This is a genomic window from Trichocoleus sp. DQ-A2 (assembly GCF_039961915.1).
Classification (GTDB): Bacteria; Cyanobacteriota; Cyanobacteriia; order Cyanobacteriales; family FACHB-T130; genus FACHB-T130.
Genome location: NZ_JAMPKD010000015.1, coordinates 1 through 161,733, shown reverse-complemented (window position 1 = coordinate 161,733; position 161,733 = coordinate 1). Strand labels below are relative to the sequence as shown.

140 protein-coding genes, 1 tRNA gene, 1 rRNA gene and 3 pseudogenes are annotated in these 161,733 nt (G+C 47.5%); 56 read left to right on the top strand and 89 right to left on the bottom strand.

Translation table 11 applies throughout. The annotated features are described in order from the left end of the window. From rrf to aroA, 3 genes are all read left to right on the top strand, one after another. Positions 1-108 (top strand): 5S ribosomal RNA (gene rrf / locus NC997_RS16865); the annotation flags it as partial. 133 nt (positions 109-241) lie between these two features. Then, a complete protein-coding gene (locus NC997_RS16860) occupies positions 242-1,579 on the top strand; it encodes a hypothetical protein (protein WP_190526352.1) in 1,338 nt (445 codons plus the stop codon). 202 nt (positions 1,580-1,781) lie between these two features. Continuing rightward, on the top strand, positions 1,782-3,128 hold the full coding sequence (gene aroA, locus NC997_RS16855) for a 3-phosphoshikimate 1-carboxyvinyltransferase (RefSeq protein ID WP_190526370.1): 1,347 nt from the start codon (positions 1,782-1,784) through the stop codon (positions 3,126-3,128). 95 nt (positions 3,129-3,223) lie between these two features. Here the strand turns inward: aroA and NC997_RS16850 are convergent, their stop codons facing one another. The 4 genes from NC997_RS16850 to NC997_RS16835 form a co-directional block, all read right to left on the bottom strand. Beyond that, on the bottom strand, positions 3,224-4,213 hold the full coding sequence (locus tag NC997_RS16850) for a glutathione S-transferase family protein (RefSeq protein ID WP_190526350.1): 990 nt from the start codon (positions 4,211-4,213) through the stop codon (positions 3,224-3,226). A 113-nt stretch (positions 4,214-4,326) separates the two neighbouring features. Further along, positions 4,327-4,617: an Asp-tRNA(Asn)/Glu-tRNA(Gln) amidotransferase subunit GatC gene (gatC, locus tag NC997_RS16845; protein WP_190414356.1), complete on the bottom strand. Its 291-nt coding sequence runs from the start codon at positions 4,615-4,617 to the stop codon at positions 4,327-4,329. A 90-nt stretch (positions 4,618-4,707) separates the two neighbouring features. Continuing rightward, the gene (locus tag NC997_RS16840) at positions 4,708-5,229 is read right to left on the bottom strand and encodes a photosystem I assembly protein Ycf3 (protein ID WP_190414358.1); all 522 of its coding nucleotides are present in this window, start codon (positions 5,227-5,229) and stop codon (positions 4,708-4,710) included. Positions 5,230-5,546: 317 nt separating this feature from the next. Further along, positions 5,547-6,194: a pentapeptide repeat-containing protein gene (locus tag NC997_RS16835; protein WP_190526348.1), complete on the bottom strand. Its 648-nt coding sequence runs from the start codon at positions 6,192-6,194 to the stop codon at positions 5,547-5,549. A 68-nt stretch (positions 6,195-6,262) separates the two neighbouring features. Between NC997_RS16835 and NC997_RS16830 the strand changes: the two genes are divergently transcribed. Continuing rightward, on the top strand, positions 6,263-7,588 hold the full coding sequence (locus tag NC997_RS16830) for a hypothetical protein (protein WP_190526346.1): 1,326 nt from the start codon (positions 6,263-6,265) through the stop codon (positions 7,586-7,588). On the opposite strand, the gene NC997_RS16825 is transcribed toward NC997_RS16830, so the two are convergent. After that, a complete protein-coding gene (locus NC997_RS16825; RefSeq protein ID WP_190414362.1) occupies positions 7,583-7,807 on the bottom strand; it encodes a hypothetical protein in 225 nt (74 codons plus the stop codon). The two genes, NC997_RS16830 and NC997_RS16825, sit on opposite strands and share 6 nt — an antisense overlap. A 133-nt stretch (positions 7,808-7,940) precedes the next feature. After that, positions 7,941-9,125: a SpoIID/LytB domain-containing protein gene (locus NC997_RS16820; protein ID WP_242029171.1), complete on the bottom strand. Its 1,185-nt coding sequence runs from the start codon at positions 9,123-9,125 to the stop codon at positions 7,941-7,943. A gap of 432 nt (positions 9,126-9,557) precedes the next feature. Here NC997_RS16820 and NC997_RS16815 point away from each other — a divergent pair, with 432 nt between their 5' ends. Next, positions 9,558-10,514 carry a ribonuclease Z gene (locus NC997_RS16815; RefSeq protein ID WP_190526345.1) on the top strand — a complete coding sequence of 319 codons (957 nt, stop codon included), beginning with the start codon at positions 9,558-9,560 and terminating at the stop codon, positions 10,512-10,514. A 40-nt stretch (positions 10,515-10,554) separates the two neighbouring features. Here the strand turns inward: NC997_RS16815 and NC997_RS16810 are convergent, their stop codons facing one another. Then, positions 10,555-10,977: a hypothetical protein gene (locus NC997_RS16810; protein WP_190414366.1), complete on the bottom strand. Its 423-nt coding sequence runs from the start codon at positions 10,975-10,977 to the stop codon at positions 10,555-10,557. 113 nt (positions 10,978-11,090) lie between these two features. Continuing rightward, positions 11,091-11,645: a bifunctional adenosylcobinamide kinase/adenosylcobinamide-phosphate guanylyltransferase gene (cobU, locus tag NC997_RS16805; RefSeq protein ID WP_190414368.1), complete on the bottom strand. Its 555-nt coding sequence runs from the start codon at positions 11,643-11,645 to the stop codon at positions 11,091-11,093. Positions 11,646-11,964: 319 nt separating this feature from the next. On the opposite strand from cobU, the gene NC997_RS16800 reads away from it, so the two are divergent. The 4 genes from NC997_RS16800 to hpsU all read left to right on the top strand — a co-directional run bounded on the left by NC997_RS16800 (position 11,965) and on the right by hpsU (position 15,358). Continuing rightward, entirely contained in the window at positions 11,965-12,702 is a 738-nt protein-coding gene (locus NC997_RS16800) for a hypothetical protein (protein WP_190526343.1), read from the top strand. A 93-nt stretch (positions 12,703-12,795) separates the two neighbouring features. Further along, the gene (locus tag NC997_RS16795; protein WP_190526341.1) at positions 12,796-13,758 is read left to right on the top strand and encodes a glycosyltransferase family 2 protein; all 963 of its coding nucleotides are present in this window, start codon (positions 12,796-12,798) and stop codon (positions 13,756-13,758) included. Between the two features lie 51 nt (positions 13,759-13,809). Then, positions 13,810-14,763 carry a glycosyltransferase family 2 protein gene (locus NC997_RS16790; RefSeq protein ID WP_190526339.1) on the top strand — a complete coding sequence of 318 codons (954 nt, stop codon included), beginning with the start codon at positions 13,810-13,812 and terminating at the stop codon, positions 14,761-14,763. 1 nt (position 14,764) lies between these two features. Continuing rightward, positions 14,765-15,358: a hormogonium polysaccharide biosynthesis acetyltransferase HpsU gene (gene hpsU / locus NC997_RS16785; RefSeq protein ID WP_339380476.1), complete on the top strand. Its 594-nt coding sequence runs from the start codon at positions 14,765-14,767 to the stop codon at positions 15,356-15,358. A 61-nt stretch (positions 15,359-15,419) separates the two neighbouring features. Here hpsU and NC997_RS16780 read toward each other — a convergent pair whose 3' ends face one another. Further along, complete coding sequence (locus tag NC997_RS16780) at positions 15,420-16,796, bottom strand: proton extrusion protein PcxA (protein ID WP_190414373.1); 1,377 nt, start codon at positions 16,794-16,796, stop codon at positions 15,420-15,422. 44 nt (positions 16,797-16,840) lie between these two features. Here NC997_RS16780 and NC997_RS16775 point away from each other — a divergent pair, with 44 nt between their 5' ends. Then, entirely contained in the window at positions 16,841-19,033 is a 2,193-nt protein-coding gene (locus NC997_RS16775; RefSeq protein ID WP_190526337.1) for a recombinase family protein, read from the top strand. 22 nt (positions 19,034-19,055) lie between these two features. Here the strand turns inward: NC997_RS16775 and NC997_RS16770 are convergent, their stop codons facing one another. The 3 genes from NC997_RS16770 to NC997_RS16760 all read right to left on the bottom strand — a co-directional run bounded on the left by NC997_RS16770 (position 19,056) and on the right by NC997_RS16760 (position 23,219). Further along, entirely contained in the window at positions 19,056-20,243 is a 1,188-nt protein-coding gene (locus NC997_RS16770; RefSeq protein ID WP_190526335.1) for a serine/threonine-protein kinase, read from the bottom strand. Positions 20,244-20,349: 106 nt separating this feature from the next. Further along, the gene (locus NC997_RS16765) at positions 20,350-21,717 is read right to left on the bottom strand and encodes a type IV pilin-like G/H family protein (RefSeq protein WP_190526333.1); all 1,368 of its coding nucleotides are present in this window, start codon (positions 21,715-21,717) and stop codon (positions 20,350-20,352) included. Between the two features lie 83 nt (positions 21,718-21,800). Then, on the bottom strand, positions 21,801-23,219 hold the full coding sequence (locus tag NC997_RS16760) for a serine/threonine-protein kinase (protein ID WP_190526331.1): 1,419 nt from the start codon (positions 23,217-23,219) through the stop codon (positions 21,801-21,803). A 25-nt stretch (positions 23,220-23,244) separates the two neighbouring features. On the opposite strand from NC997_RS16760, the gene NC997_RS16755 reads away from it, so the two are divergent. Next, entirely contained in the window at positions 23,245-23,475 is a 231-nt protein-coding gene (locus NC997_RS16755) for a hypothetical protein (protein ID WP_190526329.1), read from the top strand. On the opposite strand, the gene NC997_RS16750 is transcribed toward NC997_RS16755, so the two are convergent. After that, positions 23,472-24,671 carry a phosphoglycerate kinase gene (locus NC997_RS16750; RefSeq protein ID WP_190526327.1) on the bottom strand — a complete coding sequence of 400 codons (1,200 nt, stop codon included), beginning with the start codon at positions 24,669-24,671 and terminating at the stop codon, positions 23,472-23,474. The two genes, NC997_RS16755 and NC997_RS16750, sit on opposite strands and share 4 nt — an antisense overlap. 177 nt (positions 24,672-24,848) lie before the next feature. Here NC997_RS16750 and NC997_RS16745 point away from each other — a divergent pair, with 177 nt between their 5' ends. Both NC997_RS16745 and ylqF read left to right on the top strand, forming a co-directional pair. Next, complete coding sequence (locus NC997_RS16745) at positions 24,849-25,271, top strand: universal stress protein (protein WP_190433305.1); 423 nt, start codon at positions 24,849-24,851, stop codon at positions 25,269-25,271. Positions 25,272-25,348: 77 nt separating this feature from the next. Then, the gene (gene ylqF, locus NC997_RS16740; protein ID WP_190526325.1) at positions 25,349-26,212 is read left to right on the top strand and encodes a ribosome biogenesis GTPase YlqF; all 864 of its coding nucleotides are present in this window, start codon (positions 25,349-25,351) and stop codon (positions 26,210-26,212) included. A 47-nt stretch (positions 26,213-26,259) separates the two neighbouring features. On the opposite strand, the gene NC997_RS16735 is transcribed toward ylqF, so the two are convergent. Beyond that, entirely contained in the window at positions 26,260-27,783 is a 1,524-nt protein-coding gene (locus NC997_RS16735; protein ID WP_190526368.1) for a protein kinase, read from the bottom strand. 529 nt (positions 27,784-28,312) lie between these two features. On the opposite strand from NC997_RS16735, the gene NC997_RS16730 reads away from it, so the two are divergent. Then, positions 28,313-29,923 carry an adenylate/guanylate cyclase domain-containing protein gene (locus tag NC997_RS16730; RefSeq protein ID WP_190526322.1) on the top strand — a complete coding sequence of 537 codons (1,611 nt, stop codon included), beginning with the start codon at positions 28,313-28,315 and terminating at the stop codon, positions 29,921-29,923. A 131-nt stretch (positions 29,924-30,054) separates the two neighbouring features. On the opposite strand, the gene NC997_RS16725 is transcribed toward NC997_RS16730, so the two are convergent. Then, complete coding sequence (locus tag NC997_RS16725; RefSeq protein WP_190689048.1) at positions 30,055-30,291, bottom strand: hypothetical protein; 237 nt, start codon at positions 30,289-30,291, stop codon at positions 30,055-30,057. 35 nt (positions 30,292-30,326) lie between these two features. Between NC997_RS16725 and NC997_RS16720 the strand changes: the two genes are divergently transcribed. Beyond that, positions 30,327-31,979: an adenylate/guanylate cyclase domain-containing protein gene (locus NC997_RS16720; RefSeq protein WP_190526320.1), complete on the top strand. Its 1,653-nt coding sequence runs from the start codon at positions 30,327-30,329 to the stop codon at positions 31,977-31,979. 8 nt (positions 31,980-31,987) lie between these two features. On the opposite strand, the gene NC997_RS16715 is transcribed toward NC997_RS16720, so the two are convergent. Next, on the bottom strand, positions 31,988-33,178 hold the full coding sequence (locus NC997_RS16715) for a glycosyltransferase (RefSeq protein ID WP_199306116.1): 1,191 nt from the start codon (positions 33,176-33,178) through the stop codon (positions 31,988-31,990). A gap of 252 nt (positions 33,179-33,430) precedes the next feature. Here NC997_RS16715 and NC997_RS16710 point away from each other — a divergent pair, with 252 nt between their 5' ends. Next, entirely contained in the window at positions 33,431-33,841 is a 411-nt protein-coding gene (locus NC997_RS16710; protein WP_190526316.1) for a VOC family protein, read from the top strand. A 52-nt stretch (positions 33,842-33,893) separates the two neighbouring features. Here NC997_RS16710 and NC997_RS16705 read toward each other — a convergent pair whose 3' ends face one another. Both NC997_RS16705 and NC997_RS16700 read right to left on the bottom strand, forming a co-directional pair. Continuing rightward, complete coding sequence (locus NC997_RS16705) at positions 33,894-36,089, bottom strand: pentapeptide repeat-containing protein (RefSeq protein ID WP_190526314.1); 2,196 nt, start codon at positions 36,087-36,089, stop codon at positions 33,894-33,896. Positions 36,090-36,265: 176 nt separating this feature from the next. Beyond that, complete coding sequence (locus NC997_RS16700; RefSeq protein WP_190414387.1) at positions 36,266-36,616, bottom strand: hypothetical protein; 351 nt, start codon at positions 36,614-36,616, stop codon at positions 36,266-36,268. A gap of 246 nt (positions 36,617-36,862) precedes the next feature. Between NC997_RS16700 and NC997_RS16695 the strand changes: the two genes are divergently transcribed. Continuing rightward, a complete protein-coding gene (locus NC997_RS16695) occupies positions 36,863-37,297 on the top strand; it encodes a hypothetical protein (protein WP_190526312.1) in 435 nt (144 codons plus the stop codon). 58 nt (positions 37,298-37,355) lie between these two features. On the opposite strand, the gene NC997_RS16690 is transcribed toward NC997_RS16695, so the two are convergent. The 5 genes from NC997_RS16690 to petB all read right to left on the bottom strand — a co-directional run bounded on the left by NC997_RS16690 (position 37,356) and on the right by petB (position 41,576). Next, the gene (locus NC997_RS16690; RefSeq protein ID WP_190433320.1) at positions 37,356-37,736 is read right to left on the bottom strand and encodes a hypothetical protein; all 381 of its coding nucleotides are present in this window, start codon (positions 37,734-37,736) and stop codon (positions 37,356-37,358) included. Between the two features lie 119 nt (positions 37,737-37,855). Beyond that, on the bottom strand, positions 37,856-39,004 hold the full coding sequence (locus NC997_RS16685; protein ID WP_190526310.1) for a glycosyltransferase: 1,149 nt from the start codon (positions 39,002-39,004) through the stop codon (positions 37,856-37,858). A gap of 18 nt (positions 39,005-39,022) precedes the next feature. After that, positions 39,023-40,024, bottom strand: coding sequence for a GDP-mannose 4,6-dehydratase (locus NC997_RS16680; RefSeq protein WP_190526307.1), 1,002 nt, complete (start codon positions 40,022-40,024; stop codon positions 39,023-39,025). A gap of 189 nt (positions 40,025-40,213) precedes the next feature. Beyond that, positions 40,214-40,696 carry a cytochrome b6-f complex subunit IV gene (petD, locus tag NC997_RS16675; RefSeq protein ID WP_190414392.1) on the bottom strand — a complete coding sequence of 161 codons (483 nt, stop codon included), beginning with the start codon at positions 40,694-40,696 and terminating at the stop codon, positions 40,214-40,216. Between the two features lie 211 nt (positions 40,697-40,907). Then, positions 40,908-41,576: a cytochrome b6 gene (gene petB / locus NC997_RS16670; RefSeq protein ID WP_190430667.1), complete on the bottom strand. Its 669-nt coding sequence runs from the start codon at positions 41,574-41,576 to the stop codon at positions 40,908-40,910. Positions 41,577-41,757: 181 nt separating this feature from the next. On the opposite strand from petB, the gene ctpA reads away from it, so the two are divergent. From ctpA to trmFO, 5 genes are all read left to right on the top strand, one after another. Continuing rightward, positions 41,758-42,993 (top strand): carboxyl-terminal processing protease CtpA, encoded by a 1,236-nt coding sequence (ctpA, locus tag NC997_RS16665; protein ID WP_190526305.1) that lies wholly within the window; start codon positions 41,758-41,760, stop codon positions 42,991-42,993. A 656-nt stretch (positions 42,994-43,649) separates the two neighbouring features. Further along, positions 43,650-46,598 (top strand): ATP-binding protein, encoded by a 2,949-nt coding sequence (locus tag NC997_RS16660; RefSeq protein ID WP_348257809.1) that lies wholly within the window; start codon positions 43,650-43,652, stop codon positions 46,596-46,598. Positions 46,599-46,786: 188 nt separating this feature from the next. Beyond that, positions 46,787-46,954: a hypothetical protein gene (locus NC997_RS16655; protein WP_190526300.1), complete on the top strand. Its 168-nt coding sequence runs from the start codon at positions 46,787-46,789 to the stop codon at positions 46,952-46,954. Positions 46,955-46,973: 19 nt separating this feature from the next. Beyond that, positions 46,974-48,473: a site-2 protease family protein gene (locus NC997_RS16650; RefSeq protein ID WP_190433340.1), complete on the top strand. Its 1,500-nt coding sequence runs from the start codon at positions 46,974-46,976 to the stop codon at positions 48,471-48,473. Positions 48,474-48,621: 148 nt separating this feature from the next. Then, positions 48,622-50,022, top strand: a complete 1,401-nt coding sequence (trmFO, locus tag NC997_RS16645) for an FADH(2)-oxidizing methylenetetrahydrofolate--tRNA-(uracil(54)-C(5))-methyltransferase TrmFO (RefSeq protein ID WP_190526298.1) — start codon at positions 48,622-48,624, stop codon at positions 50,020-50,022. Between the two features lie 128 nt (positions 50,023-50,150). Here trmFO and NC997_RS16640 read toward each other — a convergent pair whose 3' ends face one another. From NC997_RS16640 to NC997_RS16620, 5 genes are all read right to left on the bottom strand, one after another. After that, positions 50,151-50,318: a hypothetical protein gene (locus NC997_RS16640; RefSeq protein WP_348257808.1), complete on the bottom strand. Its 168-nt coding sequence runs from the start codon at positions 50,316-50,318 to the stop codon at positions 50,151-50,153. A 259-nt stretch (positions 50,319-50,577) separates the two neighbouring features. Continuing rightward, positions 50,578-51,633 (bottom strand): UDP-N-acetylglucosamine--LPS N-acetylglucosamine transferase, encoded by a 1,056-nt coding sequence (locus NC997_RS16635; protein ID WP_190526296.1) that lies wholly within the window; start codon positions 51,631-51,633, stop codon positions 50,578-50,580. A gap of 112 nt (positions 51,634-51,745) precedes the next feature. Next, positions 51,746-52,399 carry an FHA domain-containing protein gene (locus NC997_RS16630; RefSeq protein ID WP_190526294.1) on the bottom strand — a complete coding sequence of 218 codons (654 nt, stop codon included), beginning with the start codon at positions 52,397-52,399 and terminating at the stop codon, positions 51,746-51,748. 3 nt (positions 52,400-52,402) lie between these two features. After that, positions 52,403-53,095 (bottom strand): hypothetical protein, encoded by a 693-nt coding sequence (locus NC997_RS16625; protein WP_348257807.1) that lies wholly within the window; start codon positions 53,093-53,095, stop codon positions 52,403-52,405. A 100-nt stretch (positions 53,096-53,195) separates the two neighbouring features. After that, positions 53,196-54,119: a hypothetical protein gene (locus tag NC997_RS16620; protein WP_190526289.1), complete on the bottom strand. Its 924-nt coding sequence runs from the start codon at positions 54,117-54,119 to the stop codon at positions 53,196-53,198. Positions 54,120-54,283: 164 nt separating this feature from the next. Between NC997_RS16620 and NC997_RS16615 the strand changes: the two genes are divergently transcribed. Then, positions 54,284-55,549 carry a glycosyltransferase family 4 protein gene (locus NC997_RS16615; protein WP_190526287.1) on the top strand — a complete coding sequence of 422 codons (1,266 nt, stop codon included), beginning with the start codon at positions 54,284-54,286 and terminating at the stop codon, positions 55,547-55,549. Here the strand turns inward: NC997_RS16615 and NC997_RS16610 are convergent. From NC997_RS16610 to NC997_RS16585, 6 genes are all read right to left on the bottom strand, one after another. Beyond that, positions 55,510-56,730, bottom strand: a complete 1,221-nt coding sequence (locus NC997_RS16610) for a glycosyltransferase (protein ID WP_190526285.1) — start codon at positions 56,728-56,730, stop codon at positions 55,510-55,512. The genes NC997_RS16615 and NC997_RS16610 overlap by 40 nt on opposite strands. A 290-nt stretch (positions 56,731-57,020) precedes the next feature. Continuing rightward, positions 57,021-57,749 carry a PP2C family serine/threonine-protein phosphatase gene (locus tag NC997_RS16605; protein ID WP_190414405.1) on the bottom strand — a complete coding sequence of 243 codons (729 nt, stop codon included), beginning with the start codon at positions 57,747-57,749 and terminating at the stop codon, positions 57,021-57,023. Between the two features lie 39 nt (positions 57,750-57,788). Then, the gene (locus NC997_RS16600) at positions 57,789-59,546 is read right to left on the bottom strand and encodes an AarF/UbiB family protein (RefSeq protein ID WP_190526367.1); all 1,758 of its coding nucleotides are present in this window, start codon (positions 59,544-59,546) and stop codon (positions 57,789-57,791) included. Between the two features lie 140 nt (positions 59,547-59,686). Beyond that, positions 59,687-60,013, bottom strand: a complete 327-nt coding sequence (locus NC997_RS16595; RefSeq protein ID WP_190526283.1) for a DUF6825 family protein — start codon at positions 60,011-60,013, stop codon at positions 59,687-59,689. 69 nt (positions 60,014-60,082) lie between these two features. Beyond that, a complete protein-coding gene (locus tag NC997_RS16590) occupies positions 60,083-61,531 on the bottom strand; it encodes a serine/threonine-protein kinase (protein ID WP_190526280.1) in 1,449 nt (482 codons plus the stop codon). A 139-nt stretch (positions 61,532-61,670) separates the two neighbouring features. Then, complete coding sequence (locus NC997_RS16585; RefSeq protein ID WP_190526364.1) at positions 61,671-64,406, bottom strand: CBS domain-containing protein; 2,736 nt, start codon at positions 64,404-64,406, stop codon at positions 61,671-61,673. Positions 64,407-64,564: 158 nt separating this feature from the next. Between NC997_RS16585 and psbZ the strand changes: the two genes are divergently transcribed. Together psbZ and ribH are read left to right on the top strand one after the other, a co-directional pair. Continuing rightward, entirely contained in the window at positions 64,565-64,753 is a 189-nt protein-coding gene (gene psbZ, locus NC997_RS16580; protein WP_190414408.1) for a photosystem II reaction center protein PsbZ, read from the top strand. 125 nt (positions 64,754-64,878) lie between these two features. Further along, a pseudogene (gene ribH / locus NC997_RS16575) lies at positions 64,879-65,352 on the top strand (6,7-dimethyl-8-ribityllumazine synthase); the annotation flags it as partial. Between the two features lie 272 nt (positions 65,353-65,624). Here ribH and serS read toward each other — a convergent pair. After that, entirely contained in the window at positions 65,625-66,917 is a 1,293-nt protein-coding gene (serS, locus tag NC997_RS16570) for a serine--tRNA ligase (protein WP_190526276.1), read from the bottom strand. 135 nt (positions 66,918-67,052) lie between these two features. Next, on the bottom strand, positions 67,053-67,646 hold the full coding sequence (locus NC997_RS16565) for a DUF3611 family protein (RefSeq protein WP_190427300.1): 594 nt from the start codon (positions 67,644-67,646) through the stop codon (positions 67,053-67,055). A gap of 136 nt (positions 67,647-67,782) precedes the next feature. Between NC997_RS16565 and NC997_RS16560 the strand changes: the two genes are divergently transcribed. From NC997_RS16560 to NC997_RS16550, 3 genes are all read left to right on the top strand, one after another. Continuing rightward, on the top strand, positions 67,783-68,376 hold the full coding sequence (locus tag NC997_RS16560; protein ID WP_242031324.1) for a hypothetical protein: 594 nt from the start codon (positions 67,783-67,785) through the stop codon (positions 68,374-68,376). A 188-nt stretch (positions 68,377-68,564) separates the two neighbouring features. After that, positions 68,565-68,918, top strand: coding sequence for a PadR family transcriptional regulator (locus NC997_RS16555; protein ID WP_190414485.1), 354 nt, complete (start codon positions 68,565-68,567; stop codon positions 68,916-68,918). Positions 68,919-69,018: 100 nt separating this feature from the next. Continuing rightward, positions 69,019-69,552 carry a cofactor assembly of complex C subunit B gene (locus NC997_RS16550; RefSeq protein ID WP_190433355.1) on the top strand — a complete coding sequence of 178 codons (534 nt, stop codon included), beginning with the start codon at positions 69,019-69,021 and terminating at the stop codon, positions 69,550-69,552. Between the two features lie 164 nt (positions 69,553-69,716). Here the strand turns inward: NC997_RS16550 and NC997_RS16545 are convergent, their stop codons facing one another. After that, entirely contained in the window at positions 69,717-70,037 is a 321-nt protein-coding gene (locus NC997_RS16545; protein WP_190414413.1) for a DUF3155 domain-containing protein, read from the bottom strand. Positions 70,038-70,481: 444 nt separating this feature from the next. Here NC997_RS16545 and NC997_RS16540 point away from each other — a divergent pair, with 444 nt between their 5' ends. After that, positions 70,482-71,981, top strand: coding sequence for an ATP-binding protein (locus NC997_RS16540; RefSeq protein WP_199306115.1), 1,500 nt, complete (start codon positions 70,482-70,484; stop codon positions 71,979-71,981). A gap of 154 nt (positions 71,982-72,135) precedes the next feature. Here NC997_RS16540 and NC997_RS16535 read toward each other — a convergent pair whose 3' ends face one another. The 4 genes from NC997_RS16535 to NC997_RS16520 all read right to left on the bottom strand — a co-directional run bounded on the left by NC997_RS16535 (position 72,136) and on the right by NC997_RS16520 (position 76,796). Then, the gene (locus NC997_RS16535) at positions 72,136-73,131 is read right to left on the bottom strand and encodes a transposase (RefSeq protein WP_190526272.1); all 996 of its coding nucleotides are present in this window, start codon (positions 73,129-73,131) and stop codon (positions 72,136-72,138) included. A gap of 197 nt (positions 73,132-73,328) precedes the next feature. Further along, complete coding sequence (locus NC997_RS16530; protein ID WP_190414415.1) at positions 73,329-74,579, bottom strand: S-layer homology domain-containing protein; 1,251 nt, start codon at positions 74,577-74,579, stop codon at positions 73,329-73,331. 336 nt (positions 74,580-74,915) lie between these two features. Beyond that, complete coding sequence (locus tag NC997_RS16525) at positions 74,916-75,338, bottom strand: TerB family tellurite resistance protein (protein WP_190414416.1); 423 nt, start codon at positions 75,336-75,338, stop codon at positions 74,916-74,918. Between the two features lie 72 nt (positions 75,339-75,410). Then, entirely contained in the window at positions 75,411-76,796 is a 1,386-nt protein-coding gene (locus tag NC997_RS16520; RefSeq protein ID WP_190526271.1) for a 16S rRNA (cytosine(967)-C(5))-methyltransferase, read from the bottom strand. 366 nt (positions 76,797-77,162) lie between these two features. On the opposite strand from NC997_RS16520, the gene NC997_RS16515 reads away from it, so the two are divergent. Next, a complete protein-coding gene (locus tag NC997_RS16515; protein ID WP_190526268.1) occupies positions 77,163-78,311 on the top strand; it encodes a GerMN domain-containing protein in 1,149 nt (382 codons plus the stop codon). 258 nt (positions 78,312-78,569) lie between these two features. On the opposite strand, the gene NC997_RS16510 is transcribed toward NC997_RS16515, so the two are convergent. Continuing rightward, entirely contained in the window at positions 78,570-79,715 is a 1,146-nt protein-coding gene (locus NC997_RS16510) for a PspA/IM30 family protein (protein ID WP_190429324.1), read from the bottom strand. Between the two features lie 193 nt (positions 79,716-79,908). Here NC997_RS16510 and NC997_RS16505 point away from each other — a divergent pair, with 193 nt between their 5' ends. Next, complete coding sequence (locus NC997_RS16505; RefSeq protein ID WP_190526266.1) at positions 79,909-81,105, top strand: Coenzyme F420 hydrogenase/dehydrogenase, beta subunit C-terminal domain; 1,197 nt, start codon at positions 79,909-79,911, stop codon at positions 81,103-81,105. Between the two features lie 61 nt (positions 81,106-81,166). Here NC997_RS16505 and NC997_RS16500 read toward each other — a convergent pair whose 3' ends face one another. Beyond that, on the bottom strand, positions 81,167-82,396 hold the full coding sequence (locus NC997_RS16500) for a methionine gamma-lyase family protein (protein ID WP_190526264.1): 1,230 nt from the start codon (positions 82,394-82,396) through the stop codon (positions 81,167-81,169). 172 nt (positions 82,397-82,568) lie between these two features. On the opposite strand from NC997_RS16500, the gene NC997_RS16495 reads away from it, so the two are divergent. Next, positions 82,569-83,420, top strand: a complete 852-nt coding sequence (locus NC997_RS16495) for an acyl-CoA desaturase (RefSeq protein ID WP_190526262.1) — start codon at positions 82,569-82,571, stop codon at positions 83,418-83,420. Between the two features lie 81 nt (positions 83,421-83,501). Here the strand turns inward: NC997_RS16495 and NC997_RS16490 are convergent, their stop codons facing one another. From NC997_RS16490 to NC997_RS16480, 3 genes are all read right to left on the bottom strand, one after another. After that, the gene (locus NC997_RS16490) at positions 83,502-84,761 is read right to left on the bottom strand and encodes a glutamate-5-semialdehyde dehydrogenase (RefSeq protein WP_190526259.1); all 1,260 of its coding nucleotides are present in this window, start codon (positions 84,759-84,761) and stop codon (positions 83,502-83,504) included. A gap of 4 nt (positions 84,762-84,765) precedes the next feature. Further along, the gene (locus NC997_RS16485) at positions 84,766-85,182 is read right to left on the bottom strand and encodes a hypothetical protein (RefSeq protein ID WP_190414425.1); all 417 of its coding nucleotides are present in this window, start codon (positions 85,180-85,182) and stop codon (positions 84,766-84,768) included. 280 nt (positions 85,183-85,462) lie between these two features. After that, positions 85,463-85,534: transfer RNA gene (locus tag NC997_RS16480), tRNA-Gly, on the bottom strand. A 261-nt stretch (positions 85,535-85,795) separates the two neighbouring features. Between NC997_RS16480 and rseP the strand changes: the two genes are divergently transcribed. The 3 genes from rseP to rpsN all read left to right on the top strand — a co-directional run bounded on the left by rseP (position 85,796) and on the right by rpsN (position 88,054). Then, positions 85,796-86,887: an RIP metalloprotease RseP gene (rseP, locus tag NC997_RS16475; protein WP_190526257.1), complete on the top strand. Its 1,092-nt coding sequence runs from the start codon at positions 85,796-85,798 to the stop codon at positions 86,885-86,887. Positions 86,888-86,976: 89 nt separating this feature from the next. Beyond that, entirely contained in the window at positions 86,977-87,693 is a 717-nt protein-coding gene (gene nth / locus NC997_RS16470) for an endonuclease III (RefSeq protein WP_190414427.1), read from the top strand. Positions 87,694-87,751: 58 nt separating this feature from the next. Then, positions 87,752-88,054 (top strand): 30S ribosomal protein S14, encoded by a 303-nt coding sequence (gene rpsN, locus NC997_RS16465; protein ID WP_190414428.1) that lies wholly within the window; start codon positions 87,752-87,754, stop codon positions 88,052-88,054. A gap of 63 nt (positions 88,055-88,117) precedes the next feature. Here rpsN and NC997_RS16460 read toward each other — a convergent pair whose 3' ends face one another. Beyond that, complete coding sequence (locus tag NC997_RS16460; protein ID WP_190414429.1) at positions 88,118-88,447, bottom strand: hypothetical protein; 330 nt, start codon at positions 88,445-88,447, stop codon at positions 88,118-88,120. Between the two features lie 186 nt (positions 88,448-88,633). Here NC997_RS16460 and aat point away from each other — a divergent pair, with 186 nt between their 5' ends. Further along, entirely contained in the window at positions 88,634-89,209 is a 576-nt protein-coding gene (aat, locus tag NC997_RS16455) for a leucyl/phenylalanyl-tRNA--protein transferase (RefSeq protein WP_190429330.1), read from the top strand. 85 nt (positions 89,210-89,294) lie between these two features. Beyond that, positions 89,295-90,095, top strand: a complete 801-nt coding sequence (gene crtA / locus NC997_RS16450; RefSeq protein WP_242031323.1) for a cyanoexosortase A — start codon at positions 89,295-89,297, stop codon at positions 90,093-90,095. A 157-nt stretch (positions 90,096-90,252) separates the two neighbouring features. Here the strand turns inward: crtA and NC997_RS16445 are convergent, their stop codons facing one another. The 8 genes and pseudogenes from NC997_RS16445 to kdpA form a co-directional block, all read right to left on the bottom strand. Beyond that, positions 90,253-92,388: a VIT domain-containing protein gene (locus NC997_RS16445; RefSeq protein ID WP_347276086.1), complete on the bottom strand. Its 2,136-nt coding sequence runs from the start codon at positions 92,386-92,388 to the stop codon at positions 90,253-90,255. A 135-nt stretch (positions 92,389-92,523) separates the two neighbouring features. Continuing rightward, positions 92,524-93,417: pseudogene (locus NC997_RS16440) on the bottom strand (serine/threonine-protein kinase); the annotation flags it as partial. 81 nt (positions 93,418-93,498) lie between these two features. Continuing rightward, positions 93,499-94,767, bottom strand: a complete 1,269-nt coding sequence (locus NC997_RS16435; RefSeq protein ID WP_190526252.1) for an anhydro-N-acetylmuramic acid kinase — start codon at positions 94,765-94,767, stop codon at positions 93,499-93,501. Between the two features lie 43 nt (positions 94,768-94,810). Next, complete coding sequence (locus tag NC997_RS16430) at positions 94,811-95,944, bottom strand: sensor histidine kinase KdpD (RefSeq protein ID WP_190526250.1); 1,134 nt, start codon at positions 95,942-95,944, stop codon at positions 94,811-94,813. A 47-nt stretch (positions 95,945-95,991) separates the two neighbouring features. Further along, positions 95,992-96,600: a K(+)-transporting ATPase subunit C gene (gene kdpC / locus NC997_RS16425; RefSeq protein WP_190526248.1), complete on the bottom strand. Its 609-nt coding sequence runs from the start codon at positions 96,598-96,600 to the stop codon at positions 95,992-95,994. Between the two features lie 96 nt (positions 96,601-96,696). After that, positions 96,697-96,963 carry a K(+)-transporting ATPase subunit F gene (gene kdpF, locus NC997_RS16420; RefSeq protein WP_190526246.1) on the bottom strand — a complete coding sequence of 89 codons (267 nt, stop codon included), beginning with the start codon at positions 96,961-96,963 and terminating at the stop codon, positions 96,697-96,699. A gap of 47 nt (positions 96,964-97,010) precedes the next feature. Next, entirely contained in the window at positions 97,011-99,113 is a 2,103-nt protein-coding gene (gene kdpB, locus NC997_RS16415; RefSeq protein WP_190526244.1) for a potassium-transporting ATPase subunit KdpB, read from the bottom strand. Between the two features lie 60 nt (positions 99,114-99,173). Further along, entirely contained in the window at positions 99,174-100,865 is a 1,692-nt protein-coding gene (gene kdpA / locus NC997_RS16410) for a potassium-transporting ATPase subunit KdpA (RefSeq protein WP_190526242.1), read from the bottom strand. A gap of 315 nt (positions 100,866-101,180) precedes the next feature. Here kdpA and NC997_RS16405 point away from each other — a divergent pair, with 315 nt between their 5' ends. Genes NC997_RS16405 through NC997_RS16395 form a run of 3 tightly spaced genes read left to right on the top strand, consistent with a single transcriptional unit; the run spans position 101,181 to position 103,731 of the window. Beyond that, on the top strand, positions 101,181-102,239 hold the full coding sequence (locus tag NC997_RS16405) for a HAMP domain-containing sensor histidine kinase (protein WP_199306114.1): 1,059 nt from the start codon (positions 101,181-101,183) through the stop codon (positions 102,237-102,239). Positions 102,240-102,284: 45 nt separating this feature from the next. Then, positions 102,285-102,965 carry a response regulator transcription factor gene (locus tag NC997_RS16400; RefSeq protein ID WP_190526238.1) on the top strand — a complete coding sequence of 227 codons (681 nt, stop codon included), beginning with the start codon at positions 102,285-102,287 and terminating at the stop codon, positions 102,963-102,965. A 37-nt stretch (positions 102,966-103,002) separates the two neighbouring features. After that, positions 103,003-103,731 (top strand): Uma2 family endonuclease, encoded by a 729-nt coding sequence (locus NC997_RS16395; RefSeq protein WP_190526236.1) that lies wholly within the window; start codon positions 103,003-103,005, stop codon positions 103,729-103,731. 28 nt (positions 103,732-103,759) lie between these two features. On the opposite strand, the gene priA is transcribed toward NC997_RS16395, so the two are convergent. Next, a complete protein-coding gene (priA, locus tag NC997_RS16390) occupies positions 103,760-106,372 on the bottom strand; it encodes a primosomal protein N' (protein WP_190526234.1) in 2,613 nt (870 codons plus the stop codon). 808 nt (positions 106,373-107,180) lie between these two features. On the opposite strand from priA, the gene NC997_RS16385 reads away from it, so the two are divergent. Beyond that, a complete protein-coding gene (locus NC997_RS16385) occupies positions 107,181-108,311 on the top strand; it encodes an RNA polymerase sigma factor, RpoD/SigA family (RefSeq protein ID WP_190414486.1) in 1,131 nt (376 codons plus the stop codon). Positions 108,312-108,379: 68 nt separating this feature from the next. After that, the gene (locus NC997_RS16380) at positions 108,380-108,895 is read left to right on the top strand and encodes a GNAT family N-acetyltransferase (RefSeq protein WP_190526232.1); all 516 of its coding nucleotides are present in this window, start codon (positions 108,380-108,382) and stop codon (positions 108,893-108,895) included. Here NC997_RS16380 and NC997_RS16375 read toward each other — a convergent pair. The 11 genes from NC997_RS16375 to NC997_RS16325 form a co-directional block, all read right to left on the bottom strand. Beyond that, the gene (locus NC997_RS16375) at positions 108,860-109,681 is read right to left on the bottom strand and encodes a phosphate ABC transporter ATP-binding protein (RefSeq protein ID WP_190526231.1); all 822 of its coding nucleotides are present in this window, start codon (positions 109,679-109,681) and stop codon (positions 108,860-108,862) included. The two genes, NC997_RS16380 and NC997_RS16375, sit on opposite strands and share 36 nt — an antisense overlap. 60 nt (positions 109,682-109,741) lie before the next feature. After that, complete coding sequence (gene pstA, locus NC997_RS16370; RefSeq protein WP_190526229.1) at positions 109,742-110,659, bottom strand: phosphate ABC transporter permease PstA; 918 nt, start codon at positions 110,657-110,659, stop codon at positions 109,742-109,744. Beyond that, a complete protein-coding gene (gene pstC / locus NC997_RS16365; RefSeq protein WP_242031322.1) occupies positions 110,652-111,506 on the bottom strand; it encodes a phosphate ABC transporter permease subunit PstC in 855 nt (284 codons plus the stop codon). Before pstC ends, pstA begins: the two co-directional genes overlap by 8 nt. After that, on the bottom strand, positions 111,487-112,341 hold the full coding sequence (locus NC997_RS16360) for a phosphate ABC transporter substrate-binding protein (RefSeq protein WP_190526227.1): 855 nt from the start codon (positions 112,339-112,341) through the stop codon (positions 111,487-111,489). The genes pstC and NC997_RS16360 overlap by 20 nt, the downstream gene beginning before the upstream one ends. Positions 112,342-112,362: 21 nt before the next feature. Beyond that, on the bottom strand, positions 112,363-112,677 hold the full coding sequence (locus tag NC997_RS16355; RefSeq protein ID WP_190526225.1) for a metalloregulator ArsR/SmtB family transcription factor: 315 nt from the start codon (positions 112,675-112,677) through the stop codon (positions 112,363-112,365). 294 nt (positions 112,678-112,971) lie between these two features. Then, positions 112,972-115,797, bottom strand: a complete 2,826-nt coding sequence (locus tag NC997_RS16350) for a GAF domain-containing protein (protein WP_190526223.1) — start codon at positions 115,795-115,797, stop codon at positions 112,972-112,974. Positions 115,798-116,262: 465 nt separating this feature from the next. Then, positions 116,263-118,884, bottom strand: coding sequence for an ATP-binding protein (locus NC997_RS16345; protein WP_190433401.1), 2,622 nt, complete (start codon positions 118,882-118,884; stop codon positions 116,263-116,265). Between the two features lie 2 nt (positions 118,885-118,886). Beyond that, a complete protein-coding gene (locus NC997_RS16340; RefSeq protein ID WP_190414449.1) occupies positions 118,887-119,888 on the bottom strand; it encodes an ABC transporter substrate-binding protein in 1,002 nt (333 codons plus the stop codon). Between the two features lie 34 nt (positions 119,889-119,922). Then, entirely contained in the window at positions 119,923-120,924 is a 1,002-nt protein-coding gene (locus NC997_RS16335; RefSeq protein WP_190526221.1) for an ABC transporter substrate-binding protein, read from the bottom strand. A gap of 50 nt (positions 120,925-120,974) precedes the next feature. Beyond that, the gene (locus NC997_RS16330) at positions 120,975-121,970 is read right to left on the bottom strand and encodes an ABC transporter substrate-binding protein (protein ID WP_190414451.1); all 996 of its coding nucleotides are present in this window, start codon (positions 121,968-121,970) and stop codon (positions 120,975-120,977) included. 254 nt (positions 121,971-122,224) lie between these two features. After that, on the bottom strand, positions 122,225-122,470 hold the full coding sequence (locus NC997_RS16325) for a hypothetical protein (protein WP_190526219.1): 246 nt from the start codon (positions 122,468-122,470) through the stop codon (positions 122,225-122,227). Between the two features lie 36 nt (positions 122,471-122,506). Here NC997_RS16325 and NC997_RS16320 point away from each other — a divergent pair, with 36 nt between their 5' ends. After that, on the top strand, positions 122,507-122,713 hold the full coding sequence (locus NC997_RS16320) for a glycogen debranching protein (RefSeq protein WP_190526217.1): 207 nt from the start codon (positions 122,507-122,509) through the stop codon (positions 122,711-122,713). A gap of 49 nt (positions 122,714-122,762) precedes the next feature. Here the strand turns inward: NC997_RS16320 and NC997_RS16315 are convergent, their stop codons facing one another. Continuing rightward, a complete protein-coding gene (locus NC997_RS16315) occupies positions 122,763-123,425 on the bottom strand; it encodes an ImmA/IrrE family metallo-endopeptidase (protein ID WP_190526216.1) in 663 nt (220 codons plus the stop codon). 2 nt (positions 123,426-123,427) lie between these two features. Next, positions 123,428-123,778: a helix-turn-helix domain-containing protein gene (locus NC997_RS16310; protein ID WP_190526213.1), complete on the bottom strand. Its 351-nt coding sequence runs from the start codon at positions 123,776-123,778 to the stop codon at positions 123,428-123,430. 132 nt (positions 123,779-123,910) lie between these two features. Here NC997_RS16310 and NC997_RS16305 point away from each other — a divergent pair, with 132 nt between their 5' ends. The 3 genes from NC997_RS16305 to NC997_RS16295 are packed head-to-tail and all read left to right on the top strand — an operon-like array spanning position 123,911 to position 127,570. Further along, on the top strand, positions 123,911-124,528 hold the full coding sequence (locus tag NC997_RS16305; RefSeq protein WP_190526211.1) for a methylmalonic aciduria and homocystinuria type D protein: 618 nt from the start codon (positions 123,911-123,913) through the stop codon (positions 124,526-124,528). A gap of 4 nt (positions 124,529-124,532) precedes the next feature. Then, positions 124,533-125,354, top strand: a complete 822-nt coding sequence (locus NC997_RS16300) for a PD-(D/E)XK nuclease family protein (protein WP_190526209.1) — start codon at positions 124,533-124,535, stop codon at positions 125,352-125,354. Then, positions 125,351-127,570 (top strand): Piwi domain-containing protein, encoded by a 2,220-nt coding sequence (locus tag NC997_RS16295; protein ID WP_190526206.1) that lies wholly within the window; start codon positions 125,351-125,353, stop codon positions 127,568-127,570. The genes NC997_RS16300 and NC997_RS16295 overlap by 4 nt, the downstream gene beginning before the upstream one ends. 8 nt (positions 127,571-127,578) lie before the next feature. Here the strand turns inward: NC997_RS16295 and NC997_RS16290 are convergent, their stop codons facing one another. Next, entirely contained in the window at positions 127,579-128,667 is a 1,089-nt protein-coding gene (locus tag NC997_RS16290; RefSeq protein ID WP_190414453.1) for an NAD-binding protein, read from the bottom strand. Positions 128,668-128,768: 101 nt separating this feature from the next. On the opposite strand from NC997_RS16290, the gene NC997_RS16285 reads away from it, so the two are divergent. Next, on the top strand, positions 128,769-129,446 hold the full coding sequence (locus NC997_RS16285; RefSeq protein ID WP_190414454.1) for a TrkA family potassium uptake protein: 678 nt from the start codon (positions 128,769-128,771) through the stop codon (positions 129,444-129,446). On the opposite strand, the gene NC997_RS16280 is transcribed toward NC997_RS16285, so the two are convergent. Next, positions 129,443-131,086 (bottom strand): sodium:proton antiporter, encoded by a 1,644-nt coding sequence (locus NC997_RS16280; protein WP_242029114.1) that lies wholly within the window; start codon positions 131,084-131,086, stop codon positions 129,443-129,445. The genes NC997_RS16285 and NC997_RS16280 overlap by 4 nt on opposite strands. Positions 131,087-131,365: 279 nt before the next feature. Between NC997_RS16280 and NC997_RS16275 the strand changes: the two genes are divergently transcribed. Further along, entirely contained in the window at positions 131,366-132,643 is a 1,278-nt protein-coding gene (locus tag NC997_RS16275) for an acetylornithine/succinylornithine family transaminase (protein ID WP_190526204.1), read from the top strand. A gap of 71 nt (positions 132,644-132,714) precedes the next feature. Here NC997_RS16275 and clpS read toward each other — a convergent pair whose 3' ends face one another. Beyond that, positions 132,715-133,077 carry an ATP-dependent Clp protease adapter ClpS gene (clpS, locus tag NC997_RS16270; RefSeq protein WP_190414456.1) on the bottom strand — a complete coding sequence of 121 codons (363 nt, stop codon included), beginning with the start codon at positions 133,075-133,077 and terminating at the stop codon, positions 132,715-132,717. A 176-nt stretch (positions 133,078-133,253) separates the two neighbouring features. Then, positions 133,254-133,820 (bottom strand): hypothetical protein, encoded by a 567-nt coding sequence (locus NC997_RS16265; RefSeq protein WP_190414457.1) that lies wholly within the window; start codon positions 133,818-133,820, stop codon positions 133,254-133,256. A gap of 150 nt (positions 133,821-133,970) precedes the next feature. Between NC997_RS16265 and NC997_RS16260 the strand changes: the two genes are divergently transcribed. Beyond that, positions 133,971-134,984, top strand: coding sequence for a hypothetical protein (locus tag NC997_RS16260; RefSeq protein ID WP_190414458.1), 1,014 nt, complete (start codon positions 133,971-133,973; stop codon positions 134,982-134,984). Positions 134,985-135,036: 52 nt separating this feature from the next. Here the strand turns inward: NC997_RS16260 and NC997_RS16255 are convergent, their stop codons facing one another. Continuing rightward, positions 135,037-137,055 carry an FAD-dependent oxidoreductase gene (locus NC997_RS16255; protein WP_190526202.1) on the bottom strand — a complete coding sequence of 673 codons (2,019 nt, stop codon included), beginning with the start codon at positions 137,053-137,055 and terminating at the stop codon, positions 135,037-135,039. Positions 137,056-137,842: 787 nt separating this feature from the next. Between NC997_RS16255 and NC997_RS16250 the strand changes: the two genes are divergently transcribed. Continuing rightward, positions 137,843-138,658, top strand: coding sequence for a DUF4142 domain-containing protein (locus tag NC997_RS16250; RefSeq protein WP_242031320.1), 816 nt, complete (start codon positions 137,843-137,845; stop codon positions 138,656-138,658). 213 nt (positions 138,659-138,871) lie between these two features. Here NC997_RS16250 and lnt read toward each other — a convergent pair whose 3' ends face one another. From lnt to NC997_RS16235, 3 genes are all read right to left on the bottom strand, one after another. After that, positions 138,872-140,545, bottom strand: coding sequence for an apolipoprotein N-acyltransferase (gene lnt / locus NC997_RS16245; protein WP_190526200.1), 1,674 nt, complete (start codon positions 140,543-140,545; stop codon positions 138,872-138,874). Positions 140,546-140,568: 23 nt separating this feature from the next. Beyond that, positions 140,569-143,151, bottom strand: a complete 2,583-nt coding sequence (gene gyrA / locus NC997_RS16240; protein ID WP_190433416.1) for a DNA gyrase subunit A — start codon at positions 143,149-143,151, stop codon at positions 140,569-140,571. A 242-nt stretch (positions 143,152-143,393) separates the two neighbouring features. Further along, on the bottom strand, positions 143,394-144,692 hold the full coding sequence (locus NC997_RS16235; RefSeq protein ID WP_347276083.1) for a chloride channel protein: 1,299 nt from the start codon (positions 144,690-144,692) through the stop codon (positions 143,394-143,396). Between the two features lie 295 nt (positions 144,693-144,987). On the opposite strand from NC997_RS16235, the gene NC997_RS16230 reads away from it, so the two are divergent. Further along, on the top strand, positions 144,988-145,206 hold the full coding sequence (locus NC997_RS16230) for a hypothetical protein (protein WP_190526198.1): 219 nt from the start codon (positions 144,988-144,990) through the stop codon (positions 145,204-145,206). Positions 145,207-145,281: 75 nt separating this feature from the next. After that, positions 145,282-146,202 (top strand): histone deacetylase, encoded by a 921-nt coding sequence (locus tag NC997_RS16225; protein WP_190526356.1) that lies wholly within the window; start codon positions 145,282-145,284, stop codon positions 146,200-146,202. 263 nt (positions 146,203-146,465) lie between these two features. Here the strand turns inward: NC997_RS16225 and NC997_RS16220 are convergent, their stop codons facing one another. Both NC997_RS16220 and NC997_RS16215 read right to left on the bottom strand, forming a co-directional pair. Continuing rightward, the gene (locus NC997_RS16220) at positions 146,466-148,073 is read right to left on the bottom strand and encodes a peptide ligase PGM1-related protein (protein WP_190526354.1); all 1,608 of its coding nucleotides are present in this window, start codon (positions 148,071-148,073) and stop codon (positions 146,466-146,468) included. A 234-nt stretch (positions 148,074-148,307) separates the two neighbouring features. Continuing rightward, on the bottom strand, positions 148,308-149,597 hold the full coding sequence (locus tag NC997_RS16215; RefSeq protein WP_190526196.1) for an aminopeptidase P N-terminal domain-containing protein: 1,290 nt from the start codon (positions 149,595-149,597) through the stop codon (positions 148,308-148,310). A 317-nt stretch (positions 149,598-149,914) separates the two neighbouring features. Between NC997_RS16215 and NC997_RS16210 the strand changes: the two genes are divergently transcribed. Both NC997_RS16210 and NC997_RS16205 read left to right on the top strand, forming a co-directional pair. Beyond that, complete coding sequence (locus NC997_RS16210; protein ID WP_190526194.1) at positions 149,915-150,457, top strand: carboxymuconolactone decarboxylase family protein; 543 nt, start codon at positions 149,915-149,917, stop codon at positions 150,455-150,457. Between the two features lie 80 nt (positions 150,458-150,537). Further along, positions 150,538-151,875, top strand: coding sequence for an adenylate/guanylate cyclase domain-containing protein (locus NC997_RS16205; RefSeq protein WP_190414468.1), 1,338 nt, complete (start codon positions 150,538-150,540; stop codon positions 151,873-151,875). 50 nt (positions 151,876-151,925) lie between these two features. On the opposite strand, the gene NC997_RS16200 is transcribed toward NC997_RS16205, so the two are convergent. The 7 genes from NC997_RS16200 to NC997_RS16170 form a co-directional block, all read right to left on the bottom strand. After that, the gene (locus NC997_RS16200; protein WP_190414469.1) at positions 151,926-152,705 is read right to left on the bottom strand and encodes an MBL fold metallo-hydrolase; all 780 of its coding nucleotides are present in this window, start codon (positions 152,703-152,705) and stop codon (positions 151,926-151,928) included. A gap of 91 nt (positions 152,706-152,796) precedes the next feature. Next, complete coding sequence (locus tag NC997_RS16195) at positions 152,797-153,384, bottom strand: aminodeoxychorismate/anthranilate synthase component II (RefSeq protein ID WP_190526191.1); 588 nt, start codon at positions 153,382-153,384, stop codon at positions 152,797-152,799. A 50-nt stretch (positions 153,385-153,434) separates the two neighbouring features. Beyond that, positions 153,435-153,887, bottom strand: a complete 453-nt coding sequence (locus tag NC997_RS16190) for a diacylglycerol kinase family protein (RefSeq protein ID WP_190414492.1) — start codon at positions 153,885-153,887, stop codon at positions 153,435-153,437. A 116-nt stretch (positions 153,888-154,003) separates the two neighbouring features. Then, positions 154,004-154,510 (bottom strand): rRNA maturation RNase YbeY, encoded by a 507-nt coding sequence (gene ybeY / locus NC997_RS16185; RefSeq protein ID WP_190414493.1) that lies wholly within the window; start codon positions 154,508-154,510, stop codon positions 154,004-154,006. A gap of 22 nt (positions 154,511-154,532) precedes the next feature. Further along, positions 154,533-154,694 (bottom strand): DUF3285 domain-containing protein, encoded by a 162-nt coding sequence (locus tag NC997_RS16180; RefSeq protein ID WP_347275892.1) that lies wholly within the window; start codon positions 154,692-154,694, stop codon positions 154,533-154,535. Between the two features lie 289 nt (positions 154,695-154,983). Beyond that, positions 154,984-156,091 (bottom strand): peptide chain release factor 2 gene (prfB, locus tag NC997_RS16175; RefSeq protein WP_190414494.1). Its coding sequence is split into 2 segments (ribosomal slippage): positions 154,984-156,018 and positions 156,020-156,091, totalling 1,107 coding nucleotides; the frame shifts between segments, so codons are not numbered across the junction. A 408-nt stretch (positions 156,092-156,499) separates the two neighbouring features. After that, positions 156,500-157,228, bottom strand: coding sequence for a Bax inhibitor-1 family protein (locus NC997_RS16170; RefSeq protein ID WP_190414472.1), 729 nt, complete (start codon positions 157,226-157,228; stop codon positions 156,500-156,502). Between the two features lie 328 nt (positions 157,229-157,556). Between NC997_RS16170 and NC997_RS16165 the strand changes: the two genes are divergently transcribed. Continuing rightward, on the top strand, positions 157,557-158,342 hold the full coding sequence (locus NC997_RS16165) for an RNA polymerase sigma factor SigF (RefSeq protein WP_190414495.1): 786 nt from the start codon (positions 157,557-157,559) through the stop codon (positions 158,340-158,342). A gap of 134 nt (positions 158,343-158,476) precedes the next feature. Here the strand turns inward: NC997_RS16165 and NC997_RS16160 are convergent, their stop codons facing one another. The 3 genes from NC997_RS16160 to NC997_RS16150 form a co-directional block, all read right to left on the bottom strand. Then, complete coding sequence (locus NC997_RS16160; protein ID WP_190526188.1) at positions 158,477-159,637, bottom strand: beta-ketoacyl-ACP synthase; 1,161 nt, start codon at positions 159,635-159,637, stop codon at positions 158,477-158,479. A gap of 25 nt (positions 159,638-159,662) precedes the next feature. Continuing rightward, the gene (locus NC997_RS16155; RefSeq protein ID WP_190414474.1) at positions 159,663-160,415 is read right to left on the bottom strand and encodes a peptidylprolyl isomerase; all 753 of its coding nucleotides are present in this window, start codon (positions 160,413-160,415) and stop codon (positions 159,663-159,665) included. Positions 160,416-160,490: 75 nt separating this feature from the next. Next, positions 160,491-161,057: a photosystem I assembly protein Ycf4 gene (locus NC997_RS16150; protein WP_190414475.1), complete on the bottom strand. Its 567-nt coding sequence runs from the start codon at positions 161,055-161,057 to the stop codon at positions 160,491-160,493. Positions 161,058-161,493: 436 nt separating this feature from the next. Here NC997_RS16150 and NC997_RS16145 point away from each other — a divergent pair. Beyond that, a pseudogene (locus NC997_RS16145) lies at positions 161,494-161,733 on the top strand (photosystem II D2 protein (photosystem q(a) protein)); the annotation flags it as partial.

Sequence of the window (161,733 nt, the reverse complement as noted above, 5' to 3'; positions counted from 1 at the left end):
CTAGCGTTGTGGAACCACACCGACTCCATCCCGAACTCGGAGGTGAAACGCAACTGCGGCGAAGATACTCGGTGGGTGACTGCCTGGGAAAATAGCTCAGTGCCAGGTTGATTATCAAAAAGCTCTCTTGCCGAATAATGATGCAAGAGAGCTTTTTTGCTTTTTGTATTGGGGGATAAATACTTTTGCTTAATTTCTTGAATAACCTTTAACCTAGAATTGTTGAACGAGAGATTGAGCTGTGGATGCCATATTAGAGCGATCGCATGAATTAAAACAAGCTTTAATTGAGTTTGTCTTGGAGGCGGAAGGAGAGCTGGCGCAATCGTTAGAAGCTTATGCCGCTGCTCAGCCACACCGAGAGCGTCAGGATATTGCACAAAGAGACCTAATTATTGATACCTTCTTGACTGAAGGAAAAGTAGGGGATGGGGATAAAGACGTTTTGGATTTGTTTCTGGAGAGCCAGCCAGAATTGTCCGAAAACGATCGCAACTTAGTCGGTAGCTGGCGGTGTAGCTTCATTGGCTTGTTTGCTACGCTCCAAGTCTTATCAGATGGCTTTGAGTTGATGAACTGGCTGACTGCTAAGCGCTACATCGTCAAGCCAAACACGCTTCTAACATGGCAGGAGATGAGCCGGTTTAAAGAGGGAGAAATTTTACTCACTCGCATTGCACCTGTAACCGAGAGCGTCTGGATGTTTTCTGGTCCTTGTATCCCAATGGGGAGATTAGGAAAACCCAAGCTGGCAGTGGCAATCGGAAATTTTAAGGAAAATTACAACAAATCGCTTTATAGTGACGCTCCAGAACTTCTAGAACTGGCATGGCAATCAGTAGAACAATATCACCAGGATTTTCTGAGCTTTTTTGGTAGCGACGAAGTCGTAATGCCTGGGTACCAGATGAATAAGAGGATAGAAGAATTTCAGGAATTACTAACTAAGAAACGCTTAGCAGCGGCAGGCATTGATGAAAATAAATCGCTCTCGGAAATAGCCGCAGAAGCTGGGGTTACAGAAGAGGAAATGAAAGCAGCCGCAGAAGAATCAGGTGCCGATTCAAAAGCGATCGCTCAGATGTTTGACAGCAAAAACCCAACTAAGATGGTGACACCTAAAGTTGAGTTGCCTGCAAATCTCAAGAAAGCCGAACAGCTAACAGCCCTCACCCATCCTCGTTGGGGTCAAATATTTCTGCCTACATACAGCCGGTTCAAGGCAATGCTAGAAGCAGAAGACTGGCAGAACAACATTGAAAACACTGAGAAGCTGGTTCGTCAGTATCTAGAAGAATCGACGATTAATGCCTTCATTTGGCATCGCTTAGCCGAAACTTATCCAGCCCAAATGGAAAAGCTGTTGAAAACAGTGTTACAGCGTCCAGAATTGAAAATTGACCGCGATTTAGACGCTTTACTCCAAGAATATAACAAGGCGTTAGAGCCTGATTTACCGGAGATTGCCAGTGTGCCAGTGCATTTACATGATTTATTTCAGGAAGCGCTGGCAGAGGTTAATAAATCAAAATCTAAGGGCAAGAGTAAAAAGAAGATAGGAATAGGCTTTCAAAAGTAGCGATTGGGACTGAAGTGGTTACTGTAGCACTTCTCAGTTGGATGGAATGTATTGCGGTTCTAAGGTTTGGTAGGGGCTTTTTGATTGCCATGCCCCTACAGATGTATCGCAACCCAATCCAGAATTGCTATAACTCCAGTGCTATCGTCAGTGTCAGCAATTGGTAGAATCACTATTTGCAACTTCATCCCAGTCCCTCTTCATGCCAGCCGCAGTTGTCACGCTAGAAAATACTGAAAATCAGGATCGTTTAATCATTCAGAATCCCGCAGCAGGGCTATCCTTGCAGGGACGCATTCGGGTGCCAGGGGATAAATCTATCTCCCACCGGGCTTTGATGTTGGGAGCGATCGCCCAAGGAGAAACCACCATTCAGGGACTCCTCTTGGGAGAAGATCCCCGCAGCACTGCTAGCTGTTTTCGGGCGATGGGTGCCGAAATTTCGGAACTGAATACGGAAATGGTGCGAATTCAGGGCATCGGACTCGGCTGCCTACAAGAACCAACCTCAGTCTTGGACGCCGGTAACTCAGGTACTACCTTGCGACTGATGCTGGGGCTTCTCGCCTCTCATCCGGGACGTTTTTTTGCTGTGACGGGGGATAGCTCGCTGCGCTCGCGCCCAATGTCTCGCGTTGTTAAACCGTTACAAGAGATGGGCGCTCAAATTTGGGGACGTCAGAACGACTCTTTAGCGCCTCTAGCAATTCAAGGACAACAACTGCGACCGATTCACTATCACTCTCCGATTGCTTCAGCACAAGTCAAATCTTGTATCCTCCTAGCTGGATTGATGGTGGAAGGACAAACTACCGTTACCGAACCCGCCCTCTCCCGCGACCATAGCGAACGGATGCTCAAAGCTTTCGGGGCAGAACTCAGCATCGATCCAGAAACCAATAGCGTCACCATTACTGGCTCAGCCAAGCTGCAAGGGCAGCCGGTGGTAGTGCCCGGGGATATTAGCTCAGCTGCCTTTTGGCTGGTTGCTGGGGCGATTGTACCGGGTTCGGAGTTATGTGTTGAAAATGTTGGGATTAATCCCACTCGCACCGGCATTCTGGAAGCTCTGGAGAGGATGGGCGCTGACATTCAGATGGAAAATCAGCGGATTGTCGCGGGTGAGCCAGTAGCAGATTTGCGGGTACGTTCCAGTGCCCTTAAAGCATGTGAAATTGCTGGCGATCTAATTCCTTGCCTGATTGATGAGATTCCGATTTTGGCTGTAGCGGCAGTGTTTGCCCAAGGAACTACTGTAATTCGAGATGCAGCAGAGTTGCGGGTCAAAGAAAGCGATCGCATTGCCGTTATGGCATCTCAGCTCAACCGCATGGGTGCCAAGGTTACAGAAAGACCCGATGGGTTAGAAATTACGGGGGGCACTCCTCTCATCGGCACTGATGTTGATAGTCATACCGACCATCGAATTGCCATGAGTTTAGCAATTGCTGCCCTGAATGCAGAAGGCACTACCACAATTGGGCGTGCCGAAGCAGCCGCTATTTCTTACCCGGACTTCTTTCAATCCTTAATCGGGATTATCAAGTGATATTTAAGCTCAGATGCTTACAGCATTTGCGTTTTTACTCTAGTTATTAAAAAAAGCAAGGTGGGTAGTATCCACCTTGCTTTTTAAATGAGGAATCACACAGCGGTCGCCTTAGCTTTAGGCGATAATTGTTCGCGGTTATGAGGTTCCTCAAAATCAATTAACGGCCCTTTCGGAACAATTCTGGTGGGATTAACTTTTGGGTGGCTTTTATAGTAATGGCGTTTGATATGGTCGAGGTTGCAGGTTTCCTTTACCCCCGGCACCTGGTAGAGGTCTTTCAGGTAATTCCAGAGATTGGGGTAATCCACAATCCGGCGTAAATTGCACTTGAAGTGGACATAGTAAACGGCATCGAAGCGCAAGAGAGTGGTAAACATACACCAATCTGCCTCGGTGAGGCTTTCTCCACACAGATAGCGGTGCTCCGCTAACACTTTTTCCCAACGATCGAGAGCATCGAATAGTTCCGTCACCGCTTCATCGTAGGCGGCTTGGCTAGTCGCAAATCCTGCCCGATAAACGCCATTATTAATCGGTTGGTAAATTGCATCAATCGTCTTATCAACCACCTCCTGCAATTCTGTTGGATAAAAATTCATCTCAGACTTGGCGAAATCATCGAATTCTGTATCAAACATCCGAATGATCTCGCGGGATTCATTATTCACAATCGTGGCAGTTTCTTTATCCCAAAGAACTGGGACAGTCACCCGCCCATTGTAATTAGAATCCGCTTTAAGATAAACTTCCCACAAATAGCGAGTCTTATTTACCGTATCGGGGATAGAACCTGGTTCTTCTGAGAATTCCCAACTATTTTGATCAATTTCGGGTGCCACAACTGAGAGACTGATAACATCTTCTAATCCCTTCAATTGGCGCATAATTGCGGTTCGTTGCGCCCAAGGACAAGCCCAGGAAATATAGAGATGATAGCGACCCGGTTCAGCCTTAAAGCCACTAGAACCATCAGCTGTAATTTTGTTGCGGAAGGTTGTTGATGGACGAATAAATTTTCCTTGGGAGTCTTCTTGTTCTCGTTCGCTAACCCACTTTCCATCAATCAAAAGACCTAAACCCATAACGTTCTCCTTTGAGAGTATGAAGGGCAACCCCTGGAAGATTGCCCCACACTTATTGGCTCAGGTTCTCACCTAAAATTCATCGGTCTTAGGTGCAAAATAGGGCGAGTACCTTACTCAGCGCTGAGGATTTTTGGCACTTTGAAAAAGTCACCCTCTTGATCTGGGGCACCTGTGAGAATAGCTTCCCGGTTGGGAAAGGGTTGCAGTTCATCAGGGCGTGTCACATTGCTAACATCAATTGCCCTTGTTGTGGGTTGCACATCACTGACATCAAGTTCGCTTAATTGTTCAAAATACTCCAAAATACTGCCTAGTTGGGTCGTAAATTGGGCTTCTTCTTCGGGGGTCAGTTCTAGGCGAGCCAGATGGGCAACTTTGCGAACTTGTTCGCGGTCAATCATAACAGTGGTAATGGCTTATTGGTAATTGGTCATTTGATAGTAGATAGTAGGTAATTTTTTCTCTTTTGTTGATTACCTATTACCTGTTACCTAAAAGAAGATATCCATCGTAGATCGCCCAGTCGTTTTGAGCCAGTTTTGGGCTTCGATGTAGTTATTCGGAGCCATACTAATCGCTTGTTTCCAATATTCTCCGGCTTTGTCAAACAAAGCTTCAGCAGCTTCGGGATCTCCATCTTCCTTGAGCTTTTCACCCTGGAAGTGGTAAATGACGGCAATATTATTCAACGCTTGAGGCAGGCGGGGATTACAGTCAAGCGCTTGGTGGTAGTATTCCAAAGCCTGCTCGTGATCGCCATTGCTGGCGTATATCAGACCCATATTGTAGAGGATATAACTGCGGTCGTAAGTGTCTTCCTCTAGCGTTAAAGCTTCCCTGTAATTGTCTAGAGCTTCAGCGTATTCACCATCTGCCTGCGCTGACATACCATCGCGGTAGTAGATGAAAGCTTCTTTTGCTTTCTTGTTGGCAGGCAAGATTTTTAGGATGATATCCGCCATTACCGTGAAGCTCTTGTCAATGAAGTTATCGTTTTTTTGCGTTCTTGGCATATCCGGCTCTGTAATGCTGTGCTAATTAGGAAAGTGTAGAGTGGTCAGTTTATCGCTCAGTGATGCTCTTTAAGCTAATTTAACGCGCTCTGGGAGTCAACTGGATTGAGATTAACAAATGCGATCGCGCATTTGTTGTTCTTTCCTCAATCAACCGAGTTTCTCAGTATTTTTTCGCAGACGTATTATTTTATACAAAATAAATACTAGTTCTTGTGTATATTTAGAGAATGGAAATCTGTGCGCTTATATATACGGAATTAAAGCTTGGCGATCGCTCAGATGTAAGGCTAATGCACCCTTGACTATGGTTGGGGTTAATAATGCAAAGTGCCATCTGGGAGATTTGCACTATTGAGCTGGACGCCTTCGAGAAGCGCATTCTCAAAATCAGCATTTCGCAAATCTGCCCCCCGCAAGTCCGTTCCTCGGAGAATGGCATTGCTCAAGTCAGCACTAATCAGATTAGTTTCCCGCAAATCAGCCTTTGTGAGATCAGCGCCCGGTAACTTCGCCATCGTCAACTCAGAACCGGCAAGGTTAGCGCCTGTGAGATTGGCTTTAATCAGCGCGGCTAAATTCAAATTAACGCCGCTCAAGTTGGCACCGCTAAGGTCGCTATTAATCAAGCTGGCACCGCCTAGATTCGCCCCCCCTAAATTGGCACCCCTTAAATCGGCAGCACTGAGATTGGCACCGGCGAGATCAGCACGCCTCAAGTCAGCCGCCCTTAAGTCCGCATCTCTCAACTCAGCACCCCTCAAGTCACACTGAGGACATTGTTTAGTTTTTAGCAAATGTTGAACGTGTTCCAGATTGGCTGCTTTGAGTGGTGTGGTTAATCCCAAAAGTGAGAATAGGAGAGCGAACAGCCACGTTAGCGTTGCCAAGCGGCGCTTCGGTTTAGGGTGGCATACGCTAAGAGCGAATAGGTTAAGAGCGCTCGCGCAAGTTCTGGGTTTCATAATCTGCCTGCTGGAATTTGCCAAAATTTTATACTGGTGATAGTAGCCTCCGTCCTTGAGGAAAGCACATGGCTCCCAATCCCACCCTCATGCAAGCAGTTGAACACCTGGGCTACCGTGTCACGGTTGGCGATGTGGCAACCCAAGCTGGGTTAAATGTCAACATGGCTCAGGCTGGATTACTCGCTCTGGCATCCGACGCCGGTGGACACTTGCAGGTAGCAGAAACCGGCGAGATAGTCTACCTTTTCCCTAAGAATTTCCGGACAGTTCTCCGCAATAAGTTCTTGCGGTTGCGACTGAAGGAATGGTGGGAAAAAATTTGGAAAGTTTTGTTTTACCTGATCCGGATTTCCTTCGGGATTATCCTGATTGCTTCCATTGTCCTAATTTTTGTCGCGATCGCAGTTATTCTAATCGCCGTCAATAGCAGCCGCGACAGCGATGATTCCGGCGGCGGTCATCACGGTGGCGGCGGTATGGTTTTTATGCCCCGCTTCTGGTTTGGCCCTGACATCTGGTGGTTTTTCTATCCAGACTATAGCGATCGCTACGAACGGCGTCGTGTCTCATCCCCCGAAGGCAAGAGACAGATGAACTTCCTAGAAGCCGTCTTCTCCTTCCTGTTTGGCGATGGGAATCCCAATGCCGATTTAGAAGAACGCCGCTGGCAAGAAATTGCCACTGTCATTCGCAATAATCAGGGTGCGGTGACAGCCGAACAAATCGCCCCTTATCTCGATGACATGGGCAAAGGCTGGGGCAAAGAATACGAAGATTATATGCTGCCCGTCCTCACTCGTTTTAATGGGCAACCAGAAGTCAGCCCAGACGGGGAAATCGTCTATCACTTCCCTGAATTACAAACTACAGCGCAAGAGCGAAATTCGCAGCCAGTGGGTGCATATCTCCGAGAGCGTCCTTGGCGCTTTAGCCAAGCCGATAGCGGACAAATTATGCTCTCTGCGGGATTAGGTGCCGTGAATATTATCGGTGCTTTAGTTCTCAATTCTCTGTTACGGGGAGAGATAGGGGTTCAATTAGCGCAATCCGGCGGACTTATCGCCTTCGTGCAGTCAATTTACTGGATTTTGCTGAGTTACGGCATCGCCTTCCTGTCAATTCCCCTAATCCGCTATTTCTGGATTCAGTGGAGAAATCAGCGAATTGAAGCCCGAAATCAACAACGACAAGAACGAGCCATCTTGTTAAATCAAGCGAATTCCGCTTTGCAGAAGAAAATTGCTTATGCTCAACAATTTGCTGCGAAAACAGTCATCGGTCGCGAGGATTTAGCCTACACGACCGAAACCGAGCTTATAGAACAGGAGATCGAGCAAGCCGATAAGATTGATGCAGAATGGCAGCGTCGCCTCAACCAGAGCGGTTCATAAAGATTCCTTGGGGCGTTTAAAAATCAAGAAACCATAACCATAACCCGGATGGGAATTCACGCCGGTTAATTCCCAGCCTTCCTGTCCGAGTTGATTGGATAATTCATGGAGAGGTGGGATGTCTTGTTTATCTCGAAAGTCTTTTTCGTTGACACTTTTGGGTCGGAGATCGCCTGCAAAGTAGTCAAACCGAACAAAGAGATACTCCCACTTTTTCACAGCAATCCTTCTGGCGTTTGATTAAGTCAGCTGAAAAGCAAGGAGCGATCGCTCCGGGATGAGCGAAGCGATGTCACTTGGTGGCTACCGCTTCGCTCATCCCTACTTTGGGGCGGTAACAGTTGCCCCGTTTCTACTGCACTTTCATGCTAGCGATCGCGGTGCGCTGGTAATAATGCCCCAAAATTTGCTGGTAGTTTGTCCCCTGCTGAGCTAAATTGTAAGCCCCCCACTGGCTTAAACCAAGACCGTGACCGAAACCACGACCGTTGAGCTGAAAACCCGTTCCTGTGGAGCTAACCGTGAACAACGTACTCCTAAGCTTCAGTGCTTGACGCAGCTGACTTCCAGTCATCCGCCGCGTGCTACCACTTCCAACGACTTTCATCGTCATAATCCGTCCGCTAGGAGTGGTGCGTTCCGGTATCAAAGATTTAACATTGCTTACACCCAGAAGCCGACTAAGTTCGTTGCGGGAGAAGCTTTTCTGCCACTGGTAGCCTGGTGTCCCTTGGTCGTAGTCTGGAACGCCGCGCAGGTAAGCCAGGGGTTCCGACCAAACATTTTCCACATTTTCCGTGTGTCCTCCAGAAGCGGAGTGGAAGACAGCAAGAATAATTTGACCGTTGTAGGTTAAAACTTGCCCAGCCGTGGCATTCACAGCCATTTGCGTTGACTCGGCTTCGGTTTCCAGACCTTTGTAAACTTGCCAAGTCTGGGTATCGCCGACATCAAAAACGCTATTGCCAGCAGTTTGACGCTTATACAGGGCGTAGGAACGAGCGGCGACAGCTTGCGCCTTCAAGGCTTCCAGAGGCCAATTAGCACTCATTTCCGAGCCTAAGACGCTGTAAAGATATTGTTCTAAATCAACTTGGTTGACGGCGGTGAGTCCTTTGCCGGTGCGAACCAATCGAGTGCGTCCCCGATACCAGCGATCGCCGATCCAAACATAACCGCCAGCCGTCGGTTCCACTATCAGTTGCGTGCTTTGCTCTCCGCCCAGCGCCACGCCACCGCCTGTAGGACGGGCTTCCATGCCATCCATTGCCGCCATTTGCCCTACTACTCGACCGGCACTATCGCGGATTACGGCTTTGGTGGAACTGCCCACGGTAATCTTGCTGACGCCTTCTTGAATCGCTACGCGCAGTTCCATCGCTTTAGCGGGCGCAACCAGCATGAGCCACAACAAAAAAGTCAGCCACCATTTAGAAGGATGTAGCCGCCCGGAGGACGCCTTCCCGAAGCCTAAGATGAAGCAAGAAGTCTGAAGCATGAAGGATTTCTGTTTGCCTAGGAGCTGTTTAGTTACCATCTATTAAAATTTCCTCACACGATGCCAAATAGAGTGCTAGGGATAGTCATTATTAAATTCCACTTAAATTGAGCATGAGAGCAAGAATCCCGTCCTTGAACTTCTCTTAGGAAGGTGGATTTATTAAGTCCCAATTCAAAAGCGTATGGGTATGGCACAGAAAAAGCCCTTACATGAAGATGAATGAGTGTCAGTTATTTAATCCACGTTCCTTAGTTCAAGACCCTTGAGAGCTGATCCGCTTATAAATTGGCACAACCCACTGACTTTTCTTATCGTGGATATATTTACCATGTTTGCTGCCGGAGTGCTACTCATAAACCTTGTGAACTTTTATCCTGAGTCTTCAGAGGAACTGCGTGTTCCCCAGATGCTGTGTCAGGATAGTTACGGAAGGCAATTCCTAGACTTTGTGACCGTTTTCTTGCCAAAATGCAAATTACTTTTTTAGGGACAAGCTCCGGTGTACCGACGCGATCGCGCAATGTGTCCAGCGTGGCTTTACGGCTACCTCAACGAGGAGAACTCTGGCTGTTTGACTGTGGTGAAGGTACCCAACACCAGCTATTACGGAGTGACCTGAAAATCGGTCAACTGAACCGTATTTTTATCACCCATATGCACGGAGACCATATATTTGGCTTAATGGGTCTTTTAGCAACCTGTGGTTTGGCTGGCAATGTTCAACGCATTGACCTCTACGGTCCCCCCGGTCTCAATGAATACCTGCGTGCTTGCAGACAATACTCTTCAACCCATTTTTCCTACCCGGTTCAGGTTCACATCGTACAGCCTGGAGTGGTGTATGAAGATGAAGAATTTATCGTCACCTGTGGTCCCCTGAAGCATCGCGTCACTGCTTTTGGCTACCGAGTCACTGAAAAAGACCGTCCGGGGCGCTTTGATGTAGAAAAAGCCGCAGCCCTCTCAATTCCTCCGGGTCGGGTCTATGGACAACTCAAACGTGGCGAAACTGTGACGCTGCTAGATGGGCGGCAAATTCATGGGGCAGATCTGTGTGGACCGACAGAAATCGGTCGCAAAATTGTTTACTGTACCGACACAGTTTATTGCGACGAGGCGGTAGAACTTTCGCAGGATGCGGATGTGTTAATTCACGAAGCAACCTTTGCCCACCAAGACGCCCAGCTAGCTTTTGATCGCTTGCACTCCACTTCAACGATGGCGGCTCAAGTTGCTCATACTGCTGGTGTTAAGCACTTGATCATGACTCATTTCAGTCCCCGCTATGCCCCCGGTAATGCCATTGTGCTGGATGACCTGCTTACGGAAGCGCGTGCCATTTTTCCGAGTACGGAATTGGCTTATGATTTTCTAAATTATGAGGTGCCTCGGCGGCGGGAAGAGGAATTAAAAATTAAAAATTAAAAATTCTCTTTTTTAATTTTTAATTGTGCATTGTTACTGTTTACAGACCGCTGGCGTTCCGCAGCCGGTCGCGTATTTCAACGAGACGGTTTTGACTGCTGACGGGCGATCGCGGTAGCGGAACTTCCGTGTTGGGCCAGCCGCTGAGATCGTTACAGGGACACGCTAAAGGCGGCATTCCTACAGTCCGGACGGGGACGGGCATGGTGCAACGAGAACAGGGTGACACATCCCATGCTGGTGTCAGCAACTGGGCAATTGGTTCTGCGGTGCCCTCTAAGTAGCAGTCCCCCGAGTCTGGGGAGAGGATTTGCTGCCAGCAGTTTTCAAATTCTTGCGAGTAGCGATCGCCCCGAATCACGGGTTGCGGCAGCAGCGCTTCTTGACCATTCCGAATCAAAACTTTTTTGCCTAACTGAAACCAATAAGCAAGATACTGTTTGACTTGGTGTTGAGATGCCATAGCAAAAGAGTGAATGGTAATAGGTATAGGGTAATGAACAACTCGCTTTTTCTCAATTAGCAATGAGTCATTCGCAATTGCCAGTTTGGCTTTAAGTCTTTCTATGCTAGCGCCTATGATAATTTTGGTAACGGCGTTCCCAGGTGGCTCAGGTTGAGAACGTGACCGGCAGTAACTAAGTAGACTGGGTTAGCGATCGCGCCCACTCGACGCACCAGCCTTCCCAAGCGATCGCGGAACATTCGACCGAGGGGATAGGCGGGAACAACGCCCCACCCCGTTTCCTCTGCCACCAAAATCGCATCACTGACGCTACTTTCCAAACTTTCCAGCAACTCCTGGCACGTCCTTTCCCAAGATTCATCGTCTTGGTCTAAAAAATTCGCCACCCAAGTTCCCAAAGAATCAACGAGGAGACAACTAGAATTCTGAGATGCCCGAATCGTTGCCGCCAGTGTTAGCGGCACTTGCAGCGTTGTCCATTCCCTAGGGCGTCGTTGTTGATGTTGTTCAATTCGAGCCAGCCATTCTAGATCGTTGGGGTCAACGTGAGCCGTTGCCACATAGATAACCGGCTTACCCGAACGCATTGCCAGAGTCTCCGCCCACTCACTTTTCCCGGAACGGGCTGGACCAGTCACTAAGATTAAATGCTTAACAGAAGTCATTCAGATGCGATCGCAAAGAACTTTTTTACCCGTTTCCGGCGAGTTGTGCATTAAAGTTAAATTCAACAGTGGCAGGATTTGTATCTTACCCACCTGTACAGTGTCCGGGTTATTCTAGCGGTCAGGCTTCCCATAAATTTTCATTTTGTGCATTGAGACCGTTAATCCTACCAGACAAATAAACAAATAAAATAGAAACACAAAGCATAGAAACACAAAGCAAGTAAAAATACCAGGAAAAGCACCAATCCCAACCTTTTAGAGATTCTAGCGGCAGTTAGTTAACAGGTTTGATTTGCAGGAGTGGCGTCAGATAACTATGAAACCAGAATTAAAACGGATTGAGACAACACTGGATCGATTGGCTGATCAAAGTCCTGTCATAGAAAATTCGTCCCCTTGGGAAGATCAGCCCGATCCGAAGGGGTGGGGTTCAGAGGCATCATCAGATGCCAATCGCTCAATTTCAATGACCGTACAGGCTTTCTCTGACCAAAAGCAATCTGGCAAGACACCCGTCCTGCCAAAATTAAAAGCTCCCAGTTTCACCAACCATCGGAACGCTGCAAATCCTGCCTTGGCGATGACCCTGTTGCAAGAAATTGAAGCGATTGTTGGAGGTTGGCAGAAGGAACTTCATCAAACCTTGCGCCAAATTCAAGATATTTATCTAGAAGGGCCAATTGTTGATGGTTGGTTAGAGTCTCATTCCCGCGAACCAGAGGTTGGCGTTGAGGCGCTGCGTCAGGTGGTAGACAAGGGTCATGCCAAGTCCGTACACCAGCTGATGGACTATGTAGAAGAACTGTGCAATCAACCCGATGAAAAGGTGACTTGTGAATCTCCACGGGCTGGATACCGCCTGGTAGGAATGGATGAGAATGGTCAATTTTGGTCGCGTCCCTGTCCACCCGAACAGATTCCGAGTGTGAGTGTCGCGATCGCTCGTTATCAAAAGCTGCGCTTGCTGCTGAATCGCAAAGAGGATCTGGAAACCCGCCTCAGCCAACTGGCGGAAACACTCGTTGTTCTACATAGTCATCTAAGTGAGAATTAAAAATACAAAATTAAAAATTAAAAAGTTCAGAAATTCCTGATTTTTAATTTTTAATTTTGCTTTTTTAATTGAGCTAGCCCTAACCCCAAATTTATGACAGAGCCTAAAATTTCTGCGATTATATGTACTCACAATCGAGAGCAGTATTTAGGTGCTGCCATTGATAGTTTGCTGAATCAGGATTTTCCGGATTTTGAAGTCGTGGTAGTGGATAATGCCTCCAGCGATCGCACATCCGAGATAATCAAAGCACGACCGGGGGTAAAATACGTCTACGAAGGCGTTATGGGTCTATCTGTCGCCCGCAACACGGGTGCCAAGGAAGCCAAAAGTGAAATTCTCGCCTATTTAGATGATGATGCCGTTGCTAGCCCGTCTTGGCTGTCGGCACTCTATGATGCTTATCAAAGCAATGAAAAACTAGCGATCGCGGGTGGCAAAGTCACCTTAATCTGGCCCGATGGCATCACGCCTCCTCTGTGGCTTTCCCCTGGACTATCTGGGTGCTTGGGAGCATACGATTTAGGAGATTCCATCGTCTATATCAAACAACCTGGTATGACCCCCAGAGGCTTGAATTACTCGCTCAGACGTACGTTTTTAGAGCAAATTGACGGGTTCGATGTTAATCTGGGTCGAGTCGGAAAAAATTTGTTATCAAATGAAGAATTACACATGACAGAACGGGCACTCAAATTAGGTTGGCAAGTTGCCTATCTGCCTGACGCCTTAGTTGCCCACAATGTCTCTCCCGAACGCCTTGAACAAGCTTGGTTTTTAAGCCGAGGCTGGTGGCAGGGCATCAGTGAATGTTACCGCGAACAAATCGCTGGTAAGGCAGGACCGCGCCAGCTATTGTTAGGAGGCGAACGACTCGTGCGAGGTCTCTACAAATCTGTTAAATATTTTGGCGATGCCGCCCAACGGTTCGACAATCTCGTGTATGCCTACGGTCAGGTGGGTTATTTGAGTGCAGCGATTCAAGGGATGTTATCTGCTCCTTTCAAAGTGCAAAATCCAGAGCCGGAATTAAAAATTGAAAAAGAAAATTCTTAATTTTTAATTCTTAATTGCTAATTTCTAATTGTTCTTTCATCCTTCACGGTCATGACCTCCACACCCTCCAAACTTCCTGTTTCGGTTCTGATTCCCGCTAAAAATGAACAAGCAAATCTGGCGGCTTGCCTGGAGAGTGTAGCCAGGGCGGATGAAGTGTTTGTTGTAGATTCCCAAAGTAGCGATCGCTCGATTGAAATTTCCGAAAGTTACGGCGCAAAAGTTGTTCAATTTCACTTCAACGGTCGCTGGCCTAAAAAGAAAAACTGGGCTTTAGACAATCTGCCGTTTAATAACGAATGGGTGCTAATTGTTGATTGTGATGAGCGCATTACCCCCGAACTCTGGGATGAAATTGCAACTGCCATTCAGAATCCAGAATACGAAGGCTACTACCTGAACCGTAAAGTATTTTTCCTCGGCAAATGGATTCAACATGGCGGTAGGTATCCCGACTGGAACCTGCGTTTGTTTAAGCACAAAACAGGTCGCTACGAAAACTTGGGGACAGAAGAAATCCGCAACACAGGCGACAACGAAGTTCACGAACACGTCATTTTGCAAGGCAAAGCAGGCTATCTGAAAAACGATATGCTGCACATTGACTTTCGGGACGTATTCCACTGGTTGGAACGGCATAACCGCTACTCGAACTGGGAAGCCCGCGTTTATTTAAATATCCTGACTGGCAAAGACGAAAGCGGCACGATTGGCGCTAATTTGTTTGGGGATGCGGTACAGCGCAAGCGGTATCTCAAAAAAACTTGGGTGCGCCTTCCATTCAAACCGTTGATTCGGTTTATTTTGATTTACATTATTCAGCGAGGCTTTTTGGATGGGAAAGCTGGATACATCTATGCACGGTTGATGAGTCAATACGAGTATCAAATTGGCGTCAAACTTTATGAATTAATGGAGTTTGGCGGTCAGTTGAACGTAGCAGCTTCCTCCTCCGTGCCTCCCCAGCCCGTACCCCAGCCAGATTCATTAAAAGGAAGCGTGTAGGGTGTTGGAACCAGGCGAACAACCGCCAGCGATCGCGTCGGAATCTCTTGTTGATTTACGCCGTTACGACCAATCCTGGTTTGACAGAGGACGACCGGGTTGGTTTGTCTTGCTGTGGTGGTTGGTACAAGCGATCGCCTTTCCCTTAACTCCCCATCCCTCTAGCGGTATCCGCTGCTGGCTTTTGCGTCTGTTTGGGGCAAAAATCGGCAGCGGCTTAGTCATCCGACCAACCGCCCGCTTTACTTATCCCTGGAAAATCGAAATCGGAGATTATAGCTGGATTGGGGATGATGTCGTTTTATACAGCCTTGACCGCATTCAGATCGGTCAGCACTGCGTCATTTCCCAAAAAAGCTACCTCTGTACCGGCAGTCATGACATCCAAGACCCAGCTTTCAAGCTAATGACAGCCAGTATCACGATTGGCAACGGCGTCTGGATTGCCACAGATTGCTTTATTGCGCCTGGGGTTGAAATCGGAGCGAATTCTGTGATTGGGGCACGTAGCAGCGTTTTCGGTAACATTCCACCCCAGCAGGTCTGCTGGGGCAGTCCTTGCCGTCCCCACTACCCTAGAGAAATTAAAAATTAGAAATTAAAAGTGGTGGAAAGAATCCCTTTTCTTTAATCTTTAAGTTTGCATTTTTAATTATTCATTCATTCATATTCCGATAAGTAGCAACGGCTGACGGAGAGATTCGGTTTAAGTAGCGGAAAATCCAATACTTAAATATCGTGTCCAAAATGACGGGAAATGTAGCAATAAATAGAAAGTTAAAATCTCTGTTTTCTGGTAAGCCTAAATGCCTTGCCGTTCCTTCCAGAATGACTTCCCAGCCGTGAGGAGAGTGAAATCCTACAAAGATGTCAGTGAACAAGATAATAATAAAAGCTTTAGCACTGTCACTGAGACCATAAACTACGTCATCTATAAAAGCTTTGAAAACTGCAATTTCTTTTTGGCTATTAAGTAGTAATAGGTAAAGAGATCCCGCTGCAATTAGGTCGGCAAAAACATTTTTGATAGCGTTGGCACTTCGGTGACTATATTCCTCCCCAATTTTTAATGCCTTCTCTTTAACTTCTTCTTCCATTTCCTCCTTAGATAATTGAGGAGCTATACCCATTAAGTTTTTGAATTTTAGTAATTCTTCAAATCTTTGCAATTCCTGAAAAGCCTCTTCTTCTAGATCGACATTCAGGAAAATTTCAGTTTTGTTTGGCTCCCGGAAGCGATCGACAAGAGGGCCGACGAAGAAAGTTTTACTTACTTGTTGAGTTAATAGAGGAACTAAAATTAAAACTAAAATAAACCGAATAGAAACAATGGTTTTCGTTTGAGAAGTACGAAAACTTTGAACAACTTCTTCTTCTGAATTCGGGTCAAAGTTTCTCTTGAGTCGATCTAGCGTACTCAAGATTGAGCGAGGCACAAAACTGGTTGTGTCAGTCATTGTTTCTGCCTCATCAGCCACTCGGTCGTCTGTAGAAAACAAAGTTGGCTGATTGACTAGATTCTTCGCTTCAATCCGGTCAACCTTCCTCAAATTTACTTCTACAGATTTAGATTTAGGAACAGGGACTAAGGCTGATGAGGAACGATTTTTTTCAGGCTTGTATTTAGATAAAACATCATCAATAAATTTAAGCTTTTCTAAAGTTATGGATTGTTTATCTTGAGGTTCAAAATCTTCTGTTCTAAAATTTGCCGCTCCAGTCGTCCTTGTTTTTCTTGTTACATCTGGATTAGAACGAGTCACTACTGAAGTGCTGGCCTGAAACTCTGCTAGCCCAAATTTAGCCGTTTTTAAATATTTTTTAAGTTTCGTTTCAAAAAAAGACATGGCATTTTCACGGTATTTTTGACCATCGGGGGAGATTTTTTTACCGTCAAAATGTTCATCTTCCAAAGCCTTAATCATTAAGGCTGCCTTATATGCGCGATCCAAGGCTCTCTCAGGAGTTTCTGAGAACCACTGGTTGGCAGTTCCTAAGTAAGATTGGAGCTGTGACAAGAAAGATAGTTTCATAATAGAAACCGAACGATTACACAAGTATCACTCAGCGTTTAGCAATGTTAACGCAATCGCAGACCATCTGGATCGTCGGGCCGACTCGCAGTGGAAAGACAACTCGCCTTGTAAACCTGTTTTGCCAGTGGGTTGAACGGGGATCTCAACCGCGAGGTTCGCGTCGGAAGGCGGGAAGGCGGGAGCAGGCACCGACAATTTTAGTCTTTGCTGCTAATGATGATAATCGGAGCGAATTAGCTGACCGCTTGGCTACAGCAACACAGGGGCGGTATCCGATTCAATCTAAAACGCCTTTGGGTTTCTTTCAGGACGAGGCGATCTTATTTTGGCCTTTATTGATTCAGCGGTTGAATCTTAGGGCACAATTTCCAGTTAGACTGCGCCCAGAAACTGAGCAGGAGTTAGCCACCCGGTTGTGGCGTCCGGAGTTGGATAATGGTAGCCTTCAGTTTTTGGGGGTGAGCGAGTCTCGTTCGGTGCGTCGCATTCTGGACTTGTTGCAGCTGTGCGCGATCGCAGGACGACCCCTTGAAGAAATTCCCAGTCTTCTCGAACAAGGTTTTGCAGATCAACAAGGGTTTGCCAGGGACGACGATCCGGTGGTGGAGCGCCCGGACTGGGAGAAAATCGGAAAATTGCTGATTGATTGGCGGCAATGGTGTTTAGACCGGGGATTGCTGACCTATGGGATTATTTGCGAACTTTATTGGCGTTATCTACTGCCAGACGAAGCTTATCAGCAGCACTTGATTCGCCGGTATCAGGGAGTACTGGCGGATAATGTGGATGATTATCCAGCGATCGCCTGCGATCTATTCAACTTCCTTTTAGATAAAGGAGCAGCCGGAGCCTTTACCTATAATCCGGATGGGGCAGTGCGACTCGGTTTGAACGCCGATCCAAATTATCTAGCCAGTCTGGAGTGGCGCTGTCAGGTAGAAACTTTGAGCCAGGAACCGAGCAGTATGGCGGCACTTTACGGAAAGCCGGTGGTGGAAGCGGTGAGCGATCCCATGTTTCTGTTGACCTTACCAGAGTCGGTACAGTTGATTCAAACCACATCCCGCGCTCAGTTGTTGCGAGAAACCGCTTTAGCGATCGCAGAGGCGATACACAGCGGACAGGTGCAGCCTCAGGACGTGGCAGTGATTGCCCCTGGTTTGGATGCGATCGCTCGCTATACCTTAATCGAAATCCTCAGCAGCCAGGATATCCCCGTCCAAACCTTGAGCGAACAGCGTCCCCTGAATGCTTCCCCGACGATCCGGGCGCTGCTGACGCTGCAGGCGCTCGTTTATCCAGGCTTGGGGCGGCTGGTAGACCGGGATGCCGTGGCGGAAATGCTGGTGGTACTGAGTCAAGAGTCCGGATTCAGGAGTCCGGAGTCAGGAGGTAGCACCCATTCATCCCCGATCGTTCATCCTTCATCCTTCAAGATTGACCCAGTCAGGGCGGGTTTATTAGCCGATTACTGCTATTCCCCCGATCCAGAGCAACCCAGGTTGCTGCCGGTGACGTATTTCCCCCGCTGGGATCGGCTAGGGCACTCAGCCTGTGCTGCTTATGAAGAGATTTTGCAGTGGCTAGAGGTACAACGAGGTCAGCTGGAACAGCGTCTGATTCCCAACTGCGTCGCCCTGCTTGACCGGGCAATTCAGCAGTTTTTGTGGAAAGGCAGCAATCTCCCCTACGACCAGCTAGCCGCCTTACGCGAACTGATGGAAACCGCCCAACACTACTGGGAAGTCGATGGACGGCTGCGGCAGAGCGATCGCATTGAAACCCCAGATTACACCACGATCGATCGGTTTATCTGCTTGTTGCGTCGCGGTACTGTCACCGCGAACCCTTACCCTGTGCGCCCCCTCGGTCTTGACCGTCACGCCGTGACTTTGGCAACCATCTTCCAATATCGGGCGGCTCGTCGGTTCCACCGATGGCAATTTTGGCTGGATGCCGGTTCCCACCTCTGGTCAAAAGGCGGTGCTGCCACTCTCTACGGTGCCCCCTTGTTTCTCAAGGATTGGTCGGGAGAGGCGCTAACCGAAGAAGATACCCAAGAAGCAGATGAGCAAAGACTGCGGCGGATTTTGCTGGATTTACTGGGGCGAGTGGGGGAGCGAATTTATCTGTGCCATAGCGATTTGGCGACCAATGGACAGGAGCAAACTGGCCCGTTATTGTCCTTAGTCAATGCTTCAATTCCTTTGAACCCTGATTATGCACTCAGCTAACCACGCGATCTTGGCGAGGTTTTTAGAGGGCATGGAGAAAAAGGGTGAGTATCCAGATATATGCCCAAGCCATCGGTATCCCGATAAATAATCCCGCGATCGCCCAGCCTCTTTGATGGGCTTTGAATTGTTCAATACTCCGCCATTTTTTACTTTTCCAAGCCCATTCATTGCCCTTAGAACCGAGGGCGAACCCCATCAACCAACCGATACTCGGTATCCAGGCTAAAAGTCCAATCCAAACATGATTGCTCAAAGGCCATAGATAAGGCATCAGAAATGCGCCCCAATTCCAACCTTTGATTTCATCAGGTACTGGTACTGTCTCATCCAATAAACCGCCTTGCCCAGAATTATTGACCAGGGTTGGTTGCTTTGAAGGTTGGATACCCGTTGAAGTTTTAATCCTTGTTCCTTCTTTAAGCGCTTTCAGGGCAGATTTTGCACTCGCGAACCGTTCCTCTGGAGCTGGTTCTGTTAACTTTTGAATCCAGCTAATGAATGGGGGACTGATGCTCACCTGTTCAGAAAATTGAATCCGCAAGTTCCGAGAAGGCAAATCTGCCGGTGCCGTACCTGTCAACAAATGAATTAAAGTGGCTCCCAGGGAATACAAGTCTGAAGCTGGAACAGACCTTCCGCCAAATTGTTCCATCGGCGCATAGCCGTAAGTTCCGACGACGGTAAAGGTAGCTCCCTCTTTCGCGGCTTTATCTTGCACCGCTCCAAAATCAACCAAATATACCTTGTCGTCATCACCCCAAATTAAATTGCTCGGTTTGATGTCTCGGTGTAGGACTGGGGGACTCAGCTCGTGTAGATAAATCAGAATATTCAGAATTTCCGAGGCAATCTTACGGACTTCCTTTTCAGTGAACTTTTTCCCTTGTAAGAGTAATTCCTTCAGAGAGGTACCGGGGATGTGTTCTTGGACTAACCCGAACCAGAGCGATCGCTCATCGATACAAAAATCATCCCCATATTTAGGAATTCGGGGATGATTCAACTGCTTAAGGATTTGTGCTTCTCGCTCAAACAGTTTGAGATCGTCCCACTGTACCTCGCCGCCAAATGCGAGGAGTTTGACAACGACTAAATTTTTTTCTTCAGTTTCAATATCCGTCGCTAACCAAGTTTGTCGTCCCGCATTTTGTCCCAATCTTTGTTTGAGTTGATAACGCCCCTGTAATATCTGTTCGGCTTGCAGCATTATTCGTTATTTTCCGTAGAAAGCTGAGATGAGGGATTTAGAAACTTAGTATTTGCCTTCACGTATACTGATAATTCGGTTTTTTATCTTGTCACAGCGCCCTTATCTACCTTCCTATCTGCTCTTTTGGTATCTCTAGTGTGCCCGCAGGACAGGCTGGTTTGCCATTGTTATAAATTGGCTCTGGTAGTTTGGTAGCACCAACAGCATTAGATTCACACAAAATTGCTATTGTTTTCATCTTGCCCTTAACAGCATCTGAGGATTTTGCAGGTACTATAAACACACCTCCAACATAGCTTTTGTTATTACGATGGGGTATTGCGTAGTTAAATGCAGCTTTACTCGCCACCATATGAGTTGCATATTCGTAATTTCCTTTCTTATTTTCAACACCAACCCCTAGTTTTTCAACCGAATCAGAAAAGTCATTTTTTTCTATAAAATAAGCTTGCTGACCCCGATTCATCGCCCCAACAGATTGTTTCGCTTCTGAGTTTTCAATTTTGGCCCGCTTGGCAAAAAAACTTGGCAGAGCAATAGCCGAAATGAGAGCCATAAAAGTAAATAATGGCAGCACAGTTAAAAGGACTAAACGACCATAACGAACCGAATTGCCCTTTGACGGAGCCTCTGTTTCGCTATTGGAGCTTTTAAAATTTTCCACTTGTTGCAGAGCTTCAAGTGCCTCGCGCGCCGTGGTAAATCGTTTTTCTGGAGCTGGCTCTATAAGCTTCTCAATCCAACTGCTGAAATGAGGATTGAGGCTAACTTTATCGGTAAATTGAATCCGCATCTGATGCTGCGGTAACTCAGAAGGCGGCGTTCCAGTTAACAAGTGGATTAGGGTGGCTCCTAGTGCGTAAAGGTCGGATGATGGAACTGCACGTCCCCACAACTGTTCTGGTGGCGCATAGCCACTGGTTCCCACCACAGTAAAGGTGACACCTTCTGCCTTTGCACGGTCTTGAACCGCACCAAAATCAACCAAATAAAACTGCCGATCTTCCCCCAAAATTATGTTGCTAGGTTTAATGTCTCGATGTAATACAGGTGGACTTAATTCGTGCAGATAAATTAGAATTTCTAGGATGTCCGTGGCAACATAGCGTACCTGCTCTGCTGTAAATTTTTTGTCTTGATCTAATAGCTGACGCAGGGAATTGCCGGGAATGTAATCTTGCACTAATCCAAACCAAGGTAAGCCGCCGCCTGCCTGTTCATCGAGAGAAAAATAATCTTGATAGGTCGGAATTCTGGGATGGTTTAAGTTTTTCAAAACTTGAGCTTCCCGTTCAAACAGCTTGAGTTCCTCCCACTGCATTTGAGGGCTGAAAGCTAGCAATTTGACAATTACCGATTCGCTGGGTTCTGCTTCTAAATCTTCTGCCAGCCAGGTTTGACGCCCTGCATTTTGTCCCAGTTGTTGTGTGAGGTGATAACGCCCCTGTAATATCTTTTCTGCTTGCAGCATGATAATTTTACTTAGTTAGTTGCTAATTGAAGGATTGAAGGATTACGAATACCTAGTTTGGGATGGTCCTCGGTCATTCGCTCCTATCTCAGCCAGTCTTGGATCTGTCGAGCTATCCAGTTACATTCAGGTTCAGTCAGGTTCTGAGCGAAACAGTATTTCAGCAATCCAGTTTCGAGAGTGACTCCTTCTAAAGGAATTACTTCAACATTTTTGATGCTAGAAACTTTCCCCCGATGGCTAAGATATTTCAACCCAAACAATTCCCTTTTAATTACAAAGTTATCTTGATAGAATTCGATGCAATAATCTCCCCAATAGTTGAGTATGGGCCATTTCAAATCGGCGGGAATTTTCCACAATTCATTGTGTAGGCTCATCCATAGCCGACCCAAAATAAGTGTTAATAGAATGGAGAAGATGAACAAAAACATCGTAGGAAGCGATGACAACAGGGAGAGGAGCATATAAAATATTGAGAAAGCCAGCGATAACAGCACCAAACCGAGCAAAAATAGAGCGATTATGGAGGTCGCTACTAGCATCAATTTCCCTGTAAAGGCGAGAATGTCTTTAACTAGCAAGATTCCCCGCCCAGGAATTTTAATTTTTAACTGAGTAGAAGACTTCCAAAGCTGAACGCGACTGCCAGCAGGCTGACGGATTTGTTGCAGGAGGGCGTTGAGAGAACGATTGGCTTTGAGATCCTCCAGTGCTTGACGGGCGGTGCGATATCGTTGCTCTAAATCGGGTTCTGCGATCGCTTCAATCCACCGGACAAAATTGGAGTTAAGGCTAACCTTGTCGCTAAAGTGAATCCGTAAATTCTTTTGGGGCAAATCTGCCGGGGCGATGCCAGTTAACAAATGGATCAAAGTCGCCCCCAGCGCATATAAGTCGGATGCCGGAACTGCCTTTCCCCAAAATTGCTCTAGCGGCGCATAGCCAGTTGTTCCCACCACAGTGAAGGTGACTCCCTCCGCCACAGCAGAATCTTGAACTGCGCCGAAATCCACCAGATAAATTTGTTCATCTTCTCCCCAAATCAAGTTGCTGGGCTTAATGTCGCGGTGCAGCAACGGCGGGCTTAACTCGTGCAGATAGATAAGAATATTCAGCACCTCGGTGGCAATCTGCCGTACCTGGGCTTCGGTAAAGCGTTTGCCCTGTTTCAATAATTCTTGCAGGGAGGCACCGGGAATGTATTCTTGCACCAATCCAAACCAGCACAAACCAGCGCCAACCTGTTTATCGAGGGAAAAATAATCTCGATATTGGGGAATTTTGGGATAATCGAGATTTTTCAGAACTTGCGCTTCACGCTCAAATAACTTGAATTCGTCCCACTGCATCTGGGGGCTGAAGGCTAGCAATTTGACGATGACTTGTTGTGGCGGTGATGCCTCAATGTCAGTTGCCAGCCAGGTTTGACGCCCAGCATTTTGTCCTAATTTTTCTTGAAGTTGATAACGCCCTTGCAATACCTGCTGTGCTTGCAGCATCTCGCCCTTGGTTCCTTAGCGCCGTATGTACTCCAATTTAGCTAGCGATCGCTCTAAGCGCTACCGTTTCGCTACCACCCCGTCAGGTGTCCACTCTATTTCACTTAATACTGAATACAAGCGATCGCCCTCTCTTTCCCAACAAACGCGATCGCTCTCTTTGAGAAGGACAGCGAAGCAATATACCCCAAAAAGCGTAGAGACGCGATTAATCGCGTCTCTACAAGAATTTTATTTGTTTACTCTTAGAACTTAGGCATCATTCAACGCCGCAATCCCAGGAAGTTCCTTCCCTTCCAGCAACTCCAGACTTGCGCCGCCGCCAGTCGAGATGTGGCTCATTTGTTCGCCCAAGTTCAACTGTTCCACCGCAGCAACCGAGTCGCCGCCGCCGATAATCGTAGTCGTCCCGCTCTTCGTGAGATCCGCCAGAGTCCGCGCGATCGCTTCCGTTCCCTTGGCAAATTGCGGAAACTCGAATACTCCCATCGGACCATTCCAGATTACCGTCTTGCAATCAGCAAGCGATTCCTGGAAGAATTTCACCGAGTCAGGACCAATATCCAAACCCATCCAACCATCGGGAATGGCGTCAATGCTAACCGTTTGAGCATTGGCATCAGCCGCAAAATTATCTGCAAGGATGACATCTGTCGGCAATAGCAGTTGAACACCACGCTCTTTCGCCTTCGCTTCCAAAGACTTGGCCAGTTCTAACTTATCTTCTTCTACCAGCGACTTACCGACACTTAGCCCACGAGCCTTGTAGAAGGTAAAAATCATGCCGCCGCCCAGGATCAGCTTATCGCACTTATCTAGCAGCGTTTCGATGACGCCAATCTTGCTAGAAACCTTGGAACCCCCGATAATTGCTGCCAAAGGACGCTGAGGATTTTCAATCGCGCTTTGCAGATACTGGAGTTCCTTTTCAATCAAATACCCCGCCACCGATGGGCTGAGATACTTGGTTACACCCTCCGTAGAAGCATGAGCGCGGTGAGCTGTTCCAAACGCATCATTCACATATAAATCGGCAACTGAAGCCAGTTTTTTAGCGAATTCTGGGTCATTCTTCTCTTCTTCTGGGTAGAAGCGGACATTTTCCAGCAGCAGCACGTCGCCATTTTGCATCGCCCCCACCTTGGCAGCGACATCATCACCGATACAGTCGTCAGTCTTGACAACTTCTTTACCCAACAATTCAGACAGGCGCTTTGCCACCGGCGTCAGGCGGTATTTATCATCGACACCTTTGGGACGCCCAAAGTGACTAGACAGAATTACCTTAGCGCCTTTGGAAGTTAAATCCTGAATTGTCGGCAGAGCTGCCCGAATGCGAGTATCGTCAGTAATGTTGCCATTGTCCAGCGGTACATTAAAATCCGCCCGTACCAGTACCCTTTTGCCGGATAAATCGGATGCCGATAAATTTGCTACAGTTTTCTTGGACACAGCGTAAACCTCCTAATTGCGTCTTTTTATACTCTTCACTAGCAACCGCGTGTCACTGGTGGTTTGCCCTTTTCCCTCAAAAGCTAGATAGACCAAACCAAATGCAGGGGTAAGGTTATTTCTAGCTCTCTAGCCGTCCACATTTTACAAGAGTTGGGGTTTCTACAGGAGCGTGCCATGTTCAAGACTGTTCTGTTTCCTGTCGATCAAAGTCGAGAAGCGCGCGAAGCGGCTGATGTCGTTGTAAATGTTGTGCAAAAGTATGGTAGTAAATTAATTTTGCTTTCGGTGGTAGAAGAACCCAGCCAAGAGCCAGAGGTGTCGCCGCTCAATTCAGATGCTGCAATGACATCGCCAGAAGCAGTCGCCGAACTGCTCAAAACAGCTCAAAATCTATTTGCCGATCAAGGCATCCAGTCTCAAACGATTGAGCGTCAAGGCAAACCAGCTTTTACCATCTGCGATGTTGCTGACGAAATTGACGCCGATTTAATTGTGATGGGCTGTCGAGGGCTGGGTTTGACTGAAGAAGGCATGACTGACAGCGTCACGAACCGGGTAATTAATTTATCTCCTTGTCCGGTATTGATTGTTCCTTAGTCAAAGTTTAGATTTTGGATTTTGGATTTTAGATTCAATCTAAAATCTAAAATCTAAAATCTAAAATCTAAAATCTTATGACGACTCCTTCAATTCAGTGGTATCCCGGACACATTGCCAAGGCTGAGAAAGCGCTTAAAGAACAGCTCAAGCGTGTGGATGTGGTGTTGGAAGTGCGAGACGCCCGAATTCCCATCTCTACGCACCATCCCCGCGTGCCAGAGTGGATAGGCGGCAAGGCAAAGGTATTGGTACTCAACCGCACGGATATGATTTCTCCCACAGTCCGGCAACTCTGGACTGAGTGGTTTAGGGAGCGGGGGGAAACGCCATACTTCACAGATGCCCAGCATGGGAAGGGTGTGGCAGCAGTGGCACAGGCGGCGCAGGCGGCGGGTGTAGAGATGAATCAACGAAGAAGCGATCGCGGGATGCTTCCTCGTCCAGTCCGTGCCGTTGCGATTGGGTTTCCCAATGTGGGCAAATCGGCGCTCATTAATCGGCTATTAGGAAAGCGAGTAGTAGAAAGCGCCCGTCGTGCGGGTGTAACGCGCCAGCTGCGCTGGATACGCATTTCCGATGAGATTGAACTTTTAGATGCCCCTGGCGTTTTGCCTTCCAAATTAGAAAATCAGCCTGCTGCCTTCAAGTTAGCGATTTGTGATGATATTGGTGAGGCGTCTTACGACAATCAACGAGTGGCATCTGCGTTAGTCGATTTGCTCAAAACGCTCAACGCCCCCGATGCCGATTTATTTCTATTGAAGTCTTTACAGTCTCGCTACGGAGTAGATCCCACTTCGTTCGCAGGCGACGAATATCTACAAGCTGTGGCAGATGAACGTCATAAAGGCGATGTAGAGCGCACAGCACGACAGCTATTAAATGATTTTCGCACGGGTTTATTAGGTGCGATTCCCCTAGAATTGCCGCCAGTCTGAATCGCAAAAGCTCCGGACAATTAAATGTCTTGGAGTAAGAACTATTCCTATTTAGAAGGACAGGTGTTTTTTGTCCGACCCTTCCAAATCCAACCGGAGACTGGAGAATTAATTTCTATCCAGCCACCTTCTTCTTTTCCAGTGACAGAGACTTTGGTTCCTGCTTTCACAACATCCCCTGTTTTCTTTCGTCCATCCACAGAGCGGACATTGGATGAACTAAGAACAACAACACAAGTGTTTTTCACTTCATTTTTAGCTGGCGCAGTAATTTGATTTTTAGCCGTTTCAGGAGAGGACGGGACTTGACGACTTGCAAAAATTCCCCCGATTGCAATCACAAAGATAGCAGTGCCTGCTCCAATTAACAGCGGCAATTTGTTAGGAGATTTAAGTCCAGAATCTAGGCTGGACGACGAACTAATTGGAGCTGGGGCAGGATTTCCAGGAGCAATTGTCACCGTGTTCTGCGTGACGGGGGCGCTTGGGGGCGTTGCTTCATCTGCGACGCTAGCCGGAGAATCCACCGACGTTTCCGATGAATTGCCTGTAGCAATGGTTACGGTATTGTCCGTAGGTGGTGCGATCGGCGGGGTGGAAATAGGAGCAGAGGCGTTATTGGGCGAGACGTGGGGATTGGTGCGTTCTTGGAGCGATCGCAGTGCCTTATTTGCCGACACAGAACCGTCTTTCCAGTAACCGCGCACCTTCTGTCCCAAGACTGCGGCGATCGCTGCCGGGGAATTCGGATTGGTTAGGGAAGCAAGCGATCGCAATGCCTCGGTTGCTGACTGGTAGCGGAATTTGAAGTAGTGGCGTACCATCTGGCTCAGGACAGCGGCTAACCCATCGCTAACTTGAGCCAAGTGCCGCCAGAGAATCTCCCCGCTGTCGGGATCTTCTGCTAATTGCCTGGGATTCAGCCCGGTCAAGGCTTGGATACCAATCATGCCCAGTGCGTAAAGATCGCTGCTAGGGCGGGGTCTGCCTTGTCCCTGTTCGCTAGGCATATAGCCTGGGGTACCAATCGCAACCGTCTCATTCATCCCTTCTTGAGCGATGACGGATTGCATCTGCACCTGTTTGACGGCACCAAAATCTACCAAAACTAACTTCTTATCGGAAGAACGGCGAATTAAATTATCCGGTTTGAGATCCCGATGAATCACCCCGTTCTCGTGTACAAATTCCAGAATAGATAATACTTCAGACAGCAGTTGAATCACCTGACTTTCGCTCCACTGCTGTCCTGGTGGCAGTTCTACACTTAGAGGCTGTCCGTCGATAAATTCCTGCACTAAGTAAAACTCTTCCTGCTCCTCAAAGTAAGCTAACAGCCGGGGAATTTGGTCGTGGTTCCCCAACTTTTCCAGAGTTTCGGCTTCGCTATTAAACAGGCGTCTCGCTGTTTGTAAAAATTCGGGATTGCTAGTCGCGGGTTTGAGGTGTTTAACAACGCAGGTAGGGTTCCCAGGTCGGCGAGTGTCTTGGGCAATGTAAGTATGACCAAATCCACCTTGGCCTAGCGCCTGGATCACCTGGTAGCGCTGGTCTAGTAATATGCCTATCATGGTGTCGCTGCCCTGAGCTGAGGTAAACCGTTTAACATAATTGAGTTTTTCCAAAAAGGAAGCAGTGTTTTCCGGATGTTTCATCAGATATGCACGGATTGCATATCTGATGAAAGAGCTACCCTCTTTCAGGGAATCGCTCTCTCCCGCCGCACTCTTGATTGACTGCGTATGAAAACCGCACTTTCGCGTCTTCTCTGGTGCCCAGTTGTCAAGGCTTCGACGGTCTCGCTAAAACCTCGACCTGACATCGGGAACCAGCGAATACTATGATACTGTTGTTCAAGGAATGAGGGGTATGACCCCCCATTTATATAAGATAAGGCTGAAGGGCGCAGAGGCATTAACGCTAAAACTCAAACGATTTGCCGATTAAGCTGCCCTAAGCGTGTAGCTTGGGCAGGGTTGCATAAATGCCTTTGAGAATGCCATAACCTTGAGGGGAAGTGAGGGAAACCAATCAAAAGCCCCTTACTTTGCTGAGTTTTTGCACGCCTCGTTCGCTTCGCTTCAAAAAGGGATAGGAGTCATGGCTGAACTCAATCTGCGTCTACGAGAGGGAGATACAGAAAGAACGATTACGGTGAATCGGGATGAATTTACGATCGGTCGTTTGCCAGAATGCAACTTGCATTTGCCTTTCGAGGGAATTTCCCGGTGTCATGCCCGCTTTTTGAAAACGCCTTCTGGGGCGTGGACAATTGAGGATATGGGCAGCAAAAACGGAACGCGATTGAATGAACGCCCTGTCATCTCGCCTCAACAGGTAAATCACGGCGATATTCTTTGGCTGGGGGATATTAGCCTGAATATTCTTTTGAGCCATCCTGCTCAACCCCATCTAACACAGCTGGTGGAACCCGTGGCTCAAGGAACCACCATCTTTCGCAATGTTCAGGAGCTGCAACAGCAGTGGATACAAGCGGAAGGGACGCTAGACGTAGTTAGCAATAAGGAAAAAGCGATCGCTCGTCTCAAAGATTTGGTGAATATCGCCAAGAATTTGAGCGCAGCTGAATCGATCGAAGCAATTTTCTACCAGGTGCAGGAAGTCGTTTTCCGCGAACTTCAAAGCATTGAGCGCTTGGCATTGTTAATCGATGTAGAGGGTTCCGGCAAACTAGAATTGCTGAATGCCGCCGCTAGAGATATTTTGGAACAACAGAATCTAACAGCAAATGGCAGTTGGATTAGCCGCACCATTTGTCAAAAGGTATTTGCCGAGAAAGTCGCAATTCAAACCGCTGATGCCCAGATGGACAAACGGTTTGAGGGGCAACAGAGCATTTTAGTCAAAGGGATCAAGAGCGCGATCGCTGTCCCGCTTTGGGATGAAAATAAAGTAGTCGGTGTTCTTTATGCCGATGCTCATCTTTCCTCTAGCCATTGGACGAAAGGAGGCGAAGAAGACCTCAGCTTTTTTTCGGCTTTAGCAAATCTGGTCGCATCCGCAGTCCAACGTTGGCTGTTAACACGGAAACTGAGAAACGAAGAAACCATTCGGACTCGACTAGAGCGCTATCACTCCCCTGCCGTTGTACAGCACATTATGACCCTGGGGGCCTTAGACAACGGTCGTCTCACGCCTGCGGAGGTTGATATCAGCATTCTCTTTGCCGATATTGTTGGCTTCACTGCCCTTTCGGAACGGTTGAGTCCTACAGAAATTGCCCAATTGCTCAATGATTTCTTCGAGGAAATGCTACAGGAGGTTTTTACCGCTGGAGGAACGTTAGACAAGTATATTGGAGACTGCATCATGGCATTTTTTGGCGCTCCTGAACCTCAACCGGATCATGCCGACCGAGCTTTCGCCGCCGCCAAAGGAATGCTGACTCGTCTAGAGAAATTAAATGCCGCTCGAGTCTGGCGCGAACCGCTGCAAATTCGAGTTGCCATCAACAGCGGTAGAGCCGTGATTGGAGATGTCGGTAGCTCTCAAAGAGTAGACTATACCGCTTTAGGAGCAACGATTAATCTAGCCTCCCGCATGGAAGGAATCTGCCCCCCTGGTGAATGTGTCGTCAGTGAAGCCACGTATTCATTGCTGAAGCGATCCCAAGACTTGCAGACGGTAGGAGAACACCATTTCAAAGGCATAGACCGACCTGTCAGAGTTTATCAAACCAAGCGGCATTAAAGTGCTGGCTCCCCTCTGAGTTTTAGTGGAGCTAAAGGGCGGATTTTGAGTTTTCGGCTAAGACCAAGCCAAACCCTTTCTCGACGACGAAATCGAGGAGTTTATCGCTTCTGCTCACCAGCCCAAAAAATTTATTCCTCACCTTCCCCGTATCGGGGTGGGTTAGCCAGAGGTGGCAAGAGGTTGAGCAGAAGGTTAACCGAAAAGGAGCTGGGTGCGATTTCCCGGTCGTTGCGACCTATGGCAACACAGCGTATCATCTGTCGAAGGATTTCGTCAGAGTTAAGATGGTGGCAGTAATTGCCAGGAAAACGCATATATTTGTGGGTGCTTTCTTTGACTATTGCTTTGTCCAGGAGTTTTAGCAAGCCTTGTTCGCCTTGGTTCAAGGAGGTTTAGAGTCATGGCTGAACTCAAGCTGCGCCTACAAGTTGAGGAAAATGCTGAAAGCACCGTCACGGTGGATAAAGAGGAATTTATTATTGGTCGTTTGCCAGAATGCGATCTGTACTTGCCTTATTTTGAAATTTCCCGCTGTCATGCCCGGTTGTTAAATACACCGGATGGCGTGTGGGTAGTCGAAGATATGCATAGCACAAACGGAACGCGGTTAAATGACCGTCTGCTAGCAGCGCCCCAAAGAGTGAATCATGGGGATGTTATTCAGATGGGTCATGTTTTCATCCACATTCTTTTAGCTAGTTCTCCTCAACAAAAAACTCAACTCAATCCCATCAATGCAGATCCGATCCCCGAAGAAGTGACTATTCTTCGCAATGCCAAAGAACTGCAACAGCAATGGATACAAGCGGATGATGAAGGGAGTAATATTGCGAATCCCCACAAAGCGATCGCTCGGCTGAAAGACTTGGTTGATATCGCTAGATGTCTGAATTCTGCCGAATCGATCGAAGCAATTTTCCAGCAGATACAAGAAATTGTTTTCCGCGATCTCATTAGTATCGATCGGTTGGCATTGTTGATTGATGTCGATTGTTCGGGGGAACTAGAATTACTTCAAGCAGCAGCGAGAGATATTTCTCAGCAGGAAAATCTCGCCGCAGATGGCAGTTGGATTAGCCGCACCATTTGTCAAAAAGTATTTACGGATAAAGTCGCCATTAAAACCGCTGATGCCCAAATGGATGAACGGTTTGAAGGCGAACATAGTATTTTAGCAAAAGGCATTCGTAGCGCTCTAGCGGTTCCTCTGTGGGATGAAAATCAGGTAGTCGGCGTTCTTTATGCCGATGCCCATCTTTCTTTTACCCATTGGAACAAAGGAGGAGATGAAGACCTCAGCTTTTTTTCAGCTTTAGCGAATTTGGTGGCGTCGGCGGTGCAACGTTGGCTGTTAGCAGAGAAACTCAGAAGCGAAGCCAACATTCGACACCGATTAGAACGCTATCACTCTCCTTCAGTTGTGCAGCATATTATGAATGTAGGAGGATTAGAAGGCGGTCGTCTTACCCCCACAGAAGGCGAAATCAGCATTCTCTTTGCCGATATTGTTGGCTTTACTGCGCTTTCGGAACGCTTAACTCCGACAGAAATTGCCGATTTGCTCAATAGTTTCTTTGAGGAGATGCTCAAAGAAGTTTTTGCCGCCAGAGGAACGCTAGATAAATTTATTGGAGATTGCATTATGGCATTTTTTGGCGCTCCAGAACCCCAGCCGGATCATGCCGACCGAGCTTTTGCCGCCGCTTGGGGAATGCTGGAACGTCTGGAGCGTCTGAATGCTCGTAAGTTCTTCCAACAACCGCTGCAATTGCGGATAGCGATTAACAGCGGTAAAGCGGTCGTTGGAGATGTGGGCAGCTCTCAGAGGGTAGACTATACCGTCTTAGGCGCTACGATTAATCTTGCTTCGCGAATGGAAGGGATTTGTCCCCCTGGTGAATGTGTCGTGAGTGAAGCCAGCTATTCTTTGCTAAGTCAACCGAAAGATTTGTCTCCGATGGGAGAGTACCGTTTCAAAGGGATTGACCGACCGATAAGGGTTTATCAGACTCGCAGGCAGAGCGTTATCCACGATGGTATTCAGTCGGGTTAGAGATGAGATTAAACCTGGAACCCCATTTCTTGCAATCCTTGGCGGAGTCTAGCGGCTTCCTCTGGGTTGTGTTGCTCGTGAAGGGCGATCGCTTTCCCAAATGCTTCTAAACTTTCGATTACGTTCCCCATTTTCAACAGGGCAACTCCCAGATTTTGATACGCCTCTGCATAGTCTGGGTTCAGTTGAATCGCTTGGCGGTAAGCAGCGATCGCATCCGGCAAACGCCCGATTGCTTTTAATGCCATGCCTAGATTGTACTTTCCGACCGCAAAACTAGGGTCAATTTGTAAGGTCGTTTCATAAGCTTTTTGAGCATTAGTAAAATCCCCAGATGCTATCAACAAGTTGCCTAAATTGTTATAAGCCCCTAGTTTAAGTTTGGGCAGAATTGGTTGTTGAATGGCGACTTGATAGTGTATTGCTGCTTGTGCAAGATCGTTCACACGAGTATAGGCATTGCCCAGATGGTAGTGCAGCTCGTATAAAACAGAAGCATCGATCTGTGTCGATTTTAAGCCGCGCTTTAGGATTCCAATTCCCTTACTAATTTTCCCTGTTTCTATATAAAGCGCCCCCAATTTACAACAATCATAGGGATCGTTGGGATGGCTTGCCAGATAGCCTTCCATCGCCGCCTGTGCCCTATCGAATTTGTTTAAAGATGCGATCGCTCCCGGTTGATAGCCGTAGTGCAAAATTGCGACATCCGACAGAGAAACGATTTGCCACTGGGGTTCTCTCTGCAACAGTTGGGCAACCCTATCATCCACGAGCGAATGGTAAGGACGAGAAAAGCGCACGTCTGGGTGATTGCGAAATAGACGAGAAACTAAAGAATAGGGTGATTGGGATGCTCCAACTTCTTGACGAATCAGGTTGATAACGAGGTTGCGATCGCTTTCCATCGCTTGCTTCATCTGCGGCACAATTTCCGGTGTCAGCACTTCATCCGCATCCAGCACCAGCACCCAATCTCCCTGAACGTACTTCAACGACTCATTCCGCGCTGCTGAAAAGTCATTGCACCATTCAAAGTGATAAACCTTCGCCCCAAATTCTCTGGCAATTTCAACGGTTTTGTCAGTGGAGCCGGTATCCAGCACCACCATTTCATCTACCACATCTTTGACACTATTCAAGCATTGTGGTAAAGTCGATTCTTCGTTTTTAACAATCATGCAGAAGCTTAGCTTCATTGGACACCATGAACTGGCTTAAGGGACTCGTGGTTATTTTAAATGCGATCGCATCAAGCTAATTAAACAGTAAAAAAAGAATTCTTTTTTTGCCTGCCCTTCGGTAGATACGGATCAAAACTTATATATTTTTGATGTGTAACAGCATACAAAATTTCGGCTCCTGGCTAAAAATTGGATTTCCTGCTCTGAACCAACTTGCAAAACGGGAGTTTATAATACATTTGTTCTTCCGAAACAGGGTAAACTTGTATGACCCTTGGTACCTTGAATCACCTAAGCTTGACGGTTAGCGAGCGCTCGAAATCGGAACCGTTTTATAACGCAATTTTGGAATTCATGGGCTACCAGCAGGTGGAAAAAAATGATGAGTTTATTATGTGGTGGTCAAAGGATGTCGGGGCAATTTTGATTTATGCTGCGAATCCAGATTCCCCGAACAAACTACACGATCGCTTCTCGCCAGGACTACACCATCTTGCCTTTAACGCCGACAGCCGCGAACAGGTAGATAACTTATACAACCTGATTCTTGAACTAGGCGCTACAGTCCTCGATCCGCCAGCCGAATATAACCATTACGCACCGGGCTACTACGCTGTCTTCTTTGCCGATCCCGATGGGATCAAACTGGAATTGGTTCATATGCCCAATCTGCCCTAGATGCTTTTTTGCTCGCTGGATCTTGCGGTTTCTAGGTGCCCTTCTGCCTGATTTACTGACAGCGAGGATGACGCCCTCCTTGGTCGCAAATCAAGCCAATTTGCTTGGCGTCTAAATTTTTCACTTGAGAAAATTCGACGCCTTGAACGCGAGCTAAGGATGCGGCATTGGGTGCCTCTTGAATGAATTGATCCGACTGCACGGGTTTTGGGGCGGCAAAGGTTGCCCCCTTCAAATTAGCTCCTGCGAGATTCGCCCCGCGCAGGTCTGCCGCACTCAGATTTGTGTTTTGTAAATTGGCATTTTGCAGCTGAGCCTGAGCGAGATTGGCACCAACCAGCCTGGTGGCGCTGAGATCGGCTTTTTGGAGATTGGCGTTCTGAAAATCTGCTTCCGAAAGGTCTGCTCCTTGCCAGTTGGAGTTCGTCAGCAGCGCAAAGGGAAACTTAGCGCCGACAGCGCTAACTTGTCCGAGACGGGCGCTAGAGAGATTGGACTGGGTAAAGTTGGCATTCGCTAAATCTGCACCCGTCAGGCTGGCATTTTCTAAGACGGCTTGACGCAAATCTGCACCGATTAGCTTGGCACTACTGAGGTTGGCTCCGACGAGTTGAGCCTGGGACAAATTAGCCCGATTCAAGGTGGCACGGATTAGGTTGGTGCGATTCAGGGGGACACGGCTCAAAAGAGCGCCACTGAGGTTCGCTTCTTTAAGATCGGCTCCATTGAAGTCGGTAATCCAATCGTCAAAGGTGCCCAGACGCCCATCCTCACCGGCACCCAAGAAGCGGCTATTCCGTAAACTGGCACCTGTGAGGGAGGCTCCTTTGAAGAGAATCCCAGAAAGGTCAGCTTTGTCTAGAACCAGAGTAAATGGAGCAGGCTCTTGGCGTACCTGTGCGAGGTCGGTGCGACTGAGATCGACCTTGTGGACTTGAGTGGGGTAGATGCTGAGAATTTTAGCGATCGCGCGTTGAGTGCCCACGAGCCGCTTTGCTATTAACTGTCGCTCTACGAATCCACTTCCTTGCAGCAGCGCTTCGTCCTTTTGCAGGGAAAGATTTAAGCGCTGCAAGTAGGGTAAAGCTTCCGGACCCGTACTGACTAAGGTTTGCCCAATTGTCTCCATCAAAGCAGGTACCCTTTCTTGACCCAGCAAATCTACTAAGAAGGGAATCGCCCGCGAGTCGTCTAACCTTGCCAGCGCCAGGATAGCACTCCGTCGTTCTTCTAATTGGTTGGGGGAAGATCGACTTAACCGCTCGACTAGCGCCAGAAACACCTGGTTATTCTGTTGCTTAGATGAGCGCCAATTTGCCTGATTTTGAATGTACATTTGAGTGCCGACAAAGGTTCCCAAGACAGCACTCATGCAAGAAAAGCCGACAATTATCAGCGTCAGACTGGGGTTTTGGCGCATCCAATCCCAAAGACGCAGCGATCGCTTGGAAGAGGGTTTGGAAGATTGAGAAGTCAGGGCAATGCTTGTGATGGTTTCCCTTGCTCGCTTCGCTGGCTGTTCGGTTCCCGGCAATTGGTTTAACTGAGGAGCATTCCGCGACCGATCGGGTACAAAAGCCCTGGCTCCATCGATGACAAAGGTTCCAGCGATTCTATCGTGCAAGGTGCGACGTTCGGGATTGAACAGCGCGATCGCATTTTCCCCCAGCCACATCAAAGCAGACAATCCCAGCAAAATCCCCAAATCCGGAAAAGCACCGCTGTAGCGCCAAATCAGATAAGCCGTCGAAAGCGGCAATCCCCACCTGCCGACTCCCTCTCTCCAAATCGCGCGAATCAATCCCGGCGGGTCGCCTGATTCTTGCACGACTTGGACGCCTAGCCAGCGCTTGGGCGAGGTTTGTCCGGTTTTTCCCAATTTATACAGTTGCCAGCCTACGACCAGGACAGGAGCCACCAGCGCCCCGCACCAAAACAAATTGGTGAGTGGAGCAACTCGTTGGTTGCTTGCGCGTCGGGGAATTGCCAACGTTTGAGCGATCGCATCCTCGGTGGTTGCTAGCACTGGGTTGAGAGGAACGGTTTCCTGAGAGACACACGCGCCAGCATTCGTACAAAACTTGGCGGCAAGACCGATGCTATAGGGAACTAAAGCACTCGCAACCACCAGCGAGACTTCCACAATCGTGGCAGCACCCCGTCGGGTACCCAGTGGTAGTCGGTGCATCTGTATCCGCCAAGACGGGCTTTTGCGATTCGAGCTTTTTTTCACGCTTTGGGTAGCCATTCGAGCATTCCACAAATAGCAGTTAGCTGTTCGCTTCTAGCAAATTTTGTCCGGGCAGGCAACCCTTATTTTGCTGGTAAAGATCCGCATTAGTAATGAACCTGCCCTACGTCCTTAGACGACTATACCCGTCCGGAGTCCATAGTCCTCATTGCTACCCAAAAAATTAAGACTTGCTAATCGGGGGACTTGGGGGCAATAAACAGTTTGTACGCCAAATACACTAACCCTGCCAAGATGCCGAGACTAATCAGGGATGCAACTAGATACAAAACGCTTCTGATTAGCCCAAAACCAACCAAAGCCGCGACGGCGACAACAGCAACTTTACCAGCACCAGGAAGCCCTTGAAACCAGTTAGCAATTTTGTTGAACAGAGACTGAATTGATTGAGATTCTTTAGGTTGAACCTGGAGAGGTTTCCCCGGTTCGGTTTCTATCATTGGCGCGGGAGGGTTGCTCTGATTGATTTGAGCATCTAGTTCTTGGAGTTTACGCTCCCAGTCTTGATTTTCTTGAGGATTCATCTTTTGTTTTTATAGTGAGTGACGAAAATGACGGTTACAAATGAAAAACTGACAGTCAAGCATGTATTGTCTTGGTGATTTAAACAAAAGTTTGTTTTAGCAACACCATGACTTAAAAAAGAAGAAATTTTAGCGCCCTCTCAGATACGTGACACTTTAAGAAAAGGAACACACTCGAAACACCTTTATTTACTTCTGTAGGACACTTATAGTAAGACTTCCTTAAAAAGGCAAGGGGATGACGAAATGAAGATGCTTCGCAAATGGATAGTTATTCCCACAACCTTGGCGTTAATCTTAACAGGCGCTGGGGCGGCTCGTAGTGATGCCCCAGTGTTAGAACTGTCGTCGAAGTTGTCGAACGATCCGGTCGTCCTCAACGGGGCTTCTGGCGGTCAAACAAGTAGTAATTGCGGTTATATCTCCCAAACCCCGAATCAAGTTGTTCGGGTAACGGCAGATCGGATCGATTACTTGCGGTTGAGTATCCAAAGCAGTGGCGAGCCTACGCTTCTGGTTGATGGCCCAGGAGGACGATTCTGCGTGTTGGCAGATAGTGTTTCTGGAGATAAGCCGGAGATTTCAGGAGTTTGGCTTCGGGGGGATTATAACGTTTATGTCGGCGATCGCGCGGGTGGCACCCATCCTTATACTCTATCGATTACTGGACAGACTAAATAATCAGTCATTCGTCAGTCGTAATTAATCAAAAACGAGTGACGAATAACTTGATTTTGTTCTAGTCTTCCAAAGAGCGGGCAGATACCTCAACGGCTTCAACGTCAATCGTTCCGGGAGGCGTCAAACGGTTAAAGTGTCCCTGTTCGATTTTGAGCGACTCGCCACAATTGGGGCACTGGCACTCGGTTCGATTCAAAGCTGTAAATTCATAGCTACAGACGGGACATTGGTCGGCAATGAGGTTGCGTTGCAACCACCAGCGAAAGCCTAGGAAAGCAAGGACTGGTGCAACGAGGATTAAACCTATCAGAATCAGAAAAGATTTCACCAACCAGCCAAGCCCAATCGACCCTAGCAACCAAATGATTAGCACCAGGGTAAGCCAAGAGCCGACGCCAGAAAGCTTGAATTGAAAGGAATTGGGGCTGTTCTGGTTCACGGCAGTCTCCAACAAAAGCAAGGTAGTATGGACTACTTCCATCCTAAATCAGAATCGATTCTCTCTGAGAACAGAGGCCGTTCAGTATTGATTTTCAAACGTGCCTAATCGCATTCAATTCAAACAAGCAGCTGTTTTAATTGCTGGGCAAGGGCATCTTTTCCAAACAAAGCGAGGCTTTGTTCTCGCAACCACTGAGGGTCGCAGCGCTGGTCGTCCCCTTTGAGGATTTCAATACAGGCATTTGCCACGGCTTCTGGATTGCGATGGGGGACGCGCCAGCCTAAACGTCCATCCTGAAGGGGGTCAGCAGAGCCATCATCGTTACCGGATAGGACGGGGATGCCACAAGCCATTGCCTCTAAATAGACAATGCCAAAGCCTTCTTGGGAAGGCATGATGTAAGCATCAGCGACGCGGTAATGGTCTACCAGGTCTTCGGTGGGAACGAACCCAGCAAAGATAACCCGGTCGGCAACTCCTAAATCTTGGGCAAGCTGTGCTAGTCGGGGTTGATCGTCGCCGCGACCGATCACCAAATATTTGACTTCTGGGAATACTTGAGCGATCGCAGGGATGGCTCGAATGGTAACGTCTACGCCTTTGTAGATATCGCCCGACCACAGCCGCGCTACAGTCATCAAAACTTTGGCACCGCCAAGATTATACCGTTCGATCAATGCGGGTGGCTTCGGGCCTGGAGTAAAGTAATTCCCATCCACCGCACAGGGTAGCATTTGCACTTTCTTGGGGTCTAGGTCATTCACCGCGCAGGCGCGATCGCGGCTATAGCGACTAATTGTCCAAATTCCCTCCGCCTGCTTGAGTGCCCTTCGTTCTTGATTGGCTAAGGGTTCCCAAAATTCTTTTCCGTAAGTCAGCACCGTATAGGGAATCCCCAGCGGCTGACACAGCAGCCTTACCAACGGTGACAGATTAATATGACCACAAAAAACATGGTGGGGACGGCGTTGTAACAGACAAGCTAGCAGTGAAGTTGCTAGCCTTAAGCGTCCCTTTTGGGGATTTTGGTTTTTGAGATAATGAAATTTGAGGTTTTTTCCCTCAAAGGGATTTGGGCAGCCAACGCCATCCCGTAGCAAAAATACCTCGCCTTTGGCTTGATTTCCCAATGAGGTATAAGACTGCAAAATATCCTTAACGTAGGATTGGATGCCCCCTTCGCATCCAAAAACTTCCAGAAAAATAAATATATGGTTTGCGACTGGTTTAACAGTCGGCTCTAAATAATCTATCTTTTCTCCCACTTCAATAATCCCTGAATTTTAGGAGTTTTGTTCCATCTGGGCGATGGACGGCACCTCAGCACTTTGTAAACGTTCCAAGTCCTTCAACACCATTTTTTCCAAAAGACCCTCGAAGCTAACTTGCGGTTCCCAGTTGAGTTGGCGCTTGGCTTTTTCTGGATTTGCCACCAGATGGAAATGTTCATCCGATCGCAGAAACTTGGGATCGACAACGACATAACGAGTCCAATCTAGCCCCACACACTCAAAAGCAGTCGCCACCAATTCCCGAACGCTGTGTAACTGACCCGTCCCAATCACGTAGTCTTCTGGTTCATCTGCCTGCAACATCCGCCACATTGCTTCCACATGATCGCCAGCATAACCCCAGTCGCGTTTGGCGTCCAGGTTGCCCATTTCCAGGCGATCGCTTAACCCCAATTTAATCGATGCTGCCGCTAAAGACACCTTCCGCGTGACAAAATTTGGAGGTCGTCTCGATGACTCGTGGTTGTATAAAATACCGCTACAGGCAAACCAACCGTAGCGCTGTCGGTGATGTACCATCGTCCAATGAGCGTGCAACTTTGCCGCTGCGTAAGGGTTCATCGGGCGAAAAGGTGTATTCTCATCTTGAGGCGACCGATCCACCTGCCCAAACATCTCGGAACTGCTGGCTTGATAAAACCGCGTGTTCAATCCAGCCAGACGCACTGCATCTAACAGCCTGGTCGCCGTACCCGTTACCAAGTCCAGCGTTCCCAGCGGGTCTTGCCACGAATCTGGGACGAAACTGGGAGCGGCTAAATTATAAATTTCTTGAGGCTGTAGTTGTTCCACTACTTCCAACAGAGTCGCGCTATCCCTCATGTCAACCGCACAAACCTCAATCTGGCTGGCGAGGGAACCCAGTTTAGCCAGACTGGATTGGCGGTGCAGCGGTACCAACCCAGCCACCCGATAACCCCGTTCCAAAAGTAAACGGCTGAGATAGTAGCCGTCTTGCCCAGTGATTCCTGTAATTAGCGCTGTCTTGGCCATGAGTTGAGTTTAACCACTTAATGTTGCGTTGGGGCTGGAGTTGGGTTCAGGCAGCTACATCCTCTGTTCTTTTATACTTTGCTTTTTCGGAAGCGACCAGATAATACTTAACGCCTGTAGATGCTTCAAAAGCAGCACAAAAGCACTGCTTTTGAAACCCACAGGCGTCAAAGGTAACAAATGATTGTCTTAAAACAGACCCAATGTCAGAGATTTGTCAATGGGGAAGGTGGCACCGATACCCAACCAGAGGGTAAAGAAAGTTCCAAACAGGAAAACCGCCGTGGCGACTGGGCGACGGAAGGGATTTTGGAATTTGTTGACGTTCTCAATGAAGGGAACGAGAATCAAGCCCAAAGGAATCCCTGCCATGCAGGCGATACCCAGCAGTTTATTGGGTAGAATCCGCAGAATTTGGAAAACAGGCCAGAAGTACCATTCTGGGAGAATTTCCAGAGGAGTGGCAAAGGGGTTTGCCGGTTCGCCAATCATCGCTGGGTCAAGCACAGCCAGACCCGTACACAGTGCAATAGTCCCCATAATTACTACAGGGAAAATGTAGAGTAGGTCGTTGGGCCAAGCGGGTTCGCCATAGTAGTTATGACCCATGCCTTTGGCAAGTTTTTCACGTAACTGCGGATCGGTTAGATCCGGCTTTTTTTGGGTTCCCATCGTTCTATGTGTTCTCCTATGCGTTTTGAAAGCTTTGAGCTAAGCAAGAGGCAAAGTGGTCAGGGGGTAATAGGGGGATAGATGATGCAGGGAAGAAAAATGACTTTCCCACTTTCTCTCCTCTCCCCATTGGGCGTTGGACAGGGGCTGGATATCTCCTGCCCTGCTGTAGGGACGGAAGATATCCCGTCTCTACAGCACTCAGTACTTTTTACAATGGGCCAGAGATGCCTTGCTTGCGAATCATCAAGAAGTGTAGCAACATGAAGACGGCAATCAGCCAGGGCAGCACAAAGGTATGCAGGCTGTAGAAGCGTGTCAGAGTGGCTTGTCCAACGCTGGAACTCCCGCGCATCAGCTCGACGATTTGATCGCCGACCAAGGGAATCGCAGCAGGGACGCCAGAGACAATCTTAACGGCCCAGTAACCAACCTGATCCCAAGGAAGTGAATAGCCGGTGACGCCGAAAGAAACGGTGATCACAGCCAGAGTGACACCCGTTACCCAGGTCAACTCGCGGGGCTTTTTGAAACCGCCGGTGAGGTAAACCCGAAAGGTGTGCAAAATCATCATCAGCACCATCATGCTGGCAGACCAGCGGTGGATGGAGCGAATCAGCCAACCGAAGTTGACGTCCGTCATCAGGTACTGGATGGAGGAAAAAGCCTCGGTGACGGTCGGCTTGTAGTAAAACGTCATGGCGAATCCAGTGGCAAACTGGATCAAAAAGCAAGTCAGTGTAATTCCACCCAGGCAGTAGAAGATATTTACGTGGGGAGGCACATACTTGCTGCTGACGTCATCGGCAAGCGCCTGAATCTCCAGACGCTCCTCAAACCAGTTGTAGGCTTTTGAATCAGTTACCTGCTTAGAAAACATGAACCCAGAGTTCCTAAAAATTTATTGCTGTTTTTGACACGAGCCAACCCCATGAGACAGTTTTCCGCTCTTTTCGGGGGCATGAAGCTGCAATGGGGATCGGTAGACACCGCGATAGAGAGAAGTCTAGGCGTAGCCTCTACAAAAAATGTAACATAGCCCGAAAGGGGGATTCTGTGTCATGCACAAACGAGTGTTAAGGGTTGTATTCGTACTAATCATACAAACTATCTTTACGTTAAGTTGGTGGACTTCGCCAGCGATCGCTTTAACGGAGGAACAGCAGCTTTTATCGGAAGCATGGCGAATTGTCAACTATGCTTACGTGGATGACAGTTTCAATCAACAAAACTGGTGGATGGCTCGTCAGAAGGCGATCAAGCAGCCTCTGTCTAATCGTGAGGCGACTTACACGGCAATTCAAAATATGCTCAAAACTCTGGAAGATCCGTTCACGCGGTTTTTAAAACCCGACCAGTACCGAAGTTTACAGGTGAATACTTCCGGAGAGCTTCAAGGGGTGGGACTGCAAATTGCTCTTGATGCCGAGACGGGCGAGTTGCAAGTGGTGGCACCGATTGACGGTTCGCCTGCTGCGAAGGCGGGAATCCGAGCGCGCGATCGCATCCTGGAAATTGATGGCATCCAGAGTGCCCAACTGACCCTCGATGAAGCCGCCGCAAGGATGCGGGGCGCTGCGGGCACAGAGGTGAGGCTCCTGATGCAACGGGAGACAAAAACGCCTGAAGAAATTACGCTAGTGCGATCGCGAATTGCCCTCAACCCCGTTTATGCAGTCTTAGATTCCAGCAGTTCTCGCCTCCCGGTGGGTTACATTCGCCTGAGTCAGTTTAGTGCCAATGCCCCAACTGAGCTGGCGAATGCCGTCACCAAGTTGGAGAAACAAGGGGCACAAGCTTATCTGCTCGATTTGAGAAATAATCCAGGAGGGCTTTTGCAGGCAGGCATTGAGATTGCGCGGATGTGGTTGGATGAAGGCACGATTGTCTATACGGTCAACCGACAAGGCATTCTGGGCAGTTTTGAGGCGTCTGCACCAGCTCTTACCCACGCTCCTCTCGTTGTTTTAGTGAATCAGGGAAGCGCCAGTGCTAGCGAGATTCTGGCTGGGGCACTTCAAGACAATGGTCGTGCCCAATTGGTAGGCGCTCGAACTTTTGGCAAAGGCCTAATTCAATCTTTGTTTGACCTCTCAGATGGGTCAGGATTGGCGGTGACGGTTGCCAAGTACGAAACGCCAAACCATCACGATATCAACAAGCTTGGCATTACGCCAGATCGGGAAGTGCCTCTGGAGCCAATTACGCTTGACCAGGTGGGTACGGAAGCAGACCAGCAATACAAAACGGCGTTGGAGGTGTTAACCGCTAATGCGGTCGTTGCGGATGCGGCTTGATTCAGGAGTCAGGACTGAGGACTGAGGGCTGAGGACTGAGGGCTGAGGAGTTAGGACTGAGGACTGAGGGCTGAGGGCTGAGGAGTTAGGGCTGAGGGCTGAGGAGTTAGGAGTTAGGACTGAGGAACTGAAGAGGCACAGGTGCTTCAGGGGCAGATGGATTGAGAGAATTCTTGCTTAGTGCTTAGTCCGTGCTTCGCACCGAACACAACGACTATAAACATTAACGGATATCGCCTAACGGCTGATAATAACAGCCTTCAGTTCTTTGATTTCTGTTGTGAGTAATACCAAAATCGCAAAAAAAGAAAATCTAGATAAAACTTAATAGTGCATTTACCGAAGCGAGTGCAGTAAGTTTGATTCCACAATGAAAGAGCAGTGTAAATTGGGAATCAAGCAATGCTCGGCTTGAGTGGAAATAGATTCTAGAAAAATCTGAGGCTGAGTGAGTTTTAACTGCGATCGCACGGGCCCATGCGATTGCTTAATTTTTAAGGCACGCCTACCACTGGTGAGAGTTTTTACCCCTAAATATAGCGATCGCGCTCATGGTTTTCCTGGCAAACGATCTTAGATACTCTATCAGTCGGTCAACAGTTTTATCTGTTGCCCACTCATTGCTGAAGTTTTTAGCTTCACAACCAGATTCCAGAGTGGTACTCATCGCCGGGGGTAAGTCTGATTTTACTCCGAGCGACCTGTGCCCGGAGAGACAATCAAAAGGAGCGCGGTGCGGGTATGCATCCCCAGAAGCAGGTGCTTTGGGCTTGCCAGAGCTGCTGACCCCGCCCAACTGTTTTTTGAATCTGGCAATGGGGAAGCCATCAGCAACCCATTGCGAGAATAAATGTGAGAATCAACACAGATGGTTGCCTTGTTCGTTGAAGCTGCGGAAGTTAACTCGAACCCTTAGCTCAACTCCAGAGACTCAAAGCAAGGTGCCCTCGTTGGTAATTTTGGGACTGGGCGATCGCTTCAATGTGATGTTGCACAGCTACAAAACCACTGAGAATTCTGAACTAAACGCCAATCATTACGAGCTGTGTTTTGGCTTCGATCCGGCGATTGTGGGCAGTATTTGCGCCGAAATTTCTCGCGGGTTGCACTTAACCCCAGAAATCTCCCCTCTTTTCGAGCGAGCCATTGCCGATTGGTTCCCTCAACCCAATCTCCCAGCTTTGCAGAGCGAATTCACATCAACGCTGGTGAGTGCTATCTTAACCAGTCAAATTAGCACTCAGACTCCAGAAAAAGCAGATACAAATGCTTGTAGCAGTGCTGGGGCGAGTTTAATCGGCAACCCTACAACCGACATTCAGATTAAAACAGCCTTGTTGAGGGAGCCGGGAATCCAGGCGCACCTTGTCCAACCCCCCATTCCCCAGGCTGTAGTGCCGAGTTGGCAACAGCCAGAAAAGTTACTCCAAGAACTGCTACGAATTAGCTGGTCAAGCCAGGGAGCGCAGGTAATTTTGCAGCGTTCGGCGGTGTTGATTCAAGAGACTTTTGGGGTTAGTCGGTGTTTAATTGCGTTCTATAGCGCCAAAGATGAGCGTACCTTGTGGAGTGCGATCGCCCACGATTCATCTATCCCCCTTTCGGCTCGGCAAACTCACGATCCTGAATGGGCAAACATCGAACAGTGCCTTCTCAAACATCATCAGGGCAATCCTTGGGCAACTGAGCGAAACATTGGCTCAACGGCTGCCGAATCTATCTTTTTGACCTGGTTGCATACACACCCGCAGAAAATCGAGCCGCGAGAGATGGCATCTCTACACGGTGCGTCTGGACTGGTTGGTTTGCTACTGCTTGAGCAATGGGATGAGAAGCGGGAGTGGCAACCGGGAGAGCGGCAATTACTGCATCTGGCGCTGCAATTGGTAGAGCGAGGACACAACCTGGCGACGCTTTACCAGCAAGCGGAGGAACGAATTACTCATGCGGCGCTATTAAATCGGCTGGTTGCCCAAATCCGGGCTTCTTTAGAACTGTCTCATATCTTTGAAACGGTGACGCTGGAACTGGGTCATCTTTTGGTGGCAGATCGATGTTTGATTTTTCAGTATTTAGAGGAACAGCAGTGTTGGAAGCCGCTGACTGAATATCGCGCTCATGCTGATATCCTCACAGCCATGAACTTGATCGTTCCCGATCAAAAAAACTGTTGTTCCAGAACGCTGCGAAATCTACAGGTTGTCCAGGTGAGCGATACGCGCTTAGTGGATGACCCGATGAATCGCTCTTTGGCGGCAAAATATCCGGGCGCTTGGTTAATGGTGCCAATTCACCGACAGCAAAAGATTTGGGGCTGCTTAACCTTCGCTCAGGATCAATTTCCCCGTTACTGGCACGAGTCGGAGTTAAGATTTATCACGACCGTTGCCGACCAACTAGCGATCGCTATCTACCAAGCAACCCTTTACCAACAAATTCAGGCGCAAAACCAAACCCTAGAAGCCTTGGTACGAGAACGCACCGCTGAGCTGGAAAGTTTCTTTGATGCTCACCCAGACTACATTTTTGTGGTCGAGCGCGAGAATCTGCGTCTGCGCTTTTGCAATCATGCTTTTGCTCAAAGGATGGGGTTTGACAACCGATATGCCGTTCAGGATCGGTCGATTCTAGAATGCTTCCCGCCTCTGATTGCTAAGTCGTTTGCCAAACAAAATTTGCGGGTTTTTGAATCGGGAGAAACGCTACACGAACAGGAAACCCTAGTTTTCCCAGATGGGATTCACCACTTCGACACTTCCAGAGTGCCGTTGAAGCACTCTAATGGTGAGGTTTATGCTTGCTTGGGGACTTTCCGTGAAATTACGGAGCTAGTGGAGACGAAGCAGGCGCTATCTCTGAGAACCGAGCAGTTGCAAGATGCCTTGACTGCTGCGAATGCAGCTTCTCAGGCGAAAACTGAGTTTCTAGCAACCATGAGTCATGAATTGCGGACACCGCTCACATCTGTGATTGGGATGTCCTCCGCTTTAATGCAACCGTATTTTGGCGAACTGAGCGGAAAACAGAAAGAATATCTCAAGATTATTCACAATAGCGGACAGCACCTGTTGCAGCTGATTAACGATATTCTCGATTTATCTAAGATTGAATCCGGTAAGGCGTCTTTAACCCTCAGTCAGTTTTCTCTGCGTCAGGTAGGGATTGAAAGTTTGGAACTGCTGCAAGAAAAGGCTCAAGTCCAACAGGTGAAGCTAACAGGGGATTTCGCTGAGTTGCCTCCCGCCGATGAATTTTGGGGGGATGAACGGCGCGTGCGGCAAATCTTGCTGAATCTACTCTCGAATGCGGTAAAGTTCACACCACCAGGGGGTGAGGTATGGCTGCGGATGCAGTGTGAAAGTAACCAGGCGATGATTGAGGTGGCAGACACGGGAATTGGGATTCCGATGGAGAAACAGCATCTTTTGTTTGAGGCGTTTCAACAAATTGATAGCTCTCTGCATCGGCAGCACGAAGGGACTGGGTTGGGATTGGCTTTAACTCGCCAGTTGGTGGAGATGCATGGCGGCACGATTAGCTTCCATTCAGAGGTAGATGCGGGAACGGTATTCGTGGTTTATCTTCTAGCCCAAAATCCAAAGTGAAGGGGTGAGGGAGAATCGGTCGCAAAGAATAAATAAAATCTAGCGACTCCCGACTTTGTTTTTGGCAAACCTTCAAAACAATCGGTCGGGATATCCCCTGGGTTTTCTACAATGAAATGGGGTGTTCCATCCGATGTGTCCCGATTGGGTGGAGATGCACAAATGGTGTTAAGGATAAGAACAGCCAGTTGAAGTTTTACGTGCTGGATGCGGCTGTTCCTTCGAGGGGTTATAAGTCGGGATGGTGGCGCTGTATTCTGGAGAATCTGCTTGCACTTTGCTCTTTTAAGCAATTGGCTGGCACGTTAATTGCCAATCTGGAATGGCTAATTGCTAGCCAGTTAATTCTCCTGTAGACCAATTCAGATTTAGATCATGGAACTCTGGTTGCTCCTACTGTTACTAGGACTGTTTACTTACTTCATCGTGAAGCGCAGTGTTGCCAGCATCACCCGAACCCCAATCTGGCTTTTGTGGATGGTGATGATGACACCGGCATTCATTTGGAGTGCCTGGATTTTGGTCTACGGTGAAGATAAGCGAATGCCGCCAGCTTTGGAGATTGCCCCGTTTATCATTTGCCCGATATTGTACTGGCTGCTGATTCAGTGGGGGCGTCGAGATTTTACCCCGCCGCCAAAACCGCAAGAAATGGTGGCGGAACAAGCTCAGAATCCATCTGAGGTACAGCCTGTTTCTGCGGGCGATGCAGGGAGTACCGTCCGTCCGATTGATAAAACGGAGGAAACAAATCTTCGCAATTGCTTTCCCTGGTCTATCTATTACCTCCAAAACATCGATTACCGACCCCAAGCGGTGATTTGTCGCGGGAAGTTGCGAACGAATCCGGAGGTGGCGTACCAGACAATTCGGGAGAATATTGAGAAATTATTTGGCGATCGCTTCTTTGTTGTCTTTCAAGAAGGTTTGAATGGGAGTCCGTTCTTTGCGCTGGTTCCCAATCCCCAAGCTCACTCGCAGGCACAGCAGCAAACCGAACCTTTAAAACGACCGGCTTTAGCCTTAGGGCTGCTGCTCGTAACTTTGTTTACCACTACTTTAGTCGGGGTGGAAATTTCAGAAGTTTCTAACGCCGCACTGCAATCTAACCCAGCTTTGCTGTTAAAAGGACTGCCCTATGCTTTGGCATTGGTGGCTATCTTAGGCATCCACGAACTCGGTCATTACCTGAGTGCCCAATATTACAAAATTCGCACCACGCTGCCTTACTTTATCCCCGTTCCTTTTTTCTTGGGCACATTTGGAGCGTTCATTGGGCGGCGATCGCCCGTACCCAGTCGCAAAGCGTTATTCGATTTGGGCATTGCTAGTTCCGTTGCTGGTTTTTTGGTGACGTTACCGCTATTGTTTTGGGGATTAGCGCACTCGGATGTGGTTGCTGTGTCGGAGCAGTCGAGTATCTTAAACTTCACTTCTTTGAATCCCCGGTTTTCCCTGTTATTAACTTTGCTAAGTAAAGGGGCCCTGGGATCTGAACTGACAGCAAACACGGCAATCAAGCTTCACCCAGTGGGAGTGGCGGCTTATATCGGTTTTATCTGGACAGCGTTTAAGTTGATGCCGGTAGGACATCTGGATGGCGGTCACATTGTCCATGCCATGTTTGGGCAACGAAATGGGGCGATGATTGGTCAAATTAGCAGACTGCTGATGCTGGGATTGTCTTTAGTTCAGCCAGATTTGTTTATTTGGGCAATATTCTTATTCTTGATGCCAGTTTCTGATGAACCGGCGCTGAATGATGTGAGCGAACTTGACAACAAGCGCGATTTCTGGGGATTGTTAGTTTTGGCGCTTTTAGTGAGCATTCTATTGCCAGTGCCAGGAAATCTCGCGCAGTTGTTGAAGGTTTGATTCAGATAATTGAGTAAAAGGTAATTGGGCATTGGTAAAAAGTTTTAAGGGGAGACGCGATTAATCGTGTCTGAGTTATGAGTTGTGAATCCAAGAATTTTCTTGGAACTCATCACTCTCATTAGCCATTCGCAAAGGAATAAGAACAATGGAAAAACAGCCGATTCAGGTGATAGGTGGTGGTTTAGCGGGGACGGAAGCGGCGTGGCAAATTGCGAATGCGGGTGTGCCGGTAGTGCTGCACGAAATGCGACCGCTGCGGTTTAGCCCCGCCCATCACTCCGAACACCTGGCAGAACTGGTGTGCAGTAATTCCTTTGGAGCAATGTCGAGCGATCGCGCAGCCGGTCTTTTGCATGAAGAATTGCGTCGTCTTGGCTCAATGATTATTAGTAAAGCCGACGAACACGCGGTTCCCGCTGGGGGTGCCTTGGCGGTGGATAGGGGCGTATTTAGCCGCGAATTGACAGAAATCCTCGCGAATCATCCCCTAATTGAGTTACGACGCGGTGAATTGCGCCAAATCCCCACAGAAGGCATTGTCGTCCTCACCAGTGGCCCGCTAACCAGTCCCGATTTGGCTGAAGATTTGCAGCAGTTCACGGGTATGGAATACATGAGCTTTTTCGATGCCGCCAGCCCGATTGTGGTGGGAGAATCGATTAACCGGGATGTGGCTTTCTTGGCTTCTCGTTACGACAAGGGAGATGCGGCTTATCTCAATTGCCCGATGAATCGGGAGCAATATCTCCACTTTAGGCAGGAACTTTGTAAGGCTGAACAAACGGAACTGAAAGACTTTGAGCGGGAAACGGCTAAGTTTTTTGAAGCTTGTCTGCCGATTGAAGAACTGGCGCAGCGGGGGGAAGATACGATGCGTTATGGCCCGTTGAAGCCGGTGGGCTTGTTTGATGCCCGCAAAGGGGATTTCCGCGCCCCAGAAAATCAGTCGCAACGTCCTTATGCGGTGGTGCAGTTGCGCCAAGAAGATAAGGCGGGACAGTTGTGGAATCTAGTCGGATTTCAGACGAATTTGCGCTGGGGCGAACAAAAGAGAGTGTTTGGGTTGATTCCAGGGTTGGAAAATGCTGAGTTTGTGCGGCTGGGTGTGATGCACCGCAACACGTTTATTAATGCGCCCCAACTGTTAAAGCCTTCTTTGCAATTCCACAAACGCGCCACGTTGCTTGCGGCGGGGCAATTGGTGGGGACTGAGGGCTATACAGCAGCGGCGGCGGGTGGCTGGCTGGCAGGGACGAATGCGGCGCGGCTGGCTTTGGGCAAAGATCCGCTAACGCTACCAGGAACGACGATGATGGGGGCGTTGTTTGAATTTATTAGTTCGGCGTCATCAAAGCATTTTCAACCAATGCCACCTAATTTCGGAATTTTGCCGGAACTCCCGACTCGGATTCGCAATAAGCAAGAGCGATATGGAGTTTATCGCGATCGCTCTTTTGCCGATTTAGCGAGTTGGAAAGCTGCGGCTAATTTGCTCGTTCCCAAGCTAAGCCTGGAACGAGAAGCAACAAGTGCTTCCATTGAATAAAAAAAGGGAGATTGATTAACCTCCCATTCTTGCGTAGGGGCATGGCACTACCATGCCTCTAGAAAATGCCATGCCCCCAGCAAAATGTGAATGAGTTTAATCTATTTAATCGGCCTTCCTCAATCGCATTAAGAACCGATCAATCCGAAATAATAACTTGCTGCAACACCGAGAATTGTTAATACTCCGATCGTCGTACTGATAATAAATTGCTTAGAGGTTTTTTGATTCAGCTCCTGTTTGGCTTCACCTTGCTCAGTAGCAGCCCCACGATTGGTTGCTTCGTTAGTTTTCATGGTTGTTAATGGTTTATGGTTATTTATTACCCAGTTTGCTACAACTGCCAGAAACTTCATCTAACTTAAGGTTTATCAAAAAAAGGTGTACAGCGATACTGAGTAGCTTCATCATCGGGTTATGGCAAACAGAACTGGATCTTACTTAAAAATGAACTTTAATCATCTTTTTACGAAGCTTTTTTTGGCTTTGAATTTCTGAAACAGCTTGTATAAATCATTTTTTTATGGTATTTTTTTATAATGAAAATCTGTGCGTTTAGGTAAATTGCTCAATTAGCCGAACTGCTTCCACAGCACCATTCGGATAATCGAGAGGGCGATAATCTAAAGGGCGACTAGATACCTGATTTTGCAGCATTGCCACAGTTGCGATCGCGTCCTCAATCTCTTCAACACAGTAGGCGCATCGTAAAGCCCTAACTTTTTGACGGTCATATAGTCGCTTAAAGGCAAAAGCGACTAACGGGACGCCCACCGCAGCACATTCATAAACCGTGTTATAACCAGCGCCGCCGACAACGACATCAGCCGCTAGGAGGCATTCGATTCCTGGCGAGTGAGACACCCACAACTGCGGCGGACATCCATCTGGACAGACAGGTGCTAAGACACGCACCGCTGCGTCTGGAAACGCTGCATTCAGGTAAGTTGATAACTGACTAAAGAAAGATAATTCGGAAGCTTGTCCGGCGGCACAGACGAGGATAATCTTTTTTCTAACCCCCGCAGGTGGACTTTGTTTGTATAGCTGCGATTTACAGTTGCCAGGTTTATGACACAATGCATCAAAACCTAGTAGCGATCGCGCCTTCATTCTATCTGGCAGTTCCTCAGCATTGCGAATTAGCCAGGGACTGGTGTAACGCACAATTGGTAAATCTGCTAGCAGTGAATCTTCTCCTTCTCCCGGCACAATAATCGCATCGAAGTTTTCTTTAACAAAAGAGCGCAACGCGAAGCGGTGAATATAAACTGGGCTGATATCGCGGTGAATTAAAATTCGGGGGATGTGTTTTAACTGGGGCAAAATATCTGCCAACTCACCACCCAACCCGCGAGGAAAAGTATCGACAATTAAACAGTCGTACCGGGTGTTTAATAAAACATCCCGCACTTGTTCGCAAGTCGCCCCAAAACCAGCGTCAGGTGCAATGATTTGCACATCGCAATCTTCCCCGCGCAAGTAAGTTGCATAAGGGCTATTCGTAAGAATTTTGACGTTATGGTAACGGGTAGCCATTCGTCCGAGAGATAAGCTACGGGTAAGATGTCCCCAACCGCCTCCCAAAGCATAAATTAACCAAGTTGACATTTTCGGAGTTTTCAACGCAAAGAATACAAAGGTAAACGCAAAGGAACGCTAAGGAATCCTTTTTTCTTAGCGTTCCTTTGCGTTATCCTTGGCGTACTTCTGCGTTAAAAATTTAACTTGCCCCCATATCCATCTCAAAATCGGCATCCATTTCTCCTTCTAGACTCATATTGTCTGCTTCGGTGAAATCGACATTGCCAGTTTCCGGGTCATAATCATAGCGATCGCGGTTGTCATAGTAGTTGCTGCCCCAATAACCGCGATTGTAGTTACCATATCCAGAGTAATAGGAATAATCGTAGTAATAGGGGTTATTATCTGGGTAACTACAATAAGGACAGCCAATGTTTGTAGTGCGTCCGCAGCGACGTTTGAAGAGAAATCCCACCATGCGATCGCATTCTCCACTTGCAGCCATCCCCGATGAACTGGTAGCCTGACTGCTGCTGGGATTGAGTTGAATTTCGTAGGGGCCAATTTGCAAGCGATCGCCATCTATTAGCGTACTACTGGGCAACCGGACGCTGTTAATTAAGGTGCCAGTACTGCTATTTTGATCGACTACGATTAACTCGCCATTCGCTACATCAATTAGAGCATGGTATTCAGCCACTTGCTCGTTGGCTAGCACAATTCTAGCAACCCGATTACCATCAATTTCCTGCGGCATTGAGGCAAATTCTCGACCCAAGGCGACAGGCGTTTCTAACATGGGTTCTCGTCTTTCGCCGGTGGCTAGATCTATCCAACTCAGTTGAATTTGCAAGGATTATTTCCCTCCCGAACGATTAACTGCATAAGCTAAAGCGGCTTGTTGTTCTTTGCTTAAAACGTCGAATCCGAAGCTAGCGATCGCAATTGGGCTTACCTGAGATTTTGTAGAAAAAACTGGTTTGTCGGCTGCATTGATCAGAGAAGTTTTACCATTCTTTACTTTCACCTTGTAAAGCGACTGTTTATCCGGTGACTCAACCTCAAAACCGTAATCTCGCGCTTTAATTCTGTAAATTTCTTTATCTGTCGCATCTTCTAACTTGTAATCTCCATCATTCTGTCTTCGCAAAACATACAATTCTTTTGTTTGATCTGCATCCTCAATCTTCCAGTAACCCTCTTTGGTTACAACGTAGCCTAAAACTTTATCGGCAGGATTCTTGATTTTTACTTTCCCCCCACCATCAACATTAAATCGAGCTAACTCTTTGTCTTTCCCATCAAGGTATTTAGCCCCATCCGCCTCTGGTTTCAAGGCAAAATCTTCCGCACCCCCCTCTTGTTTAAATTTTATCTTCTCGGTATTAGTCGCCACCGCTGACGGATTATTTTGGGCAATTGGAGATGTTTGCGGGTTAGATGTTGTAGATACTTCTGGTGCCCGCTTAACAGAATTACTACAAGAACCTAGCAGGATTACCGCTGCCAAAGCTAAGCCGGAAAAAAATGTTTTATTCATGTTATTCATTGTTCAAGTTTCCACCAAAATCCTTTCTTTATTTAGTAACAGTTTGCATAATTAATGTTCCGGATTTTTGCAAACAGACTAAATATGTTTTTACTTTTACTTACTTTGCCTTAGATAACATCCGAGCTAAATTTAGAACTTGATACAGGCTGAGAAACATCATCGTGATAGTTTGATACAATGTTTCTTCGTTCCAAGGCATCGAAGGTGGCATTTTCACGACTAAGTTTATTCCCTTATCCGTCACTCTCATCCGTTTTACCTTAGTCAGTTTTGGAATTTTTACTGCATTCACAGCTTCATTGTTCAGAACTTTGATTGCCCCGTACCGTCGTTGCGGATAAGTTAAATCCAGACTGATATCTAATCCCTTGGCTTTCGATTTCGTTTTGTATTTTGATTTGCCGCTTCTAGAAGTTTTCCATCCATAAGCGGTCTGATTTAGCTCAGAAGTTGTTAATACAAAACGAGTTTTATCTAAAAATTGTCCTTCCATTTTTAGCCAATCATCTTGGAAAATATCTATTTTAAATCCTGATTTCGAGGGATGGGCAACTGTTTTAATCTGCTTAGATTTTTGATGGGCTGGACTGAGATCTAAATGAACACTGACCTTAGCTTCCTTATCCATATCTCGCTCCAGCATTTCCAAAATTTTTTCCGTTAATGCATAGCGATGATTTGGTAAATTTAATCGGCTATATTTACTCCTCCTTATTCCTGCATAAATCGCTACGATCGTACATCCTAATCCAACAAACAATAATAAAATAGTTACAATATTTCCAAATAATTGAAGCCCATCTCCCATCTCTCCTACAACTATCATTAAAATGAACGCTATAACAATTGAAGTAATCGCACCAATAACACATTTGGTTGCTAAACTTCCAAACTCTGTTTGCTTTGCCTCCGAGGCTCTATCTAGGGTTGCCATTTCCCTTAAGTCTTTGACAATATCAGAAACAGCAGCCGTCACCGAATAAGTCAGAGATTTGCGAAAGGTTTCTAAATTTATTGACATTTGTAATAAAAATTCAATATCAATGAATCGGGAATTACGGAAGGTAGCGATCGCTTACCTAAAATCACACTCAAACGCTTTGATAACAGATACGTTCTCGGAAGTGGGAATTATCGTTACAAAAAGTTAGAATCTTAGGGCAAAATTGAGTCATAGTTTAGTTGATGAACGATTCTAGAATAGTTTACGTTTCTTTTGATACCGTACCAGCGCCCAAGGGAGCCGCAATTCATATTTCTGCTTTTACTCAAGCTTTGGCAGATGCTTTTGGCGACATTCAGCTAGTGACAGTTTCCCCGACAGCCTACGCAGTAAATCAGAGGGAATCACCCCATGTTATCCAATCCATGTTACCTGCGCTAGGAGATACGTTAATTAATCGAGTGCTTTATTTTCGCACGATGCTGGGCAATTGGTGGCAGAATCAGTGGTTTGAGACAGTGCATATCCGTTCTATTTATGAAGGATTTCCCATTGCCCTGAGCAAAGAAAAATTATGTAAGTATTTAATTTTTGAAGTTAATGGATTGCCATCCATTGAACTCAAATATCGCTATCCAGCAGTGGCAGAAGATCGGGAATTATTGCACAAATTAAAGGCACAAGAAAAAATTTGTTTAGAAGCATCAGATTTAATTTTAACGCCTAGTTCCGTAACCAGAGACTATCTCCAAACAAGAGGAGTTCCTGGATCAAAAATCCGCGTCATTCCCAATGGAGTTGATTTAGATATATTTACTTATCGTCTTTCAAAGTTTAGGGATGTCGAGTATCCAAATCTTCCCTATCAGGACAAGGAAACGCCACCCCTACAGATTGAAAATGATTCAATAAAGACTCAGCCTCGATTTCAGGTGTTATATTTTGGGACATTTTCCCCTTGGCAAGGGATTAATCTTGCTGTTGAAGCACTGGCACTTGCTGACCGGGATTTTCCTACTCAATTAACAGTCATTGGACAAGGTCGCGACTTTCAGATTTTAGCCTTAAAACAGCTAGCTTTAAAACTAGGAGTAGCAGAGTCTCTCACGATTTTAGACCCTGTATCGCAAGCGGAACTCGTCCAAAAAATTCATGCATCTGATGTAATTTTGGCTCCGTTGACGCCCAATGACCGAAATCTGGTTCAGGGTTGTTGTCCTTTAAAGATTTTGGAAGGAATGGCGACAGGTACGCCGGTGATTGCTAGCGATTTACCAGTAGCGAGAGAATTGGGTGAGGATGGGGTGCATTTTCTGCTCGTGAAACCGGGTTCTGCAAAGGCAATTAAAGATGCTTTACTCAGGTTGAAAACAGAACCAGAATTGGCAAGAAATTTGGCGAGGAATGCCCGTCAGCAGATCGAAAATTATTACACGTGGAAACACGCGGGTGATGCTTTGGTGGCAGCTTATGAGGAAATTGGGATTAAACGATCGATAACAGTCTGAAGCCGCTGATTTTCATGTTTTAGAGAAAATTCAGCGAGAATGCGATCGCGCCCTGCCATCCCAATCTGACGCCTAGCACTTGGCTCTAAATCTAAACACTCCAGCACCGCCTCACCCAGTCGATGTAACTGGGAACGAGGAAGCAAAAATCCACTTTTTCCATGCTCAATGATCTCTGGAATCCCACCCGCATCGCTAGCAATACAGCAACAACCACAGGCGATCGCTTCTAGCAGCGCATTCGGCATTCCCTCCCATACCGACGGTTGCAGATACACATCACACAGCCGCAGATGCCCCGCTACCGCCGCAGGACTCGCTAAATGTCCGGTGACAATAACCCGCTTGGCGTTTTCTGGATGCTGAGTCGCATAGAGTTGTAGTGCCGCTTCTTGGGACGCCCGCACTTCCCCGATAATTAACAAACAGGCAGGACGTTGGGCGCGGACTGTGGTTAAGGCATTCAGAAGAAACTGCTGCCCCTTCTTTTCTCGTAATTCCCCGGAAAATCCCAGTACCGCTTCATCAGGAGCAATGCCTAAAGATGCTCTCAGAAGGGATGATTCATGAGTTGCACCAATAATGGGGGGCGAAAATACCCGCTCGTTGACGCCATTTTTCAAAACCATCACATCATCCCCCTGGGCGAGTAGCTGAATCTTTCGGGCCATATCAGCACTCACCGCCGTAATCAAACCGGCATTTAACAACGTCCATTGCAGTCGCGCAAAATCCCCCGGTGGAAACATGGCTCGATCGATATCATTCCCACGGGCGCTTACCGTGCTGGGAAGGCCATTTGTCGCTGCAAACCAAGTAGCTAAGAACCCACTGGGGAAGACATAGTGCCCCCAAACAGCATCGTACCCACGGCACTGATGCAGCCAGTCGAGGACGTTAAGCGTATGGGGCATCGTCATATCCCAGTGGCGATATAGCCCCACCCGATAGACTTTGAGATGTTTGATAGTTTGGAAATCTTGACTTTCAGCGTGCCCGGTTGCTCCCCCTCTGGCAACATCTGAACTCCGGACTTCTCCCGGTTGCAAGTAACGACTCCACGCCACCACGTCTACTTCAATACCCAACTGGCAGAGGGCAGCGGCGATGCGTCCGGCGCTACTCGCTAACCCACCAATATCTGGGGGAAACCGTTCCGTGAGAAAAAGAAGACGTCTCAAGGGACTATAAAGGATTGCTACTAGGACTGTTTAAAGTCTAAAGTCTAAAATGCGATCGCTCAGTTGTGAATCTGATTCCCTTAACGTTTTGTCTAACCTAGAGGGATTTCGTTTAATTCAGGAAAAATTTGAAAAACCCAGGATCTTATTCCCTTTCTGCGAACGAGTTATTCAGCGCTCAACGGAATGAGACAGCTAATCCCCATTGGCGGGGATTAGGGGCAGGGAGCCGCAGGCGATGGTGGCGTGAGTTTTTTAAGGACGGGGAATCACCTGACCGCTATTCCTGCTCAGTCGCCCCCCTCAATCGCTACCAGCACCACTGTAATATTGTCTCTGCCCCCTTTATCTTTAGCGGACTCGACAAGGGCGTCGGCTGCCTTTTCCAAGGAAGTAACCTTGAGGTGAGTTGCAATCAACTGATCCGAGAGTTCTTCTGTAAGTCCATCGCTACACAGCAGCAGTCTGTCGCCTGCTTGCACATCCAGCGGTTGGATCTCAATCAGACGCAAATCTTTACGACCCAGACACTGAGACAATACGTGACGCCACGGGTGCATTTTAGCTTGTTCGGAAGTCAGCTCCCCGGCTTTCATCGCCCGTGCCACCCAAGTATGATCCTCAGTGATTTGCTCTAGAGTTGCCCCTCGCATTCGATAAAGGCGAGAGTCCCCCACATGAGCGACCCAAGGCTGCTGTTGGCGAAACATCACTACAACGCCTGTCGTGCCCATATCTGAGCGTTCTGGATGATTCGCTTGATCTTGTAAAATCGCCTGATTTGCATCCAAGAAGGCTTTTTCTAATAACGCTGGGCAAGTCTCGTCGGAATGCCAATGCTCATCTAGATAGGTGTAGATAGCCTGAGTGGCGATTTGGCTTGCCTCCTGGCCTCCTGCATGTCCTCCCATGCCATCAGCAACTATAAAAAATCGCCCATCAGGGTCGATATGGTAGTCATCTTGGTTGACGGAACGAAGAAGTCCCGCATCAGAGAGGCCCGTGGAGCGAGGAATCATATATTGTCTGCTGGCAACAGCAACTTTACTTTACCCGAATCAAAACATCCGATCAAATCGGTCGAGGCGCATGAGCAAGCGAATGAGGACAAAAGCTAGGGCAGATGCCCCCAGAGCAACCACGACTGCCAGCGCAACATAACCCTGAACAAAGAGGATAGTGGCTGATAGGGTGAAAGCACTGATGAGCAGAGTATAGTTAGTTCCCAACTGAATGCTACTCATCCGCCGGAGAATGCGATCGCTCTCAATAGAGCGCACTCGAATTCGCAGGTCGCCCTGCTCTAATTTCTCAATCGTATCCTCAATCCGCCTGGGCAAACTCAAAGCCGTACTGCTAACTTGAGCCGCTTGCCGTCCTAATTCATTCAAGAAGCTACTACTACTATTACTGCCATTACTATCTGCCATAAGCTGCATTGCAAAGGGTTTTGCAACCTCCATAAAGTTAAATTCCGGGTCTAAGCCTTTTCCAACCCCTTCTAAAGTTGAGAAGGCTCGCATCACAAAGGTAAAAGTCGCCGGAAACCGAAAAGGTTGGTCGTAAGCAATTTCATAAAGGTCTTCACTAATCTGACTCACCGATTGGTTTTCAAACGGCTTGTCCATAAAGTGATCCAGCATATACTGAATCGATCGCCGTACGGGTCCCATATCATCAACCGCTGCCAGCGCTCCCATTTCGACGAGCGAATGCATCACTCGGTCGCCATCTTTTTGGGCAATGCCAAACAGCGTTTCCATTAGTTGCTCGCGAATGTTGGACTTAATCCGCCCCATCATGCCGAAATCATAGAAAATTAGGGCACCTTCGGGACTGACTGCGATATTGCCAGGATGCGGGTCGGCGTGGAAGAAGCCATCGTTGAGCAATTGTTGCAGGTAAGCTTTAGCACCCAGATGAGCCAGTTCCTTTCGATCTAGCCCTGCTGCTTCTAGCGCTTCATAGTGACTAATTTTGATGCCCGGAATGTACTCAAGAGTGACAACCCGTGGCGACGTATATCGCCAGTAGACACGCGGCACTTTTACCCAATCATAGGCGCGGAAGTTGCGGCGAAACGTATCGGCATTGCTGCCTTCATTCAGGTAATCAATTTCTTCCCAAAGAATTCGGCTGCACTCCTCATAGATTCCCAGCCAGTCACGACCCCGACCCCAGTCGGGATGGTTTTGAAAGAAACGGGCAATTCCTCTAAGAATTTGCAAATCAACCGTAAACAGCTGCCGCAGTCCGGGTCGTTGTACCTTGACCACGACTTCTTCGCCGCTGTGGAGAGTTGCTTTATGTACCTGTCCCAAGCTAGCAGCCGCCAGGGGAATCGGGTCAAAAGTGCGGTAAAGCTGCGAAACTTTCTTGCTGAAGTCCTTCTCAATCAACACCTCAGCTTGTTCGTAGCTAAAAGCAGGCACTTTGTCTTGCAGCTTAGAAAGTTCCTCCACATACTCCACAGGGAATAAATCGGCACGGGTGGAGAACAGCTGCCCAACTTTAATAAAAGTCGGCCCTAGGTCTAAGAACGTCTCTCGAATCCAAATCGCTTGTGCTCTGCGTCTGTGGGCTTGTTTTTCCTCTGTAACTCCGCCCGGATAGCTCCAAGATTTGTTGTAGCGCCAGAGCTTAAACAATAAGGTTAAAACAAACCCCCAAATATCTACGAAGCGCCGTTGATGGGAGTAACGTTCGCGGTTCCACCGATAAGCCTTATCCTTACGGGCTTTATCAGCGGCACGCTGGGCACTCGGCGTGCTAGCCGCGTATCGCTTCAGTTTAGAGTCATTAGGATAGGCTGACACTCGGATTCCTAAGTCTGTTTTTTCAAGTAGTTGGCGCGATCGCAGTTGAGTGCGTGAGTTTTGGATAACTAACAACTCACAACTGAACTTTTAACTGAATTCCCCCTCAGCACGCGAACAGAGCGCTGCGCTCTCAGAATTTATACTGAGCTGCTGCGATAGCGTTGTAATTCGGCGCGAAAGCGAGCGACTTCTGCCCGAAGTTCATCAATCGTCGCTTGCAAATCTGTTGTTTGGGTGCCTTGAGGCACAATGCTGGTAGTGGTTCGCCCCCGCATCACCGTTTCAGCTTGGGTGTTAGAGCGTTCGGCTACTCGTGAGGTGAAGTGCCGCAAAGACTCTCGTTGTTCAGCATCAAATTTGCCGAGTTCTGAGAGAGCATTGGTGACGGCGTTTTCTACCTGTTCATTGAGAGCTTCTGCAACCGCTCTGCCGACAAAAAAGGCATGAACTACAGGATTTGTCATGAAAAAATCTATTTGTGCGTCCGAAACAAATTATAACTTGCTTGCTCTCGATACTACATACAGCCTAGGTTACAGCTTAGGCTTTGGCAGTGTACCTGAGGAAGGTGGTACGGGTGCGACAACAGCAGCGGGGGGTGATAGCAGGTTAGCGTTGGACATGGGATCGGGGGTGTCTGAGATGGGCCAGTCGTCGCGGGGTGGAAAGGATTGTTCGGTATGCAGGATAGAAGATCCCGGTCCCATTGCTCCGTTCAAGCGAACTGCCAAGCCGAATCCAGCACCCGTACAGGTAGCGATCGCAGCGGTCATCATCAACCCTCTGCCTAGTGTCAGTTTGGGAAACTTTAAGTTTTGTAAGCTAGGAAGGTTCGCTGACGAGCCAAGCTTTGTAGAGACGCGATTCATCGCCTCTGGAATCTTGAAACTCTCTAGCGAGATTTTCAGTTTGGCAAAGGCAATCGGGAAGTTTGCTCGTATCGCTGTTTTGAGTTTTTTCGGGGCAGCACTCACTTTGGCTAGCTGAGTTTTGTAGGGGCGGGTTTTGCCCGGTCGCTTCACATCCTGACTAAGATTCCAGTTCACTCCGCTAGCAAGCGATATCTTCGGTTTCGTGTTGCTGGCTGGTTGCGGCTTTTGGGGGGCAGGCTGAGATTTGGGGATTACAGGGCGACGAGCCGTTTGGGTCGCGCGGGGAGCCTGTGGAGCCTTACTAGCTGGCAACAGGGAGAGCCAATCTTCTACTTTTTGGGGACGCTTCTCGGCTTTGATTTCTAAGCCACACAAAATCGCAGCGATCGCAGTCGGGCTGAGTTTGGGTTGAATTTCCCGTAAATTTGGCAGAGGGATGCGATCTCGTAGCGGTGCCGGAACCGGCGGTTGACCTGTCAGCAAGCAATACAAACTTGCTGCTAAAGCATAGACATCTGTCGCTGGGGTGAGTTTTTCCTGGGAAAAATATTGTTCGATTGGCGCATATCCGGGATTTAGTAAACTGGCTTGGGTTTGCGTCACTCCCGCCGTCAATTCAGCACAAAAACCAACGTCAATCAGCACAACATCATCAGTTCCTTGATGCCGGATGATGTTTTGGGGTTTGACATCTCGGTGCAGTAACCCTGTCTTGTGGATAACCGTTAAGGCACTGCCAATTTGACGAATATAGCCAAGGGCTTGGGCTTCTGGCAAAATCTGACCCGCTGGCAGCGATTCAGCCAGCGTCTGCCCCGGTATGAACTCCATGACGATGAAACATCGCCGGGATTCCTCAAACAAGTCGAGAACCCGAACCAGGTGAGGATGCTTGCAGCGAGCAAGGCGACGTGCCTGGGTGAGAAATTGCTGCCCAAACCGCTCAAAATCAGGATGAGTCCGCAGACTGTCGTTGAGGGTTTTGATGACGACCGCTTTCCCCGACTGAGTATGAGTCGCCCGGTAGGTGATCCCAAAGATACCTTGACCCAGTGGGGCGTCGAGGACGTATTTGCCGTTCTTCAGGACTGCTCCAGCCGTTAAGTTCATTAAAGATTTGTTACAGTTTTCCCAACTATGCTACCGTCTTGGTACGAATTTTGAGTCCCAGGAGGGAGGGAAGCGGCGGTTGATTACCGGGCTTGCTTAGGGCGGGTGTTTCCGCTCCTGGATTTGACTCTTAGCCGCTTCAAAGTGGATAATACTCTGCCAAAAATTTTTCAGCATCAGCGCGATCGCGGATTTCTCCATCCAGCGTTGCTGCCAACAGACGATCTAACATGGGTTTGAATTCACGCCCCGGTTTGTAGCCGAGGGCTTTCAAATCATTGCCGTTTAATATCGGTTGAATATTCGCCCAGATAGTGAGATATCGCCAAATTAGCCGCCGAATCAGACGCGAATTTTTGACAGCAATCAAAATCAACGTAGGCAATTCGTACCGTCTCAGCAACACGACAATTTGACTCGGTCGGTGACATTCGGGCAAAAATTTCACCACATCCGCTCGATCCCGATCGAGTTGATCTAATCGTTCGATACTGTCTGTCGGTAATTGAAGATTGATTGCCACTTTCGCGCGATATTCGCCAGCGAGGTAGGCAATTAAAATTTCTAGCCGCATCTGCCAATGATCGAGGGTTTTCTGAGGATCAAATCGGCGCAGACACCGATCTAGTAAACGCACCTGCTTCCATAATGGCTCATCTAACTCTAGCGTGGGATGGAGGCACCGCAACGCCCCCAGATCGGCAAGTAACTGCAACGCGGGTTTCCAGTAGGGCGCTTGGAGGATGTATTTGAGTTCTGCTTTCAGCCGTGTTTGTAGCGCTGGGGCTTTGCTATTTTCAGAGAGCGATCGCTCGTAAATTCCACTCTCTAGCGCATAGCGGATATATCCTTCCGTCTGTGGCTCAATCTGAAATCCCAGGCGCACTGCAAACCGCACGGCGCGATAAATGCGCGTCGGATCTTCGATAAAGCTATTGGCATGGAGGACGCGGATTTGGCGCGATCGCAAATCTAGCATTCCGCCAAAGAAATCTAATAATTCACCCGCGCGGGGTGGCGTCAGTCGCATCGCCAAGGCGTTAATAGTGAAATCTCGCCGATACAAATCTTGGCGAATCGAACTTGCTTCGACTTCTGGATTCGCCGCTGGGTAAGGATAAAACTCAGTTCGAGCCGTCGCAATATCTACCCAAAGAGAGTCTAAAACTGGGTCATTGTGCCACAGTAGCGCGGCTGTTTGAAATTGACCGTGAACTTCCAGACGAGCATTTGGATAGGTTTGTTGAAGTGCTTTCGCCAGTTCTACTCCAGCACCGACATCCGCCGAACGGTGAAAGCCATCTACTACCAAGTCAATATCTGAAAGCATCAAGGTTTCATGGAGATTGGCGAGCAGTAAATCCCGCACCCCTCCGCCGACCAAATAGAGATGCCAGCCGCGTTGTTCTGCCTGCTGGGAGGCTCTAGTGAGGAATTCCCACAAGGGAGGAGCAAGGCGATCGCGCAAAATATCGGTTAGGGTTTGATGAGCATTTGGAATTGATAATCGGGAATTGGGAAGGGGATTTTTTCTCTCGTCATCTGTAACATATCCTCCATTCCCTCTTCCCTGATGCAGCTGCCGTAAGACATCGGTGCGCGTCACCATTCCGACAAGTTGCCCATCTTGCAATACTGGCAACCGCCCGATATCGTAAGTCACCATAATCGATTCAATCTCTGGCAAGGACGTATCCGGGGTAATCGTCTTTAGATTGTTAGCCATGTAGCCTTTTACCGGCGCATGACTAAAGCCATGATGCAATGCCAGATCGATATCCCGCCGGGAAACAATCCCCACCAGTTGGTCTTCGGAACTCACGACCGAAAGACCAGAATGCCCATAACGTAATAAAATTCTCTGGGCTTGCTCAATAGTCGTGTCCGGGCGAATTGTTCGCACTGGCGATGACATCAGTTCCCGAGCTTTCAGCGGCTGGGGAATTTGATGTTTTAGCTGACTGACGAGCTGCTCCAGGGTTGCCTGGGAATCGACGCCGCGAAGTGTCACCGACGCTGCCTGGGAATGCCCCCCGCCACCCAGCGGTTGAAATAATTCATTGAGATTGGTGCCTTCAATGCGCGATCGCCCAATGACCGTAAATCGCTCTTCACCTCCATCCCCCACTGGATACGCCGTAGCGAGTAGCAAAGCATCGCTTTCGCCCAGATCCAGAAGTCGAGTCGCAAGCGTTGACAAGCCGGGAACGTAGTCAGAGGTTTTGAGCAGCACCCAAGAAACGGTATAGCCGCACGTTGTCGCTCTTTGTAAATGGTCCAGCGCTTCTGTCAAGAGTTCCTGCAATTGAGGCGATAAACCCGGCTCAATATAATCGGCAATTAAGCGCAAGCTTGCCCCCTGTTCCATTAACCAAGCCAACGCGATCGCATCTCTTGCCGTCGCCCCTTCATAAGTTAACGATCCTGTATCCACATGAATTCCCAACGCCATCACGGTTGCCTCAGAAGGTGTCAACTGGATGCCTTCTTGCTGGAGTTGTTCGGCAATCAGAGTCGTAGTTGCTCCGACAGGCTCAACTTGGGTGCGGGTAGCGGGAATATCTCCGTCCCCGTCTGGGTGATGGTCGTAGACGACAACTTCCCATAAATCCGGTAAATCCAGCCATTCAGACGCCTTTCCCACGCGATCGCGTTTTTGAGTATCCACAACGGCAATCGACCGAATCTGCTCTGGGTTCACAGCGCGACGCTCAATCAGCGCATACTCATCTCGGTGCAACGCCAAAAAATCCCGCACCGCTGGATGGCAACCGCCGGTCAGCACGACCCTAGATCCCGGCTGGAGACGGGTTAGCCCCACCGCTGCACCCAAGGTGTCAAAGTCCGCTGTTGTATGGCACAAAATCACATTCATCATTATGAGTCCTTAGTCATTAGTCCTTTGCCCATGACCCATAACCAATGACCCATGACGAATGACCAATGAGTGTCGATTTTTGATACGGTACTACTGTATAGAATTGCGGCTGAACTATTTCTATCCAGCCCATTGCTGTCTTGGGAGAAGAGAAAATGACAATTTTATTTCAGTTGGTACTAGGTGCTTTAGTCTTTTTATCATTCGTCATGGTCATTGGGGTTCCAGTTGCCTATGCCACTCCTCAGAACTGGGATCAGTCTAAGCGCCTCCTTCTTTTAGGATCTGGAGTTTGGATTGCTCTGGTATTTCTGACAGGTGCCCTAAGCTATTTGGTAGTTTAAGGATAGTCAGAGTCAGTCATCGGTCAGGGTTCGATGGTCATCAGTCCACTGCACCCGACTCAGGACTAAAGACAAATGACTGATGACTCAAAACAACTGACAAAAAGCTTCTTATATCTAAAATCATGGCAGTTTTCGAGGGAACGTTTACTCAGACTCAACCCCTACGGTTTGCGATCGTCATCGGTCGCTTCAACGATTTGGTGACGACTAAACTATTGGAGGGGTGTCAAGATTGTCTGAAACGCCACGGCATTGATGTCAATCCTCAAGGCACTCAAGTGGACTATGCTTGGGTTCCTGGGAGTTTTGAGGTGCCTTTGGTGGCTCACCAGTTGGCACTCACGCGCCGATATGATGCTGTAATTTGCCTGGGTGCAGTCATTCGGGGTCAAACTCCCCATTTTGATTATGTCTCCTCGGAAGTCTCCAAGGGGATTGCCAATGCTGGGTTTCAAACGGGTGTGCCGATCATTTTTGGCATTTTGACAGTAGATACGATGCAACAAGCCTTGGAAAGAGCTGGCATCAAGAGTAACAACGGCTGGGGCTATGCGATGAATGCTCTTGAGATGGCAAGCTTGATGCAGCAGCTCAAAGGGAATGCCGGTGGCGCATCCTACGGTAACAATGCGGTTCATACAGTGACTACTCAAGCACTGCCAGTTTCGCCGAACCTGGCGATTTCTCCAGAGTCAGCAGTTGAGCGCAACGCATCTGATTCTCTTTGATCGTTGCACTGTGAGTCGGGTGCGCTGAGAGCTAGGGCGGGGTTTTCCCGCCCAGAGCTGCGAATTTAGGCCGCGAATTTAGAAAGATTGATCTCTCGTCTTTCATGCCACCCTTTGGGAAGGGCAAAGCCGGACATCCTTCATTTTTGCCCTAGCACTTCTCGTCCTAGGTAAGGTTGCAGCGCTTCGGGTATCTTGATGGTGCCATCTGGTTGTTGATAGTTCTCCAGAATCGCTGCCATTGTGCGCCCGATTGCTAATCCGGAACCATTCAACGTGTGGACAAATTGGGTTCCTTTTTTTCCAGCTTCTTTGAAACGAATGCTGCCGCGTCGAGCCTGAAAATCCATGAAGTTAGAGCAGCTAGAAATCTCGCGGTATTTCTCAGCAGACGGCAGCCATACCTCTAGGTCATAGCACTTTGCTGCCCCAAACCCTAAATCCCCAGTGCATAACTCAAGGACGCGATAAGGCAACTTCAACGCCTGTAAAATTGCCTCGGCATTTTGTACCAGCGATTCATGCTCTGCGGGTGAATCGTTGGGATGGACAAGTTTCACCAACTCGACTTTATTAAACTGGTGCAGTCGAATTAGCCCCCGCGTATCTCGTCCGTAGCTACCCGCTTCCCGACGAAAACAGGGAGTATAGGCGCAGTGATAGATAGGCAGCTGCGACGCCTCTAAGATTTCATCCCGATAGAGATTCGTCACCGGCACTTCAGCAGTGGGAGCTAGCCACAAATCATCTTGAGCACATTTAAAGCTTTCGTCGGCAAATTTGGGCAGCTGACTTGTGGCGGTAAGCGATTCGCTGTTGATCAGAAAGGGGGGAATGACTTCTACATATCCAGCCGCGATTTGCCGGTCGAGCATGAAGCTAATTAAAGCTCTTTCTAAGGCAGCACCAGCACCAATTAGTGTGACAAAACGACTTTGTGCAACTTTCGCAGAGCGCTCAAAGTTGAGAATTCCTAGTTGTTCGCCGATTTCCCAGTGGGGAAGAACTTCGGAATTTTTAGGTAAGTATTGATCCCCCCAACGGCGGACTTCTACATTCTCTTCTTCAGTTTTACCAATCGGTGTGGACTCACTGGGTAAGTTAGGAAACGATAACAAGAGCGCTTCTAACTCGGCTTTCAGGGTTCTTTCCTGGGGTTCAAGTTCGGCAATCTGGTTTTTGATTTGGTTGCCTTCTTCCCGCAATGCTTGGATTTCTGAGCCGTTGGGATCGCTACCCGATTTAATTTTTTGACCAACTAATTTGCCGATTTCGTTCCCACGAGCTTGGAGCTGACTTCGCTTTGCTTCTAGTTCTCGTTGCTGCTGGTCGCGCTGCAAAATCGGCTGTATGTCATATTGCCCGATCCCGCGACGATTCAGGCGCTCTTGTACACCTTCTGAATTTTCCCGTATCTGCTTGAGGTCTAGCACAGATTTTTTCCAGCTTTTTTTGCCAATTAATCAGGATACACTGCGATCGCGCGATCGCGATGATACAGCCGAGAGTCTGTATGCGCTCTCAGCCTTCTTTACTTGCTGATGCCGCAATTCGACCCTTTGCCTCCATTACTGTCGGTTGATGCGACTATACAACCACAAGGAAACAACAATCCCGGCAAAATGAGCGGTAATTGTATGTGTATTCGCCAGCACCACAAAAATATCTAAAGGTTGAATCAACCGATTAATAAATTGGGGATCGTAGATGGCTACCCCACCTTGAGCCTGAGCCAGCGACTTTGCCAGCAGAGTGCCGGTAATCGCTTCTGCGCCCAGAACTGCTAATAATAATCCCCCTAAACTAACGAGTAATCCAAACCTTAAAACTTTAATCGTATCTGCCTTTTTCGGGCGGAGGTTGGGATTAGGATCTTTTAGCTGTATGCCCAAACGGGTGTAACGCCAAGCTTGATAAACACTGAAATACAGCACTAAAAGACCGCAAACTGCAAAAAAGATACTGCCACCCGTCCCTGGGCTAGCAGCGGCAGCGCCACTGGCACGCGGCTGGGCGGCGGGGATGGCAAACAAGAAAATTATGCTCGAAACAACGGCTAGGACTAACTGAACCCAGAAGCCAGCCCAGCCAGCGATCCGAAAAGAGCCAGCGATTCGCTGTAGAGCTGAAGGAACGGGAGATGAATCGAACTGTTCTCGCATAAATTGATTTTAAATCGGTTTAATTCCGGATTTATCTATAAACAGAGCGTTTTGTTGAACAAGTAATGCAATCCCAAATTTATACGGTAATCTTCCTAACCACCAGTTTGAGGCAATGGGGCAGCAAAATTCAAAGATGTTTAACCTCTGGAGAACTTTTAACCCAATGGAGCCGTCTTTCTTTCGAGAGCAGGCTTCTAATTTACTTGGCTTTGATGACGGCCTGCCATTTCCAGAGCAGCCCTCTCGAAGTGGAAGCAGCATGATGAAATTCCTGCAACCAAATCTCAGGAAGCATTTACTCTCCGTCGCTTATGCAGTTGCTTTGGTAGGTAGTTTGGCAGCCTATCAAAGGACGGTGATACCGAAACCGCTTTCGGTAGCGCAAAAACATTGGGCAGCGATCGCTACGGAAAACCCGGAGCGTACAATCACCCAATACAGTAACAATGCCATTTTAATGCGCTCCTATGGCGCTCTGGACGAAGTTTACCAGGGTAAATCCATCTACCCAGCCTGGGAAGAATTCTTCTCGAAGTACAAAATTCAAGATTTCCAGGTTGTTAAACAACAGCAACGCGATCGCGCTGTCGAAGCAGTCATCACGATCTACGCCAAGTCCAAGTACGGAACCCCTGTTGTTCTGTCGCTTTCCTACCAGGTGCAATTTGATAAGGATGGCAAAATCATCCGTGAAGTCTGGCAGGCCAACCCAGAATTGAGTGTCTAAAATTGATGGTATCGTTCTGTCATTTTGCTAGCTGACATCATGCGCTGCTTTCGATCGTTCGCGGTCTTAATACAGCAGTGATAGCAGCCTTGTTTGGGGTGTGTTTTCTGATTGATAAAGGCATCGTTAGTTTGGGGAAACCGATCCTAATCCAATTTCTTTGGCTGGGAGTTCAGTGAATTATGCAGATGAAATTTGAGGATATTTATCAGTTTTTTCAAGACCCACCTCCCACTTATCTCAACAAGGAACTAGCGGTGTGTTATGTCCTTTCAGTTTTGATGAGTGGAGAATCCTATGGGACAGAACTCATCGGGCGACTAGAGAGTGAATATCCTACCTATCGGCTTTCTGATACCGTCTTATACAGCGCCTTAAAATTTCTGGAAGACCAAGCCGCTATCACGGGGTATTGGAAAAAAGTGGAAGGGAGAGGAAGACCTCGTCGAATGTATCAAATTCGCCCAGAGTGTCTGGAACAGGCTCATGACCTGGCTCGCCTTTGGGATGAATACACAATGAGAGAATCTCAAGCCATCTGAGCCAATCCCAAAGAAGGTCTCTTGCGATAGGCTATAGGTTATAGGCGATCTTGTATCTCTTGGACAAGAGCCTATTTTCCATTGCCCTATCTAGAAATTCGTGAATACGACAATTCTCTCTTCAACATTTCTGCTAACACTGTTGTTAGCAGTCGGTCTATTTTTCTTTATCCGAGCCTCCGCTAAAGATCGAACGCAACAAGTGAAACTGATTGCGGAGCAACCAGAAGAATCAATCTTAATTCAATTGCAACAATATTTCGATCGGCGTGCTTACCGGATTGCGGCGGTGGATGCAAAGCAAAATCAAGTTACATTTCAAGGCTTTGTCCGCCCCAGCTGGTTTTTGGCAATTTTTCTGAGCTTGTTAGCTTTTTGTGGCTTTCTTTGTTTGGCGCTGGTTTTAGCAATCCTATTTCCCCAATTCGCTAAAATTTTTCTAGGTTTGGTTCTCCTTTCACCAGCCGCTGGCGTTTTTTACTGGAAAAAAGCTGGACGCAGCGAACAAGTTTCCCTGAAGGTGGAAACATTTGCAGGTGTCGAAAAAGAGACCAGAAGTTTAATAACTGTCATCGCCCATCGTGATGAATTGGCTCAATTGCAACAGGAACTGCAATTAAAGCCTTGCGAATGACAACTCTCTGGCTAAAAATCTTAAAAAATTCTAAAACCTGGTCAGTTTGTGAATCCAAAAGAATTTTAATTATGAGGAAAAATTCAAAATTCCTCCTATAAAACAATAGGGGCGGTTCGCGAACCGCCCCTATAACCGAGTTTTCACGTTTAATGCCTAAAACTTCAGCTGCTACGAACAGCGGCGAGGGTAGGCTTTTCCACAGGATTGTCGATTATCCTAAGGCTAGGAAACAGAAAATGATTTTCTTCAACGTATTGGGCACCAAATAGCCCTTTTTCCGCCCAAAAGTACCGATCTGTGGTGTGTTCGTTCCGCTTCACGAGCAGCAAAGCAGGCGGAAGGATTCCTTCGGTTTGAATAAACTTTCGCGCGGCGGTGACTGGTTTATCTTCGCCACTTTCAATACTATACTGAGGGACATGCTCTAAAATTCTACGTCCTTCCTGGCGACGGCGACTTTTCCGCTTGCGTCTTCTAGCCAACCTCCTTACCTCCCCTTTAATTCTGAACAGTTGTAATGATAGATACAAAAACCGTCGCAAGTATATCGGTTTGAGTTCAAAATATCAACCGCTTTTTACCGATTGATACAAACATTACAGACCTCAGAAATTAAAATCAACAGCAGCAGAACGGGCAATAAACGCTATATATGCAAGCTTGTCCAAAATAGAGCCTAGGTATAGCGTATAAAGGGCTATATTTATTCGACCTTGACAAAATTTAGCCAGTTTGGAAGCAGTTTCCTAACCAAACTATCATGAAAGCTCGCTAAAATTTTTGTAATAAAAAGAAACAAAAATGAGGTCTTTGCACGACCTTTGCCGCTTCAGCGCAATTGCGTGTCAGGATCGACAGAAGAAAACCCGATCCGCTGAATGCAATTTTCCTCGCTGTCAAGTACCCAAGTATAAGCGAATGTGTCTATGTCTACCAGTTCAGAATTTATAACTTTGTGCCAATCACAAGTAGCACTATTAACTCAAGGACTGGAAGCTGCCTTGAGTGTTGTGTATTTAACGGAAGAACTGGTAGAGGGCGTCCCAACTAAGCTAAGGCCGGTTGTTGCTTACCCACAGACAGCGGTGGAATGGGAAACGGATGAGATTTCGGCTCTGGGATTTTCCGATCGACCATTGGCATCCATTCCTCGGTTACTGTCAGCGGCATCTCCGGTTCCTCAGGAGTCCGATGCGGTTTCTGAGACGGGTTCAACGGAATCGGCGGCTGAAGTCGAGAAAGCAGAAACGATTGATGAGTTGCAGGCAAAAACGGGGACATCGCCCCTCCAGCGATCGCTCTTCGCCGATGCTGACCTGAGTAGCTCCTCACGCCAAATTGTGGTGCCTTTGTTGCATGAAGGTGTGGTGATGGGGTTGCTGGTGACAGCTCGTGAAGATAGACCTTGGAACCAGCGAGAACGAACCGCGATTGAACGGATTGCCGATACACTGGCGAGCGCTTGTATTCTGGATCGGCGTTCCCAATGGTTTGAGCAGCAACTGAGTCAGCAACGTCATCTCCAGGCTCAACAGCGCGATCTCATGGACGATCTGATACACCAATTTCGCAATCCCATGACCGCCTTACGGACGTTTGGCAAGTTGCTCCTCAGACGATTGGTACCCGGAGATGCGAACCGCGAAGTTGCCAACAGCATCGTGCGTGAAAGCGATCGCTTGCAAGAGTTGCTTCTACAGTTCGATCGGGCAGTGGATATGGACGAAGGAGAGTTAGTGCCTTTGTACGGGCAAATCGCGGATCGCGCTTACGATGCAGTTCCCATGCCGATTGCGCCGTCTTGTCCGCTTCCTCCAAAAGGTGAAGATTTAGGAAATCTCTACTCTCCCTTGGGATTGGAGCCTCAGACAATTCCGACGAGAGCGCTGGCGTTGGAATCCTGCTCGGTGGCGAAAGTTTTGGAACCGCTAGTGGTGACATCCAGCGCGATCGCCCAAGAAAAAAATCTGGCTTTATTAGCAGAAATTCCTCCGAATTTGCCGCCAGTACAAGCCAATGCCAAAGTGCTGCGCGAAGTGTTAAGCAATCTGATTGACAATGCTTTGAAATATACCCCGGCGGGTGGGCAAGTTTACATTCAGGCAGGAAATCGACGACATACTTCTCAAGGAGATTTTCAGGCGATCGCAATTAGCGATACTGGCCCTGGCATTCCCGTGCAAGATAAAGAGCATTTGTTTGAGCGACATTACCGAGGCGTCCAGGCAGAAACTGAGATTCCGGGGAGTGGATTGGGTTTAGCGATCGCGAGAGATTTAGTAGAACAAATGCAGGGCGAAATTGAAGTCATTAGCCCCGCCGAACGCAACTGGCTCGATCGCAGTATTCCCCACACTCAAGGACCCGGAACGACCTTTATTGTCTGGTTACTAACTGAAGCCTTAAAGGGCGAAGATGAAGTTTGATAAGTTGCTCTTCCATTTATTTGTATTAAAGCTGGTAATCGGTAATACGATTACTTATCTGGGGTAATAAGTCTGCATGGTATAGCAATCATCAATGATTCTTGAAGTCGGGCATCTGAACTGCTGGCATCTCACCACTCAAATAGGACAGGAGTTACGCAGTTGGAGCGAGAACGAAACGGGGAGCCGCCAAGTAGGTACGTATGGCATCGCGGACAATCGTTAATTTTGCCTCATACCAACTGATGCCCGTGGCGAACCAATGCAGTTCCAAACGTAGGAACGCACGAATCGCTAAACCGATATGGTTGCGTTGGGCACGGCTGGAACGAACTTGAGCACGTTCGGCTCCACAACACTGCTTGAGTCCCCGATGGTACTCCTCAATTGCCCAGGCGAATTCGGCAAACTGGAGCCGTTGCAGTTCACTTAAGTGGAGGTCATTGGTCGCCCAGTAATCAATGTCACCGTCTGGAGTGGCAATCTTGAAGACTTTGACGAATCCATAGCCTTTGAGGTGAACCACCGTACCAGTGGCGGCAATCTCAACCTCATGGAGCGGGCGGTTCCCGGTGTTGTCTGGGTTAACGTGTCGATTGCGCTTGAGTCGAGTCAACCAAATCCAACCATACTCTCGAATCAACTTGAGGTTGTCCAGGCTGCTGTACCAACTATCAAATACCACGCATTCGGGAGCAAATCCCCGTTCCTTCGCCCGCGTGAGCATGGCACGAAAGTGATCGTTCTTAGTTGCCCCATCAACACTCTTTTCGTAAAACCGATAGTCTAACGGGATGTGACGGTCGCCTTCTGTCCACAACAGGGTTATGAGGTTGATGCCCTGCACGACTCGTCCATGCTTGCCGGACCAGTGCCGTGTCACCAATTCCATCTTCTCGGCATACAGCTTATCAAGAGTGGAATCATCGACTACCAATATCCCCTGCTTCAACTGCACTTGCGACTGTGCTTCTTGCCACAGTTGGTCGCTGGACGGCTCCATCCGATGCAACAACCGAGTAATTGCATCATGGGCAGCAGCATTATCCGATTCCGGTTGCACTCGTTCAGCTTCCGTGCAGGTATATGCCTTCTGCGCAGCGATTAAAAAGTTGATGTAATCGTATTCATTGACCTTGGGTGGGTTCATTCTTTGGTTCTACCGCACCGACCCTTTTTTCTCAACTGCGTAACTCCTGTAGGATTGCGATAAGACGCCATTTAGAATTAAAAACCCGGTTTCTTCTAGAAACCGGGTTTAGAAAATGCTTATTTCTTGGTGCCTATCTGCTTAGAGAATGAAGCGATCGCTAGTCAAACAGAATTGCACGCTTCATTCTGCAAATATTACTGCTCTAGCACTAACTCATCATTTAACCGCAGATTCAGATCCGTATCCGGGTCAATCGCAATCAGATCGACTCTATCCCGACCGAGGAACAGTCCAATGAGTCCACCAATTCCCAGACCACCCAAGACTTCTTCGGTAGCGATCGCTTTGTCACCCGTCACAGCAGAAACCGCAGCAGCAGCAGCAGCACCTAATGCGGCATTCTTGAGGATCCCACCAACGCTAGTACCCTTGGTAACGGATTCGGTTTTGGTAATGGTTTGAGAAGTAGCATCGATAGCCACCCGTTGACCGTTCGTGAAAACCAGTTCCTTCGCCACAAACTGAGAGCCTCCCTGAGCCGGTTGCAGTTCACCGACCACTTGGCTGCCAGAGGGGATTAGCACCGTTCCATCAGATGTGGTGATATTTGCTGCCACCGTTAGCGTCAGCGGTGCCCTTTCGTCCTTTGTAACCAGAATTTTTTCTTTCTCGTACCTAACTGGGATGGTGGTTCCAGCCGGAATCGCGACTGTCGTGTCCTCTGGCGGTGTGTCGTTGAGAGAGACAATATAGGGCGAATTAATTGCCGCTACTTGTCCAGAACTCACCAATGCCTGATAGATGAAAGCTGCTACCTCCGCTCTGGTGGCATTCCGAGTTGGATTCAGCGTCTGGAGAGTCGGATAGTTCACCACAATGCTCTTTTCTGTTGCCGCAGCAATGCTACTGCGAGCATAGGTAGAGATGGAAGAAGCATCGTTATACACTTGCAAATCAGCCGATACGGGATTGCTGGCAGTGTAATTCAAGCCATTCGCCAAGGAAACTAGAACTTGTTCCCGGGGAATATTTTGTGTAGGTCTAAAGACGTTACCGGGATAACCCGACAAAAATCCCATTTCGTAAGCTTCACGGATAGCCGAGTATGCCCAGTAGGTCGATGAAAGATCCACAAAATTAACAGCATTGCGGATTTTATTCTTGTTGAAGGCCTTACGAACCATCGCCGCGAATTGGGCACGAGTCACCGGATCGTTGGGTCGAAACGTACCATCGGGGAACCCGGCAATTACATCACGTTGTGCCAGTTCTTGAATAAAACTAGCAGCCCAGTAGCTTGAGGATACATCACTAAAATTGATAGCTTGAGCAACAGCTGGTGCCGGTGACATAATTGTTTCTACTAGGGGAGCCATCGAACCTGCCGACATTCCCAGCATTAGTAGTAAAGCTGTTCCAGATTTCAAGCGCTTTAAGTTAGACATTGAGAACTTCTCCACTTTTCGCATTCCTTTGATTATTTAGACCTAAGATTACCTGATAGGTTCCTAGAAATTTCAATCTCAACAAATTTATTTACTGCCGTGACAGATTATAGAGATATAGACAGTTTCAGCGGAAAGTTCTGGACTGCCTAAGAAGGAAAGACGCATATTTTGCAAAAATAGTTGCTTGTTGTAGAAAAAATTGGCTTCCGGAGCCTCTAGAAGCCGATCACAATATAGATTGGGAATGCAAAAAAAAGGCACGCTATGCGTAGCGTGCCCTAACTTGTGGAATGATGATGTCAAAATTCGGGTCTTTATCTATTAGTCTTAAAGCTAGTTCTGATGGTCAACCCACCGACGGTAGAGTTTTTGAATCGCTTTGAGGACAGGACTAGGGGCTGACTTCTGAGAGGCACTGTTGGGATCTAGAAGCTGTAATCGAGTTAGGAGTTTAGCTTCCTCAATCGCTACCTCGCCATCGCTATAAATTAAAGCGCTGAGGGCTTCGATGAGGCGCTGGTAATCGTCGGTGCTGGGGCGATCGCCTAAATAATCTTGCACCCAATTGTAGACCTCGCTTGGGCTTACAGCGACGAGTTCATACAACAAAGGCTGAATCTCTGGATCGTCAGCAATGCCCTTTTCCTTCGCCACTCGCTGAAGATATTGCCGTTCCTCTGACTGAATTTTGCCATCAATCCAAGCTGCGCCGATGAGAATTTTAACAAGCTGTTTAACACTAGAATTGGCTACCATTGGCTTTTCCCTTATTTCCCCTAACAGATTAATCCATCAACAGATTTCTGCAACCACAACTACCATAGAGGTTTAGCTATTTTTCTTCTGTAGCCGCACCATAAAGAATCCATCCATTTGATGCCGGTGGGGCCAGACTTCGATCCATCCAGCAGGGGTAGTATAAGCTGCCGCTGGTGAATTGGGGTTGGGGGGCAAAATCTGCCACTGGGGGTAACGCTCTAAAAAGGCGCGAACAACACCTTCATTCTCTAATGGATGCAAGGTACAAGTTGCATAAACCAGAATGCCATTCGGTTTAACCCAGGTAGCCACTCGATCTAATAGTTCGCCTTGCAGAATTGAAAGTTCCTGAACTGTCTGTAGAGTTTGCCGCCAACGGGCGTCAGCATGACGATGCAGCGTCCCCAGTCCAGAGCAGGGGGCATCGAGTAATACCCTATCAGCTTGATTGATAAACTGGGGTAGGTTGCGGCTGTCCCCCTCCTGAATTTGAATCGAGTGCAAACTTAACCTTTTGGCATTTTCTTGCAGTTTCCGGAGACGGGAAGCAGTCTTGTCACACGCCCAAACAGTTCCCCGATCTTCCATCAATTCTGCGATGTGCGTTGTCTTTCCCCCTGGTGCTGCACAGGCATCAATGACTACTTCGCCCGGTTGGGGATCTAGCAGATAACTGACTAGCTGGGCACTACTATCTTGTACCGTCCACCAACCTTCGCTAAAACCAGGTAAATTTTGAATTGCGCCTGTGCCACCAGTTAGCCTCAAAGCTTGGGGTAGATGGGGGACGCGACTCACTGAGATACCCGCAGCTTGCAGTGCTGCCTCAACTTTCTCTATCTCAGCGCGAAGGGGATTTACCCGCAGGTCAATTGCTGGGGTTTGGTTCATCCATTCACACAGATGTTCCGTTTCTTCTAAACCCAGACGTTCTAGCCATACTTCAATAATCCAGTCGGGATAGCTGTGTAAGATGCCTAATCGTTCAACTGGGTTTTTTGGCAGATGTAGCGGGTCAGATTCTAAGTTCTGAACTTCCCCTCCCCGGTTCCCCTGCTTTTTGCCTTCCGCTAGACGAATATACTGTCGCAATAGACCATTGATAAAGCCGGAAAGCCCAGAAAATCCGTTGTCTTTGGCTAATTGCACGGTAGTATTCACAGCTGCCGACACAGGAATTCGGTCTTGATAACGAAGCTGATATAAGCCTAGATGCAGAATTGCGCGGAGGTCTAGGGGTTGTTGGTGGGCTTTCTTTTTACCTAGATGGTCGATGAGTGCATCGAGCGATCGCTGTCTTCTCACACTCCCATAAACTAACTCTGTCACTAAGCGCCGATCGGTAGCACTTAAGTCTGCTTGGCGCAGCAGTCGGTCGAGTGCCACGTCAGCAAAAGCGCCTTTACGGTGGACATCCCGAAGTGCCAGAAATGCTATTTGACGAGGATTTTGCATACTAAATAGTATGCGTTAGCAGATACATTTGGAAGCATTGCTGTCTCACTTTGACTCAGCCGGTTTCTCTTTATGTTTTCATTAAAACAACGATTTACACGTTCTCTTCAACTGTCTGTGTCACTCTCTTAATTGTCCCAGCGACCGCCAGAAGGCTTCAGGAGACTCAGAAAACTTCTCTTAGTCCGTCAAACCCTATTTTTTCCCTGACAGAACGTCTGTGCTTTTTCTGGAAACAACTCACAAGGGCTTGTTTCCACTTAATGTCACTCCAAGTATTGACACACCACCTCATCAGTTTTCTGCTGACGGTTTTATACAGTAGAGAACGTAAGTAATTAGTCATTCATCCATCTCAGAAACAAAATGCACCGCATCCGTAAATCAGCTTTATTTTCTTTTTGCTTGTTATTAATAGTTTCGGGTATCAGTGCTTGTGACACTCAAGTTACAGATGCCGCACCCTCCTCAGAAACACCCAAAGTCGTAACCGAATCATCAACCAAACCCTCGACCGAACCAACTCAGCCCCAATCAAGCTTAGAGGTATCTTCTTCAGAAAAAAACGCTCAAACTAAACAAGCTGTTCAAAGCAGCTTCGAGCCGGTGAAAGCAACTCCAAAAAAGGTAAAAATCTTTTTTCCTAAAAACCCCCAAAGCGGGCAAGATTTCACTTATGTTGAGCCAGTTTGGCGAACAACAAACAGTCCGAGTACAGCCCAGTTTGCCATTGAGCAATTAATCGCAGGGCCTACAAGTCAGGAAAAAGCTCGTGGTTTTATCGACCCTATTGAATTCAAGGGCAGTTCCAACTGCGGCAAAGATTTTACGATTTCCATCACGAATGGAATTGCTAAACTGAAATTCTGTAAGTCGGTAATTTCAGGAGGTACTGGAGATGATGCTCGTCAAAAATTCTCTATTAATACCACCCTTAAGCAATTTCCAACTGTCAACTCAGTTATTATTCTGGATAGAAACGGCAAATGCTTAAACGATCAAAGTGGCGAGAATACTTGCCTAAAGAAAGCCGAAAAACTGACAACTGAATCGGGGCTATCGATTGACGGACTTGGGTCAGTTAAAATTAACATGACTGTTGCTGAGGCATCAGGCGTTGCTGGGACTCCAATCGTGCCATCCCGGCAAAATCCCAATCGCGTCTGTGACTATTACAAGCCAGCAAATGGGCCTGAGGGTGTTACTTTCATGGTCACTCAAGGTCGTATCGCTACGGTAGAAATTGAAACCAATAAAATTACCACTGTTCATGGTATCAAAGTTGACGATACAGAAAGCACGATTAAGTCTGCCTATCCCGGACAAATTCAGGTAAGTCGTCTTCTCAACAGCGAAAAAGGTAAAGCCTGGGTCGTTCAACCAAGCAGCTTTGCTAACAAAGACTTCCGTCTCGTTTTTGTCTCTCCGAATGGCGAGACTGTATCGCGCATGATTGCTGGTAAAGTTCCAGAAGTTAATTATGCAGAAGGCTGTCTTGATGTTCGCCCTGGTTGATAGGGTTTTAGTGTAAATTTGTTAACCCAGCTACCAAAACTAGCTGGGTTTCGCGTTTTAGTGGAAGGTGGGAGAGCGATCGCGCTTTTTCCCATCTGCCAAAAGTAAAGATTTAAGAAGTTGAACCGCGAAGATGCTGAAGATGCTAAGGACGCGAAGGAAGAGAAATAAAGAGCGATCGCGCTTTTTCCTTTCCCCGTCTGCCCTAAATAATGAAGCAGGGTAAGCGAGTCTATTTCCTATGCGACAGTCTGCCTTTTAAAGGTTATCTAGTTGCTTTTTTAAGTCTTCTAATTCGTTATCAACTGCTAAATTAGATTTAGAGGAAGTAGTAGTTGGGTTAGCTGCCGGTAGTTGCGCTTGGGTGGTGGAAGAACCAGTCAACTGCGCTTTCATTGCTGCCAATTCATCATCAACGTCATTGCCGGATTCGAGCATGGCAAATTGCTGATCTAAATTATTGCCAGTAAGCTCGGCTGCTGCTGTGGAACGAGCTTCTAGTTCCAACACTTTTTCTTCCATCCGCTCAAAGGCTGCCATCGATCCGCTGGTATTCAGCCGACCGACTGTGTTTTGCAGCTGCTCTTGAGCCTTGGCAGCTTGTATTCGTGCCTTAAGGATGGGCTTGTACGCTTTGGCTTCAGAAACCTTACTTTCAAAAACAGCTAAATTGCGCTTGAGCGTATCTACCTGAGCTGTTCCCTGGTCTATTTGGGCTTTTAGAGTGCTTGCGGTTTCAGCGTGAATCTTTTTCCTCAAGATCGCTTCACGAGCCAAATTCTCATCCTCTTTTTGGAGAGCCAACTGAGCGCGTTGATGCCAGTTGTTCACTTCGGTTTGAGCTTGGTTGTACTGTTGCAGGAGGCGTTTTTGAGCGACTATGACTGGAACAACAGCTTTACGCAACTTCACCAAGTCTTCGTGCATATCCTCAATAGCTAGCTCTAGCAGCTTTTCGGGGTCAATTCCTTGTTGAATGAGCCGAGCCAAGCTAGCGATACCAAGCCCAGCTACAGCTCCAGCAGCTGCCATAGGAGCCATACCAACAGCAAATGCAGTTCCCCCAGCAGCTACTCCTACGCCGCCAATAGCACCTGAAATACCCGCACCTGCTGCTGCTCCTGCTGCTGCCGCACCAAGAGACCGAGTATTTCGCTCTGCTATTGCTCTTATTGCTTCATAAAGGGCAAGACCAGTTAATGCTCCAGCCGCACCTAAGGGAACTGCGCCAACGCTAAAACCACCGCCTTTTGCGACTATTCCAATTTTGCCTATGGCAGCACCAGATGTAGCCCCTCCAGCCGCAAATGCTGTACCATCTCCGAAGTTACCTGTATAGTTTTCACGGTTAATATGGTTAATCTCAGCTCTGACTATGCGGCTGATGCGCTCAAATAATCCCATAGCTATATGTTCCCGTTTGCTTATTAACTTTCTATTAAGCAGTCTGCACCCTCATAAGCATAGAAAAAGTTACTTGTTGCGTCTTCGTAATAATTACTGAAATCCTTATCACCTCTCTCAGTTTTTATGTAAAAGTAAGCTTTGAGCTATCTTGCTCAGATAGATGTTTTTAGTTAATAAACTGCCCTTAATTATGACTTCGGTGCGCCCTCACGATAAAGCCAAAGCCCTCAAACCTTCTAGTCGTCGCCCTGCTAAAGAACTCTGTAGCGAGTGCGGGCTATGCGACACCTACTATATTCACTATGTCAAGGAAGCGTGTGCATTTCTTAATCAGCAGATAGCGGAACTGGAAGAACAAATCCACGGAAGAAGCCGCAATCTAGATAATCCCGATGATTGGTACTTTGGGGTTAGTCAAGAGATGATGGCGGCGCGGAAAACTGAGCCAATTGAGGGGGCGCAGTGGACGGGAATTGTCAGCACCATTGCCATCGAAATGCTCAATCGCGGCATGGTTGAAGGTGTCGTCTGCGTCCAGAATACGAAGGAAGACAGATTTCAGCCAATGCCGATAATTGCTCGGACTCCAGAGGAAATTCTGGCAGCACGAGTGAATAAACCAACGCTGTCGCCTAATCTCTCGGTATTGGAGCAAATTGAGCAATCTGGGATGAAGCGGCTGTTGGTAATTGGTGTTGGTTGCCAAATTCAAGCATTACGAGCCGTTGAGAAGGAACTGGGACTCGAAAAGCTCTACGTTTTGGGTACGCCCTGTGTGGATAACGTTAACCGCGCTGGGTTGCAAAAATTCTTGGAAACCACCAGCCGTTCCCCGGATACAGTTGTCCATTACGAGTTTATGCAAGATTTCCGGGTTCACTTCAAGCACGAAGATGGCTCTATGGAAATGGTGCCTTTCTTTGGACTGAAGACAAACCAGTTAAAGGATGTTTTTGCTCCTTCTTGCATGAGCTGCTTTGATTATGTGAATTCTCTGGCAGATTTAGTCGTAGGCTACATGGGCGCACCTTTTGGCTGGCAGTGGATTGTGGTGCGGAATGACACTGGCAAAGAAATGCTGGATTTGGTGCAAGATCAGATAGATACGCAGCCAGTGATGTCCCAAGGAAACCGCAAAGAAGCTGTACAACAAAGTATCCCCGCCTACGATAAAGGCGTCACTCTCCCGATGTGGGCGGCAAAGCTGATGGGAGTCGTGATAGAAAAAATTGGCCCCAAAGGTTTAGAGTATGCCCGTTTCTCCATTGATTCCCACTTCACCCGCAATTATTTGTATGTGAAGCGCAATCATCCAGAGAAGTTAGAGGCGCACGTACCAGAATATGCCAAGCGGATTGTCGGGCAGTATAAATTGCCGGAATCTTGAAGCTTTCGCGCCAAGACGCAAAAGCGCAAAGTTTTTCTTGGCGTCTTGGCGCGAAATTATTCTAAGCTGGCCCCACAGCTTCAATTGCGGCTTCTAGCGCGATCGCTACATGAGTCCAATGGGTTCCGCCTTGACAAAATACAACGTATGGCTCTCGCAGCGGCCCATCGGATGACAATTCAGAGGTGCTGCCTTCAATAAACGTACCTCCAGCCATCACTAGCTGGCTCTCATATCCCGGCATATCACCGGGTATGGGATCGACATAGGAATCGATGGGCGAGTGCTGTTGAATGGCTCGACAAAAGGCAATCATCTTCTCACGCGAACCCAATTTGATGGCTTGAATCACATCTCGACGGGGTGCCATTGGTAAAGGATTCACTGCATAACCCAGCCGATCGAAAACGTAAGCCGTCAGGTGATTTCCTTTCATGGCTTCCCCGACCATTTGCGGTGCGAGGAACAATCCTTGGAACATCAGGCGATGTTGATCGAAACTGGCACCGCCACTACTGCCAATCCCTGGTGCAGTCAAACGACAGGCAGCGGCTTCTACTAAGTCTGCCCGCCCCGCAACATAGCCGCCAGCGGTTACGATAGTACCACCAGGATTTTTAATCAAAGAACCAGCCATTAGATCGGCACCGATAGCGGTGGGTTCCTGTTCTTCAATAAATTCCCCGTAACAATTATCGACAAAGCAAACTGTGTTGGGATTTTGTTGTTTAACCAGGAAAACAATCTTTTCGATGTCGGTAATCGAAAGACTGGGACGCCAGGAATAGCCGCAGGAACGCTGGATTAAGACGAGACGGGTGCGATCGCTAACTGCTGTCGCCAGCGCTTGCCAATCAATAATTCCTTCTTCCGTAAGAGCCAATTCTTTGTAACTAACGCCAAAATCAAGTAAGGAGCCTTGGCCTTGCCCACGCAAACCAATAACTTCTTCTAGCGTGTCATAGGGGGCACCGACCACTGCCAGCATTTCATCTCCAGGACGAAGAACGCCAAATAAGGCACAGGCGATCGCATGAGTACCGGACACAAACTGCACTCGAACCGCAGCAGCTTCGGCACCCATCACGTCCGCAAATACCCGATCGAGCGTCTGACGCCCTAAATCATCGTGACCGTAGCCGGTGACACCAGCGAAATGGTGCGCCCCCACCCGATGGTGACGAAAGGCTTCCAGCACTCGTTTGAGATTTTGCTTGACTGTTGCGTCAATTGCGGAAAAAATCGGAAACAGTACCTTTTCTGCTTCCTGTAGCTGTTGAAAGCTGTTCATCAATACCTGGAGAAAGAGATTTCTTATTTATTTTAGATTTTGGAGCTTTTGGCAATGTAAAAATTTGCATTTCCAGTAAAAGCAGGGCAAACAAGCCGCCCTTACAAGACCAAGATCAAAATCCCAAATCCAATAGCAGGTTGGGCTGCACAATTTTTATCAAGGTTACTGCATGACTGTTGCGACCACAACTAAAGATCAAGAACAGGTGAGACAAGACTCGCCTCTCCGTCCTGATTGGGTCATTATTATCTACATGGCTGCGTTACACATCGCAGCGCTTTTCGCCCTATTTCCCAGTAACTTCAGTTGGGCTGCGGTTGGTGTCGCCGTCTTTTTCCACTGGGTAACGGGTGGCTTGGGAATTACGCTGGGATTTCATCGTCTGGTAACGCATCGTAGTTTCCAAACGCCTAAGTGGTTAGAATACTTCTTTGTTCTCTGCGGCACCCTTTCCTGCCAAGGAGGTCCGATTAACTGGATAGGCATACATCGCCTCCATCATTTGCACTCGGATGAAAACTTAGATCCTCATGATTCCAACAAAGGCTTTTGGTGGAGTCACATGGGCTGGATGCTTTATCAAAACCCTGCGGATACAGACATCCCTCGGGTTACTAAAGATATTTCTGGCGATCCGGTCTATCAGTTTTTACAAAACTATTTCATTCCCATTCAGGTTGTCTTAGGTTTAATTCTTTACGCCTTGGGCGGTTGGCCTTTTGTGGTTTGGGGAATTTTTGTTCGGATCGTTGCAGTGTTTCACTGCACTTGGTTTGTCAACAGTGCAACGCATAAATTTGGCTATCGCACTTACGAATCTGAGGATCGCTCGACTAATTGTTGGTGGGTGGCTTTACTCACCTATGGCGAAGGTTGGCACAACAACCACCATGCTTTTCAATATTCCGCTCGACATGGCTTAAAGTGGTGGGAAATTGACCTAACGTGGATGACCATTCAATTTCTTCAGTCGCTCGGTTTAGCCTCAAAGGTAAAACTGGTCGAAGAGAGTAAACAATAAATAGTTAAAAGGCAAAAGAGAGCGGAAAGAAAGGATGAAGGATGAAGCAGTTTTCCCTTCATCCTTCTCTCTTTTGCCTTTTTAGTTGTGTCCCTGCACGACGTGCTTAACGGTGGTAAAAGATTCTAAGCCAATTGGCCCTCGGCGATGTCCTTTTTGGTTAGACATTCCCAGAAATAAGGAGTCTCCGCCCTTGGGGTTACGCGAAAATCGGGGAGAAGAATTGAGATAGACTGAGGCACTATTAACGCCGAGAGCAAATTGGCGGCTTTCTTGATAGGATTCAGAAACTAGACAGTCGGCGTGACCGCTGCTGTATTGATTAATGCAAATAATGGCTTCCTCGATACTCTCTACCAGTTTAAAAGCCACAATCTTATCAAGATAGGCTTGACTCCACTCTAATTCATTAGCTAGTTTCAAATCTGGAAATTGTGTCACCAAATCCCTATCTCCTCTGAGTTGAAACCCTTTTTCCTTAAGACTGTTCCAAAGCATTGTTAGAGAAGAAGGTTTGCAAGCTGGATGAATCAAAACCTTTTCAATCGCATTAACAGGGTCTGGCTCGCTTTGATGACTGTCTAAAATTGCGTTCCGAGCCATCTCTAAGCTACCCGTAGGCGACCAATAGAGGTAGCAGTTTCCCATCGCCGACTTTAAGACGGGTGCAGTTGAGAGCTGGATCACTTTTTGGACTAAACTAGGGCGACCATAGGGAATCACCAAATTAATGTATCGGTCTTGAATGACTAAATCCCGAATGGAAGCGCCTTGCTCTGATGGTAGTAGCTCCAGACAACCCGGTGGCATACCTGCTCGTTCTAAGGCTGATTGTAGAACTTGGGCAATGACCGTATTCGAGTGGCTAGCTTCACTTCCACCTCGGAGAATCAGGCTGTTACCAGTTTTCAGACACATCCCGGCAGCGATCGCTCCTAGCTCCGGAAAGGCTTCGTAAATCAATGCAATGACCCCCAGCGGCATTAGCTGGGAGTAAGTTTGCGAGTGTTCTAGCTGATAAGTCGCGTTCATCACCCGCCGGATCGGATCGGACAACTCAGCTAACCGTTGCAAAATGTGGATGGTGGTTTGCAGCCGCTCAGGTGTCAGCTTCAGCCAATCTAAAATCAGCTCATGTGCTGCCATTTCGCGACTGGCTTCCAGATCCAGGGTGTTTGCTTCCAAAATATCGTCTAAGGATCTCTGAAGTGCCTGCGCCATTGCGGCGACAGCACGGCTGCGCTCTACTCCCTTGGTAGTTGCCAATTCCAGGGAAGCTTCATAAGCGCGACGAACAGCGTTCATTGGGTCGGGGGTCGGAGTAATATCGTTGATTGCCATTGGGCTAACGTCGGTGAGTCAGCCAGATGATCAGCGCTGGCACCAATAGCGCCAACACGCTCACCATCGCACACAGCACAATAATGATACCAGGAGGGGCGGGAGGTGAAATCTGAGCTAAGCAAAGCCCTGCGATCAGTACCACCGCAATGATTCCTAAGGAAACAGGTAGGTAGCTGTCCCCAAGCCCTGGATGAGCAGTACTCCAGCGATGACCCGTCCACCGCCACGATCGCTTGTAGGGATAGCTTGTAGACAGTTGTTCGATCGCATACCCACTCTCTTCAACCACGAAGATTTGCTGACAGCGATCGCAGCCAAACGCTTCTGTCAGCGTAATCGGTACTAAACGCCCTCTACGTCGGCATGGGCACGGGTAATCGTTATTTAAGTCAATCTTCTGATCTTTCTGAGATGGCACAAGCGCTATTTAAACAAAGATATGAAAGTGTTAACTTAAGATTTTCGGAACCGGGTTCGTCTGTTAGACTTTTTTTAGTTTGCACCTAGCAACCGCCTTTCTTCGGACTGGGTACTACTGAATGAATGCCTTTAAAGACACAGACAATCTAGGCGAATTTTAACACTGTAAACCTTTGCCTAGAAATGCTCCGACTTATAGATAATCAGATTTATCCTCTGTACCTCTGAAGACCTATGCCTGAAGAAAGGGCTACTTCTTATATGATTTTAACCAGAAGAGCGGGTAACGCGATTCGAACGCGCGACATTCACCTTGGCAAGGTGACGCTCTACCACTGAGCTATACCCGCAAAACTTTATCTTTATCTAGATTCTCAAAATTTTCAGCATCTGTCAACTATCTTTTTTAATCATTTCATTAACCACCCGATGAAATTTGAAGTTGGCGAGAGTGGGAGCGCTTGGTGAAGCGATTTCTGCGGGGAGGCGAAGAAGGAATTCCTCACTCTGTATTTTGATGCTTTCCGGCTCCTCTTCCCTGAACTCACCCAGCTTCCGGACGCAACACCGTAGAATGAAGAAGTATGTAGTTAGTTGAATTAATTATTAATATGCCTGTTTTTGCGGCGATCGCAGTCTTGGCGCTTTTGATTGTGGTACATGAGCTGGGTCATTTCATGGCAGCTCGTCTTCAAGGAATTCACGTCAACCGCTTCTCCCTCGGCTTTGGGCCGATCCTCTGGAAGTACCAGGGACCGGAAACCGAATATGCCATCCGGGCTTTTCCCTTAGGCGGATTTGTCGGTTTCCCTGATGATGACCCCGACAGTGATATTCCTCCAGAAGACCCCAATCTATTACGCAACCGACCCATTCTCGACAGAGCCATTGTCATTAGCGCTGGTGTCATCGCCAACTTGCTATTTGCTTACTTGCTGCTAGCGACTCAACTGGGTCTCGTAGGCGTTCAGGAATTTAATTATCAGCCTGGTGTCTTGGTTCCCCAAGTCGCCTCAGACGTAAGTTCGGCTGCACTCAAGGCTGGCATCAAAGCAGGAGACATTATTCTCTTAGCAGACGGTCAACCACTGAAAGCCTCCAAGGAAGCCATTCCAAAGCTTATGGAGGTCATTCAAAATAATCCCAACCAGCCGGTCCCCCTGAGCGTTGAACGTCAAGGTCAAATCATTTCCCTGACCGTGACACCGCAACCCGGAAGCGATGGGAAAGGTCGCATCGGTGTCCAGCTAGCTCCTAGCGGCAAAGTAGTGCGTCGGCACCTCAAGAATCCTGTAGAAGTTTTGACCACTGCGGCTACAAAGTACCAAGAATTTGTCGTTTTAACGGCTCAGGGCTTTGTACAACTGATCAGTAACTTTGGCGAAACAGCCGATCAGGTTGCTGGGCCGGTTAAAATTGTGGAACTTGGTGCCAGTATTGCCAAGTCAGACGCAGCGAATCTGTTTCAGTTTGCTGCCTTGATCAGCATTAACCTTGCGATTATCAACATATTGCCGCTACCGGCTCTCGATGGTGGTCAACTAGCTTTCTTATTGATTGAAGGCTTGCGGGGTAAACCTTTGCCGACTCAAATCCAAGATGGCATTATGCAAACTGGTTTGATGTTGCTTCTGGGTTTGGGAATTTTCTTGATTGTTCGAGACACTGCTAACCTGGAGTGGGTTCAAAAACTCTTGCAATGAACGCAGTTGTCTATCGTTTTTAACAATGGATAACTGACCTGTACGGGCGCAGGGTCATGCGCCCCTACCAACTAGACAATTGACGATTTATGAACATTACCCGTACATGGTCAGCTAAGCAGCAGCGTGCTTTGGAGATTTTGATTCGCCTGAAGCGATTGTATCCAGATGCACCCTGTACGCTGAACTACGAGACGCCGGTACAGTTATTGGTCGCAACCATTCTCTCCGCTCAATGTACCGATGAACGGGTGAATCAAGTAACCCCCTCCTTATTTTCTCGGTTTCCCGACGCCCCAGCTTTGGCAAACGCTGATATTGCCGAGTTGGAAACCCTGATCCGTTCAACCGGCTTTTATCGCAATAAAGCTAAAAATATTCAAGGTGCCTGCGTCCTGATTGTGGAGAAATTTAAAGGACAGGTGCCAAAACGAATGGAATTGTTGCTGGAATTACCAGGAGTAGCGCGAAAGACGGCGAATGTCGTTCTGGCTCACGCTTACGGCATCAATCAAGGCGTAACAGTGGATACTCATGTGAAGCGCCTCAGCTACCGATTGGGTTTGACAGAATATACAGACCCAGTGCGGATAGAGCGAGATTTAATGAGACTATTGCCCCTAGAGGATTGGGAAAACTGGTCAATTCGGTTGGTCTATCATGGTCGGGCAATTTGTAAAGCCAAAAATCCGGTGTGCCATGCTTGTGTCCTTGCGGATTTGTGTCCTTCTGCTAATTTGTCGCCCTCAGATTCTGTGAATATTAGCCTCGCCACATCTCCTCAAATTGTGGAAGCTTCTAATTGATACCATCCGCTAGAATGGAGAATGGTGTCTTTATTGCTGGAACAAAGTAGGATAATTCATGGCTAAAAAGAGCATGATTGAGCGGGAGAAAAAACGCCAGAAGCTGGTAGATAAGTATGCCGCTAAGCGTGAAACGTTGCAGGAAGCATTTGAGAATGCAACAACCCAACAACAGAAGCTGACGATTCATCGGCAGATACAGCAACTGCCGCGCAACAGTGCGCCCACACGACTGCGGAATCGCTGCTGGGTGACTGGGCGTCCTAGAGGCGTATACCGGGATTTTGGTCTGTCTCGCAACGTTATGCGGGAATGGGCACACCAAGGCCTGTTGCCGGGAGTTGTCAAGTCTAGCTGGTAGTCTTTAGTCTTTAGTCTTTAGTCTTTAGTTGATTGCGTTTGACCAATGACTATTGACTATTGACTATTGACCGCAACAGCGGTCGATGCCAAGACTGTCTAAGAGCAATTCACTGACCGCATTCGCGATCGCAAACTCGCTATAAAAACTTCTGGAAAAATCAAACGCCTGCATCTCTGTCAGAATGGCAATCACCAGAGAACCCAGGTCGTTTTCCCCTTCCATCCGCTGGCGGACATAAATCTGGGAAGCTCGTTGGGCAATCTCTTGATTGACAGCCTCTGGAATAAACTCTTCATCGAGCCACTTGTGCAATGCGCTTTGCAGCCATTTGCCCTCCTGTTGAGGATTTTCGGCTGGTGGTAAGGTGATCGGTGGGATGGGTTGAGACATTTTCACGTATCAGCTTTTCGCTTCTCAGCTTTTAAATTTCAGATGCCGACTCAATGATTCTAAAAGTTGGGGCAGTATTTTAGATATTAAGGTGGTATCTCATCAGGACATCTATGCAGCCATTTGTGGCTGTTAGAGATATACATAGATCGGATAATACGTCATTAACCCGCTTGGATTGAGTGCATGGAGTTTGATATTCCCACCATTATTCAGGGGTATGCCCAAGGCTACTTCCTGATGGCGGATGACGACAATGGCTTGGGATGGTATTCCAGCCGTCAGAGAACACTCGTTCCCCTCGATGGGCAGTTTCGCTACCCGAAGTCACTGCGGCGTGTTCTCAACCAAGAACGCTTTACTGTTGCTGTCAATCGGGATTTCCAGGGTGTAGTGGCTGGGTGTGCGGATCGAGAAACAACGTGGATTTCCCCAGAACTACAAGAGATTTATTTGGCACTCTATGAAGAGGGTTGGGCTTATAGCTTCGAGACTTGGCAGGGAGAGGAACTGGCTGGAGGAATTTTAGGACTTGTCATCGGGGGTGCGTTTATTGGGGAATCTATGTTCTACCGGATTCCAGAGGGGTCAAAGGTGGCGATGGTGAAGTTGGTGGAAAGATTGCGATCGCGCAATTTTGCTTTCTTTGACGCCCAAATGATGAACCCCCATTTAGAGCGCTTTGGTGCTTACATCATTGACGATCCACAATATCAAGTCCTATTACGGAAAGCGTTGCAGCGTCGGTGTTCTTTAGTATAGCCGCAGCCAGCGGGTGTGTCCTACCGAGCAAAACTTTTATCGAATCATGAGCAGGCTAAAACTTGTCAAAGACTTGAAACTCTGGTTGATAGCGATCGCGGCAGGCTTAATTACAATTCATCTTACTTTGACTTGGAGGAGTGGCAATACTGAACTGCTGAGTACAAGCTTCTTATTTTGGGCTGCGGTATCATCCCTACTTTGGCAGAAACGGGACGGATTAGAGCTGAAAAGCGATGATTTTTCTAGCATTTTTGGGTTCGCACTGATTAGTTTGGTACTCTTTAAAAGTCTTTACCCCGGCTATGGTTTTACCCTTCACGTTACACCTTTGATTTCAATGCTGGGCTTGGGTTTAATTGCCTCTGGGGTTAAAGGATTAAAGCAGTATTGGCGGGAATTGCTGCTACTGGCTTTTTTCGTCTTAAATCAAGAATTAATATTGAAATTTTTTAATGTATCTTTATTAACCGCTAAACTTACATCTGTTATTCTTTGGTTTTTAGGATTCCCCGTTGTGCAGCAAGGGGAGATTTTAAGTTTGCCAACTGGGTCTGTACAAATTGGCGGAGCTTGTGCCGGTGTAGGTACTATCCTTCAGCTATTGGGGTTAGCTTTAGTTGTTTTACTCATTTTTCCAACTAAATTAAAGGAAAAGATTTTATTACCATTCGTTGCTGTCATCGTAGCCTTTACGCTAAATGGGATACGGGTGGCTTTGATGACGGTTTTGGCAGGGTTATCAAATAAAGAAGCTTTTGAATATTGGCATCTTGGTGATGGTTCTGTAATCTTTTCTATGATTTCTGTATTTATTTTCGGATTAATTTGTCGATTTTGGCTGTTAAAACCAGGCAGCAAAAATGAGAATTCCGTAGAATTTTAATTGCACCTATAGCACTCTTAAAGGATGCGTGAAAGCAAGCTCCCCGACAACTTTTACGAAGTCGGGGAGCGGAAAGGCTGGAAGCTCACAATTAAAACAGGATTGCTATATTTTTGACTGATGAAGTTTAATATAGCGGTAAAAAAGTGGACTGGGATTAGTTTCCAGGCGGAGTGCTTTTCAAACCCTTCAACCGCTTCCAGGCAAAGTACATTCCCAGCAAGAGAACAGCCAAGATGTTGCCTAAGATTTGGCTGGGTTCGGGCACTGGATCGGGATTTAACGATTGGCTGGATGGCTGTGCTGAGCTAGATAGCGGCTGGCTGTTCGCTGCTGACGGTGCTGACGGTGCTGACGGCATTTTGCTAGCAGTAGGTTTGCTAGCAACTAACGCTTTGCTAGGTGGTGGCGCTTGGCTGAGTGAAGGCACGTTACCGTTTTGGCTAGACGTTGCTTCGGCGTTCATACCCTCTGGCGTTTCTACCGGCACTTGCACCTGCTGAGTTTTCTTGGAATCGACTCGCACTTCTTCCGTGACAGCAACAAAGGAGGTGTATTGCGACAACAACCGATAAGCTAGCGCGGTATCGGTAACGGCTTTGACATTATTTGGGTTTTCGCCAGCATAGATTTCATTCATCAAATCTTTAATCCGGGCGCGTCCCCAAAGTTGAGCGATCGCGCTATTGCCACCGCCATCAAATTCAATCGGTAACTTCTTCTCATAGCGTTTACCACCGGCGACGATTCCAGTAATTCGCAAAGTTCCTTTAGCGCGATCGCCTTTACGTCCAAATAACACCAAAGGCTGATTGGCAAACAAATCAGGGGGTTTGATCGGATAGATTTGCGGTGCTTTTCCACTCCCTTCCCAGTTCACTTCGATATTCGTAAGTACGGGATTATTGATCTGTTGGGAGAACTTTTCGACGACTTTTTGGGCGGATTCTCTAGGGGGAACGACTTCTGAAGTGCCCCGTCCTTCCTCTGCTAAACGATCGATCAAGAAGCGGTTCACTGAAGGGCCAACACCGAAACTATAAAGACGATTTCCCGGCTTCAGCCTCTTTTTAATTTCTGCGATCGCTTGCTGGTCTTGATCGATCAAACCGTCAGTAATCAAGACAATACTCCGCAGGCGTCCTTCTGGCGCGGCGGGGAAATTCAACACAGTTTGAATGCCATTAAATAACTCGGTGCCACCGTTAGCATCTAGGCGATTGATATAATTTAGGGCTTTCTCACGGTTTTGCGGCGTATTCGGTAAAGGTATAGGAGATAGCTGCGTCGCGCTATCGGAAAAGTCAACAACATTAAAGGTATCGCCGGGATTGAGTCCATTGATAAACCGGCGCATCAGTTCCTTTGATTGCTCAATTGGCGGTCCACTTTGAGAGCCAGAAGTATCCATGAGAAATACCACATCTTTGGGTACAATCTCATTACTTTGATATTCCACGGCTGGAATTAAATAGGTGGCAAAGTGACCGCCGCGTTCATCCGCCTCTGATAATACTGTGGACTGGGTTTGGGCACTCGATACCTGATAACGTAAAATCAGGTCTTTATTCGGAATTGCGTTTTCCTTGCTCAATTCAACCCGCATGATGCGACCATCTTGAGTGGTACGGATTTGATGAGAAGGCGATCGCACTTCTTTGACTGGCACCCCGGCTTCGATTTCAACGGTTACGCCAATATTTTGTCCAGAACGGCTTCCGGCTGGTAAAGTCGGCGGATTGATTTGCGAAGTGTCGGTAACTGAGTTTGTATTGCTGTTGCTATTCGTTGAAGGTCCTGAGATATAGCGTGGCCCTACCACCATAGGAAAGACAAATTCATAGCTACCTTTTTCAAACTTCAGGCTTTCACTGTAGCGAATTGTGACATCGATTTTTTCGCCTGGTTTGATGTTAGCCAAGGACTGAGTAAAAATATTGTCTCGTTCTTGGTCTAATAAGGCAGCAGTTTTTCCTTCTTGTTTGGCTTGTTCGTAAATTTGCTTTGCTTCTTCGCGTTTTTTGATAACGCCTCGGATGATGCGATTGCCTACTTTTATTTCCATGTCATCCACTGCCGCTTCATCGGGGAGTGGAAATTTATAGACCGCTTCTAAAGGATTGTTAAAGGGATTTTCAAAGGTCTGCGTTACCTCCACCCGCGACACATTCCCTGTGACTTTCGCCACAACTTCCGTATGTTTCAACGGAAACACTCGCTCCTGTCCATCCACAATCGCGAATAAGCTGCCTTCCGTCAGAGATGCTTGCCTCTCAACTTCCTGAGTCACCATCTCTACCACAGGCGAAGCTAAGTACCGCACTCCCGCATATCCAAACAATAGGAAGGCACCGGCTATCAGCCATTTTTTCTTAGAATTACGTTTAGTAGTTGGGAGCGATCGCCCATTCAAATCTTGCAATACTTCATCTGCTGATTGATAGCGCCGCTTCGTACCTGTTTGCAGCATTTTGTCGAGAATGCTACCAAACTGTTTACTGACTGGCGTCTTCAAGAAATCCCGCCAAACCCAGGTATCTTCACTCGTATCGCTTAGATCGAAAGGAGGAATTTGGGTGAGCAAATGGATACAAGTAACACCCAAACTATACACATCGCTGGCAAAAATCGCTTTCCCTTTTACTTGTTCGGGAGCCGTATACGCAGCAGAACCAATAACCGTTCCGGTTCTGCCTAGCATCGTCTCAGTCGCATACTTTGCTGCGCCAAAATCGACTAACACGAGTTTGCCATCTCGACGGTTGCGGATGATGTTTTCGGGTTTAATATCCCGGTGAATCATCTGTTGACTGTGGACAAATTGCAACACTGGCAGCAAACTTTGCAGGAGTTGCCGAATTTCTATTTCTTTAAACGGTCCTTTTTTGGCTAATTCTTGAGCTAAGTTTTCTCCATCGATAAACTGTTGCACTAAATACTGATGGTCATCTTGCTCAAAATATGCAAGCAGTTCGGGAATTTGATGATGTTTCCCAACAACCTCTAAGCGAGTTGCTTCTTGACGGAATAACTCTGCTGCTTTTTGGCGATTATTAGTTCCTTGTTGTTGAGGAAAAAACTGTTTAATGACACAGCGCGGTTCCGATGGCTGGGATATATCCACAGCCAGGAAAGTTCTCCCCATACCTCCTTGACCAATCGGTTTAATCGCACGATAGCGATCGCTCAGCAGTAATTGCGATCCGCAACTTTCGCAGATTGCGGCATTTCCAGGATTTTCTGGCTGCTGACAATTAGGATTTAGGCAATAACACCGACGCCGATCGTGAGCTGTGTTTTTTTGAGGCGGGAAGGTCGTCATAGCAGCCCTTTTTCAAAACCGTTCACGCCATTCTAGCCATTTCATTTCTAAAATTAATATGAAGAAATAGCTGAAACGCATTCACTGCAGAGCTTTGAGATTTGTAGGAAAATAAACTTCTCCAAGTAGTACGGCAGAAGTTGCGCCGGTCACTTGGGGAAGATTGCCAGGGATGCCTAACTGACGCCAATATGCCAAAACAGCGAAAGCGATCGCTTCTTTGAAATCAGCATTCACACCTGCTTCATCCGTTGTCAACACTGGCACGGGTTGTAAAGTCGCTTGTAGGCGCTGTTTTAAGTAGAGATTGCGGCTACCACCGCCACACAATAACACCTCGTCAGGCATCTGCGGCAGGAAAGTGCGGTAACTATGAACAATTGACGCAGCAGTGAGTTCAGTCAGCGTTGCCAGCAGATCAGCGCTACTCAACTCATAAGCAGAGGCATCTGCGATACACTGCCGGAGATAGGTGTAGCTAAATAGCTCTCGACCCGTTGATTTGGGCGGTTGCTGCTGGAAGTAATCTTGCTGGAGCCATTGCTCTACTAAATCGTGGCAGATTGTGCCTGCTGCCGCCCAAGCTCCATCTTGATCGTAGGTTTTGGCTCCATTCGTTAAATACTGCACCGCCAGGTCTAGAAGCGCATTTCCCGGCCCGGTGTCCCAGCCTCGGATCTCTTCTAGCCAGCTGTCCCGACGCGCTGGGAGGTAAGTGACATTCCCGATACCGCCAATATTTTGGACACATCGGTACTTGTCAGGGTGGCTCAATAAATAAGCATCTACTGCTGGCACCATAGGCGCACCTTGTCCACCGGCGGCAATATCCGCCGCCCGGAAATTACTTACTGTGGGAATACCTGTCAGATGGGCAATTAAGGCACCCCGACCTAATTGCAGACTGTAACCTAAAGGAGTGCTGAGGACGGATGACTGAGGACTGAGTGAAGGGTCGAGGACTGAGGACTGAGGACTGAGTGAAGGATTGAGGATAAAAGATGAAGTCTCTTCTTTTCCCTCTCTCCCCTGCTCTGTGGGCGGGCGATGAAAAACAGTTTGTCCGTGAGAGCCAATTAACTCGGCTGGGGGGTTGCTGTTTTGAATGTTTTGGGCTGCTTGTGCGAAGGTGTAAGCGATCGCATCATCTAATTGGGCAAATTCTTCCATTGACAAGGATGACCCGCCACAAACTTCTAGAATTTGCTTTGAGAGCGCATCTGGATAAGGATAGGTGGCTCCTGCTAGCAGAGTCACTTTTATATCTAAGTCTTTACCAGAAATTTCTACTAAAGCGGCGTCAATACCATCTACCGACGTGCCGCTTATCAAACCAATTACGCGCATCATTTTAGTAATTAAAAATTAACCCTGAAAACTTAATTAGTTGTATTTATTGCTTAGATGAGGTTTGTTCAGCTGCAATGATGTGCAAATCGATATTTTTGAGATAGCGCATCAACTTCTGGACAAAAGACCCCTTCCAGAATAACTCCCAACGAGATTTTTGAGAATGCCCAAGCACCACTTGAGTAATCCGATACTGTTGAGCAACAGAGGCAATCGCCTGCGGTACGTCAAGATTAGTTACTCTTAAAAATTCCCCGCCAAATTCCAAAGTTAGCTTCTCGCAAGTTTCAATATATAAACTTTCTTCCTTAGTCAAAAAGCGTTCCGGATGGGACACAAACACCGCATACAGGCGACCCCTCATATAATCAGCAATTCGCGCCCCGCGTCGCAACAGTTGTACCGAATTTGGATAAGTCGAAATACACACCAGCACCCGTTCGTGAACTGAGCAAAATCCATCACTGGGTGTAGAAGTAATCGCGTCCTCTTCAACGTTGTCCGCCACCTCGCGTAGTGCCAGCTCTCGCAACGCTACTAAATGACGCCGTTGAAAGAAATTTTGTAGCGCCCGATCTATCTTATCCGGCGCGTAGATTTTTCCCTCCACTAGCCTTTCTTCCAAAGTTTCCGGCGTAACGTCAATCACCACTACTTGCGTTGCTTCATCCAACAACCGATCTGGAATGCGTTCTCGTACCACAACGCCAGTAATTCGCGCCACCAAATCATTGAGACTTTCTAGATGCTGGATATTTACCGTAGAATTGACATCAATTCCCGCATCCAAAATTACCTCAACATCTTGGTAGCGCTTTTCCCGTACGGAACCGGGGACATTTGTATGCGCCAGTTCATCTACTAACACCAACTGCGGCTGACGCTCCAAAATGGTATCTGTATCCATTTCTGTCAGAGTCATCCCGCCTCTAATAATTGTTTTACGGGGTATTATCTCCAGCCCCTGAGCTTTTTGAGCCGTCTCCTTTCGCCCGTGGGTTTCCAGCAACCCGATAACAACATCAATCCCTTCCTGTTTAAGTTGGTGGGCTTCTTCCAGCATCCGGTAAGTTTTGCCGACACCGGGAGCCATGCCAATGTATATTTTGTGGTTGCCTCGTCGGGCGGGACGAATGTTAGAATTCAGCGCTCCTGAAAACTCACTTTTAGGAATCATAATTGTTAGATGTTAATTGTTCATTGTTCATTGCCTTTCACGATGAACTATAAATTACTGGCAGATTGTAAATTATCTAACGCTAAATTCAACTTGAGGACATTCACCCCAGGTTCTCCGAAAATCCCCAAAAATCTACCATCAGTGTATTTGGGAATTAATGCTTGAACTCGATCTGCTGATAAAGAGCGAGCCGCCGCCACCCTTGCGGCTTGGTTATAGGCAGTTTCTACGCTGATATGAGGATCTAAGCTAGAGCCAGAGGTGTAAACTATATCGGCTGTGGGCTGGATACCAGACGCTTTCAATTGTTGGGTTGTCGCTTCTACTCGCTTGAGTAAATCTGGATTGGTAGGAGCAAGGTTGCTGGCACCAGATACACCAGTGATTTGACTTATATTCTTTGGATCGCGTTCTGCGGCTGTAAAGCTGCTGTAGTTCGTCGTGCTAGGACGACTTGTGAAATATTGAGGAGAAGAGAAGGGTTGACCTATTAAGGCAGAGCCATAGACTCGTCCTTGATTTTCGATGATGCTGCCATTTGCCTGATAGGAAAACAAAACTTGCCCAACTATTATCGTGAACAAGGGATAAATGATTGCTGTTAGTATCCAGAGAACTAAGGCGACTCGAATTGCTTTAATAGTTTCTCGCATAAAAGACCTAAAAAATGGGAGTTTTGTAGGAGCCGGGATACCCTGCCCTTGCAGAGCTTTGAGTTTTATTGAAAATTCAAACCTCAAAAATGTTTTTTAGAAGCGTTCCGGTTGGAAAATAACCACAAACAGGTAAATCGACAAGGTTATCGTTAGTAGACCGAGTGCCATCAACCAGAAAGTTTGTCCTGAAGAAAGAGTTCCTCCGGTTGCGGCTTGCACAGCTGGCGTTATCAGCAGATTCAAGCACAACAGAATAAATAGTTGCCGCAGCAAAGGTTGCTTGCGCCATTGCGCCTTCAACAAATCAATACTCTGAACCATTTCCACCGAAAATATCTCACTCAAATTAAATCGCTTCATAAATCTCCGTGTTCGCTCCTTCTCTTTGTGTTCTGGAGCGGTTCTTTTTAAGCTAAACCCACAGCAGCAATCAAAACATCAATTACTTTAATTGCAATAAACGGCGCAATCACTCCACCCAAGCCATAAATTAGGATATTTCGTTGCAGCAATTGATTAGCCGTGAGCGGTCTGAATTTAACTCCAGTCAGCGCCAAAGGAATCAAAGCGGGAATAATCAAAGCGTTGTAAATCAGAGCTGATAAAACCGCCGATTTGGCACTCGCTAATCCCATAAGATTGAGACTATTAATTCCAGATGAAGCAAATATCGCGGGGATGATCGCGAAGTATTTGGCTATATCATTTGAAAGGGAAAAAGTAGTCAGCGCCCCGCGAGTAATTAACAGTTGTTTGCCGATTGTCACTAAGTCGATTAACTTGGTGGGGTCAGAATCCAAATCCACCATATTCGCCGCTTCTTTCGCCGCCTGAGTGCCAGAGTTCATCGCTACACCCACATTCGCTTGAGCCAAGGCTGGGGCATCGTTGGTGCCATCGCCAGTCATGGCAACCAATTTACCTGCTGCTTGTTCGCGCTGAATCACGGCGATTTTGTCTTCTGGCGTAGCTTCGGCGATGAAGTCATCGACTCCGGCTTCTTGGGCGATAACGGAAGCGGTGATTCGGTTGTCGCCAGTTAACATCACGGTGCGAACGCCCATCCGCCGCAGTTGGTCAAAGCGATCGCGTATTCCTGGTTTAATGACATCTTTCAGGTAAATGATGCCGTAGATGTCGCTGCCTTGACAAACGGCTAGAGGTGTACCACCGAGCCGGGAAACTTTTTCGTAGGCGGCATCGAGGTCTGGTGCCAGATTACCGCCACGGGAACGCACAAATCCCTTGATCGCATCTACCGCACCCTTACGGACTTCACGACCATCGGGCAAATCCGTACCGCTCATGCGTGTTTTGGCAGAAAATTCGATTGCTTCAGCTGCATTGCGGTCAAAATCTACTGTTGACCCTAACTTCTCTGCGAGTCTGACAATTGACTTGCCTTCTGGCGTCTCATCAAATACGCTGGCAGCCAGAGCAACTTTGGCAATCTCATCCATCGAATGACCGTTAACTGGGATGAATTCCTCAGCTAAACGGTTTCCTAAGGTAATCGTGCCCGTTTTGTCCAAAATCAGGGTATTGACATCGCCACACGCTTCTACGGCTCGTCCAGATGTCGCTACCACGTTAAACTGGGCTACTCTGTCCATCCCGGCAATCCCGATCGCACTCAGCAAGCCGCCAATCGTGGTAGGAATCAGCGCCACTAACAGAGCAATCAGCGTGGCTACGCCCACCGGATTATTAACGTAGTTTCCGTATGATGGCAGCGTTGCTACGACAATCAGAAACACCTGAGTCAGAACTGCCAGCAATACCGTCAAGGCGATTTCGTTGGGTGTTTTGCTACGTTCTGCGCCTTCCACTAAAGCAATCATCCGGTCTAAAAATCCCTTACCTGGGTCGGATGTTACTCGCAGAGTTAGTTGATCAGAGATAATTTTCGTGCCGCCGGTAACAGAACTCGCAATATCTGAGCCGGGTTCTTTCAACACTGGCGCAGATTCCCCAGTAATTGCCGATTCATCAACGGAGGCGACACCCGCAATTACTTCCCCATCGGCGGGGATGGTGTCACCAGCAATCACTTTTATGCGATCGCCTTGCCTTAAATTAGTTGAAGAGACTTCTTCAATTGAGCCATCGGGCAATAATTTCCGAGCAGTTGTGTCGGATTTTGTTGCCCGCATCGAGTCAGCTTGTGCCTTACCGCGTCCTTCTGCCACCGCTTCCGCAAAATTAGCAAATAGCAGGGTAAATAGCAGAATTACGGTAATTAGACCATTAAATAGGCGCTGGTTTTCGCCCGGTACTGTGCCAAACAAATTTGGGTCAATTGTTACCAGTGCAGTGATGATGGTACCAACCCACACTAGAAACATGACTGGATTTTTCAGCATCATTCGTGGGTTGAGCTTGACAAAAGCATCCCGGAAGGCTCTCTGATAAAGCCCTTTGGTATTTACCTTGGAGGTATGTTTACGCGAAGAACGTGGTTGGCGTGGTTGGCGAATCTGTTGAGGCGAAGTCGAATTTTCAGATGTCATAAGTAGTCAGGGAGAAACTAACCGCAGAGAACGCACACAGAGGAGGAAAGTAGGGTTTATTTATCCTCCTTTAGCAATTTGGAAGGCTTCGGCTATCGGACCAAGTGCTAAAACTGGGAAGAAGGTTAACGCGCCTAAAATCAAGAGGATTCCCGCGGTGACGGCGGTAAATAGAAGCGTATCGGTGCGGAGGGTTCCGGTAGTTTCGGGTACTGGTTGTTTGTGAGCCATGCTGTCAGCTAACAGCAGCATGGCGATAATCGGGATATAGCGACCGAGTAAGAGGCTGAAACAGGTACTCAAGTTCCACCACAGGGTAGTGTCGCCCAATCCTTCAAAGCCCGATCCGTTGTTGGCAGCGGCTGAAGTGTACTCGTAGACGACTTGGGAGATGCCGTGAAAGCCGGGATTGCTGATTCCAGCGAGGGTGTTAGGAAAAGAAAGAGTAATGGCTGAGGGAATTAATACTGCTATCGGGTGGATGAGTAGCACGACGCTGGCAAGAACGATTTCTTTTTTCTCAACTTTTCGCCCCAAAAATTCTGGGGTTCTTCCCACCATCAAGCCGGTCAGAAATACGGTCAAAATTAGGTAGATGAACAAGTAAGCTGTTCCAGTTCCCTGACCGCCCCAGACAATTTGAAGGAACATATTAAAGAGGGTAGAAAAGCCTCCAGGAGGCATTAGGGAATCGTGCATCCCGTTGACAGCACCGCACATAGTTCCGGTTGTCGTAATTGCCCAAAGTGCTGTCTGTGCCCAACCAAATCTAACTTCTTTGCCTTCTAAGTTAGGAATAGATTGCTGTCCTCCTAGGAGATTATTCACTAGAGGATTTCCTTGATATTCGCCAATGGCAGTAATGATAGTCAGAATGGTAAAGATAATAAATACCATCCCAAACAGCAGCCATCCCTGTTTTTTGTTATCGGCAAAGATGCCGTAAGTTATAATCAGCGACGCTGGAATGCAAACCATCGCAATTGTTTCTAGCAGATTGGAGAAACCATTTGGATTTTCAAATGGATGGGCGGAGTTGATGGCAAAAAATCCGCCGCCATTCTCTCCTAACTGTTTGATACTTTCAAAATGGGCTACAGGACCACGGGCAATGATTTGTATTCCATTTTCTAACGTCGTAGCTGTCTGCGGCCCAGCTAAGGTTTCTGGAACGCCTAGAATGATTAATAATAGCGCTCCTAAGATGGACAGAGGTAGCAATATCCGGGTAATGGATTGAATTAAATCAACGTAAAAGTTACCTAACGAGTTGCCAGTTAAGCCGCGAATAAAGGCGATTGCCACAGCTAATCCGGTCGCGGCTGAGGTAAACATTAGATAACCCAGTGCTAACATCTGACTGGCATAGCTGAAGGTATTTTCGCCAGAATAATGCTGCTGGTCTGTATTGGTCAAAAATGAGATTGTTGTATGGAGTGCTAAATCCCAACTAGGGGCACTTAATCCGGTAGGATTTAGGGGCAGGAATTGCTGTAGTATGAGAATTAGATAAACTAATACACCCATGACCAAGTTGGTGTAAAGCAAGGCACGGGCATACTGCCAACTCGTTTGATTCTCTTTGTTTCGCACGCCCCCTAGTGCATAGATAGTTTTTTCTATTGGTACCATTATTGGGTCAAGAAAGGTTTTCTCTCCTTTAAATACACTAGCTATGTAACTACCAAAAAACTTACTGATTGCCACCACAATCAGTAAGTTAATAACAATTTGAAATAAGCCTTGCCACATAAATTAAACCTAATTTAATCGAAGCTATACGATTTTTTTGCAGATAAATTAGACAAACAAATCTTTAATTTGTCCGACTAGCATTCTAATACGTAGAAGAGAAATACCACAATTAGATTAGATATATAACCTAGATATATATGTATTAATACACCTTCTATACCTGCAAGTATAGATTCAGGTTTATCGCTAAAGTGAGGATATAGTATATGTCATGTGGTGCCATTCATCAGTTGGAAAATACATCTGATGAGGAGGTTACGCACCTTGGTAGCTATCAAAGCAAATCTTGTGACTAAAAATCAGCACTCAACTATGCGTTTGCTAATTGTAGGGGCATTTACTGTCTTGATTATGCTGGAGTTTTCCACACCTCCATCCTATGTGTTTGGCTACCTCTATATCGGACCAATTTTACTAACGAATTCACGCTTGAGTCACCCTGCAACGCTTATACTCACCCTTTCTGCTGCTAGTCTAACTATCTTAAATTTGTTTTCTCCTGCTCTTGAACCGATCCAACCGTCAACAGTGGCAAACCGATTGATTGCAGTGATGGCGTTGGCGGTAACTTGCTGGTTGCTGCGTCGAAACCAGCATTATGAAGAGGCGATTCAGAGACAACAGGCGCAATTGCGATCGCAACAACAACTGGCAAGTATTCGTGAAGATTTTGCCTCTACTTTGACACACGATCTCAAAACTCCATTGTTAGGCGCGATTGAAACGATTAAATCTTTCCAATTAGGACACTTCGGTGATTGTACGCTTCAGCAACAAACAGTTTTGGCGATGATGGTTCGTTCTCACACTTCGACATTACATCTGGTGGAGACGCTGCTGGATGTATATCGTAACGATACCAAAGGACTAAAACTGGTGCGATCGCCTGTGAATCTAGTTACCTTGGCTACTGAAGCGATCGCTACATTGACAGATTTAGCTTCTTCGCGTCGGGTGTATATTACTCTCCGTCATGGTTCAACCGATTTTCACCGCTTTTTGTGGGTGAATGGAGATGCCTTGCAATTACAGCGAGTCTTTATAAATTTACTCACTAATGGCATTAATCATTCCCCGCGTGGCGGTAAGGTGGAAGTCATACTGGAGTACCATGCTAATTATCAAATTGTGAAAATTATCGATAATGGGCAGGGCATCACCGAAGAAGAGTTACCCCACCTATTTGAGCGATTTTATCAAGGACATAGCGATCGCGTTGCCACAGGATCGGGACTGGGTTTATATTTGACTCGTCAGATTATTGAAGCGCACGGCGGTACAATTTGGGGAGAAAACCAGAAACCACGCGGGGCAATGTTTGGCTTCCGATTGCCTCCCCACTTAGTGGAAATTGAAAATAAAAAAGGATAAATTACCTTTTTTCGGTTTTCCGACCAAAACTCCAAGACCTTTGAAATGAAACCTTCACTGCGGATTTTGTTGGTGGAAGATGATGAACTGTTTCGCCTGGGACTGCGGATGCGGTTGCAACAGGCAGGGTTAGAAGTCGTTGGTGAAGCAGTTGATGGCGAAACCGCTGTGGAATTGACGAATTGCCATTTACCAGATGTAGTGCTGCTTGATGTGGGACTACCTGGGTTAGGAGGCGTTGAAGCGTGTCGCCAAATCAAACAACGTCATCCAAAAATGCCCGTTTTGGTTTTAACTTCTCATTCCCAAAAGCCTTTGATTGAACGGTTAATTGCGGCTGGCGCTCATGGCTATTGTCTCAAAGGAATTGAAGCTGAGGTGTTAATTTTAGCACTGCGTTCAGTCGCCGCAGGTGCCTCATGGTGGGATCAAACGGGTACAGCAGAAATTCGCGCCGCATTTGACGATACACCGACACCAACTTCATCCAAAACCGCTGAACCTTTAGCAACTCCGCTTACCAGTCGGGAGCAGGAAATTTTAGCATTAATTGCCGCTGGGAAGACAAATCAAGAAATTGCCGAACGGCTGCATATTGCCTTGGGTACAGTTCGGGTTCACGTCCATGCCATTTTACAAAAATTGGAAGTGCGCGATCGCACTCAAGCCGCTATCTTGGCAATTCAAGAAAGATTAGTAGCCGCAGATTTGTTACTACAAGAATAATTAATCAAGATTCATTTATATATAGTAGGAGGTTTCCATGACCTCAGCAGAGATACCATTTGCCGTCGGTTTCACTCTCCCAGACCATACCCAGTTACCAGACTCCGATGGCACATTTGTGAAAAACTTTCAAGAACCGCCCCAAGGCGATTTGCTGACCCATTGTATAGAACCAGTTTTGCAGCAAATTCATCCCGATGGACAATACTGTATCGGTCGGGATAGCGGGATCTATTGGCGGATAACGGAACCGCCTGAAAGAGGAGCAGAAGCACCAGATTGGTTTTATGTGCCGAATGTCCCGCCGACTTTGAACGGTCAATACCGACGTTCTTATGTCTTGTGGCAAGAATACGTTGCGCCGCTGATTGTGTTGGAGTTTGTCTCTGGGGATGGTTCCCAAGAACGAGACAGAACGCCGATAACTGGCAAGTTTTGGGTTTACGAGCAGGCGATTCGCGTTCCCTTCTATGGCATCTATGAAGTCAATCTGGCACGAGTGGAAGTGTACCAATTAATTAACGGGCGCTATCAGATGATGCAGCCTAACGAGCGCGGACACTATCCCATCGAGCCTTTAGGGGTAGAGTTGGGGATTTGGCAGGGACGATACACAAATATGGAATTTCCCTGGTTGCGCTGGTGGGATACTCAGGGAAACTTGCTGCTAGATGGTACGGAAATCGCACAGCTTGCAGAAGAACGCGCTGAGCGCTTGGCAGAACGCTTGAGGGCAATGGGCATCAACCCCGATGAATTAGTGTGAAATCAGAACCTGAGTTCAGGCTTGGGTATTACATCAAATTCAGCGGGTCAACGTCTATTGTCAAGCTGACTGAGGACGGGCACAAAAGGCGCAACTCGTTGAAATCCGGTAATTCTGGCAGCGAATTAGGCGCAAACTTCAGCATAATCTGCCATCGATATCGATTCGCCACCCGTAAGATACTCGCTGGTGCTGGCCCTAACACCTCATACACTGGGCTGGTGGGGTGAGCATCTGAACTGCTATCCCTCTGGGGTGTATTGGAAGCTAGCCCCGCAGCTAGCATCTCAGCAGTTTCCTGCACTTCTGCGGCATCGGTGCTGCTTAGCCGCAACAAAATAAGACGCCCGTAGGGGGGATAATTCAGCGCCTCTCGTTGTTCTAACTCTGTCTCGATGAAAGATTGATACTGATGTCGCCGTACTGCCTGAATGACTGGGTGTTCCGGGGAGTAAGTTTGAATAATGACTCGACCGGGATCGTCGCCGCGACCGGCACGACCTGCCACCTGAGTTAGGGTTTGAAATGCTCGCTCGGATGCCCGATAGTCGGGGAGATGCAGCAACCCATCAGCAGCAACCACTCCCACCAGTGTCACCTGGGATATATCTAGCCCTTTGGTGAGCATTTGAGTCCCAATTAATAAGTCGGCTTCTCCGTTGGTAAAGCGTGTCAGCAGCGTGCGATGAGCGCCTTTGGTGCGAGTGGTGTCACTATCAAACCGGATATAGCGCAACTGAGGGAACTGCTGCGCTAATTCTTGGGCGACTCGCTGGGTGCCGCTGCCAAAAAATTTCAGGTAGGGAGAACCGCATTCGGGGCAGGATTGAGGATGCGATCGCACAAAATTACAGTAATGACACCTCAATAATTCAGCGGCTTCTTCATGGGTGTGGTGATACGACAGCGAAACATCGCAGTGAGGACACTCAATCACATACCCACAGCTGCGACAAGAAACAAAAGTACTATGTCCCCGCCGATGGATAAATAAAATTCCCTGTTTCCCCTGATCTTGCAGCTGCTGTAAGCCTTCCTGAAGCGATCGGCTAAAAATTGAGCGATTCCCTTGCTGCAACTCTTGGCGCATATCCACCACTTCTACCGGCGGTAGCGGGCGCGATTGGATGCGTTCTGGCAATGAGAGGTAATGGGTAAGCGCGTTTTGAGTTGGAGAGACGCGATTCATCGCGTCTGAGTTTTGAGTTGAAGCGGTTAACTCCGGACTCGTAATATTTATCCAGGTTTCTAGGGAAGGAGTAGCGGAACCTAAAACGAGGGGGCAGTTTTCCAACTCAGCACGCCAAGTAGCGACCGTACGGGCGTGATAAGTGGGTGCGGGTTGGTCTTGCTTGAAGCTGGAGTCGTGTTCCTCATCCAACACGATTAGCCCTAGGCGTGGCAGTGGGGCAAAGATAGCTGAACGGGTGCCAATCACAACTTGGGCTGCACCCGCCAGCATTTGCCGCCAAGTGTCGTAGCGTTCGCCATCGGAAAGGGCGCTGTGATAGACGCAGACTTTGTTGCCAAAACGGGCGCGAAATCGGTCGGTGAGTTGGGGTGTCAAACCAATTTCCGGGACGAGGACGAGGGCGGATTGTCCCCGTTCTAAGATGGGGGCGATCGCTTGTAAATACACCTCTGTCTTCCCGGAACCCGTGACTCCGTGCAACAGCACCTTCGCAAAACCGGATAAAGACGCGATCGCTTCTAGCGCCTCAGATTGAGCCGGTGTTAATGCTTTCGGTTGATCCCCAGCCAAGAGCGGTTCTGCGGAAGTCCGCAACATCTCCCGTTCTTGAATAACCACGCAGCCTTTTTGCTCCAGCGTCTTGATGGTGGATGAACTGGCGTTGCAGATTTGCAGCAACTCCGTTAACAACAAATCGCCGCCGCGCCGCCGCAGCACTTCCAAAATTTCCCGTTGGCGCTGCGTTAAGTCGAGGGGAAAAACATCGACAACCAGCGTCACGGCTTTCTGTAACTTCGGTCGCTGGGTTCTGGGCGGTTCCAGGTAACTTTCGACTAACTTGAGCCGCAATAGCTCCCGGATCGATCGATAGGCTCCTTTAACTTGACGCTGGAGGTAGACGAAGCTGTAGTCTCCAGAGGGTTGAGCTTGCAGAAGTTCCAGAATCTTACAGGCAGTGGGACTCAGGTAATGGGCACTTCCCGCTTGTCCCCCGTTTTCGCCTTCGCCTTGGGCAAGCCGGAGGCGACGCTGCGATCGCCCCAGTAATCCCGGCGGTAGCGCGACTCGAATCACCTGAATCAGCTGGGTGTAGTAGTATTGGGCGACTTGGTTCAGCAGTTGCCAGTAGGTCGGCGGGAAAAACCCAGCACTGACTACATCCTCTACATCCCGAATTTTGGCTGGGTTCAAATCTGGCGGCGGTGCATCGCAAATCCGAATCGCGATCGCTCCCAAAACTTGCGCCCCAAACGGTACGCTCAGAATATCCCCCGGCTGCACTTGCAACTGGGCAGGCAACCGATAGGTATACAACCGCTTCTGCGCTTCTGCTTCTGGACAATCCACCAGCACTTCTATCCATCGATTCTGTCCAGAATCAGACTGGTCGTAGGATGCTCTACTCTCCAGCACAATGCCCGAACGCCCGACATTGGGATTTAACGACATATTCCCCCTCTCCCTTGGCAGCCGGATACTACAGCCAGCTTTCCAGACCGCCATGCTTGTCGCTTACTGTAGACCTGTTAATTTTAGCTGGCTGTAGACGCTTGAGAGACTTGAAATTCAACAACATCCGAGGTCGCAACCAAGAGGATAGAAGTTAGGATACAAATGTCTCGCTTGGATGCTTGTATGTGAGTATACTTGCTATCCTCTATCTATTGTGCAGAGCGCGGATGCCTACTTTCTCCCTATCGATAGAGAGGAAAGCTCACAAGTATATGAGATCCTGTGTGAATAGCATGGGAAATTTAAAAAACTTTAAACTTTCCTTAATTAGGAGCCAGAAAAAATGGAAAGAAACCCCAGACTTGGCATTGATTTAAGTTTAATTTAATTGAAATTTATCTACGGCATCACAGCTGACGGCAAGCTTCTAATAGACTAGGGCATCACCTTCATGTTTCCTGATTTTTTCTTAAGACGCATACCCAATCTAAAGCGCTTCTAGATTCTGGAATCGAGAAATGTAATCAGGAAAACAATCAAAAAACTATTTTCTGGTAGCCTTAAAAAGCTATTTGTAAATTGAAAGGTTGAATAAATTTTGAGTGTTCCAAAGTGGGTACCCGATCTGGTGTTGCCACGAGCGGATAAATGAAGCTCAAAATTAGCAAAGAATGCAGACAGTAAAAATAAAGTTGACCCTTGAGTCTATGCTCGTAGAGCCTGTCTTCAGTCCGTCATGGATATGTACAAAGAGAGCATCCGTTCCCATCAACTCGCTTTATCCAATACCGACTCAGACCTTGCTATGAATATTGCTGACTTGAACCGAAGCGACGTGGAATCTACATCCGATCGGGATTTTGTAGATATTACCGACCAGCAAATGGAAGAAACCACTGAAATAGAAATCGTCAGTGTTGAAGATGAAATTTCAGACGAAATTGATAAATTAGCCGGTGGTCGCCCCTCTGAATACCGCAAAACTGTCTCCGATGATACTGTAGGAGCGTTTTTTAAGGAGATGGCACGCTATCCCCTTCTGAAACCAGATGAAGAAGTCGAGTTAGCCCATCGCGTCCAATATTTAGTCAAGATAGAAGCGCTCCAAGAAAAATTACAAAAAGAGTTGGATCGCGCTCCCACGAAAGCAGAACTGGCGGCAGCAGATGGGCTTTCGGAACGGCAGATGGAACATCAACTGTATCGCGGACGGGTGGCGAAACGGAAGATGATTCGCTCGAACCTGAGATTAGTTGTTTCTATTGCTAAACGATATTTGAACCGAGGTGTTCAATTCCTCGATTTAATTCAGGAAGGGGCGCTGGGATTAAATCGCGCTACAGAAAAGTTTGATCCCGACAAAGGTTATAAGTTTTCTACCTATGCCTATTGGTGGATTCGGCAAGCAATCACGCGGACAATCGCTAACGATGCGCGCACGATTCGATTGCCAATTCACATTGTCGAGAAGTTAAATAAGCTCAAAAAAGCGCAGCGAGAACTCAAGCAAGAACTGCATCGCAATCCGACAGAAGAGGAATTGGCGCAATCTTTAGATATTGAGGCTTCGCAGTTGCGTCAGTTGTTGCAACTTAGAAGGCGATCGCTTTCTCTCAACCATCGCATCGGGAAGGGAGAAGAGACGGAACTGATGGATCTGCTCGAAGATGGTGATAATCAATCTCCTGAAGAGCAGATGAGCGAAGCCATGATGCGCCAGGAAATTTGGGAAGTGTTAGGCGACGTTCTCACCGATCGGGAAAAAGATGTTATCTCTCTGCGGTATGGTTTAACCAGCAGCGAACCCTACACGTTAGAAGAAGTGGGCTGTCTATTTAATTTGTCCCGCGAACGAGTGCGTCAAATTCAAAGTAAAGCGATGCGGAAACTGCGGCGTCCCCAGGTTGCCAAACGCTTGAAAGGATGGCTCACCTAAAAGTTGTTGGCGATCGGTAATTAGTCATTCGTTTTATGATTGACCAAACGATCGCTGACTGATGACGAATGACTACTGAATTGATTTTACGTCCAGCAGAGCCTGGAGATGCGTCGGTGCTATTTGGGCTAATTAAAGCACTCGCAGAGTATGAGAAACTCTCTGACGCTGTCACAGGCAATACGGACGCCCTGAAAGAGCATCTGTTCGGTTCTAAGCCTTATGTAGAGGCAATTCTAGCAGAATATGCGGGGCAAGCCGTGGGGTTTGCCCTGTTTTTTCATAACTATTCCACCTTTCTCACTAAGCCGGGAATCTATCTGGAAGACTTGTTTGTACTCCCGGAATATCGGCGTCAGGGGATCGGGAAGGCGCTTCTCACCCACCTCGCTCAGTTGGCTGTATCTCGCGGCTGTGGGAGATTGGAGTGGAGCGTTTTAGATTGGAACGAACCGGCGATCGCATTTTACGAACGCATGGGTGCTGACGTTTTGCCCGACTGGCGGATTTGCCGCGTTACGGGCGATTCTCTCGTGAGTATGGCTGCACTAACCCCTTCTGCCAGTGACGTAGGCAGCCGTTAGAGGGTGCTGGGGCGATTCAAACATCTGGGCAACCGAACCAGATTCGATCAATTCTCCAGCGCCATCCTGAACCCAAAACAGCGCCACGTCATCCGCAATCCGTTTTGCCTGTGCCAGATTGTGAGTGACGACGAGGACTGTATATTTGCCGCGCAGATTGACGATTAAATCCTCTACGACTTCACTAGAAAGGGGATCGAGGGCGCTGCAAGGCTCATCCATCAGGAGAACATCGGGTTTGAGGGCGAGCGCTCTGGCGAGACATAGCCGTTGTTGTTGTCCGCCAGAAAGGGAAAGGGTAGGAGATTTCAGCCTGTCCTTCACCTCATCCCACAAGCCGACATCGCGCAAGGCATCTTCGACAATTTCATCGATTTTTTCTCGATTCCTCACTCCATGTTCTCTAAGCGGAAATTCAAGATTTCTGATAATGGAAAGTGGGAAGGGATTGGGTTTTTGAAATAGCATTCCTACCCGGCGGCGCAATGAAATCACATCGATTTCTTGCACATCTCGCTCCCCCAGCAGAATCCGCCCTGTTAACCGACAGTTGTTGGTTAAATCGGTAAGGCGGTTTAGACAAGTGAGAAAGCTTGTTTTGCCACAACCGGAAGGGCCAATTAGGGCTGTAATTTCACCCGATTTAATAGAGAGAGTGACATCTTTAAATGCGGGTTTATTCGCGTAAGAAAGGCTTAAATTCTCGGTTTTGATTTCTGGGGCATTACTGGGAAGTGAGGCTGAAGTTTTCTCTTGAATTCTAATTTCGCTTGTCGTGTGTTTCATGAAGAATTTAAACTGTAAAGACGCGAAGTACGCAAAAAAAGAACGCGAGGTAAGCTTGGTTTACGCTACCCAAATTCGGGATTGCCGAAACCGTTCTGCGAGCCAAGAGATTGCAGCATTAATGAGTAATAGAAAGCTGACTAATACGAGAGCAGAGGCGTAGGCATTTGGTTCGCCGCCAGAGACGTTCATAGCGAGATCGTAAATGTGAACCGAGAGCGATCGCCCGGAATCCCACAAGGACTCTGGCATCCGATCGACGTAACCACTGGTAAAGATTAAAGCAGCCGTTTCAGCGATCGCTCTCCCTAAACCCAACAGCAACCCCACGACTAATCCAGGCATTGCCGCTGGTAGCAGTAACTCCCATAATGTGGCTGTACGAGAGAGTCCCAGCGCCGCCGCCGAACGTCGGTAGTCATCCGGTACGCCTCGAAAACCTTCCTGGGTTGAGCGAATCAAAATCGGCAGCACCATACACGCCAGCGTCAACCCACCGGAAAGAATAGAGAAGCCCATTCCCAATGTTTTACAGAAGAAAGCGTTCCCAAAAAGACCAAAAACAATTGAAGGGACGCCTGCTAAAACATCCAAACTCAGTCGCACTAACCGCCCTAAAATACTCTGGTTTGAGGTAAATTCAGCCAGCAATATCGCAGTCCCTACTCCCAACGGAATCGAAACCGCCATGCACACTCCTACGATTAGCGCGGTAGAGATTAAAATGGGTGCGATTCCTCCATCTCGCCCAGCATTACGCGGTGCAGTTGTCAAAAATTCCCAGCTAATTTGACCGATACCAGAAACAAAAATATTGCTCAATAGCCACAACAGCGAAGCTGTTATTAAAGCGACAGATGCCCAGAGGATTGCAGTCGGAAGCAATTCAGAAGAAGGCAAACAATTAAAAGGCGAAAAATTGTTTTTTTCTTGCACCTTTTGTTTTTGTAAGTTTGTCTTCTCAAAGGATTCACTCATAAAGATGCCCTTGATTAATCATTTCGGCAGCAACGACTAAAACCACAATCATCGCCATCAATATCAACCCGCTGACAAACAAGGCGGCGCGGTGATTTCCCACGGCATAAGCCATCTCTAAAGCAATATTTGCTGTCAACGTCCGCACTGGCTCAAATACACCCTTTGGTACCTGCACGACGTTACCGCAAACCATTAACACCGCCATTGTTTCGCCAATCGCCCGTCCCGTTTCCAAGATAATCCCCGTTAATAGCCCTGATTTTGCTGCTGGAAAAACCACACCACGCACCATTGCCCAGCGTCCCAATCCCAGCGCCGCCGCACCCCGCAGATAATCTGCGGGTACGTTGGCAAAGGTGGCATCGGCGACGAGAGCAATGGTAGGCAAAATCATCAGCGTTAGGATTAAAATCCCGGCCAATAAACTTGGTCCCGGTGGGTGCATCCGCCCAATAATTGGCACCAGTACGACTAAACCCCAAAAGCCATAAACGACTGAGGGAATCCCTGCTAAAAGCTCAATCAGGCGTCGGTAAATTGTGGCTAAAGCGGGAGGTGCGTAATAGTGGCAGAAAACTGCGGAGAGAATACCCAGAGGTGTTGCGACTAGCACAGATCCCGCCGTCACAAATAGCGACCCACACAACATCGGCATTAGGTTAAATTCTTCGCTAGCGGGATGCCAGGAGGGGTCGTTGAAGAAACGTGTCAGCCCAATATTTTGCAGGATGGGCAAGGTTTCCCAGATGAGGAATAGCAGAATTAAAAGAGCGATCGCGCCCGAAATAATCGCCATTCCCCGCAACATCCAGACGAGGATGGCTTCATTTCGCGACTGGGACAAAATACTGCTCCTTCACAATGTCTTGCACATCTTTAGAACGGGCAAAATCAATAAATTCTTTTTGCAATCCGGTGGGTGTAGTTTTCGTCACTAAATTGAGTGGACGAGAAAGCGGAAATTTACCGTTGCTGACGTTGGCGATGGAGGCGTCTACCCCTTCGACTGGCAACAATTTGATCGGAGTATTGTGAGTGACACCATATTCGCCAGAACCAATGGAGACATAAGCGATCGCGTTGGGATTCCCTGCTACGGTTTTGATTCCTTGTTCGTTATCGCCAATCACCACATCGGCACGAATATCGGTTGTCTTTAATTTGAAGTGGTCGGCAAACAGTTCCAGCGTGGATCGACCCTCAGCTTTATTGACCACCGTAATTGGGGCATCTTTCCCGCCGACTTGTTTCCAATTATTGATTTTGTCGGTGTAGATATCGACAATTTGCTTGTCCGTCAGATTTTTAACTGGATTCTCTTGATTAAGAATGACCGAGACGCCATCGTTAGCAATGGTAAAAGCTTGCAAATCCTTCTCGCTGTCTTTGAGACTTCGGGAAACCATCCCAATATCTGCCACCCCCTGACGGGCATCTGCGACTCCCCGCGAAGACCCACCTGTTTGCACGTCAATCCGGACTCCCAGATGTTGAGTTTCATAGCGCTTGGCCATCTCAGCCGCCAGAGGTGCTACCGTACTCGATCCCGTCAAAACCAGCTTGCCTTGTAACTTATCGGATGATTGGGTTGCCCCTTCTGGAGGCTTCCCGCAAGATTGCAGCCAAAAGCAGGCAGCCAACCCTAGAGAAAGCGGCGCAAGCATTCTTAGATTCTTCATCAGTTATGTAATTGAAGTTTTTTATGTGTTGGAATCAAACGAAACCAGGCAACATCCCAAGTCAATCGCCCGATCAGCATTTGTCCTCTGGATTGCAGGATCTAGCTGATAAAGCACCGCCTTGCCATCTCGCGTCGCCGTCACAAAACCCTCTTCTCGCAAAACTTTTAGATGATGCGATAGCAAACTCTGTTGCAACCCCAGCACCGCATTCATCTCGCCAACGTGCTTAGGGCCACTCATCAGCAGTTCTAAAACCTCAAGCCGCGTTGAATCTGCCAAAGTTTTCAGTTTTTGGGCACAAAAGGACTGCGATGAGACTTTTTGGGTACTCATGGATTCACCTGTGTGAAGTTGGGAACCAACCCAGGCTTGCCCTGGATCGAGATTGATATTAACTTATATTTATATCAATAATTGTTTATTAATTCTAGCTTAATTTTTTCTTAACCGATGCTGAGGATGTCGGGAAAATTCAGATTTTTCACTTGAAAAACCAAACCTCCTTCCCTGCAAGGAAAGGAGGTTTCCGAGTACAAGGCGTTCTATAGCGCTCCTAAATGATTCCTAAAGGCGAGATCCCCGACTTCTTGGAAAAGTCGGAGGTCTGAACCGCTGGCATCTTAAAACTCAAATAGGATTGCTATAGCAGCTTTGTGCTAACTGGCGATTCAGAGGAATTTCTATCCAGAACTCAGTACCCTGACCGGGTTGAGACATACATTTAAAGGAACCGCCGTGTTTTTCTACCACAATCTGGTAGCTAATGGAAAGTCCCAGACCCGTTCCTTTCCCAACCGGCTTGGTGGTGAAAAAGGGATCGAAAACTTGGCACTGCACGCCTGCACTCATGCCAGGGCCATTGTCACGAATCTGAATAACAACGCGGGGGACACCAGCTGGGTTGTCCTGCATCAGAAAAGTACGAATGGTAATCTGACTGGGTAAGTTTTTAATTTCCTCCAGCGATCGCGTTTCATCGCGTTGCTCTAGAGCGTCAATGGCGTTGCCGATCACGTTCATAAAAACTTGATTCATCTGACCGGCGTAGCACTCGATAGGCGGTAAGTCTCCATACTCTTTCACCACGTCGATCTCGGCATGGTCTGGCTTGGCTTTGAGTCGATGTTGCAAGATTAACAGAGTGCTGTCGATGCCCGTGTGGATATCGACAGGTTTCCGCTCAGCCTCATCCAGCCGGGAGAAATTGCGTAAAGACAGAACGATCTGGCGGATGCGATCAGCTCCAACCTTCATTGATGAGAGCATCTGCGGAAGATCCGAAGTCAGGAACTCGATGTCAATCGCCTCTGCTCGATCCACAATTTCAGGATGGGGATTCGGGTAATGGCTTTGGTAGAGTTCCATGAGTTTGAGCATATCTTGGGTATACTCATCAACGTGGCTGATATTGCCGTAGATAAAATTAACCGGATTATTAATTTCGTGAGCGACACCGGCAACCAGTTGACCCAAACTCGACATTTTTTCGGTTTGAATTAGCTGGCTTTGGGTTTTCTGTAACTCTTGGAGGGCACTAGAGAGTTGTTCTGCTTGCTGCTGGGTTTGCGCGAGGAATTCCGCTTGCTGTTGGTAGAGTTCGGCTTGCTGAATCGCGATCGCAGCTTGATCGGCAAGTTGTTGTAGCAGATCGACTTCCTCCGCCTTCCAAACTCTTGGCGCATGACACTCATGGGCAACCAGTAGCCCCCACAGTTGCTCCCCTCTGCGAATCGGGACGACTAAATTGGCTTTCACCTGAATCTGTTCCAAGAATTCGACATGACAAGTTTGCAAAGAAGCTTGATGCACGTCGTTCATTGCCCGAACCCGTCCCCCCTGGTATAAGATTGCGTACTCTAAGGGAAAGCAGTTCTCGTCATATACCTGCCCCAGAATCGATTTCGTTTTGCCAGTGACCTCTTCGACAACCACCTGGCCTTGCCAACGCCGGGTGAACTGGTAAACGATCACTCGATCTGTATCTAACAGGTTTCGGACTTCGCGCACGATGGTTTGCAGGATTGTTTTTAGCTCCAAAGTGCTGCGGATTTGGTCGATGACTTGCTTAAGAACGCTTGCCCACTCCAAAGATTGTTGTAACTTGACTGTACGCTCTTGGACTTGACAATCGAGGTTGGCATTCAGACGCTGCACCTTTTGGTACAGTCCATACTGCTCAATCGCCATTGAGAAGCAATCGCCTAAAGTATCAGCGAGTTCAATCTCTTCCGGAGTCCATTGGCGCGATTGGCCTCTTTTTAGCTGTCGCCAAAGTTCAAAAGATTTCCGGGGATGAACTTGTCGCGCATCCGGGTCAAAATGCCCAGCCCATAAGGTTTCTGTGTCAATTTCATCTCGAAAAATTGTCAAGTATCCGACCAACTGTTGACGGTGTTGGAGGGGTACAATCAGTACGCCCCGAATCAAAGTAGATTGAAATACAGTTTCAATCGATTGTAAATACGTTTGTTTATACAAGTCAGCGATCGCAATGATGCCACTACTACCCCTAGTATTTGCGGTAGCGACAGGGTTTAAATTTGCTCCGCCTTTTAACCATTCTTGCCACAGAGGATGCTGCTCAATTAGAACGGATGAGGCAGGTACTGCTACCACTCCCGGTTCTACGAGCTTCAATTGATCGCCACAGGTGTACACTATCGCTGACAAGCCAGTAGTTTCTGGGGCGATGTACAGTCTGCCGCCAGAACCTTGCAGCGCGCTAACGGTTTCCTCCAGGGCGGATTGCAGCTCAATGGTAGGGAGTGTATGCAGCAGGGTAGCAACACGGTTAAGCGTGACTTCCCGCTGAGCTTTTTCGCGGGTTTGGGTGAGTAAAGTAGATTGAGCGATCGCAATCGACACTTGATCGGCTACCATCTGGACAATTTCCAGTTCCCGTTCTGAGATTACTTGCGGTTGCGAGTAGTGACCGACTAAAAGCCCCCACAAGCGATTGCCATGCAGAATCGGCACCACCAGAGAAGACTGCACGCCCATTGCTTTGAGATATGCCACATGGCAAGGGTCTATAGGGCGATAGTGGATCTTTCTGGTTTCTAGGGATTCTCCGGTTTCTGGAGAATCCATTAGCGATAAACCAATGAGTCCTGACGCAACATTCACAATCGAACGCAGACGCACTTTCTGATAGAGTTCGCGTGCTTGGGGAGGAATGTCATCCGCTGGAAAGTTCAAACCTTTTAAAGACGGAAGGCGATTTTTATAAATAAATTCGGCAATCACTTCTCCACTTTCATCAGCATGAAACCGATAGACCATGACTCGGTCTGCTTCTAGTAACGAACTGACTTCTGCCACCGTTGCGATTAAAATTTCTTGTAATTCCAAGGATTGACGAATCCGGTTAGTGATTCGGTGCAGCAATCCTTCCCGCTCTAATTCTGACTGTAATTCTGGCTTTAAAACTTGCGTATTTTTACTGATGGTCATTTTTTCATCCACTACGCTTATAATATTTGTGCCTTTTTCCGCACTGTATCTATTTTCGGTGTACTGACTAAGTTCAGCCATACGTGAAAATATGGAACTTTTTTTTAAAATTAGTTTCTATACCAATCTGAAATGATTCGTGAAGGTGCGATTCCCGACTTCGAGAAAGAAGTCAGGATCTGAAGGTTTGTCTCACAACTAAAATAGGATTGCTATATATATGTTTTCGAGCAAGTTTGAAATCGGGTTTTAAAATAATGCTGTAGATTTAGGGATTTTTTAGAAAATGAGTTGCTAAAATTCTATCCAGCTAAGGTTTCTAACTTTCTCGCCTCCCTAAACGCATCTTGAGCCTTCTAATTTCTCCTGAACAGCTTAGGGCTGAGGATTATCGAGTTAGGGGTCGTGGTATCGGTCAGGTCTAAAATCCCTCAGTGCGATCGCGCTTGATGAAGATTTGTTAGCTTAAACTCTAATTGGAATCTTGATAGCAAACTCAGCCCCTTGACCGGGTGCTGAAGTACACTCCAACTGTCCCCCATGTTTTTCGGTTACAATTTGGTAGCTAATCGCTAGACCCAGCCCAGTCCCTTTGCCAACGTTTTTCGTTGTGAAGAAAGGATCGAAAAGTCTTGACTGAACCTCAGTTGAAATCCCTGAACCATTGTCAATTATTCGGATTTCTACTTGATTGTTCCCTGCGACTTTGGTGCGAATTAAGATGGTAGCGGGATTGCCTTTAATTTCTTCGATCGAGCGTTTATGATTAAACTCATCGAGAGAATCAATTGCATTTGTAAGTAAATTCATAAACACTTGATTCAGTTGTCCGGCATAGCATTCTACTAAAGGTAAGTTGCCATACTCTTTAATCACCTGAATCTCCGGATGTCCCGGCTTATCTTTTAATTGATTCTGTAAAATTACTAGCGTATTCTCAAGACCCTCATGAATGTCAACGGCTTTCATCTCCGCTTCATCTAAACGGGAGAAGTTTCTTAGAGATAGAACAATTTGACGAATCCGTTCGGCTCCAAACTTCATGGAAGATAGAATTTTCTGAAAATCAAGGAGCAGGAAGTCGAGTTCGACTTCTTCGATATAGTCTTGAATTTCCGGGGTGGGATTGGGGTAGCATTGTTGGTACAACTTTAAGAGTTTGAGCAAATCTTCCAGATATTCATTGGCAGGAGTGATGTTGCCATAAATGAAGTTGACTGGATTGTTAATTTCATGTGCAACTCCAGCCACCAGTTGACCCAAACTAGACATTTTTTCAGTTTGAATTAATTGAGTTTGAGTTTGTCTCAATTCAGATAGAGTTTGTTGTAACTCTTGAGCTTTGTCTCGGTATTGGGTTTCAGCCTTTTGAATTTCTTCAAACAAGCGGGCATTTTCTAAAGCCGTGGCGATTTGTCCGGCGAGGGTGTTGAACGTCTCTAGATCCGTTTGACTGAAGCGATCGCTTTCCTTGTCTTGAATGTCCAGCACTCCTAGTAGCGCCCCACGGGCGACTAAGGGCACCACTGCGGAAGAACCCATTTGGATGGGTTTCAAGTCTCCTGCTAGCCCTGCACTGTCCTGTTTATCCACCCAGATCGTTTGCTGCTTTCGGGCAGCAAGGGCGACTAAGCTGCGATCGTCAAGAGACAGACAGGCGCTTTCATCATGCCCAAGCATACCCTGATTGCCAGAATCAGCCCGCCGGATGAGTTGATTCGTGGTTTGATCTAACAGATAAATTTGCACGTAGTGCAAGCCGAAGCGATTCTGCATTAGGGCGATCGCTTCGCGCAACAGCTTTTCCGGGTCTATAATCGCTTTCGACAGCTCGCTGACGGCAACCGTAACGTGCTGACTAACTTCCAGTTCGCGGGTACGCTCTTCTAGGCCTTGAAGCAATTTACCGACTTGTTCTGCCATCCCATTGAAACTCAACGCTAGCACCCCAATTTCATCCTTTGATTGGATAGAAGTACGAGCATTGAGGTTGCCAGCAGTGAATTGAGTCACTGTTCCAGCGAGATTAATCAGTGGCTTAGCCAGTAGTTCTCCGATCGTAATCGCCGCGATAATGACTACACCTGCAATAATCGCAGCCAGTAACAGCGTGTCGCGGGCTTGGGCTTCGATAGGCGCTAGAAATACCGCTTTCGGTTGGACAAAAACCACAAACCACGGTCGCGTCTTTAGCTTGGTAACTGCTGCTGCGTTCGGCTCGTTGTTTGTAGAGGATAAGGCGGTTGTAAAGTAAGGGGATGTTGCAGCGTTATCTAGACCTTGCTCAAAATCAGGCAAATTTGTCGAAAAGTCTGCCGTTTTCCCCTTGGGCAACCGTCCTTCTGCTTGCAGAGCCTTCACTTTAGCCGGTGGGAGCGGTGTAACCGATTTAAAATTTAACTCAGGTGAGTTCCCGTGAGCTAAACGAATATGGTTTTCGTCTAGCAAAATCGCAAAGGAAGCGCTTCCTCTCACTAGGTCGGTATTTTGACTAACCAATCGCTGGACAGCAGCAGCGTTATAACGGATACGTAAGACACCGATAGTATTTCCCGACGCATTTCGTACCGGACTACTGAAGTACAAACCGATCTCATTAGTACTTGGAGAAAACACGATGGGCGAGACATAGGGTAAGCCAGTTTTAAACGGTCGCTGAAAGTAATTCTGGTCAGATTTATCTGTACCGATATCTGGTGTATAGGTATCAATTACATCTCGCCCCTGACTATCGAGCAGCGCGTAGGACGAGATATTCAAAGTATCTTTACGGCTGAGCGAACGTAAAGCGCCCTCGACTTCTGAAGCGATACTTTGTCTCTGGTTAGCAGGTAAACTTAAGTACTTGGCGAAGACTGGCAACTGAGCTTCAACTCGGACAGCATCCAGATTCGAGTTTATAAAAGCATCTATACTCAGGGCAGTTTGAGAAGCAGATGTTAAGAGGGTTTGGTTAGCATTGTTCGTCAGCGTCTTTTGTGTGGCTCGCTGATTCAAGAAGGCTAGTAATGCTAAGGGGAGGAGTGCCACACCCAAGAAAGAAAAAATCAGCTTAGTGCGTAGGGTATAAAGTTGGAGCTGTTTCACAGTCAATTTACCTTTTGTAACTGCTGCACAAAGGACGGATCGATTAGTTTTTGAATATCCGGCGCAGCGCTTAGCCCTCCGGTACGAGTATAAAAGTCGGCGTACAATTTGGCTGTATGATACAGCGACTCTGTTGTTGAACCTGGAGTAAATGCCTTTAAGTTGTCTTGCAAATTAGACAACTGGATGCCATCTGTTGAAATAATTTCAGGTTTGATATTGAGGGTTTTGGCAATTATTGCTTTGCTTTCTTCTGGATTCGCTTTCCAGTAGTCTTGGGCTTGGAACCAAGCGCGAATAAATGCCTTTATATCTTGAGGGCGATCGCGTAGCACATTGCTGTGAAACACGATGACATCTGGAATTAACCCAGGAGTCTGCTTACTGGTGAATAGCACTTTAGCCCCAGATTTGACTGCTTGAGACAAATGGGGTCCCCAGGTTTGTCCTGCTTGAATTTCACCACTTTTTAAGAAAGCTGGAATTGCTTCCGCTTCTATATTGACTAAGCTGACATCTTGAGTAGAAAGACCTTTCGTTTCTAGTATCTTAGTGACAAACAGTTCTCCAAAATCATTTAACTTAGTGCCGATCCGCTTACCCTTCAAATCAGCCACGCTTTTTATATGGCGCTGAGCTACCATTGCGTCAGCACCCGCTGATTGATCGGTGACTAAAACAATTTTTGCATCTGGGTTTTGCCCAAGCCTACTCATAACGCTACCTAATGGCAGCGCAACCCCATCATTTTTATTAGCACTGAAGTTAGACAGGGGTAGGAGATAGTTTTCTGAAAAAATGGGTTCGACTTTAACACCCTGCGCTTGGAAGAATCCTTTTTCTTGGGCGATCGCCATCGGAAACTGTCCAGCCCAAAGATTATAGCTGACCCTAAGAGGCAAAGACTGTGGGCTGGAAGTTACGGTTGTCGTGCCATTGCAGGCGGTGATTAGCACAATGCTGAGTAATACAAGAGATACAAAGCGTAGCAATCGAGATTTCATGCTAAAACCTGTTGATGTGTGTGACTGAAAACGGTCAACTTCCTGGCTGCAACTGCTGTACGAAAGACGGATCGATCAGTTTTTGAATATCTGGCGCAGCGGTTAATCCTCCAGTGCGAATCGAGAAATCGGCGTACAATTTGGCGGTATGGTACAACGACTCTTCTGTGGAACCTGGAGTAAACGCTTTTAAGTTTTCTTTTAAGGTGGACAGCTGAATGTTATCGGTTGAAACGCTCTCCGGTTTAATCTTCAGCCGCTTAGCAATCAGTGATTTGCTTGCTTCTGGGTTGGCTTTCCAGTAATCTTGGGCTTGGAACCAAGCTCGGACAAATGCTTTTATCTGTCCAGGGCGATCGCGTATTACATTGCTGCGAAACAAGATGACATTCGGAATCAACCTAGGTGTTTGCTTACTGGTAAATAGTACCTGCGCTCCGGCTTTCACTGCCTCTAATGTGTAGGGATACCAAGTTTGTCCGGCTTGAATATCACCGCTTTTTATGTGTGCTGGAATTGCTTCCCCTTCTATATCGACTAGCGTCACGTCATCGGTAGTAAGACCATTGCTCTCCAGCATCTTGACAACAAACAATTCTCCGTAGTCGCCTAACTTCACGCCGAGTCGCTTGCCCTTCAAGTCAGCTACACTTTTAATATCGCGTTGCACCACTACGGTATCAGCACCAGCCGATTGATCGGTTTCCAAGACAATGTGGATATCTGGGTTTTTCCCAATGATGCTCATCACACCACCCAATGTTACGATGATGCCATCATATTTACCTGCACTAAAATCAGAAACAACTCCTAAATAGTTTTCTGAATACACAGGTTCAACTTCCACCCCCTGTTCTGCGAAAAATCCTTGTTCTGAAGCAATCTCCATTGGGAAATATCCAGGCCACAGATTGTAGGCAATTCGCAGTGGTGGAAGCTCAGGTTTAGAGGTTATAAAGGTTCTGCCATTGCAGGCTGTAACCAGGAAAAGGCTGAGCAAAAAAAGAGACGCAAAGCGGAGAAATCGAGATTTCATCTTGAAAAACTGTTGATGTTTAACTGCATGGAATAACGCTTTTTTTCTCGTTAATTTCCTGCCTGCGACATCTGCACAAAAGAAGGATTAATCATTTTTTGAATATCTGGCGCGGTGCTTAATCCTCCGGTGCGAATATAGAAGTCGGCGTACAATTTGGCGGTATGGTACAACGACTCGGTTGTAGAACCAGGAGTAAATGCTTTTAAGTTGTCTTTTAAGGTGTACAACTTGACACCCTCAGTGGAAATTTCTTCAGGTTTGATGGAGAGCGTTTTCGCAATCAGTGCTTTACTTTCTTCGGGATTTGCCTGCCAGTAATCTTGTGCTTGAAACCAGGCGCGAATAAATGCTTGAATGTCTTTTGGGCGATCGCGTACTACTGAGGAGCGAAACACGATTACACTCGAAATTAAGCCGGGTGTGTCCTTACTGGTGAATAATACTCGCCCTCCAGATTTGGTTACTTCAGATAAGTACGGTTCCCAAGTATGTCCCGCTTGAATATCCCCGCTCTTAAAACGTGCTGGAACCGCTTCTCCTTCTACGTTGACTAGGGTCAAATTATCGCTAGTCAAACCATGTTTCTGGAGCATTTCGCTGACAAATAATTCTCCATCACCTAACCTGACTCCGAGGCGCTTGCCTTTCAAGTCAGCGACACTTTTAACCTCTGGGCGAACTACTATTGAGTCAGAACCAGCCGATTCATCAGTTGCCATCGCAATCTGTAAATCCGGGTTTTTCTCAATGATGCTCATCAAGCTACTTACTGTGATGGCAACTCCATCATATTGTCCAGCACTGAATTCAGACACCGATTCTAGAAAGTTTTGGACATAGACGGGTTTGACTTTGACCCCTTGAGCCGTGAAGAATTCTTTTTCTTGAGCGATCGCGATCGGGAACAACCCAGGCCACAAATTGTAGCCGACGGTAAGGGGCTGAGTCTCTTTTTGGGAAGTCACCGTCGTGCTATTGCAGGCTGCGATCAGCACAATACTGAGCAAAAAAAGAGACACGAAGCGGAAAAGTCGAGATTTCATAGAAACTATTTTTTTGACTTAACTGGGGTTATGCTGCCTTTTATCGCTGAACCGATCGACAGCTTTACGAAAGTTCGGTCTCAACTCTAGTGCTTCTATTGGCTCAAAGCCTTGTCATCCCTTAGTTTTAGCTCTCGCTAACTCAAGAATTAAGCGATCGCCGACAAGGATGACCTGCAATGATTAGAGTTTGCATCAGTACCCTTCTTAGAATTCCCGATTTTCTCCGGGTTTTCACCATCTGTTCTATATCTTTAGTGGAGGGTGTGGGGATCGAAGCGGGTCGATTCCTTAGCGCTAGAGAGCCAACAAATGTAAAACACCTTGGCGTTGCCATTGGATTTGAAGGATGTGACAATGCAACTTGGTATAAGTATTAAATCAGCACCAATCAACAGATTGCTCTTTCCCAGCGCGAACTGACAAGTCAGCGCTAGGCTAACGCCTCGCTTCGGTAACGCGATCGCAGCCCAGAGGTAAGCGTTTTTGTCGAGTTGCAAGCAGTCTATGCATTTAAAATTCAGGGAGAATGCCCTATGACGATTTGGGTAAACGAACAGATCGATCCGTCTGGGATGATCCATGCCTGTATTGCCTGTTGTGATGAAGCGCAGGCAAAAGATTGTCATGAGTCCTACCAGCAAAATTTAACCGATTTCCAAAAGGAGTCCGGTTGGATCGCCAGATTGCGAACGGTTGATTCTTGGGATGAGGTGCCAGTGAATTCCCTGAAGCTGGATTAATTAAAGCGATCGCTGGGTAAAAAAACCGATTGGGTGGGGCGATCGCTCCCTACCCAATCGCCCGTTTATTCCTACTTGGCGCAGCCTCACCCAGATAAATTGTCTTAGAAGGCTCAGGAATATGAATCCAGCTAATATCTTTTAACCGATGTTTCAGATTGCGTTTTGTTACTCCAAGTTCATGTGCCATTGCATCAAGGTGAGATTCCCTAGTTAAATCACGTCCCTTTTGGACTTCTCCCAAGATATGCCGAGGCATTAGTAAGCAACTAGCAAAATACTGAGCTTGCCACTCAATTTTTTCGAGTTGACCGCTAACACTACGACATAAGAAAGGCTGCATATCTATCTCAATACCCTGCTCTAGCCTTTCTACAAATTTATCAACTGTATTTTTATCAATATGAAGTAATAAATGTCCAATTTCATGAGCAATTGTTGATTGCCCAAAGCCTCCCCGTAGCCCTGGAATATCTTCCTTAATCACAATTTGACGCTCTACGGGCAGAATCATAGCTGCTATTGATCCTTTCTCGTCAGGGGGTATTTTATCCCAGAACACACCTATATCGAGAAAGTCCGCTACACGAGTAGCATCAAAAGGCCATGTAGGAGTGTACTTAGGATTTTGTTGCATCTGGCTAAGCAGGTGATTAGCTAGATGCTCAATTTCTTCTTTCTTAATGTAGCGATAGGGCTTGATTATACTCAACCTTACTTCTCTCCATTTTCTGGTTGTGTAGCTTCTCGAAAGACTTTGTTGGCAAAATCAGGATTTTCCTGCATTCGACGGAACAAAGCAGGCATTGCTTGATAATTTTTCTTGAGAAAATCCTCGTCGCGCTGAGGGATACGACCCGCAAGGAAAATCAACTCCTCTTCGTCCAAATCTAGATTACGTGCCAGCGACCGAATGACATCCTCTTTGGGGGCATAGTCTGCGCGATCATTTTCTAATTTAGACAGGTAGGTGAAATCTAGCTCTATTAGCTTCGCTAGGTCACGCTGACTGTATCCCTTATCCTTACGGGCTTGACGGATAAGCTGACCAAAACTCTGAGCCACGTCTTTTTCCCTTACTTACTAACGAATCTTACTAAGGATTGGCGAAAAAATCAACTTTTGTTGACGAAAAAAACAACACGCTGCTACTATGTATGTGGTTGAATAAAAAAACAACTTTTTAAAACGCTATATATGGTCTACGCTAGAAAAAAAGCTGAATATAAAGCACATAATTTGGAGCCGCAGAACACTGGTCAGCAAGGCAGTATCATCCATCAAGTCACGCAGACGGGACAGGGAGTTCAGATTTCCACTCATCAGCCCAGTCCGTTCATGGTTCAAAACTTGGAGCGAGTTATCCCAGATTGGAATTTGCCTGTTTTGTGGGTTGTGGTTGTCTTGCAGCAATCTCGATACTATTTGGCGGAAAGCACAGATCATGTCGAGAGGGAAAAAGAGCGGCTTCGGGAGAAGTTCATGCGCTTTGGCTTTGATGTGGCATTTGATCTACGCGATCGCGGATTGTTGACAGACTTGATTGACCCCCGCACTGGCTATCCGTTGCTTTCACGCATAGGTGAAATCCCCCACGATGACACAGCTGCGGTGAAAGCTCTGTTGGACTTTCCAGTAATTCACAACAACTGTCGTGTACTAGAGCATCCCAAGTGGGGGACGGCAGTTTATCCGAGTATCTTGATGTCTTCTGCTTCCCCAAAAACTATCAAATCTGTCCTAAAAAAAGTAGCGGCTCAGCATGGTTGGAAGCAGCCAAAAACAGATTTGCAGTTATCTAGTTTGGGAGTTTAAACCAATGGGAACACCTTGGCGACCGTATGTGAGTTTTAACATTTGGTCACAGTTCGCCCCATCTGTGGGGCAAGAACACTGGCACTGTGACATGAAGCGAGGTTTTGCCAGAGCGCGAAAGAAAGAACCACTGGTGAAAGCACTTTTGGAGCAAGACACTACACCTCAGCATATTGGTTTGCTGGCACAGAAGGCGGTTTACGAGTTTCATCAGGATATAGAGCTGTTACAACCATCTAATGGTGTGGAGCGAATGGCAGAGATTCTGCAATTAAGCAAAGAGCCATCTGAAGTTCAGCAGCGAGTTATTCAAATTCTGCAAAACTACTACAAAAATCCTATTCTGGCTGGGAAAAATATCATCAAACTTAGCCGAGGAGATGAGGGTATTCCAGAACCAATTCTTATTCGTAATGGCAACTATTTTTTCAACTTATTTGCGGCTATTGACTGCATCTTTGTTGATTTAGACGGTAAGCTACACATTTTAGATTTCAAAACAGGCAAATCTGATTTTGACAGACGACAAGCATTTGTTTACCTTTTGGCAGCTACCTATCTCTACCCTCAACAAAAAGCTGTTGCTTCATTCTATAACTTGGAAACTAACAAGTGGTCTGACCGTATTACTGCCACAGATGCCCAGCTCAATGCAATTCAGATTGAGTTGGTACGCATAGCTGAACAACATCAGAAAGAGTTACGCCGTTACAAGGAAAACCCTTCTAACTTTGCCCAAATCTTTCCAGCCAATCCTGGCTTTAATTGTCGTAACTGCCAATTCAACTCAATTTGTAAATTTTCTGTTTCTGAGGTTTCTGCATGACTAATACTATTGCATCTACCCACAGTTACACATCTTTTAGTGAAGTTTTTCCGCTAAAAACCTCACAACTCAAGTTAATGTGTTTTCGATTGACTCCTGAAGTAGAGCGTAAGGATGGCAACCGCTTAAGCTACCATTTTAGTCGAAAGCTACCTGATACTGTTGTTATCTGGCAAAAGCCTTATTTTTGGGTTTTGGCGGTATCTAATAGACAACTACCAAGCCAAGATGAGTTGCGGGATGCGCTGAAAAATATTCAAGATGAAGTAGATGATTTTAGCGATCGCTTCTTGTCGTTTCAATGGGTACGTCAGCCACAGCTAACGCCCTCGATTCTTTCCCAGTTAGCTGTTCAGGTGTTGAATAAAACTAAATTTGACTATTTAGTTGCTTTGTCTGATAACGGAGTTGAAGTCAGGAGAGAGCCGGATTTTTGGGCAGAAACTATCGAATTGCAAGGTGAGTTACAGCCTGCGCTTGGTTTAACAGTTTGCAGCCGTATTGTCTTTCGGGAAAATTTGGCAGATTTCTACGAAAATCATCCCTATCGGCAAAACCCTGAACAACTTTTAATCGGTTTGAAAGTTCAAGAGATTGAACGGGGCGGTAAAGCCACAATTATCGGCCTTGTCGGAACTATGGAAGAACACAGAGAAGAACTGCTTGAGAAAGCGACTGGTTCAACCAGTAAGCAAGCACTACGTGAAGCCCCAAACAATCAACCTGTTGTGGCTGTAAAATTTGGTAAAAATCCAAAGCAGTTTCACTATGCTATGGCGGCTTTACGTCCATGCGTTACCTCTGAAACGGCTGACCAATTTGAGGTGGATTATGGGGATCTACTCAAAGCAACTAAAATTACACATAAAGATAGAACACAACTTGTGGCTTCCTATAAGCAAATAGCGAGTAGTGCTTTAGCAGCTTATGGATTTCAACTAGAACGTGGTGTTAATAGCAGTCAGCATCCAAATTTATTCTGGAAACCTGAAGTTCCGCTAGAACAAATTACTCTAATTTTTGGTAATGGCGTTACTGGTAAAAGAGGAGAAATTCTTAAAGGACTATTAAGAGGTGGTGTTTATCACCGTCACAATGATTATCAAGATAAATCAAAAACAATTTATATTGCAGCACTCAAGCTTGGCGATTTAAAGGTAGATCGGTTTCTGGAGCAGGTTAAGCAACGTCTGAAAAGCTATGGATTTAAAAGTGAAGTGATTACCAGGAAAGGTTTGTCAGTCAATAACTTGAGTGTAGCTGATGCAAGAGCAGCAGTTGAGAAAGCTGTTAATGAATTAATTGATATACCACATGATATTGTTTTGACATTTTTACCCCAGAGCGATCGCGCTTCAGATTACAAAGATGAGGGAAGTTTTTATTTTCAAATCTACTCGCAGCTGCTCCGCCGTCAGATTGCCAGTCAAATAATTTATGACGATACTTTGAGTAATTCTAATAACTATCAGTATGTCTTAAATCAGGTGATTCCAGGTATTCTGGCAAAGTTAGGTAATTTACCCTTTATTTTGGCTGAACCTTTAGAGGTTGCTGATTATTTCATTGGTTTAGATATTTCTAGAAGTATCAAAAAAAAGCCAACGCAATCAGGGACGATGAATGCTTGTGCGAGTGTGCGTTTGTATGGTAAACGAGGGGAATTTATTCGCTACCAACTGGAAGATGATCTAGTTGAAGGTGAAGAAATACCGCCCCGCCTGCTAGAGCGATTGTTACCAGCAGCTAAATTAAAAAATAAAACTGTCCTAATTTACCGCGATGGCTCCTTTGTTGGCAAAGAAGTCGATTATTTAGTAAAACGTGCTGAAGCAATTGGCTCTAATTTTATCTTGGTAGAGTGTAAAAAATCTGGTGTTCCTCGACTTTACAATATCAATCAGAAAGAGGTGATGGCACCATCACAAGGTTTAGCACTTCGCTTATCGCATCGGGAAGCAATTCTGGTAACAACTAAAGTTTCAGAGAAAGTCGGTTTGGCTCGTCCCCTACGTTTGACAGTTCATCAAGAAGGACACCAAGCCTCAATTGAACAGATTGTGGAAACTACTTTAAAACTGACACTCCTGCATCATGGAGCGTTAAAAGAGCCTCGCTTGCCTATGCCGCTGTACGGATCTGACCGCATGGCTTATCTGCGTTTACAAGGTATTCGTCCTAGTGTGATGGAAGGCGATCGCCAATTCTGGCTATAAGCATTTTATTAGGTATGCTTGGGCGGACGCAGCTTCCCAGAACTAATGGGAATGAGGATTTGGCTGAGGATTCGCAGTTGTTCTGCTGTACCCATGCAAATGAGCAAATCTCCCGCCAGTAATTGAGTTTCTCCCGTGGGACCCCCGATGAGGGTGCCATCGGCGCGACGAATGGCGAGAACTAAAGCGCCCGATTGCGATCGCAACCGGGCTTCTCTTAGGCTTTGTCTCACAACGGGACAACTTTGAGGATCGATCAGGAACTCTTCCATATAAAAAGCTCGATCGGTTCCCGTGAGGATACCATCCACAAAGTCCATCACCTGGGGTCTAAGCGCTGCTGCTGCCATGCGCCTGCCGCCAGTAATATAGGGGGAAACCACGGCATCAGCACCGGCGCGTTGCATTTTTTGCACCGCTTCTTCTGTACTTGCCCGCGCGATCGCTCGAATGTTTGGATTGAGCGTTTTCGCCGAAATCACCGTATAGAGATTTTCTGCATCCGAAGGCAGCGCCGCCACCAGACAAATCGCCCGTTCAATCGCTACCCTGTGAAGCGTGTCATCCAGCGTCGCATCGCCTTGCACCGCGATATAACCCAACTGTAGCGCCTCCTCTACCGGCTCCATCTGAGAGTCTATGGTCACAAACGCAATGCCTTCCGCCTTAAACTCTTTAGCAATCTGACGCCCGGTGCGTCCAAAGCCACAAAGGATATAGTGTTCATTTAAAGAATCTACCAAACGCCGCCGCTGCCTCAGTCGTCCTCCCTCTTGAAAGTAGCCTTGAATCAGGGCTTCTGTAAACCGATTGACGATGTAACCGATGCTGACCACACCTGTTAAAATCAGGGCGATCGTAAACAAGCGACCGCGATTACCCAGCGGATTAGTTTCTCCATACCCCACAGTTGCTAGCGTGATCACAGTCATATAGGCGGCATCTGACCACGACCAACCCTCCACCAGCTTGTACCATAAAGTGCCGAGCAGGGCGACACCAAAGAGTGCGATCGCACCGCCAATCAACTCTTGACGAAGGCGTTCATATTTTTGCTCAAGTGCTGTCCGATCGTTGCTTACACTGCCTGTAGTCACCTAAGTCAATTTTAGAAAAAAATGTGGAGGATACCCTCGCAGGATAACCGCTCTCGACTTGTAAAGTGAAGCACAGAGTCAATATTCTTAGAGAGACAGCTATGTTTGTACTCATTGGTGGAGCCGGGCTTGTTGGGTTGGATTTAGCGCAACGGCTGGTAGACCTGGGGCATACCGTCGCCGTAATTGATATCGATCCAAGTGCTTGCCGGTATGTCCGCGAACAAGTCGGCGCAATGGCATTTGAAGGCAGTGCTGTCAGTACCGAGGTGCTGCTAGAAGCCGGGATTCACAAAGCTGATGCCGTCGCAGCCGTTCTCCGTCATGATGCCTTAAATCTAGCAATGGTCACGCTTGCTAAACACTACGGCGTTTCCCATATTGTGAGTCGAGTGCGCCACCGGGATTTTGCCGAACCCCTACGCATTGTTGGGGCTTCTCATATCATCAGTACTGTTGATTTGGGAGTTTCTACAATGGTGAATGCGATTGAGTATCCGCAAGTAGAATCAATGATGCATTTTGAGCAGGGTCAAATTGAAGTTTTAAAACTCTCGATTCCCCAAAAGTGCTATGTTGTCGGTCTTACCGTTGCTGAAATCGCTCAAGAACCCCAATTTCCTACAGGCTCTTTAATTATTGGTTATCAATCCCATCCCCACATGGATTTAGAAATTCCCAACGGAAGTACAGTATTAGAGCCAGGAGCGACGATATTAATGGTGACGAAGCCAGGGTCATTACATCAAGCCATTGATTTTATTAATGGTTGTGCCTAATCATCTTCTAGTTTCATCAGTTGTTCATCAATTGTTTTTATTCGCCCTTGCACAATTTCCTCAGAGAGAATTCGCTGCCGGATCGCCTCATTTAGCGCCCCTTTTTCTGCCAAGAGTAATCGTCGTCGAATGGCGTCAAGTTTTGAGCGATCGCCTTCAACTAATTGTCCCGGACGACGATTATAAAGATTCCGCAGCGCTTTTTCTGCCCCGGCAACTTGCACCTGATAAACGGCTCGCATTTCTTCATAAACACTTTTTGGCAAAACCCCTTTTTTCAATAGACTATCCAATTCATCTTGAGCTGCCTTAGAAGCAATTAACTGAGCCTGCAATTCCTCAATTTGTTGGCGAGAATCTGAGAAGCGAGAGAGTTGCAACCGGCGTACAAACCAAGGTAAACTTACGCCCTGCCCTACGAGAGATAACAACACCGCACCAAACACTAAAGCAATCAACTGCTCTCGCCCCGGTAGTGTTGTAGGTAAGCTAAGGGCAAGAGCCATTGAAAGAGAGCCTTTGATATTACCTAAAAACAGGACGTGCTGCCAGCGCAATGGAATCGGACGGTCAAACCAACGCACTCCAGCCAACAGCGGATAGACAGTGAGGACTCGCGCAATTTGGTAAGCCAAAACGGCAAGCAGAACCGCTGGCAAAGTCCTCCAGAACGTCACCGGGTTTATTTCTACACCAATCAGCAGAAAAATAAAGGTATTGACTGCAAAACTGGCATAGTCCCAAAAACTTAACAACGCGATCCGATCGGAAGCAGACGTGCTGCGAGAAAGCCCAACGTTCCCGAAAATTAATCCAGCTACAACCACAGCCACAGCACCGGATACCCCTAAAGATTGCCCGATTTGAAAGGTTCCTAATGCAACTGCAACGGTTAGCAAGAGACTGCTAAGGGGATCGTGTAAACGAAGAAATACAGGGATGCTTAAATAGCCCAAGACTAAGCCAACGAGACTGCCTCCCACGGCAACAAATAATAGTTGTTGGATTCCTTCTAATACTGTGAGCGAACCTGTCGAATACACTGTCAGAATCAGGTTAAATGAAACTAGGGCGGCAGCATCGTTGAAGAGGGTTTCTCCTTCAACGATCGTGGAAAGCCGGGAGGGTACAGGTATCTCCTTAAAAACGGCAATCATGGAAACCGTATCAGTGTTTGCGAGAATAACTCCAATTAGTAGTGCGGGTATCCAATCTAGCCCTAGCCCAAATTTCAACAGAACGGCAATAATCGCCGAGGAAAGTATCGCCCCTGGACCCGCTAAAAGGGCAATTGGTTTAAACGTGCTTCGGAGACGGCTAACATCTGTATTGATGCCAGCTTCAAAGATGAGAATTGGCAGGAAAAGATTCAATACTAAGGAAGGATCGAGTCCAATCCGGCGAGAAAATAGTTCCGTGATTGGTAAACCTGCCAACACTAAACCCGTGACATAGGGAACGCGAAGCCGCTGTGTCACCAGGGCAACAACTGTGGCAATTAGCAGGAGAATAATCAGAATTGGGACTAATTCTGCAATGTTTGCTTGAGGCTGCTGGTTTGTTTGGTTAAGATTAGCGAGAACAAACGGCTGCGGAAAGCACCAGACGGGGAGTTTTGCTAAGGATAAAAGATGCATCATCTGATTTAGCTGATTGGGACAAACAAAAATGAGGAGCGATCGCAACTTAAACTTTCCCAAAATCATCCTGTCAGACGAGCCGATTGGATCAAGTGCAATGCTCGCGGTCAATCTTAGACTCAACCTGGAGTCGCGTGGACGATGTTAACCGCCTCAGCTAACCTTTCGCAAGTAAGCCTGTTTCTGTTTTCTCAGGGTTTATAGTTCCCTTTAAACAGAACTTTTTGAAAATTCCCTTTAAGATTGCCAAATAAGGATAAAAAATTTCAGGAGTAAGCAGTGAGTCTAGAAACTCTGGTTGAAAATTCCTCAATTCCGGCAGAGTCAGGCGTGTCCGTTCCGTATGACCCAGAAGGCTTTGACGCCTCGGTGATGAGTACCTACGGGCGCTATCCCCTAGCTTTAGAACGGGGTGCGGGTTGCCGCCTGTGGGATAGCGAGGGGCGCGAATATCTGGACTTTGTTGCCGGGATTGCCACTTGTACCCTCGGACACGCTCACCCAGCTTTGGTGGAAACCGTAACTCGCCAAATCCAGACGCTGCACCATGTCTCTAACTTGTATTACATCCCGGTACAAGGGGAATTGGCAAAATGGTTGATCGACCATTCCTGCGCGGATCGGGCGTTTTTCTGCAATTCCGGTGCTGAGGCGAATGAAGGGGCAATCAAACTGGCTCGGAAATATGCCCACACGGTCAAAGGGATCGAAAAGCCGATTATTTTGACGGCTCACGCCAGCTTCCACGGGCGCACGTTGGCGACGATTACCGCTACAGGTCAACCGAAGTACCAGAAAAATTTTGCCCCGTTGATGCCTGGTTTTTACTATGTGCCTTACAACGATATTGGGGCGATCAAGAATGCGATCGCTACCCTCGACGAAGGCGATCAAGGCGTCACCGCAATTATGCTGGAAGCCTTGCAGGGAGAAGGCGGTGTGCGTCCCGGCGATGTCAAATACTTCCAAGAATTGCGGAAAATCTGCGATGACAACGACATCTTGCTAATTTTAGATGAAGTGCAAGTTGGCATGGGTCGCAGCGGCAAGTTCTGGGGATACGAGAATTTGGGAATTGAGCCGGATATCTTCACGTCTGCCAAGGGATTAGGCGGTGGCATTCCCATCGGTGCAACCTTGTGCAAGAAACATTGTGATGTTTTTCAGCCGGGAGATCATGCTAGCACTTATGGCGGCAATCCTTTTGCCTGTGCGGCTGCGTTAACCGTCTGTCAGACGATAGAACGGGATAATATTCTGCAAAATGTACAAGATCGCGGCGAACAATTACGAGCTGGATTGAGTGCGATCGCATCTAAATATCCCGACCAAATTAGTGAAGTGCGTGGCTGGGGTTTAATCAGCGGCATGGAGTTGAAGGCAGAGATTGATTTAACTTCAGCCGATGTCGTTAAAGCAGCGATCGCCGACGGCTTATTGCTGGTGCCAGCAGGCCCGAAGGTGATTCGATTTGTGCCGCCGCTGATTGTCTCTGCCGAAGAGGTAGACCAAGCGCTGCAAGCCGTTGAACGGGCGATGGCAATCGTAACCGCGTAGGGAATCGGAAAGTTATGAGTTATGAGTGTTGAGTTTTGAATTAAGAATGCTAACTCACACTCATAACTTTTTTAAGCCGCCTCTAGAGGAGCCATTGTCAACCCAGCGCGGCTGAGTTGCTCGTGGTAAAGTTCTGCTTGCTCTTGGGGACCCACCCAAACAATCGCTTGACCTTCAAAGTGGATTTGATAGGTGTGTTCCCAAGCGAGATCGCTTGTCATGTCAGGGATATATTTCACCAAACACTCGTGAACGTGTTCAAAAGTATTGAAATCATCGTCTAACACGATCACTTTGTAATTAGGATATAACTTGCGGACAACTTGACTAGATCGTTCAGGAGTCTGAACAGGAGCTTGAATCGGTGCAGCGGCGGTCGGTAAAGTTATACCGGAGGCGATCGCGCCAACAGCGGCTGAAAGTCTCCTAGTCATAAGGCAGATTGCGAAAAGACCTTAACAAAATTAATTTACAAGTATTTTGCTCTATTTTAACAATCCTGAATCCCCGAAAGTAACAGGTTAAGTCAGAATCATCTTCGTTTCCTGTGACAACCAAGCAAAACCAGAGCGGGATTTGGTGCAAAGTTTTGGCAAAATGTCAACAAAACCTAGAAACCCTCTACCAGGAATTGTTCAAAGCGTTGTATAAATCCAACCGCCAGCTGTACCAAAGGCCATCCGACCAAACAAATTAACGCCGAATTGCGAGTGCTGATATCTAACCCTTGGCGGACTGCCACAATCACCGCTAGCAAACTCCAAACGGCTAGCACCCGCTCAAGTGGTTGTCCGAACAAAGGAATCAGCGTTAAGAAATTCAGCACTTGCGGAGCATAGGCAAAGCCAATCGGAATCATCAAATCCCTATAGGTAACGTGATTTGGTTTTCGCCACTCCCCAATCTTCCAAATGGTAAGCGTCCAGAAATAGTAGCCTCCCACAATGCTCATCCCATCAATCAGAAGCGCCAGCAGCATTACGGGCAGCGTTGCCAGGTTAATTAATAAAATAACAGCACTACCCAAAGCATGGGACAGTGCTGCTAAAATCACAATAGTTTGGGCAATTCGATAGGTTTTAGGCGTATTTCGAGCATTTTCATAAAAATTTCCATCTAAAGCAAGTGCATTCCAAAGGGTCGTGCCCAAGCTTACTTTTGATTCCTCGCTGCTCACGTTGAATCCTTACTACTCACGATTGATGACAACTTTGGATAGGATACTGCGTCAGGGATGCCCCAGGGAGCCAATCACCAAAAAAATTCACTTCCTGACCGAAATTAATTGACGTTAAGACAGTAACAGTAAGCAACTAGATATTCTTGAATGCTGCGATTGATTTGGCGGATACTTGTATGGCTTCGAGGGGGAACCTTGAAGCTGTTGCTCCTAGCGGTCTTTATACTCATAATCTGGGGTATTACTTCGCCAGTCGGGACTGTAGTATGGTGGCTGGAACAAGGAGCAGAAACTTTAGGTTTGAAGAAAAACCAAAGCTCGATCTTGCCACCCAACAATGACTCAAATCCTGATGCCAAATCCTCCCCAATCAATTGTTACATTGTGTTTTTGACAGGAGTAGGAGATTTTTCTGCCAATGAATTAACACCGGGGGAAGAAGTCTTTTTAGACCGGATTGTTGAGAGTCATCCTAACTGCGTAGCCGTAGGAGATGTTTTCCCATACTCAGCAGAGAACAAGGGTCTAGGAGGACAGCGGTTATTAAGTCCCGTATGGCACTTTGCGAATCGAAATGGTGGGATGGGAATCGCCAGCGTGCTGATCAAAATCCGCAATCTCTGGCGATTTGCGATTTCCGCCGATCCTCGCTATGGCTCTATTTATAATCAGGGGATTGCCAATGCCATCATCGAGCGGATGAATAGTGGGCAGCCCATTTCCCGTAAAGGGGGTCAACCGCTTGACATCATTCTCGTTGGAACGAGTGGTGGCGTACAAGTTGCCTTGGGTGCGGCTCCCTATCTTAACCAATGGCTAGATACAAAAATCACTATCGTCTCTGTGGGTGGGGTCTTTAATGGGAGGTCGGGCTTTCAGGCGGCTCGTTTCTATCACCTGCGAGGGAGTCGAGACTGGGTTGAGGATCTCGGCGGTATTGTCTTCCCCTCTCGGTGGCTGTGGAACGTGAGTTCCCAATTTAATCAAGCTCGTTTGCAAGGGCATTATTCAGCCCGGAGCAGTGGCTCCCACGCTCACGATGGCCCTGAAGGTTATTTTGGTCTAGAAGTTGCTAAGCCGGAGGACATGACTTATGTAGAGTTAACCCTCCAAGAGGTGAATAAACTTCCTATTTGGTCGCTAGAGAAGCCAGCAAAGTAGTCATTGCGAATCGGGAATGGCTAATTGGATAGCCATTCCCGATTCGCAAATATCATTTCCAATCTTCCCAATTCTGGTTGAAAATTGAGGTGTCTGGAAAGACAGTCGGATTGTTATTCTTATCCAATCGACGTTTCAGCGCTTCTAGTTGTGGTTCGGCGCGTGGCAGTTCATCCACTAGCTGATAAGGCGCGATCGCATTTTCTAAGGCAAAAGCGGCTGTTGTTCCAGCAGCAGCCCCCGCCGACCATTCAAAGGAATGCACTCGATAGGCAGCGGCGGCAATATGACTGGTCGCAATACTTTTCCCTGCCACGAGCATATTGTTGATTTTTTGGGGAATCATCGCTCTGAGAGGGATTTGGAACGGATAAGCTTGACCTGCACCCCGTCGTTCACCTTCCCGTTCGGTGTTTCCTGGAGCTTCTGCGGGGCTTTGGGTCATGCAAGGATGGAAGTCAATGGCATAGTGACCAATCCCCACAGCGTCGGGATAGATGGTGGAACGAGTGCGCCGCATGACTTGTTCCGGCGGCTTGGTGCCGCTCAGTACAGACGCTACTTCCAGTCCTGCAAGCGATGCCTGTAGTCTCCGATAGGTATCTGGTGACAATGTTTGACGGTAGTAGTCGTCTTTGTAGTTACGGCGAGAAATATCAATTTCCCAAATGCTAAAACCTTGAGGATAAGCCAAGGTGGGGCGTCCAATAATTCGCCGTCCTTCCCGCATATAAGGATACTTAGATAACCCATGCACCGTTCCCATTGGGGAATCTAACCCACTCAGGTAACGGTTATTGGGTTTCGCCTGCTTAACTCCTGGGCCAAGTTGAGAGTCGGTGGTTCCAGCAACCAGCCAGTGAAAATATCCCAGCGCGTTTTCCTCGCCTTTGCGGAGGGTTTCGGTTCGCAATCCTCCCATCCATTCTCCAGGCTGTAGCTGTCCAGCGGCTTGCAACTGGTCGCGAGTGTAAACTAAGTTATCTTCGGCGTTTCCGGGGCGGTAGTCGTTGCCCCAAGTCCAGTTCTGCATGGAGATGTCGCCGGGAGTGGGCCCCGTATAGGAAAGACCCCCGAATTTGGTTGTTTCTCCAGCTTTAGGACTCCAAATGCGTCGGTAGGTGAAGACTAGCCCAAAGTCCGCTAGTCGCTTTAATTCATAGCTGTAGTAGGGTTCATATTGAGAATAGAACGGTGGCGGGGTATGGGTTTGTGGTTGTTTGGTTGCCTCCATTGCAAAGGTGTAGGTAAAGCCTTGGGTGCAATAGCGATCGCCCTTTTCACTCGACGAAGATGGTTCCAGGTAAGAACGGGGGTCGATACCCAGCCGGTAAGGAACGTCAGCCAGGGCAATCAGTTCGCCGGTCTCTGAGGCGTCAACCACGTACCAATTTGGGGCTGCGGGTGCTGGCTTTTTCGCTGGCTGGGGTACAAAGCGCACAATGCTTTTTTCAAACTGAGGCGAGTTCTCGTAGCGATAAGAATCCTCAATCGTTTGCGATAGCGGCAAGGTGTTGAGAGGGGATGCGCCTTTAGCTGGGCGATGCTGGATAGCGATCGCACCTTGAATCAAATTGCCCGCTTGGTCGATGTTCAGTTCTTTGATTACCGTCGAGGGAAACCATTTCAGCTTGCCTCTGCCTCTTTTGGCAGCATCTTGCAATTGGTCGTACAGCAGTTTGTGAGCATCGCGGGGAAGAAAGCAGGATTCACTAACCCAACAATCGCCAGGATTGAGTTCTCCATATTTGCGATTGATTCGCTGTCGCAAGTCCAGGTAGCCGCGAGAATATAACAGCTTTTGCCGTTGGGTAGGGCGTTCATCCAGTGCGGAAGTTCCCTGTGCGGAAATTTGTCCTCCTACCCAGTCGGTAATTTCGGTGAGGCAAACGGTTCGCCCCGCCAATAAGCCTTCGTAGGCAGTCGCCGCACCGGAGAGTCCCCCTCCAACGACCAAGATTTCACACTCCACTGTTTGATCTGGGTTTCTGGGGGGTGCTGCCAAAGCAATTGGAGTGAATGATTCTAGCAATGTTAAGCCTAGAGTCAGGCTAAGGAGCGATCGCTTCATGTTTAGACGTTTCAGCTTCTACGTATATCTAGCTAGCTCTCCGACGCTACCACTCTCAAATTGTTCATTGCAAGCTTTTCTGGCGGCAGTCAGAACAAGCGATCGCTCTAGCCTATCCCGAAAAGGCGATAAATATTACTCTACTCGAATCCCCCTGTTGAATTAGATGGCGATTCAAGTCAGCATCTGCACTTTTCTATAGCTAGCAGTGCAGCAAATTCCCGCTATTGGTAGTGCTTCGGATTTTGATTGCAGTAGCGCTGCGAATAAATCCTAATTTCCTAAGGGATCGGTGAATAAGCCTCTACCTAATGAGATGTTTTTAGTTCTGAAAATCCCTTACTTTAGCCTAGTTTTTAATTTCATTATCCTGTATAAAACCGAACAGAAATAGATTAAATTCATTTTTATTCTAAAAAACAAATATCGATCGAGATTTAGTTGCAATTTAGAGCAAGCTAGAGATCGCATCTGATAGACACGGCGCTGTAATATGTTTTTTGGAATTTCCAGTGAAGCTACAAAGTAATCTTTAGCAGCAAGTACGGTTTTTAAGAATGAATTGATACGATTAGCTCTCTCGGTAAGCAAACATATCTAAAGAGAGAGGTAGTTGAAGAAAGATTAAGCAGTATTAGTAGATGTATACCTGCTCAGATGTAAATGATCGCTGAGTTGAGAAAAAAAATTTAGTGCATCAAGACTTTCCTGAATTTGTTAGCTCTTTTTTGGCTAACAAACCTACGGTCAGCCCTAGCAAACAAAAGTATTTCCTGGAGATTTAACCATGATGAAACGAACAACAGTAACTGCTGCCCTTGTAGCAGTTGGATTATTTACGTCTCTGGGCTTCTCAGCCGTAGCTCAGACCACCCGCCCCGTAACGCCATCAACCCGACCGGCAACGCCGTCAAACCGACAGGCAACGCCCTCACGCAACAGCCAGTTGACTGCCCTAGATAGGCAGTTTATTATGGACGCCGCCCACGGGGGAATGGCAGAAGTACAACTAGGGCAACTGGCGTTAGAAAAGTCAACCGACCCGAATGTAAAGCAGTTCGCGCAGCAGATGATTCAGGAGCACACACGGGCGAACCAAGAGCTGATGGAGTTAGCGGCTCAGAAGGGAGTCACGCCTCCAACCACTCCGGGGCCAAAGTATGAAGCGGCAATGATGCGGCTTCAGCAGTTGTCTGGAAAGAGCTTCGACCAAGCCTATATGATGGAGGGCGGGCTGAACGGTCACTTGGAAAGTGCCGCCGTGTACCAGCGTCAAGTTGGACTGGGACAAGATCCCGATTTAAAAGCGTTTGCTAACAAAATCTTGCCAAGGGTGCAGGGTCATTTAGAAATGGCTGCTTCGATGACAGGTGCCAAGGTGGCTGAGACAGACAATGCGATGCCTGGAATGCCTGGAATGTCTGGGATGCAGATGAACCGGGGGACGCAGATGAACCGGGGGATGCAGATGAACCAGGGGACGCAGACAACCCCGAATATGCAGATGAACCGGGGAATGCAGACAACTCCTGGGACGCAGATGAGTCCTGGAACACAGACGACCCCAATGCAGATGAACCGTGGGACGCAGATGAACCAGTAACATTGAACCAGTAACATCGGGCAATACTATAGAGCGATCGCATTTTCCTACGGGAGAGTGCGATCGCTCTTGTTTGTAGAGACGCGATTCATCGCGTCTCTACAAACAAGGTTATTTAATCTACCATCCCAAGATGGTTTTAACGGAGGGAGCGATCGCTATTCTTTATGACTACACTAAGCGAAAAATAAACGGGTAGCGGTAGGGTTGCCATCATCTTCCACGCTGATTATCTCGCCAGAAGATAGTGAAGAACCAAGCGATCGCTCCCAACACCAACAAAACGGGTGTTAACCAATCGCCCCAACGCACATATAAAGTCTGTGTTTGTCGTCGATAAATTGTGGCTACGTGTAGCTGGTAAGTATTCATTTTAGATATCCACAAAGTTCTCCCGTGAGGATCTATCACGCCAGAAAATCCAGTATTCGTAGCGCGGACAGCCCAGCGATCGCTTTCAATTGCCCGCATCAAATCTTGAGCGTGATGCTGCGCCATCATTGATGAGGTGTAATGAGCATCGTTAGACGCTGTGAGGATAAATTCCCCACCCGCAGCCGCCTGACGCCGGAAAAGTTCGGGAAAGGCGGAATCATAGCAAATACCCACAATTGCACGCCCAAAAGGTGTATCAAATATCTGATTTGTTTTGCCAGGAATTAGGTGAGCATCGAGAGGAGAAAGTTTGTCAATTAGTTTCCCTAAAACTTTTTCAAAGGGAATAAATTCCCCTAAAGGCACTAGCTTAGTCTTGTCGTAGCGGCTAAAAGTTTCACCAGTACCAATAATCGTATAAAGACTATTTGTATAATCATTTCCCGCTTCCCCAAAGGTTCCTATCCAAGCAACTACACCTTTATCCAAAATTGCTTGTAAGAAAGAATCTCGAATCCAACTGGGTTGCGTCCATTGGACGGGCAATGCTGTTTCTGGTATTAAAACAGCATCAACTCCCTCGTCCGCTAAAGTTTTGTAGCCGCTGGTATAGCCTTCGATTGCACGACGCCAGCCAATCGGATCGAATTTGAGTTTATTGGGAATATTTCCTTGAATAATTCCTACTTTTAATGCAGTTTGGGGAGGTTGAATCAAGGGACGGCTATACAGCCCAAATCCGATTAGATGTAACGCTACTAATAACCCAGTCGCAATGCTTAAATAACCTGGATGAAGAACGAACCGTGTTCCCGCTTTAGGCGCAGAGGAAATACTGGAAGAATCTATTTCTTCTTTATATCTTATGTGTTGTTTGCGGTTAATCCATGCTTCGGCAATTAAGCCATTAACAGCTACAATTGCTGCGGTTACTGTATTAGGGCCAGAGATTTGACCAAGGTGTAAAATGGCTAGATTGTGAGGACTTTGGGTATAAGAAAGGGAAGTCCACCATAGCGATCCAGAACCCCAAAGGCTTTCAAGTCCGCACCACAAAACAATGCCAATCAAAAGACGAAGCAAGGATGAAGATGTTTTGCTTGCTGGCTTGCAGAGGAAAGCCAGAACAGCCGCCCAAATTGCAACTAATCCGGCTCCCCAAAGGGTGATGAAAGTCCAACAGAAGAATGCGATCGCTAAACTTGCCAGCCAGGGAACCCCCAACCATGTCATCGGGTGAATCCCGGTAATCCAAGATAAAGCAACGCCGTGATAGCCAATCCCCCACGCTAAACCAATTAAAAAGGGAGAATTAAAACTTAAAAATGAAGAAGTTTCTCCTCCTTTCTTAAGTTTCAATTCTCCCTTTTTAACGATTAAAATCCACAGAGGAGTTAAGGCAATCCAAGCGAGAGGCCATGCTTGGATGGGAGCTGTTGTCACCCCCATCAAGATGCCACCTAGCAGAGAAATTAAAGATGCAGAATTAAAAATTAAAAGTAGTTTCTTCATTTTTAATTTTGCATTTTTAATGTTTAATTCTCTACTTCTTCCTCATCATCAGTCGAGTCAGTCGAGTCAGTCGAGGGGGGTACTAATGCAACAGCAGCGATCGCATCATCTTCATCTAGGCGTTGCACCCGGACTCCAGTTGCCATCCGGGATTGCAGGGAAATCGCATCGGTTGCTTGACGGATGATAATGCCTCGGTTCGTCACCATCATTAGCTCATCGCCTTCATTGATCACCCGCAATGCGGCGAGTCGATCCTTCGGCTTCCGGAACTTCGTCGCCACTAACCCCATCCCGGCGCGATTTTGCAGGCGGAATTGAGAAACCGGGATTCGCTTACCGTATCCACCCATTGTAATCGCTAACACCCACGGCCCTTGACCATTGGTGATAGGGGCGTCTTCACTGGTTGCTTCCAATGCTTCCGATGCTTCCGACTCCTCACTCTCGACGATCTTCGCAACCACCTGACTTGGCAAGATATCCATGCTGATCAGCTCATCCGCATTGCGGAGAGCCATTGCCCGAACGCCTCGCGTGGCGCGACCGAGGGGACGCAGTTGCTCGTGATTGGTTCTAAAGTGAATTGCCATTCCTTGCCGAGATCCAATGATGATGCTGTCATCGGCTCTCGCTCTTCGCACCCACCGCAACTGGTCGCCTTCTTCCAGGGAAATCGCAATCAAACCATTTGCCCGAATATTGCCGAAAGCAGACAGTTCTGTCTTTTTGATGTAACCACCCTTGGTCAGCATCACCAGATATTCATCGCTGGTAAACTCTGTAACCGGCACGATGGAGGTGATTTTCTCGTCTCGCGGGATGGGCAGCATTTGCACAATCGGGATACCCCGCGCCGTGCGAGACGAAGCTGGGATTTGGTACGCCTTGAGGCAGTAAACGACACCGCGATCGCTAAAAAATAGAACGCTATCGTGGTCGCAGCAGGTGAGGAAATGCTCAACGCCATCATCCTCTTTCATGCCAGTGCCTTTCTTCCCTCTCGTATTGCGGCTTTGCGCCTCGAAAGTGTTGACTGGCATCCGTTTGATATAACCCTGCTCTGTTAGCAGAATTAAGGCTTTTTCGTTGGCAATTAAATCGGTGTCATCAATCTCACCTTCCGCGTGTTCGATGGTGGTTCGTCGCGGTGTTGCGAAGGTGGTTTTGATTTGCGACACTTCATTTTCAATGATTTCCAGGATGCGACTTTTGTTCGCCAAAATATCCTGCAAATCGGCAATTTGCGCTTGTAACTCTTCGTGTTCTAAGCGAATTTTTTCAGCTTCCAGTGCTGTCAGGCGTCGCAACTGCATCTGCAAAATCGCATCCGCTTGCGACTCAGACAACCCGTAAGTTTCCATCATTTCCGCTTTGGCGGTTGGGGTGTCGGCGGCTCTGCGGATTAGCTCAATCATTGCATCCAGGTGCAACAGGGCAATCAGCAGCCCTTGCAGCATATGATCTCGTTCTTCTGCTTTCCGCAATTCGTAGCGGGTGCGACGGGTGATGCACTCAATCCGGAAATCTAGGAAAACGGTGAGGAATTTCTTGAGACTGAGTAACTGGGGTTCCCCATTTACCAGCGCCAGCATATTCGCCCCAAAGTTTGCTTGGATGGGCGTTTGCTTGTAGAGGTTATTCAGGACAACGCGGGGATAAGCGTCTCGCCGGAGTTCTACGACAATCCGCATTCCATCGCGATCGCTTTCATCCCGAATATCGGCAATTCCCTCCAGCCGCTTCTCATTCACCATTTCGGCAATTTTCTCAATCAGCGCCGCCTTATTCGTTTGGTAAGGCAACTGAGTGATAATGATTGCTTCCCGGTCAGGACGCCCCCGATGTTCAATGGTTTCTATCTGGGCAACGCCCCGCATTGTAATCGAGCCGCGCCCAGTCGTATAGGCTTCCTTAATCCCAGAAACTCCCAGAATTTGTCCGCCTGTCGGAAAGTCTGGGCCAGGAATATACTGCATCAACTCCAGGTCAGTAATTTCTGGATTGTGGATCAAGGCGATCAATCCAGAGATTAACTCTCCCAGATTATGTGGGGGAATGTTTGTTGCCATTCCCACGGCAATCCCCGAAGAACCATTGAGCAACATCTGGGGAATGCGTGCGGGTAATACCAGCGGTTCTTGCTGGGAACCATCGAAGTTATCCCCAAAGTCTACTGTTTCCGCTTCAATATCCTGGAGGAGAGCAACCCCTGTGAGGGCTTGCAAGCGGCATTCGGTGTATCGCATTGCCGCTGGTGGATCGTTGTCCACCGAGCCGAAGTTGCCGTGTCCGTTAATCAGCGGGTCGCGCATGGAAAAATCCTGCGCCATCCGCACTAGGGCGTCGTATACCGCTGTATCACCGTGAGGATGGTATTTACCCAGCACTTCCCCCACCACACGGGCACATTTGCGGAAAGGTCGATCGTGGGTAAGACCCAGCTCATTCATGGCGTAGAGAATCCGCCGGTGTACAGGTTTCAGACCATCCCTAGCGTCTGGGAGTGCCCTACCAACAATTACGCTCATCGCGTATTCCAGGTAAGACCGGGACATCTCGCTCCCTAAATCCGTGGGGATAATCCGCTCCGGGGAAGTGGTCATACTGTGAAAAAGCTCCAAAAGTATAGAAAAATGGCAGATAATATGCAAAGGCTTGCAATAAGTTCCGCCTTAATTCCAAATAATGACAAATTCTATTAAAATTCTATCACATTTTGGTCTTTATCAGTCATTATTTAAGGCTTAATTGCTGATGGAAGAATGGCGAATCGTTCGTGGTTAATAATGCGTTTTGCCACGAGTCACGAACAATCTTCAATTAGCAATCTTTTAACGGACTGTGGTTACTCTGCGATCGCTTCTTGGTTCGTTTTGAGTTGAGCCGTAATCAGAGGTGCTTTGGGAGCCAGAAAAAAGCCAATCAAACTGGCAAACAAGACAGGCGTTAACGGACTTATGTTCGTTAGTTTTGTCAACAGTAAAGTTGTACTTACGGGCGTCCGCGTTACCGATGCATTGAAAGCCGCCATGACGCAAATCATGGCAAGGGCAGGATTCAATCCTGGAATCAATAGGGCGATCGCTTTGCCGATACAAGCACCCGTGAAAAAGATTGGGATGATAAAACCACCCCGCCAACCACCCGTGACTGTGATGGAAATTGCCACCATTTTGGCAATCGCGAGCGTTAGCAAGAAAGCGATTGAAAAATCACGATCGAGGACTTCTGCTAACTCTTCGTGTCCAAAATAACGGGTGAGAGGCAAAAGAGTCGCTAAAATGCCCAATCCTAACCCTGCAAAAGTCGTCCGTACATAAATGGGGCCGGGAATTCGAGCTAAAAGGCGATCGCATCCTCGAAAAATGCTCATGAACAGCCATCCGGCTACGGCTCCAATCACTCCGTACAGGATCGCCATCGCAAAATCATCAATGTTGTCGAGAGTGTACTGAGGAAAATGCCAAGTTGGGGCAATCCCTAGTTTGGTAATTGCCGCAAAAACTAGATAACTCGCGCAACTCGCCACAATTGCTGGCAGAATTGCTTCGTAATACTCCAAAACGTGTTGATGATGCAAAATCTCTAAGGCGAACATGGCACCGCCCAGAGGTGCGCCAAATAAAGCAGTGAAGCCCGCCGCCATCGCCGCCAAACTCATCGATCGCAGGTCTTCTCCCTGCAAATTCAAGCGGTCAGCGACCCAAGTTCCCAAGGAGCCAGTGACTTGTACCAGCGGTGCTTCTGGGCCAGCACTGCCCCCAGCCGAGATGCTCAATAGGGACGCCAGAATCATCGAGGGATTTTTGGTCGCATCCAGGCGTCCGCCGCGAAAGTGGATATTATCAACAAGTACGGCAATTTCACCGGGATTCCCTAGAAAATAAATCACCAAGCCGATTAGCAACCCGGCAAGTGGCATCACCAGCAGTAGAGTCGGCCCTTCAACCCGGTTAAGGATGTGAATCAAGAACTCCAGAACGTTCCAGTACAACCCAGCGAATAAGCCACAAGCAGTACCGAGAACCGTCCAGCGTAAGACCCAGCGTGAAATCATCAGAGGATTTCGCTTTGCCAAGCCAAAAAGTTGAGGAAATCTCCAGCGTTGAGTGCGATCGGGGGGGTTGGGCTTTTTTGGTGACACTGCTATTTCCTCGCTATTGCAGGTAAAAGAGTTTTCTCCTCCGCCCAGACTCCGCAATCGGGCGTAAAAGTTATACTTTTTTATTCATAAATTGAATCATAAGATACAAAATTTTGAGGTTAGTTATGAACAACTTATCTACGCGATAAGTTTCTGTTGGATGATCCAGGAGAAGCGAGAGAGGACGGATAAGGCAGACGGCATTTTAAAATTTAAGCCTCAAGACAGTGTATGTCTCCCCACGGAGGAGTTTAAGCTGAGTCACGGACAGTTAAACCTATTTGGGTAAATATATATGAGCGCTGAACAAGTTTCTCAAGATGAAGAGATGAACGAACAAGAAGAAGCACTAGACCCAGAAGTGAAAGAAGCGATCGCTAAGATCAAACAGCCTCCGTCAATCAACGAAACTCTGTTGAATGTAGAGCCAGGTGAACTGAAGAATAACCCGGCGGTGGCACCTCAAATGTACAACGAAGGTGAAGATTTGAGGGATGATTTGAAACGGGATTAAGCAAGGTGCAGATAATGCCAGAAAGCATTGATGCTGCCTATGATTGATCCTGGTGTTGCCAACCTTTCTCGGACTATGCTGCCTGTAATCTACTCAGATGAGTTTCTCGATCACGACACGGGTCGATCCCACCCAGAACGACCCGCACGCCTGACGGCAATTGTGAACGCTTTAAAAGCTGCGCCTTGGGCAGCTCAAATTGAATGGCAGCTGCCAACGCCAGTAGAGAACCGTGCGATCGCGCCGATTTTACAACAAGTCCACACTCAACAACACATTGAGAAAGTCCGGCAGATTGCCCAGAATGGTGGCGGATATTTGGATGGTGGCGATACCCTCGTTTCCCCTCGGAGTTACGATGTGGCAATGCTTGCAGCCAGCGCGTGGCTGGATGGGGTAGATCGCGTCCTCGCTACCAATAACCCAGCTTTTGTGCTGGCACGTCCTCCCGGACACCATGCAGAACGCAATTATGGCATGGGGTTTTGCTTATTTTCCAATGCAGCGATCGCAGCCTACTATGCCCTCGAACAACCCAGCATCAATCGCGTTGCTATCCTCGACTGGGATGTTCATCACGGCAACGGCACGCAAAATATTGTAGAAACCCACCCCCAAATTGCCTACTGTTCCTTGCACCAATCTCCTTGCTATCCCGGCACCGGACAAGCTTCCGAACGCGGTATCCACAACAATGTGCTGAATTTCCCCATGTTTCCTGGCAGCACAATCACTGAATACCAACCGCTTTTTGAGCAGAAGATTGTACCCTTTTTAACCAATTTTCAGCCAGATTTGCTGATAGTCAGTGCTGGTTATGACGCGAATGCAGATGACCCATTAGCTAGTATTAACCTGCAACCGCAAGATTATGGGTTATTAACCGATTATTGTCTGCAAGTAACTCGTCGCATTGTTTTTGGTCTTGAGGGCGGTTATGACCTCTCATCATTAGCGAAATCTGTTCTATCAACGATTGAGCGATGTTTAGTATAGGCTTTTGGCGCTCAGTTTTTGCCGCTTAAAATAGGGCTGAGGGTTGAGGACTGAGGACTGAGTAACTAATCGTTTAAAGCACCATTATTTAGCGATCAAGAAAAAAGAGTTGTTTCTATTCTGGCGCAGCCCAAAGAAATTCTCGTGTGATTATTTCCAGTCTCAATGGCGTTAAGGAAATATACTTAGTCCTTGCTTTGCACTGCAACGCTTAACATCACTTTTATCTGAGTCAGTCAAGCGTTGCGCTAGCTCCACACTCTTTAACTCTTTCCACTCCAAGCAATCGGAGGACTGGGATAGGATGCCGAGTAAGAAGCACTAGGGCGAGTTTTCGTTTCTTCGTCTAGGACTTTCACAACTTTGTTGTAAATTTCTTCTGCCTGTTGCAGAGAATCACCAATACTGGTTAATCCCAGCTTGCCGAACTCGGAAAGACAACCCATGAGATGGAATACAGTTCCGGTTTCTGTACTGGTATCAAAGTGCAGCCGTTGGTGGGCAATAATATCCATCAAATCATTCGGCAACAGCCCTACATAACGTTCTTTTTGGAGGTTGTCGGTAGCAACATAGTATTTTGGGCGACCTTGTTGGCTGTAGAACAAACCCGTGGAACTGTCATAGCGACCGTTAGTTAAAAACTTGAGGGTCATAAACGGGTGGGTCGTCCCGCCCTTCCGCAAATTGATTTCAATCGCTTGGATGTCCCACTGCTCGCCAGATTTTTCGGGGTGATGACAGGCGATAAAGTCCACCCCAAAGCGTTCTAAAGCTCCTTTTTTTGCCAAATTTCGCCCCACACGCAATCCTAAGTCCTGCAAGCGCAGGCGGTAAGCTTCATCTGCTGGAAAGTTACAACCGAGATAAATCTGACCATCCGGGCCACCGAGAATTTGGTCGTGAGTGGAGAGAATTTCGACTTCTCCATTGGGGTCAATGCGACCTTGAACGCTGGGCGATCGCTTATGCTCTCCTTCAATAAAAGCTTCTACAATTGCCCCTAACTCTGGGATACGGCTGGAAAAATTTTCCCAAGTTTCTGCTTTGGCTTGAAAGCTCAAGGAAGAAAAGCGATCGCTGATCGCGGCAACCCTTTCGGCATGGGAGGCTTCTCCGGGTGCTACATTTTTGATCGGTCTGAGATCCAGTAGCGCATTTCCCTCGCCGGAAAATCCTTCATTGAGTTTGACAACCATCCGCTTTAACTGCGGTTGGCGTTCCCATAATTCGGCTGCTGCTACACCCAAGTCTTCTGCATTCCAGACACTGTCGCTGCCATCGGGATGAGGAACCCCACACTCGGCAAAGATTTTCCGGCTGCCGCTTTTGGTGCCCCAGGTGAGTAAATCGGGATCGAGCGCCAGAAGGGGAATGCCCATCTGTACTGCCAAGTCTCGCTCTAGCATGGTCGAGTTATAGCAGATCATGTAAGATTTTTCGGGGCGCAAGGCTTGCCGCATCCGCTCCATCAAGCGAGGGCGCTCTAAAATCTTTTGAGTCAGAGGTTTGGCTGAGGAATCGTAGGTGGAAAATAGTAACAAGCGATCGCGTGCATGAGAAAACGGAATTCCCGGCAACAGTTGCAAGTAGTAATCAATCACAATCGGCGGTAACGGCTGTGAAGTTACATAAATCAGCCGCGTGCGCGGGTGTCGCAGGCGAATTAAAGAAAAGAGCAGCCGCTCTTCATAATTGAGAAAGCCCTGAATTTTGAGCAGTTCCCGCTGATCGAGGCTGACCGAAGGAATCACTAAAATATCGTAGTCATCGCTGTCGAACAAATCGACTCCCTGCCAGCGATCGCGCAGTTGGGCTTGAAGCAGTTGAAACTGCTCCGCCTGCTTAGAGGAATTCTCTACACCTTGCATTACCATAGACCTCCGCCTTGCTCCCAACGCTGCCCCTATCAGCGATTTTACCCAGATAAGGGGGAAAATATGGGCTTTGCGACACAAAACTGTAATTCTGCTTGACTGATGGCGCGAGTTGGAAACGAACAAACCAATTCCGCCTCGGCTGTTTCCGAAAAAAAGATACCCTCACTAAACCCGTGGATTTGCGGATAATCAGGGATTTTGATGAAGTTTAAGATTTAATCCAATCTACTTGGGAACCCCCGCCGTCAGTACCTCATGCCCTGACTCAGTCACTAACACATCATCCTCAATGCGGATGCCAATGCCACGCCACCTGTCATCAATTGCAGGTTGTCCCTCGGCTGGTTCTACATCCAGTCCAATATATAGACCTGGTTCCACTGTTAGCACATGACCGGGTTGCAAACTCTGCCAAACTTCTTCCCCGTGCTTATAAACACCGGCATCGTGGACATCTAAACCCAGCCAATGTCCGGTGCGGTGCATATAAAAGGGTTTATATTTCTCCTCTTTGATAATTTCTTCAATATCACCCGCGAGGAGTCCTACATCGATTAAACCTTCGACCAAAACGCGCACTGCCGTGTCGTGACCTAAGTTGTAGGGATTTCCGGGTTGAACTTGCGCGATCGCCTGTAACTGCGCTTCTAATACAATGTCATAAAGCGTCTTCTGTTCTGGCGTAAACTTGCCCCCGACCGGAAATGTGCGCGTGATATCACCGTTGTAGTAGTCGTAGCAACAACCCGCATCAATCAGCAGTAACTCGTTATCCTGCATCTGCCGATTATTCTCAATGTAGTGCAGCACGCAGGCATTCGCGCCAGAGGCAACAATTGAGGGATAAGCTGGCCCCATTCCACCCCGTTTTCGGAAGATGTGTTCTATCTCCGCCTGCACTTCGTACTCGTAACGCCCCGGTTGCGCGAATTCTCTCGCCCAGTTGTGAGCTTCTGCTGAGATGTCAGCTGCACGACGCATGAGTTCTATCTCAGATGGACTCTTCACCAGTCGCATCGCATGAAGCAGCGGATTAGTATCTTCAATGGCAATTGGCCCTGTCCCCCGCTTGGGATAACCCGCCATCAACCGCTGCCAGTGGGTGAGAATCGTTTCATTGAAATCGCGATCGCGTCCCAAATGATAATAAATCCGGTCGGCTTTTTCTAAATACTGAGGTAGTTTCTCATTTAGTTCTGCAATCGGGTAAGCTTCATCCGCCCCATAGAATTCTTTTGCCTTTTCCACCCCGACCCGATATCCTGTCCAAACTTCCTTATCTCGTTCCTTTGGCTGGACAAACAATACAAATCGGTGTTCTGGATGGTGGGGCGCTAAAACTGCCACCGCCTCTGGTTCATTAAATCCAGTTAAGTAATAAAAATCACTATCCTGCCGAAAAGTGTACTCAACATCGTTGTGCATGACAGCCACTGGGGCACTCCGAAAGATGGCAGTGCCGTTGCCAATTTTCGCCATCAACTGCTCGCGACGCGCTGCGTATTCTGCTTGCATAATCTCAACTACGTATCTTTGTTTTTCTAGGTGGTCGAGTCAATCAAATTGACCAATATATTTTCAAGGTTATACTATGAGAGATTTGGTAACAAATCTTTATAGGGTGTACTCGAATACAACTCAAATTAAAATTTTCTGAATCGTTAGCGATTTTTTCAGGGGATTGGCTGCGCGATCGCTAATGACTGGATTCGACGGAACGATACTCCCGATCGACTCTTGCATCTATTAAATGAGAACAAAAATATTTCAAATAACAAAAAAACCGCTTCCATCTCGCTTAGCAATTTTACAAACGAATGATAGAGGCAACTATGACTCGCTTCCCCCTTCAAGAACAAGATGAAGTCACAGATTTAAAGGTCAAAACAGTATATAACGAAATTTTGTCTGAATTAGGGTTTGGGATCATTCCCAACATTTTCAAATCAATGGCGATAAATCCCGGTGTGCTGGAAGCGAATTGGAAAAAATTCCGCGCTACCATCCTGCAAGGAGATGTGCCCCGCACCCTGAAGGAAATGGTGGGAGTTGCCATCTCTCAGGCTCACAACAGTCCCTATGCCCTCAACGTTCACTTGCATGGATTATCAGCGCTAGGAATGAGTGAAGAAGTTCTCCGGACACTGGTTTCAGACTTTGCTGCCTGTCCGCTTCCCAAGCGCGAAAAAGCGGTCATTCGTTTTGGCTTACTTGCCGGGACTAAACCCCACGAACTGACCGCAAAAGATTACCAAAATCTACGAGAGTTGGGGCTAGATGACTCAGAAATCTTCGAGATTATTTCCACTGCTGACTTATTTACCAGCATAAATCGATACACAGATGCGATCGCTCTCGAAATTGACCAATTGTAAATTGCCAGTTTTCTCGTGAGTCCGTATTTTCTTGAGAATGTCGTTCGTTAAATTTCAGGAAAAACAGAATCATCCCAATAATGGGCAATACCCATGACTCTTTCCCTCCGTTTGATAGTAGCAATGAGCTAGAAAAACAAGCTCGCGAACCACTACTGCTGATAGCCCGCCGTCTGCTTGCGGAAGCCCAAGCTCTTTCCAGCCGCATCGCCGCTGTCAATGAAATTGCGACAGCGATTAACCGTACCCTGGATATAGACGAGATTTTGCGGGTTGTTGGTAAACAAGCTAAATGGCTCTTGGATTTCGAGCATTGTAGTGTCTATATCTGCACCGATACCAGTTCTTGCCGCCTCGTAACCCTATTTGGCGATCCTGTAGAGTTGACTGCCACGATTGTCGCAGAGGACAGCCCTTTAGGTCGTGCAATGAAAACAGGTCAATCGCAACTGATTCGAGAAGGCTCTCCATCTGTTTTTCTGCACTCTTATGCTTCCCAAATATTCGTCCCCCTACAGAGCGATCGCCAAGTCATTGGTACTATCAACTTTGCGACTACCCAAGCCCACGCTTACACACTGGAAGATTTACGCATTAGTTATTTACTAGCCTTGCAAGTATCGGCAGCAATTCGTAACGCCAGTGGCTTCGCCCAATTAAATCAGCTATATGCCCAACTAGAGGCAGAAAAACGCAAATCTGAGCAACTGTTACTGAACGTACTTCCTGTACGTGTAGCCGATGAATTAAAACGCACTGGCAGAGTTAAACCCGTGCATTATGACTCTGCCTCAGTATTGTTTACCGACTTTAAAGATTTCACTCAATTAGCCGAACAACTTACTCCCGAAGATTTAGTCAATGAATTAGATTATTGCTTTTCTTGCTTCGATATGCTCATTGAAACCCACAAGTTAGAGAAATTAAAAACAATTGGTGACAGTTATATGTGTGTTGGAGGAATTCCCACTCCTAACCGCACTCATGCAATTGATGCTGTACTAGCCGCCTTACAAATTCAAGCCTTTATGCAATGGCGGCGGCTCGAAAAAATCAAAAATAATCATCCCTATTGGGAAGTCCGCATCGGCATCCACTCAGGACCCTTGCTAGCGGGTGCGATTGGTCATAATAAATTTTCTTATGATGTTTGGGGCGATACGGTTAATACTGCCTCCAGAATGGAATCCTGTGGAGTTTGTGGCAACATTAATATTTCAAAAGCCACGTTTGAGTTAGTGAAAAATTTTTTTGATTGTGAATATCGGGGAAAAGTCAATGCAAAAAATAAGGGTGACATTGATATGTATCTTGTCACCCGCCTCAAAAAATGCTTTTCCCTAGATCCCACCGGATTGTTACCCAATGAGGATTTTAATCAACTTTATGCGGCAATCCAATCGGGGCATCCTGATTAGTCATTAGCCATTCACTAAATAATAACTAGGGACTCATCACGCATGATTGTTTAAAACTTATAACTCATCACTGCGATCGCAGTGCCATTTTCTGGCAAATCCGTTGATTTAACCGTCAAAGTATCACTATTGACCCGACGCACCGGCATTCCATCCATCAATGCCAAAAATTCATCCACAGAGACAATATCGCAACTCGCAGCATCGGCGGCTTGGGTACGGTAATGCGTGGGAATCACCAATTTGGGATTGAGGACTTGTACTGCCTGCATGGCTTCCTGAGGCGTGTAGGCTTTGTCACTTCCGCCTACAGGTACTAACAATACATCGGGACGTCCCATCAGGATTTTTTGCTCAATATCAATCGGTGCTGCTGCACCGCCTAAATGCAGAATATTGATTCCTCCTTGCGTCCAACGCCAAGCCACGTTCGTGCCAAACCGGCGTCCACCGTTGCGATCGTGGTTAATGCTCATTCCTTGAATTTTTAGGTTGTCAACTTGGTAAACTCCCGGTTTATATAAAAACTGGGGATTCCCTGGCAACCCTTCCACCGCCCCTTCATCAAGTAATAGGCTGCTGACTAACACTAAATCCGCTGGCACCTTCGATGAACGATACCCAGCCGTACAGCCCAGCTTCTGAAAGGGATTCGCCAAGACTCGTTTACCACTTCCAGTAAACAAAAAGCTGGTATGCCCCAGCCATTTAACAGACACAGATCCACCAGGTGTTGCCGCCTGATAAGTCTGAAATCCAGAAGCCAAGCCTGTTCCTAATGCTGTAAGCAAACCCGCCCCAGCATAGCGCATCAACTGTCGCCGTTTCATCAGAATTTAGTCCTCAGTCATTAGTCATTAGTCCTTTGCTAATCGCTAATGCTTAATTGACCAATGAACAATTAGCCATTAGCCATTAGCACTAAAGCGATTCCAGGAAGTTTCGCAGCAATTGCTTTCCTGAAGCCGTCAGAATACTCTCCGGATGAAATTGGACGCCCTCAATATGCGGATAGTTCCGATGCCGGACGCCCATGATGGTTCCGTCGTCTACCCAAGCCGTAATTTCCAGGACATCTGGGCAGCTGTGTCGGTCAATCACCAAACTATGATACCGGGTAGCGGTAAAGGGATTATCTAATCCTCGAAATACGCCTACACCTGTGTGATGAATTGGAGAAGTTTTGCCATGCATCAACATGGGTGCAGAAACAATTTCACCGCCGAATACTTGACCAATGCCTTGATGTCCCAGGCAAACGCCCAAAATGGGTACCCCGGAAGCCATCTTTTGAATTAACTCCAGGGAAATTCCCGCATCTTCTGGACGCCCTGGTCCCGGCGAAATCACAATTCCATCGGGTTTAAGCTTTTCGATTTGCTCAAGGGAGATTTGGTCATTGCGATACACCTGAATTTCAGATGCTACGGGCAGTTCAGCGCCAAGTTCTCCCAGATACTGCACCAAGTTATAGGTAAAACTGTCGTAATTATCAATAACCAGAATCAAATGTAAACTCCTTGTGAGTCAGAAGCCTTCAACTCAAAACTCAAAACTACTTAGCGCAGCATCGACTGAATCCGAATTACAAGGGGTGGCAAAAGCAGCGAACCAGCTACCAATACCGACACGAGTGCCGAAACCAGAACGGCACCAGCAGCACAGTCTTTAGCAATTTTGGCAAGCTCATGGTAAGCCTGCTTAACCGTTAAGTCAACAACTGACTCAATTGCCGTATTCAATAACTCCAGCGCCAACACTAGCCCAATTGTTATTCCAATCACCGCCATTTCGACTGCCTTCAACTGCAAAAAGACACCCAAACCAATGGCTAGGGTGCCTATAACTACATGGATGCGAAAGTTGCGTTGGGTAATAAAGGCATATCGAAGTCCGGCCCAAGCATATTTAAAACTAATTATTAAGTTCGGCGCAATTCGCCAAGCTAAATCCCGGTTTGGTTTCACTACATCTGAGTGGTTCAAAGAAGGTGTGGAAATTTCTTGAGACATGGCAAGGGTTTTACGGGGCTGAAGGGCATGAACCATCGCTCCGGCTGGCGCGTGGGCGAAACTTGAATCTAAGTCTTGAATCTAAGTACAGATGAAGGCTATTGGGTATAGCTAGGCTAGATAGTAAGACCAATAACCTGGAGTAAAGTTTCCTGCTGGTTCAACATTTTAGTCAGGCTATCTTCATCGGGATGATCCCAGCCGAGTAGATGAAGCAAACCGTGAGCCGCTAACCAGGCTAGCTCTGTTTTTAAGGGATGTTCCTGTTGTTGAGCCTGCCGAGTCGCAGTCTCAACGGAGATGGCGATATCACCAAGATACAGAGGTGTATCCTCTAAAAAATCCATCGGCTGAGGACAGTCTACCTCTAAGGATGCAAAAGCTAATACATCTGTCGGTTTATTTTGATGACGATACTGGGCGTTGAGGGTCTGTATTTCTTTATCGTCCGTGAGGCGCAAACTCAGTTCATAGGCATCCGCTTGAGGAAGATCTAGATGCAGCGTTTCCATCCAACGATGGAACCAAGTTTCCCAAGTTTCAGGTGAAATTTCTTCTTGGGCACTGGCATCTGCTGGATTGGACGAGAAGAAATAGTCTTGGATGCTAACTTCTATGTTTATGCCCATACAACCGTGTTCCGGATTAACGAGTCAGGTAAGAAAGACCGATCAGCAGCGCCACAAGACCAATGGTTGACAGGGCAAAATGTTTTAACGAAGTGCCTCCTTTTCGTACCATGTTTCGCATTGCCAGCTTCACGTAGCTGGGTTGAGGCTCTGTCGAGGCGGGTGTCGATTCAGAAATGGGTTCTGGAGTTTGTGATGCCGCTTGTGGCGTTGAAGAGGAGTTGCTCATAAGGATAATTACTGAAGACTCAAAAGTGGTTTTTCCAGCTGATGATAAGCCAGGGATAAACTTTTCTTCCAACAATGTAACAGTTTGTTTCGCAATTGATGGCAAATCACCGAATCAGCAAGTAAAGGACAAAGGAGCGATCGCTCCTTTGTCCACCCGATGTTACTAATTTCTTGGTGTCTTGGTAGCTAAGTAACACTCTCACTGAGGCTATCCTAAAGACCCAACGGCGCAGCTTTTAGGTAAGCTGATTTTCTTGGCGCAGATAGGCTTCAATGAACGAATCGAGGTCGCCATTCATCACATCGTTAATGGCAGTCGTTTCCACACCTGTCCGCAGATCCTTGACCATCTGGTACGGGTGGAAAACGTAGTTACGAATTTGGTTGCCCCAAGCTGCCTCTACCATATCCCCTCGAATGTCCGCAATTTCCTTGGCGCGTTGCTCTTGGGCGACAATCAGCAACTTAGCTTTGAGGATGGCAAGACCTTTTTCTTTGTTTTGCAGCTGACTTCGCTCTTCAGTACAGCGCACGGCAAGCCCGGTGGGAATATGAACAATCCGCACCGCTGTTTCCACTTTGTTGACATTTTGTCCACCTTTACCACCAGCCCTAGAGGTGGTGATTTCTAAATCCTTATCTGGAATGTCCAGAGTCACGGATCTATCCAGAGTTGGCATTACTTCCACTCCAGCAAAGCTTGTTTGGCGCTTGTCGTTGGCGTTGAAAGGCGATATCCGCACCAGCCGGTGGGTTCCTTTTTCTGCCTTCAGGTAGCCATAAGCATAACGCCCTTCAATCTCTAAGGTGGCTGACTTAAGCCCCGCTTCTTCTCCTTTGGAGATTTCCGCTAAGGTAACTTTGTAACCGTGGTTTTCTGCCCAGCGAGTGTACATCCGCAACAACATTTCCGCCCAGTCTTGGGCGTCTGTGCCACCCGCTCCGGCATTAATGGTTAAAACGGCTCCGCTTTGGTCATAAGTACCGGAAAGCATCTGTTGCAATTCCCATCGCTCAAGTTCCTGATTGAGCTTGGTAATGTTGCTTTCAGCTTCCAAAAGCAGTGACTCGTCAGCTTCTAATTCCAGCAGTTCCACAACCGCCCTAGCGTCTTCCAGGCTGTTTTTCCACTGGTGAAATTGTTCCAGGTGGGATTTGAGGTCATTGAGTTCTTGGAGGGTTTGTTGGGCACTCGTTTGGTCGTCCCAAAAATCCGGTTGCGCCGCGACTTGCTCCAAGTCTTGAATTTTGGCAGTTAGAGCAGGAACGTCAAAGATAGTCCTGGGTTTTACCCAGGCGATCGCACAACGTTTCGACTTCGCGTTTAATGTCTAGGAGTTCAATCATTGTTTTGAGCTTTTTCCGATGAGCGCTTGGTAGTAAAGTTGCACTCTTTTCGATCTTAGCTGGAGTCTCTCTCCCAATCACTAAGACCTGAACAAAGAAAGCGAAGGAGAGGAACAGGGGAAGTTACCAATTATCCCTTACCCATTACCCCATTAAGATTGAATTTGTGGAGTAACTGCTGAAAGTTAAAGATAGTCTTGATCTTGATCCAGATGCTAAGACAACGTTTCTACTTCACGTTGGATGTCTATGATTTCCAGCATTGCTTTAGCGCTTTTTCTTGAGCGCTGCTCATATTGCACTGCAATCAAATTTATCTAAGTTTGTTGGTAAATGTCCAGTTCCAAAAAAAGCCGTGGGAAACCACGGCTTCAAAATGTGTGCGCTTAATGAAACTTTTGCCTTTTAGTCGCGGCTATTGAGCGCGTTCAGCAACCGCAGAATGAAAATGAACAAATTGATGTAAGTCAGATACATCGACAAAGCAGCAGGCAGATATTGGTCATCGCGGTAAGCACGGGGCAGGATATAGAAATCCACCACAGCAGCACCGGCAAACAAAAACACGCCAATTCCAGAAATGGCAATTTCTAGCCAGGTGGGTGTATAGACACCAAACAAAGACAACAGCAGCTGACCCACTAGCACAACAACTAAGGCAATAATGCCTAGCTGTACTGTTTTCGTTAGAGCCATACCGTCTTGATCCGACAGATTGGAGCCAATCTGTCTTGCAGCAATAAAGGTAACGCCACAGCCGAGGGCGGCAAAACCAATTCCTGCCACACCGACCCCTGGTGTCCTCAGAGCCACGAATATCAATCCGCTCAGGGTATAGCCCGACAACAGACTGTAGGTAGCCAGAAGGGGCAGAGCAACGCTTTTCTTGCCATTAATGGCAACGTTTTGGGCAACGAAGAAAAGGGCAAATTCTGCAATCAGGGCAACCCAGAAGGTTGGCATGAATAGCCCTGGGTTGGAACGGAGAACGCCAAGACCCCCGTAGGTGCCAAGTGCAGTTAAGACAAGGCCACCGCCGACGTAGGGGAGGGCGTTGGCAATAACGTTGGGGCCAACGAGTGCGTGATTTTTAGCCTCACGCATCGCTTGACGGAAGTTACTGGTGTTACTCATGAAGCTTCCTCAGAAATATTACGAGTCATTTACATTTATGCGATCGCCAGTCTAATTCAATTGTGACGTAGAGCCGGAGTCCTTAGAAGGGTGGGTTTCACGAAGCAAACGCTTACGGTTTGTTTTTGAAGTAAGGATTAGTTTTTGGCTACATCAAACTGCAACTTACGTATATATGCTGACATTCCTGGAGAGGCTCTCTGTGAGTTCCGTATTCCAACGATGGTTGTTGAAAGCGCCTATACAGAAAATGAATTCAGTTAGACGAAATGAAGAGATAGCGATTTCCCAATCTCCCAAACGGGGTGGTTTTACAGAGGCTTTGACAATGGCGACTCAATCTTCTTGCAGCTCCGATTCGATGGAACTTTTGATTGCTTACTATAAAAATCCATCAGTTGAAGTTCGCAATCAACTGGTGCAGTTGAATGCTGGACTGGTTCGGAAGATGGCTCATCGAGTCAGCTATCAGTGTGCGGAACCTTATGAAGATTTGGAACAACTCGGCTATCTCGGTTTGATTCGGGCGATTGAGCGATTCAATCCCCATCAAGGTTATGCTTTTAGTTCCTTTGCGGTTCCTTACATTCGCGGCGAGATGCTGCATTATTTACGCGACAGAAGCGGCGTAATGAAAATGCCTCGTCGGTGGCAGGAAATCCAGCAGGAAGGACAAAAGGCGCGAAAAGAGTTGGCACAAACTTTAGGGCGATCGCCAAAAGAAGCTGAAATTGCCCAAGCAATTAAAGTATCTCTAGAAGAGTGGAGTGAAAGCAAGGTTGCGGCTCAAAACTGCCGACCATTAAGTTTAGATAGTGTCGTTTTTGAGCAGTCTGACTTTCAGGTGACGTTGGCGGAAACACTCCCTGACCCTCGCTATCAATCCTGGCAAAGTCAAGAAGAAGAACGGCAAGAGCTGGAAGGGGCAATGAGTTATTTGGACAACAAAACTCAAGCAGCAATTGAGTTGGTGTTGGTACGAGATCTTCCTCGGAAAGAAGCGGCTAAGCGAATTGGTGTCAGCCCGATGACGGTGACACGGCATCTTCAAAGAGGAGTTGAGCAGTTGGTATCGCTGTTGCAACCTCAATCAACCGAGCGTTTGGCTAGTTAAAGGCTTCCTGGAAAGAATTACAAGCAAGACAGCTTGTTTGGGAAGTAGTCGCCAGTTAAAAATTAGTAGAGAGTTTGTAGAGTGGTATATACCACTCTATTTTTTTAGGTGGCATAACGCCTGAAGGCGTTCGGCTACTTTTTCCCCAAAGCTACCACTGCATTCTGCCCTCCGAAACCAAAGCTGAAACAAAGCACCTGTTTAATTTCACCTTGACGCGGGACTTTAACTAAATCTAAATCAAATTCTGGTTCCTTTAACCCCACACACGGTGGCAAGATTTGATGCTTCAATGCCATTAGGGAGAAAGCGACACCTAAGGCTCCAGATGCTCCCAATGTATGACCTGTGGCTCCCTTAGTAGAACTGACTGGCACTGTTTGAGGAAAGAGATACTGAATTAAGTGCGCCTCATTTTGGTCGTTGAGCTGGGTAGCGGTACCGTGAGCGTGGATGTAATGGATGTCTGCAGGGAAAAGGTTGCTGCGATCGCAACATTGCTTGACCGCCGCGATCGCACTCCGACTTCCTGGCTCAGGGGTATTCGTATGATAAGCGTCCGATGTCAAGCCAAATCCCAGCACTTGACCATAAATCCGTGCTGAGCGACGCTTTGCCAATTCTGCGGATTCCAGTACCAAGACGGCTCCCCCCTCTCCCAAGGCTAAGCCTTCCCGCCGCCGATCAAAAGGATAAGCGCCCGTTTGAGCTAAAGCGCCCATCTGCTGAAACCCTGCCAGGGTCAGCGGTGTAATCGATGATTCCACGGCTCCAGCAATGACTTGCTGACAGTGCCCAGTTTCCAAGAGCGACGCTGCTTGTGCGATCGCCCAAATTCCAGTTGCACAAGCCGCCATTGGTGCCAAGACTGACCCAGTTGCCCCGATTTGACGAGCGGCTGCGATCGCATTCATGTGGGGCAGCGTCTCCAAAAAAGCCTGGGTTGGCAGGTGTTTGTATAGCGGCGATTTTACTGGTTCGGCATCCCGATAGAACTCCCGCGCCAATTTCTCCCAAGATGCCTGATAAGAGCGACTCGAACCAATGACGACTCCACAATCGGGCAAAGGCGAAACCAAACCAGCATCTTCCTGCGCCATAGCGACAACCCGCTGAGTCAGGGTTGCTAACTCAGCGGGTTGTTTCCCTATCAATCCTAAGGGTCGGGGGGCAAGTTCTGGAAAGGGTTGATGCAACTGAATGCCAGATTGACCGGCGATTAAACGTTGCCAGCTCGTCTGCAAGCTGTTACCCAAAGCCGAGACTAAACCAATCCCAGTAACGACAATCTCCACCGATTACCCAGCGAATCGCCAATTGCTATTTCTTGAGATTTTCCGCACCTTTGGTCACCTTAGCCGATTCAATGCGATCGCCCTGCTGAATCTTGTCAACGACCTCCATCCCTTTGGTTACATAGCCAAAAACAGCATAGTCACCATCCAAGAACGGCAAATCGGCTAAAGCAATGTAAAACTGCGACGAAGCCGAGTCGGGTAAAGATGAGCGAGCCATTGCGACAGCGCCACGAGTATGTCGCAACTGCGGGGGTTGAGAAACACCCGCACTTTTGAGCGTTTCGCTGAGAACGGGTTTTTCCGCCCCTTTGGGCTTAATTTCGAGGGGAATATAACGCGCTTGACCCGTCGCTGGATCGATAAAACCGCCCATCCCCAGACGTTCTGTGGGCACATTCGGGTCTTTACTTTGCGGATCGCCACCCTGAGCAACAAAGGGTTGCGGTTGCCGCACTACGCGGTGAAACACCAGTCCGTTATAGACACCTCTTTGAACTAAATCGACGAAATTCCCAGATGTAATCGGGGCATTAGTGCCATCGACTTCAATCGTAATTAGCGAGCCTTTAACCGTCATGTCTACGGTGGCTTTACCTTCTAGGCGAGGCAAACTGCTTGTTTTGGGACTACTCGCTGGAGTGGCAGATGCTGAGGTTGTTTCAGTTGCTGAGGGGCTGGTATCCGAGGAAGTAGCCTGCTCGGTGGTACATCCCCCCAACATCAGTCCTGCGATCGCAAAAAGTAATATAAACCAGTGCCGGATTTGTATCTGCATTTTCATTTCACCTAATTGGTAGCCAGAGCTACTGAATCATCTTATGCAGATATTGGGAGGCTCAACCAAGAATTGTTAGAGACCTTCAATGGGCACTTCCAAGAAGCGAGCCAGTTGGGCACCCTGATTTTCCAGCTCTGACAAGGGTAGAGGTTCCCCAACTCGCGTCAGGGGAATATCGCGGCGTCCTTTGACGCGCAGATAAATCGACCGGCGTGGGTTGAGACCTTCTTTAATTTCCACCCGAATCGCTTGGACATCTTGTATGCGACAGCCGACTTCAATTTGGCGGTTTTTGCCGAGAAAGCCCCATCTAAAGATCCGAATATATCCGGTTTCTTGATTAAACTCGTTGTAACCGCCCCCTACGTCTAAAAGAATCATCATCCATAGATAGAGCGCTACGAGTAACCCGGCTAACCCGTAAAGTCCCATGACTATCCCTTGAGGGATAAAAAGTAACTTGGTGGGGTCAGCAAAAGGGAGAAGATTAACTTTTAGGTAACTTGAAATTCCGGCCAATAAAAAGCCTGTAGCTCCCAAGGAGACTACGGTTGCCCACCAATAGTTACTCAAACGACGAGAGCCTAAAACCTCTTGACGGAGAACGCGGTTACTTGTGGATGTTGTCGGTGCAGCCATGAAAGAAAACTCTGTGTTCGCCAAAGTTGTTAAGGAAAATTTTTAAGATCGGACTGATTCAGATTATCTAGCTTCCCAGGGATTTATGCTATTGATTTAGCAATCTAACTGAGCTAGAGATTAATGAGAAGTACGTGTCAGATTGTAAAAATTCTGATATTTTCTTATCATAGAGGACACGTGCTAGAACCCTAGGGTTTTACTTTGGGGACAAAAAGCGCCCCATTCCCAAATAACAGTAGCCTGAAACCCGGTATCAGGGCGACAGGTTAGTGGAAATTGACACGCAGGGGAATCAAGCGAGTGTGTCTATTGAAGACAGAACCCGGCAAACTTCTCCAAAATATCCCACTACTGTCTGACGTGGGTCGTGTCAAATAAATAATGTTAATTGCTCAAGTTCAGACGATTTGACGCAATAGTAAGAGGATTTGAAATGACCATTGCAGTCGGACGCGCGCCAAGTTCAAGAGGGTGGTTTGACGCCATTGACGACTGGCTCAAGCGCGATCGCTTCGTATTTGTCGGCTGGTCCGGCCTACTGCTATTCCCCTGCGCCTATTTAGCGCTAGGCGGCTGGCTCACCGGCACCACCTTCGTCACCTCCTGGTACACCCACGGACTCGCCTCCTCGTACCTCGAAGGCTGCAACTTCCTCACCGTCGCCGTCTCAACT

Bases quoted from the DNA above. Each gene is read 5' to 3' on its own strand.
- aroA (WP_190526370.1), top strand. From the start codon at position 1,782: ATGCCAGCCGCAGTTGTCACGCTAGAAAATACTGAAAATCAGGATCGT.
- NC997_RS16850 (WP_190526350.1), bottom strand. From the start codon at position 4,213: ATGGGTTTAGGTCTTTTGATTGATGGAAAGTGGGTTAGCGAACGAGAA.
- gatC (WP_190414356.1), bottom strand. From the start codon at position 4,617: ATGATTGACCGCGAACAAGTTCGCAAAGTTGCCCATCTGGCTCGCCTA.
- NC997_RS16840 (WP_190414358.1), bottom strand. From the start codon at position 5,229: ATGCCAAGAACGCAAAAAAACGATAACTTCATTGACAAGAGCTTCACG.
- NC997_RS16835 (WP_190526348.1), bottom strand. From the start codon at position 6,194: ATGAAACCCAGAACTTGCGCGAGCGCTCTTAACCTATTCGCTCTTAGC.
- NC997_RS16830 (WP_190526346.1), top strand. From the start codon at position 6,263: ATGGCTCCCAATCCCACCCTCATGCAAGCAGTTGAACACCTGGGCTAC.
- NC997_RS16820 (WP_242029171.1), bottom strand. From the start codon at position 9,125: ATGGTAACTAAACAGCTCCTAGGCAAACAGAAATCCTTCATGCTTCAG.
- NC997_RS16815 (WP_190526345.1), top strand. From the start codon at position 9,558: ATGCAAATTACTTTTTTAGGGACAAGCTCCGGTGTACCGACGCGATCG.
- NC997_RS16810 (WP_190414366.1), bottom strand. From the start codon at position 10,977: ATGGCATCTCAACACCAAGTCAAACAGTATCTTGCTTATTGGTTTCAG.
- cobU (WP_190414368.1), bottom strand. From the start codon at position 11,645: ATGACTTCTGTTAAGCATTTAATCTTAGTGACTGGTCCAGCCCGTTCC.
- NC997_RS16800 (WP_190526343.1), top strand. From the start codon at position 11,965: ATGAAACCAGAATTAAAACGGATTGAGACAACACTGGATCGATTGGCT.
- NC997_RS16795 (WP_190526341.1), top strand. From the start codon at position 12,796: ATGACAGAGCCTAAAATTTCTGCGATTATATGTACTCACAATCGAGAG.
- NC997_RS16790 (WP_190526339.1), top strand. From the start codon at position 13,810: ATGACCTCCACACCCTCCAAACTTCCTGTTTCGGTTCTGATTCCCGCT.
- NC997_RS16780 (WP_190414373.1), bottom strand. From the start codon at position 16,796: ATGAAACTATCTTTCTTGTCACAGCTCCAATCTTACTTAGGAACTGCC.
- NC997_RS16775 (WP_190526337.1), top strand. From the start codon at position 16,841: ATGTTAACGCAATCGCAGACCATCTGGATCGTCGGGCCGACTCGCAGT.
- NC997_RS16770 (WP_190526335.1), bottom strand. From the start codon at position 20,243: ATGCTGCAAGCCGAACAGATATTACAGGGGCGTTATCAACTCAAACAA.
- NC997_RS16765 (WP_190526333.1), bottom strand. From the start codon at position 21,717: ATGCTGCAAGCAGAAAAGATATTACAGGGGCGTTATCACCTCACACAA.
- NC997_RS16760 (WP_190526331.1), bottom strand. From the start codon at position 23,219: ATGCTGCAAGCACAGCAGGTATTGCAAGGGCGTTATCAACTTCAAGAA.
- NC997_RS16755 (WP_190526329.1), top strand. From the start codon at position 23,245: ATGTACTCCAATTTAGCTAGCGATCGCTCTAAGCGCTACCGTTTCGCT.
- NC997_RS16745 (WP_190433305.1), top strand. From the start codon at position 24,849: ATGTTCAAGACTGTTCTGTTTCCTGTCGATCAAAGTCGAGAAGCGCGC.
- ylqF (WP_190526325.1), top strand. From the start codon at position 25,349: ATGACGACTCCTTCAATTCAGTGGTATCCCGGACACATTGCCAAGGCT.
- NC997_RS16735 (WP_190526368.1), bottom strand. From the start codon at position 27,783: ATGATAGGCATATTACTAGACCAGCGCTACCAGGTGATCCAGGCGCTA.
- NC997_RS16730 (WP_190526322.1), top strand. From the start codon at position 28,313: ATGGCTGAACTCAATCTGCGTCTACGAGAGGGAGATACAGAAAGAACG.
- NC997_RS16720 (WP_190526320.1), top strand. From the start codon at position 30,327: ATGGCTGAACTCAAGCTGCGCCTACAAGTTGAGGAAAATGCTGAAAGC.
- NC997_RS16715 (WP_199306116.1), bottom strand. From the start codon at position 33,178: ATGAAGCTAAGCTTCTGCATGATTGTTAAAAACGAAGAATCGACTTTA.
- NC997_RS16710 (WP_190526316.1), top strand. From the start codon at position 33,431: ATGACCCTTGGTACCTTGAATCACCTAAGCTTGACGGTTAGCGAGCGC.
- NC997_RS16705 (WP_190526314.1), bottom strand. From the start codon at position 36,089: ATGGCTACCCAAAGCGTGAAAAAAAGCTCGAATCGCAAAAGCCCGTCT.
- NC997_RS16700 (WP_190414387.1), bottom strand. From the start codon at position 36,616: ATGAATCCTCAAGAAAATCAAGACTGGGAGCGTAAACTCCAAGAACTA.
- NC997_RS16695 (WP_190526312.1), top strand. From the start codon at position 36,863: ATGAAGATGCTTCGCAAATGGATAGTTATTCCCACAACCTTGGCGTTA.
- NC997_RS16680 (WP_190526307.1), bottom strand. From the start codon at position 40,024: ATGGCCAAGACAGCGCTAATTACAGGAATCACTGGGCAAGACGGCTAC.
- petD (WP_190414392.1), bottom strand. From the start codon at position 40,696: ATGGGAACCCAAAAAAAGCCGGATCTAACCGATCCGCAGTTACGTGAA.
- petB (WP_190430667.1), bottom strand. From the start codon at position 41,576: ATGTTTTCTAAGCAGGTAACTGATTCAAAAGCCTACAACTGGTTTGAG.
- ctpA (WP_190526305.1), top strand. From the start codon at position 41,758: ATGCACAAACGAGTGTTAAGGGTTGTATTCGTACTAATCATACAAACT.
- NC997_RS16650 (WP_190433340.1), top strand. From the start codon at position 46,974: ATGGAACTCTGGTTGCTCCTACTGTTACTAGGACTGTTTACTTACTTC.
- trmFO (WP_190526298.1), top strand. From the start codon at position 48,622: ATGGAAAAACAGCCGATTCAGGTGATAGGTGGTGGTTTAGCGGGGACG.
- NC997_RS16640 (WP_348257808.1), bottom strand. From the start codon at position 50,318: ATGAAAACTAACGAAGCAACCAATCGTGGGGCTGCTACTGAGCAAGGT.
- NC997_RS16635 (WP_190526296.1), bottom strand. From the start codon at position 51,633: ATGTCAACTTGGTTAATTTATGCTTTGGGAGGCGGTTGGGGACATCTT.
- NC997_RS16625 (WP_348257807.1), bottom strand. From the start codon at position 53,095: ATGAATAACATGAATAAAACATTTTTTTCCGGCTTAGCTTTGGCAGCG.
- NC997_RS16620 (WP_190526289.1), bottom strand. From the start codon at position 54,119: ATGTCAATAAATTTAGAAACCTTTCGCAAATCTCTGACTTATTCGGTG.
- NC997_RS16615 (WP_190526287.1), top strand. From the start codon at position 54,284: ATGAACGATTCTAGAATAGTTTACGTTTCTTTTGATACCGTACCAGCG.
- NC997_RS16605 (WP_190414405.1), bottom strand. From the start codon at position 57,749: ATGATTCCTCGCTCCACGGGCCTCTCTGATGCGGGACTTCTTCGTTCC.
- NC997_RS16595 (WP_190526283.1), bottom strand. From the start codon at position 60,013: ATGACAAATCCTGTAGTTCATGCCTTTTTTGTCGGCAGAGCGGTTGCA.
- NC997_RS16590 (WP_190526280.1), bottom strand. From the start codon at position 61,531: ATGAACTTAACGGCTGGAGCAGTCCTGAAGAACGGCAAATACGTCCTC.
- NC997_RS16585 (WP_190526364.1), bottom strand. From the start codon at position 64,406: ATGAATGTGATTTTGTGCCATACAACAGCGGACTTTGACACCTTGGGT.
- psbZ (WP_190414408.1), top strand. From the start codon at position 64,565: ATGACAATTTTATTTCAGTTGGTACTAGGTGCTTTAGTCTTTTTATCA.
- NC997_RS16565 (WP_190427300.1), bottom strand. From the start codon at position 67,646: ATGCGAGAACAGTTCGATTCATCTCCCGTTCCTTCAGCTCTACAGCGA.
- NC997_RS16560 (WP_242031324.1), top strand. From the start codon at position 67,783: ATGTTTAACCTCTGGAGAACTTTTAACCCAATGGAGCCGTCTTTCTTT.
- NC997_RS16555 (WP_190414485.1), top strand. From the start codon at position 68,565: ATGAAATTTGAGGATATTTATCAGTTTTTTCAAGACCCACCTCCCACT.
- NC997_RS16540 (WP_199306115.1), top strand. From the start codon at position 70,482: ATGTCTACCAGTTCAGAATTTATAACTTTGTGCCAATCACAAGTAGCA.
- NC997_RS16535 (WP_190526272.1), bottom strand. From the start codon at position 73,131: ATGAACCCACCCAAGGTCAATGAATACGATTACATCAACTTTTTAATC.
- NC997_RS16530 (WP_190414415.1), bottom strand. From the start codon at position 74,579: ATGTCTAACTTAAAGCGCTTGAAATCTGGAACAGCTTTACTACTAATG.
- NC997_RS16525 (WP_190414416.1), bottom strand. From the start codon at position 75,338: ATGGTAGCCAATTCTAGTGTTAAACAGCTTGTTAAAATTCTCATCGGC.
- NC997_RS16520 (WP_190526271.1), bottom strand. From the start codon at position 76,796: ATGCAAAATCCTCGTCAAATAGCATTTCTGGCACTTCGGGATGTCCAC.
- NC997_RS16515 (WP_190526268.1), top strand. From the start codon at position 77,163: ATGCACCGCATCCGTAAATCAGCTTTATTTTCTTTTTGCTTGTTATTA.
- NC997_RS16510 (WP_190429324.1), bottom strand. From the start codon at position 79,715: ATGGGATTATTTGAGCGCATCAGCCGCATAGTCAGAGCTGAGATTAAC.
- NC997_RS16505 (WP_190526266.1), top strand. From the start codon at position 79,909: ATGACTTCGGTGCGCCCTCACGATAAAGCCAAAGCCCTCAAACCTTCT.
- NC997_RS16500 (WP_190526264.1), bottom strand. From the start codon at position 82,396: ATGAACAGCTTTCAACAGCTACAGGAAGCAGAAAAGGTACTGTTTCCG.
- NC997_RS16495 (WP_190526262.1), top strand. From the start codon at position 82,569: ATGACTGTTGCGACCACAACTAAAGATCAAGAACAGGTGAGACAAGAC.
- NC997_RS16490 (WP_190526259.1), bottom strand. From the start codon at position 84,761: ATGGCAATCAACGATATTACTCCGACCCCCGACCCAATGAACGCTGTT.
- rseP (WP_190526257.1), top strand. From the start codon at position 85,796: ATGCCTGTTTTTGCGGCGATCGCAGTCTTGGCGCTTTTGATTGTGGTA.
- nth (WP_190414427.1), top strand. From the start codon at position 86,977: ATGAACATTACCCGTACATGGTCAGCTAAGCAGCAGCGTGCTTTGGAG.
- rpsN (WP_190414428.1), top strand. From the start codon at position 87,752: ATGGCTAAAAAGAGCATGATTGAGCGGGAGAAAAAACGCCAGAAGCTG.
- NC997_RS16460 (WP_190414429.1), bottom strand. From the start codon at position 88,447: ATGTCTCAACCCATCCCACCGATCACCTTACCACCAGCCGAAAATCCT.
- aat (WP_190429330.1), top strand. From the start codon at position 88,634: ATGGAGTTTGATATTCCCACCATTATTCAGGGGTATGCCCAAGGCTAC.
- NC997_RS16445 (WP_347276086.1), bottom strand. From the start codon at position 92,388: ATGGTGACTCAGGAAGTTGAGAGGCAAGCATCTCTGACGGAAGGCAGC.
- NC997_RS16435 (WP_190526252.1), bottom strand. From the start codon at position 94,767: ATGATGCGCGTAATTGGTTTGATAAGCGGCACGTCGGTAGATGGTATT.
- NC997_RS16430 (WP_190526250.1), bottom strand. From the start codon at position 95,944: ATGATTCCTAAAAGTGAGTTTTCAGGAGCGCTGAATTCTAACATTCGT.
- kdpC (WP_190526248.1), bottom strand. From the start codon at position 96,600: ATGCGAGAAACTATTAAAGCAATTCGAGTCGCCTTAGTTCTCTGGATA.
- kdpF (WP_190526246.1), bottom strand. From the start codon at position 96,963: ATGAAGCGATTTAATTTGAGTGAGATATTTTCGGTGGAAATGGTTCAG.
- kdpB (WP_190526244.1), bottom strand. From the start codon at position 99,113: ATGACATCTGAAAATTCGACTTCGCCTCAACAGATTCGCCAACCACGC.
- kdpA (WP_190526242.1), bottom strand. From the start codon at position 100,865: ATGTGGCAAGGCTTATTTCAAATTGTTATTAACTTACTGATTGTGGTG.
- NC997_RS16405 (WP_199306114.1), top strand. From the start codon at position 101,181: ATGCGTTTGCTAATTGTAGGGGCATTTACTGTCTTGATTATGCTGGAG.
- NC997_RS16400 (WP_190526238.1), top strand. From the start codon at position 102,285: ATGAAACCTTCACTGCGGATTTTGTTGGTGGAAGATGATGAACTGTTT.
- NC997_RS16395 (WP_190526236.1), top strand. From the start codon at position 103,003: ATGACCTCAGCAGAGATACCATTTGCCGTCGGTTTCACTCTCCCAGAC.
- priA (WP_190526234.1), bottom strand. From the start codon at position 106,372: ATGTCGTTAAATCCCAATGTCGGGCGTTCGGGCATTGTGCTGGAGAGT.
- NC997_RS16385 (WP_190414486.1), top strand. From the start codon at position 107,181: ATGAATATTGCTGACTTGAACCGAAGCGACGTGGAATCTACATCCGAT.
- NC997_RS16380 (WP_190526232.1), top strand. From the start codon at position 108,380: ATGACTACTGAATTGATTTTACGTCCAGCAGAGCCTGGAGATGCGTCG.
- NC997_RS16375 (WP_190526231.1), bottom strand. From the start codon at position 109,681: ATGAAACACACGACAAGCGAAATTAGAATTCAAGAGAAAACTTCAGCC.
- pstA (WP_190526229.1), bottom strand. From the start codon at position 110,659: ATGAGTGAATCCTTTGAGAAGACAAACTTACAAAAACAAAAGGTGCAA.
- NC997_RS16360 (WP_190526227.1), bottom strand. From the start codon at position 112,341: ATGAAGAATCTAAGAATGCTTGCGCCGCTTTCTCTAGGGTTGGCTGCC.
- NC997_RS16355 (WP_190526225.1), bottom strand. From the start codon at position 112,677: ATGAGTACCCAAAAAGTCTCATCGCAGTCCTTTTGTGCCCAAAAACTG.
- NC997_RS16350 (WP_190526223.1), bottom strand. From the start codon at position 115,797: ATGACCATCAGTAAAAATACGCAAGTTTTAAAGCCAGAATTACAGTCA.
- NC997_RS16340 (WP_190414449.1), bottom strand. From the start codon at position 119,888: ATGAAATCTCGATTGCTACGCTTTGTATCTCTTGTATTACTCAGCATT.
- NC997_RS16335 (WP_190526221.1), bottom strand. From the start codon at position 120,924: ATGAAATCTCGATTTCTCCGCTTTGCGTCTCTTTTTTTGCTCAGCCTT.
- NC997_RS16330 (WP_190414451.1), bottom strand. From the start codon at position 121,970: ATGAAATCTCGACTTTTCCGCTTCGTGTCTCTTTTTTTGCTCAGTATT.
- NC997_RS16320 (WP_190526217.1), top strand. From the start codon at position 122,507: ATGACGATTTGGGTAAACGAACAGATCGATCCGTCTGGGATGATCCAT.
- NC997_RS16305 (WP_190526211.1), top strand. From the start codon at position 123,911: ATGGTCTACGCTAGAAAAAAAGCTGAATATAAAGCACATAATTTGGAG.
- NC997_RS16300 (WP_190526209.1), top strand. From the start codon at position 124,533: ATGGGAACACCTTGGCGACCGTATGTGAGTTTTAACATTTGGTCACAG.
- NC997_RS16295 (WP_190526206.1), top strand. From the start codon at position 125,351: ATGACTAATACTATTGCATCTACCCACAGTTACACATCTTTTAGTGAA.
- NC997_RS16285 (WP_190414454.1), top strand. From the start codon at position 128,769: ATGTTTGTACTCATTGGTGGAGCCGGGCTTGTTGGGTTGGATTTAGCG.
- NC997_RS16280 (WP_242029114.1), bottom strand. From the start codon at position 131,086: ATGATGCATCTTTTATCCTTAGCAAAACTCCCCGTCTGGTGCTTTCCG.
- clpS (WP_190414456.1), bottom strand. From the start codon at position 133,077: ATGACTAGGAGACTTTCAGCCGCTGTTGGCGCGATCGCCTCCGGTATA.
- NC997_RS16260 (WP_190414458.1), top strand. From the start codon at position 133,971: ATGCTGCGATTGATTTGGCGGATACTTGTATGGCTTCGAGGGGGAACC.
- NC997_RS16255 (WP_190526202.1), bottom strand. From the start codon at position 137,055: ATGAAGCGATCGCTCCTTAGCCTGACTCTAGGCTTAACATTGCTAGAA.
- NC997_RS16250 (WP_242031320.1), top strand. From the start codon at position 137,843: ATGATGAAACGAACAACAGTAACTGCTGCCCTTGTAGCAGTTGGATTA.
- lnt (WP_190526200.1), bottom strand. From the start codon at position 140,545: ATGAAGAAACTACTTTTAATTTTTAATTCTGCATCTTTAATTTCTCTG.
- gyrA (WP_190433416.1), bottom strand. From the start codon at position 143,151: ATGACCACTTCCCCGGAGCGGATTATCCCCACGGATTTAGGGAGCGAG.
- NC997_RS16230 (WP_190526198.1), top strand. From the start codon at position 144,988: ATGAGCGCTGAACAAGTTTCTCAAGATGAAGAGATGAACGAACAAGAA.
- NC997_RS16225 (WP_190526356.1), top strand. From the start codon at position 145,282: ATGCTGCCTGTAATCTACTCAGATGAGTTTCTCGATCACGACACGGGT.
- NC997_RS16220 (WP_190526354.1), bottom strand. From the start codon at position 148,073: ATGCAAGGTGTAGAGAATTCCTCTAAGCAGGCGGAGCAGTTTCAACTG.
- NC997_RS16215 (WP_190526196.1), bottom strand. From the start codon at position 149,597: ATGCAAGCAGAATACGCAGCGCGTCGCGAGCAGTTGATGGCGAAAATT.
- NC997_RS16210 (WP_190526194.1), top strand. From the start codon at position 149,915: ATGACTCGCTTCCCCCTTCAAGAACAAGATGAAGTCACAGATTTAAAG.
- NC997_RS16205 (WP_190414468.1), top strand. From the start codon at position 150,538: ATGGGCAATACCCATGACTCTTTCCCTCCGTTTGATAGTAGCAATGAG.
- NC997_RS16200 (WP_190414469.1), bottom strand. From the start codon at position 152,705: ATGAAACGGCGACAGTTGATGCGCTATGCTGGGGCGGGTTTGCTTACA.
- NC997_RS16190 (WP_190414492.1), bottom strand. From the start codon at position 153,887: ATGTCTCAAGAAATTTCCACACCTTCTTTGAACCACTCAGATGTAGTG.
- NC997_RS16170 (WP_190414472.1), bottom strand. From the start codon at position 157,228: ATGAGTAACACCAGTAACTTCCGTCAAGCGATGCGTGAGGCTAAAAAT.
- NC997_RS16165 (WP_190414495.1), top strand. From the start codon at position 157,557: ATGGCGACTCAATCTTCTTGCAGCTCCGATTCGATGGAACTTTTGATT.
- NC997_RS16155 (WP_190414474.1), bottom strand. From the start codon at position 160,415: ATGCAGATACAAATCCGGCACTGGTTTATATTACTTTTTGCGATCGCA.
- NC997_RS16150 (WP_190414475.1), bottom strand. From the start codon at position 161,057: ATGGCTGCACCGACAACATCCACAAGTAACCGCGTTCTCCGTCAAGAG.